The 230686-nt window shown below is 45.8% G+C and carries 204 protein-coding genes, 2 tRNA genes and 1 pseudogene (2 of these 207 only partly in view); 58 read left to right on the forward strand and 149 right to left on the reverse strand.

Annotated elements, in window-relative coordinates:
- Positions 1 to 709: the 3' portion of a putative glycoside hydrolase gene (locus MHI14_RS20810; RefSeq protein WP_133384236.1), read on the forward strand. It extends 473 nt beyond the left edge of the window; only the last 709 of its 1182 coding nucleotides appear in the window; its start codon lies off the left edge, out of view; its stop codon occupies positions 707 to 709.
- 204 nt (positions 710 to 913) lie between these two features.
- Positions 914 to 2266: an MATE family efflux transporter gene (locus MHI14_RS20815; protein ID WP_091035014.1), complete on the forward strand. Its 1353-nt coding sequence runs from the start codon at positions 914 to 916 to the stop codon at positions 2264 to 2266.
- 83 nt (positions 2267 to 2349) lie between these two features.
- Here MHI14_RS20815 and pfkA read toward each other — a convergent pair whose 3' ends face one another.
- Both pfkA and MHI14_RS20825 read right to left on the reverse strand, forming a co-directional pair.
- Positions 2350 to 3321: a 6-phosphofructokinase gene (gene pfkA, locus MHI14_RS20820; protein ID WP_091032214.1), complete on the reverse strand. Its 972-nt coding sequence runs from the start codon at positions 3319 to 3321 to the stop codon at positions 2350 to 2352.
- Between the two features lie 53 nt (positions 3322 to 3374).
- Entirely contained in the window at positions 3375 to 4454 is a 1080-nt protein-coding gene (locus MHI14_RS20825; RefSeq protein ID WP_176872705.1) for a tetraprenyl-beta-curcumene synthase family protein, read from the reverse strand.
- 179 nt (positions 4455 to 4633) lie between these two features.
- Here MHI14_RS20825 and MHI14_RS20830 point away from each other — a divergent pair, with 179 nt between their 5' ends.
- A complete protein-coding gene (locus tag MHI14_RS20830) occupies positions 4634 to 5974 on the forward strand; it encodes a hypothetical protein (RefSeq protein WP_017689392.1) in 1341 nt (446 codons plus the stop codon).
- A 40-nt stretch (positions 5975 to 6014) separates the two neighbouring features.
- Complete coding sequence (locus MHI14_RS20835; protein ID WP_249911163.1) at positions 6015 to 7187, forward strand: MFS transporter; 1173 nt, start codon at positions 6015 to 6017, stop codon at positions 7185 to 7187.
- A gap of 154 nt (positions 7188 to 7341) precedes the next feature.
- Here the strand turns inward: MHI14_RS20835 and MHI14_RS20840 are convergent, their stop codons facing one another.
- Positions 7342 to 7539: a cold shock domain-containing protein gene (locus MHI14_RS20840; RefSeq protein ID WP_017689394.1), complete on the reverse strand. Its 198-nt coding sequence runs from the start codon at positions 7537 to 7539 to the stop codon at positions 7342 to 7344.
- Positions 7540 to 7701: 162 nt separating this feature from the next.
- Here MHI14_RS20840 and MHI14_RS20845 point away from each other — a divergent pair, with 162 nt between their 5' ends.
- The 5 genes from MHI14_RS20845 to MHI14_RS20865 all read left to right on the forward strand — a co-directional run bounded on the left by MHI14_RS20845 (position 7702) and on the right by MHI14_RS20865 (position 11795).
- A complete protein-coding gene (locus MHI14_RS20845) occupies positions 7702 to 7935 on the forward strand; it encodes a hypothetical protein (protein WP_017689395.1) in 234 nt (77 codons plus the stop codon).
- A gap of 3 nt (positions 7936 to 7938) precedes the next feature.
- A complete protein-coding gene (locus tag MHI14_RS20850; RefSeq protein WP_047842378.1) occupies positions 7939 to 8124 on the forward strand; it encodes a hypothetical protein in 186 nt (61 codons plus the stop codon).
- Between the two features lie 213 nt (positions 8125 to 8337).
- Positions 8338 to 10128, forward strand: coding sequence for an oligoendopeptidase F (pepF, locus tag MHI14_RS20855; protein WP_036609671.1), 1791 nt, complete (start codon positions 8338 to 8340; stop codon positions 10126 to 10128).
- 132 nt (positions 10129 to 10260) lie between these two features.
- Positions 10261 to 10641, forward strand: a complete 381-nt coding sequence (locus tag MHI14_RS20860; RefSeq protein WP_341131134.1) for a LapA family protein — start codon at positions 10261 to 10263, stop codon at positions 10639 to 10641.
- 113 nt (positions 10642 to 10754) lie between these two features.
- Positions 10755 to 11795: a M42 family metallopeptidase gene (locus MHI14_RS20865; protein WP_341131135.1), complete on the forward strand. Its 1041-nt coding sequence runs from the start codon at positions 10755 to 10757 to the stop codon at positions 11793 to 11795.
- Between the two features lie 118 nt (positions 11796 to 11913).
- Here the strand turns inward: MHI14_RS20865 and MHI14_RS20870 are convergent, their stop codons facing one another.
- The 9 genes from MHI14_RS20870 to MHI14_RS20910 all read right to left on the reverse strand — a co-directional run bounded on the left by MHI14_RS20870 (position 11914) and on the right by MHI14_RS20910 (position 21366).
- Positions 11914 to 12852: a hypothetical protein gene (locus MHI14_RS20870; RefSeq protein WP_341131136.1), complete on the reverse strand. Its 939-nt coding sequence runs from the start codon at positions 12850 to 12852 to the stop codon at positions 11914 to 11916.
- Between the two features lie 163 nt (positions 12853 to 13015).
- Positions 13016 to 14947 carry an ABC-F family ATP-binding cassette domain-containing protein gene (locus MHI14_RS20875; protein ID WP_091032233.1) on the reverse strand — a complete coding sequence of 644 codons (1932 nt, stop codon included), beginning with the start codon at positions 14945 to 14947 and terminating at the stop codon, positions 13016 to 13018.
- A gap of 60 nt (positions 14948 to 15007) precedes the next feature.
- A complete protein-coding gene (locus tag MHI14_RS20880) occupies positions 15008 to 15586 on the reverse strand; it encodes a TetR/AcrR family transcriptional regulator (RefSeq protein ID WP_017689402.1) in 579 nt (192 codons plus the stop codon).
- A gap of 13 nt (positions 15587 to 15599) precedes the next feature.
- Positions 15600 to 16409, reverse strand: coding sequence for a DUF92 domain-containing protein (locus MHI14_RS20885; protein ID WP_341131137.1), 810 nt, complete (start codon positions 16407 to 16409; stop codon positions 15600 to 15602).
- Positions 16410 to 16637: 228 nt separating this feature from the next.
- Positions 16638 to 17411, reverse strand: a complete 774-nt coding sequence (locus tag MHI14_RS20890; RefSeq protein WP_074094444.1) for an ABC transporter permease — start codon at positions 17409 to 17411, stop codon at positions 16638 to 16640.
- A gap of 17 nt (positions 17412 to 17428) precedes the next feature.
- Positions 17429 to 18205: an ABC transporter ATP-binding protein gene (locus tag MHI14_RS20895; RefSeq protein WP_091032238.1), complete on the reverse strand. Its 777-nt coding sequence runs from the start codon at positions 18203 to 18205 to the stop codon at positions 17429 to 17431.
- Positions 18206 to 18232: 27 nt separating this feature from the next.
- Positions 18233 to 19288 carry an ABC transporter substrate-binding protein gene (locus MHI14_RS20900; RefSeq protein ID WP_341131138.1) on the reverse strand — a complete coding sequence of 352 codons (1056 nt, stop codon included), beginning with the start codon at positions 19286 to 19288 and terminating at the stop codon, positions 18233 to 18235.
- A gap of 12 nt (positions 19289 to 19300) precedes the next feature.
- Complete coding sequence (locus MHI14_RS20905) at positions 19301 to 20749, reverse strand: aryl-sulfate sulfotransferase (RefSeq protein ID WP_133384230.1); 1449 nt, start codon at positions 20747 to 20749, stop codon at positions 19301 to 19303.
- A 59-nt stretch (positions 20750 to 20808) separates the two neighbouring features.
- On the reverse strand, positions 20809 to 21366 hold the full coding sequence (locus MHI14_RS20910) for a MarR family winged helix-turn-helix transcriptional regulator (protein ID WP_133384229.1): 558 nt from the start codon (positions 21364 to 21366) through the stop codon (positions 20809 to 20811).
- A gap of 388 nt (positions 21367 to 21754) precedes the next feature.
- Here MHI14_RS20910 and MHI14_RS20915 point away from each other — a divergent pair, with 388 nt between their 5' ends.
- A complete protein-coding gene (locus tag MHI14_RS20915) occupies positions 21755 to 22162 on the forward strand; it encodes a hypothetical protein (RefSeq protein WP_091032249.1) in 408 nt (135 codons plus the stop codon).
- Positions 22163 to 22284: 122 nt separating this feature from the next.
- On the opposite strand, the gene MHI14_RS20920 is transcribed toward MHI14_RS20915, so the two are convergent.
- From MHI14_RS20920 to hemE, 6 genes are all read right to left on the reverse strand, one after another.
- Positions 22285 to 22917: a fumarylacetoacetate hydrolase family protein gene (locus MHI14_RS20920; RefSeq protein ID WP_341131139.1), complete on the reverse strand. Its 633-nt coding sequence runs from the start codon at positions 22915 to 22917 to the stop codon at positions 22285 to 22287.
- A gap of 47 nt (positions 22918 to 22964) precedes the next feature.
- On the reverse strand, positions 22965 to 23717 hold the full coding sequence (locus MHI14_RS20925; protein ID WP_091032254.1) for a glycerophosphodiester phosphodiesterase: 753 nt from the start codon (positions 23715 to 23717) through the stop codon (positions 22965 to 22967).
- 24 nt (positions 23718 to 23741) lie between these two features.
- Positions 23742 to 25154, reverse strand: a complete 1413-nt coding sequence (locus MHI14_RS20930) for a CapA family protein (protein WP_133384227.1) — start codon at positions 25152 to 25154, stop codon at positions 23742 to 23744.
- A 185-nt stretch (positions 25155 to 25339) separates the two neighbouring features.
- Entirely contained in the window at positions 25340 to 26764 is a 1425-nt protein-coding gene (hemY, locus tag MHI14_RS20935) for a protoporphyrinogen oxidase (protein WP_341131140.1), read from the reverse strand.
- Positions 26764 to 27714, reverse strand: a complete 951-nt coding sequence (gene hemH, locus MHI14_RS20940; RefSeq protein WP_341131141.1) for a ferrochelatase — start codon at positions 27712 to 27714, stop codon at positions 26764 to 26766. Before hemH ends, hemY begins: the two co-directional genes overlap by 1 nt.
- Complete coding sequence (gene hemE / locus MHI14_RS20945) at positions 27707 to 28771, reverse strand: uroporphyrinogen decarboxylase (protein WP_133384225.1); 1065 nt, start codon at positions 28769 to 28771, stop codon at positions 27707 to 27709. The genes hemH and hemE overlap by 8 nt, the downstream gene beginning before the upstream one ends.
- 204 nt (positions 28772 to 28975) lie before the next feature.
- Between hemE and MHI14_RS20950 the strand changes: the two genes are divergently transcribed.
- A complete protein-coding gene (locus tag MHI14_RS20950; RefSeq protein ID WP_017689411.1) occupies positions 28976 to 30187 on the forward strand; it encodes an MFS transporter in 1212 nt (403 codons plus the stop codon).
- A gap of 107 nt (positions 30188 to 30294) precedes the next feature.
- On the opposite strand, the gene MHI14_RS20955 is transcribed toward MHI14_RS20950, so the two are convergent.
- Positions 30295 to 31497 (reverse strand): cytochrome P450, encoded by a 1203-nt coding sequence (locus MHI14_RS20955; RefSeq protein ID WP_091032269.1) that lies wholly within the window; start codon positions 31495 to 31497, stop codon positions 30295 to 30297.
- Between the two features lie 486 nt (positions 31498 to 31983).
- On the opposite strand from MHI14_RS20955, the gene MHI14_RS20960 reads away from it, so the two are divergent.
- Positions 31984 to 33195 (forward strand): asparaginase, encoded by a 1212-nt coding sequence (locus MHI14_RS20960; RefSeq protein WP_133384224.1) that lies wholly within the window; start codon positions 31984 to 31986, stop codon positions 33193 to 33195.
- 188 nt (positions 33196 to 33383) lie between these two features.
- Here MHI14_RS20960 and MHI14_RS20965 read toward each other — a convergent pair whose 3' ends face one another.
- Positions 33384 to 34016: an O-methyltransferase gene (locus tag MHI14_RS20965; protein WP_341131142.1), complete on the reverse strand. Its 633-nt coding sequence runs from the start codon at positions 34014 to 34016 to the stop codon at positions 33384 to 33386.
- 239 nt (positions 34017 to 34255) lie between these two features.
- Between MHI14_RS20965 and MHI14_RS20970 the strand changes: the two genes are divergently transcribed.
- The 4 genes from MHI14_RS20970 (at position 34256) to MHI14_RS20985 (ending at position 38943) form a co-directional block, all read left to right on the forward strand.
- On the forward strand, positions 34256 to 35410 hold the full coding sequence (locus MHI14_RS20970) for a THUMP domain-containing class I SAM-dependent RNA methyltransferase (RefSeq protein WP_133385923.1): 1155 nt from the start codon (positions 34256 to 34258) through the stop codon (positions 35408 to 35410).
- A 214-nt stretch (positions 35411 to 35624) separates the two neighbouring features.
- Positions 35625 to 37625 (forward strand): LTA synthase family protein, encoded by a 2001-nt coding sequence (locus MHI14_RS20975; protein ID WP_339309078.1) that lies wholly within the window; start codon positions 35625 to 35627, stop codon positions 37623 to 37625.
- An 81-nt stretch (positions 37626 to 37706) separates the two neighbouring features.
- Positions 37707 to 38135, forward strand: a complete 429-nt coding sequence (locus MHI14_RS20980; RefSeq protein WP_091032279.1) for a cytidine deaminase — start codon at positions 37707 to 37709, stop codon at positions 38133 to 38135.
- 82 nt (positions 38136 to 38217) lie between these two features.
- Positions 38218 to 38943, forward strand: a complete 726-nt coding sequence (locus tag MHI14_RS20985; RefSeq protein WP_091032282.1) for a DsbA family oxidoreductase — start codon at positions 38218 to 38220, stop codon at positions 38941 to 38943.
- A gap of 354 nt (positions 38944 to 39297) precedes the next feature.
- Here the strand turns inward: MHI14_RS20985 and MHI14_RS20990 are convergent, their stop codons facing one another.
- Positions 39298 to 40128: an aldo/keto reductase gene (locus MHI14_RS20990; RefSeq protein WP_036670089.1), complete on the reverse strand. Its 831-nt coding sequence runs from the start codon at positions 40126 to 40128 to the stop codon at positions 39298 to 39300.
- 174 nt (positions 40129 to 40302) lie between these two features.
- Entirely contained in the window at positions 40303 to 40584 is a 282-nt protein-coding gene (locus tag MHI14_RS20995; RefSeq protein ID WP_076209046.1) for a hypothetical protein, read from the reverse strand.
- Positions 40585 to 40734: 150 nt separating this feature from the next.
- On the opposite strand from MHI14_RS20995, the gene MHI14_RS21000 reads away from it, so the two are divergent.
- The gene (locus MHI14_RS21000; RefSeq protein WP_143023574.1) at positions 40735 to 41133 is read left to right on the forward strand and encodes a hypothetical protein; all 399 of its coding nucleotides are present in this window, start codon (positions 40735 to 40737) and stop codon (positions 41131 to 41133) included.
- A gap of 101 nt (positions 41134 to 41234) precedes the next feature.
- Here MHI14_RS21000 and MHI14_RS21005 read toward each other — a convergent pair whose 3' ends face one another.
- From MHI14_RS21005 to MHI14_RS21050, 10 genes and pseudogenes are all read right to left on the reverse strand, one after another.
- On the reverse strand, positions 41235 to 41456 hold the full coding sequence (locus MHI14_RS21005) for a DUF1450 domain-containing protein (RefSeq protein ID WP_017689421.1): 222 nt from the start codon (positions 41454 to 41456) through the stop codon (positions 41235 to 41237).
- A gap of 21 nt (positions 41457 to 41477) precedes the next feature.
- Positions 41478 to 41780, reverse strand: a complete 303-nt coding sequence (locus MHI14_RS21010) for a heme biosynthesis protein HemY (RefSeq protein ID WP_036670085.1) — start codon at positions 41778 to 41780, stop codon at positions 41478 to 41480.
- A 142-nt stretch (positions 41781 to 41922) separates the two neighbouring features.
- Positions 41923 to 42180, reverse strand: coding sequence for a hypothetical protein (locus MHI14_RS21015; RefSeq protein ID WP_036670081.1), 258 nt, complete (start codon positions 42178 to 42180; stop codon positions 41923 to 41925).
- Positions 42181 to 42376: 196 nt separating this feature from the next.
- Entirely contained in the window at positions 42377 to 43588 is a 1212-nt protein-coding gene (locus MHI14_RS21020) for a M14 family zinc carboxypeptidase (RefSeq protein ID WP_445670347.1), read from the reverse strand.
- A 228-nt stretch (positions 43589 to 43816) separates the two neighbouring features.
- Complete coding sequence (gene racE, locus MHI14_RS21025) at positions 43817 to 44626, reverse strand: glutamate racemase (protein WP_076209504.1); 810 nt, start codon at positions 44624 to 44626, stop codon at positions 43817 to 43819.
- A gap of 219 nt (positions 44627 to 44845) precedes the next feature.
- Entirely contained in the window at positions 44846 to 45223 is a 378-nt protein-coding gene (locus MHI14_RS21030; protein ID WP_091032288.1) for a YtxH domain-containing protein, read from the reverse strand.
- 185 nt (positions 45224 to 45408) lie between these two features.
- The gene (locus tag MHI14_RS21035; protein WP_341131143.1) at positions 45409 to 46323 is read right to left on the reverse strand and encodes a DUF4261 domain-containing protein; all 915 of its coding nucleotides are present in this window, start codon (positions 46321 to 46323) and stop codon (positions 45409 to 45411) included.
- Positions 46324 to 46333: 10 nt separating this feature from the next.
- Positions 46334 to 46795, reverse strand: coding sequence for a DUF86 domain-containing protein (locus MHI14_RS21040; RefSeq protein ID WP_341131144.1), 462 nt, complete (start codon positions 46793 to 46795; stop codon positions 46334 to 46336).
- A 173-nt stretch (positions 46796 to 46968) separates the two neighbouring features.
- A complete protein-coding gene (locus tag MHI14_RS21045; protein WP_017689429.1) occupies positions 46969 to 47256 on the reverse strand; it encodes a Dabb family protein in 288 nt (95 codons plus the stop codon).
- 285 nt (positions 47257 to 47541) lie between these two features.
- Positions 47542 to 47958, reverse strand: a pseudogene (locus tag MHI14_RS21050) (phage holin family protein); the annotation flags it as partial.
- A gap of 415 nt (positions 47959 to 48373) precedes the next feature.
- Between MHI14_RS21050 and MHI14_RS21055 the strand changes: the two are divergent.
- A complete protein-coding gene (locus tag MHI14_RS21055; RefSeq protein ID WP_017689431.1) occupies positions 48374 to 48970 on the forward strand; it encodes a helix-turn-helix domain-containing protein in 597 nt (198 codons plus the stop codon).
- Between the two features lie 223 nt (positions 48971 to 49193).
- Here the strand turns inward: MHI14_RS21055 and MHI14_RS21060 are convergent, their stop codons facing one another.
- Positions 49194 to 50348, reverse strand: coding sequence for a sn-glycerol-1-phosphate dehydrogenase (locus MHI14_RS21060; RefSeq protein WP_341131145.1), 1155 nt, complete (start codon positions 50346 to 50348; stop codon positions 49194 to 49196).
- Between the two features lie 158 nt (positions 50349 to 50506).
- Here MHI14_RS21060 and MHI14_RS21065 point away from each other — a divergent pair, with 158 nt between their 5' ends.
- On the forward strand, positions 50507 to 50692 hold the full coding sequence (locus MHI14_RS21065; RefSeq protein WP_076209053.1) for a hypothetical protein: 186 nt from the start codon (positions 50507 to 50509) through the stop codon (positions 50690 to 50692).
- Between the two features lie 105 nt (positions 50693 to 50797).
- On the opposite strand, the gene MHI14_RS21070 is transcribed toward MHI14_RS21065, so the two are convergent.
- A tRNA-Leu gene (locus tag MHI14_RS21070) sits at positions 50798 to 50882 on the reverse strand.
- Between the two features lie 222 nt (positions 50883 to 51104).
- Here MHI14_RS21070 and MHI14_RS21075 point away from each other — a divergent pair.
- From MHI14_RS21075 to MHI14_RS21085, 3 genes are all read left to right on the forward strand, one after another.
- Positions 51105 to 52097, forward strand: a complete 993-nt coding sequence (locus tag MHI14_RS21075; RefSeq protein WP_341131146.1) for a Gfo/Idh/MocA family protein — start codon at positions 51105 to 51107, stop codon at positions 52095 to 52097.
- A 54-nt stretch (positions 52098 to 52151) separates the two neighbouring features.
- On the forward strand, positions 52152 to 52547 hold the full coding sequence (locus tag MHI14_RS21080; RefSeq protein WP_341131147.1) for a DoxX family protein: 396 nt from the start codon (positions 52152 to 52154) through the stop codon (positions 52545 to 52547).
- A gap of 217 nt (positions 52548 to 52764) precedes the next feature.
- Complete coding sequence (locus MHI14_RS21085) at positions 52765 to 53127, forward strand: winged helix-turn-helix transcriptional regulator (protein WP_091032309.1); 363 nt, start codon at positions 52765 to 52767, stop codon at positions 53125 to 53127.
- Positions 53128 to 53177: 50 nt separating this feature from the next.
- On the opposite strand, the gene MHI14_RS21090 is transcribed toward MHI14_RS21085, so the two are convergent.
- The 5 genes from MHI14_RS21090 to MHI14_RS21110 all read right to left on the reverse strand — a co-directional run bounded on the left by MHI14_RS21090 (position 53178) and on the right by MHI14_RS21110 (position 57855).
- Positions 53178 to 54794: a sensor domain-containing diguanylate cyclase gene (locus MHI14_RS21090; RefSeq protein ID WP_192132484.1), complete on the reverse strand. Its 1617-nt coding sequence runs from the start codon at positions 54792 to 54794 to the stop codon at positions 53178 to 53180.
- A 164-nt stretch (positions 54795 to 54958) separates the two neighbouring features.
- The gene (locus MHI14_RS21095) at positions 54959 to 55696 is read right to left on the reverse strand and encodes a spermidine synthase (protein WP_341131148.1); all 738 of its coding nucleotides are present in this window, start codon (positions 55694 to 55696) and stop codon (positions 54959 to 54961) included.
- A 159-nt stretch (positions 55697 to 55855) separates the two neighbouring features.
- On the reverse strand, positions 55856 to 56758 hold the full coding sequence (locus MHI14_RS21100) for a LysR family transcriptional regulator (protein WP_091032319.1): 903 nt from the start codon (positions 56756 to 56758) through the stop codon (positions 55856 to 55858).
- A 59-nt stretch (positions 56759 to 56817) separates the two neighbouring features.
- Positions 56818 to 57555, reverse strand: a complete 738-nt coding sequence (locus tag MHI14_RS21105) for an SDR family oxidoreductase (protein ID WP_091032323.1) — start codon at positions 57553 to 57555, stop codon at positions 56818 to 56820.
- A 24-nt stretch (positions 57556 to 57579) separates the two neighbouring features.
- Positions 57580 to 57855: an Atu4866 domain-containing protein gene (locus MHI14_RS21110; protein ID WP_249911186.1), complete on the reverse strand. Its 276-nt coding sequence runs from the start codon at positions 57853 to 57855 to the stop codon at positions 57580 to 57582.
- 159 nt (positions 57856 to 58014) lie between these two features.
- On the opposite strand from MHI14_RS21110, the gene MHI14_RS21115 reads away from it, so the two are divergent.
- Positions 58015 to 58944, forward strand: coding sequence for an AraC family transcriptional regulator (locus MHI14_RS21115; protein WP_091032325.1), 930 nt, complete (start codon positions 58015 to 58017; stop codon positions 58942 to 58944).
- Positions 58945 to 59014: 70 nt separating this feature from the next.
- On the opposite strand, the gene MHI14_RS21120 is transcribed toward MHI14_RS21115, so the two are convergent.
- Entirely contained in the window at positions 59015 to 59449 is a 435-nt protein-coding gene (locus MHI14_RS21120; protein WP_240767970.1) for a MerR family transcriptional regulator, read from the reverse strand.
- Between the two features lie 172 nt (positions 59450 to 59621).
- Between MHI14_RS21120 and MHI14_RS21125 the strand changes: the two genes are divergently transcribed.
- From MHI14_RS21125 to MHI14_RS21135, 3 genes are all read left to right on the forward strand, one after another.
- The gene (locus MHI14_RS21125) at positions 59622 to 60500 is read left to right on the forward strand and encodes an SDR family NAD(P)-dependent oxidoreductase (protein WP_341131149.1); all 879 of its coding nucleotides are present in this window, start codon (positions 59622 to 59624) and stop codon (positions 60498 to 60500) included.
- 266 nt (positions 60501 to 60766) lie between these two features.
- Positions 60767 to 61930 carry an oxalate decarboxylase family bicupin gene (locus tag MHI14_RS21130; protein WP_315936518.1) on the forward strand — a complete coding sequence of 388 codons (1164 nt, stop codon included), beginning with the start codon at positions 60767 to 60769 and terminating at the stop codon, positions 61928 to 61930.
- Between the two features lie 79 nt (positions 61931 to 62009).
- Positions 62010 to 63149, forward strand: a complete 1140-nt coding sequence (locus tag MHI14_RS21135) for a zinc-dependent alcohol dehydrogenase (RefSeq protein WP_133384212.1) — start codon at positions 62010 to 62012, stop codon at positions 63147 to 63149.
- Positions 63150 to 63287: 138 nt separating this feature from the next.
- Here MHI14_RS21135 and MHI14_RS21140 read toward each other — a convergent pair whose 3' ends face one another.
- The 13 genes from MHI14_RS21140 to MHI14_RS21200 form a co-directional block, all read right to left on the reverse strand.
- Positions 63288 to 64076, reverse strand: coding sequence for a class I SAM-dependent methyltransferase (locus MHI14_RS21140; protein ID WP_341131150.1), 789 nt, complete (start codon positions 64074 to 64076; stop codon positions 63288 to 63290).
- A gap of 199 nt (positions 64077 to 64275) precedes the next feature.
- Positions 64276 to 66243, reverse strand: coding sequence for a PTS fructose transporter subunit IIABC (locus MHI14_RS21145; protein ID WP_091032340.1), 1968 nt, complete (start codon positions 66241 to 66243; stop codon positions 64276 to 64278).
- 90 nt (positions 66244 to 66333) lie between these two features.
- Positions 66334 to 67245: a 1-phosphofructokinase gene (gene pfkB / locus MHI14_RS21150; RefSeq protein ID WP_091032342.1), complete on the reverse strand. Its 912-nt coding sequence runs from the start codon at positions 67243 to 67245 to the stop codon at positions 66334 to 66336.
- Positions 67246 to 67247: 2 nt separating this feature from the next.
- On the reverse strand, positions 67248 to 67994 hold the full coding sequence (locus MHI14_RS21155) for a DeoR/GlpR family DNA-binding transcription regulator (protein ID WP_017689448.1): 747 nt from the start codon (positions 67992 to 67994) through the stop codon (positions 67248 to 67250).
- Positions 67995 to 68308: 314 nt separating this feature from the next.
- Positions 68309 to 68794 (reverse strand): hypothetical protein, encoded by a 486-nt coding sequence (locus MHI14_RS21160; RefSeq protein ID WP_310334097.1) that lies wholly within the window; start codon positions 68792 to 68794, stop codon positions 68309 to 68311.
- Between the two features lie 134 nt (positions 68795 to 68928).
- On the reverse strand, positions 68929 to 70359 hold the full coding sequence (locus tag MHI14_RS21165) for an NAD(P)-binding domain-containing protein (RefSeq protein WP_341131151.1): 1431 nt from the start codon (positions 70357 to 70359) through the stop codon (positions 68929 to 68931).
- A gap of 319 nt (positions 70360 to 70678) precedes the next feature.
- Positions 70679 to 70918 carry a DUF896 domain-containing protein gene (locus MHI14_RS21170; RefSeq protein ID WP_047842338.1) on the reverse strand — a complete coding sequence of 80 codons (240 nt, stop codon included), beginning with the start codon at positions 70916 to 70918 and terminating at the stop codon, positions 70679 to 70681.
- Positions 70919 to 71028: 110 nt separating this feature from the next.
- Complete coding sequence (locus tag MHI14_RS21175) at positions 71029 to 75747, reverse strand: beta strand repeat-containing protein (protein ID WP_445670348.1); 4719 nt, start codon at positions 75745 to 75747, stop codon at positions 71029 to 71031.
- A gap of 352 nt (positions 75748 to 76099) precedes the next feature.
- Complete coding sequence (locus MHI14_RS21180) at positions 76100 to 77059, reverse strand: NAD-dependent epimerase/dehydratase family protein (protein ID WP_339169413.1); 960 nt, start codon at positions 77057 to 77059, stop codon at positions 76100 to 76102.
- A gap of 119 nt (positions 77060 to 77178) precedes the next feature.
- Positions 77179 to 77700, reverse strand: a complete 522-nt coding sequence (locus tag MHI14_RS21185; protein ID WP_206105726.1) for a TetR/AcrR family transcriptional regulator — start codon at positions 77698 to 77700, stop codon at positions 77179 to 77181.
- 232 nt (positions 77701 to 77932) lie between these two features.
- Positions 77933 to 78748, reverse strand: coding sequence for a hypothetical protein (locus MHI14_RS21190; protein ID WP_341131152.1), 816 nt, complete (start codon positions 78746 to 78748; stop codon positions 77933 to 77935).
- Positions 78745 to 79728 carry an ABC transporter substrate-binding protein gene (locus MHI14_RS21195; protein ID WP_091032359.1) on the reverse strand — a complete coding sequence of 328 codons (984 nt, stop codon included), beginning with the start codon at positions 79726 to 79728 and terminating at the stop codon, positions 78745 to 78747. The genes MHI14_RS21190 and MHI14_RS21195 overlap by 4 nt, the downstream gene beginning before the upstream one ends.
- Before the next feature lie 108 nt (positions 79729 to 79836).
- A complete protein-coding gene (locus MHI14_RS21200; RefSeq protein WP_341131153.1) occupies positions 79837 to 81438 on the reverse strand; it encodes an AraC family transcriptional regulator in 1602 nt (533 codons plus the stop codon).
- A 391-nt stretch (positions 81439 to 81829) separates the two neighbouring features.
- Between MHI14_RS21200 and MHI14_RS21205 the strand changes: the two genes are divergently transcribed.
- From MHI14_RS21205 to MHI14_RS21215, 3 genes are all read left to right on the forward strand, one after another.
- The gene (locus MHI14_RS21205; protein ID WP_074094402.1) at positions 81830 to 82249 is read left to right on the forward strand and encodes a MarR family winged helix-turn-helix transcriptional regulator; all 420 of its coding nucleotides are present in this window, start codon (positions 81830 to 81832) and stop codon (positions 82247 to 82249) included.
- A gap of 29 nt (positions 82250 to 82278) precedes the next feature.
- A complete protein-coding gene (locus MHI14_RS21210; protein WP_091032364.1) occupies positions 82279 to 82929 on the forward strand; it encodes a nitroreductase family protein in 651 nt (216 codons plus the stop codon).
- Between the two features lie 97 nt (positions 82930 to 83026).
- A complete protein-coding gene (locus MHI14_RS21215) occupies positions 83027 to 83323 on the forward strand; it encodes a putative quinol monooxygenase (protein WP_017689458.1) in 297 nt (98 codons plus the stop codon).
- 225 nt (positions 83324 to 83548) lie between these two features.
- Here the strand turns inward: MHI14_RS21215 and MHI14_RS21220 are convergent, their stop codons facing one another.
- From MHI14_RS21220 to MHI14_RS21250, 7 genes are all read right to left on the reverse strand, one after another.
- Positions 83549 to 84469: an NAD(P)-dependent alcohol dehydrogenase gene (locus tag MHI14_RS21220; RefSeq protein ID WP_341131154.1), complete on the reverse strand. Its 921-nt coding sequence runs from the start codon at positions 84467 to 84469 to the stop codon at positions 83549 to 83551.
- 93 nt (positions 84470 to 84562) lie between these two features.
- Complete coding sequence (locus MHI14_RS21225) at positions 84563 to 87253, reverse strand: LuxR C-terminal-related transcriptional regulator (protein WP_341131155.1); 2691 nt, start codon at positions 87251 to 87253, stop codon at positions 84563 to 84565.
- A 185-nt stretch (positions 87254 to 87438) separates the two neighbouring features.
- Positions 87439 to 88788, reverse strand: coding sequence for an FAD-binding oxidoreductase (locus tag MHI14_RS21230; protein ID WP_091032373.1), 1350 nt, complete (start codon positions 88786 to 88788; stop codon positions 87439 to 87441).
- A 174-nt stretch (positions 88789 to 88962) separates the two neighbouring features.
- On the reverse strand, positions 88963 to 89490 hold the full coding sequence (locus tag MHI14_RS21235) for a MarR family winged helix-turn-helix transcriptional regulator (RefSeq protein ID WP_339309059.1): 528 nt from the start codon (positions 89488 to 89490) through the stop codon (positions 88963 to 88965).
- A gap of 44 nt (positions 89491 to 89534) precedes the next feature.
- Positions 89535 to 90344, reverse strand: a complete 810-nt coding sequence (locus MHI14_RS21240) for an alpha/beta hydrolase (protein ID WP_341131156.1) — start codon at positions 90342 to 90344, stop codon at positions 89535 to 89537.
- A 247-nt stretch (positions 90345 to 90591) separates the two neighbouring features.
- A complete protein-coding gene (locus MHI14_RS21245; RefSeq protein ID WP_341131157.1) occupies positions 90592 to 93015 on the reverse strand; it encodes a flavocytochrome c in 2424 nt (807 codons plus the stop codon).
- Positions 93016 to 93028: 13 nt separating this feature from the next.
- Complete coding sequence (locus MHI14_RS21250; protein WP_341131158.1) at positions 93029 to 93667, reverse strand: NADPH-dependent FMN reductase; 639 nt, start codon at positions 93665 to 93667, stop codon at positions 93029 to 93031.
- A gap of 155 nt (positions 93668 to 93822) precedes the next feature.
- Between MHI14_RS21250 and MHI14_RS21255 the strand changes: the two genes are divergently transcribed.
- Positions 93823 to 94752, forward strand: a complete 930-nt coding sequence (locus MHI14_RS21255; RefSeq protein WP_289391889.1) for a LysR family transcriptional regulator — start codon at positions 93823 to 93825, stop codon at positions 94750 to 94752.
- A gap of 9 nt (positions 94753 to 94761) precedes the next feature.
- Positions 94762 to 95700, forward strand: coding sequence for an FAD:protein FMN transferase (locus MHI14_RS21260; protein ID WP_341131159.1), 939 nt, complete (start codon positions 94762 to 94764; stop codon positions 95698 to 95700).
- Between the two features lie 158 nt (positions 95701 to 95858).
- Here the strand turns inward: MHI14_RS21260 and MHI14_RS21265 are convergent, their stop codons facing one another.
- On the reverse strand, positions 95859 to 96644 hold the full coding sequence (locus tag MHI14_RS21265) for a hypothetical protein (protein WP_289391887.1): 786 nt from the start codon (positions 96642 to 96644) through the stop codon (positions 95859 to 95861).
- Positions 96645 to 96907: 263 nt separating this feature from the next.
- On the reverse strand, positions 96908 to 104953 hold the full coding sequence (locus MHI14_RS21270) for an immunoglobulin-like domain-containing protein (RefSeq protein WP_341131160.1): 8046 nt from the start codon (positions 104951 to 104953) through the stop codon (positions 96908 to 96910).
- A 487-nt stretch (positions 104954 to 105440) separates the two neighbouring features.
- Between MHI14_RS21270 and MHI14_RS21275 the strand changes: the two genes are divergently transcribed.
- Positions 105441 to 109061, forward strand: a complete 3621-nt coding sequence (locus MHI14_RS21275; protein ID WP_341131161.1) for an S-layer homology domain-containing protein — start codon at positions 105441 to 105443, stop codon at positions 109059 to 109061.
- A 246-nt stretch (positions 109062 to 109307) separates the two neighbouring features.
- Here the strand turns inward: MHI14_RS21275 and MHI14_RS21280 are convergent.
- Positions 109308 to 109380 (reverse strand) — tRNA-Ala (locus MHI14_RS21280).
- Between the two features lie 185 nt (positions 109381 to 109565).
- Positions 109566 to 110033, reverse strand: coding sequence for a transcriptional regulator NrdR (gene nrdR / locus MHI14_RS21285; RefSeq protein ID WP_036609807.1), 468 nt, complete (start codon positions 110031 to 110033; stop codon positions 109566 to 109568).
- A gap of 116 nt (positions 110034 to 110149) precedes the next feature.
- Here nrdR and MHI14_RS21290 point away from each other — a divergent pair, with 116 nt between their 5' ends.
- Positions 110150 to 110371 (forward strand): alpha/beta-type small acid-soluble spore protein, encoded by a 222-nt coding sequence (locus MHI14_RS21290; RefSeq protein WP_091032511.1) that lies wholly within the window; start codon positions 110150 to 110152, stop codon positions 110369 to 110371.
- An 81-nt stretch (positions 110372 to 110452) separates the two neighbouring features.
- Here the strand turns inward: MHI14_RS21290 and MHI14_RS21295 are convergent, their stop codons facing one another.
- From MHI14_RS21295 to MHI14_RS21350, 12 genes are all read right to left on the reverse strand, one after another.
- Entirely contained in the window at positions 110453 to 111016 is a 564-nt protein-coding gene (locus tag MHI14_RS21295; protein ID WP_091032514.1) for a lytic transglycosylase domain-containing protein, read from the reverse strand.
- Complete coding sequence (gene coaE, locus MHI14_RS21300; RefSeq protein ID WP_091032517.1) at positions 111013 to 111609, reverse strand: dephospho-CoA kinase; 597 nt, start codon at positions 111607 to 111609, stop codon at positions 111013 to 111015. Before coaE ends, MHI14_RS21295 begins: the two co-directional genes overlap by 4 nt.
- Positions 111610 to 111618: 9 nt before the next feature.
- Complete coding sequence (locus MHI14_RS21305; protein ID WP_445670349.1) at positions 111619 to 112392, reverse strand: manganese efflux pump; 774 nt, start codon at positions 112390 to 112392, stop codon at positions 111619 to 111621.
- 142 nt (positions 112393 to 112534) lie between these two features.
- Entirely contained in the window at positions 112535 to 113362 is an 828-nt protein-coding gene (gene mutM, locus MHI14_RS21310) for a DNA-formamidopyrimidine glycosylase (RefSeq protein ID WP_036669994.1), read from the reverse strand.
- Between the two features lie 118 nt (positions 113363 to 113480).
- Positions 113481 to 116135 carry a DNA polymerase I gene (gene polA / locus MHI14_RS21315; protein WP_341131162.1) on the reverse strand — a complete coding sequence of 885 codons (2655 nt, stop codon included), beginning with the start codon at positions 116133 to 116135 and terminating at the stop codon, positions 113481 to 113483.
- 233 nt (positions 116136 to 116368) lie between these two features.
- Complete coding sequence (gene phoU / locus MHI14_RS21320) at positions 116369 to 117028, reverse strand: phosphate signaling complex protein PhoU (protein ID WP_017689478.1); 660 nt, start codon at positions 117026 to 117028, stop codon at positions 116369 to 116371.
- A gap of 63 nt (positions 117029 to 117091) precedes the next feature.
- Entirely contained in the window at positions 117092 to 117847 is a 756-nt protein-coding gene (gene pstB / locus MHI14_RS21325; RefSeq protein WP_036609821.1) for a phosphate ABC transporter ATP-binding protein PstB, read from the reverse strand.
- A gap of 227 nt (positions 117848 to 118074) precedes the next feature.
- Positions 118075 to 119256 (reverse strand): methyl-accepting chemotaxis protein, encoded by a 1182-nt coding sequence (locus MHI14_RS21330; protein ID WP_339309053.1) that lies wholly within the window; start codon positions 119254 to 119256, stop codon positions 118075 to 118077.
- Positions 119257 to 119408: 152 nt separating this feature from the next.
- Positions 119409 to 120137 (reverse strand): response regulator transcription factor, encoded by a 729-nt coding sequence (locus MHI14_RS21335; protein ID WP_091032528.1) that lies wholly within the window; start codon positions 120135 to 120137, stop codon positions 119409 to 119411.
- 116 nt (positions 120138 to 120253) lie between these two features.
- Entirely contained in the window at positions 120254 to 122074 is a 1821-nt protein-coding gene (pnpS, locus tag MHI14_RS21340) for a two-component system histidine kinase PnpS (protein WP_133384192.1), read from the reverse strand.
- A gap of 43 nt (positions 122075 to 122117) precedes the next feature.
- Positions 122118 to 122465 (reverse strand): cupin domain-containing protein, encoded by a 348-nt coding sequence (locus tag MHI14_RS21345; protein ID WP_091032535.1) that lies wholly within the window; start codon positions 122463 to 122465, stop codon positions 122118 to 122120.
- Between the two features lie 293 nt (positions 122466 to 122758).
- Positions 122759 to 123628 (reverse strand): SDR family oxidoreductase, encoded by an 870-nt coding sequence (locus MHI14_RS21350; RefSeq protein WP_249911210.1) that lies wholly within the window; start codon positions 123626 to 123628, stop codon positions 122759 to 122761.
- 390 nt (positions 123629 to 124018) lie between these two features.
- On the opposite strand from MHI14_RS21350, the gene MHI14_RS21355 reads away from it, so the two are divergent.
- On the forward strand, positions 124019 to 125578 hold the full coding sequence (locus MHI14_RS21355) for a histidine kinase N-terminal 7TM domain-containing diguanylate cyclase (RefSeq protein WP_133384190.1): 1560 nt from the start codon (positions 124019 to 124021) through the stop codon (positions 125576 to 125578).
- A 266-nt stretch (positions 125579 to 125844) separates the two neighbouring features.
- Here the strand turns inward: MHI14_RS21355 and MHI14_RS21360 are convergent, their stop codons facing one another.
- The 4 genes from MHI14_RS21360 to citZ form a co-directional block, all read right to left on the reverse strand.
- Positions 125845 to 126270 (reverse strand): hypothetical protein, encoded by a 426-nt coding sequence (locus tag MHI14_RS21360; protein ID WP_017689485.1) that lies wholly within the window; start codon positions 126268 to 126270, stop codon positions 125845 to 125847.
- 135 nt (positions 126271 to 126405) lie between these two features.
- The gene (gene mdh, locus MHI14_RS21365) at positions 126406 to 127347 is read right to left on the reverse strand and encodes a malate dehydrogenase (protein WP_249911212.1); all 942 of its coding nucleotides are present in this window, start codon (positions 127345 to 127347) and stop codon (positions 126406 to 126408) included.
- A gap of 15 nt (positions 127348 to 127362) precedes the next feature.
- Positions 127363 to 128655, reverse strand: a complete 1293-nt coding sequence (gene icd / locus MHI14_RS21370; protein WP_076330335.1) for an NADP-dependent isocitrate dehydrogenase — start codon at positions 128653 to 128655, stop codon at positions 127363 to 127365.
- A gap of 147 nt (positions 128656 to 128802) precedes the next feature.
- Positions 128803 to 129915, reverse strand: a complete 1113-nt coding sequence (citZ, locus tag MHI14_RS21375; RefSeq protein WP_091032543.1) for a citrate synthase — start codon at positions 129913 to 129915, stop codon at positions 128803 to 128805.
- Positions 129916 to 130444: 529 nt separating this feature from the next.
- On the opposite strand from citZ, the gene ytvI reads away from it, so the two are divergent.
- Entirely contained in the window at positions 130445 to 131563 is a 1119-nt protein-coding gene (gene ytvI, locus MHI14_RS21380) for a sporulation integral membrane protein YtvI (protein WP_091032547.1), read from the forward strand.
- 102 nt (positions 131564 to 131665) lie between these two features.
- Here ytvI and MHI14_RS21385 read toward each other — a convergent pair whose 3' ends face one another.
- The 9 genes from MHI14_RS21385 to MHI14_RS21425 form a co-directional block, all read right to left on the reverse strand.
- Positions 131666 to 132064, reverse strand: a complete 399-nt coding sequence (locus tag MHI14_RS21385) for an FxsA family protein (RefSeq protein ID WP_341131163.1) — start codon at positions 132062 to 132064, stop codon at positions 131666 to 131668.
- A gap of 7 nt (positions 132065 to 132071) precedes the next feature.
- Positions 132072 to 132578 (reverse strand): acyl-CoA thioesterase, encoded by a 507-nt coding sequence (locus MHI14_RS21390; RefSeq protein WP_249911213.1) that lies wholly within the window; start codon positions 132576 to 132578, stop codon positions 132072 to 132074.
- A gap of 131 nt (positions 132579 to 132709) precedes the next feature.
- A complete protein-coding gene (gene pyk / locus MHI14_RS21395; RefSeq protein WP_017689492.1) occupies positions 132710 to 134137 on the reverse strand; it encodes a pyruvate kinase in 1428 nt (475 codons plus the stop codon).
- Positions 134138 to 134242: 105 nt separating this feature from the next.
- Positions 134243 to 135274, reverse strand: coding sequence for an acetyl-CoA carboxylase carboxyltransferase subunit alpha (locus MHI14_RS21400; RefSeq protein WP_091032554.1), 1032 nt, complete (start codon positions 135272 to 135274; stop codon positions 134243 to 134245).
- Positions 135275 to 136168: an acetyl-CoA carboxylase, carboxyltransferase subunit beta gene (gene accD, locus MHI14_RS21405; protein WP_036609844.1), complete on the reverse strand. Its 894-nt coding sequence runs from the start codon at positions 136166 to 136168 to the stop codon at positions 135275 to 135277. It lies immediately after the preceding gene.
- Positions 136169 to 136231: 63 nt separating this feature from the next.
- Positions 136232 to 136486, reverse strand: coding sequence for a hypothetical protein (locus MHI14_RS21410; protein WP_036609848.1), 255 nt, complete (start codon positions 136484 to 136486; stop codon positions 136232 to 136234).
- 87 nt (positions 136487 to 136573) lie between these two features.
- Positions 136574 to 136762: a hypothetical protein gene (locus tag MHI14_RS21415; protein WP_017689496.1), complete on the reverse strand. Its 189-nt coding sequence runs from the start codon at positions 136760 to 136762 to the stop codon at positions 136574 to 136576.
- A 283-nt stretch (positions 136763 to 137045) separates the two neighbouring features.
- On the reverse strand, positions 137046 to 137537 hold the full coding sequence (locus MHI14_RS21420; protein WP_036609851.1) for a phosphatidylglycerophosphatase A family protein: 492 nt from the start codon (positions 137535 to 137537) through the stop codon (positions 137046 to 137048).
- A 293-nt stretch (positions 137538 to 137830) separates the two neighbouring features.
- Positions 137831 to 141967: a DNA polymerase III subunit alpha gene (locus MHI14_RS21425; RefSeq protein WP_341131164.1), complete on the reverse strand. Its 4137-nt coding sequence runs from the start codon at positions 141965 to 141967 to the stop codon at positions 137831 to 137833.
- Positions 141968 to 142233: 266 nt separating this feature from the next.
- Here MHI14_RS21425 and MHI14_RS21430 point away from each other — a divergent pair, with 266 nt between their 5' ends.
- From MHI14_RS21430 to MHI14_RS21440, 3 genes are all read left to right on the forward strand, one after another.
- Positions 142234 to 142563 carry a YtrH family sporulation protein gene (locus MHI14_RS21430; protein ID WP_026081169.1) on the forward strand — a complete coding sequence of 110 codons (330 nt, stop codon included), beginning with the start codon at positions 142234 to 142236 and terminating at the stop codon, positions 142561 to 142563.
- Positions 142564 to 142584: 21 nt separating this feature from the next.
- Entirely contained in the window at positions 142585 to 143073 is a 489-nt protein-coding gene (locus MHI14_RS21435) for a hypothetical protein (protein WP_341131165.1), read from the forward strand.
- A gap of 93 nt (positions 143074 to 143166) precedes the next feature.
- Positions 143167 to 143508, forward strand: a complete 342-nt coding sequence (locus tag MHI14_RS21440) for a YtpI family protein (protein ID WP_017689501.1) — start codon at positions 143167 to 143169, stop codon at positions 143506 to 143508.
- Positions 143509 to 143652: 144 nt separating this feature from the next.
- Here MHI14_RS21440 and MHI14_RS21445 read toward each other — a convergent pair whose 3' ends face one another.
- The 3 genes from MHI14_RS21445 to MHI14_RS21455 form a co-directional block, all read right to left on the reverse strand.
- A complete protein-coding gene (locus MHI14_RS21445) occupies positions 143653 to 144987 on the reverse strand; it encodes a DRTGG domain-containing protein (protein ID WP_036609860.1) in 1335 nt (444 codons plus the stop codon).
- Between the two features lie 210 nt (positions 144988 to 145197).
- Positions 145198 to 145482: a hypothetical protein gene (locus MHI14_RS21450; protein WP_085981456.1), complete on the reverse strand. Its 285-nt coding sequence runs from the start codon at positions 145480 to 145482 to the stop codon at positions 145198 to 145200.
- 319 nt (positions 145483 to 145801) lie between these two features.
- Complete coding sequence (locus MHI14_RS21455) at positions 145802 to 146149, reverse strand: YlbF family regulator (RefSeq protein ID WP_036609862.1); 348 nt, start codon at positions 146147 to 146149, stop codon at positions 145802 to 145804.
- 237 nt (positions 146150 to 146386) lie between these two features.
- Between MHI14_RS21455 and MHI14_RS21460 the strand changes: the two genes are divergently transcribed.
- Genes MHI14_RS21460 through MHI14_RS21480 form a run of 5 tightly spaced genes read left to right on the forward strand, consistent with a single transcriptional unit; the run spans position 146387 to position 152731 of the window.
- The gene (locus tag MHI14_RS21460) at positions 146387 to 147754 is read left to right on the forward strand and encodes a YheC/YheD family endospore coat-associated protein (RefSeq protein ID WP_074094376.1); all 1368 of its coding nucleotides are present in this window, start codon (positions 146387 to 146389) and stop codon (positions 147752 to 147754) included.
- Between the two features lie 32 nt (positions 147755 to 147786).
- On the forward strand, positions 147787 to 148977 hold the full coding sequence (locus MHI14_RS21465; protein WP_341131166.1) for a YheC/YheD family endospore coat-associated protein: 1191 nt from the start codon (positions 147787 to 147789) through the stop codon (positions 148975 to 148977).
- Positions 148978 to 149037: 60 nt separating this feature from the next.
- Positions 149038 to 150411 carry a YheC/YheD family endospore coat-associated protein gene (locus MHI14_RS21470; protein WP_091032558.1) on the forward strand — a complete coding sequence of 458 codons (1374 nt, stop codon included), beginning with the start codon at positions 149038 to 149040 and terminating at the stop codon, positions 150409 to 150411.
- Complete coding sequence (locus tag MHI14_RS21475; protein WP_091032561.1) at positions 150411 to 151517, forward strand: YheC/YheD family endospore coat-associated protein; 1107 nt, start codon at positions 150411 to 150413, stop codon at positions 151515 to 151517. The genes MHI14_RS21470 and MHI14_RS21475 overlap by 1 nt, the downstream gene beginning before the upstream one ends.
- Before the next feature lie 35 nt (positions 151518 to 151552).
- Positions 151553 to 152731, forward strand: a complete 1179-nt coding sequence (locus tag MHI14_RS21480) for a YheC/YheD family endospore coat-associated protein (RefSeq protein ID WP_133384185.1) — start codon at positions 151553 to 151555, stop codon at positions 152729 to 152731.
- Between the two features lie 66 nt (positions 152732 to 152797).
- Here the strand turns inward: MHI14_RS21480 and MHI14_RS21485 are convergent, their stop codons facing one another.
- The 8 genes from MHI14_RS21485 to MHI14_RS21520 all read right to left on the reverse strand — a co-directional run bounded on the left by MHI14_RS21485 (position 152798) and on the right by MHI14_RS21520 (position 162829).
- On the reverse strand, positions 152798 to 154720 hold the full coding sequence (locus MHI14_RS21485) for an alginate lyase family protein (RefSeq protein ID WP_341131167.1): 1923 nt from the start codon (positions 154718 to 154720) through the stop codon (positions 152798 to 152800).
- Positions 154717 to 155052, reverse strand: coding sequence for a cupin domain-containing protein (locus MHI14_RS21490; RefSeq protein WP_249911219.1), 336 nt, complete (start codon positions 155050 to 155052; stop codon positions 154717 to 154719). The genes MHI14_RS21485 and MHI14_RS21490 overlap by 4 nt, the downstream gene beginning before the upstream one ends.
- 68 nt (positions 155053 to 155120) lie before the next feature.
- Positions 155121 to 156518 (reverse strand): ABC transporter substrate-binding protein, encoded by a 1398-nt coding sequence (locus MHI14_RS21495; protein ID WP_341131168.1) that lies wholly within the window; start codon positions 156516 to 156518, stop codon positions 155121 to 155123.
- 133 nt (positions 156519 to 156651) lie between these two features.
- Positions 156652 to 158256, reverse strand: coding sequence for a helix-turn-helix domain-containing protein (locus MHI14_RS21500; RefSeq protein WP_341131169.1), 1605 nt, complete (start codon positions 158254 to 158256; stop codon positions 156652 to 156654).
- 11 nt (positions 158257 to 158267) lie between these two features.
- Positions 158268 to 160109, reverse strand: a complete 1842-nt coding sequence (locus MHI14_RS21505; RefSeq protein ID WP_341131170.1) for a sensor histidine kinase — start codon at positions 160107 to 160109, stop codon at positions 158268 to 158270.
- A 14-nt stretch (positions 160110 to 160123) separates the two neighbouring features.
- A complete protein-coding gene (locus MHI14_RS21510; protein ID WP_091032578.1) occupies positions 160124 to 160993 on the reverse strand; it encodes a carbohydrate ABC transporter permease in 870 nt (289 codons plus the stop codon).
- A 53-nt stretch (positions 160994 to 161046) separates the two neighbouring features.
- Complete coding sequence (locus tag MHI14_RS21515; protein ID WP_091014599.1) at positions 161047 to 161937, reverse strand: carbohydrate ABC transporter permease; 891 nt, start codon at positions 161935 to 161937, stop codon at positions 161047 to 161049.
- Positions 161938 to 162142: 205 nt separating this feature from the next.
- Positions 162143 to 162829 (reverse strand): HAD family hydrolase, encoded by a 687-nt coding sequence (locus MHI14_RS21520; protein WP_047844222.1) that lies wholly within the window; start codon positions 162827 to 162829, stop codon positions 162143 to 162145.
- 295 nt (positions 162830 to 163124) lie between these two features.
- On the opposite strand from MHI14_RS21520, the gene MHI14_RS21525 reads away from it, so the two are divergent.
- Positions 163125 to 164843, forward strand: coding sequence for a methyl-accepting chemotaxis protein (locus MHI14_RS21525; RefSeq protein WP_249911223.1), 1719 nt, complete (start codon positions 163125 to 163127; stop codon positions 164841 to 164843).
- 179 nt (positions 164844 to 165022) lie between these two features.
- Here MHI14_RS21525 and MHI14_RS21530 read toward each other — a convergent pair whose 3' ends face one another.
- On the reverse strand, positions 165023 to 165994 hold the full coding sequence (locus MHI14_RS21530) for a Gfo/Idh/MocA family protein (RefSeq protein WP_341131171.1): 972 nt from the start codon (positions 165992 to 165994) through the stop codon (positions 165023 to 165025).
- 410 nt (positions 165995 to 166404) lie between these two features.
- Here MHI14_RS21530 and MHI14_RS21535 point away from each other — a divergent pair, with 410 nt between their 5' ends.
- From MHI14_RS21535 to MHI14_RS21550, 4 genes are all read left to right on the forward strand, one after another.
- Positions 166405 to 168036, forward strand: coding sequence for a thiamine pyrophosphate-binding protein (locus MHI14_RS21535; protein WP_341131172.1), 1632 nt, complete (start codon positions 166405 to 166407; stop codon positions 168034 to 168036).
- 12 nt (positions 168037 to 168048) lie between these two features.
- On the forward strand, positions 168049 to 168417 hold the full coding sequence (locus MHI14_RS21540) for a carboxymuconolactone decarboxylase family protein (protein ID WP_091032589.1): 369 nt from the start codon (positions 168049 to 168051) through the stop codon (positions 168415 to 168417).
- Between the two features lie 187 nt (positions 168418 to 168604).
- Positions 168605 to 168955 (forward strand): hypothetical protein, encoded by a 351-nt coding sequence (locus tag MHI14_RS21545; protein WP_091032592.1) that lies wholly within the window; start codon positions 168605 to 168607, stop codon positions 168953 to 168955.
- Positions 168956 to 169003: 48 nt separating this feature from the next.
- On the forward strand, positions 169004 to 170002 hold the full coding sequence (locus MHI14_RS21550; RefSeq protein WP_341131173.1) for a 3-oxoacyl-[acyl-carrier-protein] synthase III C-terminal domain-containing protein: 999 nt from the start codon (positions 169004 to 169006) through the stop codon (positions 170000 to 170002).
- A 191-nt stretch (positions 170003 to 170193) separates the two neighbouring features.
- Here the strand turns inward: MHI14_RS21550 and MHI14_RS21555 are convergent, their stop codons facing one another.
- From MHI14_RS21555 to MHI14_RS21585, 7 genes are all read right to left on the reverse strand, one after another.
- On the reverse strand, positions 170194 to 170763 hold the full coding sequence (locus MHI14_RS21555; RefSeq protein WP_036669914.1) for a manganese catalase family protein: 570 nt from the start codon (positions 170761 to 170763) through the stop codon (positions 170194 to 170196).
- Positions 170764 to 170861: 98 nt separating this feature from the next.
- The gene (locus tag MHI14_RS21560; RefSeq protein ID WP_036669913.1) at positions 170862 to 171137 is read right to left on the reverse strand and encodes a spore coat protein CotJB; all 276 of its coding nucleotides are present in this window, start codon (positions 171135 to 171137) and stop codon (positions 170862 to 170864) included.
- Positions 171127 to 171366: a spore coat associated protein CotJA gene (locus MHI14_RS21565; protein WP_017689526.1), complete on the reverse strand. Its 240-nt coding sequence runs from the start codon at positions 171364 to 171366 to the stop codon at positions 171127 to 171129. Before MHI14_RS21565 ends, MHI14_RS21560 begins: the two co-directional genes overlap by 11 nt.
- 278 nt (positions 171367 to 171644) lie before the next feature.
- Positions 171645 to 172997, reverse strand: a complete 1353-nt coding sequence (locus MHI14_RS21570) for a hemolysin family protein (protein WP_091032598.1) — start codon at positions 172995 to 172997, stop codon at positions 171645 to 171647.
- Positions 172998 to 173043: 46 nt separating this feature from the next.
- Entirely contained in the window at positions 173044 to 174180 is a 1137-nt protein-coding gene (gene yfkAB / locus MHI14_RS21575) for a radical SAM/CxCxxxxC motif protein YfkAB (RefSeq protein WP_091032604.1), read from the reverse strand.
- Positions 174181 to 174400: 220 nt separating this feature from the next.
- The gene (locus tag MHI14_RS21580) at positions 174401 to 175522 is read right to left on the reverse strand and encodes an HD-GYP domain-containing protein (RefSeq protein ID WP_091032607.1); all 1122 of its coding nucleotides are present in this window, start codon (positions 175520 to 175522) and stop codon (positions 174401 to 174403) included.
- Positions 175523 to 175595: 73 nt separating this feature from the next.
- Positions 175596 to 177026 (reverse strand): bifunctional metallophosphatase/5'-nucleotidase, encoded by a 1431-nt coding sequence (locus MHI14_RS21585; RefSeq protein WP_341131174.1) that lies wholly within the window; start codon positions 177024 to 177026, stop codon positions 175596 to 175598.
- Between the two features lie 120 nt (positions 177027 to 177146).
- Between MHI14_RS21585 and MHI14_RS21590 the strand changes: the two genes are divergently transcribed.
- On the forward strand, positions 177147 to 177893 hold the full coding sequence (locus MHI14_RS21590; protein WP_091032613.1) for a molybdenum cofactor biosynthesis protein: 747 nt from the start codon (positions 177147 to 177149) through the stop codon (positions 177891 to 177893).
- A gap of 123 nt (positions 177894 to 178016) precedes the next feature.
- Positions 178017 to 179066 carry an HD-GYP domain-containing protein gene (locus tag MHI14_RS21595; RefSeq protein WP_091032616.1) on the forward strand — a complete coding sequence of 350 codons (1050 nt, stop codon included), beginning with the start codon at positions 178017 to 178019 and terminating at the stop codon, positions 179064 to 179066.
- Between the two features lie 133 nt (positions 179067 to 179199).
- On the opposite strand, the gene MHI14_RS21600 is transcribed toward MHI14_RS21595, so the two are convergent.
- From MHI14_RS21600 to MHI14_RS21645, 10 genes are all read right to left on the reverse strand, one after another.
- The gene (locus MHI14_RS21600) at positions 179200 to 179340 is read right to left on the reverse strand and encodes a hypothetical protein (protein WP_017689533.1); all 141 of its coding nucleotides are present in this window, start codon (positions 179338 to 179340) and stop codon (positions 179200 to 179202) included.
- A 150-nt stretch (positions 179341 to 179490) separates the two neighbouring features.
- Positions 179491 to 180210, reverse strand: coding sequence for a M23 family metallopeptidase (locus tag MHI14_RS21605; protein ID WP_091032619.1), 720 nt, complete (start codon positions 180208 to 180210; stop codon positions 179491 to 179493).
- A 209-nt stretch (positions 180211 to 180419) separates the two neighbouring features.
- Positions 180420 to 181769 carry a jacalin-like lectin gene (locus tag MHI14_RS21610; protein WP_341131175.1) on the reverse strand — a complete coding sequence of 450 codons (1350 nt, stop codon included), beginning with the start codon at positions 181767 to 181769 and terminating at the stop codon, positions 180420 to 180422.
- 300 nt (positions 181770 to 182069) lie between these two features.
- A complete protein-coding gene (sufB, locus tag MHI14_RS21615) occupies positions 182070 to 183467 on the reverse strand; it encodes a Fe-S cluster assembly protein SufB (RefSeq protein WP_091032622.1) in 1398 nt (465 codons plus the stop codon).
- A 20-nt stretch (positions 183468 to 183487) separates the two neighbouring features.
- Entirely contained in the window at positions 183488 to 183919 is a 432-nt protein-coding gene (gene sufU, locus MHI14_RS21620; RefSeq protein WP_249911234.1) for a Fe-S cluster assembly sulfur transfer protein SufU, read from the reverse strand.
- Positions 183909 to 185129, reverse strand: coding sequence for a cysteine desulfurase (locus tag MHI14_RS21625; protein ID WP_091032625.1), 1221 nt, complete (start codon positions 185127 to 185129; stop codon positions 183909 to 183911). Before MHI14_RS21625 ends, sufU begins: the two co-directional genes overlap by 11 nt.
- Complete coding sequence (gene sufD, locus MHI14_RS21630) at positions 185126 to 186430, reverse strand: Fe-S cluster assembly protein SufD (protein ID WP_249911236.1); 1305 nt, start codon at positions 186428 to 186430, stop codon at positions 185126 to 185128. The genes MHI14_RS21625 and sufD overlap by 4 nt, the downstream gene beginning before the upstream one ends.
- Before the next feature lie 25 nt (positions 186431 to 186455).
- Positions 186456 to 187238: a Fe-S cluster assembly ATPase SufC gene (gene sufC, locus MHI14_RS21635; RefSeq protein ID WP_062833524.1), complete on the reverse strand. Its 783-nt coding sequence runs from the start codon at positions 187236 to 187238 to the stop codon at positions 186456 to 186458.
- 370 nt (positions 187239 to 187608) lie between these two features.
- On the reverse strand, positions 187609 to 188184 hold the full coding sequence (locus MHI14_RS21640) for a DUF1802 family protein (RefSeq protein ID WP_341131176.1): 576 nt from the start codon (positions 188182 to 188184) through the stop codon (positions 187609 to 187611).
- A gap of 126 nt (positions 188185 to 188310) precedes the next feature.
- Complete coding sequence (locus tag MHI14_RS21645) at positions 188311 to 188772, reverse strand: Dps family protein (protein WP_017689542.1); 462 nt, start codon at positions 188770 to 188772, stop codon at positions 188311 to 188313.
- A 297-nt stretch (positions 188773 to 189069) separates the two neighbouring features.
- Here MHI14_RS21645 and mtnK point away from each other — a divergent pair, with 297 nt between their 5' ends.
- Positions 189070 to 190287, forward strand: a complete 1218-nt coding sequence (mtnK, locus tag MHI14_RS21650; protein WP_249911828.1) for an S-methyl-5-thioribose kinase — start codon at positions 189070 to 189072, stop codon at positions 190285 to 190287.
- Positions 190288 to 190310: 23 nt separating this feature from the next.
- Positions 190311 to 191384: an S-methyl-5-thioribose-1-phosphate isomerase gene (gene mtnA, locus MHI14_RS21655; RefSeq protein WP_091032634.1), complete on the forward strand. Its 1074-nt coding sequence runs from the start codon at positions 190311 to 190313 to the stop codon at positions 191382 to 191384.
- Positions 191385 to 191492: 108 nt separating this feature from the next.
- Here mtnA and MHI14_RS21660 read toward each other — a convergent pair whose 3' ends face one another.
- From MHI14_RS21660 to MHI14_RS21740, 17 genes are all read right to left on the reverse strand, one after another.
- The gene (locus MHI14_RS21660) at positions 191493 to 191795 is read right to left on the reverse strand and encodes a YunC family protein (protein ID WP_017689545.1); all 303 of its coding nucleotides are present in this window, start codon (positions 191793 to 191795) and stop codon (positions 191493 to 191495) included.
- A gap of 419 nt (positions 191796 to 192214) precedes the next feature.
- Complete coding sequence (locus MHI14_RS21665; protein WP_133384171.1) at positions 192215 to 192976, reverse strand: hypothetical protein; 762 nt, start codon at positions 192974 to 192976, stop codon at positions 192215 to 192217.
- A gap of 371 nt (positions 192977 to 193347) precedes the next feature.
- A complete protein-coding gene (locus tag MHI14_RS21670) occupies positions 193348 to 193503 on the reverse strand; it encodes a hypothetical protein (RefSeq protein WP_339309047.1) in 156 nt (51 codons plus the stop codon).
- A 136-nt stretch (positions 193504 to 193639) separates the two neighbouring features.
- Positions 193640 to 193900, reverse strand: a complete 261-nt coding sequence (locus MHI14_RS21675) for a hypothetical protein (protein WP_341131177.1) — start codon at positions 193898 to 193900, stop codon at positions 193640 to 193642.
- Positions 193901 to 194046: 146 nt separating this feature from the next.
- The gene (locus tag MHI14_RS21680; RefSeq protein ID WP_339309046.1) at positions 194047 to 195993 is read right to left on the reverse strand and encodes a DNRLRE domain-containing protein; all 1947 of its coding nucleotides are present in this window, start codon (positions 195991 to 195993) and stop codon (positions 194047 to 194049) included.
- Positions 195994 to 196016: 23 nt separating this feature from the next.
- Positions 196017 to 198125 (reverse strand): hypothetical protein, encoded by a 2109-nt coding sequence (locus tag MHI14_RS21685; protein ID WP_341131178.1) that lies wholly within the window; start codon positions 198123 to 198125, stop codon positions 196017 to 196019.
- 26 nt (positions 198126 to 198151) lie between these two features.
- Positions 198152 to 199372: a hypothetical protein gene (locus MHI14_RS21690; RefSeq protein WP_341131179.1), complete on the reverse strand. Its 1221-nt coding sequence runs from the start codon at positions 199370 to 199372 to the stop codon at positions 198152 to 198154.
- 55 nt (positions 199373 to 199427) lie between these two features.
- A complete protein-coding gene (locus tag MHI14_RS21695; protein WP_341131180.1) occupies positions 199428 to 200603 on the reverse strand; it encodes a discoidin domain-containing protein in 1176 nt (391 codons plus the stop codon).
- Positions 200604 to 200658: 55 nt separating this feature from the next.
- Complete coding sequence (locus MHI14_RS21700; protein ID WP_341131181.1) at positions 200659 to 201915, reverse strand: SPRY domain-containing protein; 1257 nt, start codon at positions 201913 to 201915, stop codon at positions 200659 to 200661.
- A gap of 63 nt (positions 201916 to 201978) precedes the next feature.
- On the reverse strand, positions 201979 to 204525 hold the full coding sequence (locus MHI14_RS21705; RefSeq protein ID WP_341131182.1) for a hypothetical protein: 2547 nt from the start codon (positions 204523 to 204525) through the stop codon (positions 201979 to 201981).
- A gap of 3 nt (positions 204526 to 204528) precedes the next feature.
- The gene (locus MHI14_RS21710) at positions 204529 to 205221 is read right to left on the reverse strand and encodes a hypothetical protein (RefSeq protein WP_341131183.1); all 693 of its coding nucleotides are present in this window, start codon (positions 205219 to 205221) and stop codon (positions 204529 to 204531) included.
- Positions 205222 to 205225: 4 nt separating this feature from the next.
- Positions 205226 to 205798 (reverse strand): hypothetical protein, encoded by a 573-nt coding sequence (locus tag MHI14_RS21715; protein WP_341131184.1) that lies wholly within the window; start codon positions 205796 to 205798, stop codon positions 205226 to 205228.
- 33 nt (positions 205799 to 205831) lie between these two features.
- The gene (locus MHI14_RS21720) at positions 205832 to 206452 is read right to left on the reverse strand and encodes a hypothetical protein (RefSeq protein WP_341131185.1); all 621 of its coding nucleotides are present in this window, start codon (positions 206450 to 206452) and stop codon (positions 205832 to 205834) included.
- 67 nt (positions 206453 to 206519) lie between these two features.
- Entirely contained in the window at positions 206520 to 207062 is a 543-nt protein-coding gene (locus tag MHI14_RS21725; RefSeq protein ID WP_341131186.1) for a hypothetical protein, read from the reverse strand.
- 18 nt (positions 207063 to 207080) lie between these two features.
- Positions 207081 to 207842 (reverse strand): hypothetical protein, encoded by a 762-nt coding sequence (locus MHI14_RS21730; RefSeq protein ID WP_341131187.1) that lies wholly within the window; start codon positions 207840 to 207842, stop codon positions 207081 to 207083.
- A 147-nt stretch (positions 207843 to 207989) separates the two neighbouring features.
- Positions 207990 to 208748 (reverse strand): hypothetical protein, encoded by a 759-nt coding sequence (locus tag MHI14_RS21735; protein WP_341131188.1) that lies wholly within the window; start codon positions 208746 to 208748, stop codon positions 207990 to 207992.
- Positions 208729 to 211464 carry an RNA dependent RNA polymerase gene (locus tag MHI14_RS21740; RefSeq protein WP_341131189.1) on the reverse strand — a complete coding sequence of 912 codons (2736 nt, stop codon included), beginning with the start codon at positions 211462 to 211464 and terminating at the stop codon, positions 208729 to 208731. The genes MHI14_RS21735 and MHI14_RS21740 overlap by 20 nt, the downstream gene beginning before the upstream one ends.
- Before the next feature lie 269 nt (positions 211465 to 211733).
- On the opposite strand from MHI14_RS21740, the gene MHI14_RS21745 reads away from it, so the two are divergent.
- Positions 211734 to 212306 carry a hypothetical protein gene (locus tag MHI14_RS21745; protein ID WP_091014625.1) on the forward strand — a complete coding sequence of 191 codons (573 nt, stop codon included), beginning with the start codon at positions 211734 to 211736 and terminating at the stop codon, positions 212304 to 212306.
- 124 nt (positions 212307 to 212430) lie between these two features.
- On the opposite strand, the gene MHI14_RS21750 is transcribed toward MHI14_RS21745, so the two are convergent.
- A complete protein-coding gene (locus MHI14_RS21750) occupies positions 212431 to 212817 on the reverse strand; it encodes a DUF423 domain-containing protein (protein ID WP_091032639.1) in 387 nt (128 codons plus the stop codon).
- A 468-nt stretch (positions 212818 to 213285) separates the two neighbouring features.
- Between MHI14_RS21750 and MHI14_RS21755 the strand changes: the two genes are divergently transcribed.
- Both MHI14_RS21755 and MHI14_RS21760 read left to right on the forward strand, forming a co-directional pair.
- Positions 213286 to 213756 carry a hypothetical protein gene (locus MHI14_RS21755; protein WP_341131190.1) on the forward strand — a complete coding sequence of 157 codons (471 nt, stop codon included), beginning with the start codon at positions 213286 to 213288 and terminating at the stop codon, positions 213754 to 213756.
- A gap of 105 nt (positions 213757 to 213861) precedes the next feature.
- The gene (locus tag MHI14_RS21760) at positions 213862 to 214710 is read left to right on the forward strand and encodes a DegV family protein (RefSeq protein WP_341131191.1); all 849 of its coding nucleotides are present in this window, start codon (positions 213862 to 213864) and stop codon (positions 214708 to 214710) included.
- 179 nt (positions 214711 to 214889) lie between these two features.
- On the opposite strand, the gene pdaA is transcribed toward MHI14_RS21760, so the two are convergent.
- Together pdaA and MHI14_RS21770 are read right to left on the reverse strand one after the other, a co-directional pair.
- Positions 214890 to 215669, reverse strand: a complete 780-nt coding sequence (gene pdaA, locus MHI14_RS21765) for a delta-lactam-biosynthetic de-N-acetylase (RefSeq protein ID WP_339309036.1) — start codon at positions 215667 to 215669, stop codon at positions 214890 to 214892.
- 94 nt (positions 215670 to 215763) lie between these two features.
- Entirely contained in the window at positions 215764 to 216177 is a 414-nt protein-coding gene (locus MHI14_RS21770) for a hypothetical protein (protein ID WP_341131192.1), read from the reverse strand.
- Positions 216178 to 216382: 205 nt separating this feature from the next.
- Here MHI14_RS21770 and cysC point away from each other — a divergent pair, with 205 nt between their 5' ends.
- Positions 216383 to 217021: an adenylyl-sulfate kinase gene (gene cysC / locus MHI14_RS21775; protein WP_249911241.1), complete on the forward strand. Its 639-nt coding sequence runs from the start codon at positions 216383 to 216385 to the stop codon at positions 217019 to 217021.
- 168 nt (positions 217022 to 217189) lie between these two features.
- Here cysC and MHI14_RS21780 read toward each other — a convergent pair whose 3' ends face one another.
- From MHI14_RS21780 to MHI14_RS21820, 9 genes are all read right to left on the reverse strand, one after another.
- Complete coding sequence (locus MHI14_RS21780) at positions 217190 to 219007, reverse strand: ABC transporter ATP-binding protein (RefSeq protein WP_341131739.1); 1818 nt, start codon at positions 219005 to 219007, stop codon at positions 217190 to 217192.
- Positions 219007 to 220140: a nucleotidyltransferase domain-containing protein gene (locus tag MHI14_RS21785; protein WP_341131740.1), complete on the reverse strand. Its 1134-nt coding sequence runs from the start codon at positions 220138 to 220140 to the stop codon at positions 219007 to 219009. Before MHI14_RS21785 ends, MHI14_RS21780 begins: the two co-directional genes overlap by 1 nt.
- Positions 220141 to 220192: 52 nt before the next feature.
- Positions 220193 to 220675: a lasso peptide biosynthesis B2 protein gene (locus tag MHI14_RS21790; protein WP_074094340.1), complete on the reverse strand. Its 483-nt coding sequence runs from the start codon at positions 220673 to 220675 to the stop codon at positions 220193 to 220195.
- 4 nt (positions 220676 to 220679) lie between these two features.
- Entirely contained in the window at positions 220680 to 220979 is a 300-nt protein-coding gene (locus MHI14_RS21795) for a lasso peptide biosynthesis PqqD family chaperone (protein WP_017689560.1), read from the reverse strand.
- Entirely contained in the window at positions 220976 to 221923 is a 948-nt protein-coding gene (locus MHI14_RS21800) for an aldolase (protein WP_341131193.1), read from the reverse strand. Before MHI14_RS21800 ends, MHI14_RS21795 begins: the two co-directional genes overlap by 4 nt.
- A 139-nt stretch (positions 221924 to 222062) precedes the next feature.
- Positions 222063 to 222200 carry a paeninodin family lasso peptide gene (locus tag MHI14_RS21805; protein ID WP_017689562.1) on the reverse strand — a complete coding sequence of 46 codons (138 nt, stop codon included), beginning with the start codon at positions 222198 to 222200 and terminating at the stop codon, positions 222063 to 222065.
- Positions 222201 to 222229: 29 nt separating this feature from the next.
- Positions 222230 to 224161 (reverse strand): asparagine synthase-related protein, encoded by a 1932-nt coding sequence (locus MHI14_RS21810; RefSeq protein WP_249911243.1) that lies wholly within the window; start codon positions 224159 to 224161, stop codon positions 222230 to 222232.
- Positions 224158 to 225426 carry a sulfotransferase family protein gene (locus tag MHI14_RS21815; protein ID WP_133384152.1) on the reverse strand — a complete coding sequence of 423 codons (1269 nt, stop codon included), beginning with the start codon at positions 225424 to 225426 and terminating at the stop codon, positions 224158 to 224160. The genes MHI14_RS21810 and MHI14_RS21815 overlap by 4 nt, the downstream gene beginning before the upstream one ends.
- 423 nt (positions 225427 to 225849) lie before the next feature.
- Positions 225850 to 227184 (reverse strand): MFS transporter, encoded by a 1335-nt coding sequence (locus MHI14_RS21820; RefSeq protein WP_091032669.1) that lies wholly within the window; start codon positions 227182 to 227184, stop codon positions 225850 to 225852.
- 309 nt (positions 227185 to 227493) lie between these two features.
- Here MHI14_RS21820 and yhbH point away from each other — a divergent pair, with 309 nt between their 5' ends.
- Together yhbH and MHI14_RS21830 are read left to right on the forward strand one after the other, a co-directional pair.
- Complete coding sequence (gene yhbH, locus MHI14_RS21825) at positions 227494 to 228663, forward strand: sporulation protein YhbH (protein ID WP_036609998.1); 1170 nt, start codon at positions 227494 to 227496, stop codon at positions 228661 to 228663.
- Positions 228660 to 230096: a SpoVR family protein gene (locus MHI14_RS21830; RefSeq protein ID WP_341131194.1), complete on the forward strand. Its 1437-nt coding sequence runs from the start codon at positions 228660 to 228662 to the stop codon at positions 230094 to 230096. Before yhbH ends, MHI14_RS21830 begins: the two co-directional genes overlap by 4 nt.
- 138 nt (positions 230097 to 230234) lie before the next feature.
- Here MHI14_RS21830 and MHI14_RS21835 read toward each other — a convergent pair whose 3' ends face one another.
- Both MHI14_RS21835 and MHI14_RS21840 read right to left on the reverse strand, forming a co-directional pair.
- Positions 230235 to 230516 carry a hypothetical protein gene (locus tag MHI14_RS21835; RefSeq protein ID WP_091032674.1) on the reverse strand — a complete coding sequence of 94 codons (282 nt, stop codon included), beginning with the start codon at positions 230514 to 230516 and terminating at the stop codon, positions 230235 to 230237.
- Positions 230517 to 230686, reverse strand: the 3' portion of a protein-coding gene (locus MHI14_RS21840; RefSeq protein ID WP_091032678.1) for a hypothetical protein. It continues 64 nt past the right edge of the window; the window shows 170 of its 234 coding nt (coding positions 65-234); the start codon falls outside the window, past its right edge; the stop codon is at positions 230517 to 230519.

The raw sequence follows: 230686 nt of genomic DNA on the forward strand, positions 1-230686 counted from the left end.
CAAGAAAAATCCGGAGCTCTCCTTCCGTAACAAGGATGGATCTGTCTGGGCTAATGGCAAAGGCGACAGCTTTGTGAATCCGTACAGCAAGGAAGTATGGGACTATAACATTGAGATTGCCAAGGAAGCTGCCAAGCTTGGATTTAAAGAGATTCAATTTGACTATGTTCGTTTCCCGGAAGGTTTCGAAACTCGAGCCGATGTACTGAAATATACCAAATCCGACAAGTCACGAGTGGATGTTGTGGCTGAATTCGTGCAATATGCACGCAAGGAGTTGGCCCCGCTAGGGGTCCGTGTCTCAGTTGATATTTTCGGTTATGCCGCTTCTGTACCTGCGGCTGAAGGCATTGGACAGGATTTTGTTAAAATATCCGAAAACGTGGACGTGATCTCACCGATGGTATACCCTAGTCACTATTCAACTGGCTGGTATGGGGTCAAGGACCCTGACAAAGATCCTTACACAACCATCAAGGGCTCAATGGAAGATACACACAAGAAACTAGACCCTACCAAAGAACTCAAACCCGTCATTCGTCCGTGGATTCAGGACTTCACAGCAAGCTGGCTGGGCAGTGGGCATTATATCAAGTATGGCAAGAAACAAGTGGAAGACCAGATTAGAGCGATGAAGGACATGGATGTGCATGAATATCTGCTCTGGAATGCGTCCAACCGTTATACATCAGGTGTACAATATAAGTAATCCGCACTCTTTCATACTTTTCATTTCATCCAACCTCGTTCTGCTTGAAGCGGAGCGGGGTTTTTTGGTGTTCATTTTTCTCTGTACACCCCTACTCTGCTTCTGTCCCTATTCAAATTGAACAAAATCCTCTACAATAAGTAGCTGTCCATATATGACACTTGGATGACATCTCTTTAGAATAGCGAGGCACTGCCATTGAACATGAACACAACAAGTTTTTCCCAAAAAGTGAAGCAATTCCTGATTATATTTTTGCCCATCTTCACCACTCAAATCGCCCTCTCTGCCATGTCGTTCTTCGACACCAATATGTCAGGCAAGTTTTCTCCGGCCGACCTTGCAGGAGTTGCAATTGGTACAAGTCTATGGATGCCAGTTCAAACTGGACTAAGCGGGATTCTAATTGGCATAACGCCTGTTGTTTCCCATCTGCTGGGTTCCAAACGTAATGATCAGATCGGGTATAACGTCATCCAGGCGTTGTATCTCGGGATTGCTGTCAGTCTCGTAGTGATCGGAGCCGGGGCGTTGTTACTTGGCCCTATACTGAACGGAATGCCTCTTGAACCCCGAGTTGCCCAAGTTGCCTTCTATTTTTTGTGCGCACTTGCTTTTGGCATTATCCCGCTCTTCGGATATACGGTGCTGCGCAGCTTCATGGATGCGCTGGGCCAGACAAGGACTACGATGTTCATTACGTTGGTTTCCCTGCCCGTTAACATCTTTCTAAATTATCTGCTGATATTCGGCCGCTGGGGCTTTCCACAATTGGGTGGTGTTGGTGCTGGTGTTGCTACAGCATGTACATACTGGCTGATCTTTCTTATTAGTCTCTGTTTTGTCCATCGGGTCGAACCTTTCGCTCAGTATGGCATTTTCCGTCAATGGACCCGTGTATCATTGTCCAAATGGAAAGAGTTACTTAAGATTGGAGTGCCCATCGGATTTGCGACTTTTTTCGAAACGTCCATCTTCGCTGCTGTGACTTTAATGATGAGCCGTTTCGATACCACAACAATTGCTGCCCACCAGGCGGCGCTGAATTTCGCTTCTACGCTCTACATGTTGCCTGTGAGCATATGTATGGCTCTTACGATCCTTGTGGGCTATGAGGCAGGTGCGGGACGTCTGAGAGATGCCAAACAATACAGTCTGCTTGGAATTGGTGGAGCCATCGGCCTCTCACTGCTGACAGCGATCGTGTTGATTGTGTTCGGCGAACAGATTGCAGGCGTGTATTCAAACGATCGAGAGGTCATTGCACTTACGCAGCATTTCCTCATCTACGCCATTTTCTTTCAGATCTCTGATGCGATTGCTACACCGACCCAAGGAGCATTGCGTGGCTACAAAGACGTTAATCCGGCACTAATCATCACGTTCGTAGCGTATTGGATCATTGGCTTGCCTGTAGGTTATCTAACTGCTACGTATACTTCACTCGGTGCCTTCGGATACTGGATCGGCCTCATTGCCGGCCTTGCTGTAGGAGCAACAGCGCTTCTCTGGAGACTCTTCCTGGTACAAAAACAAGCCGTACTCCGCAAGGCGTAGTATTAATATACTCACTCTGTGAAACAACAAAAAGAGCACAATCCACGTTAATGCGGGATTGTGCTCTTTGTTTTTGAATCGAATTATTGGGACAAACGTTGTGCGAGCTGGTACGTTTCCATATCGAAATCTTTTTTTGTGTTAACCACTTTATCAATATCTGTCAGGGTAAGTTCACCCTTAATAATGCCACAACCTTTGTCTGTCTCGCCTGCGATCAGACTACGAACAGCGAAGTCGCCAAGACGACTTGCCAGGTTACGGTCGAAAGGTGTTGGCGTACCCCCACGCTGAATGTGACCCAGAACGGTTACACGTGGCTCATACGTTGGGCAACGTTCCATCAGTTCTTTTGCTACATCCTCACCTTTGCCTACGCCTTCTGCAACGATGATAATACTGTGACGTTTGCCATGTGCAAAGTTAGCTTTCATCCGATCTGCTACTTCGTCCATGTCAAATGGAACTTCTGGGACAAGAATCGTTTCAGCACCGGAAGCAAGTCCGGCATGCAGAGCGATATCTCCACAGTGGCGACCCATAACTTCAACGATGGAAGAACGTTCGTGTGAAGACATCGTATCACGTAATTTGTTTACTGCATCAACTACTATGCTTACAGCTGTATCAAATCCGATGGTATAGTCGGTGAAAGAAACATCGTTATCAATCGTTCCTGGCAGACCCATGGTGTTAATGCCCAGCTTGCTCAGTTTATTCGCTCCGTTGTAGGAACCATCCCCACCGATAACAACCAGACCATCAATGCCACGCGCACGCAGAATGTCCGCACCTTTTTGCTGACCTTCAGCGGTATAGAACTCCTTGCAACGTGCCGATTGAAGAACCGTTCCCCCACGTTGGATGATATCCCCTACACTCCGCAAATCCATTGGGAAAATGTCATTATTCAAAAGACCCTGGTATCCACGTTGAACTCCAAATACTTCGAGACCGTGAAACAGTCCGCTGCGAACAACCGCACGAACAGCCGCGTTCATCCCCTGTGAATCACCACCGCTCGTTAATACTGCGATTTTCTTTACTGCTGTCATGATGTTTCTTCCTCCTCTAGTTTCACTTCAGGCTCCGCAATATCACACCTGACTTACATATTTTTCCGTATCCAGCGACTGAAAATGAAGAAAAATATTCTTGTGATCGGACTATTTTTCAGCAGACGTTTGGATACAACGCGAACTTCCTGTTGTTCGCTGACTTTGGGATCAGACAGGTAAATGGCAATCAGTCCTTCGATGATCATCCGGTGAAAGGAGCTTCCCGGAATCTTCTGCACATCGCTGCGTGCCATCTCCACAATAAAAGCAATTCGGTCCAGCATTGTCTCTACATTCTCATAATAGTTGCAGAAGTTGAGATCTCCCCCGATGCGGTCCTCATCCTGATCAATTAAATAATCGAGCATAATGTGCAATGCGCATACATGTGGGAAATAGGCCGTGTGGATCGAGGCCGCTTGCTCTTCAGTCAACTGATCGTCACTCGCAGCCAGAAACAGCATGAAAACGCCCAGTGTAGAGCCAGTTGCAGCAGCAAATTCGTTCCAACGAAACTGAGGTGTGCGATGCCGATGCTCCGACCACCATTCGAGCAGTGCCGTTTCTCTCAGTTCCGGCTTGATATGCTTATATACCTGCAGGTCCGTGTATAGGCCTGCCAGATCCTGAATTTGGGGCTTGGCGGACGTATAGCCCGGTAACTGACGGGTCAGTTCCTGACATGTGGTCACCAGATTCCGCAGATATCCACCGTCATCCTGCTCCTCACGGAGGGCATAATAATTGACGGGAATTGCTTCGGGATCTACCGCATCAAGCATGGATTGATGGAGAAGACGAAAGTCATCCGGGTCCATCGACGTGCTGCGGTCGCACAGATTGTCCAAATAATCACTAATAGTTTGATATGAAACGATCAGCGGAATCAGAATGTGTCTGTTGGGCAAATCAGCTAATGCGTAGACGGTTCCGCCTTCACAGTGAAACTGTTTATCCTTCAGACTGGCAAGTGCCTGTGTACGCAATTCCTCATTCGGAATCGCCTCAGCTTGAGCACGCCATCCATTCAGTGCCTCCCGTGTTTCCGGAATGGTGTATTTGTACACCCCTCTCATCAATGCCAGCGGTCCACGCGGATATTGATGACGTTTTCGATTTGATTGGCTCAAAATAAATGTGCCTCCACTTGGTTGAATACGTATTAGAGCGATTTTTAACCATTCCTATTATAATATGATCCCCTTAATTGTACAAATGATCTGCCGCATATTCCGCATAAAAAATCGCATCGGCGTTCAATGCTTTGTGATATACTAGGCATATTTCATCCATCAAAGGAGTCGTTGACATGTCGTCAAGTGAATCACTTTCGTGGAGACGGTTATTTTCTTTTTTTGTGCCACTTGGCATTTCCGCCTCTCTCGTCACCATTTCTCACGTCATCATAAACAGCACATTAGCACGTTCCGCTCATCCCGAGACGGTTATTGCCAGCTATGCCATCGCCGGTAGCTTGTTAACCCTCACGGAACGCCCCTCCACCCTGCTGCGGCAAACCTGTTCCGCACTGGTTCGCGATCGCCTATCCTTTCAGGCCCTCACGTTTGTGACCAAAATATTCCTTGCCTGTGTGCTTCTCATTGGGTTTCTCATCGTATACTCTCCCGTTGGTACCGGGGTGTTCAAATACTTGTTTGGTGTAAGTCCGGATCTGCTGAACAAGGTCATCGACGTATATGAAATTCTCATGTATGTGAGTATCTTTTCAGTGATCCGCAACATCTATCAGGGGATCATCATTACGAATAACCGCACCAAGTGGTTAACCATCGGTATGGTATTCCGTTTAGCCGGCATGTACGGCCTATCCCTCTATTTCATATACACAGACAGCATTGACAGTGGACGTGTAGGCGCTATCATTTTTGCTGCTGGCATGATGATTGAGGCGCTCGTCAGCTTTCTGGAGGGAAACAGCATCAAACGCAAGATGCCAGCCAAGCTTGAGGATCATCCCGTCGAGAGCAAGGGAGACGTATTTCGCTTTTATAAGCCGCTGCTGTTATCCAGCTTTGTAGCACTGTTCATAGGACCGGTTATTAACATCGTACTTGGCAAAACGACCGGGATCGCACTAGCCATTTCTTCCTTTGCCATAGCAAGCAGTCTGATGCAGTTAATGCTAAGCTTCTTTACATACATCCATCAGATCGTGCTGAATTTCTACCTTGTGGACGCCAAACTGGTACGGAAATTCGCACTTGTGACCGGATTTATTCCGTTTGCGATGATGGTGTCGATTGCCTATACCCCCTTGGGACCTTGGGTACTCGAAAATGTCATGAGCGTTCAGGGTGAACTGTTGGAACAAAGTCTGTGGACACTGCGTGCGTTTGTCTTATTCCCGCTGATCTTCCCTTTTCTGGATTTCAGCAATGGTCTCATTCTGCTTCGCGGCCAGACAAAAACGATGTTTCGTTCGCAAACGGCGAATGCAATCTGCACAGTAATTGTGCTGCTTATACTGGTTAGTATTTTCCCTGCGTGGAACGGTATGATTGGCGCTGTAGCCCAATCCCTTGGCCTGCTCGCCGAACTTGTTATTGTCTGGCTTGTCATCCGGCGCACGAAGCAGGAACCTACGATGTCTGTGCCGAAAGCCCGTAAATCAACATCCCTGAAAGGGTAATAAAATCATTGAATTGTTATCAGGATTGGAGTCTCTCATCATGAAATTAAGTCACAACGCCCGCCCGGACCAGAACTGGTTGCGGGCTCTCATGTTCACCATCTTTGGTTCCACCGTTCTGGTGGTATCCTACTTTCAGCTTTACTTCAGTCATCTGGGCTTCAGTCGGGCTGAGATTGGATATCTTTACGGAATTGGCCCCCTTATCTCCGTGTTCTCCAATATGTTCTGGAGCATGGCCAGCGACCGCTACCAAACAGTACGCAAAGTGATGATCATTCTGCTTGGTGGCCAATTGATCACAGGGATCATGCTTGCCAACGCAACAACTTTTGGTCAGGTATTTGTACTCGTAACCCTGTTTTACTTTTTCTATTATCCGGTCTATCCACTCTCCGATACGATGGCTATTACAACGGCCAGCAAGTACGGCCGAAATTTCACTTCCATTCGAGTCTTCGGATCGATTGGTTATGCCTTCTTTGCATTAAGTATCGGGTATTTCCTTGGATCTTTTGGTCCAGCATGGACGATTTGGGTCTGCGTTGGTCTTGCTGCCACTACACTATTGATCAGTTTTCAATTGAAGGATCAACCTTCGGGGAGTAGTAGCAAAATGGACCTATCGGGGTTATGGGCTATTTTGAAACGCAGAGATGTGCTCACCTTTTTTGGCTGTGTATTTTTGCTTGCCATGGGACATCGCATGAACGAAGCTTTTCTTACCATCACGCTAAAAGAGCTTGGTGCCAGCGAGGGGCTGATCGGCTGGTCTTTGCTGATCTCTTCCGTAAGTGAAATCCCCATATTTCTACTGCTCAGCAAGTATGGAAACCGTTATAAAGAACTGCCGCTAATCGCTTTTGCTGCACTGATGTATACGGTTCGTTTGCTTCTCATGTCCATATCCGATACACCAGCAGCTGTCGTTGCAATTCAGACGATGCACAGTGTTACCTTTGGTATTTTCTACGTTACGGCGGTCCGCTATATTATTCGCCTAGTTCCGGATGGGTACAGAGCTACGGGTATGGCTTTGTTCACCATTGTCTGGTCCAGTGCTTCGGGACTTCTTAGTGGAACGTTGGGCGGACTGCTGCTGGAACATGCAGGCAGACAAACCTTCTATCTCACCGCTATGGCTTTCTCCCTGGCTGCACTGATCGGTTTCGGATTGAAGTTATGGTCCAGCATGACCAATCGTGTCTCCTGAACACACAGGGAACATACACCATATTCAACCGTTATTTACACTTAAAATTTTAGAATCAAAAAAAGCACAGCCTCCCTTGGGGGACTGTGCTTAGGTTCTTAATATTCAGCTATAAATTTATCATATATAAGAAGTCCGTTGACCGGAAAAATTCTTACAGTTTGTTTACGTTAGCTGCTTGAGGACCACGGTTTCCATCAGTGATTTCGAATTCTACCGCTTGACCTTCTTCCAATGTTTTGAAGCCATCTCCTTGGATTGCGGAGAAATGTACGAATACGTCCTCGCCGCCTTCAACTGAAATAAAGCCATAGCCTTTTTCTGCGTTAAACCATTTAACTGTACCTTTCAAATGAAAAACCTCCTAAAAATATCGCCATCTATGGCGAATACCCTTATTATACTGTATGGGCTTCCATTTTGCAATTTATCTTTCCATAAATTTCGAAAAAATTTGCTTTGAATCGTAGGGTACGGTATCATTTTACCAAAACCGTTAGTTTGGAGACTACCTATGATAAAAAAACATGAAATATACAAAACAGACAAGTGGAATATGATGACCGTAGAAGTTCAAGGCAAATATCTCGTACTGCGAGAAATTTCGGAAGAGTGGGGCGAAGAATGCCATACTTTCCTAAGCCGTCCTGCCTTAATGCACTGGGCTGAACGCCGTTTCCCAAAAGCAGATTTTGAGAACCGTGAGGATGAATGGCGTCAATTGATGGCTGCCTTCAAAGGGGTCTAACCCATGCAGCTTGACTCAAGCAATGTCGTCATCTTTATTATCCTTGCCTTCTCTCTTGGTATTGTGCTAATTCTGGGACGCAATTCCATCCCGGATCGACTGAGACGGGGAATGGCGCTTATTGCTACCCTGCTCATTTGTTTCGCCTTTTTCCTGATCGTTTATTTTCTGTATAACATGGGAACCTAATCACGGGGACCCAGATGCTCAAATATTTCAACGTGCCTAAGGTCATACTATACGAGATTATTCGTATCGTAGGGAGGAAGGCCGTTGAAATACCAGAAATCGCTATCTGTTATCCTGGTACTTAGTCTGATTCCTTCGTCTCTCTCCGCACAGGCAAGCGAGACGAAGGCAGCTTCGTCCATACATTCATCAGATCATCAAAGGAGGATTTCCATGAGTCAATTATTGAAACGTTCCGAGGTGCCAGCTGAGCATAGCTGGAAACTGGAAGATTTATTTGCCGATCAGAAAGCCTGGGATCAGGAATATGAAGAAGTATCGTCTTTGACCAAGAAGGCCTCCGAATTCCAAGGCAAATTGAATCAACCTGATGTACTCAAATCTTGCTTCGAATTCGAAGATGAGATCAGCCTCAAAATAGAACGCCTCTTTGTGTACGCACGTATGCATCAAGATGAAGACACAGCGAATCCTACATATCAAAACCTGTCCCAAAAAGCCCAGAAATTAGGCGTACGGGTTGGTGAAGCACTTTCTTTTGTCACACCGGAGATTCTTTCCCTGCCGGATGATCAGTTGGACGCATTTATTGCGAACGAAAAACTCTCTGCTTACACGTTTACATTGGAAGAGATGAAACGCGAAAAAGCCCACGTTCTTAGCCAAGCTGAAGAGGCTTTGCTTGCACAGGTAGGCAACCTTTCACAAGCACCACAGACAATCTTTAGCATGCTGAATAACGCAGATCTCAAGTTTCCAAGAATCAAGGATGAACATGGTAACGAAGTTGAGCTGACACACGGCAGCTACATTCAGTTCCTGGAGAATCCTAATCGTGAAGTTCGCGAACGTGCCTTCAAAGCGGTATACGAAACCTATGCCAAACAGAAGAACACAATTGCCGCTGCCTTGAATGCAAATGTAACCAAAAATATGTTCTATGCTAATGTTCGGAAGTACCCTTCCGTGATGGAAATGTCCCTATATGGAGATAACATCCCAACGGATGTGTACACCAATCTGGTAGACACCATTCACGAGAGCCTTCCGTTATTGCATCGTTATATGGACCTGCGCAAAAAGTTGCTGGGTGTGGATCAATTGCACATGTACGATCTGTTCGCTCCACTCGTAGACGAATACAAAATGGATATTACCTATGAGGAAGCGAAACAAACGGTCAAAGACGGTCTGAAACCACTCGGCAAGGACTATGCAGACGCATTGCAGACTGGATATGATAACCGCTGGATCGATATATATGAGAATGAAAATAAACGTTCAGGCGCATATGCCTGGGGCGCTTACGGCACTCACCCGTATGTCTTGTTGAATCACAAAGATAACCTGAACAGTATGTTCACACTCGCACATGAAATGGGTCACGCTTTGCATTCACATTACTCGGATACAACACTTCCGTATCGTGATGCCCAGTACACCATCTTCCTGGCTGAGGTTGCATCCACAACCAACGAAGCGTTGCTGATGGATTATCTGCTCAACAAATCAACAGATCCAAAGGAAAAATTGTATCTGTTAACCTATTATGCCGACCAATTCCGTACAACGGTATTCCGTCAGACCATGTTTGCTGAATTCGAGAAAATCATTCATGAACGTGCGGAACAAGGTGACGCATTAACACCACAATTGTTATCCGAGATCTATTATGATCTGAACGTTAAATATCACGGAGAAGGCATGGCTGTCGACAAAGAAATTGAAATGGAATGGGCTCGTATTCCCCACTTCTATAACAGCTTCTACGTTTACAAATATGCTACTGGCTTCTCCGCAGCAACAAGCTTTTCCAAGCAAATCCTGGAAGAAGGCCAACCGGCTGTTGACCGATATCTTGGCTTCCTGAAGAGCGGTGGCAGTGATTACTCCATCAATATTCTGAAAAAAGCAGGTGTGGATATGTCTACACCACAGCCAATTCGTGAAGCTATGAGTGTGTTCAAGGAATTGATTGAACAGATGGAGCAACTAACCAAATAAGGTTGTCTTTCCATGTGACCTGCATCCCTTGCCCGTTTGGGCAGGGGATTTTATCATCATTGCAAGATGCAACATACCCGAATATGGGTAATGCATATCTAGTTCTCATTTGTTCAACAAGGAGGCAACACCATGAAAATGCAATGGGCACTCATAGCAGGTCTTGTTTTTGCACTGCTCACGGGAATCTTTGCGGTCATTAATGTGGATTCCGTACAAGTCAACCTGTTATTTAACACGGTACAAATCCCGCTGATCTTGCTCATTCTCGGCTGTACCCTGATCGGTGGAATTATTGTAGGGTCATATGGCATTTATCGCCAGTACAGACTGCAACGTGAAAATAAACAACTGAAATTGCGTGTATCTGAATTGGAAAGTTCCGCGACAAGCAAATCTTCGCTCGATTCTTTCAAAACGATGGATTCGCTTGACTCAAATGAATCCAACAGCCTATTGGAGAAAGATTCGATCCAGAGTCAGTGCAAAGGAAACCCTACGGGAACACTGTAACCAATCAGAGACAGCCTGCTGGCGAGTCAGGAATGGTAGTATCACATTCTCTCCCCCAGACAGGCTGTATTTTGTTTCACACCATACCCACGATCCGAGGAGGAAATTACACAATGAGTTTTACAATTGATGAATCATACGTTCTGTCTTTCCTGAAAAAATTGCTGGATACACCAAGCCCAAGTGGTTACACACATCATATTATCGAGATGATCCGGAAGGAAGCAGCAGCACTGGGCATCGCCTGTGAGCTGAATAACAAGGGCGGTGCGGTACTTACATTGCCCGGACAGGACTCTTCCAAGACAATCGCTTTAAGCGCCCACGTGGATACGCTAGGAGCCATGGTACGCTCGGTTACATCCTATGGCACATTGAAGCTTACCTCTGTCGGTGGATTTTCGATGCAAAGTATTGAAAACGAATATTGCAGCATCCATACTCGGGATGGAAAAACATACACAGGCACCATTCTCTCCCTTCATCCATCTGTCCACGTTTATCCGGATGCACGTACCTTTGAACGGTCCGAGAGCCATATGGAAGTTCGAATCGATGAGGTCGTCTCCTCCAAGGAAGATGTGTTGAAACTCGGGATCTCTGTCGGCGACTTTATCTCCTTCGATGCTCGCGCAGTCATCACGCCGAGTGGTTATATCAAATCACGTCATCTGGACGACAAAGCCAGCGTGGCTGCTCTCTTCGGCATCCTTGAGTCTGCACATCGTGAAGGCTGGGAACCATTACATAACGTCTCTCTGCTTATCTCGAACTATGAAGAAGTTGGACATGGCGCATCCTATATCCCTGCGGAAATCAGTGAAATGATCGCTGTAGACATGGGAGCCATGGGTGATGACCTGAGTTGTAAAGAAACCGACGTTTCCATATGTGCCAAAGATTCTTCTGGCCCGTATGACTACGATATGACCAGTCGTCTCATTGAACTGGCCAAACAGGATGGAATGGATTACGTCGTCGACATTTATCCCCACTATGGCTCAGATGGCAGTGCAGCATTACGCGGAGGAAACAATATCCGTGCAGCACTGATCGGTCCTGGGGTTCACGCATCTCATTCCATGGAGCGTACACATAAGGATGCAGTCCTGAATACGGCACGATTGCTCGCAGCCTACATTACAACCAAGTAAAAAGAATTATGTATCGACTAAATTATCATGGATAACATCCACATGTTCGTCTAAGCAGAAGGCCCCTTCCAAACACACAATTCGGTGTGCTTGGAAGGGGCCTTTGTTGTCATATCTCTTAATCTGCCTGTTCGACATATGCATGATACTTACGATCCAATATCTCTAACTCTGCCTTATGGTCACGCATTTCATTTCTTAACACATGTATGGTTTTCCGAACCGCGCTCAGTCCATCCTTCACCTGACGTTCGGCTTTGCGAATTTTGTCCTGAACCATCCAGTCCACGAAGAGGTTATCGAAGAAATAGTCTGCGAATGAAAGCAGACCTCCCAGATGCAGATCCGCGTGTACTGCCATCTCTACATCCTCCAGTTCCTTCTGAAAACGTCGTAGACGCTTACCTGCATCCATGATGGCGACCTGAGCGTCATCCATTCGTCCTCGCTTGATATGTGTGGAGATGACCCCACCACCCATCATGTCATATACACCCCAATTACCTGCCGAAGCCAAAGCCTTTTCGGCACGTTCAAGGGCATAGAGCAGGTATTCCCCCTCCCGGAAAGCTTCATCCAGTTCCTGAAGCTCACTCGCCAGATGTTCCCGATTCTCAGCCATCTGTTGCAATTCCGCATCTTGGTCCAGCAGACGACCTTCCTTCTTCCCCCACAGCGCGTTGTAGTCGCTCTGCCAGTACTGATACTGCCGCCCACCCTCCAACTCCTGCTCCACATGAATTCGTTGCTCCTGTACGTCTTGTAACATGCGACAAGCGGTGTCGTATGCAGCCTTGCTCTCCATCAGTTCCAGCTCTTCCTTCTCCAGACGTTCTGTCTTCTTGCCAATCAGTTGATAGAAAAAGGCCGACAATGTCATACTGTTCAGTCGATCAACATCCTTCTGCTCCTTCTGGAGATGCTCCAGACGACGCTTTACCTTTGCTTCCCATTCACTTTCCTCCGTTTGAAGCTTCTCCAGACGTTTGGTCCATTTCTCGTAAATTCTCCCCTTTTCCTTGAGCACTGCCAACTGTTGATTAATTTCCTTATACATAAGTGTGGTGTTCTCTCCCTTCTATGGAATTCTTTACTTATAAAACGTAATGAGCATACAGAACGTTTCACTTTAATGCGCAAATTCACAGACAAAAAAATCGCCCTTTTCTCCAATGCGACATAAAATCACTATAGAAGAAAGGGCGATGTTTAGTTTTAAATTAAGACTTGCTCTGTTCAATCTGCTCTGCAAGTTCATTCAGAACGGTCCAGCGTTCCATCAATTCATCCAGATGACGTTCAGCCTCAACCTGCTCCGCCATTAACTCCTGTAGACGGGCAGAATCACTAAACGACTCTTCCATCTCTTTGTTAATCCGGACAAGATTGGCTTCAGCCTTCTCAATATTTTCATCGATCTGATCGTATTCACGTTGCTCTTTGAAGCTGAATTTCAACTTCGGTTTAGCCGCTGACACAGCAGGAGTCGTTTTCTCCGATGACTGCTTCACCTTCGCTGTTCCTGTGTCACTCTCTTGAGTAGCTCCAGGCGCATTTTTCAGCATCCATTCCGCGTACTCACTGTAGTCGCCGACGTGTACACGTACAGCACCGTTGCCCTCAAAAGACAACACTTTATCCACAGTACGATCAAGGAAATAGCGATCATGGGAGACCACAAAGACAACACCCGGGAAATCGTCCAGGTAGTCTTCCAGTACAGCGAGTGTCTGGATGTCCAGATCATTCGTCGGCTCATCCAGCAGCAATACATTCGGCGCAGCCATCAGCACACGCAGCAGATATAGACGACGCTTCTCTCCACCAGACAGGCGGGAGATTGGCGTCCACTGGGATGCCGGGGTAAACAGGAATCGCTCCAGCATCTGGGATGCTGTAATCAGAGAGCCATCGGCTGTTTTCACATTCTCAGCCACTTCCTTGATGTACTCAATAACACGCAGAGATTCATCCATCTCCTGATGCTCCTGTGTGAAGTAGCCCAGATTGACCGTAGGACCAACGTCAACCACGCCTGCATCGGGTTCCAACTTGCCAGATATCATCTGTAACAACGTGGACTTACCACTACCATTCGGTCCGACAATCCCTACCCGATCTCCAGGTACAGCAATATAACTCAGATCTTCGATCAGTTTGCGACCACCGACGGATTTGGAAAGATGCTCGATCTCCAGAATCTTTTTCCCCAGACGCGTGGAGCCAACCGATACTTCCAATGAACCCGAGCGCTGGATCCCTTGTTGGTCTTTAAGTTGTTCGAAGCGATCAATTCTCGCTTTTTGTTTTGTTGTCCGTGCCTTGGCACCGCGACGAATCCATGCGAGCTCCGTTCGAAGCAAGTTCTTGCGTTTCTGTTCGGAAGAGGCTTCCCGTTCTTCACGTTCTGCCTTCAGTTCAAGAAAACGTGTATAGTTGGCTTCATAGCGGAACAAACGACCATGATCCAATTCCAGCATGACATTCGCCACACGATCCAGGAAATACCGATCATGCGTAATCATAAGCAGTGCGCCGCGGCGCTTCTGCAAGTACTGCTCGAGCCATACGACCGAATCATTATCAATATGGTTCGTCGGCTCATCCAGAATGAGCAGTTCGCAAGGATGAATCAGTGCAGCGGCAAGTGCTACCCTTTTGCGTTGTCCACCAGACAATGTGCCCATCAGTGCATCGAATTGACGAATACCCAGTTTGGACAAAATGCTCTTCGCTTCACTCTCCATCTGCCAGAGTTGAAGCTGCTCCATTTGCTGATTCAAACGTAATAACCGCTCTTGCAATGCTGGATCGGACGAATTCAGTTCCAATAATTCCATCGTTTCCGTATATTCACGCACGGTTTTCATTTCCATGCTGTCACCTTCGAATACTTGTTGCAGTACCGTATTATCCGGATTGAAGTCCGGATTTTGCGCCAGGAACTGAATACGTACATCATTACCGATCGAGATCTGTCCCGAATCTGCAGGTTCCATACCGGATATCACACGCAAAAACGTGGATTTACCGGTTCCATTTACCCCAACGACACCAATCTTGTCCTGATCAGCCATACCAAATGAAGCATCCTTGAACAATATTTTTTCGCCATAACTTTTTGCAATTTGTTCTACCGTCATTATGTTCATTGCTCGTACCCACTTCTCTGTAAATTAAAATTCAATATTACGTACATCCGCGCACTCACTTTACACTTGTAAAAAAGAACGGCATCCGTCCAGAAACAATGCTGCTGCAAAAGCAATTCGTTTGTTCAGATGTTCCTCATTAAACTCCGGATTCAACATGATATCCATCTTCAGCCGGTCCAGAATTCCGATATAGGCTTCAGCGAGCAATACAGGCTCAGGTACACTTGCACTCTCCAGTACCTCACACACCATACTCATGTATTGATTCATGAATGCCTTCATGAATTTCATCAGATCCGGATCATTATTGGGTGCCATAAAAAAGAGCTTGGTATGATTGCGACGCTCATAATAATACGTAAGGTGGGTCTTGGCTATTGCTCCAAGTTTATCACCTGTGTTCTCATGCGAGTTCAAAGCATATTCAAGACGGCTGATAAAACTGTTACAATCCCGCTTGGATACTGCGATAAAAAGTTGTTCCTTGCTTTTGAAATATAAATAAATGGTGCCTTTTGCGATGCCGGCTTCGTCTGCAATATCAGACATTTTGGTCTCATAAAAACCTTTCGAGCCAAAAATACCATAGGCCGCATCCAAAATAGCCTCCGATTTGTCTCCCTGTACAGTGCTCAAAATGTACTCCCCCCTACAACGCCAAAATGTTACCTAAACCAATCGCCACACATCCGCCGATCACCGAGCTAAGCACGTTCACCAGGTCGTTACTCATCCATGCCCAGCCACGAGCCCGAACCGTCGGATGCCCGCAATGTTCATGTACCTCAACTTCACGGCCACACACGGTACAACGATACATCATCTGCACCGTTGCGCCAAGATAAGAATCAGCAAAAGCGCCTGCCAATCCACCTACAAGGCCCACAAAAGTCCAACTAAACAGACCAAGCCCTTCTATCCCGGCGATCCAGGAAAACAAGAATGCTCCCGCACCAATCAGAGCCCCGCCTAAGGCTGCAGCCCCGGTGCCAAGAAGTGAGACACCTCCTGAAGCACCTGGCGTAAGTACCTTCCACGTGAGCACAGAGCGCGGCGGCTTGCGACTAAGACTCCCAATTTCGGTTGCCCATGTATCGGATGTAACGGTAGCCATTACACCAATGAAAGCATACACCCATGCCGGATGCGGAAATATCCAGTATCCCAGACATAGGAACATGCCCATTCCACCATTAGCCATCACTTGCCCGGCATCCCGATTTCCTGACTTGGCATAGGATTTCTCCAGCTCCTGCTTCCGATCTTTACGGAACCTGGAGAGCAACGTTGAAGTAATGAAAAACAACAATAACGTGCCAAACCAGAACAGGTTCCCCGCTCCGTAATATATCGTTCCCATCATGATTGCTGCCAGGCAGCCAGACAGGGTTAGCGACTTTTTCGCATAGGCAGCACCTGCCACCATAGAAGCGCATACGGCGCCAATAATCCAATCCATAATGTCTCCTGCATGCAGCGTATGTACAGCCCGCATGACGTTTATTGTATTTTTGAAATTCAATTATACCACGGTTTGATCCCAATGCCGAAACTCCTTACGCCAGCACACAAAAAACCTGTTTTGGCCTCGTGTAGAAGTGCCAAAACAGGTTATCGATCAAACGTCAAAACAAGATAACTTCCCTTTTCAAGTAACGTCTGGAATTCAATGTTCCTATGTTCTAATTCAGACCCGCTTCGCTCCGCCAATTACCCCATATCGGTAGAGTACTCTGCGACCAAACCAGTTGAACAATCGATCCGTCAGGAATCCCATAAAACCCAGGGAAATCAGCCCGACAAAGATCCAATCTGTTCGGAAAAAGAGTCTGGAATTCCAGATCAAGTAACCGACTCCCTCATTCGAGGCAATCATCTCAGCACCGATTATGGCCATATAAGAAGTTCCCATCGCCAGTCGCACACCCGTGAAGATATACGGGGTTGTCGCCGGGACAATCACATGCAGCAGAATCTGCCGTTCATTGGCTCCCATACTGCGGGCCGACCGGATTTTGTCTTCTTCAACGGAGAGTACACCTGTCAGTGTATTCAATACAACAATGAAGAAGGTTGCGTACATAATGAGCGCGATCTTGGATTGCTCACCAATTCCGAACCACACCAGAAATAAGGTAATAAAGGCGATCGGCGGGATAAAACGTATAAAGTTAAGGAACGGTTCGGCGAACAGCCGGATGAGATGAACTTTGCCAATAATCAGCCCTACCGGAATAGCAATGATGCTTCCGAGTACCCAGCCGGCCAGTACACGAGTGAAGCTGATTCCGATATACTCCATCAGCGTACCGTCAGCTATCAGTTCGCGTGCTCCCAGGATCGTGTGCCACGGACCAGGGATTACGTCAGGCCCATAGATAAGGGCACCAAGCTGCCAGATTAAGATGACCGTTACCCATAGAAGCGGGATAGACACCCATTTTTTCTCCAACCATTTCATCTTGTATATCACCTCAGTCATTCTTCAAAGTGGCCTTGAATTCGGTCATACAAAGTGTTGAACTCAGACGAGGCGATGTTCCTCGGGTAAGGTAACGTGTTGTGGTAAATATCCGTGATATTCGAAGACGGACCTACAGACATAATGCCTATGCGCTCACCAAGCAATAACGCCTCCTGAATATCGTGTGTGACAAAGATAACGGTTTTATGGGTTTCTTTCCAGATATTCACCAGTTCCTTCTGCATGGTCCGTCTCGTCATCGCGTCCAGTGCACCGAATGGCTCATCCATCAACAAGATCGCCGAGTCATTCGCAAGTACACGGGCCAATTGAACCCGCTGCTTCATGCCACCCGAGAGTTCTTTTGGAAATTTTCCCTCATGAGCACTCAGTCCAACAAGCTGGATGTATCGATCAGAGATCTCACGTCGTTGTGTCTTAGGCACCTTGGACATTCGAAGTCCGAATTCAACATTTTCCCTCACAGTTAGCCATGGAAAGAGAGAAGAATCCGCCTGCTGGAATACCATTGCCCGATCCCTGCCCGGTCTTTCGATCTCCTTGTTGTCTACCTTGAGCTGCCCACCCGACTTGGAAATAAAACCAGCGATCATGTTCAGCAGCGTTGACTTCCCGCACCCACTGGGACCAAGCAGGACAAAGAACTCCCCTCCCTTGATAACCAGATCAACATCCTTAATGATATAATGCACATCCCCATTGGTCGGGGCATGATACGTTTTCCGAAGCTGTTCAATATGAATGGTATGCTGAGTTGCAGGTAAGGACATAACGGACACCTCCCATTTCAATAAGAATTATTTACTGTATGTCACTTTTTTCGGCAACGCCTGCTGGAGAGAAGTCAGATTGAGTTTGGTGTCGAGATCAAAATCCTGTTCGATGATTCCGCTGTCCACCATATATTGCTTCTGACCTGCCAAACTATCATAAGCAGCCTGCGTAAATCCAACTTCCCATGGATTGATCGGAAGGTCTTTCAACGTGGCATCTTTAGGCTGTTTGGTCTCTTGATACATCAGATCGGCAACCTCTTCAGGATGCGCTTGGGCATACGTGGATGCTTCATCCAGCGCCGCAAGAAAATCACTTACCGTTTCAGGGTTTGCCTGGATGAATTCATTACTTGATACCAATCCCATACCAAGACGTATAGGGGTCTGAGACATATCCGTCAGCTGATGTACTCCTTCGAGTGCATCGAATTTATCGGTTAACGCGGAACCTATAACCCAAGCGGCATCAAGGTCTCCCTGTTTCAGTGCGATGTAGGCTTCATCAAAAGCCCCCTGACCAATTTGCGTCACATCACTCAGCGCCACCCCCTGATCTTTCAAATATTCATCCCATAGATATGGAATAAATGTACCTCGAATGAAACTCACTTTCTTGCCCTTCAAATCCGCTCCACTCTGAATATCATCCCTTGCATACAGTTTCCAGGCGGCTGCCGCTTCATCCGTAGTCTGACCTGCAGAAGCGATGACTGAATATTCCCCTTTAGACAAAGCATTTAATACAGGGAAGTCCGCACCGTAAGCAATATCAACCTGTTTGATAAATAGTGCATTTACACCTTCAGCCGGTGAGCCAAAGGTAATACTCTCTGCATCAATGCCCCTGTTTTCAAAAAAACCTTTGGCAATGGCTACCCTGAACGTTGGGTTCGTACTTGTATCTGCGATGCGAATTTTTACATTATCGGCATTCTTGCTGGTAGCGTCTTTTGCTCCAGATCCTGCTGCATTTGAGCTGCATCCGGATAATAGGAGTGCCGTGGCCAGAAATAATATCAATACGCCAGTTACTATGGATGGTTTTCTCAAAATATACACCCCATTCGATCTAGTCATGATTCTTGACGCTTAACCGCCTGACTTGCCTTCATCCGACGTTGCCACACAGGCTGCACCCTCCACAAATGGAAGAGTTGTCTCTACGCTCACGATGGATGCAGAACCTTTGGGCGCTGCTCCCGGCACCCTGTAGTTGGAAACATCAATAGCTTCGATCGCAATCTCCTGCGGTTTCTCCAACTGTGGAACCCACTGATAAGGAACTCGATACGAACGATAGACCATATTGGTATTCCGCCCATCTGTGTACGGGGAGACATACTCCCAGACCAGCTCATGCTCCGCTGTCACTTCGAACAATCTGCCATTGGAACCCTCGGTTATCAGGGTGTTGCCGTTAGGTAAACGCTGGGCGGAACTGATGTATGGGCTATAAAATTTATAAGAATCAGTCGGAACCGAGAAACCTGCTTCTGCCGAGGTATACTGCCAGACAATCTCCAGGGTGACCGGGTTAATCTCCAGTACACGGGAGTGATCCCGAATCGCATGTTTCAATCCAAATGGAGAAGCCGGATTTGGGAGGCCATAACCTGCCCAGCCGCCATTGTCGAATACAAGCAAGTTGCCTTCTCCCGGTAGACCTTGGGGAATGATATGTGCATGATGCTGCCCGATAATTGTGCCGATGTGTTTCACTTCAGGTGAAGTATAGTCTGGCCCTAATCTCCACACGATCTTTCCGCTCTGTCTGTCTGTAATGGCGATTATGTTGGCCTCTCTGGCATCCCAGATAATATTGTCGGGGTGGAAGCGTTCGTCTCCTTCTTCATAGAAACGGTTGGGTCCGACATAAGAAGCAGAATTAATATGTAACCAGTCACCAACGCCACCACCCAGATGACCGAAAGAACGTGTATTCGGGTCACGGAACAGAACATTTCGAGCAGCTTCATCAAAACCTAATTCTTCAAAGTGTTTGTTAGGCAGCCATTCCCAGAGTACCTTCCCCTCCCAATCCACTTCGATAATGGCATCATCAAGCAATGGCTTATCTGAAATTTGCGGATTACTCACATTTTTGTGTGCCAGAATAAGTGTTTTGCCACTCTTCGTCTTTGGCGCAAGGCCAGGTGCATAATAACCTACCGGATTTCCCTCACGCTGATAATCATGATGCTGGCGGGCATACCATAATGGCTCATACCCCGGATCTTCGATGTGTTCGTAGCTATTGTATTTCCATACAATGTTGCCGTCCCAATCCACCTGAACCAGATCGACATTATCCTGAATACCGAACTTCGGATCTCTCCGGCCTGTGCTGCCCAGCACGTAGCCGCCAGGTAATATTTTAGCCGGAAAACCTAACAATCCTTTCCACAGGTGAACCTCCTTGCCATTCATATCGATCAACACTACGCCTTCCTCACCTGCCTGATAAACGGTATAACCGCCCCAAGCCTTATCCGGATTGTATAACGTCGCTCCAGTTGGATATATTGTTGAGTGTCCCATTGATCATCTCTCCCCTAGAATGTTTGTGGTATATCAAATGTCCTTACTTTGACCCAACCTCAATAACTGAGATAGTTACTCTTCCCGGTATTGTCCCGCTGCTTCTGCTCAAGGTTACTTGTGGAGGACCGATCATGTTCTTGTATCCCGTTGTTCTCCGCCAATTCCAGCACCGTGTCCGAGAATCCCTCCAGATTCGCTACTACCCGCTCGTAGAATTGACTTTGCTGCTCCAGTTCCTCACTCGTAAAACCCTCAAACAGAAGCGTGATACATCGGGCACCGATATTGCTGTTTCTCGCATACATCTCCCGCCCGCTGGATGTGATGTCCAGTAAAACCGTCCGGCGGTCGTCTTCCTTTCGTCTGCGGATGGTGAGTCCCTTTTTCTCCAACTTATCGGTCAGAGCTGTAATGGCACCCGATGTAAAGTCCAATTGTTCCGCCAAATCCCCAAGCCTCTGTTCTCCCTCACGAATGATCTTGTGCAGGATAAGCATGCCTGGCAGGCTGATGCCTTCTACAGAGATGCGATCCCGCTCTTTGACAAATCGTCTGACCATTTTGCGAAATAACCAATCCGTCCGCTCCAACGCTTCCCAGTCTCTATCACTCATTCCATAACCTCCTTGATCGTCTGAAACCCCAACAGCATACGAAAAAAGGCCCCCGAGGACATTCCTTAGAGGAGTAGTCCCGGGAGCCTTTGGTGGTCCAATCAGCTCAATGCAGTTTTCAGTTCAAATTATTTCACTGTTCATTTAATGAGTATTAAAATAATTGAGATTATCATATAACCAACTAACCCAACCTGTCAAGTGCGAATTATATTAGTGATCTTTTCTTTTTGCAGCCATTCTCCGCTAGGTTGAAATTACTTATCCTGTTTTAAGTTTCACTTCAGGTTTCCCGTTTACACTATTCTCAGATCGAAACATCTACAACTACATCAACGACAAGTTACGATTCAGTTCGTACTCAACTACAGAAATGAGGATTATCCATATGAATATGAAAAGAGTCATTATTATAGGCACAATGATTGTCACCATGTCCTTCGCCGGAACAGCATGGGGCCAATCCGCCATCTCTCCCATACCTACTGCTAAATGGTCCATCGTTGACTTGGACACTCGTGAGGGAAGTAGCGACGAGCTGCTCAGCGCTCTGAATCAGCCTTCAGAAGCGGATCTGTATCAGGAACTGTACAACGGCAAATCACTGAGGATGATTACGGAAGAAAACAACGGGAATTTGGATGAGGTCATTGCTATACAAGTAAGACAGCTCAGAGAGCAGTTGGATGAACGGCTCGCAAGTGGAAGTATCAGCTCGGAGCAACATGCTGCACAACAAGCTGAACTGGAAGAGTTGGTCACACAGAGCGCAAATACAGCATACAGCTTGGCGTAAATTAGTAGCGTATCCGTACGATGAAGATATAAACATATATCCACGATAACACAGCAAAAAGGAGCGTATGCACGCCCCTTTCTTGTACCCTATTCATCTCAAGCAGGTATGATGTGTAATCCTTATTGCGCTGCCCCAATCGTACAGGCACCCAAGGATTCGCCGTCCCATGCCAGTTCGAGCACATCTCCTGCTTGTGTTGGTCCAACACCTTCGGGTGTTCCTGTAAAAATGACATCGCCCGGCCCCAAGCCGTAATGGTGACCTACATATTCCACAATGTCCTGTAAACTGAAGATCATGTTACGAATGTTACCACGCTGGACTTCCTCACCATTTTTGGTCAATGTAAAGTCTTTCTCCAGTAATGCTGCCGCACCCGGGAATGCCTGAAATGTAGTAACCGGAGCGGAATTTCTGAACCCTTTGGCCGCTGTCCACGGGTGGCCCTTTTTCTTAATCACGGTCTGTACGTCACGTAACGTAAAATCAATACCAAACGCATACGCATCCACCAGCTCATCTACCGCCATACCTGGCTCATAACTCCAGCCGATTTGCACGACCAATTCAGCTTCATAGTGAACTTCACCCTTGGTAGCAGGCAATTCAAGCGTCTCACCATTCAGGGACACGACTGCATGAGAAGGTTTCATAAAGATCATTGGCTCATCCGGAACCGCGTTACCCAATTCTTCCGCATGAAGTTTATAATTGCGTCCTACACAGTATACATTGCGAATGTTAGTCAACATGGGTATATAACCACCTTTATTGGATTCATTAGTGTGTATGGTGTGAATTAGGGTCTGAAAAATCGGCTGCTCGTCTCCTGAAATGCCAGCTCCCATACGTCAGGACGGTTCGTACATAACATGAGTTCTGGATCAACTGCCGCCAGTTTCTTCATAATGGTCTTGTCATCCACTGTCCAAGCCATCACCCGAATGCCTGCACTCCGCATCTCGTTCATTAAGGATTTGTCCACATTGGTGTATCCAATCGAGAGGAATGTACAATTCATCTGCCGCAGGGCGGTTAACAGATCACCTGGTCGTGCATCGATAATCAGCCCCGTCTGGATCTCCGGTGCAAGTTTCTTCACTTCGATCAGAGCGGCTGGTTCAAATGAGGTGATCACAACATCATTTTGCATATGTCTTTTTCTCACTTCATGTATAACAGCCGCAGGCAGACCCGGGTACATGTCTCCCTGCGTTTTCAGTTCAATGTTCAAACGTACTCTGCCGCACGAGCGATCTAACAATTCACTTAGCGCCGGAATCCGTTCGCCTTTGTAAGACTTATTTTTCCACGATCCGGCATCCAGTCGTTGCAGATCTGCCCAATCGGTTTCCCGAACCAGGCCCTTGCCATTTGTCGTGCGATCCACTGTAAAATCATGAATGACCACCGGTACACCATCACGCGACAACTGCACATCCAGCTCCATCCACTGAACTTCAGGCCGTTCCATGGCCATCAGGAATGCAGCCATCGTATTCTCTGGTGCAATAGAAGAAAATCCACGGTGCGCTACACAAAGGTTGTTCATTCGATTCCCTCCTCAAAAAGGTTTTTAATTAGGTGAAGCGACTCCATTCCCATCATATCGAATACCAGGAGAGAGCTTTGCCATCTGTTCCAACAGCAGTTTGTTCGCCTCATCGATCATCGGAATGGCCTGACCTAGCCCGGCCTCATAAGGGATAACTTTCATGCTGCAAGCTGCATCTTGACTACAACGAGCCTGAAATACCGCCGTTTTCCATGTCTCTTCGGTTGTTGATCTGGAGAAAATGAAATTTCCCGTACTGTATGCAATCCACTTCCCCTTATAGTACTCCAGCCCTTGCAACACATGAGGATGACCACCTATGACCAGATCAGCGCCAGCATCTACAAACTCATGAGCCAATCGGGTCTGGTCACTATTCGGAGTACTTACACGTTCCTCTCCCCAATGTGCAACCACGATCACCAGATCAGCCTTCTTACGGGCCTCCTGGATCGCTGTGACTGCCCCTGTGGAATCATAAGCTTCAGCCACGCCTGCCCGATTACCTTCCGCCTTCCAACTCGTTTCCGGTACAACTCGTGAGAACCCAAGCAATGCAATCTTCATGCCTTTGCGTTCCAGATATGCTGGTGCATAGGCCTCATCCCTGTTCATACCTGCCCCGGTGTGAGCTATGCCATATTCCTTGAGATAAGTTAACGTATCCACCAAACCCTCTACGCCCTGATCCAGAATATGATTGTTAGCCAAATTGACAGCATCAAAACCCGCAGAGGCCATTGCCGCCAATGCTTTGGGCGAAGATTTGTATACATAGGTTTTGTCGACTGCACCAGTACCACCCAGGGTTATCGGTGTCTCCAAGTTGCCGATGGTAAGATCATCATCCTTGAATAATCTGCCGAGTTTGGCAAAGGGATAATCATAACCGTTCTTATCCAACAGCTCAGCAACTTTGCCCGAGAATTGAATATCACCCACAAAGTTAATCGTGACATCCTTCGCTGAATTGGAAGGTTTCGATGTCCCTGATTCCTGATCCACACCTGCATTTCCCTTGGTGCCGGACGGTGTAGAATCTGCCGCAGGTTTTTTCGTTCCGGATTCTGCTTTCCCACTATTGGTATTGCCTGAAGTGTCAGGTGTCGCTGCTCCAGATGTCTTATCTGCATCCGCTGTTGTCTCTTCATCCGTAGCTTCGGGTTCTTCTTCCGAAGTCTCATCAGATTCCGAGTCTGGAGAACTTACTTGATCCCCGCCTTTGGCATCATCTCCAATGGAAGGCTGATCCTGATCGACGATTTCTTGTTTCACTGGCTGGTCTGCCTGTTGCTGACGTGTATTAATAACATAAAAAATGCCCACCAGACCAATTGCCATGATCAATACAATATTAACTGTCCAGATGATTGTATTGCGCGTGCGTTTGCCTTTTTTCTTCTTTACACTTCGCTCTGATCTTGGGGGATACATAAGCAACTCCTCTTCTTCTTCACAGCCATACATACCATTATATCAGGCATATTCTGGATTTCCATCATTCCTTGGAACTGTATCGATTGAAAGGGTATTAACTCGGTTAGCTTCCAGATCTTCATATAAAAAAAGCCATCTCTCCAGTAGATAATTCTACGTTTGAGACAGCTCTCTTGCTGTACTTAATCTGCTGCAAGCTCTTGTGTAGCCTGGACAGACATTTCCTTCGCTTGTCTGATGCAATCAGGCAAACCTACACCCTCATAACCTGCACCCGCAATGTACACACCCGGTAATTTGCTGCCAAGCTCCACACGGAGGGCGGCAATATGTTGGAGGTGTCCCACCGGATACTGTGGCATGGACTTACGAAGCCTTGTAATCTCGGAGAAGATCGGCACTGCTTCAATACCCATCGTCTCTCTCAGATCCTTGAGAACCAGATTCGTCAGCGCTTCATCCGGAAGCTCCACATTCTGTTCGTCACCGGAGCGACCAACATAACAGCGGAGCAGTACTTTATCATCCGGGCTGGTATGCAGCCATTTCGTCGATGTCCACGTGCAAGCCGTAATATTCCGCCCCTCTTTCCGCGGAACGAGGAAACCCGACCCGTCGAATACATGCTCCACCTCTTTTTTCTCAAAAGCGAGCACGACATTGGCTACAGACACATAGTTAATCGCATCCAGTGCCGCTGTGTCCACTTGAGGCTTCAACAGCTCCGACGCGACATAGGTCGGCACAGTAATCACTACATCATCGGCTTCAAGCATTTCGCCATTACCAAGTTCAACACTGTATCTGGTCTGCGCTCCATCAAGGCGTTGCAGCGACTTCACCGCAGTGTTCAGACGTTGATCCACATCCTGCAACTCATGGACGAGTGCATGAACAAGGCTCTGAAGTCCCTGGCGAAAGTTCAAAAAAGCGCTCCGTTTTGTTCCGGTATGTGTCTCAGCCGGTTTGCGACCCGTCATCATACCCCGGATCAAGCTGCCGTAATCGCGCTCTACTTCTCCGAACTGCGGGAAGGTAGCCTGGAGGCTCAATCGCCGCATATCACCTGCATAAATTCCTGCGAGCAGTGGTTCCGTCAAGTTCTCCAGCACTTCTGCTCCAAGACGGCGTTCAATCATATAACCGAGCGATTCATCCTCTGTTGTACGACGCGGCGGGATGACAAAATCCATCAACGCCCGCAGTTTGCCTGCCGGAGAGACCAGACCACTTCTCAAGAATGGTCTTAGTTCTGTAGGAATACCAAGAACAAGTCCTGCTGGCATAGGATGAAGTTTGCCACGCTGCATGATATACGTTTTCTTCGACTCCGGATTCTGACTGACCAGCTCATGATCAATCTCCAATTCTTTAGCAAGGTCAATCATTGCTGTTTTGCGAGCCAGGAAAGAATCGGGCCCTTTTTCAATCACAAATCCATCCCGGTGCAGTGTCTCAATCATGCCTCCCATGGACGAGCTTTTCTCGACCAAAGTAATCACGGGTTCAACTCCTGCTTCCCGGTAATGCTTGCGGATATAAAATGCCGCGCTGAGCCCGGTAAGGCCACCACCGACAACAACAACACGGCGTTTCTTATCACCCATTACTCATCCGACCCTTGCTGCCATTGGCTTATAATAACGTCGCTTAACGTCTCCATGTATAGAGGATCGCTATTGAGAGAATCAATACGCATCAGGCGCATGTCGATCTCTTTGGCAATCGATTTGGCCTCAATATCGAGATCATAGAGCACTTCGAGATGATCCGAGACAAACCCGATTGGTGCCACAAGCACATCCTCTACCTGTTCACGCGAAAGCTCCTGTAACGTATCCAGAATATCCGGTCCAAGCCAAGGCTCAGCTGTTCGTCCGGCACTCTGCCACGTAAATTGCCAATTGGTTATTCCTACACGTGAGGCAATCACTTCCGAGGTCTCCAGCAATTGTTGCGGGTATGGATCACCCATCTCCACAATACGTGCCGGCAGGCTGTGCGCACTGAACAATACCTTCACATCTCCGCGTTTTGCTCCAGCTTCTTCGAACGCATCCAACTTGGCACTGACACGTGTGGACAACGCCTGAATTAACTTCGGATGCAGATGATAACTCTCAATAAAGGACATATGAACGCCCAGCTCTTCTGCTTTTTCACGCGCACGTTTGATATAACTGCCTACACTCATCGTTGAAAAATGAGGAGCCAGTACAATACCAATTGCTTTCTGAATTCCATCCTTCGCCATCTGCTCCACGCCATCCTCAATAAACGGATAGGCATGCTTCAGTCCTTGATAACAACGGAATTCCACATCAGTGCCACGCTCATCACGGTTTAATGTCTCTTGAAGGGCCTTGACCTGATTGTCTGTGTTCTCCCGAAGGGGGAAAACACCGCCAACAATGGCTTCATAACGATCCGTCAGTTCTTTCAATTGCTCCGGTTCAGGCGGACGTCCTCTGCGGATATGTGTGTAATACGCTTCAACACTCTCCATATTTTCGGGTGTGCCATACGACATCACCAGTACACCTACAGTATTAGTCATTAGTTACCGTCACCCCAGTCTTCATTGCTTCGGCAGAATATTCATGAATATACGCCGTTAGTTCTCTGAGCTTCTCTAGCGATGCTTCAGGAAACAATCCGTGTCCCAGGTTGAAAATATAACCCGGCTCCTTGATTCCTTCGTCAATAATCACTTTGGCTTGCTCTTTAATCAGTTCCATCGGGGCAGTCAGCACATATGGGTCCAGGTTACCCTGTACTGCAAACTTGCCACCAAGACGTTGACGCCCTTCTGAAATGGATACTCTCCAGTCCAATCCAATTACATCGGCTTGCAGATTATGCAGTGCTGGCAACAACTCACCCGATGCAACACCAGGGAAATAAATCTTCGGTACATTCAAATCCGATAATTCGGTAAAGATACGGGTAATCGTAGGCAACACATATGTTCTGAAGTCTTTGGGAGAAAGTGCTCCAACCCAGCTGTCAAACAACTGGAATGCCTTACCGCCATTCGCAATATGCGCACGGACATATGTAATAACCATATCACCAAGCTTCTGCATCAGCTTATGCCACACCTCAGGCTCGCTGTACATCATCGTTTTGGTGCGGATATAACCTTTCGAAGGTCGGCCTTCAATCAGATAACTCGCAATCGTGAATGGTGCGCCCGCAAACGTAATAAGAGGCACATCAAGCTCCTTATCCAGAATTCGAATGGTTTCCAGAATATGTGACAGATCTCCTTCTACGTCGATGGGACGGAGCCGATCCACATCTGCAGCGGACCGAATAGGATTATCGATAACTGGACCAATATTTTTTACAATGTCAAAATCAATGCCCAATGAGGCAACCGGATTCATAATATCGGAATACAAAATAGCCGCATCTACACCAAGTTTGCGTACCGGCATGAGTGTAACTTCAGCCGCCAGCTCGGGTTGTTTGCAGATTTCTAACAAGGAGTACTTTTCTTTAATTTTGCGATATTCAGGATCGTAACGTCCAGCTTGACGCATGTACCACACCGGGACACGGTCTACCTGTTGTTTGAAACTTGCCCGAATCAGTCGATCATTATAGCTCATGTAAGAAGCCTCCAATAGTTTTTGGACTCATAATTACCATTATGCCCTTTTTAAACAGCCGTAACAACCACATGCAGATGCGTTCTACGTGACAATACTATGACATTCCTTACACCCATCCCTCATATGCCAATTATGTTATAATGAAAGAATGGTGTTTTTTTGAGAATTACAGAAATATCTTTGAAAGGAAGTGAAAGCACTTTGAAAACGTGGAAAGTAAACCTCATTGTGCTTTGGTTCGGACAATTTTTGGTCAATTCGGGCATGACCATGATTACCCCATTTTTGTCTCTTTATCTCGCAAGAGATCTGGGCGTTGTTGGCGAACATGAAATTGGCATATGGGCGGGATTTATTTTTGCAGCCAATTTCCTCACCTCATTTTTGTTCCAACCGCTCTGGGGCAAGTTATCGGACAAGTATGGCCGAAAAGTAATGCTGCTGCGTTCGGGATTCGGGATGGCCATCGTAATTGCCCTTATGGGTCTGGCACAGAATCCTTGGCAGCTTCTCTTATTGCGTTTGCTTAACGGTACCATCTCCGGTTTCAATCCTGCAGCTGTTGCGCTGATATCGGGTACCACACCGAAAGACCGCATGGGTTTTGCCATGGGAATCAGTCAGTCCGGGCAGGTTGCCGGCACAATCCTGGGTCCACTCATTGGTGGTTTGTTAGCGGATGCGGTAGGCTTCCGCCCCATTTTCTATATTACAGGTGGACTGATCTTTGTCGCTTCCATGCTCGCCATGTTCCTGGTGAGGGAGAAGTTCGACCGTCAAGAAGCAGCCAAACTGCCGGCACAATCCGTATTGTCCGGTCTGAAGGAATTGAATAAGTCACCTCAACTTCCCGCACTGTTTGCTGTGACGTTTCTGTTGCAGTTTGCGATGATTAGCCCCATGTCACTCTTGCCGTTGTATGTGCAAAAATTGCATGGTTCGGATGTAAATGTGGCCTTCTGGGCAGGACTTGTCGGTGCAGTTACGGGACTATCCAATATGGCGATGTCTCCGATTCTCGGGAAGCTGAGTGACCGGATTGGTCCTCACAAGGTGCTGACGTTCTCCCTCATAGGTACAGGACTCATGCTAATTCCGCAGGCATTTGTTCAGACCGTATGGCAACTCATTCTTGTTCGTTTCATGATGGGTGTGTTCATGGGTGGCCTGCTTCCGAGCGTTAATGCCTTGATCCGTTCCTATACATCCGATAGCATGATCAGCCGTGCATTCAGTTTTAATACGAGTACTCTGGCGCTGGGCAACATGCTTGGAGCGATCATTGGAGGATTTATGGCAGGATTCATCGGGATCGAAGGTCTGTTTATCGTATCTGGCGGACTGCTGCTGCTTAATATGGTTTGGGTCCGATTCAAATTGTATAACAAACCTGCTTCTATTCGGGAATCCTGATTCCCTATCCATTTCTTAATTAGTACATCTTAACTTTTTCATTTGAAAAAGCCGCTTCCAGCGCCTAATTGGCCTGAGAGCGGCTTTTGTCATTCATTCGCCATTCATCATTTATTTATTAGATTGAATTGTATCGGATAATGTTTCACACCAAATACAAAAGCACTTTGTATCGGTTGCAGAGCCGTTCCCGGAACAAGTTGAATGTTTCCCATGTGCTGAAGCAATGTATGAAGAACTACCCTTGCCTCCAATCGAGCGAGTGGTGCACCCAGACAAAAATGAATGCCAAAACCAAAGCCCATATGCCTGTTCGGCTTGCGATCAGAGATGAAATCTTCCGGGTTTTCAAATTGGGCACTGTCCCGATTGGCTGCTCCAACCCAGGAAATCACCTGCTCCCCGGCTTGAATCATCTGACCATTCAACTCTACAGTTTCCTTGGCAACCCGCCCAATCGCGACAATTGGCGGATAATATCTCAGCGTCTCTTCAATCGCAGAAGTAATCCGTTCAGGATGTTCGCGCAACTCCTGTTGTAGCTCAGGTTGTTCAGACAGAATACGAACCGCATTGGTAATCAGGTTGGTTGTTGTTTCATTACCGGCAGCGAGTAAGAGAATACAGAAGCCCACGACTTCATCTGAAGTCAATTTCTGACCATCAATCTCCGCAGCAAGCAGTAATGAGATCAGATCATCCTTTGGCTGCAACCGACGTTCTTCCATAATGCCAGTGAAATAGATATGCAACTCCTGCATATTTCTTTTTTTCTCCTCCAATAACTCCTGGAAAGCCTGCTCACTATCATCACGTGCGCCTTTCACCAATACATCAGACCAGTCCTTGAACTTTTGACGATCCGCCGCAGGGACTCCGATCAATTCCGCAATGACAATGACGGGCAATGGTGTTGCAAGGTCATCAATAAGTTCCATATGCCCTTCTGACAGGTGTGGAGCAATTAACTCATCTGTGATTTCCTGAATACGCGGAGCCAATGCTTCAATTGCCTTGGGTGTAAACGCCTGGTTCACCAGATCACGCAGCTGTTTGTGTTTGGGAGGGTCTGTCGTCAACATGCTCGTATTGGCACGATCACGTGCAGAAGAGAATAGTTTCGGATTTTTCAGAACGTACTTCACATCTTCATAACCAAAAACATCCCAACATTCTCGATGCTCATCATATCGGACTGGAGTGTTATCACGAAGTTCTGCATACACCTTGAAGGGAGATAACCTCTCTTCCAAAGTCTCCAGTTCCCGAATCGGAATGTAATTTGCATACTTTCTCGGTGCCTGTTTCATCGTTTCTCCTCCAATCAGTATTATATATTTATTTACATATGTTGATCACCCCTATTATAAACATAACTCTATAACGAAACCACTCTTTAGACCGTAATTGAGCCCCATTACCTAATATGCGTTACTATCATCCTCTCATTCTGTTACCTACTTCTGATATGAGTCCCAATTCGACATTCTTTTATTAAAATACATCGTTTTATCAGGACAAAAGACTCAATATGTAATATTAACTAACACAATGAAGGCGTATTTCTCTTCAAAACAACTAAAATCAACTCTTATATATCTCTATCAGACTGAATATTCTTTCGTAATTCCTCATAAATAATCATTTTACTCTCATTATCTACTAATGTAACCGATTACTCTACCATTATCTATGTTTGTCATATTACTTAACATGAAATACAATCAATTTGAAATGGTATACATATTCTTCTTAACAAACTTAACATCACATTTACTTGAAGGAGAGTGCTATTCATGAGTAAAACATCCAATCTTCGTCCCTGGGCCGTATGGAGTACCGCAGCTTTAACAGCACTAACCATCTCGTTGTCCCCCATTGGAACCTACGCTGCGCACGCAGCTACGGTAGAGGTGAAAGGCACAACAGGCGCTGTTCAGACAGCAACCACTACTCCGGCTCGCAATACTTCCATTCCTGCAATACCAGACTCTTCCAAACAATCTGCACTTCCTAATGTATTGGTGATCGGAACTGGCGGAACGATTGCCGGTCAATCCGAGGATGCCACCAGCTTCCAGAATTACAAGGCAGGTACACTTCCGATTGGAGAGATGGTAGACGCCTTACCGGATAAACAGAAGATTGCTGATGTTAGCACGCTCCAATTCGGAAACTCAGGTTCAGGTTCCTATAGCATGGCCGACCTCTATGACTTGTCGCAGACGGTAGACAAAGCTCTTGCAACGTACGACAGTGTTGTCGTTACCACGGGTACAGATACAATGGAAGAAATCGCTTATTTCCTCGATATGACGGTTCAGAGTGACAAACCGGTCGTGATCACAGGCTCCATGCGGCCATGGACTGTCATCGGTTCTGACGCTCAAGCCAATCTGTACAACGCAATCAAACTTGCAGGTAGTGGTCGTACCACTTCATTTGGCACAGTGCTCATGTTGAATGACACAATCCAGCTTGCTCGCGGTGTAACCAAGACAAATGATTATCGGACAGATACGTTTGAAACGCCGATGCTCGGCGCTGTAGGATATATTGATGAAGAAAACATTCGAATCTACCGCGCTCCTGCACGTGCCTTGAAACCTGAAGGCACAGCGAAGCCCGTATTTGATCTAAGTAAAATCACAAAGGCAGATCTGGCCAAAGTAGAAATTGCGATCTCATATCAAGAAGCTGGCGGCGGAGCCATCGAAGGATTCGTGAGCAGCGGTGCCAAAGGAATCGTGACTTCCGGTACTGGAGCTGGCGGTATCTCCAGAGCTATGGGACAAGCTCGTACCAAAGCCATTGAAGAAGGTGTCATCTTTGTGACCACCACTCGGACGGGTTCAGGAAGTGTGTATGGCGGTGGCAAAGGTATCATTGCAGGCGACAACCTCAGTCCACAACAAGCTCGTGTATTATTGATGCTGAGCTTGTCCTTCAGTGATGATTTTGACACCATCAAAAAATGGTTTGAAACGTACGGAACACCTGAAGTATAAATAGAACGACTACAACGATATCTGTAAATACAAAGAAAGAGACGACACATTTTTGATCATTCAAAATGTTGTCATCTCTTTCTTTGTGTGTTTTTAGAAAACTCCGTACAGAATCACGATCCACCTCACAAGCATAAAAGCGCGAGATCGTGTTCCATCGGAGTTTTATCTTTAGGAAATATCCACTTTTACTTCACCCAGGCAAGTACCAGCCCATCGTAATCCGGCAACATCGTCGTCACCAGACGCGGGTCACTTGCCATCTGTTCATTGAAACGACGAACAGCAAGCACGGCCGGACCCTGCTTGTCCGGATTCAGTGTACGACCACGCAGGAAACAATTATCACCTACAATGACCGCACCTGGCCGAGCCAGCTTAATGGCATAGTCAAGATATACCGGATAATTCTCCTTATCTGCGTCAATAAAGAAGAAATCAAATGTGCGACCTTCTTGCTCCAATTGCTCCAGGCTGTCTGCTGCTGGGCCAATGCGATACTCTACCTTTTCGCCAAAACCGCCTTCTTCCAGATGACCACGCGCCATTGCCGCATATTCCTCTTTCAGTTCCAGCGAAGTCAGGGTTCCATTCTCACGCAAACCTCGTGCAATGCAGATCCCACTGTAACCGCCCAGCACGCCGATTTCGAGCGCAGCTTCTGCTTTGGATGTCTTCGCTAGAAACGTGAGCAATCGTCCATATGCCGCCGCAACCGAAACCTCAGGCATGTCGTTCGAACGGATGGCCTCTTTCACTTTCAGCAAAAGCTCATCCTCTTGAAATAATTGATTTACATATTCATCAGGGGTCAGATTCACCACTAAAATCCTCCTTGGACACTTGGACTGCTTTCCATATGGATGCCAATGTTCTATAATAAATGTTTGTTATCAACACAGGCGGTTGACTGATGCATCACCTCGAAAGAGGAGTGCATACGTTCACCGCATTTCTCATTGTAAGTTTTTTCACGGAAAGCGGCAAGGCCGCACCGTTACTATACAGCAGAGAGAAGGATCTCCCTTCTCCAGCTTGAAATGGAGTTGAAATGAATCACATGGCTCAATTGCAATTGATTGCAACCTCGGCGATGGGACTCGAGGCTGTTGTTGCCCGGGAACTAAAGCAACTGGGGTATGAAGATGTTACGATCGACAACGGCCGGGTTTTCTTTACAGGAGATTATATTGATATATGCCGTTGTAATCTGTGGCTGAGAAGTTCGGATCGCGTATTGGTGAAAATGGGTGAATTCCCTGCCACAACTTTCGACGAATTGTTTGAAGGCACCAAAGCACTGCCTTGGGAAGAGTGGATTCCAGCCGACGGCGAATTCCCTGTAGAGGGTCGCTCTCAAAAATCCCAGTTAAGCAGTGTGCCTGCATCACAAGGGATCGTGAAAAAAGCAATCGTAGAGAAACTGAAGCTGACTTATGACACAGAGTGGTTCCCAGAGGATGGATCTCGTTATGTGATTGAGGTTATTCTGCTGAACGATCGCGCCCTGCTTACTTTGGATACAACGGGACCAGGTCTGCATAAACGGGGTTATCGTAAACTCGTCACCGAAGCGCCACTCAAAGAAACACTTGCTGCAGCTCTTATTCAGCTTAGCCGCTGGAATGTAACCCGTCCATTCTATGACCCGTGTTGTGGATCAGGCACAATGCTGATCGAAGCCGCTATGATCGGCTGGAACATTGCACCAGGACTTCGTCGAACCTTCAACTCTGAAGACTGGGCTGTCATTCCTGAAGAATTATGGGAACAGGCGCGCGAAGAAGCATTCGATGCTGTACGTGACGATGTCCCATTACAGATTTCAGGTAGCGATATTGATCCTGAAGCGATTGAAGTTGCTATGGCAGCGATCAAAAGTGCTGGCTTCGCCAAAGATATTGAAGTCAGCGTCCTGCCGGCTCACCGCGCAAGACCACAGGGTGAATATGGTGTCATCATTACCAATCCCCCATATGGTGAACGTTTGAGTGAAGAAAAAGAAGTTCAGAAGTTGCTCCGCTCATTAGGGCGCAGTTACCTCGACATGCCAACATGGTCCTTTTTTGCCATCACGTCGACCAAAGCTTTTGAGGAGTATTTCGGTCATAAGGCAGACAAACGTCGCAAGTTGTTCAACGGACGAATTGAAACCCAGTACTATCAGTATTTGGGCCCACTGCCCCCACGAAATAAAGCACCACAATCTTCATAATTATTTCGAATCTAAAGTGCTCCTGCCATTCATGGCCGGCGCACTTTTTTTATGCGCTTTTCTGGTCATAAGAATTCACCGACTTCGCTCTTCGCTTCAGCAGAAATCAATTCTTCTGAGGCATAGTTGAAAACACATGAGGCCACGCTATAATGAATGGAGCCCTATTTTACATTCCGATAACAAAACAACAAAAAGCAAGGGGGACATACATATGGTTGTCACTCGGCCTACGCGCAGTTCCATGCCACGCGGGCTTCTAAATCATCCATTAATGTTATATCTTATTTTTCTAGCACTTATGCTGCTCAAACTCATGTGGCTCCATCACAATCTTCACGCTTATAACATTACGATGGGACTGCTGGATAAAGTCATTGCCATTGGATCTTTACTACTCTTGTCCTTCTGGACCTGGTTGCTGCCACGTAGAGGCATGATCGTGTCTCTCGCCGTCCTTAACCTGCTGCTTACCGCACTAATCTACGCCGATATGGTGTATTATCGCTATTTCCAGGATTTCTTGACCATCCCGGTATTGTTGCAGGCAAGACAAGTTGACGCATTGGGTGACAGCATCGCCACATTGATCTACACAAGTGATCTCTGGTTCTTTGCCGACTGGCTTGTCGTCATTCCGTTCGCAGCTATCGTACTGTTCAGCAGACGTTACCGTTCGAAGCACTCCAGCACGTCTATTACTGGTTACGGGAGTTATTCGTATAACGATGGCAAGGCACGGTTGCGCCGCCGTCTCACGGCTGGCAGCATTGCCCTTGTGCTGGGACTTGGCCTCGCCGTCGGCCCGATTTATTTTTATAGCAAAACATGGGCCAAAGGCCTGTTTGATAACAACTGGTGGAATGTATCCATGTACAATGTGACCGGACTGCTCGCTTTTCACGGTTATGATCTGTACAACTATGCCAAAGACCACATCGGCTCCGGGCCGCAGGCTGAACCCGCTGATGTTGAGCAAGCAAAGGCATTCTTCGCTGAAAGGCAAGGAACTGCCCCGCAGAATGATGCCTTGTTTGGCAAATATAAAGACAGCAATGTGATCATTGTCCAGGGTGAGGCTTTTATGAACTTCATGATTGGCCAGAGCATTGGCGGTCAGGAGATCACGCCCCATTTTAATGAACTGATGAAGGAAAGTCAGTATTATAGTCACTTTTATCACCAGACCGGTCAGGGCAGAACGTCAGATGCCGATTTTGGCGCAAATATTTCCCTACATCCACTTCCGGTTGGATCAGCCTTTGTACGATATGCAGACCATACGTATGATTCCCTTCCTTCCATTCTGAAGGACAACGGGTACAGCACCAACGTATTTCACGCTTATGAGAGTGGCTTCTGGAATCGGTATACGATGTATCAGAACATGAAGTACGACAAGTTTTATAGTAAAAATGATTTTGCACAGGATGACCCGCTTGGCTGGTCCCTGTCTGATGAATCCTTTTTCCGGCAATCCGTTGAGAAAATGAGTAGTGAGGTGACCGAACCGTTCTATTCCTTCCTCATTACACTCAGCAGTCACCACCCATACGCCCTGCCAAAAGAGAAGCAGCAACTGGATGTAGGCGAGTTCCAGGGAACGATGTTCGGTGATTATCTGCAATCCGTTCATTACGTGGATTCGGCGCTTGGCAAGATGGTGGAGGATCTGAAAAATCGGGGATTATGGGAAAATACCATTTTTATGTTCTACGGAGACCACGACAACTCGATCAAGGAACAATCACAATACGAACAGTTCCTGGGACGTTCGCTGAACGAACTGGATATGGCACAAATCATGAACGAGGTTCCCCTGCTCGTGCATTTACCGGACGGAGCAGATGCCGGAACCATCGACGAACCTTCGGGACAACTGGACATCACGCCATCCGTATTGCATCTGCTCGGCGTGTCCGACCAGTCCTATTATCATATGGGCAACGACGTATATGACGGGTCTGCACGTACGGTTGTGCTGCGTAATGGCGCATTCTCGGATGGTTCTGAATTTTATATTCCATCGGATGATTATATCTACGAGAATGGCGCTTGTTATGACCTGTCAACACGTGACAAAACAGATATCAATGCTTGCCGTCCAGGTCATGATGAAGCAGCCAAGCGATTACATGTCTCGGACACCGTGATTACCTATGATTTGATTGAGCGCTTTCGAGAGGAAGACAGTGGAGCAGCAACATCTCAATGATTAATATCGTAATGACAAACTAAACAATACACGAAATGAATTTAATTTGTATTTGCATTTAAAAAGGGGAACTTGTATTACATGACATTACACACTGAACCACTTAATATGGAACAGAAATTGTTCGATGCAGCCGCAGAATTTGTGAAGCAACGTTATCCTCAGGGATGGGGTGGCGCAGGTGCCGTCTATACTGAAGCCGGTTCCCTACTGATTAGCGTAGCGCCAGAGGTCATCAACGATGCCACACATCTATGTATGGAAACAGGGGCTTATCTGGAAGCTCACAAATTGAACGAACGTGTCACCCACTCCCTCTGTATCGCTCGTGATGACGAGCATTCAGAATTTAAGGTCCTTACACCTTGCGGTGTATGCCAGGAACGATTATTTTACTGGGGCGAAGAAGTCAAAGCTGCCGTATACGACCCTTCTGGTCAACTGGTCTTCAAGAGACTGGATGAGATCCAACCGTACCATTGGTCCAAGGCATATCGGGATAAAAAGTAATCTCCTTGCGAATTATAGAAAGTGGCTTTATAATTGTAACCATATTGGTTTCAACTAAAAGGATGATGGAGGTTATAATAAAATGAATATTGAGATATGGTCTGATTTTCTGTGCCCTTTCTGTTATATCGGTAAACGCCGCCTGGAGAATGTACTGGAACAGTTTCCACACCGTGATGAAGTGAAGCTGCAATTCAAAAGCTTCGAGCTTGATCCAAACGCAGCATTGAACCCAGGCAAAACCAATTCGGAATATCTGGCTGCCAAATATAATATGAGCGTGGAACAGGCCAAAGGTATGAATGCCCAGATGAATGCCAATGCTCGTACGGCAGGACTGGAATACAATATCGATGCCATGATCCCTACGAACTCCTTCTCAGCTCACCGCTTGACACACTGGGCGGATACACAAGGCAAAGCGCTTGAACTGAGTGAACGGATATTCCAAGCTGTGTTCATTGAAGGTAAACACTCCGGCGACCCTGAAGTGTTGGCTCAGTTAGCAGAAGAAGTCGGCTTGGATCGAAATGCAGCTACGGCAGTGCTGTCCAGTGATCAATTCACCGACAATGTCCGCGCTGACCAAGCAGAAGGCGAGCAACTCGGTATCCGTGGTGTACCTTTTTTCGTATTCGACCGCAAGTTCGCTGTATCGGGCGCTCAGCCTGACGAGGTGTTCCTGGATGCCATTCAAAAAGCATGGGACGAGCGTTCCCCATTCACAATGGTTGAATCCAACACAACAGAAACAGACGGCAGCGGAGTCTGCACAGATGACGGTTGCGAAGTCCCGAAAAAAAATTAAGCCAAGTCACACACACAAAGCAGCAGGATCAGGGGATATTTCCCGATCCTGCTACTTTTTTTATATGCTTCTTAATTACCCACCAAATCTAAAGATGGATTTATAATTTTCACGATAACGGAGTGGCAGAAAAAAGCTGGAGAAGCGGAGCGCTCGCATTTATCACCGGATTTTCCCCTTGATACAGGGAATTTCAAAAAAATTCGGGGATAACGGCGATCGAAAGATTGTTCTGCACAAGTAGTGTCTTAGCGTGACCGATTATGCTTACATCTTAAACCACAAAGAACGATCCGTAACCGGAACAAACACAAGTAGTTCATCAAACACTTATATTCAATTAGCGCCACCCACTTAATCCCAGAACAGTTGATCTGGATGTGGACCCGTCCGCTTATCCGAATCCAGTGCATCAATTTGTCTCAACTCATCCGGTGTCAATTCAAAGTCAAAGATGTCCGCATTCTCACGAATACGCTCCGGGGTAACGGACTTCGGAATCGTCACAATCTGATTCTGAATGTCCCAACGCAGAATAATCTGTGCTGGCGTTTTCCCATATTTCTGGGCCAGCGCTTTGAGGGTGGACTCTTGGTTCAGCTTGCCTTTCATGATCGGGCTCCAAGCCTCCAGTTGAATTCCCTGCGCCCCACAGAAATCTTGAAGTTCCTGCTGGATCAGACCCGGATGCAGCTCTACCTGATTTACCGCAGGCACCGTTCCGCCCTCATCTATGATATCTTGCAAATGATGTACTTGAAAGTTACTCACACCAATCGCACGGATGCTTCCTTCGCTATATAGACGTTCGAATGCTCTCCACGTCTCCTTATACTGGTCTCTGCCAGGCCAGTGAATTAAGTAAAGATCAATTACATTCAGTCCAAGTGCCTTCTGACTAGCTTCAAATGCTCTCAACGTTGAATCAAATCCCTGATCCTCGTTCCAAAGCTTGGTCGTCACAAACAGTTCGTTACGGGCAACACCACTGCTTGCAATAGCTTGTCCCACTTCTTCTTCATTTCCATAGATGGACGCGGTATCAATACTGCGATATCCAACCTCCAAAGCGGTCTCAACCGCCTGTTGTACTTCCTTACCTTTTGCTTTATATGTTCCAAATCCTAGCCATGGCATCGTTACTCCGTTGTTCAGAATCGTACAATCTGTAATATGTTTTGTCATTCTGTACCTCCCGTATGGAATTTTGCCTGCTCTTGTTCTATTAACCTTCTCACAGAATTTTAAGCGACCATTCGACATACTGTCGGAGTAAACCCATGGACCCAGAGTCTTTGCAAATGATATGAAAAACCCGCAAAGCATTGCTGCCCTGCGGGTTCTGATGTGACAGGAACGTTATAAATTCCCTTGACCGTGCTGACTCTGGATTGAATTCAATCTTCTCTTCTCCTCGATGAACATTTCCTCTGCCAACTCAACACCTTGCCCTCCGAGTGAAAGCTCTGCTTGTCGCATCGCCTGCTCCGTGTGTGCCAGACGACGTTCCGCCTGTACAATGGTCTGTGCCGTCGGATGAGACATGGCCTGAGATACAGCATAATGAAGCTTGTTCACCGCATTTTGCGCCTGAGATACGGTGGTATCTGCTTGCAAACTGGAATCATAACGCTTCGGCATGAGTATTCCTCCTTGGGATTATCATGTTCCTGTTACCCCTTTAGGATGGATAACACAAGCCTTCCTTATTCTTCTTTTGTGTTTTTATCGTAACTTTAGTTGATTTGGCTACGTTTATTAGATAATCATGCCGAATCAGGAGGAATTCATTTGAAGAAAATAATATTGACACTCTGCATGTTGCCCTTCCTCATTTGGGTGCAAGGCTGCGCTCCAGCAACATATGAGATAGAAGGATATACAGGGTCATCCATGAACCCAGACATTCCTGTTCCAACTAATGCAAAGCTTATTGAAAACATAACTTATTCGGATGATCCCAACCTTGAAAAAGGGGCTAAGTATGAACTGAAACATATTGGGGGTGAACAAGGACTCTACCCACCAATGGATTATTTTCAGAAGTTAGCGGATACAGGTTGGGTCGAATTGGAGGAAGAACGACTGGGGCATGTACATTTTCTGAAAAAGGATAATACGGTCATTGCCATTGAAATTCGAGAAGATTCCTTCCAAATTACTGAAATGGTCAAAGGTGCTATGGAGTAACACATCCTTTCACTGCTACCCAAACGCAAAAAAAGGAGAGGCACGCAGCCCCTCCTTTCTGATGTGTGGACAGTTTTCTCCACTCACCTTGTTATATCCTGTTACTTCACGAACTTTGCGACTTTGGCGAGCACTTCTTCTTCTGTCGGCGCACTGATGTACCGACCGTTGATAAAGACAAACGCACGTTTCGCGCAAGGACCGCAATAGGATTTGCACCCAATCTTGATCTCCGTGTCTGGAGCCATTTTTTGCAACTTGGGTACAATCGATTTCAGTCGGACATGATTACACTTTTCGCATACGCGGATATCGTTAGCCATGAGTTCCCCTTCTTCGCGCCCTTAGTGGTCGCCGTGATTACCTTGGGACGGATTCGTAATAACAAATCCCTCTTCCGGGAAGTAGAGGTAATCAATTTTAACACCGTTCAACAAAGGCTGATCATTCGCGAGAATGACATCAATCTCTTTATCCGTAGATACAACCGTATCATTTTCTTTTGGTGTGTCGAGATCAAGCCCGTAGTGAGCATGGTCACCATGTGCATGTGTGATGACAACGCGCAGTTTTTTTCCTTCGTTCTCCGGCTTGTCCAATTCAAGCTTCAATACTTTAGCAGCATTACGCGTAATTTTGCAGTTCATTCTCTTCATCTCCTATATTGTAATTGCAGGTTTCAACAATTTCAGCATTCTTAAACTACAGCATCTATTGTAAAGAAAGTTACCGCTCTTCGCAATAACATTGATGCGAATTCAATGTTAAAATGATCCATCGGGCTGCAAATTAAGAAGGTGTCCCCTCCTGAAGCACAGGATATTTACGTTCTGCCCGGCTTACAAACCAGTTCATCAGAATCAAAGTGACCCCGATATCATCGATGGGCATAAACGGCATGACGTCAGGAAGTACCCAGTATAACAGCGCCGGAATAATAAACAACAACTTTTCTCCCAAAGGAATCTGCGGAGCCCGGAGCAGCCGGGGGAGCCTTTTGAAAACTTGTGTCCATCGTTTGAACGATAGCAGTCTTCTCCACTTCATTTGAATCCCTCCGTATAATAAATATATGTCGCCGAAACGGCACATCCATCATTACCCGTTCAAAAAATTTCAGAACGAATGACGTAGAATGTCATTATAAAAAATAATAAAAACGGAACGTCGCTCATAGCGTCCGTTCCTGTTATACGAATGATCTACTGTTAAGTTTCACACCATCATAATTCGGGGTCTTGCCTCATTGTCCATTGGATAACAGTTCAGCCAGCAACATTCCCACTTCTATACAAATATCATCAAACTGTTCTACGGGAAGCGGATTAACACCTAATCCAACTTCTACCGTGAAGCCCGGTCTACCGAAATCTTGAATAAACCAGTCCTTGTATCCGGCATCACTGCCACTGAGCTTCACCGCCTTGTAGCCGGAAGCTTTGGCGAGTCTACGCGACAACGGTCCACTCTCTCTAGGTTCCAGATCACGGTAGTTCCAATAGATCTCCTGTCCCTGACTATGCAGGGATACAACCGCATCAAATGTATGTTGCTGCGTCCACTGCGCAAGGGCCTGTGCCTCCGGTTCTGTCAATGGCGCTGTCCCTGCATAATCCCTGGGGCCAGGTGAGGTCACACCTCTTCTCGCTGCCTCTTCATCCCAATGGGCTGGAAATTGATCATTCAGATCCACCCCTCTGATGTTGGCCTTCCAATGGGTAAAATGTGATCTGTCGGCATTCCAGGCCAACAACTGCTGTGCATGTGGATGCTGATTGACCACACCTTCCTGAACCAGTTCGACCCCGTCCGGATTAACCATAGGCACGGCCCAGAGTGTCGTCTCTTGCATCCAGCGTTCAGTCTGGTATTGATGCCATGTCCTATGCGCACTATACGCCTCGGCATACTCCTCGATAAACTTCATCAGAACTGCAGTTGTCAACCACTCATTAGCATGAACGGAAGCGTTAACATGGATATGTCTGGACCCTTGCCCAATACGCAAATAAGGCAGCGACTTCCCCATGACACTTGTTCCAATGGACCCCGTCTCGATAAACGGGTATTGATTCTCCAGCTTGTCTATATCCCTGATTAATTCTCGATAACCATACTCTCCCTGAATCTTCACAATAGTTTTTCCATTCGAAGCCGGAATATGAATACAGCGACCAACCCAGTCGGTTACATTGGTGATTTCGGGATTGGCCTGGCGCAATACCTCTTCGTCCAGACCAAATCTGCCTGCAATCTCCCCTACACTTTCTCCAGGTGGTACAGCGTATCTGCGACCTGTCCCGGGGACAATACGCAGCATCTGACCCGCCAGCAAGTATGGCTGGGCAGCTACTTCCGGGTTCAGTGCAGCAAGAAACTCTTTGGTCATATGATGTGCTGACGCAATTCGCGGCAATGTATCTCCCCGCTGAACGATAATCCACTGCAGATCCATGTTGTTCTCCTTTCCGCAGGAAAAGACAGTTCTCCTGTCCAGTTCTGACCGATTTCGTGTCTGTAACATATGTATGCAGGTCAGGTTGTCCGTCATGTGACATGAATCATGTTTCTCTCCGGTTAATGCATAATGACGACAAAAAATCCCGGAACTTCACAGTTCCGGGATCGTCCACAACCAAAATACATTAATTAAAAGTCTTATTCATGCATATTTTGAGTATAACTATGATAATTGCGTTACCTGCCAGACAACAGGGGTCTTGGAGATCTGCTCCCCCAACCATCGACGGGTGATATTCTGGAACATTCGCGGGTCACCCGTGCAGAAAAATTGATGCACCGGAGTCTCATCCCCACTGGCCAGCTTTCGTTTATCATATAAAATCGTACTGATTTCACGTGCCGTTTCATCTGCTGAACTGATTAACTTCACTTCCTGCCCCATAACTTCCTGAATCGTGTCCATGAGAAAGGGATAATGCGTACAACCCAGAATAAGACAATCGATTGGCTGTTGTTTAATCTCGCCCAATGATTGTTCCACCGTATGTGTCGTGTGCTCGGAACGAAATTCACCTTGTTCCACCAACGGCACCAGCGCCGGACAAGCCTGACTGACCACATCAATATAGGGGGACAACTGTTTGAGTGCCGATGTATAAGCCCCACTACCTATGGTACCCGTGGTACCAATCACACCAATACGTCCTGTACGTGTCGCTGTGATTGCGGCCCGCGCACCTGGATGTATAACACCAATGACAGGCACATTCACCTTGGCACGGATATACTCCAGCGCGGCTGCTGTTGCTGTGTTACAGGCGATAACGATAACCTTCGGATCGAATTGGATCAAGAAATCAACGATTTGTTCCGTAAATTGTTTTACTTGTTCGGACGAACGGGGTCCGTACGGTGTCCGGGCAGTATCCCCAAAATAAATGATCTTTTCCCGCGGGAGCTGACGCATCACTTCCTTGGCGACGGTCAATCCCCCCACACCGGAGTCTAATATAGCGATTGCTTGCTGCACGAACACACCGCTTCCTTCTTCATTGAATTGGTTCTCAAAACGATTGTTTCTCAAAGCTTTCTTCCTACCGTATGAACATTCCGGCAAAAAGGTACCTACATCTTACCCGATTTCATCGCAGGGTTCAAATTAAATCCACGCGCTACGTCATCTATGTGTGGACACGCAACAAAGCAGGCTCTCCTCTAAATAGAGGAAAGCCTGCTTATCAAGCTTTGCTTAGTTGTCGTCCTTGGACTCATCCGCAGGAAGCTTCGCTACGATGTCAATTCCGGGTTCATCCACTGCTTTATCGATATCGTTATCAACAATGGCTGCCGATATGCGAATTTCTTTCCCTTCAGCGCAATTGCGCCAGGATTGAATATCCTGAATCACGACATCTGCGGTCTCTTTAACTTTGGATACGATCTGCGAACTTTGTTCTCCCACGATACCAGCCAGTTCCTGACCTTTCTCCGATACCTGACGAGCACCTTCTGTAATATCCTGACGAAGTTCACGTCCCGATTTCGGCGCCAGCAATAATGCCGTTACTGAGCCAACCACGGAGCCAATTAGAGCTCCCCACAACAAACTTTTGTTAGAATCCTTCACGTCACATCTCTCCCTTTACTATTGTTTAAGTACCGGACTAGAAGCAACGGTCTGTCGCTCAGCCATCCGGGCGAATGCCTACTCTGTTGATGCATTATAAGCAGCACAGGCTTGACTTGACACTCCAGATGTTAAAAATAATCTGAACGCTCTTTTTGAATGGATGCAGATGACTTGGCTTAAACTCAATTCTGACGAGCCGGCTCGAGATCAGCCGCGGCATGCTCATCCCCCGGGTCCAAATCAATCACATATCGTCCCGGTGCAATCAATGCCGCCTGATGTTCACAACGCCAGCGACGTCCACCTGAAGAACCCAGCGTCTGTCCATCTTGCAGAACGTCCCCCTGATCAAATATGTAATACGCCGCACCCAGTAAAGTCTGAGCCACCGTATCTGGATCAAGACCGACGAAGTGACACTGGACATCAGGTACACCCAGCGCAGATAATCCCACGGTATCCATGACCAACCCGCGTTGTTCCTCTGTACCTCCGGCTTGATACATTCGAACGTTCATGGCTGCATACAGATGTTCCTCACGTTCCTGAGCTTGCGTATATGCTTCCGGTTCAACCAGCTTATCACTGCCATACCAATACAGCGCGTCACAGGTGACACTCTCCATGATTGCCAGTACAGTCTTCTGAAACAGCTCCAAGCGCTGTTTACGAGGCATAGCAGCCGTGAACATATCATGTATCCGGATGGAGTAACGTGAAGCTTCTACAACTTGTCCCACTTCCGGCCAATGCCATGCTTGCTGCAGAGCCCCGCCAAAGCGTGCACGATCTACAATTTTATTCACAGGGAGCATGCAGGTCTGCGCAGGGATATTTCCTTCCTGGAAGGATACCTTATGGTCCAGATGATAGAAGACAAGCATCTCATGCTTTTGCCCTCCGCTCTCTTGTTTCACATCCAGTCGGACTTGTCCTGTATGACGAATCATAGCTTCCTGCAAACGCAGGCGATTCACCTCTGGACGTTCCCTGAACAAGAGTTCAACCATATACACCGGATGGAATCCGGAAGGTGTTTCATTCGTTTCGTTATTTTCAGTGTTTACTACATTAAATTCTTTTGATTCATTTGTCATGCGATTTCCCTCATTCCTTGCGCTGTCCCTCGGCCTGAGCCGCATTGAAAGGACCAAGTTCTGTTTCCACGTAGGCGCTAACCTGTGTAGTAAAATGTTCAAGTATGCTCGGCAACTCTACGCTAAGCGGATGGAGCTCAGACCGCTCCCAACTGTAATAATCCTGCACCAGTGGTTTGCGTAACGTGACAAGTTGACGCAAGATCTCATAGGTCGAATGATCAAAAACCTTTTCTTCATAATTAATCTGAATAATATCATCATAACTGCTCGCATCTCTCATGATGAAACCGTCAATCAGATAACTTCCCACATCGGTAACAATCTCGATCGCCAGGTGAAGACAACGTTCCTGTACCATCCCCAACATGAGACCGCCATCCCAAGCCTCTGCTGCCCCACGAAGTCCTTCAGCTACTTCCGGTACAGCAGCAAGCCGGCGGGCAATCTGTTCTCTGTTCACATAATACATTCGTTCACTTCCCGTTCAGTGAGTTATCGGTTCCGTTTCCCTCTTCGCTTAAGCCAGAATATCATCACAGGACAAGCGATTAGAAACACAACAAAAATATATAGAAATTCCATAACGTCTCTTAAATCGCTCATGCAGAGTCCCCTTTATCTCAACGTAGTTTAAATGACAGATCAGATTTCGTAGTCCACTGCAATTGACTGTTCTCTGACTTCGTTCATGTACTTGATAACTTCCTGATGAAGCGGGTGTACCTGATACGCCTGAAGATCTTCCAGTGACGCAAACTCCGCCGTGAGTGAAATGTCGAACGATCTCTCCGAGCGAAGCACATCAATCCCAATTTCAAGTGAAACCAGAACATCAATTTTACCTTCCAGATTGCGAAGCACCTGGGCTGCAGCTTCAATACTTTCTGCTGAGCGATCTTTCATTTTGAACAGGACAATATGTTTTATCATCTGGGCAAGCACCTCGTTTAATATAATAGTAGAAATGAATGAATTTTCATGTATCCAAAATATATCATAACGTTCTCTATTACGAAAGGATACTTGGAAACGTTCTCTTGATAAGAAAAACTAATCCGAACCGTTTCCTTTCGATTCGGATTTCTTTTGCGATCCATCCTCCGTCTGTTTTGCTGAGTCATCCTCCAAAGTTTGTCCTGTTTCAGCCTGCTGCTTGATGTTGTCTGGAGTTTGCTGCGGTTTGGCCCATTCACGATTCATCAGATACTCCTGATCTTCCTGTTTCTTCAACACTGCAATGGCCTGTCTGAGCTTTGCAGGCAATGGAAGACCGATTTTGGCATAATTCTCGGTAATTGAAATGAGTTCATTCACCAGATAGAAATAAATAGCTCCGCCTTTGATAAAATCGGTTCCCATGATCAGATCAATTCGATGAGCAAGCAAAACAACGGTCAGCATGAGCCCTTTGCGAGCAATCCCCCAGAATCCAATGTTGCTATTCAACCCGGTACCTGTTCTTACCGCCGCTGCCAAACCTGTTATATAATCCACAGCCATCGCGACCGCGAGCAGGCTCAGTAACTGATCCCATCCGCCAAAAGCAAACGTAACAAATGCTCCCGAGATGGCAGCAAAGGTATTCACAGATAGATTCACGTCCCTCACCTCTCCCTTACACTTGAGTATCATACAATATATGTAAAAGTAAGAGATTTGACAGGTCACATGTCATGCTGAACATGCGGATTTATCATTTCAGATTTGTGCACATCCTCTTCATAACAGAAGAACGAAAATCACATGCTTTTGGGGAATTCAGGGAAATAAACCGCATCATATCAACAAAAAACAGATAAAAGTTCTTTAGACCTAATAATAAGTAATTAGAACTATATTATTTTTATTCCTGTTCAATTTCTCCCCTCATTTTTAGTGAAACATTGTAATCTAGGAATATACTAGGATGTAAATTGCGCATGGTCTAGTTCGTAGTTCCCTCTTTATCATGAATTGACGCATTGACGCATTTATAACCGGTAAACCCGGCACTTGAAAGTACCCCGTTGTTTATTGTAGTATTTGGTTAAAAAAAATCGGAGGAAATATGCCTAATCAACCAGAACAACATTCCATCCAGGCGTGGTCTCTGATCAACCGTAAATACTTGGGAAAAGGCGTCCGTGTTAAACGATTCCGAAAACCGACACGCTGTCAAATCCGCAATCGGGTTCTTCTTGCCGTGCTGATGGCCAATGATATCAAATTGTCCCAGCTTGCTGAAGACCTCTCCATCTCTTCACGCAGTGTCAGTGCGTGGGTATATGAAGGACGGATACCCGGCAGTACCAATTTGGACAAGACTTGCCAATTACTCGGCTACCCGCGTCATATTCTCTTCAATGAAGAAGTTGTGCGTAATAGCCCTGTCATATGTCAACCCGAGTCATCTCGCTTCATGAAGCGTACGGTGACCCGTTCTCCGGTTAGTAACCGTATTTTGACAGGCTTGTGTATGGTCCATGATTTGTCGGTGACAGATGTCAGCCACTGGATCGGGGTTCATCCCGGCACTTTCCGCAAATGGCTGCATCAGGGAACACTGCCTTCTGCTGCGTTTCAGGAACAAGCGGAGCAATTTTTCCGTATCCCGAAAACTATTTTGTTCGCAGATGTCATCTTGAAAGATCGTCGCAACAACTAAATAAGCGAACAGCCAAAAGGCTTTGATCTCCCCATAGGGAGGCCAGAGCCTTTTTTAAAATAAAATGTATGCCTTCTCTCTCGGACTTGAAGCACTGTTCTGGCTATTCCATCAGAAATGTCAGATAACCTACCCTTTTTCGCCTTTTGCTCCCAAGGAGAGCCATCACAGCCCGCTACAAGCTAAGTTTATGCATTTCATCGAGACCATTCTCTCTAAAAGGTCATCCTAACCTTGTGTTTAACACTTCATTGATGTATCTCAACCCCGTATATCGAGGACGAAGTGTATGCGCTGTGTTGAATGCATGTTCCACCATCTCCGGGGTTACACCGAGTTGCTCAGTAGTCACAGGTCCACCTACTTGTTCCAACCATGCGATGAGCTGAGAAGCCTCCGGCAATTGGTCATATATCCCAAACACCGGTTCACCCGATGTCTGTGCAAGTTCTTTATATTTCACCGTAAGCAATGCACAAGCTACGCCAACTTTGGCACCATGCAGAACCGGTCTTTCTCCCGCTTGCATCAGATCCATCTCCAGGATGTGGGACAGATGATGCTCACCTCCGGATGCCGGACGGGAATGGTCAATGATCAGCATGGAGATACCGGAAACAATTAATGCGTCCATTAATACAGCTACTCCCTCTGCTCGCCCCTCCGCAATCGCTTGTACATGATCTATGCAGGTATTCAGCGCTTCTTCTGTCATCCGATAAGCAACTGGACAGAACGGTTCTCCGCCCAGTTCACGGGAAACAATCCAGTCTGCAAGCGAAGTATATTTACCAAGCATATCTCCGAATCCGGCAGCCGTCATCACTTGTGGGGCTTGCTCCAGAATATCCAGATCGGCAAAGATAGCCTCCGGCGGAACAGCCTGAAATGTTTGTTTGACGCCGCATACAATTAAGGGTGCACCCGCAGAGGTAAACCCATCCACTGAGGCCGCTGTAGGTATCGACAAAAAGGGCTTGTTCATTTTGGAACAAACAAATCTCACCAGATCATGAATGGTACCTGAACCCACCGCAATTACAGCCTGACTTTCGAGTCTCACACCCAACATAACCTGTACAATAGCTGCTTCGTCCGCAATGATATCACCCGTCAGATTCTCCGGTAGAGCGATCTCATCCGCATGCTTTCCCGCTTCGCGAATACTACTCAGCACATCAGATCCGGCCGCCTGAAACGTATGTCGATCATAAACAACCGTCACCTGACGATATCCTTGCTCAGACAAATAACCCGGTAACCTCTGAATGGCCCCAGCTTCCAGATGAATCAGCATATCCACCACCCGGTGTTGATGACCGCAAGCACACTGTTGTGCTTCCTCATTCCATGCTGCAATTCGTTCGTTCATATTCATTCGCTCTTACCCTCCCATATGAGATATCATGCATAATTAACGGGTTAAAACCACAAGATAAAAAAGGAAATAAAATGTGATGATTTTCCTGATCACACTTTACTGCCTGTACCCAATATTTGCAAATCCATATCTCACATTTCCAAGTAGGTGAAGCAATGAAATTAACCAAAGAATTAGGAATTTCGCTCGGATTTCTCGCTGGAACCACTTTTGGCAGTGGTATCGCTTTTTTGTTTCGTCTCCAGTCGGTTGAAGTGGTTGCCAGTGTTACGCTATTTGGTATTGCAGGAGCCATTGCCGGAATCATCATGGCAGTCATTCTGCGCCAGCGGCAACATTAGCATTAGCATGCTGGTAGCAAAATGTAGGCTTCACACGAATGATCCACAAAATAAAAAAAGGTTCGTGGATTGCCCTAGAGCAACTCACGAACCTTTTTTGTTAGATGCGGTCGAGAGGACTCGAACCTCCACGGGGGGTTAGCCCACACGGACCTGAACCGTGCGCGTCTGCCAATTCCGCCACGACCGCATAATATGTATCTCCTCATCCATCGATGAAAAGCGTTCCGGTGAAACAATTCCTTGTTTTACCGTAATTCAGAGTATACATGCTCCAAAATAAAAATGCAACTTCTTTTTTATTCATTCAAGAATAGGACATATGTCCTTTTTTCTCAACTTCAAACACCCTATCGTAACATTATACAAATATACCATCCATACGAATGCAAAAATGAAGGAGAGATCCACCTTGAAAACAACCCATCTGTGCTTTATCGGTGCCGGGTTTCATGCATCCACAAATATTTACCCTTCTGTTGTTGAAGCCGGAGCGCAGATCCAGGCCATTGCCACACGCAGTATGGAACGCTCTGAAGCAGCTTTGCTGCGATTTGGCAGCAACGGAAAAGCGTATGATAACGCTGGGCTTATGTTACAGCAGGAAACTTGTGACGGTGTCGTTGTGGTCGCACAGCCTGTAGATCAGACCGCTCTTGTCCTTGAATGCATTCGGGCTGGTAAGAATGTATACGTGGATAAGCCGCTCGGATGGAATGCAGCGGAAGCCGCCGCTGTAGCAGAAGCTGCCGAGCAGGCTGGCGTCATTGTCATGGTCGGTTTTATGAAACGTTATGCTCCCGTATACATGAAGCTGAGGGAGCTCATTGATAGTGGTTCGCTAGGTAAGGTACGTTCATTCCAGATGAAATTCGCTGTAGACAGTACCCCATTTTGCAAGGATGAGGAACAGTTCATGAAGCTCGCTGCCATACATATGGTCGATCTGATGCGTTACTTATTCGGAGAAGTAATACGGGTTACAGGCACAACCGTGAAAGATGGGGAACACATTAATCAAAGCATTTCCCTTGTGTTTGAGAATAACGTAGTAGGCAGCGCTTATTTTACCGGCATGAGCGCTTGGTCACGGGAGAGTGAAAGTGTACTCGTCACCTTTGACAACGGATTTGCGTCAGCTGAAGAAATCAACACACTTACTGTTCATCAATCCCGAAGCTCGACCAACCTTCCCTGGAAATCTCTCGAGGAGCAAGATACTGTATATACACCTTCCGGATCTCCCATGTCAGGAGCTTATCGCGATCTTTATCTACGCGGGTTTGTTGGTGAAATGGTGCACTTCATCAAGTGTTGCCAGAATCAGACCGTCCCATATTCCAGCGCCAAGGATAATATTACAACGATGGCTCTATGTGACTCCATTCTATCATCACTAAAGTAGCGTAAATACGCTCATCATCATATTTTATACATCCAGAGAAGAGGAACTAATCTCATGTTGGACACAGGTCTACTTATCATTCGTCTCGTGATTGGTTTCATTATGATTGGACATGCATGTAAGAAACTGTTTGGCTGGTTTGGAGGCGAGGGTATATCAGGGACGGCTGAATTCTTCGGAGCGATTGGCCTGAAACCCGCTAGACCCTTGGCAGTGTGTGCCGGACTTGCTGAACTGATCGGTGGGTTCCTGTTTGGAGTCGGTCTATGGATTATCGTTGTTGCCGTTCTGCTCATTCTTCCGATGATTGTAGCCATAGCCAAGGTGCATGCCGATAAAGGTCTATGGAATCTGAACGGAGGATTCGAATATAACCTTGTGATGATCGGATCATTACTTGGTGTTGCTCTCGCTGGAGCTGGTGCATATTCCCTCGATGCCCTGATATAATGTACAAAATTCATCACATGGAGCCTCAATGTTTCGCAAGACGAAACCGGGGCTCTTTTTTTATTATAGACATCAACACATCTGCCTTCGACTATAATTAGGGTTTATAATCTTCATCATAAGTGATATGCTCTTTCATGAACTATACGTACTTTATGTAATGTAACCACCCAAATAGATACCATAGAAAATACCCTTAAAGTGGAGGTGTACTATAATGAAAAAGGACGCAACCAAGCCATGTCCCGCGCCATACGGCTGTTCCGTAGAAGTTACCCTCAGCGTGATCGGAGGCAAATGGAAAGGTGCCATTTTGTATCATTTATTCTCCGGTCCTTTGAGATTTAACGAGATCCGAAAATTGTTTCCTGACATTACCCAGCGTATGCTCACCCTGCAACTTCGAGAGTTGGAAGGCAGCGGAATTGTTCATCGTGAAATATACCCCCAGATCCCACCTAAAGTGGAGTATTCCCTCACACCATTTGGTGAAACGTTACGGCCGATCATCTTCAGCATGCGAGATTGGGGAGAAACGTATACAAATGAGGTTCTGGCCAGATCCTCACAAGAGGTATAAAACACAAAAGAAGCTGTTCCTAGTTTTTAGGGAACAGCTTCTTTGCTTGCTTATTTAATAACCGTTTGGATCGTAACCGTACGGTTACGCCCCTCTTCCTTCGCTTGATACAGTGCATTATCCGCCAAGTGAAACAGTTCTGTGGATGTTGTGGAGTGTTTCGGATATTCAGCAATTCCAGCCGAGATGGTGACGGAACGATCTATAGGCAATACGCTTTCTTCGACCGTTATTCGGATACGTTCAGCAATCTCAAAAGCCACGTTGGACTCGGAATTTCTTAACAAGACTACAAATTCCTCTCCACCAAACCGGGCGCAGACATCTTCTGGTCGAACAGACAATTGAATGATATTGGCAATGTGTTTCAACACTTCATCCCCAGCATGATGACCGAATGTATCATTAATGGACTTGAAGCGGTCGATATCCAGAACAATAATGGAGAATGGCGCCTCATCCTGAATCCATTCCTGAATAACTTCTTCGAAGGTTCTGCGATTGTTCATACCTGTTAAAACATCTGTTCTGGCATCATAGACAAGCTGGTTTGTCTGTTTCCTAAAGTTCGCCAATGCGCCAACAACTGCTCTTGTTAGAAGGTCTGCCTCTCTATTCCAGTGAGGTTTCATCACCGGTAGATCCACTTGTCCCTTATCGACCTGATTCACCAAATCAGCCAGCATAGCAAAAGGACTGGCCAGCTTGCGTGCAACCCGAACCACAATAAGGGTCAGGATCAGGAAAGGCACTGAGGTGTACAGCAACAACATACGGATATGATGATTCAACTGATCGTACACCGTTTGGGTTGGAGACACGATTACGACGCCCCAGTCTGTTGATGGAACTTTGTAATAACCTGCAAGCGAATCCACACCTGCCAGATTTTTGTATTGTTCTTTACCGTGCTTGTTTACTAGCAGCTTTTGCACCACTTCATTTTTACTGACATTTTCACCAATTCGGTTGGTGTTTGGGTGAAATAACAAAGTGCCCTTCTTATCCACAATAAAAAAGTAGGAACCATTACTTGTCTTGAGCTGACTGCCAAAAGACAGACTCAATATATTATTTTCCTGCAAAAAGATATTTCCACCGATTGTTCCTTGGTACTCCCCTGCCGAATCAAAGATCGGTTCACTAACAAATACAATTCTGCGTTTCGTTCTGGGTGTCTGGTACGCTTCGGAGATATACGAAGTCCTCAATTTAACCGCTTCTTTTGCTGCATGGGAACTAACATGGTGACCTACACTAGCCTGTGAGTAAGGTGAGGTAGACCTGATTACTCCCGCTTTATCTACCAAAGAAACGGAATTAAAAAAATTACTGCTATTGCGAACCAAATCTAATGTGGAATTCAACTCTTTTGTATTGGACTGATCCATATCCGGGAAATAATTGGCTGCATATTTCAAGCTCTCCTGCATGGAATAAAAAAGCGAATCCAGCGTTTGGCTCATTTGCACAGCGCTTGCATAGTTTAGCGAAAGGGTGTTATCAATGAGTGACTGTTTCTGAGATGTATAAGATGAGATGACCATGAGGGTCAATGTCATTATAACTGAAATAGTGACCAACCCACCGAGTAAAGCCGTGAGGCTGATCTTCTTGATGTTTTTTATTTTTTTTCGTAATCTATATCTCTTGATCTGTGCAATCATCGTTTACTTCCCCCGGATTTTCATGAAAAGGCATATTCCTTCTATCTTATACGAAAGTTGTTAAGATCAAATAAAGAATTTGAGAAATCTTAACAATTACATCGTAAGATTGACGATTTAATGACATTTTACTTTCCCTGGAAGAATCACTGTTCAGGATCGCCCTAATCGACAATGATATATCCTTCTTCTGGCTCTTGTTCAACAAACCCTGCCATCTGACGAACCTGAAATTCGATCGGGTGATGACTACCCATTAAAATGCGATTTTGAACTTCATCCGCTGTTTCTGTAGGTAATGCGAATGCACGTGTATAGGCAAACTGTGCCTGAAGTGTCGTATAGATCGCATTGACAAGCCGATCGTTGCCCGCACGCCCAAACACATTAAGGATCACAGCTCCGTCCGAGTCCAGCTTGTCCTTGACCATGGCAAAAAAATCACTGGATATAAACTGCTCGGGTGTACCCGTTGCCGTAAAGGCATCAATAATAATATAATCATATGTCGCAGCGGGTTCCTTGCCTAATAATTCACGACCATCCCCAATGAGCACAGGACTTCCCTCATATCCAAAAAAGGTTTGGCTCAACTCCACGACCTCTGCGTCAAGCTCAGCTACCTTTACCTGACGATCAGACAAGTAGGTTGGCAATGTGCCAATACCATGTCCCACCACAAATACGGTATCAAACTCAGGATCATTCCGTTCCATTAGATGCACCATCGCTCTCGGATACTCCAACACCATCCGGTTAGGCTCATCCAAATCCATGGCTCCCTGCACAGCTGCGTTGGAGAATTCTAATACACGAAACCGGCCCTTCTCTCCATAAAGCTTTTTGGTATCATATACCGTCAGCTCATGCTGTTCACTTTTATTTCGATACAGAACTCTCACTAACCGTTCTCCCTTCGTGCTTTCACACCTATTCGACATATACCTTCATTCTATTACACGGGATGACAACATACCACCCTATACTTGAAAGATCGTAGTACAACAAAAAAACCGTTCCGATCATTCGGAAACGGCCTTTTGATGAACCATACAACACCACTAAGACCCTATGGCCTCATGCAGAGCCTGGACATATGCTACGCCCAGATTAGAGAGAGAAGTACTTTTGTGGCTTATCCACCCTACATTAATCGATTCCTCACATTCCAGCGGTACAGGAATTATCTCGTTTCCGTTCAGATCAGCGCTAAGTACACCCGTAGAGATCGTATAACCATTCAGACCAATTAACAGGTTAAACAATGTTGCGCGGTCATTAACCTGTATGCTTTTGGGGTGAGATAACGTACTTAGGATTTCTTCGGAAAAATGAAAGGAATTGTACTCCCCCTGGTCAAATGACAAGTACGGATAATCCTGCAGTTGCTCGATTGCAACCGACTCCTGCTTCGCCAGCGGGTTCTTCACACTGATAAAGATATGGGGCTTGGCTATGAACAAACTCGTGAAAACCAATCCCGCATCTTTTAACAATTTGTTAATTACCTTGGCATTGAACTCATTCAAATACAGGATGCCAATTTCACTCCGCAGGCTTTTCACGTCCTGAATAATCTCGTAGGTCTTTGTCTCCCGAAGCGCCAACTCGTATTCATCCTGACCATACTGCTGTACCAGACGAACAAAGGCATTTACTGCAAACGCATAATGCTGCGTCGATACGGAGAAGTGCTGAGGGGATGGCTTGGCGTTCAGATAACGATTCTCCAGCAGTTCAGCTTGTTCTACCACCTGACGTGCATAACTCAGAAACTCAACGCCTTCTTTAGACAGAGATATCCCCTTATTGGTACGTTCAAAAATAGTAATTCGCAACTCCTGCTCCAGATCCCGAATGGCATTCGAAAGGCTGGGTTGCGAGATAAACAACCTCTTGGCTGCTTCATTCATGGAACCGCGCGTGGCAACTTCGATCACATATTTTAGTTGTTGTAATGTCACTGCACTATTCCTCTTTTCGTATCAATTGAACCTATTATATACCAAAAGAGGATCCAAGCTTAAGCCATGCTTGCTGTCGGTCTGACTACAATCTCATTTACGTCCACCTCTGCCGGCTGGCTAATGGCATACAAGATACTTTGCGCAATCGCCGAGGCGGGAATGGATATGCGCCGATACTCTTTCATGAGATCACGTGCTTCTTCATCAGAAATCGTATCCGCGAGTTCCGATTCCGTCACGCCCGGTGATACAAGGGTTACACGGATATCTCCGCCTACTTCCTGTCGCAACCCCTCCGAGATGGCGCGGACCGCGTATTTGGTTGCACAATACACCGCTGCCGTTGGTGACACGGCATAGGCTCCAATAGAGGCGATGTTAATAAACTGGCCGAAACCCTGCTTTTTCATGACGGGTAGTCCAGCCGCAATGCCATGCAGAACACCACGAATGTTAACATCTATCATGCGATTCCACTCATCTACTTTTAACGATTCAAGGGGAGATAGCGGCATGACTCCAGCGTTATTTAAAATAACATCGACACGTCCATAGCGAGTTTGAGCGAGGTCAACGATCGTATGCATCTCTTCCAATCTGGTAACATCCAGCGAATGATACTCCACCGATCCGCCTTCCATACGAATCGAGGAGGCCAATGCCTCCAAACGTTCCATACGTCTAGCTCCAATAACTACATGCGCTCCATGCTGTGCAAGCAATCGAGCTGTTGACTCACCAATTCCACTACTCGCACCGGTAATGACAACAACTTTCCCTTTTACATTGGACATATTAAATCGCTCCTTATTTGGTTGTTATTGTACATTTTCTCGATACAAAACCATGCCTGCATGATACAAAACGCCGCCCCTGAAGTCTCCATCCGCTGTAAATCCCGTATCATCCACGTATTCTATATGTTTGCCATGAACAACATAGCGCCCCTGATATGCACTTTGCCGATCTCCTCTCGCTTCATCATATCTACCGGAAGGAAGAAGTTCGTGTCTGATATATCCATCCTTCGTGACCCACATCCCCACATACGGGTGTTTTGGTTCTTGTTGGTCGCCCATTGAATTACGCTCCATTGTTTCTCACTCCTCTCTGCTTCAAAAGATTCCGTTGCTTATCTCCATTATGTAGAGGATCAGTCGTTGTACGATAGAAAAATCCCGCAATATTCTTGCCTATTCCTCCAGCGCGTTTTAAAATAATAGTAATAGTGGTTTACAAGGGGGCTGCAATTCATGCTTATCAAAATAAATGAAACGGATACGGGCATCACGGAGCAGCAGCAACAATTGGCTCAACTTATTGAGCATTTCACCCCAAATGATGGGATACATACAACAGCAATTCCATCCCTTGCCTTAATCCGTGCCTCCGAGATCTCACAACCCATATATTCCGTTCATCAGCCTGCCCTCTGCATTGTCGCCCAAGGTTCCAAATTAGTTATACTCGGCCGCGAGAGCTACACCTACGACTTGTCACAATACTTGGTAGCTTCCGTAAACTTGCCTATTTCAGGGCAGGTTGTAAAGGCTACAATCAAACATCCCTATCTATGTATTCGACTCGATTTTGATTCAGGACAGATTTTCGATCTGATTCAGGATACGCCTTCTGCACAACCCAAACCTGACCATTCAACACGAAGAGGACTGTTTGTTAGCTCAACCAAACCTTCCCTTCTTGAAGCTGTGATCCGATTGGTTCGGCTGCTGGATACACCTGAAGACATTCCCGTCCTTGCCCCTATGTTTATCCGTGAGATTCTATATCGTATTATTCAGGATGAACATGGACATTCCATCAAGCAGTTTGCGATTCAGGACAGTCATGCACAGCACATCGCCGAGGTGATCGAAGTCATCCAATCCGATTACGCCAAGCCACTTCGGATTGAGCAACTTGCTGCCATGATCAACATGAGTTCTTCCTCATTACATCATCATTTCAAAGCCATTACCGCCATGAGCCCTTTGCAATTCCAGAAACAAATTCGATTGCATGAAGCCCGGCGAATGCTGCTTGCAGGTTCAACCGATGCCGCCGACGCTGCGTTCCAGGTTGGCTATGAAAGTCCGTCTCAATTCAGCCGGGAGTATGCCCGCATGTATGGTCTCCCTCCCAAAAGCGATATCAAACGACTTCGTCATACACTCGATATTTAAAACTAGAAACAACAAAAAGACCCGCGTCATCATGACGTGGGTTTTCAGTTTTAAATAGGCAGCAGCGCCATCAAGAGAATATGTTCTGTTTTTCAAAAACAGACAACTGGTTCTCCCTGGTAATAGGACATTCATCAGGATACATACTTCGTTTCTCCAACTTCTCATCGATAAAATCAACGACTTGCTGTAGCGAAGCAATCTGTGCTTCAACTTTCTTTCGGTGATTCACCAGCATCTCCCGTTCATCCGGGAAATCTGCGAGATCGGAATCCATGGACATTTGTAAATAAGGCTTCATTTCCTCCAGAGACATTCCTGTTTTTTTCAGGCAAGTGATCAACTTCATCGTATGGATATCCTCCGAGCGATATACCCGATGGCGATTGGCTTTGCGTTCCGCTCGGGGAAGCAACCCAATCTTCTCATAATAACGAATTGTATCTTCCGATAATCCGGCCTGTTCTGACGTTTCTTTAATGGAGAATACTTCTTTCTCGCTCATCATATGGGCCTCCTCCACATTCATTTCTCTCCATATTACAACTTGGAGCTGACTCCAAGTCAAGCATGATCCATTCAATCCCAACACCTCTTGACTTGGAGTCGGCTCCAAGTTATAGAATGAGCGCAGCATACAGATTCGTTCTGTAATCCCATTCTATCTGGAGGTATATATGAATATACAAAATCAGGTTCGCACCGCTCTCATCACAGGTTCAACGTCAGGAATTGGTCTTGAACTGACACGCAAGTTACTGGCTGAAGGATGGCAGGTAATCGGCCTCAACCGTTCTGCTTTCCCAGCCGAGGATACCGATATTCAGAACGCCTTACGTTCAGGAGAGCTTCGTTGGGTTCAGGCTAATCTGACCAACTACGACAGTCTGAGAACTGCACTGGATCAGATTAAATCCGATACCGATTCGATCGATGTCTTGTTTAACAATGCGGGTGGCAGCGCTTCGGAGCTTCGTTTCTCTGATCAGGGGCATGAACTGCACTTTGAACTTCAGACGGTAGTCCCTTACATCATCTACATGGAATTAGTGGAGCTATTGCTCAAAGGACAGATGAAAACAGTCGTCAATACTTCCACCACCGCGTTCAGTATGGTCAAACAATTTGATTTAAACATCCTGGAACGTCCAGCTGAATTCAAAAAGCTGTTTGGTCCCTATGCTGTCTCGAAGCTCGGTCTATCTCTGTGGACACGTGAGGTTGCCAAGTCTGCCAAAGCGGATGGCATACAACTGCTAAGCGTAGATCCCGGTGGAAATAATACGCTAAGGGGCAACAAAACATCCGGCCTGCCCTTCTATATCAAACCCATTATGAAATGGTTCTTTCCCCATCCAAGTCATGGCGCTTCATTACTCTACAGTGCGGCTTTATCACCCACCAGACATGAATCCGGTACATTTCTGGTGAAAAATAAAGCGACAGCACTTCGTTTTACAGAGCAAGGCCCTGCTGTTCTCCACCGGGTAAACGAGCTTTATGAGCAGCGTTTTCGTACAACGCAGTCTGGAAAGCCCACAACCAACCCATCTTAACCATGATGGATGTTGGGCCTATATTATCAGTGCCTTTCCTCATTGAAGAGCATCTTCAATTCGATCTGGAATTCTGCCTTCATTTGATTCGATAACCGGATTCATGGATTGTTCGAATTTCTCACATCCGTATAAAGACGTGACCGCATGCGGTCACGTCTTTATTTTCGTTTGTCCCTCATATTATCCAGGCCCTGATTCATAGGTGTAAACATAACGATACAATGTCGCGTGTGACATGTTATTGAATCTGGAGGGATTACCTAATGACTAAAGGACAGCAACCTAACGAAAAACCATTTATCATCCCGCAACCCATTCGCAGTGATGGCGCTGGTGGACCTGATCTGGGACCCAGAGACGTCATGAGAGATATACAAAACCCCGATATGCTGGTACCTCCGGCAACCGATAACGGGTTATTGCCCAATCTGAGAATGTCTTTTTCCGATACACATATGCAATTGAACCATGGGGGCTGGTCACGTGAAATCACCGTACGGGATCTACCTATTGCCACTACACTGGCTGGTGTGAACATGAGCCTGACACCGGGAGGTGTACGGGAATTGCACTGGCATCAACAATCCGAGTGGGCTTATATGATCTGGGGAACGGCAAGAATCACTTCGGTAGATCAGAACGGACGTAATTTTATTGCGGATGTCGGGCCCGGTGATCTGTGGTTTTTTCCTAAAGGTCTACCCCATTCCATTCAGGGACTGGAGGATGGTTGTGAATTTCTGCTTGTGTTTGATGACGGGTCCTTCTCCGATCTGAATACGTTATCCATATCGGATTGGTTTGCTCATACCCCACCAGAGGTATTGTCTGTCAATTTCGGCGTGCCCGAATCCGCTTTTCAGTCGATGCCGAAGGAACAAGTGTACATTTTCCAAGATACCGTCCCGGGTTCCATCGAGAGCCAGGAAGTTCAATCCCCATACGGCACCGTTCCTCTCACATTCAAACACCGATTGCTGGCCCAGGAACCACTCATCACACCCGGCGGAAGCGTACGGATTGTCGACTCCACCAACTTCCCCATCTCAACTACCGTTGCAGCAGCACTTGTTGAGATCCGACCAGGCGCCATGCGTGAGCTGCACTGGCATCCCAATGCGGATGAATGGCAATATTATCTGACAGGACAAGGAAGAATGACAGTGTTTGGAGGCAATGGCATTGCTCGTACCTTTGATTATCGGGCTGGAGATGTCGGATATGTTCCTGTCGCTATGGGACACTATATACAGAATACCGGCACAGACACTTTATGGTTTTTGGAGATATTCCGAAGTGATCGATTCGAGGATGTATCGCTGAATCAGTGGATGGCGTTAACCCCGCGGGATCTGGTCCGTGACAATCTGAATGCGCCGCCCGAGTTACTCGATGCCTTGCGTAAAGTAAAATGGCCTGTCGTTTAATTTAATATGTATATCTATCATTTATGCTGAAATGGGGTAATTGTCAGAGAATCCCACTATATAAGGAGGAATATGAAAGATGAGAGCCGTTACGTTTCAGGGAATAAAGGACATTCAAGTCAAAGAGGTTGAAGATCCCAAACTGCAACAGAAGGATGACATTATCGTTCGTATTACTTCCACAGCTATATGTGGATCCGATTTGCATATTTATCAGGGAGCTCTGCCTGCTGCCAAAGATTATGTTATCGGTCATGAACCGATGGGCATTGTGGAAGAAGTAGGTCCGGAAGTGACACGTGTGAAGAAGGGGGACCGTGTGGTCCTGCCTTTTAACATCGCTTGTGGTGAATGCTTCTATTGCAATCATGACATGGAGAGCCAGTGCGATAATTCCAATGGCAATCCGGATATTCATACAGGTGGTTATTTTGGGTTCACCGAACGCTACGGAAATCACCCCGGAGGTCAGGCTGAATTATTGCGTGTTCCCTTCGGGAACTTCACTCCGTTTGTGATTCCGGAATCCTGTGAACTGGAAGATGAAGCCTTATTGTTCCTGTCCGATGTTCTTCCAACGGCTTACTGGAGCGTCGAGAATGCCGGGGTTAAACCGGGAGATACGGTCACTGTACTCGGTAGTGGACCCATTGGACTGATGACGCAGAAGTTCGCCTGGATGAAAGGTGCCAAACGCGTTATTGCTGTGGATCGCCTGCCCTATCGACTGGAAAAAGCCAAACGTTTGAATGACGCAGAGATCTTTAATTTCGAAGATTACGATGATATGGGTGAGCACATTCGTGAGATTACACAAGGCGGAACCGACGTTGTTATCGACTGTGTAGGTATGGATGGTAAAAAAACCACGCTGGAGGAGATCGGACAGAAGCTAAAACTTCATGGCGGTTCACTGAGTGCGATCGAAATCGGCATGAAAGCAATCCGCAAATTCGGTACACTCCAACTTACGGGTGTATACGGCTCTTCCTACAACATGTTTCCGTTAGGCAACCTGTTTGAACGCAATATCAATCTTAAAATGGGACAAGCTCCTGTTATACATTACATGCCTGAATTGTTCCGCAAAATCACTGCTGGTGAATTTGATCCAACGGAGATCATCTCCCATCGAATTTCACTGGAGAATGCAAGCGATGCGTATCGCATTTTCAACGATCATGAAGACGAGTGCACCAAAGTTATACTAAAACCCTGAACCGTTGCTTTGATTATAAATATGCAAAATAAAACAAGCAGATCTACCTGTTCAAGGTACTCTGCTTGTTTTATTTTATCGACATTCATCCATTAACTCTTTCATAAACTGCTCAGCTAAATCATTTGTTTTACCTAATCAGACATGAGTCGGTTTAATCGCTTGGATATACACACTTTCTCCTTGGAAGCTGTCGAGCTTCCCGTTCGTTGTCACTTCAAAATTAAAAAAATTTCTGATGATGGATGGTGCGCTCAACATGCTCGCTTCAAGTTCCCTTCTCTCCCGTTCCGGCAGTGCTGCACGGTTACACCACTCTTCAAACTTAAAGCGCTTCTGGAAGGAAACCATCGTTTCCATTCGGAAGCCCGCATACTCCAGCATATGAATCCATTCCGTCTTGCGCCATGCTCGAACATGGCTTGCATCTCGGCACTTCTCCACTTCATTGTAAAACTGGTCATTCTCATCACGTTCAGGTGCCACGTTGTCAATGAATAACAACCTTCCACCGGGCTTCATAACTCGTAATGCCTCATGAACAAACGAAGAAACGTCCGGAAAATGGTGAGCAGCGATTCGGCAGGTTACAAGGTCAAAGATATCATCATCAAACGGCAGCTTCTCTGCATCCCCGGCAACAAAATCTACATTACGGTGTCCTTTGCCCTGGATAAATCGTTCAGCTGCCTGAAGCATTTCCTCCGTTAGATCGAGGGCTGTCACCCGCTGAACAAGTGGAGCCAATGCATTAGCGACATGCCCTCCTCCAGTGGCGATATCCAGCACGTTCATATCCGGAGTGGCTTGAGATGAAGCCACGAGCAACGCGAGATCCTCACCTTTGGCATGCCCCGCACTCGTCACGTATTTTCCTGCATTTTTCGCAAACTGCTTCTGCACCTGACTTTTAATTACATCAGACATTCCAATTCCTCCTGCATAAGTTTCATTAGACGAAACATAGTTTCAAAATATAATTATATTTAGTTTACCACACATGAATGTAAAATCTAAATAAGCATTTTACACAAATCCGGAGGCAACTTTCCACTACCTGACGAAAAAGCTGAAATAAAAAACATCCCCCAAGTGAGTTTCACCCAGGAGATGTTTCTTATATTTGTTACTTCACAAGCGTTGGTGACTTCTTCCACAGTCCCAGAATCAGACCGGAGATCACAGAACCAATCGCAACAGCGAGCAGGAACAATAATGCGTGGTTCGCCAGTGCTGCAACAAAAATCCCGCCGTGCGGAGCTGGTACATTAATGCTCCACAGTTGTGTCAATCCGCCAGCAACAGCGGAACCCAGAATACAAGAAGTCAATACACGCAATGGATCAGCCGCAGCAAATGGAATTGCACCTTCTGTAATGAAAGAGAATCCAAGTACATAGTTAGTCAGGCCTGATTTACGTTCTTGCTCTGTGAATTTGGATTTGAAGAACGTTGTTGCAAGTGCAATCGCCAGAGGAGGCACCATACCGCCTGCCATAACCGCTGCCATCCATGCACCGTCTGTGTTACCACTGGATGTGAATACGCCGATAGCGAACGTATAAGCCGCTTTGTTGAACGGTCCACCCATATCGATGGACATCATACCGCCAAGCAACAAGCCCAACAATACCGCATTACCTGTACCCAAGTTACCAAGTGCATCTACAAGCCATGTGTTCAGGGAACCAAAGATTGGATCAAAGACATAGAAACTGATGGCACCCACGATCAGCAAACCAAATACCGGATACAGCAAGATTGGTTTCAAGCCATCAATCGCTTTTGGCAATCCTTTGAACAACTTACGGAGACCAATAACTACATAACCCGCCAGGAAACCGGCAGCCAAACCACCAAGGAAACCGGCGTTTGAGTTAACCGCCATCAATCCACCGACCATACCAGGCATCAGGGCCGGGCGATCACCAATGCTCATCGCGATAAATCCGGCAAGTACCGGAATCAGGAAGTGGAATGCACCTGTTCCGCCACCGATCGTTTGAAGCAGTTGCACAATCGGATTCTCAGGGCTAGCAAGCTGTTCGAACAAGAAGGAGATTGCTAGCAGGATACCGCCACCTACAACGAATGGCAGCATATGCGAGATACCATTCATCAGATCTTTATAGATTTTGCTACCTACACTGATTTTGCCACCGCTTGCGCCCTCTTCTTTGGCATTTCCGCCTTGGCTGCGATAGATCGGTGCATCACCGTTAACGGCCTTGCGAATCAGCTCTTCGGATTTACGGATTCCATCACTCACCGGTCTTTGCAATACCGGTTTGCCATCGAAACGTGCCATCTCCACATTTTTGTCTGCGGCAACGATAACCCCTTTAGCCCGAGCGATCTCATCAGCAGTCAGAACATTCTGCGCTCCTTCAGAGCCGTTTGTCTCTACGCGAATATTGATGCCCATTTCCTGAGCTTTCTTTTTAAGTGCATCTTCAGCCATAAACGTATGCGCTATACCAGTTGGACAGGCTGTAACCGCAACAACAAAATCTTCCGAATTTGCATTACCTACAATCACACCAGAGGTATTCTGTTGCTGACCAGTAGTAGAAGTGGATGCAACATTTGCTGCTTTTTCAGCTTTTGCTTTTTCTTTGGCTGCTTCCTTCTCCGCTGCTTCTGCCTGTTTGGCATCAAACAAGGCACTAACTTCGGCAGGTGTATCTGTACTCATCAATTGTGAGATGAAATCGCTATCAATCAACAACCTGGAAAGAGCTGCAAGCGTACGCAGATGGGTATTACCTGCGCCTTCTGGAGCTGCAATCATGAAGAACACATGAGCTGGCTGATCATCCAACGCTTCAAAATCAAGCCCTTTTCTACTTTTGGCAAATACAACTGTTGGTTCGTTCACCGCTGTTGTTTTGGCATGTGGCATTGCAATTCCGCCACCAATCCCCGTGCTGGACTCAGCTTCTCTTTTATAGATCATTTCCTTGAACAGGACCGGATCATTAATTCGTCCGCTTCGGTTCAGGCTTGCAATTAGTTCATCAATAGCCTCATCTTTGGTTGTGGCTTGCAGGTCCATGATCATCGTTTCCTGGATCATCAAGTCTGTTATTCTCATCTTGGTACACTCCCTTAAGTTCAGTCGGCCTGCATAGGCAGGCCTCACTACATTACAATTACAATGAAAACCTTTTATATGGCCTTTAGACTAGATTGTCGTAATGGTTACTTGATTGCGCAATTCATCAATCAATTCACGTGTTGCCAGATCATCCGAGAACGCAGTCGCGCTTCCAGATGCAACCCCTGTGCGAAAAGCTTCCAGCAAATCTCCGCTCTGTACATAGGTACCTACGAATCCGCCAATCATGGAGTCACCGGCACCAACCGAGTTTTTCACAATGCCTTTTGGCACATTCGCATGATGAACTTCCGCTTTGGTAATGAATAATGCACCCTCACCTGCCATGGAGATCAACACATGTTTGGCACCGGCTTCCAGCAACTTACGCCCGTATAACACCAGTTCCTCGCGAGTATCAATCGTTACACCGAACAGTTCAGCCAGTTCATGATGATTTGGCTTCACCAGCAATGGTGCATGTTCAAGAGCTTCCATTAACGCAGGGCCAGTTGTATCAATCACAAATTCAGCACCCGTTTGCTTGCAGACTTTAATGAGACGATCATAAAAATCCGTTCCAAGTGAAGGCGGTACACTTCCGGAGAGAATGACAATATCTCCTTTTTCCAACGAAGACAATTTGTGAAGCAACTGCTCTGCCTCTTCTGCACTTATTGCAGGTCCAAGACCATTAATCTCTGTCTCTTCTCCATGCTTCAGCTTGATGTTAATGCGAGTATCGTCTGCAATCGTGACAAAGTCTGTCCGAATGTTATCTTCTTGCAACTTGTCATTAATGAAACGTCCAGTAAATCCACCAAGGAAACCAATGGCCGTGTTATCTGCTCCAAGTTGATTCAGTATGCGAGAGACATTAATGCCTTTGCCGCCAGGGAGCTTCAAATCCCGATTCATTCGATTCAATCCGCCAAGCTTCAGCTCATCAATTTCCACGATGTAATCAATGGACGGGTTAAGTGTTATCGTATATATCATCGTTATCCCTCAATTATTTTAGTTTTCTGGGCGATTCCAGGCCGCCAGTGTTCTGGCATCTGCTCGGTAATCAAATCGGCCTCCTCCAAATCAAACAATTTGGCAAAAGTAATTTCCCCTATTTTGCTGGAATCAGCCAGCACATAAGATTTTCCCGACAATTGATGTGCACGCCTTTTAATCAAGGCTTCCTCTGGATCCGGTGTTGTATACCCCATTTCGGGATCAACTCCGTTGCTTCCAAGAAAACATTTATCAAAACGGAAATTATCCATGTTCTGTAATGCGATACTGCCAATGACTGCTTTTGTATGAATTTTCATCATACCTCCAAGCAAATAACTTCGAATACGTTTGCTTACCAAAGCTTCAACATGTGAAAGTCCGTTGGTAACAACCGTTACGTCCTTAGCTTCAATAAAAGGAATCATGGCTAACGTTGTCGTTCCTGCATCCAAATAGATGCATTCGCCATTTTCGATCTCCTGTGCAGCCAAACGGGCAATCGTCGTTTTTTGTTGAATGTTTTTGAACGTTTTTTCTTCCATGCCCGGTTCCAGCGTTTTTTCATTCACCAGTGCGGCACCGCCGTGGATGCGTTTGAGCATCTGACGACTCTCCAGATCAATCAAATCACGCCTAATCGTTGATTCAGAAGCACCCAACACATCAACAAGCTCTTGTAACTTCACAATTCCCTGTAAATGTAAGCGCTCTATAATTGCAGCATATCGTTCTTCAGTCAGCATCTTCATTCCTCCAACTGCTTCTATAGTATCATAATCCACTCAAAAAACAACCACTTTCATTCAAAATAATTTAAAAACATTCAAAAACACGCATCTTTCGACTTATTTCCTTGTCCAATTGTCCCTTTCTCTGACGCCTGAACGCACATCTGATATTTTAGTCCCCATTTTATCGAATGGTGGTAACCTGACTTACTTCATGTTCTTAAAGTTGCAATTCCTTGCCCTTCGTGTCTCCATTAAAAATCCTGCAGCCTCCAGCACTTGATGCGCGGCGTTGCAGGATTTTGCTTATCATGGGAACTTTATGACGTTTATGAATCTACAAACATTGCATCCGGTTTGGGTTTAAGCCATTTTCCATCTTCATTAATAAAAGCCCCCTTGAAGCGGCCCATCTCCAATTGTTCAATCAGCCTCTCCTCATCCATGGCCAAAATTTCAGCGAGCTGCCCCGAGGTGTAATAATCAGCGGGGTTGTAATCGAGCAGCACAGGAACAGACGTATCATATAGTTCTTTGATCAGATTCTCAAAAGAATGCCGACCCAGGTTCTCCATGTCTCTATAAAACTGCAAATGTTGGGACACCATATTACGGAAAGATTTATTCTCCAGATGCATCCACAACGTATTGCAGGCCTGAACACTCATATGATTTTGTTCCACATCGTAAAATTGAACTTCTTCAATCTTCATGTATTTCTCTTGAAATGCAACGATCTTAATCAAAGGTACATTTCGTTTACGTGACGCTTTCTTCAAATGGGCTCTAAATTGTTCATAGTTCATTTCATTCATCTATTATCCCTGCCTTTAACATGTTCCAACCGACATTTTACAACAAATTAAAGGCAAGTGTAACCTTCATCATATGAAAAACAAAAAAACGTGCAGCAACAGATGCCACACGTTCACAATATTATAGAGTGCGATTACTCAGCGAGGGCACCACTTTTCACCCACGTAGCCGTAAATTCCTGTTCTTCATACGCATAGAATTGCTGCAAAATAATCTCCCGATCATCGAGGAACAACTGATCCGCTATGGCAGAGACCAGTTTGGGCACCGAGCTCTTGGTTCCCGATATTGCCGATGCCGACAGACCACAGCTGGCAAGTGCAGAGTAGTTGAATACAAACAGTCCGTGCAACGGTTTCTCACCCTGCTCACTCCTGCTGGTCATTGCAAACCCGGAACTCAGGTAAGGATGTGCGTCCAGCAACGCATTGCGATGCTCTGGCGGAGCCTGGTAACAGTCCTCCCAGCGCGCGATGTATGGCTCCACAAGCTTCAGTTCAGGACGGAGTGCCGGATCACTGAGAAGACCTGTGCTAATAATTAGAAAATCAAACTCATATGCTCCCTGTGCGGTATGCACAATCGCGCCTTGGTCCGTCGCTTCTACACTCAGCCATGGAGCGTTCAGATGCAGCTCGAATCCTGGCCAAGCTGCCGCACGATTAAACGTATCGTTGGTTGGCGGTTGATTGAATTTGAAGAAATGAGAGATCACTTCATATTTATCAGCAACCAGAAGAGCGTGGTATCGCTCAATCATACCGGATTGTTCCATCTGACGAATGGGATTAACACTAGGCAGTTGTTCCCGCCGCACAAATACATGAGCTTCTGCCACACCAGTGGCAAGCGCATAACTGGCATTATCAAAAGCAGAAGCGCCGCCGCCAAGCACAGCAACCCTTTTACCTTTTAACCGATCAAAATCAATCGCTTCCGACGTATGGGCATACCGATCCCGAGGTAATCTATCCGCAATCATGGATGGCACATGCCACTCTCCACCACCTTGTATTCCCGTAGCAAACACTACTTTGCGAGCAAGTATAACATCCATCTGAGTTCCTGCCTTGTTCACATGAAGTCGATGTATTCCGTCCTCTGTTGGCTCAACCAGTGTCAATTTCACCTCATTAAGCACAGGCAGCTTCAATACTTCCCGATACCAGCGCAAATAATTCATCCAGTCTCCACGCGGGATCTTGTCTACCTCTTCCCAACCTTCGGGCCCAACCTGTGCTTCCCACCATGAGCGAAAGGTTAACGAGGGGATCCCCAGATCGATGGAAGTCAGATGCTTGGGTGTACGCAAAGTAACCATACGCGCATATGTCTCCCAAGGTCCCTCAAGCCCCGATGTATTCTCGTCAATGACTACAATATTGGAGATCCGTTCACGAAGAAGTCCAAATGCCGCCCCTAATCCACTCTGGCCTCCGCCCACAATGACAACATCATAGACATGACCATCCGCATGTTCTCTTGGACGCACCCAATTCGCGCCACCAAATGACAAATAAGCTAGATCTTTCTTCACACGTTCATTCAAAGCCTCCAGACTCATGATTCATCAACCCTTTCGAGATACATATATGAACTAGTCTTTCTTTAATTATTTGATGTGAGTTTTTTGTCAGTTATATTGAGAGTTATTGTGCTTTTTGTTTGTTTTCTAAAATATATTAGCGTTATTATATGAGTTATCAGAGATCATTTGAAGTTCGCGGTAGCTTTATTGTCATCAACACTAAAAATATCTAACATGCTTGTTAATTCGCACGAAATCCGAACTAGATTATTGATGCAGTTCCTGCTGAGCGGATGATTTGCAGAAAAAAAAGACAGACCAAGATGTAACCTTGGTCTGTCTTATTAAAGGAATGCTATTGGCCGGCTTGTTCACGGCGCTGCAATTTTTCATTGGTTAATTTCTCAGGGGTCACATCATGCCCCAGTGGGTCCACAACGGATACTGCCAGCATGGTTGTCAGTACCTGACCTCGAATAGCCTGCAAATATTGTTTTCTAAGCTCCTGCTGCTCGCTTTTTTCTGCTTTTGTCAAGCCCACGCTGCTGCGTTGTTTTCGACTTAATTCATTGATGCGTCCCAAAATAGGAATCATGTAATCCACCTCACTTGTTAGTCCAATTTCCGAAGATATTTCGAATATCTTCAAACTAACTTATTACAACTTTACGAATTTGTCCATAGGCGCAATCCGTTAAGAAGTTTTTAGGTGATCTCATGCACAGACCACACAATGCCATTTGTAGCACCACTGCCCAGATTCAACGTAATCGTCAGTCCGTTTGCAGCATAGAACAGTCCAATCACATCTCCCGCATTCAATGCCACTTCTACCGCCAAAGTAACTGCACCGCTTCCCAGCACTGCCCGCAGTGTTAGTAGTGTAACTGCTATATTGAGTACGGGCAATAAACCACTAACTAGCGTTGTAACTGTCGGTGATGTCCTCTGGACTAGAAAGGCTGGGTTAACTCCAGCACCCAGTGATAGGGCGATCGCTGCGGTCGTTGCATAATTGATCGTGGCCACAATGGAATATCTCCCTGTCACCGGGACCGTATAATTTCCTGTTGTTGCATTGAAGTTGGCATTACCGTAATAAGGACTCGTTGTCGTCCAGTTGGTTAACTGTGCGCTCGTTGCTGTCGAAAGTGTAGCCAGGAAGGCCGAGAACCCTTGTGTTGCAAAATTGGGGCCGGTTGGTCCAGTGGCTCCTGTCAATCCCGTGGCACCTGTTGTTCCTGTAATTCCTGTTGCTCCCGTAGCTCCGGTTGCACTAGTTACACCAGTTATGCCGGTAGCTCCTGTAAGTCCGTTAGCACCAGTTGGTCCAGTCGGGCCGGTTGGACCTGTGATACCTGTAACCCCAGTAGTTCCAGTAGCTCCGGCAACCCCAGTGACCCCAGTTGCACCTGTAGAACCAGTAGCTCCTGTTATTCCTGTTTCTCCAGTTGCTCCGGTCGCGCCAGTTATACCTGTAACTCCTGCTGAACCAGTACTTCCGGTGGCTCCTGTTACACCCGTGATACCCGTAATTCCTGTTGTGCCTGTGGCTCCTGATACACCTGTGAGCCCTGTAGCCCCAGCTGCTCCGGACGCGCCGGTCGGTCCCGTTACACCTGTCGTGCCGGTTACGCCTGTTAAACCCGTCTCTCCTGTAATACCCGTGGTTCCTGTTGCTCCAGTCGTACCTGTTGTACCCGTAACACCAGTTAAACCAGTCGTGCCGGTTGGTCCTGTGGAACCAGTGGGTCCCGTCTCCCCAGTGCCACCAGTTGCTCCCGTCGCACCGGTACTGCCCGTAAATCCCGTAATACCGGTCGTCCCGGTGGCGCCAGTGATTCCTGTGATACCCGTACTCCCCGATGCTCCTGTTACCCCAGTCAGACCTGACACACCAGTCGTACCGGTTGGTCCCGTTACACCTGTCGTACCTGTAACGCCTGTTACACCCGTTTCTCCTGTAATGCCCGTGTTTCCTGTTGCTCCAGTTAATCCGGTAACTCCAGTTGGACCAGTGATTCCTGTCAGACCTGTTTCCCCTGTGATGCCAGTTGTGCCCGTTACGCCAGTAGCTCCGGTTGTTCCAGTCACACCTGTGATACCCGTAGTTCCGGTTATGCCGGTTATGCCAGTGGCTCCGGTGGGTCCCGATACACCTGTCGTACCGGTTGCGCCTGTTACACCAGTCTCTCCTGTAATGCCCGTGGTTCCTGTTGCTCCAGTAGCCCCGGTGGGTCCCGTCACACCAGTCGTACCTGTGACCCCTGTTAGACCCGTCTCACCAGTTTGGCCAGTTGTGCCGGTGGCGCCTGTAATTCCAGTAGCTCCAGTCACACCCGTAATGCCAGTTACGCCGGTCGTGCCGGTTATTCCTGTTTCACCAGTAATACCCGTTGGACCGGTTTCCCCTGTAACACCTGTAAATCCAGTTACCCCAGTAATTCCAGTAGCACCAGTCGGTCCTGTACTACCTGTCGTTCCCGTGATGCCGGTAACTCCGGTGGGACCCGTACTTCCTGTTACTCCGGTCGATCCAGTGATACCTGTAACTCCGGTTACCCCAGTGATCCCAGTCGCACCAGTCGGTCCAGTCGCACCTGTGATCCCGGTTACACCCGTCTCACCAGTGAAGCCAGTAAGTCCAGTTACTCCCGTAACGCCAGTAACTCCGGTTGATCCTGTCACACCAGTTTGACCAGTAATTCCAGTAGCACCAGTCGGCCCGGTTACGCCAGTTATTCCTGTGGAACCCGTACTCCCCGTTGCTCCTGTAACTCCAGTCGTACCTGTGACTCCGGTTATGCCAGTCGCACCAGTGGCTCCGGTTGGTCCTGTTGTACCTGTCGTACCGGTAACGCCTGTTACACCAGTCTCTCCTGTAATGCCCGTGGCTCCAGTTAATCCCGTAACACCAGTTGGACCAGTGATTCCTGTTAGACCTGTTTCCCCTGTGATGCCAGTTATGCCAGCTACACCAGTAGCTCCCGTAGTACCCGTACTTCCCGTTGCTCCAGTCGTACCTGTCACTCCTGTTGGACCTGTAGCTCCAGTAGTTCCGGTTGCACCAGTAATTCCTGTGGTTCCTGTTACACCACTAACTCCCGTGATACCCGTTGCCCCAATCGTACCTGTTGGTCCTGTTTCACCAGTAATCCCTGTTAGTCCAGTAGTGCCTGTCGGACCGGTTATACCAATTGTTCCGGTTGCGCCGGTTACTCCTGTGGCACCGGTACTTCCTGTTTCTCCAGTCGCACCCGTAGGACCTGTAATACCAGTTGCACCTGTACCTCCTGTTAGACCCGTCTCTCCAGTGACGCCAGTAGCTCCGGTGGTACCCGTAATCCCCGTCGTTCCGGTGTTTCCTGTAGCACCCGTACTTCCGGCAGCTCCAGTAATTCCTGTTGAGCCACTAACTCCGGTTGCTCCTGTATTTCCCGTCAGACCTGTAGCTCCGGTCTCTCCAGTGAGGCCTGTTGCTCCGGTCACACCAATTGTACCCGTAACGCCAGTTAAACCAGTCGAACCGGTTGGCCCTGTTTCGCCAGTGACCCCGGTTATGCCAGTAGCTCCGGTATTACCAGTTGAACCAGTAGCCCCGGTGAGTCCTGTCGCGCCAGTTACACCAGCAATTCCTGTTGTGCCACTAACTCCGGTTGCACCTGTAACACCAGTTGTTCCCGTCGTACCCGTAGGACCTGTAATACCAGTTGCACCTGTACCTCCTGTTAGACCCGTCTCTCCAGTGACACCAGTGGCCCCGGTCGCTCCCGTAATTCCCGTCGTTCCGGTTACGCCAGTCACTCCCGAGATACCTGTAATTCCGGTTGCTCCAGTTGCTCCAGTCACCCCAGTCGGTCCCGTCGCTCCTGTCGTGCCTGTGAATCCTGTTAGACCCGTTTCCCCAGTGACACCAGTCAGTCCGGTAGCTCCGGTCACGCCTGTGATACCCGTGGTTCCAGTAAAGCCAGTTAGTCCAGTTGTACCTGTAATCCCTGTGGCTCCGGTCTCACCGGTGATTCCGGTTCCCCCTGTTGGACCGGTATCTCCAGTAGTTCCAGTTGCACCAGTAATTCCTGTGGCTCCTGTTACACCAGTATTGCCGGTTATGCCAGTAACGCCGGTTGAACCTGTACTTCCCGTTGCCCCTATTGCCCCAGTAGATCCTGTAGCACCAGTAACTCCGGTTGTACCTGTCGTACCTGTAATTCCTATTTCTCCAGTAGCGCCGGTCGGTCCTGTCTCACCTGTCGTGCCGGTGATCCCTGTCAAACCAGTCGTGCCGGTCGCACCTGTACTGCCCGTAGATCCAGTAATCCCTGAAGCACCAGTATTTCCAGTAACGCCAGTGATGCCTGTCGTGCCTGTTTCGCCAGTTGCTCCCGTCACACTCTCACCAGTACTTCCAGTAGATCCGGTTACACCAGTACTTCCAGTAACTCCCGAAGACCCAATCCCCCCAGTGGCACCAGTTGCGCCGATCGCACCTGTTATCCCTGTCGTGCCGGTTATGCCAGTATTTCCAGTTGGACCCGTACTTCCCGTTGCTCCTATCGCCCCAGTAAATCCTGTAGCGCCTGTAACTCCGGTGATACCTGTTTCTCCAGTAGATCCAGTCAAACCAGTCTCACCGGTTGAGCCGGTCGTACCTGTAATCCCAGTTTCGCCTGTAGTCCCTGTCGGTCCCGTTACACCAGCCGGACCCATAGCTCCTGTAGTACCGGTTATGCCTGTTGCTCCAGTAGATCCAGATGGGCCGGTTGTCCCTGTAACACCTGTAATTCCAGTTGCGCCAGTGACTCCTATGGTACCCGTTGATCCAGTAGCCCCGATTGGTCCCATCACACCAGTCGAACCGGTACTTCCCGTCACTCCAGTCACGCCCGTGATCCCTGTGAATCCAGTAATACCGGTTACTCCAGTCGGTCCTGTTAAGCCCGTTGCTCCAGTAAATCCTGTTTCACCAGTAGATCCTGTTAGTCCCATCACACCAATTCCAGTTGGACCAGTTGCTCCAGTGAACCCGGTAGCCCCAGCTAATCCTGCAACTCCAGTTGGACCTGTAACTCCGGTGCTGCCCGTAAAGCCGGTTATACCTGTATTTCCTGTAGCCCCGGTCATGCCTGTAACACCAAATCCGGTATTTCCAGTTGCGCCGGTTGTTCCTGTGACTCCAGTCGATCCAGTCCCACCTGTAACTCCTGTGCTTCCTGTAGATCCAGTTGCTCCCGCTTCACCCGTTGGACCGGTCTGACCTGTAGATCCTGTAGTTCCAGTCACACCTGTGACTCCAGTTATTCCGGTACTTCCCGTGGTTCCAGTTAATCCGGTCCGTCCTGTTAAATAGGTTGCTCCGCATATGCCGGGATACCCAGGGTCTCCGGTTAACCCAGTAGCACCTGTTGCTCCGGTGTATCCTCTCATTCCCCGATAACCCCGTGGGCCGCGAAGGAAAGGAATCCTGTGACTTTTCTTTTTTTTGCATTTACGTCTGCTTTTCTTACAAGACTTACTCTTCTTCTTTGGGATAGAGTGTTTTTTTGCTTTTTTTGCTTTCCGTTTACCTGTACTGATTGAGGAAATTTTGCGTTTCCTTTTGGACATACCGCTCACAAGAAAATCCCCCCTCCTTGTACACCACGTCAAATCCCCGCATTTTACAATAGTACACTCTATGCCCGGGACTAGCTTTGTGCGCCCCCTATTGAATATACCTATGAAACCTTCAAAGTTAGTGATCAATCAATTACTTTTCTCCAAAAAAATATATTCCCCTCTACTCCCCCCGCAACTCCAACTCCTTAATCGTCAACTTAATTCCTTCTTCAAAAGATGTTGCCACAACTGGGCCAATCCGTTCCACATACTTCTGTCTACTCAAGATCAGGGGTTCCTCGGTCAGATATAACATTTCTACAATTTCTTTCATAACGGGTACACCTAGTCCAATCAAAGACAATCCCACTCTTCCTAACGCCATCACAGGTTTGCTTCTTCCAGCAGCCTTCTGTGCCAATCGCACGATGTCATGACCCGAGATGATCCCCGATCCAGGAATGTTCCAGTTCTGTCCATACGTCGTCTCTCTGCTTGCCAGCTCCACCACCATGACCGCAGCATCCGGTAAATAGATGTACTCTCTGGGTACCTTCATATTCCCGATAAAAAAAGCCATCTTTCCTTTTGCTATCGCTTCAAGTGTTGAACCCAGATAGGAAGCCTGATTGGCCGATGGGCCATAATAGTCTGGCAAGCGAACAATCATCACCTGAGCTCTGGTCCATCTTGTGCTGAATAACATCTGTTCATATGCAAGTCGTGTCTTGCCTTTGCGGGTATGTGGCTGTTTCGGATGTTCTTCGGTTACTTCCTTCATTTGTCTTCTGCCATAAGGGTAGATTCCGTCTATTACCACCACATTCAGACCCAAGTGTTCTGCTGCCGCCATCACGGATTCGCCCAGCGGAATCAGCCTGCTCTCCATCTCGTTATACGGGACGTTCGCACAATGAAACATGACATCCGTTTCTTGGGAAGCAGCGATAATATCATCCGACCGAAATGCATCTCCCACTGCGATTTGCAGGTGATCCGGTGATCCCAACTTTACCGCAAGTTGCTCCAGTTTCTGACGGGATCGCCCAAATGCAATTGTAACAATACCCCTTTTAATCAATTCTTCCGTAATTGCTGCACCTGTTCCACCTGTGGCTCCAATCACAATAGCTCTTTTCATCGTAGATCAACCTCTCTCACCCATTTAGTTATTGATCAATTACTTACCTGAAAACAATATAAACCATAATTAGTGATTGATCAATAACTAAAATTCAAAAAGGGACTTTCCCTCCCCCTCTATCGTTCCTTCAGCTCCGGCATATCCAGTGCATTAGATACATTACACAACATCCCGATTGCCAGAAAAATCATGGTTCTTTTTAGCGGTTCAGCCATTCCTGCAACGGTGAAAGCTTCCAGTACCATACTTCGTACATCACTAATGCCTTTTTGCATGGCCTGACGAATGACTTCCTCCCGGATCGTTTGCGCCTGCATCTGAAGCAAGATTTCGCTCTTGTGCGATTCCAGAATCTTATCATAGGCTTCTATGAGATCATTCTCTAACTGATCTGGCGTCGCCGTCTCCACCACAATTCGAAACGAATCAATCACCCGTGTCCATGAGACCTCAATTGCAGTTAATAATAAAGCTTCTTTTGTTTTGAAAAAACGAAATATATACGGCTGTGAGATCTGTGCCCGTTCAGCCACCTGAGCTGTAGTCGCACGATAATAGCCAATTTCCGCGAAGACGTCAATTGCTGCAGAGATAATATCATTTCGCCGGTTAACTGACGCTATTGTTTCCTTAGCCATGATAATCCGCCCTCCAATAGTTAGTGATTAATTGATCAATAGCTTGAAGTATAACGAATACTATCCCTCAATGCAAAGGTATCTTGACCTTGTACAAAGCCAACAAACCCGCAGACGCTGGCTCAAGCCGCTGCAGGTGTAGCTTGTCGATCATAGATTCTACCCACTGGAAACCGAAGAGAACACGGATTGTCTGAAACAGTTTCGTACCATGCATTACAAGAGTGTCTGTTCACTGATGGAGAAGTTTGCGCAATCGGGATTCCGAATCCAGCTTCGGACAACTATTACAATATCCATGTGCGTGACTGCCGCTCCCAATCTGATATGCCAAACAACAATATCGGCGTATCAGGAACGGCGGTCCCTGCCACTTGGGGTGATCAAAGCGATGCAGCTCGAAGGCAAATGAAAATGCATTTTCATTTTGTTGTTTGTCAAGCCATATACTTTGATCTTCCTTGATCTGTTCAAGCCGTTCATCTGTCTTCCAAATGCTCCGATCATTGATCATTCGTGCATACAATTGTTGCACATTATGGGCAACCAAAGACCACATGACCTTATCGCTCGCTCCTGTACTAACGGCTACTGCTCGCAGAACAGGTTCCAGATGTAACAGCATTCTCTTCTTGAGCAAGCCGCTCTCTGATCTGCGCTGAACAGGATCTCCACCCTCCAGAAAGGAGCTCTTCAGCCGAGTCTCATATCGCATGCCACCTGCTCCATTCAATTCAAACCGCACATCATCGTCTGCAATGCTAAGTATAGTATCGTATAGACTGAATGCTGAGATTACGGACATAACAAATACGGAGTAACGTTTGGCAAAAAGTGTACCGACGGCCACACTTCCTTTGCCGCCCAGTTGAAGCCCTTGCTGCACAGCCTGTTCATGCAATATCGAGTTTCGTTTCTCATCATTCAGCACATCCTTCACACGAATAGGATACTTGGAATCATCGCAGTCCACTCGAATCGTCGTCACAAAAAATTGCTGTAATGCTTCAGACATCTCTGAAAAATCATGTCTTAGATAACGTCTCATCTATTAATCATGTCTTCAACTTCGTTGATAATCTCGCTTCGCCCAATTGCTCCCCAGCCCTTAAACAACCAGAACGAATCTGTCGTATAGACCTGATCTGCACCAACAGCCGGTACTCCCTTCCAGAGTGAGCTTGCATTGATGTTGTTTAAATACTCATCGGCATTCGGGTCAATCTCCAGAACTACGAAATCAGCATCCACATCTGCAATTTTCTCCATGGACAGGTCCTCACGTTGTTCGGCAGGTGTCACAGTCGTTGGCACAAATCCAAGATCATGATACAAAAGTGTGTTGGTTGGATGTCCTTTTGCCGCGTAAATCTGCAAGGTCTTCTCTCTTACACGCAGATAAGCCAGCTTTTTTTGATCCAGTTGTTCGATCTTCGCCTTTAGTTGCTGCGTCTGCTGCTCTACCTCGGCTATCTTTTCTTTTGCCAGATCCACTTTGTTGTACATCCCGGCAATGGTCAACAGATCCTGTGTCCAATAAGTTGTATCATCTGCATAATCCAGCCATTCAGTACCAAGTACAATCGTCGGAGCGATTTTCTCCAACTGTTCATACGTACTCTCCGCAGTTCGACTCTCAACAACGATGACATCCGGATCAATCTGAAGGATAGCCTCCAGGTTAGGACTATCTGCCGACCCTACCGTTGCAACGCCGGCAAGCTGATCTGCAAGGTAAGGCAAATAATCTCCTCCGTAACGAACTTCTACATTAACGCCTGCTGGTTTCTCACCAATCGTCAACATGTGATCGATGTAAGCAGCAGATAATACCACCATACGATCTATCTTTTGCGGTACAACCGCTTTTCCTTTAAGATGCTCAATCGTTTGCGTACCACTCTCTTCCACAGGTGTATCCTGTTGCGGAGGCGTTGCTTCCGTTACTTCTGATGCCTTGCTACATGCCGTCAGAACAAGCACAAGCAGGGCCAACAGTATCATCGTTGCTGCTCTCTGTCTTACCATTTGTAGTGAATCCCCTCTACTCTTTAATAATAATAATCATTATCACTATAGTAGGGAAAAGCGTACAGGCTTACCATGGATTATTCCACTCTCTTCTCTTGCACAATATCACCGTAAGGTAACCCCAAGTTGCTCTGCCACATATCGCATGGCCCACATGCGTCCGGTTGGACCCAGCGTTTTGAAGAAAATATCTCCTGCATTATATACATGGCCTACTTGAACAGCCTTTAATGCCAACCATGCGCTGGATTGCTGCAATTGCCTCAGTTGAGCACGTGCCTCTTCTGTGGGATCGACCATTACAAACACATGATCCGCGTCGTATAAATGCAAATCGCGAACTTTACTCTCTACAGCCCACTGTTGTTCCGGAAAATCACGAGGCAAATAAAATCCCAGATCATCATACAACAGGGCCCCTGTCTGATTATTCAATCCATACATTCGGTAGAAATGAGAAGTCACCCGGATGAACATGGCACTCTGTTTCCCCCACCTCGATTGAATGCGCCCTCGAAGAACCCGGCTCAGTTCAGCATGTTGTTCTATCCACTGTACAGCCTGCTCGGTGCGGCCCATAATGTCCGCCATATACAGAAGCCTCTCGCCAAAATGGTTGGTGTGCTCCAGCATGGTGGTAGGCGCAATACGATGCAGGGAGTCATTTGGCTCCAAACGATCACTTGTAATGATCAGGTCCGGTTGGACTCGCCTCAAATCATCATAGTTCTGATTGAAGCTATCCAGGATAAGTCCCTGATGACTGTGTGCTTGAAGCGCAGGTATGGCAATATGACGAGCCACCCTCTGACCATAGGATAAAGCGGATACTGGCCTCAAACCGAGCGTTATCACATAATCGTCCAACCCGTAATACAAGGTGGCAATGCGATTCACTTTATTTTTCATATACAACGTTGGGGCGATTCCTTCGTTTTTCTTGAAAACTCTGCTGAAATAGTGCTCGTCCTTATAACCCACTTGCTCCGCAATTTCCTTGATTTTATCTGAAGAAAATAACAGTCGCTTGGCCTTTGCCATACGTAGTTTCAGTATATATTCATTCGGGGTCATATTTAATTGTCGTTTGAATGTTCTTATAAAATGATTCACACTAAGCCCTGCCATGCGGGCCATCTGATCAATTCGAATGTCTTCCGTATACTGATGCGTCATATACTCAAGTGCCAAATCCATCCCTGCTACAGGGGGAGTTGCTTCTTTCACGTGCATCATTAACTGAATCAACAACTGATGCAAAAGATGTTTCCTGCGTGTCTTTTCCAGACTCGTGATGGAGTACTTTCCACTCACCAGGGTATCCATCATCTCCTGAATATCGCGTGTATTGGAAGGAACATTAAGTTTGCCCGTCACAGGAACATCAAACGGCTCGGTATACCAAGCATTGCGACTCCGGGTAAGCGCCACACAGGAAAATAAGATGATCTGATATCGAACAGGTGCTTGCAAATCCGTCTGAAACTCCACATGCATTCCTGGCTTCAACAAAAACCACTCGTCTTGAGACACCGTATGTACATTGTTATCCATAGACAAAGATCCCTTGCCAGCGATGACCCTGCAAAGGGCGAACCTTTTCCAGATCCGACGCTGAACAGCCCCCGGATTGCTAGAGTAATGGCAGACGTGGACAGCAGAGAAATGTAGTTGCTCCAATCGTTTGATCCAATCATTTTCCTCCATGATGACATCACCTCCCTGTTTGGATCGAACCCTGTAATCGTCTGATTAACAATATATTTTGCCTTTCAGTTAATTATAGATAGATTGATAACAATTCTCAATAACATAAACAATCAATATTAACTTATCTATTTGGACATCCTATACGGACTACAATGTAACGTAGCGGGATAATAACGCTAGAATCAGCAACATTTTCTAACCTGTTGCAAAATCATAAAAGGCATGATATATTAATTGAGCCATCAATGATTGACGCATCAAATATTGATACATCAATGATCGAGAGCATCCAAATAATCATTAGGCAATGGCATTGTATACTGCAATATTAATCATTGGTTAACATACGCCGTTGTTCATGATTCAGATTCACCCGGGAGGTCTAGTCATGACACGTATTGTTTCCAAAGAAGAACAAATCATCAATCTGTTGAACGTGTTGGGTAATAAAATCAGTCCCAAGTTTGAACGCTGTACAGGTATCAGTTCCTCTCGCTTTGAAATTCTGCATGAGCTGGATCAGGTGGATGAGATTAACCAATCCATGCTGCAGAAAATCATTAATATTGATAGTGCTGCGATTACACGCCACTTGAAACAGCTTGAGGCGGACCTGATGGTTACAAGACGTAAGAATCCCGATGATAATCGGGTCACTTTTGTTCGTTTGACGGACCACGGTCGGAAGCAGATTGAAGGCTACAAAGCAGAGAAGACCAATTTTATCAACCAGATTTTACAGGATTTTAGTGAAGACGAAGTTCAATCACTCGCCGATTTCCTGGAACGTATGCAGAACAATTTCTAAACCCATATATATAGAGGAGAGATCCATTCATGAGTACAATTCAAAGCAAATTCCAAAAAACCAATGATTTTAACGAAATTACCTACGGCCGCCGCTCTGTTAAGCTTTACGATCCTGAAGTAAAAATCAGCCGTGAAGAAATGACTGAAATTCTGGCAGAAGCTTCCCGTGCACCATCTTCGATCAATTTGCAGCCTTGGCGTTTTCTGGTTGTAGATACGGCTGAAGGTAAAGAAAAACTTGCTCCACTTGCAAGATTCAATCAAAATCAAGTGTTGACTTCCTCCGCAGTCATTGGCGTATTCATTGACATGAAAAACGCGGAACATATGGAAGAAATTTTTGGTAAAGCTGTAGAACTCGGTTATATGCCACAAGAAGTCAAAGATATGCAACTCTCAAAAGTATTGCCTTATTATGAAAGTATGCCTGCTTCCGCTATTCGCGAAGTTAATATGATTGACGCTGGCCTTGCTTCCATGCAATTAATGCTTGTAGCACGTGCTCACGGTTATGATACCAACCCAATCGGTGGTTACGAAAAAGATCAAATTGCAGAAGCATTTGGCATGGACAAAGAGCGTTATCAAGCGGTTATGCTGATCTCGATCGGTAAATCGGCCAAAGAAGGTCACCCATCCTACCGTCTGCCTGTAGAAACAATCACAACTTGGGCATAATATCAGGGACGGTTTCCCTGTAAGTCACGATTTTACTAGTTAATAAGCATACATTCTTAACACATTCCAAACAAACACAATATGGAGGTTTTATATTATGATTATCATTCACGCTCATCTGCAAGTTAAACCGGATCAAGAGCAAGCATTCCTCGCAGCTGCGAAAGAACTGATTGCTGCTACACGTCAAGAAGAAGGTAACATCAGCTACGATTTGGCAAAAAGCACAGAACGCGAACAACAATACACGATGATCGAGCTGTGGAAAGATGAAGCTGCTACAGCATCCCACAACACAAGCGCGCATTTCCAAGCTTTTGTTCAACAAGCAGCAGCATTCATGGCCGCTCCAATGAACGTTGAAGTATTTGCTGGAGAACAAGTTAAAGCTTAATAGCTCATTAACTGCCATGCGTATCTTGCATGTGAATAAGCTGCTCTTGGTCATATGACCGAGGGCAGCTTTTTGTATTATCAGGTTAGCCAGTAATTACGGGTTGGCCTTATAAAATGTTCTTTCAGCAAAACCAGTAATTCTACGATCCTCAGATTGACTAAGATAGCTGATTGGGAGCTAAATCATTTCCATTAGAAGATCATCCCCCGTGTATGACGTCGTTTAGTTCTCATGTTTGACCGTAATCACGACATTTCCCCTCTTTCGCCCTGTTTCCACATAACGATAAGCTTCCTGAATTTGCTCCAAGGCATAACGTCTGTCAATCACTGCTTGCATCTCACCAGCCTCCATCAACTCTTTAAGAAGTAGCAGATCCTTTGCAGTGACCCTTGCGATGCCTTGCCCCTCAACAGTGACATATGTGCCGTTAGGTGCCAATAGGTGCCGACACTGACCTTTCGAGACTTTGCCAACTGCATCCAATATCAGATCATACCGCTGACTTGTTTTTGTAAAGTCTTCCTTCATATAATCTATAACATGCTCGGCACCAAGTGACTTCGCGAACTCCACATTCGTTGTACTGCATACCCCCGTCACTTCTGCTCCAAAATATTTCGCAAGCTGTACAGCAGCAGTTCCTACGGCTCCCGAAGCTCCATAGATGAGCACTTTCATTCCCCGTTTAATGTTTCCTTTGCGCAGAAAATATAAGGCCGTAGTTCCACCGAACGGAATTGCTGCTGCTTCCTCATACGTTGCGTTGAGCGGTTTCAGAGCGACTGGATCCTCTTCGGATAGACATATATACTGAGCATGGGCACCAAAAGACAATCCATTGATGGCATACACCTGATCACCTAACTTAAATTGCTTTACTTCCTTGCCAATCGCCGTAACTTCTCCTGCCAACTCTACGCCCAGGACCGAATTTCGAGGTTTTCGGAATCCCAAAAAAAGACGCATCGGTACCCAGTACAGAAACGGAACATTGGAACCACGAACTCTGCAGTCCCCGGATGTTACAGTTGTTGCGTGTATTTTAATCTGAATCTCATGATCTTTGGGTGATGGCTTCACTATGTCTCTAAGCTGCAACACATCTGGTGATCCATACTTCGTACATATGATAGCTCTCATATCTTTCCCCCCACATGTTCCTGTTTGCCAAGAGTATATCTGGAAGTGGGTTCGGCCCCTAGATACTAAAGTATCGTTTCAAAGATACACCCGTTACAGGAGTTTCCATTCACGTGCTTTTGCCACTGCTTCGGTTCGTCGCTTCACCTGCATTTTGTCAAAAATAATCCGGTTATGTCCTTTCACGGTAGGCAGTGCAATATGAAGTATCTCACTAATCTCCCGATTGGATCTTCCCTGCGCAATGAGATGTAATACTTCGAGCTCTCTCACACTTAACGGATCAATTCGCAGTTCAGAAACGTACGGATATACATCTGTCTCTTCCGAAATCATTTCTATTCTGTTGTCCTCAGCTTCATCAAATGCAGCCAGTAATTGAAGCAAATATAAACGTGAGTCACCGCGTGCTGTTATCCTCTTCAAAAGGCTGTACACAACAACACCTTCGTCTACAAATACACGAATGAAGCCTGATGGCTCTGCCATCATCATTGCCTCAGTCAGGAGCTCCATAGCTTGTGTTCTATTTCCATGTTCCTCATGGATAACCGCCAGAAAGATTGTTGCCTTGAGCTGTTCATCCTTGAAGCCTTTGGTTATGGCCAAGCGAAGACAGGATTCCATCATACCAAGTGCCTCCAATGTGTTCCCCTGCTTCAGCAATACTCTGGCCTGACTAAGCGCATGATTTCTGTCCCATGATAATCGCATTGCTTTTTTCAGATCGCCCTGACGAAGGAGCACAAGAACGTATGCAGCAGTAATATCAGGGACCACCTTTGTAAAATTTAACCGTTGGGCCGTTTCGTTGATTTTATCTAACATAATAGCGGCTTTATGAAGATCCGCCTTCGCAAGCGTCACTCGGGCGAGCCATAATTCACTTGCAACAACCCTGTCCGTCTGGACAAATTGATGTGCCAACTGCACACTCTGTTGAGCGTGCAACATCGCCACATCAAGGTTATTCCATTCATAATGAACTCGCGCCAGACCCAAATGGGCTTCACATGCAATGGGCAGCGGTGGCTTACCTGCCATATGTATCACCTGCTGATAGGCTTCAGCCGCCAGGTGTAGCTGATTGTTGGATTCCTGCATATTCCCCATGCCCAGTGTCGCCATCATCGTGATGATATGATGTCCGATCCTGGTACTGTTCGCTAATGATTCCTCGTAGGACAATTCGGCTTCCACACGTTTTCCCTGAAGCTGGTATGCATATCCTAATGTCCAAGCTGTTGCTGCACGAATGGGCAGATTATGAGGATGCAAATATTTGAGTGCTCGAAGTGACTCCGTAATAATTGTATCCGCATCGTGCCGGCTGACAGCCAGCGTGGCTCGGATGGAAGCGATATGTCCGATGAGATCAGAATTGATCTTTTCAGGTTCCGTATTTTGTAACGCTTGTTCAGCAGACTGCAATCTGGGTTCCACGTCTATCATATGTCCTGACACTAATAACGCAGCCGCATGCATCACCCATAGGGAAGGTATTGAATCCATTTCTGCTGAGGATAGAGAACTCAACCATTGCAAGGCAGGAACAGCACCCCCGCGAAAAAGAAGTGGCATACCTTTACCTTCCAACAGATTCGATGCCCGATGAGTATCTGCCGCAGCTACAGCATGATTGAAAGCCTCCAGCTCCATTTGGTGCTTCTCATACCAGATGCTCGCTCGCTTATGTATCTCAGTAACAGACAGATCGGTCTCAGCTGAGCCGGCGTAATTTGAATTCTGGTGTACTCTTGTACGCAATAAATCTGCAAACAGATGATGGTAACGATACCATCGCCTCTCATTATCTAGGGGAACGATGAAAAGATTGGCTTGCTCCAGCCACTCCAACATGTCCTGTCCGGTAAAATCAACGGATTCATGTTCCTTTGGTTCATCTATATCAAAGATCGCATCACACAATGAACCGCATAATCGATCCAACATGCACGTTTTCAACAAAAAGTTCTGTACCTGTTCGGTTAGCCCTTGTAATATTTCTTCCATTAGATAGTCCAGTACAAATGGGTCCCTGCCACTGAACGTTTCCATAAAGTGATTTGGATCAGAAGAACCCTGCATGGATAAGGCCGCTAACTGCAACCCGGCAACCCAGCCTTCTGTTCGTTTTTCAAGGAGAGCGACATGTTCCTCTGAAAGTTTCAATCCCATGACCCGATCCAAAAACTCACTGCTTTCGGCAGAAGTAAAACGCAGATCACTACCACGTATTTCAATCAATTCCCCCTTTGCCCGTAGTCGAGCCAAAGGTAACTTGGGTTGCTGACGCGTAGTCATGACGATATGCATATGCGGGGGCATGTGCCTCAGTAAGTAGACAAGCGCTTGATTGATCACTTCTGAAGTCATGAGATGATAATCATCCAGAACAAGTACAAAATGATTTGTTATTTCAGAAACTTCATTAAGAAGGTATGTAATAATGGTCTCGAGAGGTGGCGGCTCGGAAGATTGAACAAATCCCATGATTCCTTCAGCAAGTTGGGGGACAATCGTCTGTAACGAAGCACATAGATATGTCAAAAAACGTGAAGGATCGTTATCCGCTTCTTCCAGCGAAAGCCAAGCTGTATCTATTGAAGAAGACTTAACCCATTGATTGACTAGTAGTGTTTTTCCTGATCCTGCAGGAGCAGAGACCAGTATAAGTTTAGCGTGCATCCCCTCGCCCAAACGGACATACAGGCGGGGACGATCCACTACATGGGAGCGCTGAACTGGAATGGTTAATTTCGTAGATAAGATCGGTGCATACATGAGCCAAACCTCCATTCAAGGGTCTCGAACAGCAACTGTATCGTTTCATATATCGTTTTGGCATCTATACTACCATAAAAATCAATAAGACACGCCATAAAAGACGTGTCTTTATTATTAGTAGTACATCGATGAATTTAACTTCTGATTAGCACTAGCTGCTAGTATAAATGAATGGCTCTACCTTATACTCTCCGAGCCGGCGTGATGCTTTGCGGATTGTTAAACACATTTTTCGGGTCATACTTGGCTTTGACTCTCCGCAGTCTGGCATAGTTGGCTCCATAGTACACTGGACCGGAATTCTTGATCCCTTGGTCTGGAACGTTGATATAGGAACCCACAATGTATGGTTGCAATTTCTTGCGAGTATTACGAGCGAGTGCAATATTTTTGGCGGCATGGGATGGTTTGAGCCACGTACTGGTCCATTCCACATAGAACTTCTCTTTGCGCCAGAAGAACGCGGTAGATCTAGGTGATTTGCGACTTACCGCTCCGCCCCAGTTGAGGAAATAGAACCCGCCTGGTCCCTCTTCCAAGTTCTCCAAAAATGCGCGCATCGATTTAATCGCTTTGTCGGGGAATGGTTTTCGTCCAAAACCGGACGAGAACTGGTTGCTATACCGTTGAGTCTCGGTCGGATCAGGTTGTAATAAGAACTTCACAACTTCTGTGTAAGGTAACAAACGAACAATGGAACTTGTCGGTTTGCCAACACTCGTAATTGGCTGTAATAAACGGAGAGCCTCTGTTTTAGAGCCTAAGAACAGCCCTTCCATAAGGACGTTGCCACCCTTTTTCGGTCCGATGGACAACTCGCTGCCCAGTCTCGTATCCACAGAGGGAGCCCACCTCTGCCATACTTTAAGTACCTCCTCGAATTGAGACCATGGCCAGGTGATTTTAAATACAGTCGCCTTCGCTGGAGCACGGCGCACTTTGAATTTGTAGCGGGTGTATACTCCGAAGTTACCACCGCCTCCTCCCCGAGAGGCCCAGAAGAGATCTGCATTACGATTTTTATTGGCCCGAATCACTTTTCCTTTGGCGTCCACCATCTCTACCTCAAGCAGGTTATCACTGATAAGACCGATGGTACGCTGGAGAGGTCCAATTCCCCCACCTAATGTAATTCCACCGATCCCTACAGTAGGGCTGTCACCAAAAGGAGCTATGAAACCTTGCTTGGCAAGGGTATTCGCAATTCTTCCAACTCGGTTTCCTGTTCCAACAACAACCGTTCCATTTTTTTTATCAAGTTTGATGGAATTCAGATCACTCACATCAATCACAATTCCGCCGTTAACCTGTGAAAGATTAACCTCAAGTGCATGCCTGCCGCTTCGCGGCCTGATCGGTACATTATTTTCACGAGCCCATCGGATAGCGTTGGAAACATCTTTCGTCTTTTGGGCAAAAACAAAAACTTTAGGATATTTGTCGGTATGCGGGTCCCAGTTCTTGCGCGCGGCTTCATATCCTGGATCACCCTTGTAAATAACCCGTCCGGTAAGCTTTGTTGATGATTTCACACGTCCCACTCCCTGCTGAATAATCGTCCTACAGCCTCTACTGCATCAAGCACTTTATACTGTATGACGGACATTCGCGGAGGGAATGGGCTGGTGCCCTTAATTTCAAGGTTCGTGTTTCGGATTGAGTTAGGCCACAGAACAGCCTTGAGGAAAATCCCTTTTATCTCGAAACTAGTCGCTGCCCGAATCGGAATCAATTTTGATTAACTTGCGTGCTTCCTGTTCTTTTTCACCATACCAGACGAGCACGTCGGCAAATAAATCCATGATGCGAACAAAGTTCTGCTTATCCACTTCTGAAATCTGATCTGCATACTTGAAAATTTCATCAAAGCAAAGCTCCCTTACAAATTCGGTATACTTCGCATATACCTCGCGACCTTTCGGCGAAGGTTTGACGTATATGTCTTTGCGGTTACCGCTTAGATGAAATTTTTCGAGCAGGCCTTTTTCCGTCAGATTCTTCACGTTCTTGGAAAATGTACTGCGGCTTACGCCCAGGCGTGCCGCCATTTCCGACATCTTCTCTTCTTTGTCCTCGGCTTCCAGAATGTATTCCAGCGTCTGGATCTGTGAAGCCGAGAACATCATGTCTGTACCATAACTTCGCTGCAGCTTATAGGTATTCGAGTACGCATTACCGTATTTGATAATTTTCTCAATCAGTTCCCGATGGTCGCCCATCCAATCTAATTTCATGAGTAATCCCTTTCATATTCAGATTCTCTCTTACTCTACTGAAATCAGATTCGTTTTTCAATCCATGTAATTGCTTCTTCAATAACATCATCACGAGTTGGTTCATTAAATATCTCATGCATCAGATGAGCATATATTTTGAGTGTTTTATCCGTCGAAGCGATATCGCCGTAAAAATCACGGGAATCCTTTTCGCTGACCAGTCCATCATTGGCTCCATGCAGTATAAGCACGGGATCTGTAAACTGTTTGGCTTTCTCCTTGAGCCATGTTATGCCATTTCCCAGACTGTTAAATATATCTACAGAGATCTGCTTTTCCACCAGCGGGTCATTTGCGTAAGCGGATACAACTTCAGGATCGCTGCATACACCGCTGCCCAGCTCATTTGGGAAATACGTGCCTGTAGGAAGATCCATCGGCAGTTCTCCGGCAACTTTTGTATTGTAACGAGTGAGCGCTCCGGATAGCACGATGCCTTTAACCTTGCCAGGATATTTCGTTCCAAAGGATGAGGTTGCAAAACCGCCCATACTATGTCCGATGACAAACAGCGGAAGATCTCCGCTCTCTTGCAATGCCGCCTCGACAATGACATGAACATCTTCAATAAGATGATCAAATTCTTTATAAAACGTTCGCTGTCCTTCCGATCTGGCATGACCGCGATGGTCAAACCGATATACGTTAAACCCGCGCTGGCTCAGCTTCTCTGTCACATAATCGTAGCGCCCTGCATGCTCAGCTAGTCCGTGTACAATAACGACAGCGGCTTTTGCATTTTCTACTGTATCCTTGCTGAAATAAAGCTGTGTACCGTCAAAGGATTGAATCTTTGTCTCAATTTTAGTCATCGTTTCCCCGTCCTTTTTGTGATGTCCAAGCTTAAGCTCCGAGAGATCATTTCCTCCGCCCTACCATGGACACGCTTATTATTATTTCACTTAAAAATGATATTGTTTCTCACAGAAACAATATATCATCCGACATAACTGTTGTCCACAGTAATTTTAAAGCGTTTTCAAACAAATAAGTATCACTGCTATGAATCATAAAAAAACCACTAAACACTCGAGAATCCTTGTGTTTAGTGGGAGGCTTTTAGTTCATTTCATCAACAGCAGTCTTACCTGCGATTCGTCCAAAAGTAAATATGTCTGTCAAGGCATTACCACCTAAACGGTTGCCTGCATGTATACCTCCTGCTACTTCCCCAGCGGCATACAGATGTGCAATCGGCTGACCGTTTTCATCCAATACGCGAGTTTGGGTGTCGATCTTAATTCCGCCCATGGTATGGTGAACCGCCGGTTTTCTAGGTGTGGCATAGAATGGAGACTTCTCGACTTTTAAGCTAAACGTATCCTTATGAAACTCCGGATCAAAGCCCGCATCCACATATGAGTTATACTTATCAATCGTATTTCTAAGAACTTCAGGTTCCATATTGATTTTCACTGCCAGTTCTTCTATGGTATCGGCTCTGAACAAGGTACCTGCTTCGACTTGACGGTCTATCTTTTCCTGACTTGTATTCGCTGCGGTTTTCTTGATCTCGTCATCCGCAATCAGGTAAAATAAACTTCCCTGCTCGATTGCCGCTTTTGTTAAGACATCTCGTCCAGAGAATTCATTAACAAATCGTTCTCCCTTTTTGTTCACAATGACAAAGTTCTCAGGTGGTACTTGCAGTCCACTGAAGAGTTCGCCCGTTTCCGGATCGGCTACCGGCATCATTTGAGTGAAGCCCATGCCTGTCAGTGCTGCTCCTGCACTCTTACCAAGCGATATTCCATCACCAGTCATCGCATAGGAATTTGTTGTTTTGATATCATCGTCAATATGGCTCCAGTACGTGTTATATTCCTTGAGCATCTGTGTATTTGCACCAAAACCACCACTAGCAAGAACAACCGCTTTAGCATGAATCGTAATTCTCTGTCCGTTAACTCCGGTTGCGATGACACCTGTTATTTTTCCATCTTCGATGATCAGTTGTTTGACCGGGCTATCTGTAATAATTTTTCCTGAATGCTCTTCTACATATTTGCTAAGTGCAATGATAAATGCAGAGCCATAACTTTTCACAGGTTTATGACCACGGCGCCAAAGGGCACCCACTGGAGCAAACACGATGCTTTTATCGTATTCAACACCGATATCCTCAAGCCATTGCACACTTTCCAAGGAATAGTCTGTAAGTACTTTAACCAGATCGTACTGTCCATAGATCGTGTTTCCATTCAGGTCCGTTCGTTTGCCCCCGAAATACGTTTGCATTCTGTGAAGCAGCGGGGAATCAAATAAATAAGCCTTTTCTGTGCCGAACTGTTCCTGATACGCAGTAAACTCTTCTTTGAGTGCATGAAAATCATCGATATATTCCGGATGGATCAAGCTCTCATCGGTACTTAATAAATTCTCAATCGTCTGTCTTTCCCCTGGATTCTCAGTGAACTGTTGTTGCCATACAGGATCTGCAGCATTAACAGGACCACCTGAACGGATCGTGTTTCCCCCAACAGCAGGATATTTCTCAAGCACAATCGCACTTGCTCCATACTGTAAAGCTGTAGCAGCCGCACTGAGTCCAGCGCCGCCGCCTCCTACAACGACTACATCACAAATATATTCCTCATCATTCTTCATCTGACTGCTGGCAGGTTTTGGACGTCTTTTCAGAATATCCGGGTTAACTCCGGCAAGTTTAACCGCTTTGGATACACCGTTAATCACAGCGTTACTTGTTTCAGAAGCACCAGAGAGAGCATCCACATTCAGCGTCTGACCCTCGATAATTTTATTCGGAATTCTTACAAAAACAACATCCGCGATACCTTCGGTTTCTCCGGTGGAATCAATATCGATGCTTTCGATCCGATTTTCACTAAAGGATACCTTCATCGGCAGATTGCCACTATGACCTATGGCATTGACCTCATACACACCGGGATTATAAGTGAATTCTTCTTCTTCGTTCAGCTGATTTGAAATTTTGGCAAACCGAAGGAACCGCAGGAAACATGTTTCCAGGAAATCGATCGTTCCTTCATTGTTCAGGTTGCCTGATTCGTCAAATGCTTTATGTGCGCTGCCAAGCAAAAATTCATACCCTGGCATCACATTAGCTTCGACACCTGGTGCATCCAGAATTTGACGAAGATGCAGCTGTGCACGCGAGGAACCTTGTGTTCCCTGTGACGCACCTATGATCATCACGGGTTTTCCAGCCAGCGGATGGATTTCAAAGCTCAACCATTCCAGCAGGCTTTTAAGGGATGAAGGGATGGAATGGTTATATTCTGGAGTCGCAATAATGACACCATCACTTGCCATAATTTTTTCATTAAACGATTGTATAATTGCACTGTTTGTTTGGTTATCGGACTGATTAAACATCGGAACATCTGTAATATCGAGGATTTCAATGGCTGCTCTGGACTCAAAATGCTTTTGTATGAATTGAAGCAGCTTGCGATTATACGATTTCTTTGCATTTGTGCCAACGATCGCTATGATTTTCATTGTGATTAGCCCCCTACTCTTGCCAGGAAAATTTCTTCGTTTTTTTCTTCAACGTCCGTTTTGACAGCAGTTCCGTAGTGATCTCCGTAAACAAAACAAACTCCCTGAAGATTTCGTCAAGCTCCGCTACTTTGTCAGCGTCAATGAGATTACCACTGCTATCAAATGCACTCTGTGATTTTCCCAAAAGAAACTCGCTGCTAGGCATCATTCTCGCACCAAGCTCAGGCGAATCCAGGATTTGTCTAAGATGTGCTTGTGCCCTGGAAGAACCGAGTGCACCATGTGAAGCACCCACAATCAGAACCGGCTTGTCTTTCAAGGTTTGAGTGGTATAACTGATCCATTCCAGCGCACTTTTCAGAACGGCAGGAATCGCATGGTCATACTCAGGAGTAGCGATAATGACACCTTTCGCTCTAGAGATTTGATCTAATAAGTCTTGTACCTTCACAGGAATATCAACTTCAGCATCCTCTATTTCATCTTTTTCAATAAAAGCAGGCAAATCCTTAATTTCAAACAAGTCAATCTGGGCTTCACTAGCAAAATGCTTTTGCATAAATTGAAGTAACGTCCGGTTGGTTGACACATCTGAATTTGTGCCTACGATTGCTAAATAGTTCATCATAATCCCCTCTCTGTCATTCAAGATGATGTTCGTAAATGTCAGACTCGTTCTTTCGGCATAACTCTAACATTCAAAGCTCAAATGATCTAATAGTTATTCATTGCAGTTTGATAACTAATTTGTTATAATCACCTCAAATTCAAAGTTTGTTACTTTTTTCACAAAGGGTGAGGAACATGTCTAAGTTAGAATCTCAAGATATCTTGTGTTACATTGACAGCCTATTGAAATACAGTAACTATAGCAGGGCCGCACAATCCCTTTACATATCTCAGCCCTACCTCACTAAGGTTATCAAGAAAATCGAAAGTGAATTGGGCTGTGAGCTAATCACTCGCAACAAACTTCCGTACCGATTAACCGAGCAGGGAAAAATATATTATCAATACCTAACGTCACTCGAACATAGCTACGCCAAACTTATGAGGGAAATCTCATATGTATCGGATCTCGACAATAAAGTGTTACGGATCGGCATTCTTCCGAGCCTCGGTGCGTACTTAACGCCCCTTTTTTTACCAGCTTTTCTGGAGCTTCATCCTGCTTATAAAATTAATCTTGTCGAGGATTTACCTGAAAAAAATGAGAAACGTCTCCAAAATAATGAGTTGGACTTCTGGATCGGGCAAAATTCAAGCAGTATCTCCCCTAACTTGAACTCGTTTAACTGGGGCAGGCACAGTTACCAGGCCATCATTCCGCGTTGCTGTGAATTATATCAAGAGAATGTTGCAATTATCCCGGAGGGCACGATTGAGATTAGCACCATTTTGAATCAACAGCTTATTCTAACGTCCAAGGGTTCGGCAATCCGAAAACAGATTGATCAATTGCTCAGTGTCTACAAGATACAGCCTAATATCGTGATGGAGAGCAAAGAAATTTACACGGTACTGAAGCTGGCAAAGCATAATTTAGGTCTGACCTTTGTGCCTGAAAGTATCCATATCAAGGAGTGCCCTTCGGAATACAACATCTATCCAATCCCTATAGAGAAGATGAGTCTGGATTATTTTATAGCCCATCATGGAGAAAAAAAGCTGAATAGCGTGGATCATGACCTCATCCATACTTTTCTCAATCACGGACAACAATGTGCAATATAGGAGGCTATCATGAAACCTTTTACGAGAACGATACCGCTTATGGGAACTAACATATCCCTCTATATCGAGGGGACAGATGCTGAAGAGCTTGCCGAGGAAGCCGTGAATATGCTCGTCCGTTATGAACAAGTGTTTAGTGCCAACAGTGAGCAATCGCAGCTTGCCATGCTAAAAAAAGAAGCCGCATCACATCCGCTTAGAGTAGACAAGGAACTGTATGATCTTATTAAGATAGGCAAAGAACACAGCCTGAATAAGGATTCTTTTCTGAATATTGCGATAGGGCCTTTGATCAAATTGTGGAGAATTGGTTTCCGCGAGGCACATGTGCCGGAGGATACAGAGATTAAAGCGGTGCTGGAGCTCTTGAATCCGGAGCATATACAGCTTGACGATGAGCAGCAAACGGTTCATTTATTCAAAAAGGGCATGGAAATTGACCTTGGAGCGATTGCTAAAGGTTATTTTGCCGATCAAGTTATGTCATTTTTCAAAAAAAACGGAGCTGCATCAGCTATGGTCGATATGGGCGGCAATGTTCTGGTTCATGGCGATTCTCCCACCGGGTCCAGTCACTGGAAGGTTGGAATTCAAAATCCCTTTTTACCTAGAGGAAATGCAGCAGCACTCGTTAGTATACGCGAGCAATCCGTTGTTACATCAGGAATATACGAGAGAGTTTTAGAAAAGGAAGGGAGTCAGTACCATCATATATTTAACAGCAGAACAGGTTATCCCATCAAAAGTAATATTGCTTCGTTAACGATTATTGCGGATAAATCGCTGGACTGCGACATATATACTACAGAATTGTTTGGGTTAGATGCGGTCTCGATTATTCATAAAGTAAATAATATGAAGGATATCGAAGCTGCCGTAATTACGACGGATGGAAATCTGGCCTATACCGATAATCTTAGGGGAAGAATTGAGCCTGTATTAAGGTAAGTTAACAGCTACTTCTTTAAGCCAGGATCTAACGGCTTTTTGCGTTATACATTACAAATATCGTGCCGTTCTTTTACAAAGAAAAAGCCCCCTGCAAAGCGGCAGGAGCCTCACCTCAATCCAGTTCAACATATCTCTCGTCAGCAACTTAGATATATTTAAACAGATAAATTTTGTAGGAATCGAATAAACTCTACTGCCGCTCCACTAATGAATACAAAGATAATAGCCCAAAACATAATGTCACCTTTAAACAAAGTCTTAATTGGTTGAAGAGGTTTGCTTGCTAGTATCTTATAGATTAATTTAAAGTAAGTAGCCAAATAGAATACTATCATTATTAATCCACCAATTTGAAACGTTAAAAAAAGTGATGCATTAGGGTTGCTATTATGAAGTTCCCATAATGTTTTAGGTGCAGAACTCACTTCAATTTGACTAAATTTACTTAATGCACTATCAAGTTGATCTGGTGGGTATATCGGATGATTCGATAGAATAATAAGCCCAGACAGGATAATCCAAACAAGCAGTATGTAAACTTTATACCCTCTTGAAAGAGAAACTTTCAGAGTAACTACTAACAAAGCTGTCAACACCCCAACTATCATAACTATAGAAGATATGTCGATAATAAAAGCTCTGTACTTAACATAATAAAATATCAGTATCGCTGACACAACTGATGCTGCAATTCCACCAGCAATTTTCATAGCTGAGTCATCTTCTTGATTTATTAGTTGGGGCTGAGCTATTGGGGTAACAGTAACATGATTATGATTTTCATACGTAGTCTTACTTTTATCAATGATCTTTGTCTTATTAAAACTACCATTAACATTACTATTATGACTATTCCTGTAACTTACTTTGTTTACTGTAACCAACAAACCAATACACGAGATAACGATACTTATTATACCTAACCACGTACTTAAATCCATTTGTGTCCCTCCGATTACTTTTTCGTCCGTTAGAAGTTATATAGTTATAGTATCCTATTCCCTTGGGGGAATCCAGAAATTATCCCCCCTACGCCAAAACCCCAGCACCTTAGGAGCCACTTTACGGCGTTAAATTAAACAGATAAAAAAGTGGACGGAAAAAGTTCTTCCGCCCAACTTTTTTTGTATCAAGTATTTATTAGAGCACCCACATTTCATATTATCAGAGTGAATCAATAGCAACTGCCCTATACTTAACGTGTCTACATCAAACCCAACACATTATAGATCATCACTGCTGCTTCTGCACGGCTAGCATTCTTCTTCGGTGCAAACTCATCGTTGCCTACACCGTTTATTATGCCCGCCCCCTGAATTGCCTCTACCGCTTGCTTCGCATAACTTGCGATGTTTGCTTCATCCTTGAAGGCTGTAACTTCACCACTTGCTAACGCTAGTTGCTTCATTTGGATCGCCTTGTATACCATAACCGCCATATCTTCTCGTGTAATGTTCTCATGAACTCCGAATCTTCCATTTGGTTTCCCATTCACAATCCCCAGCTTCTGCGCGGTTGCGATATTTCCATGGTACCATTCTCCTTGCTTCACATCACTAAAACTTGTCGTTGCGCTCTCATCCGATAACTCAAACATATTCATCAGCATGGTGATGAATTCTGCTCTTGTCACTTGACCATTCGGATTAAACTCGCCGTCACCTACACCCTTCACAATACCTCTTGCTCCCAATGCTGAGATTGCATCCTTCGCCCAGTCTTGGGTCACATCCTTAAAGCTCGTTGCAACATATGCTACCGTATACTTGCTTAGATACGTTGGCTTGAACTCTACTTTTCCTGTCGCTGCATTGTATTTACCATTCGTCACCACTCTTAACTCTCCGTTGTCCTTCACATCGTATACGACGACGTTGTTTGGATTTTCGTTAGCCTTTAGTGTGTATGGCAATTCAATCACGAGATCATCTCTGCCATCAAACTCTGTAAGTTTCTTACCATCCATCGTTAGCTCGATATCGTATACGACTTCACCGTTCAGCTGAGCTGAGGCGCCAGCTGGCAGTTGATTAGCTGCGATTTTCTTAATCGACAATCCTAACGTTTTCCCCGCATTTGTTCCTGTTCCAAGCAGTTCGGTTGCCACGGTTACGACTGCAGAGCCTGTGTTGATCTCGATGCGATCTACCGTAGAAGATCCACTTGTTAAACGCGGATCTACGGCTAGCTCAATCGTTAGCCCGTTCAAGCTTGCATCAGCTTCAACTCGCATGTGTAACTTACCGCCTGTCGTTTGATCAAGCGCACGCTTCATTGTATCCGCACTTAACTTCACTTCAGAAGTACCGCTCTCATTTACAACTGGCTTAATGTTTATTTGACCATTGTCCATGACCACTGGCTCACTTCCACCTGGAGCTGTTGGTACTGTAGGTGCAGGGATGTTACCATCACCGCCACCATTTCCATTACCATTACCATTACCACTGCTTGGTGCTTGTGGTGTTCCTGACACCACAACCCCTGCGGATTCATGTCCCGCTGCGTTTACCGTAGTAATACGGAATTCATAACGCGTACCATTCGCAAGTCCTGTGACTTCATAACTGCTAGCCGCAATATTCAGCGTTACCGTTTTAAACTCTGTATTTCCATGACCTGTAATCTTAATAGCGACCAGATCGCTGTCTGCAGGATTACTCCATTTCAGAGTCAGCTTTTGATTACCCGCTGTCACGCTTGTTCTGGTCACTTCTCCTGGTGCAGCCGGTTCAACCAATGGTGTTACCGTTACCGTAGCGCTGGATGATAAACCACCATCCACTGTAGTTACTGTAATCCTTGCTGTTCCTGGTGCCACGGCTGTTACTTGACCTGTCGCACTTACAGTGGCTACAGCTGTATTGCTTGAGCTCCATGTTACTGCTTTTTTCGTTGCATTAGCTGGTGTTACCGTAGCTGTCAATTGCCCTGATTGACCTTCTACGATGGACAACGTCGTTTTGTCCAAGCTAATTCCGCTAACGGGTACGTTCTTCCCATTGAGTGCATCATACTCACTTTGTGTAATTGGAATTACCGTTCCGTGACGCGGACTAGCTGGTAAGTTGTAGTTAGAAGATAATGTCCAGGCACCTGATGCAAGATTGGTTGTCTCGAATGGAACATAACCTCTTCCACCAAACTCATCTACTAATAAATACCATTTTTCATCTGTATTCGATTTGAAGATCGTTGGACCCTCGACCCATTTGATGTTACCAACGCCTTGATTAATCATCTTGAAGGTTGGATCTAAGATCGAGTCACCCACCTCTTGGAAGATCATCTTGCCAAATGGAGCAGAAACTCCGTTGTCTTGCTCATCCTTTGTAAAACGATACACTTTTCCATCATGCTCAATCATCGTTGTATCAATGATGGAATATCCATAATCCAAATATACTTGCGGTTCCGTAAACGTATAGAAATCTCTTGTCTTGCTATACATCATTTTTTGATATGCACTGCCTGTATGGGATGCATCATCAAACATTCTTGATGCCCAAAATACGATATATTCACCCGTTGTCTCGTCGTACATAATTTCTGGTGCCCATGTATTACCCGCTTCTTCCGGTGCAACCTCTACCATGCGTTGATCTGTCCAGTTGACTAGATCATTCGATTCCCAAACCATAATGGAACGACTGCCCCATGTCTGTGCTCTGCCCCAGTTACCATTGCCGTTAATTTTCAGATCGGTAGCGATCATGTAGAACTTGTCACCTTCAGGCGAACGAATAATGAACGGATCACGTACCCCTTTCTCCCCTAAGGTAGAGGTCAATACGGGTTTACCATCATTCAATTCTCGCCAGTTCAACGGATCATTGCCGTTACTTAGTGCAAAGTAAACTTGCTCGCCTGTTGAAGTACCTTCTCCAGTGAAATATGTGAAAAAGTATCCCGCATATTTTTCATCAGCAGGCAGTTCCTTCACCTTTGCAATGAATTCCTTCGTAGTGGATGCTGAATTTAATGTAATCGTAGCTGTAAGCTTCACGTCTACATTTCCACTACCGTGTGCCGGACGTTTTACTTCTCCAGTAACTGAAACGACGTTCGGTTGTGCAGAAGCCCAAGTAATTGTTGTTCCGTATAGTCCAGATGCTGGTATTGTTATATGACCTCTTACATCATTAATGTTATGAACGACTAGTGCTGCTTTTGCTTCATCTACAGAAGTGACATCGTTTGGCAATGCCTTAACCGTCAACTGAAAAGTTTTGTTAACTGTCTCTGTACCATCTGTAAATACTGCTGTTAACGTTACAACTTGATCACCTTTTGCATTAGCTGGTCTAGTTACGGCACCTGTAGTTGAGATGACATTCTCCTTATCTGAAGTCCAGCTTATTGTTGTGCCATAAGCGCCTGATGTTGGCAATGTGACATTGCTTATAATCGTATCTTTTGATGCATTAGCAGCAAGAAGATCATGAATCGTTAATTTCTCCGTCGCAGCCGATACAAGCATACCCTCCATTAAAGCAATCTTCTGATCTGAATGGGCCTTAAGTGATGTAATATCTGCCGCAGTCATAGCACCATCATAGATTTGGAAGTCTGCAATCATACCACCGAAGTATGGATCAGCTGGATAAAATGACTTACCGATATATCCACTACTGCCTGAAGTATTTTTTATTTGTTCTAGTGTCATCCCATTCGTTGAGCCTGAGGCAACTGCAACACCATCAATATAAAGCGTTAGTGTACCATCCGTGCCTGAAACAACAGTCGTAACTACTTTCCATTCATTATTCTTTAAGCCCGTGGTGGAAGTTGAAGACTCATTATTCCAAGCATTCGTCGCGATACCAAGGCGAGCTAGACCGTTAGCATTATAACGTGGTGTGAAGTACGTATAGTGTGTATTATTGTCTGGTCTTCCTAATGCATACAACCACTCCGCAGCGTTTTTACCGCTCCAGTTCACAATGGATGAAACGGTCATATCCGTTAATCCATCGAGAACTCCTTGTGGCAGCTCTACATAAGAGTTAGTTGTGCCACCAGTAAAGCCTAGTACACCGGCATCTTGTGTACGAATCCATTCTGCTTTAGACGGATTCATCCATTTTCCGTTGAAATTTCCTGTTTGGTCAATAACCGCGGCACCATCGATATCATTCATATCGTAGTGAAGAATGAGCTCTGCCCCAGATGGCTGCTCTACTGGAGGAGTAACGTCTTCATCAGCTAATGTTGCAATCTCTTCAACGGATAATGCACGATTATAAATACGGAAATCATCCAATTTACCATCAAATAGACTATGAGAGCCGTTTCTCGATTTACCAATATAATTTATCGTTGTTTCCAGTAACATTCGCGGCTCAACGTTAAATGTCGAGCTACGTTTAACCTCTAGACCATTCACATACAATACTGCATCAAATTCATCCATTGTAATGGCAACATGCTGCCAAGTCTTCGTTGGTAATAGTCCAGCATTTCTCACCGCATATTTATATTCTGATCCTAATCGCGTGCTGTCATTGCTAAATTTCTCTGTAAAAGGTGTTACGACAGCGAACTCCAAACTACCTGTATCCCCTTGTGTGCTCAAGTACATGGTGTTGCGGTTAACCTGTCTGCCTGTCTCGGAAGCAAAATCAAATATCCTTTGATTTGCTTGATTTCTGTCCATTTGAACCCATGTAGAAAACGTAGCCTTCTCAAGATTCAAGGATTGAATCAAGTTATCTGGTAGCTTCACATATCCAGTTGATCCATTAAGTTCTAGTGCACCACCAGCTTTACCGATACGATCCTCTTCATTAATCGTTGCTCCACCTACTAGTGTTGCGTGATGACCATTACCAGAAATGTCATTCAACGTTGTACCATTCACTGTATTTGCATCGAATGAGTAATGTACAACCGGGTCTGTTGCTGGTGCTGGACCTTTCCATGCATACTTCTCTTGCAAAGCATCATACTCTGCACGTGAGATTGGAATTACCGTTCCGTGTCGTGGTCCTGGCGGAAGTGCATATTGATCACTACTTAATACATTGTTAATATATTGCGTGCTACTATCCAAATCTGTTGTATATCGGACATGATATGGCCATGAATCAAGGAACAGATACCATTTGTCTTTTTTATTATCTTTAAAAATCGTTTGCCCTTCGTTGTTTCCATTATTTCCGATCAAGCCAAGTTTATTGTCACGTGTACCAGGAACAGCGTCGTATTGAAGGCCGTTTGCTGCAATACCGTCCTTGTCATAGTAAAAAGTTGGTGCTTTCTCCACATACACTTTCGTATTCACTTCTGACTTGGTGAATCGGTACAACATATCATTATGCTCAATAAACGTCGTATCAATGGTTGGAAGTGACTCATCAATCATGACCTTTGGCTCAGAGAAGTTGTAGAAGTCTCTTGTTGTTGCGTAGTACATCACATTGTACTGACCTTCCGGTCTTCCGTTATAGTCACCATATGTCTCTGTGTTTTTCATCGATGATGCCCAGAATACGATATACTCTCCAGTTACTGGATCATAGATTGCTTCTGGTGCCCAAGTATTTCCTCCCGTCTTGGGCGCAACCTCAATCATACGCTGCTCGCCCCAATGAACGAGATCCTCCGACTCCCAAATCATCATGTAATGACTACCCGTAATTTGAGCTTGGTCGAAATTTGTACTTTCGCCCATTTTCAAATCTGTTGCCAACATATAGAATTTATCACCTTCTGGTGACCGAATAACGAATGGATCACGAAGTCCTTTTTCACCCATATCGGATTGAAGGATCGACTTACCATTATTCAGCGCTTTCCAGAACAATGGATCTTCAGCTGTAGCGAAGGATATCTCTTCACCACCCTCATATTCACCTGTAAAGTACGCAAAAAAGTAAGCATCAGGCTGAACTGGCGCAATTGCTTGTTTAATCGTAACGTTAAACGTAAGCTCTTTAGAAGCTGCACCATTCGTAATTGTAGCTATTAGCGTAACTGGCGTATCCGTAGCTTGACGGCTTACCCAGCCTAGCTGTGTAGCGTCACCAGCCGCTTCAGCCGTTCCTTTCACAACCGCAGGTTTGCTAGATACCCATGTAATTGTGGAGCCTTGTTCACCTGTAGCGACAAGACGTAAGTTACCTTTAACGTTGTCCGCATTGTAGATCTCTATTTGTTCAGCGTCCAGATCAACCTTCTGCTGATCATCGAATTGCTTTAAGATCGTAACAGGGAATACAGCTGTAGTTGATACGCCTTGATACGTTAAAGTAGCCGTAAGCTCTGCCTGAACATTGCCTGCCTGAACAGCTGGACGTTGTACAGTGCCACTGTTAGAAATGACCGTAGGATGACTGGAACTCCAAGTAATGCTCACGCCGTTTTTACCGCTTGTCGGTAATGTAACGTTTCTTGTTATCATATCAGCGCTCTTATCGCCTTCACCTAAGTAACGACTGATGTCAAGTTGATTCGCGGCATCATCAACAGTGAGCTGACGTATTTTTGAGATGTGAGTTGCTCCCTCTTGTTGATATAACTCGCCTACTTCTTGCTCCGTCAACGCGCGATCATATACTCGAAAATCAGCTACGCTACCTTGAAGATACGGATCGTTTGAGAAGATTGACTTACCGATGAAACCAGAGAATGGAGCATCCGAATTAATAATTTCTGACAGCTTTAGTCCCTTCGCATTACCTGAAGCAACCTTAACTCCATCTACGAATAACGTTATCCTATTGCTAGCTTCGGACAAGGACACCGTTACATGCTTCCACTGCCCACCGATCAGGTTTGAGTTTGCGCTACCTGTAACTAATGCTTCGTTTGGCCAGCCATTTTTGGAGATACCTGTAGCAATCATATTACCTGATCCGCTACCGTGACGTGGCGTTATGAAGAAATATTTGTTCGTTTCCGGTGTTAATACCGTCCCCAAACCGAAGATCCAACGATTCGTACCATCATTCGTCCAGTTCACGATTGAAGATACTGTAATCTCATTCAGACCGTGTAGTAGATCTAGTCCATTGGAGCCCTTAGGAATCTCAATATGTCCACTATTCGATGTAGAGCTTCCACCATTGAAGGAAACAAAGCCAACCTCACTGTTTGAAATGAATTGTCCATTGTTTGGATTTCTAAATATTCCGTCAAATGTAACTGCCTTGTTGGCAACATCCTTCAGTACGAGTTGACCGTCTACTTCTTCGGTCGTTTTCATGTTGTAATGAAGAATAAGATCATCTTTTAGCATCTTTTCTTGAACGGTAATCTGCTCCATAGAGTCACTCTTAGGTAGTAAGGTAACAATGAACTCCTTCGTTGCCTGGCTTCCACCTAAAGAAATGGTTGCAGTTAGCGTCACTTGTTGCTCCATCTCTCGTAAAAACACTTCCCCGGTTGGACTTATCGCACTTTCATCACTGGAAGTCCATGATATCAATGCACCATACTTATCTGTAGAAGGAAGTTCAAGAGATTCGGTAACAGCCGATACATCACCTAACGTTAGCTCTATTTTGCCTTGTTGTACTTGCTTTTCATTCAATGATTGTTCATATACTACAGCGATATCCTCACTATTGAGTGCTTCTCCATAAATTCTTAAATCTTGAAAGCTGCCCGCAAAAGTAGCATCCCCCAAATAATTGGAGCGACCGATGTAAGCTTGCAAATCCGTACCAAAGCTTGCTGTTGTTTTCTCTTTGGCGGCCGTGCCGATACTAGCACCGTTAATGTATCCTGTAATAGATCGTTCTGTAATGACCGTCGTATAGTGGACCCATAGACCTTCGTACTGCAACGTAGAAGTGCCTGATACGCCTACCTCAGTCGTCCAAGGCTGGTCAACATTATTGCGATCTGTAAATACGGACTTAAAATCCCCACTTGGATTCGATGGATTAAACATCCAGTAATTCGTTGGCAAGTTATTGCCAGCTGCTGGCGTACCGTAGAATAATGCGGAGTAGTTCCCACTCCCCGTGTTGCTCTTGATCCATACAGAAATCGTTGTATTTTCTTGATGATCAAACAAACCCGTAGGAAGCTGAACGTAGTTCGTATTACTATCTGTTCCCCCAGGTAGAGTGAGACCATCGGTGTACGTAATATTTCCTACGGCCGTTCCATGCTTTTCATTACCTGATATATCCTGTACATCCTCAAGCAATGGATAATGTGCCAACATCGTTGGTGTTATTGTGTCCGCTGAAGCTTGATTGCTAAATGGCAGGACAAGACTAAAACAGCTACTAAAGGTCAAAAGAAAAGCTAACATTATGATTGAAATCCGCTTTCGCATAGCATTCTTCCCCTCGTTTAATATTCAAAAGCACGTAATCCTTATTTCATCTTTAAAACAAGACCACCTCGTTTCAAGGAGCTAAAGAAACACCCTGAAATGAATGCGCTTACATTTCTCCTCATATTACGTCTTCAACACTTCTAATTCAATGTAGTTTCTTGTTAATAAGGTGGATTTTTTTATTGCAATTTGAAATGAATGCAGACTGCAACACTATTGATATGAAGCAATCTACATGCACAGATGCGTACAAGATTATCAAAACAATAAAACGGCATCTCTGCCGTTCTAGATGTTTACGTATGGTTTATGTGTAAATTAAAGGATTGAACCCCTGATAAACTTAATATATATAGTTGGGCGCTTGTCATATGGACAACGTGTCCGAAATCGATGCGGTAAGCCGTGGGCGCACCCGATCGAAAAATAAGGAGGATTTTCATTTATGCCAAAACGATTTAGCAGAATGCTCGCGTTCCTCTGTTGCTTGGTAATGGTGGCGTCGCTATTGCCTACCAGCTATGCCGCCGCTACTGACAACATCGAGAACGCAGAAGCGAATGAAACACCCACCGCCATTTTTGGAACTCCCGAACTCGGGTCAAACGACCCACTCTGGAGCCAAACAATGGAGCATCACATCAACAAAAGCACTGTGCCCACCGACCCAAGACCCCATGCCACGGGCACAGCCAGAATCCTTTGGGATCATGACTATCTGTATGCCCGCGTAGTTGTACAAGACAGTAATCTATATCAGGGAGCCGGTGGAGATCACCGATACGACAGTCTGGAGTTTTATGTTGGCACCGGAACCTCAGGCTCAAACCAATGGCGCGTCAGCGCGACGGGTGTGTTTTCAGGGCAGGCCGCTCCAGGCAGAGCTGCATGGACCCAGATCACGGAAACAGGATATATCGTGGAGATGAGAATACCCAAAAGAAATTTGATCTTACAGGAGGGAATGCTTACCTTTGAGGTTTACATTAATAACTCAACGGAAAAGGGCGGTGACCGCTATGAAGTCGTTTCCAGTTTCGGAGATCCGGACGCGGCTTATACCAGCTCTGTTTCATTTACAGACAGCCTGCAGCTCACCTTAGCCAATGAAGTGGATAACAGATTATCAATCACCGCAACTGCAGGTCCGGGGGGCCGAATAACGTTGAACCCACCCGGCGATGTTCTGAGAATAGATCGAGGCTCTAACAAAGAAATTACGTTTACCCCCGATTACGGCAAAGTTGTGGATACTGTAACGGTAGACGGCGAGATCGTAACTCTATCTGCTGGCACGTATACCTTTACGAATATTGAAACAGACCATACCATTCATGTGACATTCAAAAATGATCCGGACGCGGGGATACTCCCCTTTATCGTATGGAATGACAACTTCGCCAGTGGCGAATACACAACGGCTGTCATCATTGACTTAGGCGAGGGGAAGGCTGCGTTAGGCTCCGAGCTTAATCCGGGCTTGTTTACTTTGTCAGCTAGGAACACGACTCTGAACGGCGAAGCGGTGACCTTTGAAGGGACGCGCAAGATCACTAGGGTATACGCTAATGACGAGCCAAAGGTACGCGGCTATGTGGGGCAGGTTAGCAATTCACCCGATTATCAGGACGGACTGGAGAGCGGTCGTTACATCGTCGTTGAGTCTGAGTTTTATTCAGAGAGCGGCGGCAATACAACGCTGGATGGCAGCAGTAACTCGACAAAGCAGGTTTACACCATTGTCCAAAACGGAGAGATTGTACTGACAGAAGGAAATCCGCTTCACAACGTGGTTTTTGAACAGGAAAAGGTTGTGAATCCAATCCTCGATAAGTTCACTACTTTCACGGACAATTCGGTCAATCGTTCGCTCTACCTTCACAGGGATGATGATGGTAAGGTGATGAAAGGATTGCCACTGTATGTTTATACTCACGGCATGTCACGCGGCGGCACAAACGCTGCGACAGACCAAAAAGCGGCCATGAAATCCGCCAACGGCTCAGTCGCTCTAATGAAAAAGATGGAGCAAAATCCCGATAAGTACGCCAGCCATGTACTGAATATTTCCTATAATGGCGTATCTGTTCCCTCAACAGAGAATGTTAAGAAGGTCATAGACGCCTTGATTGCGAGCGCCGAAGTAGACCCTAACCGTGTTTACGCGGCGGGCTTCTCCTGGGGCGGCCAGTATACCAACAACTTAGTTAACAGCTATCCTGGCTTCTTCGCTGCCGCTGCACCTATGGCCCCGGTAAGTGGTTCACCGAACGCTAAGGACAATGACGCTCACAACAACCTGGCCTATTGGATGTTTGTAAATGCTCATAATGTTGGAGGCTACCAGACTAACCTCAATAACTTCATCAATAACAATATGCCGAAAATGATCAACGCAAGGGCTTCACGCTTTGAGAGTAATGAGGCTCTTACGTGGCCCTACAATCAATTTGATCAGCCGAATCTGAGGCCTAATCCTGCCAATACACCTGTTATGGCTGATTATATAGCACATGAAGTGGAAGCAGCGGTTCTTTACAATCAGATCACTATGGGAACTTGGAGTATAGCTCCTACGGCGCAGTCCTCTAACTTGCCGGCTTGGAACAATGACTACACAGATGTCTTTGATTGGATGTTCGCGCAGAGAAAACCGGTCGTGCCCGGTGCTCCGAGCGGCTTCAAGGCGACAGCGGGTGACGGACAGGTCACATTGAGCTGGACTGCTCCTGCTGACGACGGTGGCAGTCCGATATTGGGCTACAAGGTATGGTATGGCAACGTAACGCCGGTCACACTGGATGCGGCGGAGACCAAATATACCTTCAAGAACCTGACAAACGGTCAAGGCTACAGCTTCACCATCATCGCGGTGAACGCAAAGGGCGACGGCGCGGAGATCAGTGCGACGACGACGCCGATGAAGACGACGAACCCCACTGTGCCTGATTCTGGCGGCAATACGGGCAACACCGGAAATACCGGCAACATCGGTAATACGGGCAACACTGTCAATACGGCCACCGGGACAGACGCTGGAACGCCAAAGTCGACCTACACAGTGAATACACCGAAGGATAAACCCGCGGTCACAGACAAAAACGGCAACACCACCCTCCCCGGCGGCGGCGAGATTGCAACCAAAGGCGGGACGAAGATTAAGGTGCCCGAAGGCACAACGATAGACTCAAACGGTAAGGTAACCATTCCGGCAGACAAGAGCGCCGAAGTGACACTACCCGGCGGCGACAGCACAGTGACCATTTCGGGCGGCTCGACGATCGCGAGCGACGGTACGGTTACAGTAGGTGGCAAAGACGCGCATGTGAACCTGCCCAATGGCAACCGTGTGGATATCCACGGCGGATCGAAGATACGGAGCGGCGGAGCGGTTGTGGTAGGACCGAGTGGCGCAAGAGTTGGCTTAGACAACGGCATCTCGCTGAACATCCGTGAGGCTACGGAGCTGGCGTTTGATGACGCCACCCCACTGGGCCTCCTCGTGATATCGGGCAATCCTTTCAGGGATGCCAACATGGACGACTGGTTCTACAACGATATAAATTTCGCCTACACATACGATCTTTTCAACGGCACGACGTCCACAACGTTCTCACCAGGCACCGCAATGACGCGTGCAATGTTCGTGCAGGTACTGGCCAATCTTGAGAACATAAACCTCTCCAGCTATACGAGTTCCCGCTTTAACGACGTGACGGACGGACAGTGGTACACGGCGGCAGCCGAGTGGGCAGCCGAAAAAGGCATAGTCAATGGTACAAACGCAGACCTGTTTGACCCCAATTCACCGATGACGCGCGAGCAGATGCTGGTGATCCTGTACAACTACATGAAGTACAAGGGCTATGAGATACCTGAAAGCCACTCAAAGTCCTTCGCGGACGAGAGTGAGATCAGCTCTTGGGCATTGGAGGCCGTTCAGGCACTGCGGGACATCGGCATCGTATTAGGCAAGCCGGACAACTTTTTTGCTCCCAAAGCCAACGCCACCCGCGCCGAAGTAGCCACGATCTTTGTAAGGTTCGTTGAATATCTGGCTAAGTGAAAGCGTATACAGAAAAATACAAACCCCTCCGGTTGGACAATATCCAGCCGGAAGGGTCTCCTTGTTTTCAAACTGTACTTTTTTGACAACTCTACGATCAGGACTTTAAACCCTCGATTTTTGCATCTAGAATATTCGTCCCCAAGCTCGACCCCAAGTCCAAAATTCTACTTCATTAATAAATGTTCTGATTTATTTCACCACAAAAAAAACGCCATCGCAATAATGTGATGGCGTTCTTGATTATGGAGCCTAGGGGGATCGAACCCCTGACCTCATCGCTGCCAGCGATGCGCTCTCCCAGCTGAGCTAAGGCCCCAGGATATGAAATAGATAACTTGTCCAACACTGCTACGTTCCACAGGCGACTCCTATATCATATAAAATCCAGCTTTCGCTGTCAATCACTTTTTCATGATCCAAAGTGTTTGGAGAAGAACAACCGATTTCACTGGCACATACGGACTGGAACTCCAGACTGCTCTTCTCCCTTTACCCACTTCACTAATCCTCCAGATCGTCTTTGGACAACAGGGATTTCAGTTCTTTCATGAACATATTGATATCTTTGAACTGGCGGTATACCGACGCAAAACGGACATACGCCACTTCATCGACCGGAAACAATTGTTCCATCAATAGCTCGCCAATCTGGCGACTCTCAACTTCAGCATCAGCTGTATTACGCAGAGATTTCTCCACTTCAGATACCATCATTTCCAGGGTCTCTACGGAGACTGGACGTTTCTCACAGGCACGAATAAGCCCGCGGAGAATTTTATCCCGGCTGAACTCTTCACGACTGCCATCTTTCTTAATAACAATCAGTGGAGTCTCTTCAATCATCTCAAACGTTGTAAATCTTCGGGCACACTGCTCACACTCACGGCGACGACGAATGGATTTTGCTTCGTTGGCCGGACGCGAATCAAGCACTTTGGTACCCATATAACCGCAATAAGGACACTTCAAATCAGATCACTTCCCACGTTTTACTTTTTACCACATATTCCCTGTACTGATTTTGTAATGAAAAACGCATTGCCGACACATAATACTTTTACCAACCCGCGAGGAGGTGAACAGCAATGGCACAAAGCAACGGTAACTCCAACAACCTGGTGGTAACTAGAGCTTCCGCAGCCCTCGAACAACTGAAATACGAAGTTGCTCAAGAACTCGGAATCAGCATCCCACAAGACGGATACCAAGGTAACATGACTTCTTACGAGAACGGTTCGATCGGTGGATACATCACGAAGCGTCTGGTAACAATTGCAGAACAGCAATTGGCAGGTCAATACCAATAATATCTGCATCGTAATACGCTACAAGAGGAGCATGGAGCGGCCGGTGAATAACCGGCCTGCTCTGTGCTTCTACTTATATACTTAGAACGTATTATAGATCTTTACATACTGATTATAATAGTAAATGACTCTTTGTACATAGTGACGCGTTTCACCAAACGGAATATCTTTCACCGTATCAAACGAGCCATCCCATACACCATCTCTAAGCCAACTGTTCACTTTGCCTGGACCCGCATTATAGGCAGCGATCATAACTGCTTCATTGCCATCGAATTGATCGGACAGATTTCGCAGATACCATGTACCTAACTGAATATTGCGTTCAGGCTCGTGCTTTAATTCCTCCAGCGAAGTGTCGGGAATTTTGGCTTGTTCCAGTATCCAGTTGGCCGTGTCTGGCATCAGTTGCATGAGCCCAATGGCTCCTCGTTTGGATTCCTTGCTTGTCTTGAAATTGGTCTCCACCTTGATAATGGAAGCAATCAGAAACGGATCAACCTCATAGCTCTGAGATTGGGTACGAATCTCTTCCTTATAATGAATGGGATAGAACCATGCCATCCAGTTTGTATTCAGAAATAATACCAGTACAAAGGACACAAACATCAACAGCAGTACACGTTTCTTGCGTAATACTCTCATAACAAACCCTTACGCTGTAGATATGAGTCAATTTGCTGCTCCGTCGCAGACCATAAGCCGCTGTTATCAATGACAATGTCTGCCAGCTGTTTTTTGCGCTCAATATCCATCTGAACATCCATTCGTGCCTCAGCCTGTGCTGCAGTCATTCCATCCCGACTCATCAAGCGATCTCGTTGGATCGACCTTGGAACATATACAACCATGACTTCCTCGAAACCATCTTCCAGACCTGATTCATAGAGCAAAGGAATATCTGACACCACAAGTTTATCCGGATGTTGCAATTCGTATGCAGCAGCCCGTTCACGCATCTCTCTTCGAATCGCCGGATGTGTAATAGCCTCCAGTGCCTTTCGTTCCTCGGGTTGTTGAAAAACAATACTTCCAAGCTTTTTCCGATCCAGTGTTCCATCTTCGTTCAGTATGGCTTGTCCAAACCGCTTAACAGCGGCGGCCAACACGGGATGCCCGGGCATCATAACTTCCCGGGCAATAACGTCTGCATCGATGAGCAACGCTCCCTTACTGGCGAGATAGGCGGAAACACTGCTTTTGCCTGTCGCGATCCCGCCGGTTAAGCCTATATTCATCGTTTCACCTCATAACAGCTTCATTATTCCCATAATCATTAACAATAGCGCTGGCAATACAGACAGTCTTCGCATCCAGCGCAGAGCTGAGAATCGTAGGCCAACCTTCATGCCGAGTGACAGAAACGCCCCACTAAACAGTGCAATAATGAGTGCTGTCCATAGTGTAGGGAATCCCAGAAGTGCCGCTCCCAATCCTGCTCCAAACGCATCCAGAGACAGGGCAATACCTAGCCACATCGCTTCTTGAGCAGATATACTCCCCGAGTTATCCATATCCGCCTTAGAGGGACTGCGAAGGATCTGAATGACAACGCCCAGCTTGCGCAGCTCCAGTGTAAATACCATTCGTTCCAGTGATCCATTTGAAGCCGACTGCTCCAGATCCAGTGCGAGCACCTGATTCCTGCCCTTTGAATCCGACAGTCTCTCTTGTGCTTCTCCCATCCCAGTTACCGTTGCTTCTCTTCCCTCACCCGTTCCAGTGTCTGTTTCCAGCTGTTCTTTGCCTTGCTTTCGAATAAGTTGCAACAATGACCATGCGCCAATACCTATCAATATGACGGCTCCCACAATCGAAGCGATATCCGGTGACACCACATGGGACAACAACACACCTACTTGCATCGACAAGGCAATAACCAATCCCGAACAGATCGAAATAACAGCGATAGATAACAGGGGAATCTTAGTCCTCCGTAACCCATATGTAATCCCGACTCCAAAACCATCTAAACTAAGCGCCAAAGCAAGCGCCAGCAATGAAATAAAATGATGCAGCACCCCGGACTCCTCCTCTGTGCGGTACTCGTGCCAACTGAAGATGCCAGTATGGGTATACGCCCGCTTATTTCTGCCATATCAGTATATGGAGGGAGGAATCCAAGGGTGCTATGATTTCATCATTTCGTTCATTCAGTTCATGTTACAGCAGCTGACAGTTCGGACAAAAATGCGTGCCACGGCCACCAACCACCGTTTTTTCAATTAACGTACCACAAGTTGTACAAGGTTCTGATTTGCGTCCATAGATTTTCAGTTGATGCTGGAACATTCCCATCTCACCCTGTCCATTCACATAGGACTTGATGGAAGATCCACCTGCATTCACTGCATCTTGCAACGTAGCAACAATCGCTTCATGCAGCACCGTTAACTGAGCTTCGGTCAGTGTCTTGGCGATGGTCTCGGGATGGATACCTGCGCGAAATAGAGCCTCGTCCACATAAATATTCCCGATACCAACCACATATGCCTGATTTAAAAGTACAGCTTTGATTTTGGTTGTACGCTTGCCAACCGCCTCTCGGAATGCAGTTACCGTAAAGGCTGGATCAAGCGGCTCCAGTCCAAGCTTCAGCAAAGGTTTGGACACCAGTTCCTCACCTGCATTAAACAGATGCATCGTACCAAACTGTCGCACATCCTTATAACGCAATTCCGTACCATCATTAAAATGGAAGATCACATGTGTATGCTTCTCCACATCTTCATGCTGCTCGTACACACCGTACCTTCCTTCCATCCGCAGATGGGAGACAAGCACCAGCCCGTCCAGCAAAATACGCAAAAACTTGCCTCGACGCTCCACCCCAATGACGGTATGTCCCGCGAGTTCCATTGCAAATGCATCTATGTCGTCCGGCCGCTGAATAATCCGCGGCAAGCTAACGGTAACATGATCAATCGTTTTGCCCACAATAAGTTGATTCAATGTTCTTCTGACTGTTTCGACTTCCGGTAATTCCGGCATGATGTTCTCACCTCCCCTATATTATAACGGAAGATGGCGCTCAGCGGGACCCTTTTCTTATATCTCAAACATGGAAAGTCCTTTTGTAAAATACCGGAAAAACCGCGCGGCACTTGATTTATTTCGCTTCGTACCAGTTATCACCAAAGCTGACTTCTGCTTTTAGCGGAACCGACAGTTCCAATGCTTTTTCCATAACAGAAGGGACTAACTCTTTCATCAGTTCCAATTCATCCGCAGGCACTTCGAATACAAGTTCATCGTGCACCTGAAGCAACATACGGCTCTTCAAATTGCGTTCCCGCAGCGCTTCATCCATCTGTACCATGGCCAGCTTGATGATATCTGCCGCTGTTCCCTGAATCGGTGTATTCATCGCCGTACGCTCTGCGAAGGAACGCAGATTGAAGTTACTGGCGTTAATCTCTGGCAGGTAGCGACGTCGTTCCAACAGCGTTTTGACGTAACCATCCTGGCGAGCTTCCTTCACAATGTCATCCATATATCGGCGGACACCCTGGAATACTTCAAAATACTGATCAATAAATTGTGCGGCCTCTTTACGTGTAATATGCAGGTTCTGTGATAAGCCATAATCACTTATTCCATACACGATACCAAAGTTTACTGCCTTGGCGGAACGACGCATATCCCCATCCACATCCTCAGGCTTCACGCCGAATACATCCGAAGCGGTCTTTGTATGAATATCCATATCATTGACAAATGCTTCCTTCAAGCGTTCATCGTCCGAAATGTGTGCCAGTACACGCAGTTCAATCTGGGAATAGTCTGCTGCCAAAATGGACCATCCGGGTTCCGAAGGAACAAATACCTTCCGGATTTTGCGACCTTCCTCCATCCGAATCGGAATGTTCTGCAAGTTCGGGAATTGACTGCTAAGTCGTCCCGTTGCAGCAATGGTCTGACGATAATACGTGTGCACCTTGCCATCCCGATCCGAAATCTCTTTGAGTAATCCTTCCACATAAGTGGATTGCAGCTTGGCAAGCTGACGATATTGCAGAATATGCTTGACCACATCATTATAAGGGGCCAATTTCTCTAATACTTCAGCATCTGTGGAGTAACCCGTTTTGGTTTTCTTCACCACTGGCAAGCCCAATCTATCAAATAAAATCTCACCCAGTTGCTTTGGTGAATTTAGATTAAATTCCGTTCCTGACAGCTTGTAGATCTCAGCCATCAACCTGCTGATCTGTTCTTCAAACTCACTGCCCAAAGCCTGTAGATCTGCCGTATTGGCCTTGATGCCCTGTTTCTCCATGTCTGCCAATATGCGTGACAACGGCATCTCCAGTTCATGGAACAGCGAATTCATCTCATCCGTTTCCAGTACCTGCTCCTGAAGTGGGATAATGGCTGCGACAGCAGCAGCTTTGCGGCATAGGAAATCACCCAAGATCTCTACTTCCGGCACCTTGTACTTGGCCCCTTTGCCCATAACCGTGTCATCCTCCACGAGCGACGGCAGACCATACTTGGTCGTGAGTCCACTAATCGTCTGGTTGGATTCCGTTGGATCAAGCAAATAGGCCGCCAGTTGTACATCAAATGACGCACCAGCGAATTCAATGCCATGTGCATGCAGGGCCAGGTCTACACGATGAAGATCATAACCGCGCTTCGGCTGGTCTGAATTACCAAGCCACGCCCGCACTGGAGCCGCAGCCTCGGAATGAAGCAATTCGGGAGATATGAACGTATACGTTCCAGCGGAACCTACAGCTAGTCCAATCAATTTCGCTTGGTGCGGGTTATCCCCATGTGTCTCCACGTGGAGGACATCAATGGAATCCAGTGAACTGAACAGCTCACTGATGTTGTCCTCTGTTGCTATGGAAGACTCCACCTCGGCAGCAGGGACCGCTTCCTGTTCAGAACCGATGCTGCCACTGAACGACAGGCGTTCGAGCAAGGATTTGAATTCAAGCTTAGCTAGTGCAGGGCCAGCATGTTCTTCTTTTAATCCAGCGAATTGCATATCCTCCCACGTCTGCTCCAGCGGAACTTCCCGGTGAATCGTCGCGAGTTGTTTGCTCATCCGGGCATCTTCGGCATGGGTCTCGATCTTTTCTTTCATCTTGCCTTTCAGCTCACTTGTGCCGTTCAGCACATCTTCTACCGATCCGAACTGGTGCAACAGTTTCAACGCTGTCTTCTCTCCAACCCCGGGAATACCTGGAATGTTATCGGATGCATCGCCCATCAGGCCCTTGAGATCAATGATTTGCAGCGGCGTCAGACCATAACGCTCTTTAATCTGAGCAGGATCATACAGCTCAATATCGGTTACCCCTTTACGCGTCAGCCCGATATGTACATTTTCGGAAGCAAGCTGCAGCATATCTTTGTCACCCGATACAACGAGCACCTGTCTGCCCGCTTCATCTGCACGTTTGGTTAGTGTTCCGATGATGTCATCCGCTTCGAATCCAGCCAGCTCAAACTGGGCAATGCCAAGTCCTTTCAGCAGTTCTTTGAGCAACGGGAATTGCTCTGACAGCTCTGGTGGTGTTTTCTCCCGACCACCCTTGTATTCCTGATACCCTTCGTGGCGGAACGTGATTTTGCCTGCATCAAATGCAACCATGACATGTGTAGGCTTATGCTCTTCAAGAAGTCTCAGCAGCATCGTAGTGAAGCCATATACCGCATTGGTATGCAGACCTTTCGAGTTGGTCAGAGGCGGCATTGCAAAAAACGCCCTGTAAATAATGCTATTTCCATCTATGAGAATAAACTTGTCCATTCCAGCACCTCGCGTATTATATGGTCAACCTCTTCAAATTACATCTACTCTCATGATACCATACCCACCTGTCACATCAAAAAGAATAGCCTCTTTTCACTTCATTTTAATCGCAAAAAAAGAACCTTCTCCACAGACAGCTGTATACAGCCTACCTGAGAGAAAGTCCTTTCCATTCATATGATTGCATTACTTAATCAGTACTGATTCCCCAATTCCAAATCAATACTCTTCTATTGATTCAGATCCGGACGTTTACCTGTCACCAGGTATACCGTGCTCTCACCAATGTTGGTGGCATGATCACCAATCCGTTCAATGTAACGCCCAACCATCATCAGCAGCATAGCCTGTGAAGCCTGATTCGGGTGCTCAGTCATTAAAGTGTAGAGATCACTGATCATGTGACTGTACAGTTGATCGACCTGATCGTCCGTTTGAGCCATTTTGTAGGCCAGATCTGTGTTTTCTTTCAGGAAAGATTCGATGGATTCATCGATCATGGATTTCACGATTTCTGCCATTTGCGGGATATCCACCAGAGGTTTAATCAGCTTCTGTCCATCCATTCGGAGTGTCACCTTCGCCACGTCGAGCGCAAGATCTCCCATACGCTCCAGATCACTGGAGATTTTGAATGCCACGATAATTCGTCTGAGATCCTTCGCCACCGGCTGTTGTGTGATGATCAGTTTGGAGCCAAGTTCCATAATTTTGTCTTCAAGGGCATTCAGATTCGCATCATTCTTGATGATGACCTGAGCTTTCTCCGCGTTCATCGTTTGTAAACTCTCAATAGCACCATCCAATGCTGCTCCTACATGTTCACCCATTTGTTTGAGCAAGGTACGCAGCTCTTCGAGCTCCTGATCAAATTCTTTTCTGCGAATCATAGATTTCATGTCCTCCTTATCCATCATCTCCGGGTATGCCGGGATCATTCCAATTCAGCTCGCTTAACCGAACCTTCCAGATATATAATCCTCGGTCCGGGAATCTTGCGGTGTGGAGAATAACGTCTCCGTATCAGCTGCCTCCACCACTTCACCATTCAGGAAAAATACCGTGCGTCCAGATACCCGTGCCGCCTGGTGCATATTGTGCGTAACCATAACGATCGTGTACTTGTGATGCAATTCCTTCACCAGTTCCTCAATCTTCAATGTGGAGATCGGGTCGAGTGCAGACGTTGCTTCATCCATCAGCAGAACGTCAGGCTGTACAGCCAGCGCCCGTGCAATACAGAGACGCTGTTGTTGTCCGCCGGACAAACTAAGTGCCGACTTTTTTAATACATCCTTCACTTCATCCCACAGGGCAGCATGGACAAGACTTTGTTCCACCAACTGATCCAGTTCAGCCTTTTGGGTTACCCCGTGCAAGCGTGGTCCATAAGCCACGTTATCGTATATGGATTTTGGAAAAGGATTCGGTTGTTGGAACACCATGCCAACTCGTTTGCGCAGTGTCTCCACTTCAATCTCATTACTGTAGATATCGGAGCCATTCAGCATAACCTGTCCTTCCACACGAACACCCGGAATCATGTCATTCATCCGGTTTAACGTGCGAAGCAATGTCGATTTACCACAACCTGACGGCCCGATAAACGCAGTAACGGTTTTTTCCGGCAGATCCATCGATATATTTTTAAGCGCGTGATGCGTATCATAATATAAATTAAGATTTTCAATGTGAATGAGGTCCTTCATGGATGTTCACTTCTCCTTCGCTGCAGGGACACGAAAACTCCCTTTACGTTGAGACCGATGCTGATAATCTTTCATCGCTGCTCGGCCATCTTTAATATCCTACCCTTTCATTGTAAAAACAGTATCACTTTCATGTTAACGGAATGTAAAAAAGACATCCTTAACCTTCATGATCTGCTTGATGGATCAATCTGATTGCTGATGCCTGCTTTATTGACTACCTTATATTACTCACCATTCGAAACCATCTCATCCAGCTTCGTACGAATGTGCTCTGCGACTTCTCCAGCTTTTCCGCCTTCGATGGCGATCTCCTCTGCTATACGAGACAAATCTCTCACTGCACTGTTCAGTTGTCGGAACGTTGCTCCCCCTGCGGTGACATGCACCGAACTGTCGTCAATCTCCGCTCCGCTTGCCTTAACCAGTTCAACAGTCTGAAGGGTCAATCCACCAATATTCTCTAGCAATGAAGACATGTTCCCCGCAACCTCACGGGTCTGTTTTGCGAGCGCTCGGATCTCGCCTGCAACAATCTGAAAACCTCGTCCATATTCACCGGCATGAGCTGCTTCGATGGAAGCATTCAGGGCGAGGAGACCACTCTGATCTGCCAGGGAGCGAATGGAATGTGCCATGCCTGAGCCTGTTTTGATCGAATTCAGCATGTGATCCGCATGTTGTCCTTGACTCTCCATATGCTGATGTACCCGGTTATAGGAAGCATCTACATGCTTCAAACTCTCTTCGCCCTGCTTGGACAATGCCATGATCTCACGTGCCTCATGAACGGTCTGATTCGCTGCATTCACCAGCTTGGTGACCGCATCGTTGATTCTGGATATCTCCTGTCTGCTCTCGGACACCGTACGTACCCGTTCTGCTGAAGAAGCCTGTTGCAATCTGCGGGAGAGCGACATTACGTCACGCATCGTCAGCACACCAAGCAGTCTGCCTTGGTCCGTAACCAGCAGACAATCGTAAAAATGCTGTTCATTCCGTCCAAGTGCGATATCAATAATCGTTGAGGCTTCCATATGAATATCTGCTATAACGGGAGATGTATTCACTACTTGTATGACCGGCTTACGGTAGAATAGATCTGCGGCAAAACGGCCATTTAACATCCGATATAACGTCTCTCGCATTAACAATCCAGTAGGTTTCATCTGCTCATCACATAATACGATGCATGGGTGCTCCTGATCCTGATTCATCATCGTCGCAGCTTCTCCACAGGTCGTATGGACCCCGGCGACAGGAACCTGACGATAATAGTCATGCAAATGGATTACAGATTCTTCAGCAACAACCGTTTCTTCACTCTGCTTCATTTGGGATGTTATTAATTCTTCACTATGTAAAACAACATGAGGCTGGTCAGGTTTCACTTCGAGCAACATGGGCATAAATGCGCAATCTCCTTTACGTATTAGCTCCGTCTTGAGATAGATTATGTAGGTATAAAGTATCACCCAGATAAGTCCATGCTACTCCCTCTACGTAAAGTAAAATCCTCCTTTATGTTAAACAAACGTAAAATAAAACTCCCCGATCATTGCTAACTTGAATGATGGGGAGTTTTTCTTTTGACAACCAATTTATAACCTACACCACGAATGGAATCAATATGAACCGATTCCGGGTCCAGCTCCAGCTTTTTACGTAATGAGCTGACGTGTACGTCCACCGTTCGTTGACCTCCAATATAATCGAAGCCCCACACAGCGTTCATCAGATCATCCCTTGTCAGTACCACACCCGGCTTTTTGGCCAAATATAGAAGTACTTCGAACTCTTTTGGACGAAGGCTGATGGATTGTCCACCCAGTGTCACTTCATATTTCAATGGATAGATCTCCAGCTCTCCCAGAATAATTCGTGAGCCATCTTTGTCCTCAAGCTGTGGTAAATCTTCGCCATTGGAATAACGTCTTAATACCGCATCCACTCGGGCTAATAACTCTGATACACCAAACGGTTTGGTAATATAATCATCGGCACCCGATTTCAGTCCCTGTACAACCTCGGCTTCACCATTTTTGGCCGTCAGAATGATAACAGGTGTACTGACACCCTGTATTCTTAACTTGTTCAGAATGTCCAGACCATTCATGCCCGGAAGCATCAGATCCAGCAAAATGAGATCAAATTCCTGGGACAAGGCCCGATCATATCCTGCAGATCCGTGATCCTCTGCCGTAACGTCGTAACCTTCCTGAGTCAGGTTATACGTGAGTAATCTTGATAATGTAGGTTCATCTTCAATAACTAGTAAACGCTGTGCCATGATACCCCTTCTCTCTTCATAGGTTGTCTGTTGCCACAACACTTTTTCTATCATAGCACTAATTTGTTAACGCGGTGTAAAACAATACACACTTTTTACATTTTGATACCAGACGCCTACATCTCTTCGTCTTGAATGAACGGAAGGATCACACGGAACGTTGTCCCCATGCCCAGTTCACTCTCTACAGACAATTTGCCATGATGCAATTCCACCAGATGTTTTACGATAGAAAGTCCAAGGCCTGTGCCCCCTGAATTACGAGATCTGCCTTTATCAACACGATAGAACCGTTCGAAGATTCGCGGCAAATCTTTTTTTGGTATGCCAATTCCTGTATCCGACACCGCAAAGATGACTTCATCATCGTTATCCATCGTCACCTGTAACTTCACTCGCCCACCATCGGGGGTATAATTGATTCCGTTGGATAACAGATTGATGAATATCTGCTTCATCTTGTCCTCATCCGCTTCAATGTACAGTTCCTCCGGAACATGCATTTCCAGACGAATTTGCTTTTTCTCCGCCACCTTGGACAAGGTGCCCAGTACCATTTCGAAGAAAGAGTGTACATGAACAGGTGAGCATTGCAGCGGTGCGCGTTTCGATTCAATTTTGGATAACTCCAGAATATCCCCAATTAATCGGTTAAGTCGATCTCCTTCATCATAGATGATTTTCAGGAATGATCGCTCTGTCTCCTTATCCTGTACCCCGCCACTGAGCAACGTTTCGGCAAACCCTTTGACCGCAGCAACTGGTGTCTTGAGCTCATGAGAGACATTTGCAACAAACTCACTGCGCATTGACTCCAATCGGCGAATCGCCGTCACGTCCTGCAACAGGAACAACATGCCTCGATACCCGCCATCATCTTCGGACATCGGTACTCCATCAAGACGGATCAGTTTTTCCTCCGGGTTAAACACACTCACTTCTTCATGCATCCGTTCTTTCAGTGCAACACTCTCTTCAATGGTACGTGTTAATTCGTAGTGTCTTTTCAATTCAGTATAAGGCTTACCCGTAACTTTTCCTGCCTGAATACCAAGCATACGCTCCGCTTCCCGATTGACCAGTGCAATGGATTGCCCTGCGTCGATCATGACAATTCCTCCGGTCATGTTCGCGAGGACACTCTGTAGCAACGCTTCATTGTCACGAATCGTCTTCAGTTGGGACTGCAAGCTGTCTGCCATTCCGTTTATCGCAAGCCCCAGCTGTCCGATCTCATCTCTTCGCGTTACATCAACTCTCGCATCGTATTCCAGCTTGGTGATCCGATGGGCAACTTTTGTAATATGCTCAATCGGGGAGGTTAATCCGCGTGCAACCCGATAACTGACAAACGCGACAATTAAGAACAATAGCCCTAGTGCAGCAAACATAATCATCCAACCACGCTGAAGACCCTGATCAACCGCATGTAGACTCATGGAAAGGCGAATGTAGCCATCAAATTTGCCGCTAGGTATTTCAATCATGTCACTTTGATCCGAATTCACAGGTAGTGCTACATACAGCATGTCCTGTCCCAATGTCTCACTGTAACGTATGGATTGCCCGTATCCATCTCCGACGGCACCCTTAATCTCCTCACGGTTCAAGTGATTATCCATGGATGCCGGATCACTCTCGGAATCTCCAATGACCATGCCGTCTTTATTGATGAAGGTTACACGGGAATCCGTCAGACGATCCAGTTCCAGCGCCCGATCTGAATAATACTTTCGTGTGGCTTCCGAGGTTGGATCACTTGCATCATGGAATGGAAAAGTTGCTTTGAGCAAATTAATCTCGCGCACCATGGTTTGCTCCAATGCGGCTATATGCGTAGTCTTAAACACTCTGCCCATCGTATATCCAGCCACAATGACGGATACGCCGATCAGCACCATCATAATGATGGCAAGGCGAATTCGGAACGGTCTCATCTATCTCTTCCTTTATGATCAGAATAATATCTAATGAATTGCTCTACATTGAATCCAGTTCAATTCGGTCCCCACGGGTACCCGGATTGGAAATTACAAGAAACTCCACTTCTTCGTTGCTCCGATTCATCATCTGATGCGGCATTCCGGGTGCAATTTCTATTCCTTCATGGGTTTCCAGCACAAACGTTTCTCCATTAAGTTCCATACATGCTTCACCGCTGAGGATGAAAAAAAACTGACGGCTTACCGAATGATAATGTCGTATTTCAGCCGTTCCTGCGGGCATGCGTTCATGAATAATGCTCAGTGTTTCATTTTGAACGAGATGCCAACCGTCGCACTGTGCACCCCATATATAATGTGCTGCATTCTGTTTGCTCATTTTCATATGACTTGTCCCTCCGAGTATAATTGCTCGATCTATCATATCACAGATTAGGGGACTCCCAATCTTTTAGTCAATACTGTGCAATACGCTATTCAACTGCAGTCAGACAAGGCTAATAATAAAATATCATAGTTGTATCAACAGAGATGCCGACTTTTGTAAACAGGTGCTAAACCGCATCTTTGACATACATATTCACCTGATATAAAAAAGACGCACCGCTCAGCCATGCTGAAAGCGATACGCCTCTTTATATAATCAATCTTATCCTGAGTCTAAATGTTCTTAACGTATTATCCGTTCACCACTTCGCCGCCATTCACATGTATCACCTGTCCGCTTACATACGAAGAATCATCTGAAGCTAGATATACATAGGCGGGAGCCAGTTCATCCGGTTGTCCTGGCCGCTTCATTGGCTGTGTTGCGCCGAACTCACTTACTTTTTTCTCATCAAATGTAGATGGAATGAGTGGTGTCCAGATCGGCCCTGGTGCAACGGCATTAACACGAATTCCCTTCTCAATCACATTCATCGATAGCGAACGAGTGAACGAAGTGATTGCTCCTTTGGTAGATGAATAGTCAAGCAGGGTCGGGCTGCCGCGATAGGCTGTGATGGAGGTTGTATTAATAATCGTACTGCCCTTCTTCAGATGTGGCAGGGCTGCCTGCGTCACATAGAACATGCCAAAGATATTGGTGCGGAATGTACGCTCCAGCTGTTCTGGCGTAATATCCTCCAGATTCTGCTGTGGATGCTGTTCTGCTGCGTTATTCACGACAATGTCCAGTTTGCCCAGTTCATCTACTGTCTGCTGAACCGATCTCTTCGCAAAGGCATCATCACCAATGTCACCTGCAATCAAGATGCACTTGCGTCCTTCCTGTTCGACCTGACGCTTCGTTTCTTTGGCATCTTCGTGCTCGCTCAGGTATACAATGGCGACATCCGCGCCTTCCTTGGCATACGTAACAGCAACAGCACGTCCAATTCCGCTGTCCCCCCCTGTAATAAGCGCCACCTTACCCGTCAGTTTACCTGCTGCCTTGTATTCAGGCTTCTCAAATTCCGGTCTGGGATGCATCTCTGATTCGATTCCGGGGCGTTGATCCTGGTGCTGTGCCGGCATTGTTTTTTGATTTTGTGGTGTAGTTGACATCTAACATTCTCCTCTCAAAATGTGAACATATTTGGATTACAGAAGACATGGACATAACTGCACACTTCCTTGTCTTTCGTTCTCTGAAAAAAGTCTCATTCTGTAGGATGGCAGTAACAGTCCAGATTATTCTTCTGCGATCAACAGCAACTCAAGCCTCAGCGCGCTGTCTCTAATCGTTATTTACCACGATCTTCGGACATCAAACAATCGATTTGCTTCAATATGTGTTTAGCCAAAATTCGAAATTTATTCGAAATTAGACTGTTTCATGATACAAAGTGTATTCCTATGCTGCTTGGGCTGATGTACAATGTACAGTATACTGATGTGCTTTAACTTTCATTTTTTACTGGTTTAATCATCCTAACCTAACATGGAGACCTGACAATGGAATCGCATATTAATTCATATATAACACTCGTAGCCACTTCAGCCGTGCTGAATGTCTTTTTGTGTTTATATACCTATTTCAGAAGATCCGAGATCCCCAGTTCCAGAATATTCATTCTCTACACAGCAGCACTCTCCATATACACTTTTGGTTATGCAATTGAGCTGGCCAGCAACACGTTGGAGCAGATGAAGTTTTGGACCACCGTGGAGTATATAGGCATGCCCTTCTCCGCTTCTCTTGGCCTCATGTTGATGATAAAGTACACAGGAAAAACGTTATCCAAAAAGGTAACTGCCGCATTGTTTGTAATCCCTTCCATTACACTATGTATGGTTGCAACCAATGACTTTCATCATCTTTTTTATAAAAAAGTATGGCTGAGAGAAGATAGTCCCGTTCCTCTGATGGATATCGCAGTGGGTCAATGGTATGTTGTGCACGGTGCATTCACCTTCTCCTGTCTGTTATGTGCCTGTCTCATTCTAATTGGACAATGGAGACACACCAAGAAGATGTATCGTCGTCAATTACTTACTCTGATTACTTCACAGATTATTCCTATGGTCGCCGCTTTTCTGTACTTGCTTGGTTTGACTCCTGGCGGAATGGACCCCGTACCCGTACTCATGTGTATCACATCTGCCATGTATATCTGGGCCATCCTATCCTCTCGTCTACTGACCATCGTCCCCATCGCCAAAGACAGTATTTTCGAGAGCATGCGTGAAGGTGTTATTGTACTGGATAGTTTCAATCGACTGGTCGATTACAACAGATCTCTGCGTGACATGTTGCCAGAGCTTAATACAACCATGATTGGCCAACCCTTGGATGATATCTGGCTTAATCTTGCTGGAAAGACGTTTCCCGTTGAATACGGCAGGGAAGGATTGCAAACCGATCTATACTGGCAGTTAAATGGAGAGACCGTTTGTTATCAGGTCAGGACATCTTACGTGTATAACAAGGATGCACAGACTGTGGGCAGTCTAATTATGTTAATCGATATAACGGAACAACGCTTCTTGCAAGAACAGCTGAAACAACTGGCTTATTTCGATGGTCTGACCAAAATCTATAATCGCACTCAATTTTTGCATAGAGGACGGGAGATTTTGAGTGAAGCTCAGCTTAATCCGCAACCTGTTTCATTTATTTTATTTGATATTGATCACTTTAAACGCATCAACGATACGTACGGGCATGATGTTGGCGATCAGGCCATCATTCATGTGGTCTCCGTTTGTAATCGATATTTAAGCCCTGAGATGTTATTTGCCCGTTATGGAGGAGAAGAGTTTGTCATCGCTCTTCCGAATACCTCGCTTCAAGAAGCCGAGAAACTTGCCGAACAACTGAGAGTTGCCTTGTTGAATGATCCCCTGGATGTTAAGGGAGTGCCTATTACGCTGACCTCAAGCTTTGGTATTGCCCAGTACAATGGAGGTTCCGATTCGCTGGAGTCCTTGTTACGCGACGCTGATACTGCCTTGTACGAATCCAAGCGTAATGGTCGAAATGCAGTTCATGCGTATACTGTGAGTACAACCTAACCAATGTAGACCGTGTCTGATGGAGTATGCATGCTGTTATGTATGATAGTGATCACTCTAGTTCCAGTTCAAATAAACCGAGGACTGCTAATTTCATCATCTTGGTAATAACAAAAAATAGACAGCCAATGAGGCTGTCTATTTTCATTTGTTTCAACGAAACACCATCTTACATATCATCCGGCTTGTCCTAATTCCGTCTGCAAACGCTTAACCAACGACTAACAATACATCTTTGTACGGTGGATTAACCGTCCACAACGCACTTAGATCACCTGATTATTCACCATCAGGTACACCATGATTAGCAAGAATACAGCCAGAAGTGTACTGAACATACGGATCTTGCTTTGCTCAGGACCCACATCACGCTTGTTTTTCACACCTTCTGCAGCGAGTCGGAGCGGTTTACCCATAATTCCTCCAATAGCCGCAATAGCCAAGAGCAGAACAACAACGACAGCCATCCAGACATGAGAATACTCACCTTTGGTCATCAGGTAACCACCAGTAAGAAGTTGGATTACAAGTCCATACTGCGCGACTTTATTCAAAGAACGAAGCGATGCAAAGGCCCCCTCTTGTGCTGCAGCATTCAAGGTACGGATTTTACCGACCACAAATGGCAGAATCAAATAGAATCCCATCGCCAGTGCTCCAACAATATGGAGCAAATACATAATCATTGTCAAAATTTTCATCCTCCTCAACATTTTCGGTGTGCTATACATCACATCCCATTATACTGGGGAACTTATCCAAAGAAAAGAAAACCTCCGGGTTTACCGGAGGTTTTCTTTTAGCTTCTGTTCAAAAAGTTTTCAAACTTACAAGTTTACTACCGAAATGACGTTGCGAACCGAATCAGCAGATTTATCCAATCCTGCTTTTTCTTCTGCAGTCAGGTCAAGTTCGAATATTTTCTCAATGCCGTTACCACCCAAAATGGTTGGTACACCGAGGAACAGATCATTATAGCCATATTCACCTTCAAGATAAGCGATCACTGGAATGATACGTTTCTTGTCCTTCAAAATCGCTTCGGTCATCTGAACAAGTGAAGCTGCTGGTGCATAATAGGCACTGCCATTACCCAGCAAATTCACAATCTCACCACCACCTACACGTGTGCGCTGCACGATGGAATCGATCCGGTCTGCCGGAATCAGCGTATCGATCGGAATACCTCCCACGCTCGAATAACGAACGAGGGGTACCATATCGTCTCCGTGGCCGCCAAGAACGAATCCACGAACATCTTCAACAGATACGTTCAACTCTTGCGCAATGAAGGTACAATAACGTGCTGTATCCAGAACACCTGACTGTCCGATAACACGGTTTTTAGGAAAACCAAGGGTCTGATAAGCAGCATAAGTCATCGCATCCACCGGGTTGCTTAGAATAATGACGATGGAATCAGGGCAATATTTTTTCACATTTTCACAAACGGACTTCACAATACCCGCATTCGTATTGACCAGATCGTCGCGGCTCATCCCGGGTTTACGGGCGATACCAGCGGTGATGATTACAATCTCAGAACCTGCAGTATCTTCGTAGTTGGAAGTACCGACGATATGACTGTCAAATCCTTGAACAGGACTTGCTTCCATCATATCGAGTGCTTTCCCCTTCGTCGGGTTCTCCAGTTGAGGAATATCAACCAGCACAACATCCCCGAGCTCTTTTTGGGCAAGCATTAATGCGGTCGTAGCACCGGTAAAACCGGCGCCGACTACTGTGATTTTTTTGCGCTGAATAGTCAAGATTCACATCTCCCCTTACAGGTTTTTAATGATTTGATCCGCGAATTCAGAACATTTCACTTCAGTAGCGCCGTCCATCAGACGTGCAAAGTCATACGTTACTGTTTTATTGTTAATGGATGTTTCCATACCTTTGTAGATCAGGTTAGCTGCTTCTTGCCATCCCAAGTGCTCAAGCAACATTACTCCGGACAGAATAACGGAACCAGGGTTCACGACATCTTTGTCCGCGTATTTAGGTGCAGTACCGTGAGTTGCTTCGAAGATAGCATGTCCTGTTACGTAGTTGATGTTCGCTCCAGGAGCGATACCAATTCCGCCAACTTGCGCTGCAAGTGCATCGGACAGATAGTCACCGTTCAGGTTCAATGTTGCGATAACATCAAATTCGCCTGGACGAGTCAATACTTGTTGCAAAGCGATATCGGCAATCGCATCTTTTACGATGATTTTACCAGCATCTTCAGCGGCTTTTTGTGCTGCATTCGCTGCATCTGTACCTTCGTTATCTTTGATGATGTCATATTGTGCCCAAGTGAATACTTTGTCAGCGAACTCTTCTTCAGCCACTTCGTATCCCCAGTTTTTGAAGGCACCTTCGGTAAATTTCATGATATTACCTTTGTGTACCAATGTAACACTCTTACGATTGTGATCAATTGCGTATTGAATTGCTGCACGTACCAAACGTTTCGAACCTTCGGAAGAAACTGGTTTGATACCAATACCGGAAGTCTCAGGGAAACGGATTTTGTTAGCACCCATCTCCTGTTGCAGGAACTGGATCACTTTTTTCACTTCTTCAGAACCTTCAGCATACTCGATTCCTGCATAGATATCTTCCGTATTCTCACGGAAAATGACCATGTCTACCAGCTCAGGACGTTTAACCGGAGAAGGTACACCGTCGAAATAACGAACAGGACGCAAGCATGTGTAAAGGTCAAGCTCTTGACGCAGGGCTACGTTCAGGGAACGAATACCGCCACCGATTGGCGTAGTCAATGGTCCTTTGATCGCTACGATATACTCACGAATGGCTTCCAGTGTATCATTCGGCAACCACTCACCGTATGTATCGAATGCTTTTTGTCCAGCAAACACTTCATACCATGCGATTTTTTTGTTGCCATCATAAGCTTTTTCAACAGCTGCATCCAATACACGTTTGGAAGCTTTCCAGATATCACGGCCTGTACCGTCACCTTCGATAAATGGAATGATTGGATTACTAGGTACTTGAAGTGTACCGTTATCAATTTGGATTTTTTCGCCTTCAGTTGGGTGAGCAAATTTTTCTAATTTCATAGTTAAAATTCCTCCTAGGTTTCGTATATGCAGTATTCATCATACCACTAGTCTTGTTGAGAGAAGGGTCCTGAGAGCTTAAGCCAGTAACGCCTCTGCTTTCCAACCCTTCACCTCGTCTATATTATTATACTGTTTTTGCGGCTATTAGCGAAGTTCAATAGAAACGTATTTCTGTTCTGTAGGGCCAGTGTACTCCGCACGTGGACGAATGATGCGATTGTCCGCAAGTTGTTCCAGAATATGCGCAGTCCATCCAGACACCCGGCTGATGGCAAAGATCGGAGTAAACAATTCCTGTTCGATCTCCAGTTGGGTATATACAGAAGCAGAATAGAAGTCTACGTTAGGCTTCAGTCCTTTTTGTCCTGTTACCAGTTCCTCGATCTTCACAGACATCTCATACAAGCGCGTATCATTGTTCATCTCGCCAAGTTCCTTGGACATCTTCTGTAAATGTTTGGCGCGTGGATCACCGTTTTTGTATACGCGATGTCCAAAGCCCATGATCTTTTCACGGTTGTTCAGTTTTTCCTGAATAGCCGCTTCCAGACGATCAGGCGTGCCAATCTCATTCAACATTTTCATAACGGCTTCATTAGCACCGCCATGCAGTGGCCCCTTCAGTGCGCCAATGGCGGAAGTTACACCGGAATAGATATCCGACAGCGTAGCAACCGTTACACGGGCTGCAAATGTCGAAGCGTTTAACTCGTGATCCGCATGCAGGACAAGCGCTTGGTCCAATGCTTTTACTGCGGTCTCGGATGGTTCTTCACCAGTCATCATATATAAAAAGTTCTCTGCGATGGAAGCGCCTTCTTTTGGAGCCACAGGTTCTTTGCCCTGACGGATACGGGCGATGGCTGCCACAATCGTTGGCAACTGTGCTTGCAACTTAACGGCTTTGTTCTCATTCGCTTCCGTTGTCATCTCATCCGCTTGCTCGTCGTACAGTGCAAGTGCAGAGATCGCGGAACGAAGTGCTGCCATGGTACTGACGTTTTTCGGATACAATTGGATTTGTGCAATCAACTCGCTCGGAATCGGCGCGTAATCGCTCAGGCTTTTACGAAGGGATTTCAGTTCATCTGTTGTCGGCAATTTACCAAACCACAACAAATAGGCAACTTCTTCAAAGCTAGCATGTTCAGCCAAATCGTCGATATCGTAACCACGGTATGTGAGCACACCGTCTACAATAGAACTGATCGAAGAGGTTGTTGCAACGATGCCTTCCAGACCTTTGGTAGCTGTCATATACATCTCTCCTTTAATAAGCGAAATCAGGAACCATTCCAGAGTGTCATATAAGTGCCAAAATGCACCTATTCTCTTTTTGTAAACATTTTCATTTTAAAATTAACAAATATTTCAAACTACGGTTTTCCTATCTGTCAATCGGTATTTACTTATAACATCATACTGGATTTTGTCGTTTATGTGAACATGATGAGAGTTCATTCGCACATCAAACTTCTTTATCGGTCCGATAAAGCATTTTTGAAAGCCTTTACAAAAACAAGGTTGACATTTAATGTTTTTTAACCAATCCTGTCGTATGAAGAACTTTCTATTGCTATATTCTGTAATACTAAGGCATACTCTAGGCAAAAGAAAGAATCCCCGTAGATCTTGTTCAAAAGTCCGCTTCTGAACAAGATCTGGTAACATCCCGGCGTTTCAAAACCTTGTAAATGCTCTATATTAATTAAGATAGCCATCTATTTCTAATACTGCTTCACAGATATACATAGGTCGGCTTAATTGAAATAAGGAGAGTTGATGCTTGGATAGAATTATAATGAAACGCCTGCTCCGCGGCTTATGGGTTATCATTGCGGCCGTTCTGATCGCCGTTGCCATATACTTGCTGTTCCCGCTTTTGTACCCTTTTGCGATTGCCTGGATTATCGCTTATGCCATGAATCCATTAGTGAAACTGCTTCAGCATCGAGCACGATTCCCGCGCTGGCTGGCTGTGACTCTTTCATTGATCCTTTATTTTGGAGCCATTGCAGTGGTGTTGTCTGCGGCGATTACCCGCATGGTGAAAGAAGTCATTTCACTTACGACAAGCTTTGATCTTCATGTTGATGAGATTAAGGACACGTTTGTGCGCTGGACCCAGAATGACACCATTCAAAGTTTGACTGCGCAGATCAATGAATTTTACAAAGAAAATCCCAACTACCAGGAAACTATTAACAGCAATATTAGTAAAACTACCGAAACAGTAGGTACAGCCGTGACCGATCTGGTCACCGGATTTTTCAACATGATTCTGAGTCTGCTGACTTCCCTGCCTAACATGGGCGCGGTATTAATCGTTGTGTTGTTGTCTACATTCTTCATTAGCAAAAGCTGGACCCGGCATGGCATTACCGTATCGGGCTGGGTGCCTTCTTCCATTCGCAAGCCAATATCAGACATATGGACTGACCTAAAAAAGGCTTTGTTTGGGTATGTAAGAGCACAATTGATCATGATCTCGATTACAGCACTATTCGTCATGATTGGACTGCTTATATTGCAAGTCAATTCAGCCTTCACCATCGCTCTGATGATTGGTTTGGTCGATCTGCTTCCTTATCTGGGTGTTGGCCTTGTCATGGTGCCTTGGGCAGCATACCTCTTTATGAATGGGGATCTGTATCTGGGTATTGGCATTAGTATTATCTATCTGATCTTATTGATCGCCCGTCAGATTATTGAACCGAAGGTACTTGCAAGTAGTGTAGGGCTCGACCCACTTGCCACGCTGGTTGGCATGTTTGTGGGTTTGAAGTTGTTCGGTGTTCTGGGCTTGATTATTGGCCCTGTCAGTCTCGTGATTCTCGATGCGTTCAATCGGGCTAACGTATTACGCGACCTTAGAACGTATATCATCAACGGACGTGTCCGATGAGGCATCATCTTATGAGCACCCAGGAAAAATAGAAAAAGGCTTCGTTCAACAGAAATTATCTGCTGAGCGGAGCCTTTTCCATTATGCATAACAACTGGTGTTTCATTTCGGACGGCGATAAAACGTAATTTTACCACTTTTCATTTTTTTCTCCAGCCACCCCAGGAAGAACAGACGGTAAACCGGACGTGTTAATGGAAATACCAGTGTAAACCCAATCAGATCCGTTACAAAACCTGGAATCAAAAGCAGGAAACCACCGACAAAAATAAAAAGACCATCGACCATTTTTCTTCCAGGTACCTTGCCACGCTCCATCTCGGTTCTGGCGTCCACAAGTACTTTTCGCCCTTCAAACTGCAACATTGCTATACCAATCAAGGACGTGAGAATCATGAGAAGCAATGTCTTTCCGGCTCCGATCCAGTCACTCATCAGAATAAAACCAAATAATTCAATCACCGGAATGATTAAGAGTAAAGCCCACATCCATTTTCGCATTGACGTATTACCCCTTTCCCGAAAGCCACACCTTTTCAAGCGCGCTGTATAGCTCAGAGGCTGCCTTATCCAGCCGAACTGGCTTCCAGTCCCCATTCACCCATACATGCTGGGTAGAACCTGTAACTAGCCGTTCACCGGGGAGTGATTCATCAGCTGACCATACCCGTTCTCCAATCGCCATATGCTCATCAGGTTCTTCAGACATGCGTCTTACGTCATACTCATAGTTCAGTCGCAGACCACTAAATGCAGCAATACGGGTGAAAATGATAATTTCATCATCATATCGGGCAGGCTTGTGATACTTCACATCCAGTCCGGTTACGGGAAGCAGTAACCCCTGTTCCTCCATTTTACGATATGTATACCCCATTTGGCGAATCATCTCGGTTCGACCGATTTCAAACCAATTCAAATAGTTCGCGTGGTAGACCACGCCCATCTGGTCACTTTCTTGATAGCGTACACGAAGACGTGCCGCATACCAGTTACCATTGCTCTGTTCTCGCACGTTATCGGCCTCCTTCGTTCTATCATTCATACGTGTTACATGGTTGTAAAGTGTCAATAAGATGGAAAAAAAGCAACGGGACAAGAACGCCCCATTGCTTCTTTCCTGTTGCTTCTCCATCCAAGACGCTATTAAGCGTTGTTTGGAATTTGGCTTACTTTAATCAGGTTGGTAGAACCGGAACGACCCAAAGGTACACCTGCTGTGATCACAACCAGGTCTCCTTCTTTAACAAGTCCGGATTTTACGCCGCCTTCAATTGCATTTTCGAACAAAGCATCCGTGGAATCAACCAGTCTTCCTTTGACAGGAGTTACACCCCAAGCCAGAGCCAAACGACGGGAAGTTCTATCTTCCGTAGTCACAGCGATGATTGGAGATTCTGGACGATACTTGGAAATCATGCGTGCAGTATGTCCTGATTCAGTCGAAGTAATGATCGCTTTTGCGTTCAAATCTTGAGCTTGGAGAGCAACCGATTGGCTGATTGCTTCTGTAACTGTTGTTTGTTGAGCAACACGTTGTTTCAGGTACAACTCTTGGTAAGGCAGAGCCGATTCTGCTTTTTCAGCAATACGGGACATAGTCAGAACAGATTCAACTGGGTATTTACCCGCAGCTGTCTCACCGGACAACATGATTGCGTCCGTACCGTCGAAGATCGCATTCGCCACGTCACTTGCTTCCGCACGTGTTGGACGCGGGTTACGTTGCATGGAATCCAGCATTTGTGTAGCTGTGATAACCGGTTTACCTGCAACGTTACATTTTTGGATCATGCGTTTTTGTACCAATGGTACTTCTTCCGCAGGAATCTCAACACCCAGGTCTCCACGAGCAACCATCAGGCCGTCAGACACTTCAAGGATTTCGTCGAGGTTATCGACACCTTGTTGGTTTTCGATTTTGGAGATGATTTGGATATGTCCAGCATTGTGTTTTTCAAGCAATTCACGAATCTCAAGTACGTCACTTGCTTTACGTACAAAAGAAGCCGCGATGAAATCGACACCTTGTTCGATACCAAATACGATATCGTTAGCGTCTTTTTCGGTGATACCCGGCAGAGAAATGGCAACGCCCGGAACGTTAACACCTTTTTTGCTTTTGATCGATCCGCCGTTAACGATACGGCATTTGATCTCGGTGCCTTGCACTTCCACCACAGTCAGTCCGATCAGACCGTCGTCGATCAGAATTGTAGATCCCGGTTCAACATCATTCGGAAGATCTGTATACGTAATGGAAAGACGTTCTTTGGTGCCCAGAATTTCTTCTGTTGTCAAAGTGATGTACTCGTCTTGAACCAATTCGATCGGTTCAACTTCGAGTTTACCTGTCCGAATTTCCGGTCCTTTGGTGTCCAGCAGGATCGCTACTGTTTTGTTTAACTCTTCGCATGCTTGGCGAATCGCAATGATCCGTCCGCCGTGCTCATCGAAATCACCGTGGGAGAAGTTCAGACGGGCCACATTCATACCGGCCATAATCAATTTTTTGGTATTCTCCAGAGATTCACTGGATGGACCAATGGTACATACAATTTTCGTTTTACGCATTTTGGGTTTCCTCCGATTTTAAAGGTATTACTCTTTATCTATTTTTCTTTTTCCAACTATTAAATTTACTATACTTTTGCTCATTTGTATAGGAAATTCGTCACATTATTCAGCATTTCCCGACAAATTACTCGCAACATCGACTTCTACAAGCTCTTGAGGGGCTTCAATTGATGCTTGAGGTTCAAACGTGACCGATCCAATTTTACGGAATTTCTCATAACGATCCTGTTTCAGCTGATCCCCGCTCCAACCCTTCATATCGTCCAGATGACGGACCAAGGCTTCACTGATGAAAGCAGCAGACGCTTCATAATCCCGATGAGCACCGCCGCGTGGTTCAGGGACAATCTCTTCAATGACTTCCATCTCGAGCAAGTCTTTGGCTGTTATTTTCATTGCTTCAGCCGCCTGATCTGCCTTGGATGCATCCTTCCAGAGAATCGAAGCAGCGCCGTTCGGAGAGATTGCAGAATAGATCGCATGCTCCAGCATCAACACACGATTACCCACAGCCATAGCGAGGGCACCGCCGCTTCCACCTTCGCCGATGACCACAACAATAACAGGAACCGATAGCTTCGCCATTTCCATCAAGTTGCGAGCAATCGCTTCCGATTGACCTCTCTCTTCTGCAGTATTACCCGGATACGCCCCTTTAGTATCAATAAACGTAATAATAGGACGGCCAAATTTGTTCGCTTGTTTCATCAGACGCAGTCCTTTTCGGAAACCTTCTGGATGAGCGCTGCCGAAAAAGCGGGCGATATTATCCTTCGTATCTTTCCCCCGCTGTTGCCCGATTACCGTTACTGTCTTTCCATTCAACTTAGCAAGTCCGCCAACAACCGCAAGATCGTCTCCGAACATGCGATCACCGTGCAGCTCAATGAAGTCTGTAAATATCAGCTGAATCAGGTCCAGCGCCGTTGGGCGCTGCTGATGACGGGCCAGATGCATCTTCTGAGCTGCTGTTATGCCAGTGTAGATCTCTTCTTCAAGTCTATGGTAACGTTCTTCCAGGCGGGCAATCTCGTCCGTAAAGTCGATGCCTTTTTCCTGTCCAAACTGTACGAGTTCATCAATCTTTTTGCGCATCTCAACCAGAGGCGCTTCATATGGCAACTCACCCGCCATTTAGACCCCTCCTTTTTCACTATGCATATCCAAAAGCTTGCCAAGAGTGGCCCGAAGTTCTTTCCGGTGCACAACCATGTCCAACTGACCATGTTGCATATTAAATTCAGCCGTCTGGAAATCATCAGGTAACTTCTGACGGATCGTCTGTTCGATAACAATTCTGCCGGCAAAACCAAATACAGCGCCAGGTTCGGCAATATTAATATCGCCCAAGCTCGCAAAACTTGCCGAGACTCCACCTGTCGTTGGGTCCGTAATGACCGAAATGTACAGCCCGCCCTGTTCATCCAAACGGGATAAAGCTGCGCTTGTTTTGGCCATTTGCATGAGGCTGAGAATACTCTCTTGCATCCGGGCACCACCTGATGTTGAGAAAATAATCAATGGCAACCGTTTCTCTGTGGCATGCTCAATGGCACGGGTAATTTTCTCCCCTACAACAGAACCCATGCTGCCTGTGAAGAAATCAAAGCTCATGACAGCCACAACTACAGGCAGGCCATCAATGGTTCCTTCCCCTGTAATTACCGCTTCCTTCAGACCCGATTTCAGACGTTGTTGCTCCAATTTGTTGCTATATCCAGGAAAGCCAAGTGGATCAACCGATATCATATCAGCATCAAACTCAACAAATCCTTGATCATCAAGTACCATAGCAATGCGCTCCATAGCGTTAAGACGCATATGGTAACCGCAGGCAGGACATACTTTCAGATTTTTCTCCAATTCCTTGCTATATTGAATGGTGCCGCATTTGCTGCACTTGTTCATAAGCCCTTCAGGTATTTCACGTTTTGGGCGTTCTAGGACTTCCTGGCCTTCGCCGGGAAGTGCACGCTCGGAAGGTATGGTAGCGTACTTCCGTTTCTTCTGGAATATATCTTTGAACACAACTACACCTCTCCAGCCGTTGATTTGATGGCCGCAACCTGCAGAGCGCTGCTTGTGGCAGCTTCATCCGCGTGTTACGGTAAACCGCTTACGACCCACACGCTGCCATGGGCCTTGTCCAGCATTCACAACAAAAAAATCCGCCGGTACAGGGCAAGGATCACCGGCTTCTGTCAGCACGATTGATGTTACCTGCAAAAACCGAAAGATTGTTGCGCCGATGTTTGAATCTATCTTGGTAGGGTCTCCGGGAGCAACCAGGTCGGTCCTTGTCCTAACAAAAAAAGAAGGAAGGACAGCAGCATACAATACATGCAAGTCGATTCCTCTCTCCGCTTACGCGATTAGTCCCTTATGTACCGATGGTACTTCTTCATCTGCCAAGGCACGTTGATGTCGAACGAATCAGGAATGCAGAATGGAATTCAGCACTTCCTGGACCTCTTCCAATTCCCCAGAAGGGACGCGAATCTCAAATTGCTGCTTGGATAAACTGATGGGACGGGTCTGTACCAGAAAACCTTCTTCCGAAAGCTTGGTCTTAATCTTGTCCGCAACCTTTGCTGTCGGTGCAATGTAAATCACCGTCCACATGCCTTGTCCGCCCCCTAAGCTAATGTTCAGAGCCCGTATATTGGACTAATGATAACATACCTCACTTTTTTTCTGCAAGAAAGGGTTCGGGACCTTTGGGGAGAATTTGGGATCATGAGGGACATTAGTCCCCCACGAATAACTCATATGGTTGACGAAATCTTCTTGTTCTTACCTCTTCCATAAGCAGCCGCAAGCTTATCAGGGCAGCCTCGGCCGCCCTTGATGACTTCATATGAGCCATTGGAGTGACAACAGCATATAAGCATGGAAATACAGGGGGTTACAGGTCTGAGGGGTATTTTTTGGCTTTAATATTTTTGTGTGCAATCCGGGCAGATGCGGCAGCCGCCACCCCTGCGACCAGATCATCCAAAAAGACATGAATGGCTGTTGTGTGTTCGTTCAAATCATGAATTACACCTATTTTTTCTTTATCCAGATAACCAAAGCTGGTTAAACCGATCATACCATACACATGAGTAATGCCGAGGGCCAGAGTCTCGTCCACTCCATACAGGGATTCATCCGCTTCCATAATAGCCTGTAACGGTTGGGGCAAGAGTTTTTTCTCCGCAAGTTCGTCGAGAGCAATACCGGTATAGAGCGTATATTGCACCTCTCGTTTCTGCAGAACGGATTTCACGCTGGTTACACAGTCGTCCAAGGTCAGTTCGGGGTGGTACCCTTTTTGCAGACGGTATACAATTGCTGCGATTGCATCAATCCGTACACCCCGCCGGGCCAGCATGGCTTCTACGATTTCATATGACATATCTCGACCTCCCGCATCAATCCCCCGAGGACCGCGAGGTCCTTCGGTGTTCTCAAGTGTATGCAGCAACCTGTTAAAATGTTCATAAAATGTGCGGATGGTTGAGACCAGTAACACCTTGGACTGATATAGGATTGTACATTCAGCGCTGAACTGTAGTGGTTCTGCAATTCGTTTGTTTAAATTATTTCGTCAGGGGAACCGTGCTAAAACAATCACAAAAAAACCTGTTCAGCATTGAGCCAAACAGGTTTCATATTATGGATAAGTGCTATCACTTACGGGACAGCCTCTTATTTAATTTTGACTGTGCCTTCACCCAGCATTTTCTCCATCTCGGAGAACAAGGTTGGTGATGGCTTAATCCGGTAGGCATCACTCAGCGCAAGCAGCTTCTGCTGCTGCTCATAGAAGAGCACTGTCGCCACAGGTCCGGGATGTTCCTGAAGCAGCTGCTTCAGACGTGCCAGAAGCTCAGGCTTCTCCGCATGCGGGGCAATCTTCACGAACACCCGCTGCTCCACAGCCCGCGGTTCGCGGCTCTGCTCCGGGCTGCCTGCCGCCTCAGCGGCACCGCCAGGCCGGGAAGCCGCCGTGGCTGCGCCCGTACCCGCCGCATCGTTGCGCGTCGCTGCCGAGCCTTGGCTCCCGCTGCTACGCACAGCGGAAGCATCCCCGCCTGCGCTGCTGCGATGCGCTTCGGCTCCTGCGCCCGCTGGCCGCCGCGGCGAAGCCGACTGCGCCGGGCGCGAAGAGCTGCCGCTGCCGGGCTTGCCGCGCCGGTCACGGCTGCGCAGCTGCTGCTCCAGTGCTGCCGGTGACAACGGCACCACTTCCTCAGCCAGCAGCTTAAACCCTTCGTCCTGCTGCTGCACTTTGGCACGCACGACGAGCAGTTCACCTTTCCCGACATGTTGCTGGCTACGCCGCCATACCTCGGGAAAGAGAACGACTTCACAGCGTTCAATCTGGTCTTCCAGCTCCATGAACGCCATAGCCTTGCCCTGTTTCGTCGTGATCGACTTCACGGACACAACCATACCCGCGGCGACTGTCATCGTGTCGTCTGCCGCCTCGGTCAGCTCCATGATCCGGTCAGCCCCACTCGATTCCAACACATCTTCATAGTCATCCAGCGGATGCCCGGAGAGATACAAGCCTAACAACTCACGCTCCAGCTCCAGTTGCTGCCCTGAGGAATAAGGAGGAATTTCCGGATATTCAATCTCCCAGTTTGGCGTCTCAACAAAGTCGAATAATTGAATCTGCAGATCCTCGCGTTCCTTGCGCCATTTCAACGCCGCCTCAACAGTTTCATCCAGCATCGCCAGCAATTGGGCCCGGTGCCCAGGTAATGTATCAAAAGCTCCGGCCTGAATCAGCGATTCAATCACACGTTTGTTGCATACACGCAGATCCACACGACGACAAAAATCGAGCAGACTGTCGAACGGTCTCTCCTGCCTTACGATCATAATGCTTTCCATTGCTTGGGTACCAACATTTTTCACAGCGGCCAGACCAAATCGTATTGCACCCGTTAATTTTTCCTCATTCGGATTATCATTAGACTCTGCAACGTTCTTCTCCGCAGAAGAGAGTTCCCCTTGCTCCGCACGCGAAGAAGACGTCTCTTGTCCTTGGTCCTTACCATTTTCCATTGAAGCAGCCGTCACCAATCCCGGTTCCTTCCGATGGTCGGATGCCTCAGGCATCGATGTGGTTGCCTGCCACTCATATCCGCCACTGTCCTCTTCCGGTCCAGGACCGGGATCATCCGGCAGAGGTGCTTCACCATATTCTGCTTGTCCCGAATGCCCATCATGCTCATGAACGCGATCTTCCCTGAGGGAGCTCTCATTACCGTTCGCGGCATGTTCTTCAGCCGAGCTTCCAGGGTTACTCTCTGCATCTGCTCCCGCATTCTGCTGCGATACATTGCTCTGATCCCCAGCTCCTGCGCGGCCGGACGGCACAAATACAGGTGTAAACAAAATACCGCTCTCATTCACATCCGGCGGAAGCACCTCCATGTCCATACGTCGACATTCCACCACGTACTCTGCCACTTTCCGATGACTGCCCATTACGGCTGTTAACATGGATGCCATAAAATGAACCGGATAATGCGCCTTCAGATACGCCGTCTGGAACGCAAGCACACCATATGCCGCGGCATGAGCACGCGGGAAGCCATAGTTGGCAAACTTGACGATCATATCGTAGACCAGGTCTGCCTCTTCTTCGCTATACCCTTGTTTCAGGCTGCCTTGTACAAAGTGTCCACGCTCCAGATACAGCACTTCCCGTTTCTTCTTGGAGACCGCTCTGCGGAGCAAATCTGCCTCACCCAACGAGAAACCCGCCATCCGGGAAGCAATCTGCATGATCTGTTCCTGATACACGATGATACCGTACGTATCTTTCAGGATAGGCTCCAGATCCACATGGGGGTAATCCACTTCAATCTGTCCATGCTTACCCTGAATGTATTTGGATATGAACTCCATCGGACCCGGACGGTACAAGGCAAGTACAGAGATTACATCTTCAAAACTACTTGGCTTCATCTCTTTCAGCACACGGCGTACCCCGGCAGATTCCAGTTGGAATATGCCCATCGTGTCCCCTCGCCCAAGCATCTCGTACGTTAACGGATCATCATCGGGGATAAGGCGGAAATCCGGAATTTCTCCATGTTCCCCAATCCAGCGTACACACCGCTCAATGATTGAGAGGGTACGTAAACCAAGAAAGTCCATCTTAAGCAACCCGATCGACTCCAGGTTTTCCATGGAATACTGGGTTAACGCTGTCCCTTCACTGCCCTCCTGAAGGGGCACCGCATCGGTCAGCGGGTCACGGGAGATAACCACTCCCGCTGCATGCGTCGAAGCATGGCGTGGCATACCTTCGACCTTCATCGCCATATCCAGCAGTTCACGCGTCTTGGGCTTGGTTTCATACAGCGCCTTCAGTTCAGGTGTAGCTTCCATGGCCCGCTCGATGTTAATGCCAAGCTGCGCCGGAATCAGCTTGGCAGCCTTGTCCACTTCACCATAAGGCACATTCAGGGCCCGCCCAACATCACGTACAGCTGCACGGGCAGCCATCGTTCCAAACGTAATAATCTGGGCGACATGGGCTTTGCCATATTTATGAGCGACATAATCAATGACCTCATCCCGCCGTTCATCGCTGAAGTCAATATCAATATCCGGCATGGAGATCCGCTCGGGATTCAGGAATCGTTCGAAGAGCAGGTTGTATTTCATCGGATCCACATCGGTGATGTGCAACGTGTATGCTACCAAACTTCCTGCCGAGGAGCCACGGCCTGGTCCAGTAACAATGCCTTGCTTATGCGCATAGGCGATAAAATCCCAGACAATCAGGAAATAATCCGAGAATCCCATGCTGTCGATTATACCCAGCTCATACGCCAATCGTTGTTCGAGTTCGGATCGAAGCTCCGCATCTGTCCAACGTGTGGACTGCGCATAACGATCCTCCATTCCTTCTTCGCACAGCTGACGCAGATACGCCGAAGGGCTGAGTCCATCAGGAAGCGGTCTGTATTCCGGCAAAATCGATTTGCCGAATTCCAGCTTCAATTCACAGGACTCTGCAATGCGGACGGTGTTTGCCAGAGCTTCCGGTACATGAGGAAACAGACGAGCCATCTCTTCTTCACTTTTCAGATAGAGCTGATTGGTTCCAATCCGAAGCCGATTCTCATCATCCACGGTCTTGCCCGTTCCGATACAGATCAGCACATCCTGAAGCTCAGCATCCTCTTCAGACAGATAATGCGCATCATTGGTCGCTACAAGCGGAATCTCAAGCTCAGCAGCCAGTTTGATCAACTGCGGATTCACCCTTTTTTGCTCGGAAAGTCCATGATCCTGAAGTTCCAGATAGAAGTCGTCACCAAAGATATTTTTGTAGCGTAACGCCGCACGTCTTGCCTCTTCTTCTCGCCCATGCAGCAGATGCTGTGGTACTTCACCACCCAGACACGCGCTTAGACAGATAATGCCCTCATGATGGGCAGCCAGACTTTCCATATCTACACGGGGTTTGTAATGAAAACCCTCGAGATGTCCAATCGAGCACAATTTCATCAGATTACGGTAACCCGTCATATTTTTGGCCAGCAAAATCAAATGATGAATCGGTTGATCCTTGCGGCTTCCCCGCTCTTTGCGGGACCCTGCTGTCATGTATGCCTCGCACCCTATAATCGGCTTGATGCCTCTCTCCATACATGCTTTATAAAAAGGAATTGCACCATACATCACGCCATGGTCGGTCAGCGCAAGTGTCGTCATTCCGAGATCTGCAGCCTTATTCACGAGATCCGGAATACGCGCAGCGCCGTCCAGCAAACTGTATTCGCTGTGAACGTGCAAATGCACAAAAGAACTCATGTTTTTTTCTTCCTTTCGCCGCAGATAGTCGCAGCATCGATCTTCTGATCCGTCTGCTACCCTATCTATCTCATATATATGAATTAAATAAATAATAAATGGAATCCCCATATTAGAATTTGTAACAACCTCTTAAAAGGAGACTTTATTATTCTATTTTATCATAACGTTCGGGGGCACGCCCATACAATAGAAGTACAAGCCGCTCCCCCTGTGACAGACCGAAGACAGGAGGTGTGCTGCTAGGTCTGAAAGGGGTGTTGCCAGTGAGCACATTTTTGTCCAAAGCCATTCTTGATTTCTTTATTGCGTTTGGAATCGTGCTGGGCGGCGCGATGATCGGAGGTATTGGAGCCGTGATCTCTCTTCAGCCTCCGACACAGACGATGCTCGATATTTCTGGGAAAATAAAGATATGGGCACTCGCAGCCGCTGTTGGCGGCACAATAGATCCCATGCGTGTCATCGAGAGCAATTTCCTGGATGGTAACCTGTCTCCGGCGGTCAAACAAATCCTGTATTTGATCTCTGCTTTTATGGGCGCGCATATGGGAACCGAGCTGGTGAAATGGGTGTGCGGCGGAGGCCGGAGCTAATATGAGACAGGAACAGCGTTCATGAGAATTCCGCCATTTGCCCGTTACCGCCCGCTGATGCGAATGACCGCTGTGTTTGTTCTGGGAATGATCGCTGGATGTGTCGTCTACAACGGCGTATTTCACCTGAGTTACAATGCGTTGTGGCTGAACAATCAGGAGCTGCAGCTTCAGCTGCATCAGAATGAGGAGGATATCAAAACGCTGAAAAAATACAGTAAACGCCAAACCGTTATCAAGGAAATCAAGGTCCGTGCAGAAGAATCGGATAAGGGGCCAGACGAGGCTTCTCTGAAAGTGATGTTACAGAAGCTCGGAGACGAACTCGAGGTACTTCGTGGCAGAGATGTATTCAACATCGACGAGTATAGCAAAATGACGCGAATTATGCTGAATCAGAAAGTGTACTCGGTCAGGGAAAAGGAGTACACCGTTCAGGTCAAAACGATGCTGGTTATGGAAGGCGTACTGCAAGTTTGGGTACAGATTCGCATGCACGTTCCTGCGTAACACAAGGATAATAGCAAAAAACTGCCCTTGTCTGCATCTCTGCATGGTACAATAAGGGCAGTAAATGCTTTCCAGAAAAGGAGCTGCGTCTTTGTGTTCATTGATGTACTCAAATATGCTCTAATCGCCATCTTTGCTGTTGCCATGGTTTTTGCAGCGTTGAACAGTATTCGTTCACACAGAAGCTCGGATGCTGCCAGCGCCGGTCTGTACCGTTCGTGGACAAATATCTGGATGGGTGGCATGCTTGTTGTTCTTGCCCTGATCCTGATGTTTGTATTCACGGGTTCCACTTTATCTGTGATTGTGGAAGCGCTATTTCTGATTATGGGTGCGTATAATGTATTTGCCGGAATACGTAACCGCAGTTATTATGCGCGGCTTCAACAACGGTCCAGTAATGGATCAGGTAAAACCTCTGGACAATCTGCATAATTCGTTGAAGTGTTATTGTTGTGTCTGCAAAAAGAGAGTACTTCCCTTCATTAAGCAAAGCCAGAACCGCGCGACAGCGCAACCCGGCAGAGCTTCTCGATCAGGGAGTACTCTCTTTGTTTATGCCCGAGGCAACGTACCCTATTAGGCATGGTCAATCGACTGCAATGTCATTACCGCTTTGCATACCACACTGCCTTCACGGGTAACCACAATGTCCATTTTGCACGTTCGACGGCTGGTTTCCAGAATTAACGGTCGAACCAGGATCTGATCCTCAATCTGCACCGGTCGAACAAAATACGTCGTTACATTATCCACCACATGGTCGTTCCCTGTAACATCCCACGCTGCCCGCCGGCCAGCCTGTGTCATCACATTCAACAGAACACCTTCGGAGATCGTACCCAGATCCGTTGCCATCTGAGGAATGATGAATCCGTGAAATAACAATTCGTTCTGTTCACCGCGCTCCTCGGCAAACCCGTTCCAGATCAGATGATCAAACGTCTCTCCCAGTTGTGGCTGCTTCTGTGCATCCCGCATCGCCTGAAGCACTTCCTTGCGTGTGACGGACGCAATCAGTTTGCGATTCCGATCCACGATTGGTAGAAAATCGATGCCTTCCCAAGTCATAATCTGGGCAGCAGAAGCAAGAGATGTCTGCAATGAGGCCGTAATCGGGCGGCGTATCACACATTTCTCAATACTTTGATCTTCTTTCAGCTCACTGACATCCTTCAGACTCACAATCCCGATGACCCGGTTCCATTCATCCACCACCGGGAAGCGATGTTCACCTGTCTCCGAAACCAACATATGAAAATCTGCGGCTGAACTGGTCACCTTCAGCACCTGCAAGCGAGGTTTCTGACCAATGATATCCTCAACAAGCATAATTTTTTTCTTAATCAGCCGGTCGAAGATCGCACGGTTAATCATTGAAGCCACCGTGAATGTATCATGTCTGGATGAAATAATCGGTAGCCCAAGCTCGTCAGCCATAATTCTTACTTCTCGGCTTGTCCCAAAACCACCCGTAATCAACACGCCCGCTCCCTGTTCGAGGGCAAGCGAGTGAGCATCTTCACGGTTACCTACAATCAGCAGACTCCCAGCGTCAATATAACGGGCCATTGCCTGTTCTTTCATCGCACCAATCACATACTTGTGCAGCGGTTTGGCGAGACCTTCGTTCCCCCCCAGCACATGGCCTTCCACAATGGTCACAACATCAGCAAAGGTCAACTGTTCCGACATGCCCCGAGGTCTCTTCTCGATCCGCACCGTTCCAATTCGTTCCTTGGTCACGACCAGCCCGAAGTTCTCCGCCTCTTTCACCGCACGATACGCTGTCCCTTCACTTACACCCAGCTCCCGCGCAAGTCCACGTACTGATATTTTGCTGCCAACCTTCAGTTGTTCAATATGTTGAAGTAACTGTTCATGCTTCGTGACGTTCTCTTCCTGTCCGTCCAACTGTACCACCCCCGAAGATGCATCTGTACTATACTGTATCTATTATAACACGGCTCTAGGAAAATAACCCCACCTCTACCCATTCTCATAGGCAAGTTCGCCATCTGAATTTAATCATCTGATTAACCTCTAATTCTGTATGTACCAAAAAAGACCGGCCCCCTTGTATCAAGGGATTCCGGTCTTCCATGTTGGATCTCATACTGTACCTTATACAGACTCGCTCCGCTCCTGCTTGTCCAGCAGTTTCATCTCCCACTGCCGCAGCTTCGCCCGGCGAACGGCTTCCAGTGCACGCTTCTTCTCTTCATCCACACCGAGAATAAAATGCAGATGTGCACCAACGATTAATAAGGAGAACAGCACCCATACGATGCCAAAAATATTAACCCAGTCCATTCCTCCAGCAAAAGAAATCCGCGGCAGTGCAATGACCAGCATCGACAACGCAATAAGCAGATAGATCACATGTTTTGCTTTTTTCAACCTCTTCACCATTCACAGCTCCTTCGTTCTTGATCGACTCTATATGTCTAGTCTATGAACGATAAGGAGCCAATATGAAAGGTTCAGGTAAAAAAACAAGACAACCTTTTAGTACGTGTTCAAAAAGATCAGTTTTCAGTACCGAGAAGATGGAATGAAGCTAGAAATGGAGTAGCGGAGCGTAGGACAACTACGTGAGCAACCGCAATGTTTCCGCAGGAAACAACCTTCGTAAGCCCACACTTATTTCGGCTGAATTTCATATTCGATGCTGATGATGCCGCTAGGCATCCTTCGTAATCAAAAGTGGACTTTTTGAACTACCTTTTTACGCTTCAGCACCACCGTACAGATGACCCAGGCTGTCAGCAATAATTTTGTTCACGTCTTCAATGATGACACTGAGGCGACGCTCCGCATCAAACAAGCGACGGATGTTCAGATTCAAGCTCAGTACTTCGAACAGTTTCTCCATTTTCTCCATCTCATCCGGAGCTGGCATATCCCCGCTCATCATACGTTGTTGCAGTTCCATTTGTTGATCACGGAAGTTATCCAACATTGCTTTTGCATCCGGATCAGCTTCAATCAGCTTCATCGCGGAAGTAATCTCTTCCACCTCGCTGCTTTCTCTCAGTGCTTTGGCCAAATCATTGGCTTTGTCATAAATGTTCACTATTATTCCTCCTCAGATTGGTTTGTTCATCCGTGTTAATACACGCTTTTCTCTCCTGTCAAACAAGGGCGATCTGAAACAGGTCATCAATAACCTGCCTCGAAATCAAATGCATTTAATCCATATGGGTCAATCACCAAGGGTTATATGTCCTCATATGATGAAGCACATGCCATGTTCAGATGCCGTTCAACTTCGAGATCAGACATCAAGTTGCCGCCCGGAAGGAGATCCGTGATGTCCACTAAAAAAGTAACGATTCAGGTTACCGGCTCGGGCATCCTGCAGGACGACGTCATCATGCTGGGCGAAGGGGTACTCAAGGCGCTTAAAATCCCTTCAGGAAGGCCGCTTCAGCTGCAATTTGGCTCTTTCCGCCGAGAAGTCACTGTCATTCCGGTTCCAAGGTATGACGGGCTACGCATCAATCAGACAGTTGCCAGCAAGACCGGTCTCGTTCCACGTTCGGTCCTGAGGGTATCCTATCGTTCAGCCAGCCGTACGCTTCGCCTTGGACCCTACATCAGTGTACTGGTTAGCCAGGATTATCCCGATCAGCCCGATCGGCCCTTTGGCTCCATCACGATGTTCTGTCAAGAACTGGTGAACGCCTGCCGTAAGCAAGGCGCCTATGTATCCTTTTTCACACCGGAGGATATTGGAGCGGTAACGGGTTATATGAAAGGCTGGGTGTATGATGACGGCTGGAAAAAGACTGTTCTGCCTGTAGCAGACGTCGTCAATAACCGGCTAACGTCCCGCAAGCTTGAGAACAAACCTAGCGTACAGCATTTTATGAAAGAAGTAAAATCGCTCTACGGCACGCAAACCTTCAATGAAAAGTTTCTGGACAAAAACGAAGTGTTTGACGCACTCAAGTCCATTTCAACGCTTAAACGAGTTCTTCCCGAGTCTCATTTGCTCAAGACGTCCGCCATGCTCAAGACGATGTGCAACCGACATCCGGTTGTATTTCTGAAGCCCGTACGCGGTTCTTTGGGTAAAGGGATCATCCGGGTCTCACGTCAGACTGACGGAAGCTTCCTGACTCTGGCGACTGGCGTCGGGGGTACCCGGAAACAAACGTATACTTCTCTGGATAAACTGTATGCCAGTATGTCTGGGAAAATGAAAACAACGCGTTATCAGATCCAACAAGGGCTGACTCTCATTGACAACAGTGGCAGACCCGTGGATTTCCGTGCGCTCGTGCAAAAAAACCGTACAGGTAAATGGAGTGTAACCTCCATCGTCGCCCGGATTGCGGGCGGGAGTCACTACGTATCCAATCTGGCACGGGGTGGAAGTCTCAGCACCGTCAAGGATGCTGTTGCCAAAACACAGTTGTCTGGATCAGCCAAAGCTTCCGCGTATGCAGGATTGCACACCGCAGCACTGGATATCGCAAAAGGGATCGAGAGTGCCATCCCTGCTCATTTTGGTGAACTTGGTATTGATCTGGCTCTGGACACCACTGGGCGCGTATGGCTGCTCGAAGTCAACTCCAAACCATCCAAGAATGATAATACACCACTGAGTGAGAGCAAGATCCGCCCTTCCGTCAAAGCCATGCTTGAATACTCTACGTACCTGGCGGGTTTTTGAAAAGTTATTTCATAGAGGAGAGGTGCAGCGTAATGTTTCCATCATCTCAGACCAAGACACTGGCCATTCTGGTACGTGCAACCGAAGGCTCACCTCCCTTTACAGATGAACTTTTCTGCCGTCGTCTCAGTTTGGGGAGCATGCGATACGCCCTTCAGATTATTGTGATCCCGATATCGAATGATGCAGTCCATCTCCCTCTTCAATGGGGATATGCCTATCATCAAGGGAAGTGGAATTCGGCACCTGTTCCTGCAGTCGATCTCATTATGGATCGTTGTCTTCGCCCTATCTCCAGGTACGTCAGACAACAGCTTAAGGAATGGATACCAACCAACGGCACAGATCAACACCGTTATTGGTCTGCTTCCCTTCCAGGAAAATGGGAGGTACATCGTGTGTTGTCCCGAAATCCTGAATTGAGGTCACAACTTGCTCCCACAACCCGGATAGGATCGCATATTCCTTGGGAAACATGGCTCGACCGTTGGCCCAGAGGACTGTTCTTCAAACCGGTATCCGGGACTCATGGCAAAAATACCTTTCGCCTGTCTCAGGGAGCGACTCCATCAACATGGGTCGTGGAGGGGCGTAACGAGGAAAATGAACCCTTTCTTCTTACATTCAACCATACCCAGGCTGTATCTTCCTGGCTAGCATTACATCAGGCTGAGCGTAAGATGATCGTGCAGCCATATCTGGATCTTAGCCATCATGGAAGAGCATTCGACATACGGGCTCTAATGCAAAAGAATGGGCAAGGTCGCTGGACGCTTACCGGATGTATGGTACGGGAAGGACCCGAAGGTTCACTCACGTCCAATCTTCACGGTGGGGGTAAAGCATATCCTGCCCACGCATATCTGCTCCAGCGATATGGAACAATCCGCACGGAAACTCTGCTGAAGAGCATCCGGCAGACTGCTACTCTTATCCCCACCCTGCTGGAAAGCCGTTTCGGCAGGTTAGCCGAATTGGGGCTTGATTTCGGAGCAGATGCAGAGGGCCAACTCTGGCTAATTGAAGTCAACTCCAAACCAGGCCGCACCTCATTCGCAGAAGCGGGCGACCGACGCATGCATACCCTGACTTATACCCGGCCGCTTGCCTATGCCCGTTATCTGTTGCAACAACATGTTCTCACGGACGTCATTCGTCCAATAAAATTGCCGAATACATCCAGCAAAGCTGGCCTGAAACCCATCCCGATTCACGGCGGCTGAGGCCCGCAGCGCCCGCTTGCCATGGAGCCCAAGGATCTTTTCAGGATAGGAGGATAAATCATGAGTTTGACCTTTTGCAATCTGCATTTCACCAAGCAACCGGATAAAGTGGTTTATGTATCCAACGCTTTAATGAAGAGCCTCAACCTGTCCGGCAAAAAAACGGTGCACCTTCGCTTCGGGCGTGACCGGGTACCTGCAACGATCAAACCAATCAAAAAAGCAGGTAAACATCTGTATCTCGCTTCAGGTATCCGTAATATGATGAACGTTCCCAAACGGGGCAGTATTTATCTCCGGAATTTGCAAAATGATGAGGTCCAGTTAGGTCCACTGATTGGCGTACTCTCTGATGGACCTGCGACGAGCACTAATCCATTCGGTTCCCGTACTGGTTTCATCAAACAGTTACTGCGTGAAGGCAGCCGAAAATCCTATATTTATGCCTTTACTCCCCGGGATATCAATTGGCAGAATGAGACGGTATCGGGTTTTTTTCTGAATGATAACGGAAGCTTCACACGCAAAACAGTACCTCTGCCCGATGTTGTCTACAACCGATTGCCGAGCAGACGCTCAGACTTCTCACCAGCAATCAACCAGCTGCGGGAACGATTTGTTCGCCGAAAAATTCCGTTCTTCAACTGGAGCTTCTTCAACAAATCGGATATCTATACGTTGCTGGAGAACGAGCCGGCAGCAGGACGTTATATCCCTGAATCGATTACCAATCCTTCCGTTGAACAGATGAAGGAAATGTTGGAACGCCATCAGTTCGTCTACTATAAGCCTACTGCTGGAAGTCTGGGGAACGGGATCTACCGCCTGACTTATTCGCCCAAACGCGGATATTTCGCACGTTATCGCAAAAAAGGCGGTAATGCACTCCTGCGTTTTGGGTCCTTCAACAGTCTGATGCGCATGCTTCAGGGAAGACATGGCAAACAGCTACGCGGATATGTTGTTCAGCAGGGAATACGTCTAATTGAGATTGATGAATGTCCAATTGATTTTCGTTTTCACATGCACAAAAATGGTAACAATCAATGGGTTGTTGTCGGGATTGGAGCCAAAAAGGCAGGACGTGGCAGCGTCACAACACACATCAAAAATGGCGGCTCCCTAATGACTCCTGAGCAGGCGCTCAGTCGCAACTTCGGCGATCGTGCGGGAGAAGTTCTTCAGCAGGCCAAATCCGTCGCTATTACACTGGCCCAGGCGATTGAAACCCAGCACCAGCATCTGATTGGTGAGATTGGCTTTGATCTGGGCATTGATCAGGAGGAACATGTATGGATGTTCGAAGCGAACGCCAAACCCGGGCGCTCCATTTTCCGTCACCCTTCACTCCGGGTGGAGGGCAAATCGTCGGTGGAGCACATCTTGGAACACTGCCTGTATTTGAGCAAGTTCCGGAAGAAGGAAGAAATTTGATGAGCCTTCATGATGATTTCAAACCTGTCATTGCTGTTTTGACCATGCATGATAAACAGCGCATGTTCAGGGGAAATCATCAAAATTTTCAGGATATCTTACAGACAGGCGAGAGCATGGGATACGTGGTGTACATTGTGACTGTGCGGGATCTGAACGTGAGTGGTCCCACCGTGAAAGGATATACGTACAACAAGGGGAGTGGAAAGTGGGTTTCACAACCTTTCCCCCTTCCCCATGTTCTGTACAATCGTATTCCCAACCGGGAAGACGAAGGAAAACCTTCCGTTCAGCGCAAGATTGACGAATGCATGCAATCAGGAATCGAACTGTATAACCCATTCTTTTTTAACAAATGGGATCTGTTCGAATGGCTTAAGAAGTCCAAATCGACTCAGCAACTGATCCCTTATACTCGGCGGATGCGAAGTGCTTCTTCTCTGGGTGCCGTTTTACGGGCGTATCCCTATCTGTACCTTAAGCCCGAGAGCGGCAAAGCTGGCAAAGGAATCATGATGCTTAAATTCCAGGAAAAAGAACGGCTTCCCTACCGACTCAAAATACAAACCACACGTAAAAGCACGACCTATAAAGCAGCTACACTCTCCAAGTTATGGGCACGAATCCGCAAAGAAACCGGACATACGCCCTATATCATGCAACAAGGCATTGAATTGGCATCCTCTCGTAAACGCCCCTTCGATTTGCGTGTTCTTGTACAAAAGAACACCAAGGGCCAATGGAGCGTAACCGGTGTAGGAGCGAGACTTGCTGGCTCCCGCAGCATTACAACTCATGTGCCACGCGGCGGGAGCGTAGAAGACCCTGAGAAGCTGCTGACTGAGCTTTTTGGCGAAGAAATGTCAACAACCCTGATGAAACGTGTGAAATCCACTTCATTAATGATCGCAAGACAGGTAGAACGGGGATCAGGTTACACGCTCGGAGAAATGTCCATGGATCTGGGCATTGATGACCTGGGGGAACTCTGGTTCTTCGAAGCCAATGCAAAGCCCATGAAGTTTGATGAACCACAGATCAGACGGCGGTCATTGGAACGTATATTTCACTACAGCGCTTATCTTGCCCGTCAGTCCAAACGATGACAGACAGGAATACTGCAAAAAGAAGGTGATTGTTTGTGTCCTCACCTGTTCTGGGCATTATGACGTTGTACTTAAATGAACATCGCGCTCTTGAAGAACGAAGCGTTTATCGCAGAATGATTCTTGAAGGGCGCAAGCGGGGACTCGATATCTATGTATTCACACCAGCCGACGTACACCCCGGCGGCAAACAAATTGAAGCCATGGTTTTTCATGAGGGAAAAGGCTGGTCCAGGGAGTGGCGATCATTCCCGGACCTGATCTTTGATCGCTGCCGGATTCAGCGTAATCGAAGGTTCCAGCAATTGCTTGCTTTTCGTGAGAAATATGGGCATCTGCTCTTTCTGAACAGGCCACTGCGCAATAAATGGACCATCCATCAGACCCTTTTACAAAAAGCAAACTTTCGTGAACACCTGCCGGAAACCGCTCTATTTCAGGATATGTCCGATGTAAACCGGATGCTCAAAGTTTCTTCTCTGGTCTATCTCAAACCCATTAATGGAACAGGCGGACGTGGTATTCTGCGCATTGAACGCAGCAGTAGCGAGGCTAATACGGTGCTTGTTCAGGGGCGGGATCAGAAGCGTCGTATCATCACTCCACGTAAAGTTCATTTATCACGACTTGGCGCGTTGCTCCAGCACTGGAACATGAAAGACAAGTATCTTGTACAAAAGGGCATTCAACTTCAGCTTCCGAATGGACGTGTGCATGATTATCGCATGCTCGTTCAGAAGAACGGTGAAGGACAATGGGAGCTTACAGGATGTGCTGGACGCATGGGTGCAGAAAAAAGCGTGACCTCCAATCTGCATGGCGGCGGTCAGGCAATAGCGATGAACCGACTCATGAAGCAATGGATCGAAGATGACGACCTCCGGGCAGAAATTAACACAACTGCAGAAACGTTTGGCATTGATGTTGCTTCGTTTCTGGAAGATACGTATGGGGACCTGTGTGAGCTGGCACTGGATTTGGCGATTGACCGAAGCGGACGTATCTACCTGCTTGAAGTTAATCCCAAACCTGCGCGTGAAGTATTCGCTCGCATCGGGGAGCGGGATATCTATTATAAAGCCATCACTCAACCGCTGGAGTACGCCTTATGGGTATATCGCAACAGACCTCCCGGAACGTCCAGAAAGCCAGCCATTCCCAAGCCCGTTTCGCAAAAAAACGCCAAAGTAAAAAGAAAAAGGAAAGTCAAGTGAATGGATAAGACAAAGCAGGAGTGTATGTTCGCCAAGTGCGAGCATCTGCTCCTGCTTCACTGTTTTTTATTTCTGTTCTTTCGTCCATTGCAGCGTGTCGTTGTCAATCACAATATACCCTTTTTCCTCACCTTGCACATAAGATAATGTCAATCTCATCAGATCAGGTTCTAGTTGACATGTGGTAACACGTGTAACCTGGTCAATATGATCCGCAGGCAGGCACAACGTCAGAATACCCACTTTACCCGAGAAATCAGTCTTGCCCTGAATGACCGATGTTTCCGACTTGGAACCATACACCTCAGATACCCAGCCGGGCTGCTCCGTCAACGCGAAGGCTCCCTTCCCGATGCCTGCCGTAACCCATTGCATCGTCAGCGTTATGGAAGATGCCTCATAGCTCATATCCGCCGCCATTTCTCCAGTTTCATTCATTCTCAACGCAATATCCGCTTGCGGATGCAAGTGAAAACGTTGCTCCAGCGTATGCTCTGCTTCTGCTTCCAGCCAATCCACAATTAATAGTATAGGTATCTCCACCCCTGCCAGCATCCACCGACGATGTGTAACTGGATCTGGCAAATGTGTATATCCATCCTGTGAAGCATCAATGAAGTGATAGCTGTCATTGCTCTCCCAACGTAGCGTTGTGGCCTGAGCCTCCGGTTCACCCCATTTCTGTGTGGAGAGATAAGGTGTCTGATCCAGACCATCCACCGTGACGGTATTGTGCGCCCGCGTACTTTTGAAATACCGCCGCCATTCCCCTTCTTCATACGTATAACGTCCGGTGTCCGTGAAGAAAAGCTGGTTCTTCCACATCCACTCCACATTCAGCGCATCCGCATGTCCGTGTGCTCCGCCCATGGCAGCCGCATCAAAAAAAAGATATTGATACTTGTCCCTCATGACATAATATCCTGTCTGCGGAAAAGCCCGGCTCGACAACGCCGGAGAAGAAGAAGCCTGTAGTCTGAGGCATCGCTCATATTTCTCCACACCCAGCAACCAGAGACACTCCGAGCTATCTGTTCCGCGAGCCATCAAATCATCATCGTCCAGAATCGCTCCAAGCAGGGTCAGTCGTTGTCGTCCATCACCAACCCAATCCGAATCACCAATACCGGTAGACTGATGATCTGGTCGAATCAGCGCCTCTGTGAATGCAGCCATTTGGCGTAAACAGCGGGCATACCATGCCGAGAAAGGATGTCCTGATATCTCGCCCAACCGATAAGGCGTGCCAAACATTTCGATGCTGGCATTGTGGTAATGTGTTGTCAGTTCAACCTGTATCCCTTCTTCACCCAACTGATGCAGCAAACACAACTCAAGACGTTCCATCGCCACTTGACGCCAGTATGGACTTCGCGGATGCTGGTGGTAGAATGTAGCGATCATGAACAACCCTTGCATATGCATAATGGCATGATTGATTTCCGTGCTGCCGAGGTAACGGGTCAAAAACTCGGCGTGTTCGTTCAGACCTTGTCGAAACTCCGCTTGAAAGCCTTCGTCTATCAGTGAACTTGCTTCCATATATTTATATGCCGATATCCAGGACTGTACACGTAGTCCCGTCTCCAGCAGGCGCCATGGACCGGGCTTTTGAAAGAACACGGCCTCGTCATAAACCAGATTTACAGGTACCGGGTTTTGCTGTCTCCAGCTACGGAAGTGGTCAATAAATGTTGTTACATATAGCGGATTGCCCTTCATCAGATACGCCTTGCCTAGATCGAGCATATGCCAGTGTCGATTGATGCCCCATGTGAACTCCAGATCATTGGTCGGGTTGTGAAGCCAGTCCACAGGTGTCCCCATCGGAATCCAGCGATTCAGATCGTTGGTATAAGGAACGATAAATTCATTCAGGATGGCACGATTGGCTATCGTGAGCGAATTTCGGGCTTCTTCCGGAAAATGTTTTTCATAATATTGGGCAGCCCGTTGCAGATCCGTTGCCGAAAGGTAAAAATCGCTCATTGGGACGCCTCAAGGAAATCCTGACGGAACGGGGTAAACACATCCAGAATGACGGAGTCCTCTAGTGCCTTGACCCCATGCGGGACGTTAAAACCGGCATAAAAGCTGTCCCCTGCTTTTAAGATGCGAGTTTCTTCACCGACCTGTACCTCAAAGCTGCCTTTGACGATATAGCTGACCTGCTCGTGCGCATCATGGGAGTGAACTTCTCCAATACCCCCTTTAGCAAAGGTAACCTCCACCATCATTAATGTACCCCCGATACCCAAGATCTTCCGGGAACTCGTTTCGTTAATGATATGTGCATCGATAGACGCATGATTAATAATCATTTTTCTTTTCCCCTTTCCTTGTGAATAAGCGACCGAAGTAGTTAAACCACGGCCGCTATGAACGTTTATTAGTCTTCTGTGGACAATTTACCCTGAAGCTTGGAAGAATCAAACGATGGATCAGCAGTTATATTGGTCAGCCCTGCTGCTTTGGTTTTCTCCAGAGCTGCATTGTATCTCGTATCCAGATCCTTGATTACACTATCGAGATCACCACCCGTGAATACATAGATGGAGAATGCATCGCTCCATTTATTTCCTTCCAGTGAACTCTCGGTCACCACACTTGGATTTGCCGGGAAAATGGCATCATAACGTTTGGGCAGGAAACCTTCAATGCCCGGAATGCTTGGTTTTTTACCAGAGCTTAGTACAGCAGGAATCAGTGAAATCCCATATCCTTTTTCGTAATACTCACTCTGAAGATCTGTGCTGTACACATACTCCATAAACTTCCATGCCGCTTCCTTGTTGGCAGAATCTGCATTGATGCCGATGTAGGAGCCCCCGATGACTTGCGAAGCGCCCTTGATCGTTCCATCATTAGTTGGTACAGGAGCGGCTGCCCAATTTTCTTTTGTAGGAAACTGATCTTTATATACACCTGGTTCACCGGAGTGGTTAATGTACATTCCGATTTTACCTTGAGCAAACTGGGCTCTGAGCGGATCGATGTCCAGACTTTCAACACCTGGCAGCATGCTACCATCCTGATTCATCTGACGAAGTGCCATTGCGATATCCTTGTACATCCCAAAATCAAATTGGCCAGTCTTGTAGTTGTAACCATCAATACCAACATTATTGCTTGCACCTGCAATCGTATTGGCTGCTCTCCAGAAACCGCTGCTGCTCTTGAACGGGCTGGCAAAACCATAGATGCCTTCACTTTTACCAACTTCGGTAATTTTTTTGGCATCCGCAACCATCTCAGCCAACGTTTTTGGCGGACTCTCGATCCCTGCCTTTTTGAAAATATCTTTGTTATACACAAGCCGCCAGACCTGCCCTGTATTGGGGAGGGAATATATTTTTCCATCAATTGTGTTTTTATTCTCAATCAAGCTGTCTTTAAACACGGCCTTCATCTCATCACTCATGTATCCATCGATCGGGGCGAGATACCCCTTCTGATAATACGTCTGAAAATCATTAACTTGCAGCACATCGGGTGCCTGCTTGCTGGCAAAAGCAATATCAACCGCCTGTGGATAGTTGTCCCCCATCACGGTCATCTCCACTTCAATATTGTCCTTGTTCGTCTGGTTGAACTCATCGATCTTGGATTTCATAAAATCAGCATCATGGCGGTCCGGTGTCCAATATATGATTTTGGTTTTCCCTCCGGCATTCTCCCCGCTGGTCCCCGATTCGCTATTTGCCGAAGTACCACTGTCAGCAGAACAACCTGCCAAACTTAGCGCCAGCAATGCACTTAGCGTAGTCACCATCCACTTTTTAACCATTGATATGCCCCCTTATGCTTGTCTGGACAACCCGTTTGGTTATCCGTTAACGTAATGATAATCGCTACGCTTTCATGGAGGTGAGGGACATTCTGACTTTGCATGGTGGGAAAAATGACGTTCCGTATCGGTTTCAATTCTCATACATTTGTCGGAAGCAGGTTGGCGTCATGCCGCAATATTTCTTGAACAAACCGCTGAAATAAGGCCTGTCCTCATAACCCAGCCTCTGGCAGATCTCTTGCACCTGTACACCTGCAACTAGCAATTCTTTGGCCTTTTCCATCCTCATCTTAGTAATATATTGAATCGGCGTTATGCCGGTTTCCTTTTTGAAGGCATTGGCAAAGTAACTCGGACTTAAATGTACGGATTGGGCACAGGCATGCAGCGTCAGATTCTCTGCAAGATTCAGACTGATATATTCCTGGGCTTTGCTAATCGCCTGTTTGACATCGGTGAGTCGTTTTTTGTCCATAATCTCGCAACCCATACTGCTGAAATGCTTGATATATCCCCTCCAGCCCTCAAACGTCAAGGAGCGCATCGCCTCAAGTACTGTCAGGTCGGCCTCCAGACGCAAGCGTTCCTCTGCTGTAATCTCATCACAAAAGGCACGGTAGATGGCAAAAGCCAGTCCAGACAGCAAACGAATCATCGTGAGTGGCTCGGGAAATCCTTCGGAAACCTGCCATTCTTCGAGAATTTCATCAATGATGCGGTGACAGGTGCTCTCATTACCACATTTCAGGGCGTAAAAAAGCTCTTTCTCTTTCTCCAAAGGATATGCTGGAGCCACACAGGCCTGATTTTCCAGTTCAGTATACTGGAGGATGCAATTTCCTTCTCTGTAAAAACGATAGGATATCGCCTGATCTGCATGTGCGTAGGACGTCCAGATTTCCTGTGGTCTGCGGGCAATCGTACCAACACCAATCGAGACTGTTTTTTTACTGAATCGCTCCACATTTTGACGACATTGCTCCAGTAGCTCAGAGACGTCGATCTGGCTTGGTGTGTTAAATATCGCGGCAAGCCGGTATCGGTTTTCCCGTAAAACAACGCCTTTGGTATAGCGGTTTAAGGTTTCTCCCACAATATTTTGGACCGCAAAAGGAACGATTTCGGCATCCAGATGCATCGTGTATCCATATCGCGTATAACCATCCACCTCGATGACCATGACGAGAAGATTGGATGAATCGAGATCAATGTGCAGCTCGTTCCAGCGACTTTCATTCAGGAAGCCCCCGATTTCATGACGCAACAAGCCCAGGAGATAGCTGTGACGCTCGTACTGGCTGCTACTCTCCACCTTCTGCTCCAACTGTTCCAACTGTTTGCACTGTGCCTGCTCTTCCGTAATCACCTGTCTTACCTTCAACACCGCACCTAGTATTTCTTCAGGGGTAAACGGTTTGAGCAAATAATCGGATGCACCAAGCTTGATGGCCTCCTGTGCATATTGAAAATCAGAATAACCACTGATGAAAATAAATTTGGCTCGCAGTCCGGCATCCAATGCCCGCTTCATTAGTTCCAGCCCGCTCAGCTTGGGCATCCTGATATCACTAATCACGATGTCGGGTTGCTGCTCCAGCAACAAGGACCAACCGCGCTCTCCATTGCCTGCCGTGCCTACAATCCGAACCTGATGATCCTCCCACGGAATAGTTGAAGATATGCCCTTTACAACCGCCTGGATATCATCCATAACACACATCGTCAATTGGCCCATACTGCCCCTCCTCAGGTGATCGGAATCGTGATAACAACCGTTGTTCCCACATCTGTACTGCTATGAAACACAATCGTGGCCACATCCCCATAGTGCAGGCTTAATCTGCCATGGAGATTGGATAGGGCATAACCCTTGCGTCCCCCGTCAGGAACATCCTCAGCATAGATACTGGCTACATCCATACCACATCCATTGTCAGCCACCTCCAGCCGTAGTGTGTCACCCTGACGATCAATGCGGATCAGGATAACGCCCAAATCTTCTTTGTCATTGAATCCATGCAGGATGGAATTCTCGACCAAGGGCTGAAGCAATATTTTTAAAATATCAACAGCGTAACAAGAGGGGTCCCCCACCTCAATCCGATAAACGAACAGATCCTCGTAACATTTTTGCTGAAGCTGCATGTATTGTTCGACATGTTTGATCTCCTGCTCCACACTGGTGATGTCTTTACCATCATTCAGGCCCAGACGGAATAATAAGGATAAGGAGACGATCATCTCACTTACATCCTTCTTCTCTCCGCTCTCACTTTTCCAGAACATCGTATTAAGCGTATTGTAGAGGAAATGAGGATCAACCTGCGCCTGAAGCGCCTTGACTTCAAACCGCCGTTTGTCTTGCTCCGTTGTCCGTACTTCTTCAAACAGAATTTGAATCTGGTCCAACATCCGGTTGAAACGATGCCCTACAGCGCTGACTTCATCGTCATACTTGCTGCGAAACCGTACATCCAGATCATTAGACTCCACCTCAACCATCAAGCGTCGCAGTTTGTTCAGTGGCTTCAGCAGAGCGGAGGCCAGCAGCCTGGACAACCCGAGTGCGAGCAAAATGCAAAACAACATGATCAGGATGATCAGCCAGCGTATCTTTTGGAGGGGGGACAACAAGTCAGCCTTGGACTGTACACTTACCATGACCCAATCCTCGTTCATCGACAATGCCGAATAGTTAACAAGCATGTCCTCCCCCTGATCGTTCCTGTAGGTGAAATCCCCAGCATCGTCACGGCTAAACTGTTGTGTAAAGTCAGGCTCCATAATGAAATCGTAATTTCGGGACCTGGGCCGAATGACTTCATTTCCGTTTTTGTGCAGCAAAAACAGTTGAATCTGGTTATTCATGAGATCCTGCGTCAGAATGTCTCGCATCGCCTCTTCCTTCATATTGACGACCATATATACATTCGAATAGGTATGATTATCGATCACAATGGGTTTGAGCAACAGAGATAACACATTTCCTCGGGATTGAAATAACTGACTCTGATGTGAACCAAACCACATCGTATTCCAGCCTTGCAGCTTCACGTAGCGTCCGTATTCCCTGTCGAACGAGTTATTGCGATTCGGAAAATCTTTGGTTGAGAAAAAATCACCGATAGGTGTTTTCAGATATGCGGTATCAATCAGTGGCTCTACGAGCTTCAATTGAGCAAACGATGTTTGCAGCAGCGAGAGATTCTGATAATAATGAGATGTTTTATTTTTTCCAACGTCCTTCATAACCTGGGTGAACGTTTCATTAAGCATAAAAGAAAAAGAGGATACAACAATGTGCCTTAGATGTTCATCCATAACCTGCACTGATTTGTTCAGAATGCTTTGTTTCAGTTCAAGTGCATTCTGCTCAATGCTTCGTGCAGCAAAGAGATAAGAGCATATCCCGGTCACACTGATGCACAAGACCACGAGAAAAATGTACAGCAGCTGTATTCTTTTTTTCAGGGACATTTTATAAAAGTCGAATATCATCGGCGCTCGCTCCTTGAACACGGCTTGGCCCGTCCGCTGTGAATTAAAATGAGTATAGCACAGTGGAATAACCCGTAAAACCGTTTCCATGATTGTGCTCACGCCTATCCTTTCACAGCTCCCAAGGTCACTTGCATGAATGATTTGTTGGCAAAAATATAAACGATGAGCAGCGGCAAAATGGACAGACAGGCTCCGGCCATCATCAGTTGGACCTCAGCTGCAGCTCCGATGCCATATCGCAGATTAGCCAGCCCAACCGGCAAAGTCTGCAAGTCCGGATTGCTCATGGTGAACACAAAAGGAAGAATATATTCATTCCATGAACTCTGGAATACACCCAGACCTGCAACGGCGAGTCCGGGCCGCAGGAGCGGAAGAATAATGCGCCAGTATGTGGTGAAGAAATTACAGCCATCAATCATCGCCGCCTCATCCAGTTCGCGCGGGATGCTCTTGAAGAAACCAATGAGAATAAAGTATGTGGCAGCGTGTGCGCTGATCAGTATAATAATAACGCCCCACAACGTGGTATTCAGCCCCAGCTTGACCATGAGGTCAAATTGCGGACGCAGCACAACTGCGCCTATGGAAATAAACAGAGTAGATGCCATGAGCAGGGTGTACCCCTTTTTCCCTTTGAAATTCACTCGATCCACAGCGTAGGCTGACATCGAAGCTACCAGCAACGTGCCAACTGTTGTACTGATGCTAACAAACACGCTATTAATCGTAAAACCCGAAAAATTGGCGGTTCGCCAAGCCTGAGCATAGTTGGAGAACTGCCAAATCTTCGGCCAGATCGTAGCTCCTCCGGTCAATTCCTGGTTCGTTTTGAAGGAACCGAGCAATACAAGTATGATGGGGAACAGCGACAGCAGAGCGATTGCGATCAAAAACAGCCAAAGTACTGTTCGTTTGGTCCAGCGAATGAGTTGGGGAGACCCTGAGGGCGCAAGTACTTTTTGAGTCATCATCGTTTCCTCCTGATTAATTTTATACGTGTTCAAAAAGTCTGTTTTTCAGTTTAATAGACATCATTGAGCTTTTTGGATATCCGGAAATAAATGAGCGTCACAGCCCCTACGATGAGAGCCGTTGTGAAACCGACTGCACTGCCATAACCGAGCTGCTGGAGTGATTGTGTGTCAGCCGACACGGGAAACAACAGTTTGAACAAATACAGATACATCACCTCTGTTTTGCCATATGGCCCCCCTTCGGTCAGCACCATAATACTCTCGTAACCTTTCAGCGCCGTGGTAATTGCCAGCATGATGATCATCTGCAAGACAGGACCCAGCAACGGAATCGTTACATTCCGCAGTTTCTGAAACTCACTTGCTCCATCCAGCGATGCCGCCTCATAAAGCTCTTCAGGAATGCTCTGAAGACCCGCAATGAACAACAACATATAGTTGCCCACAGCCCCCCAGATGGCGATGATGATGGTTGTTAACATGGCATGTTCAGCCCCCAGCCAGCTAATGGATTCGGAGATCACATGATACTTAAGCAGCAATTGGTTCAATATTCCGTTATAGGAGTTGAAAATAATAAAGAATACAATGGCCATGACCGAAGCGCTGAAAATAGTGGGAAGATAATAGATCGCCCTAAAGAGGGATCGACCTCTCCATTTACGATTCAGAATAATCGCCAGAGTTAACGACAGTGGAATCGTAACGACGAGTTTGCCCAGGGCATACACACCCGTGTTGCCTACAGAATCCCAGAATTGCCCGTCACGCAAAATGCGTCCAAAATTGTCAAGCCCAATAAAGACAGGCGTCCCGATGCCTTGATAATCATAGAACATGTAACGCAGCGCCCATAACAGAGGATAGATCCCGAATACAACAGTTAAAAAAAGACTTGGAAAGATGAACATATAGGCATGTATTTTGGATGGTTTCACCAGAATCGGACCCCCTATAGCTTTTGAATGAAGTATAGAGGGAATATGAAGGAAAGCGGGATAGGGAAATCAACTTTCTACAGGGGAGAATGTGACTGCATGACCAAACAAAAAAACCTGTATTCAACGAATTTCCGTTGAGTCTACAGGTTCATATCATGCGGTTCGTAATCTTAAATCTCAGTAAACGTATACAGCGTAGAGACTACTCTGCTTCATCATACAGACGCAGCAGTTCTGTAAAATCAGAGATGAGCACATCTGAGCCCGCAAGCTCCTCATCACGTCCGAACCCGGCATAGGCACAGCCGATGACCGCCTGACCGTTCATTTTACCAGCTTCCACATCAGAAGAGCGATCCCCTACCATCCATGCGTCCTGAATACGATGTTTCTCAAGCAGGATCTGCACCAGATTAATTTTGGAAGGAGTCTTGTACTGGCCTGCACTGTATACCCCTTCAAAGAAAGGCATGATCTCGTGTGCAAACGCCACACCCTTCACATAGTCCTCCAGCCCGTTACTTGCGACAAAAAGACGCACTCCTTGTTGTTTTAAGGCTTGCAGCGTTTCTTTCACCCCAGGATACAATTGAGAACTTCCTTGATCAAGCCCCTCAATCTCCAGTTGAAGTAACAGTTCGTCTGCACGGCGATGTGCCGCTTCCGATGCCTCAGGCATAACCACTTTCCATATATCTTCGAGCAACATGCCCAAACTTCCCAGCATCCGTTCCTCGGGTGGAGTTTCTCCTTCAAAGTGCCCTTCGGCACGCAATGTATCAAATAGTTGCTGGTATGCTGGCAACAATAGGGTCTCTGTCTGGAACAGCGTACCATCCATGTCAAAAATCATCGCTTCCGGTTTGAGCAATACCTTCTCTTTATTCATGTCCAATGTTCCTTTCGGATTGGGATATTGTATATGTAATTGGAATCGTTCCCTTCCCATGATAAACATAACGTTTCAACGTGTAAACCAACGTTTGTAAAACATCATCATCCCCAACCTTATACAGCATTAACCAAACATTATATTGTAATTAAACAAACTATATACAAAAGAAGTTTCTTTACGTATAATACTAAAAAAATAGTGCTTTAGACACCTAATCTAAAGACCTATAATTATCACATTTCCGGTTTTTTCGACAAATACATATACCCCATAGAGAGGAATAACAAACATGAAAAAGCGTAAGACCTTTAAGATTTTTTATAAGATCGGATTAGGATATTTACTCGTACTGGTTGTACTGGCTGGTTGCATCCTGCTGATTCAGAACAGTACAAGTCAGCTCCAACGGGAACTGGATTTTCTGGTCGAACACGATATGAGGGTACACGCCCTCACCTATGAACTCGAAAGAAACATGGTAGATATGGAAACAGGTCAACGCGGTTACATCATCACGGGTCAGGACAATTATCTCGATCCCTACACCCAAGGAAAAGAGCAACTTATTACACTAAGAGATGAACTTGCTGCTTTAATTTTGGATAATCCGGCTCAACTTGCACTTTTGGAAGACATACATACTAATATGGAGAACTGGGTCCAAGTCGCTGGTGAACCTATGGTCGCCCTTCGCCAAGCCAATAATACGCAGGCCATTCGAGATTTTTTCGCAGATGATCCAGGTAAAAGAGACATGGACCAGATTCGGACTGCTCTCGATACGTTTCGAACCAACGAGCATACGTTAACCGATAACCGTACAGAAGCACTGAAGCAAAAAAACACACTACTGAACCTGGAACTGTATGGCGCACTTATCGTTGTGGCCATTATCTCGTTCATTACTGCATTGGTCCTGTCACGTGCCATTGTTAGAAACATTCGTACCGTAAAGCAGGCATTAAATGACATCGGTTCTTCCAATGGTGACCTGACACTGAGAATCGCTACACCAATGAAAGACGAAACTCGTGAACTCGCGGAGGCAGCCAATACAATGCTCACTGGTTTGCAGCAAATGATGCTGGACGTTCAGAGCAATGCCATGATTCTGAGCACAGCTTCGGATCGATTGGATAAAGGGGTTGCCGATAGCCATCTTGCAGGAAAAGAAGTTGCCACTGCCATGGAACGCGTCGCTGAAGGCGCTGATGAACAGGTTGCTCTTACGCAAACCATGGTAGCTGCGATGCAGCAATCCCTAAATGGCCTTAATCGTGTCGCCTCCTCGGCAAGTGACGTGGCAGGCCGTGCAGTTCGTACCGAATCCATTGCCGTGGATGGGCAACAGCGCATTGATAATGCTGTAGGTAAAATGAGTTCCATTGAGCAATCCTTCCTCTCTGTACAGGGAGCCATTAATGAAATTTCGAAGATGTCTGATCAAGTGATCAACATTGCAGATTCAATGTCGGGTATTGCAAGACAAACCAATCTGCTTGCACTTAACGCCGGAATTGAAGCTGCCCGCGCTGGGGAAAATGGACGCGGCTTCGCTGTCGTTGCCGCGGAAATCCGTAATCTTGCAGACCAAAGTGCAACATCAGCCAAAGAGATTACAAGTATATTGGAAACCGTGGTAACAGGTGTTCAAAGTACGGTGCAGGTGGTTGATGAGAGCACGCTACATGTGAATGAAGGATTGCGGACCATTGAGGATGCAGGTAATGCTTTTTCAACCATTACTCAGCATATTCATAACCTTAGTGGTGAAATTATGGAGGTATCTGCTGTTGTCGAAGAGTTAACTTCCGGTAGTGAGGCTGTGATGAAGTCCATCAATGAAGTATCGGCTGTTGTGGAGGATACTGCATCAGCCACGGAAGAAGTATCTGCGATGACGGAGGAACAGCTTGCTTCTCTGCAGGAAATGTCTGACACGTCCAAGCAGTTGAATGAAATGTCCGATGCACTTGATCAGCTGGTTAAGCGATTCAAGCTGGCTTGAACTGAATCAACATACCGATAGAATGTCTATATAGCTCTATCATGAGCATATATCAAAGGAAAGAAGCATCGCAGACAGACTCACCCGAGCCTCTGCGATGCTTCTTTGTGTTAAGGAGAGCTGAATCAGGAAAAGGTGCACCGGGCACCTCATATGAAAAAACCTAAGCACTCCTTTTCTTATCTCGATTGTTCCGTGTTCCGTAGCGCTTCAAGTATCAATTGTGCCTGATACCCATCGTTAAAATCATATATCTTAGCTGGTTTGCCTTGTATACGGGCAATGACATGTTTAAGAACCGGCAATTCACTGGCGGATTCAAGCACTTCTACTCGAGACAGTGGCTGTCCCACCATACCCGTCTTCAATTCCTCCCAATTTTCCAGAGCAATTGTGCCTTTTGTACCGTACACCACCATGGATACACGTTCTTCCCCCGCAAATTGAGAGATGCCGTTTAGCTGAATTCGAGTCCCGTCTTCCAATTCCATTGCAGCCTGCACTTCGAGTTCACAGTCTCCATTCTCAGGATATTGAACCTGAGTGCTCACTACCCGGATGGCACCAAACACCTTTTGAATCATATGAATCCAGTGAATTCCCACTTCAAGAATAAATCCACCCTGTTCCCGGCTCGTAATCCATGCATTCTGTTGCCATAATCGTGGCCACTGCGGGAATTGCAGAATCAGATCTATTTTGCGAACGGCCCCCACAGTACCCTGCTTAATCATCTCTTGCAACTTCAGCACGGAAGGTTCGTGCGGCATCGAGAAATGGATGGCATGAACAACGCCCGCCTGCTCCGCTGCATCCAGCATCTTTTTGGCTTCTTCTACACTATTGGCAAGCGGTTTCTCGCAGAATACATGAATTTTGCGCTCCAGCGCTTCCATGACAACCGGATAATGAAATTTCGGCGGAACTGCAATATACAACAGATCAATCTGATGTTCATTCATCAATTGCTTGTAATCCGTATACGTCCTAACTCCCCGATGAGAAGCTGCAAAAGACGCCAAACCGTCCTCATTCGCATCACACACCGCTACAATCTCAATCTTTGTATCCATCTTCGTATTCTCGATTAGATGAACCATATGTAATCCCATTTTACCCAGCCCAATCAGAGCCATCTTGATGACTGTCATTCCATCCCCTCCCAATTCCTTTCCAGTATAGCAGAAAGCAAAGAATTGCGAATGCGATGCGTTGATACGAAAAAAATAAACCTCTAGCTTTCAAGTCGCTATTATAGGCTGAAATTCATCATTGTTAGTCATATTTTTACATTATTTGTAATTAAGTATCGATTGGGTAATTCGTTGCAGGGATATATAACCAATTATTTTTACTTTATCCAGCAACACTTAAAGCGTTACCAACTTAAGAATCAGGAATTTAGACTCACAAAAACAGGTTGACAAAAAACCACAAAAAAAGATACTCTTCCTAATAACAATGAATATTTCCTCTTACAACCTTAGACAGTAACTTGCATTCAACAAATGGAATATGCGTATGGTTCTAATAACCTATTTCATGAAGCGAGGTGTCCCGCATGAGAACAGTTGCGGACTATTTGGCAGAAACTCTGCGTAATCTAGGCGTTACTCATGTCTTTGGTATTATTGGTAAATCCATCTGTCCTGCTGTACTGAAAATGGTGGATTACGGATTAGAGTTCATTCCAGGCCGTCATGAATCCAGCTCAGGTTTTGCCGCATCCGGTTATGCATTACAGACGGGTAAACTCGGCGTTGCCTTTGCCACATCCGGTCCAGGCGGAACCAATCTGCTTACTGCAGCAGCCCATGCAAAGGCCAACAATCTGCCGGTACTGTTTATTACGGGCCATCAATCCATTCAGGAACTGGGGCTACCCCAGTGCCAGGATTCCTCTTCCTATCTGGCTGATCTGGCTGAGATGTTCAGGCCTGCTACGCTATTCAGCAAACTGGTTGAGCGTGGAGATCACTTCGGCACACTGCTGAATCATGCCCTTTCCATTGCACTCGGCCCTAATAAAGGCCCTGTTCACCTCTGTATTCCTTTTGACGTACAGACCGAGTTGTTATCCCAATGCCGGATTGTCATTCCCGAACCGGAACCTCTTCTTAGCGTATCTAATCTGAATCGCATTCTTCCTCTCATTGAGCAATCCAACCGTCCCTTAATTATTGCTGGTAAAGGTGTAAGTCGCGCCAGAGCCCATGATGAATTGCTTCATTTGGCCGAATCGTTCAACATTCCCGTCATTACTACTCCTGGTGGAAAAGGAGCGATTGCGTGGGACCATCCCCTATACCATGGACCTTGTGGTGTTGGAGGTTTCCCGCATGCAGACGACATCCTGAACCAAAGTGACCTTTATATCGTACTCGGTTCACGTCTAAGTGATATGACCCTCTGCAATCTGAAGCCTGAACATCATCCGGTACACCTCATCCAATTTGACGCTGATCCTACGTTTGTAGGCAAGATTCTGAGCGCTCAAACCTTACATATCACCGGTGATTTGAAGGACAACCTGCAATATTTGCTGGGCACATTAGAAGACCTCCCTACTCCTGAGAGAACCACGACACCCATGGATTACACTGTCCCATTACCAGATCTGCCCCGCCTGTCTCTGGCTTCTGTGCTGGACGGGATGAGCGAACTTCTTCCTTACGATCATAAGCTGTTTGTTGATGATGGCAGCCATGGATTTCATGCGGTCCAGCGATATAAAGTCAAAAAACCAGGCAGCTTTGTGTTTGACGCGTACTTTGCCTGCATGGGTAACGCCATTGGTATGGCGATAGGTGCAAAGGCCGCTTCACCTGAAGAGACCGTTGTATGTATCACCGGGGATGGATGTTTCATGATGCTGGGGACGGAGATCAATACCGCGGTATGCAACAATCTGAATGTCATCTTCATTGTCGTTAATAACAAACAACTGGACATGGCACTCAAAGGAATGGAAAAAACAACAGGCAGAATTGATGGCACATTATATGAAGTTCCTTTGGATGCAGCCAAATTCGCCGAATCTCTCGGTGCGGTTGCGTTTCGAGCAGAAACCCTTGCTGAATTCTCATCTGCGCTGAACACAGCCCAGACGTTAAATCAGGTAACTGTTATTGAGCTTCTGACCGATCGAGATGAAATCCCACCCACGGCTCACCGCACCGTAACTTTAAATTAGGAGGAGTAGATCATGAGTGAACATGTAGCTCAGGGACTAGACCGTTTCGCAAAACTTTCTGGTGAGTACGGCGCAAGAGCCCTTGCACCCATCAAAGAACATTTTCCCGAATTGTCGGAATTTATTATGGGGACGGCATACGGGGATATTTTTCAGCGCACCACGATTACGGATCAATGGAAGGAAGTTGCTATCATCTCTTCGTTGATCACCCAAGGACAGTATGAACAATTAGGGGTACATTACACGATGGCTCTGAGCGTGGGAGTGACGGTGGATCAGCTCAAGGGAATATTGCTACATCTGGCACCCTGTGTGGGTGCTCCACGCATCATTAGTGCATTCAATATTTTGCTTGCTACCTTGGAAGAAATACAGTAATTCACTTTTCTACATTTTTATACATGATTCGACTTTTTTATTGATCTTTTTACATTCCTACCTTTATAATATGGTTAAATTATCCTTCGAACCAGCTCTCATCTTAGAAGCTTTCAACAGAGGTCCTATGGGGCTGTGTATCCATTAGCAGGATAGCCTTAACTCATTTAAAGGAGAGAGATCAAACATGGGAAATTTCATTCTTAAGACTGACGTTCCGAACAAGGTGTTAAACATTGAACTGGAGGGTTCTTTCTCTCAAGAAGACGGTTTGCGTTCCATCTCGGCATATCAGGATACGATCGCTCCTCTTAACACCAAGGAGTATGACCTGAACATCGATTGCAAAAAGTTGAATGTTACTGCTCCGGAGATTGTTCCTCTTCTGGAAGGCTGCCTTCAAATGTTCAAAAAAGATGAATATAAAAAAGTCGTGTTGACCCTCGAGAACAACGCGATTCTAAAAATGCAATTGTCCCGGCTCGGCCGGTCAGTCGGTCTGGACAATCTCGAAATCATATCTACCGTTACCACTTAATAAACCAGGCGGACAAGCTGTGAATTCAACCTTCCGCTCAAAAGGAGAATGAAGATGGCCGGAATTCGTATTGTAGATATCGATATCTATCATCCTGCAACCAAGGTGCACAATGATTTTTATATTGAACATTTTGACGCAAGAGGTGTAGATATTCGCGGATTGTTACAGGCACTTGGTCGTGATACACGTTATAAAATTGACAACGATGACGAAAACTCACTAAGCATGGCCTTTGAGGCAGCCAGTAACCTACTGGAGAAAACCGGACTCACCGGTGCAGATATTGATCTGATTGCTTATGCAAGCCAAACGCCGGAATACATCTTTCCTACGAATTCCTTGATGATTCATCGCCTGATTAACGGAGCTTCTCACACGATCTGTATTGACAGTAACGCGAACTGTGCAGGCATGACCGCTGCTTTCGAACAGGTTAGCCGGCAGATGCTGGGCAATCCTCGAATTCGCCGGGCATTAATCATCGGCTCGGATTACGTAGCTCCTCACGCCAGTCCCGATGATCCCGTATACTTCGCCAATTTCGGTGATGCAGCAGCGGCGGTTATTGTAGAGCGGGATGAACATGCTGTCGGTTTCATTGATTCCATCTATCAGACGGATACCTGTGTGTATGGTAATTCTCTTTTTCCTGCAGAAGGCTTGGCGAAATTGGGCAAAACAGGTGTGGATGCAGGTGCCTTTCATGTGAAATTCATCCCATTTGATGATTCGATCTGTGTGGACGCCGCTTCGGAGTCCATTCGTACCTTGCTGACACGCAACGAGATTGGACCAGACGAGATCAGAGCCGCCTGCTTCTCTCAGCTATCCATTAGTAACATTCGGGCTGTATCCGAGAACATCGGCATTGGTGACGATATTGCCGTCTATATCGGAGATGAGTTCGGATATACCTCAACCAGCAGTCCGTTCATCGCATTACATCGAGCGATTACAACTGGTCAGATTCAGCGTGGTGACAAAGTGTTGTTCTGGACCGTTGGAGCTGGATGGCAAAATGTTGCCATGGTGGTTGAATATTAGGCCATAATTCACCAAAATAATAACCAGGACGATCCCTTTTATTTTAAATTCAAAAAGGATCGTCTTTTTATTTGAAAGCAACCCTCAATACACCACGTACACTGCTTCGGGCTTTATTAACTCATAGCAATTAACTCAAAGCAAAAAGCAGCCCTATCGTACTGCCAGACTTCTGCTTTTATACCAAACGTTCAGAAAATCTTCTTTGTCTCCCGATCGTCTTTCAGGATCTCTACAGCCTCCCGGAAGCGCAAGGAATGAACGATCTCGCGTTCCCTTAGAAACTTCAGACTATCCTGCAGATCCACGTCATCGGTCAGGTCGATCAACCATTGATATGTAGCCCGAGCTTTCTCTTCTGCTGCAATGTCCTCGTACAGATCCGCAATTGGATCACCCTTTGCAGCAATGTAGGCAGCTGTAAAGGGTACACCGGAGGAATTGGTATAAAACAAGGCAGAATCGCGTTGAGCATAGTTCGGCCCAAGTCCCGCTTCTTCCAGTTGATCCACTGATGCGTCCTTGGTCAACTTGTAGATCATGGTGGCAATCATCTCCAGATGAGAAAATTCCTCTGTAGCAATATCCGTCAGCAGACCGATAATCTTGTCTGGAATTGTATAACGCTGATTCAGATATCGAAGGGCAGCGGCCAACTCCCCATCTGCACCGCCATATTGTTCCATCAGCAATTTCGCCATACGAGGATCACATTTACTAACCCTTACGGGATATTGCAGTTTTTTCTCATACACCCACATGTAAGACGCCTCCCTCTACGTTATCAAAATACAGCTCTTCTTCTAACCCTCGGGCTTCCTGTCCCTAAAGTCCTGCAAGGAAGCCTGAGGCTGATGTGTCACACTTGCCATGGCCAGGGCGTCTGAGACCATTCCCACGGATACTTGGAGAAGGCATGACCAAAGTTCATCAGGGGTCCATACAATTGTTGAAACTCCTGCGCCACCCGCGTACGTTCTTGCGTGAATTTGTTATATTGCTCTATGCTTTGATAATCCCCAGGATGGGTGTCCAGGTACAGATTCAACTCCACTAATACAAAATCCAGAGCCTGAAGCTCCTCCAGCAGCTCATAGTATTGGGTATCGCACGCTTTTGCTCCTTCAGGTTCCATCCACATCCACCTTCCTTCCCTTCGATCTTGCTGGTGTATAAGGGCTGTATAATGCAGGCCATAACGTCCCCACTCTTAATGCTTCTGCCGGACTGTACTGTGGCCAGCCCATAGGCTGAAATGGAATAAATAATTGCGGAGGTACCAGATACGTCCGAATCTCTACTGGCGGACAAGGATCAAACGGCCCCACAAAAGGGGCGTAAGCACGAAGTTGCGGATCTTTCACAGAACAACGCCTCCTATAATACATCATTGGTGCAACTGAATATTACTGAGGTCCTTCCAGTTTCCCGTCTATATAACCATATGACGCTGTCCCCAAAGTTAATCCGAAATTCGTTTCAACTATGTGCAGAATTTCTCCAAATTCTTCTTTAAAATAAAAAAAGACCTTCGGTTCGTTCCCCTTTCAGGTAACTTCCAAAGGTCTTATATCCTGGCAGATTTTCATAATCTGCGTCATTTCATACTTTTGCTCGTCTTATCTTGCTCCTGCAACGAGTTCTATTCTGCTGGATTTTCTTCCGAATTCATGTCTTGAGGAACAGATTGCTTGTACACTCGAACCCGAGTAATTCGCAAACGAGTGGACTCTTCCACTTCAAAGACGTATCCATTCAGCTCCCGAGTTTTGCCCTTGGCTGGAGTACCTCCAAGCTCTTTAAACAACCATCCGCCAATGGTATCCACTTCTTCATCCTCAATGATGGCTCCGGTCCACTTATGAACTTCTTCAATAAGCGAACGACCATCAATGGAAAAGGAATCTCCACTGCGTTCCATATGCGGACGCTCATCCTCAAACTCGTCATACAAGTCTCCAACGATCTCTTCCAGAATTTCTTCCGCAGTCAGCAATCCAGCTGTGCCGCCATATTCATCCACAACCAGCGTCATCTGAGAATGTTTCTTCTGCATGAGACGCAGCACATGGCTGATTTCCATGGATTCAGGAACGTTTAAGATTGGACGAACAAGTGAAGCCAGATCATGTTGTTGCTCCGGTTTAGCCAGCAACAGATCGGTGATGTGTATAAATCCAATGATCTCATCCTTGTCTTCTACTGCTACGGGATACCGGGAATGTTTGGTTGCATTAATGATCTCCAGGTTCTCTTCCAAAGACATATGCGTGTACAGACAATCCATGTCTGTACGTGGCAACATCACTTCACGTGCCAGCATATCAGAGAAATCAAAGATGTTGTCCATCAGTTTGATCTCATCTTTATCGATGACACCACTTTTGGCACTCTGCTTCATCAAAATTCGAAGTTCATCTTCCGAGTGAGCTTCTCCTTCACTGGCAGGTTCGATACCCGCCAGACGCAGCAATGCATTAGCCGATACATTCAGTACCCAGATGAACGGGAAGAAGATTTTGTAGAACAACAGCAAGGGCGCAGATAAAAACAATGCCACTCCGTCTGTTTTTTGAATTGCCAACGATTTAGGCGCAAGCTCACCCAGCACAATATGCAGAAACGTAATGATACAGAAACCGATTATGACCGACACGGTCGAAATAAGCCCTGTATCTCCTACACCGAGCTTAAACATGAGAGGCTCAACGAGCAATTCAGAGATGGCTGGTTCTCCCAGCCACCCGAGTCCAAGCGATGTCAATGTAATCCCGAACTGAGTTGCCGATAGATAGGAATCCAGTTTACTATTCACCTTCAGTGCATAACCAGCCAAACGGTTTCCTTCACTCTGCAATTGAGTTAAGCGCGTTTGCCTTACTTTAACAAGGGAAAATTCCGCTGCGACAAATACGCCATTCAAAAATACGAGCAAAAAGACACAGACCAGATTAAATACCAGCTGTCCAAGATGAAATTCGGTATGAATATCCAAGTTGAAACTCCCCTTTTCTATCTATTTCAGGAATACACCTGGAATATCAACGTGTGATTGCCTTTCTCGATTTGAAATCCACACCCTTGTAATACATATCTGCCACTAGCAGGTTTGGTCCGCAACAGGATGCAATATCGCAATGGCAATTGACCGTTTGATTCAACGGATGTTCAGCTGACCATTCATGGAACACATCATCCAGTTTACGATCACGAATGTTGCCAAATGCCGGGATGTCTGCAAAATCCGTCACATACACATTACCCGTGAACATGTTGACATTAACGCGGTTGCGTCCGTCCGGATCGTTACGTACCGTCACATTGGGTTCGCTGTATAAACGGTTGATCAGTTCCCGATCCTGCTCTGCTGCACTGCACGCGAAGAATGGCAGGGTACCGAAGAGCATCCACATATCCTTGTCACGCACATCAAGCAAACGATGAATGGCTGCTCTCATATGGTCCAGTGATAACACAGGCAACGACGAAGCAAAGTTCGAATTATACATCGGATGCACTTCATGACGGACACAGCCCATCTCACGAATTAATTGGTGAATACCATCCAGCTTGTCGTGCGTACGGAAGTTAATCATCGATTCCGCAGAGATAAACATGCCTGCCTCACTCAGTTTGCGTGAATTTTCAATCATTTTCTCATACATCTTTACCGCTACTTCACGTTTCACAGGTCTGCCACTATTCGCAAATCCAACTTGATGGAAATCGTCAGCATTCAGATAGTTGAATGAGATATGCATAACATCCAGATAAGGTAAAAGTTGCTCATACCGGCTGATATCCAGCGTTAAATTCGAATTGATCTGGGAACGAATTCCACGTTCCTTGGCATATTTGAGCAGCGGGATAATCATCTCATCCACTGTTTTCTGGCTAAAGCTTGGCTCGCCACCCGTCAGACTAATCGTCTGCAGATGCTCCACTTCATCCAATCGTTTCAGCATCAGAGGGAGCGGAAGAGCCGGCGCCTCACGCATCGTAAGCATATCTCCCACGGCACAATGCTCACACCTCATATTGCATAGATGTGTCACGGTCATTTCTACACTGGTCAGCACATGGCGTCCATATGTACGCAGAGAGCCGATCGGATCCCACGGATCATTCGTTGGCGATAAAGGCATCGGTTGTACCGATCCTGAGTTTAGCATGGTCATTGTTCTTCACCTTATTCCTTTTATTAACCTAAAAAGTTTTATTTACATCATACCTTGTGTTTCTCTTTTTGGAGTTATCTTTTATCATAGCACAATTTTGAATGCTCCGGCATACGCAGACCCTGTCCATTACATGACAAAAAACGCTCAGGCAACTCTGGACCGAATTACGAAACGGCCCGGATATTACGACATGAGCGCTAATCAACTTTCAATTAGTTCAGCTTTCCACCTGTTCACTTTGAGCCGCTGAAAGTGTATCCTCCACACCCTCTACACCTGTGATCATCACAGACAGAGCTGTCAGCAGGTTAATTTCATAAGGCGAAGATAAAGTCTGACCGTCCGCATCTTTTAGAACACGGATAAGCGGACGTTGAGGAACACGTGAATGAATTGATGCAACTACCCCGACCTCTCCCGTACTGAGCTTGACTGAAATACCTACTGGGTATATCGCGACACAATCCCTGAACTTTTCCAGCATCCGTTGTTCATAGAGGGTTCCTGAACCTGTATACAACACCTCTACTGCCTGATGTGGCAGCAAGGCTTGCTTGTACACCCGATTCGTTGTCATGGCATCATACGAATCAGCAAGCGCAATCCATTTGGCATATTCATGAATTTCCTTGTCTTTCAAACCAAAAGGGTATCCACTGCCATCAATTCGTTCATGGTGCTGCAATGCACAATGCGCGGATAGAAGCGGTATACCTGGTTCATCTTTGAGAATACGGTGTCCATATGTAGTGTGCTGCTGAATGATTTTGAATTCCTCGTCACTCAATCTGGAGGGTTTATGCAAAATTTCTGGTGCAATCTGTGTTTTGCCGATATCATGCAACAAAGCGCCCAGACCAATCTCCATTAATTGCTGGCGTGTGTAACCCGAAGCGACACCAAGAACCAGCGTGTACACACATACATTCAGAGAATGGTTATACAGGTCAAAATCGCTGGAGTTCATGTCCATCAGCATAATCATGGCTTCCTTCTGACTGCCGATGTCTTCCAGAATCGCATTCATCACACCACTAAGCGCTTTACCGAAATGAGGAATCTGATTTTTGGTTTTCAGCCCTGACATACTCTGAAATTGCTGTTTGATCTCGACCAGTGCCTTCCTCCTGGTCTCTTCCTGCAACATTTCAGGAACGATGATGTCCTCTGTCGCAGCATCTTTAATATACACATAACCGACTCCGAGATCCTTAAGGCGTCCAATCAATCGACTGGTTAGCTCTACATCCTCACTAAGTAATACAAGGCCTTCTTCACTATAAATACGTTTCCCCAGCTTCATGCCAGGCTGCAATAAGTTTATATGTACTAAACGCACAGCCTATCCTCTCCCGCTCCGTAGATGTAATTACCACTAGCCGCCGCTTCAGCAGAAGGCAAGTACTTTAAATTTAGCTTTGATGCCAGCGGGCTCGCAGGCTGTCGTCCAGAGCCCCTGGTCGTTTTATTTCCGTTTCCAGCAAATCGCGTATGAATTCCGGAAGATGATAGAGCGTACGGGTTCCATGAGCAAGAGGAGGATACCCCACATTGAACGTAAACATGTCCAGTGTCCCAACGATATACTCACATTGTTCGTCCATAGGCTCACCATTAATGGATATGGTCTGGATCTTCTCATAGGCTGGCGCATGTGGATTGTATTGAACTTCCATTCCGTCCATACATAACGTGCCTAGTATATGACCACGAAAACCAAATCCCACAATGGGCTTACCTGAAAACTCGTCCAACAAGGACTGCTCAAGTGCTTCACGAATATGACTTCCACTCAAGCATATTGTACAAGCATTTATAGGAGATGGACATAGGGAATGCAACATTCCTTTTGTAATATTACCTTGTGGAAGATCTCCCAGAAGCTGACCTGCATTCACCAGCGACAGCTGTGCTCCCGTGAAATGACGAACAGCTTGTGCAAGCAAGGTTGCAAACGGGGATTCCCGGTCATACGCGATGGGCAGCACCCGATCCGTTATCACTGCCGTCTGATTGAGTGTCCTTTCGGCTTCCGTACGATTCGTAGCGATTGCCAGCGCGACCTGATCATCCAGTAATATACTCTTGGCAGCCATACAACCGCTACTTACCAGTTGGAGAGGTTTTCCCACACTTGTTCGTTCCAGAACCACTTTCCCAAGCCATTGGCCAAATTTCCCAGCTGCACCCAGCACGGTCTGACCAATCACTAATGGTTCTTCGAGAACATGATGGGTATGTCCACCGAGAATAACATCAATTCCAGTAATCTGCTCCGCCAGTCTCCGATCTGTCGAAAGTCCCAGATGTGAAAGAACAACCACCACATCCACTTCATCACGTAATGCTTCCACTTGAGTTCTTAGTGACTCCACAGGGTCCAGAACATCCCACCCAAGCAGTTCGTAAAACGTGGTAAAAGGGGCAGTTGCCCCCAGCAGACCAACGCGAAATGGACCTTTCTCCACAATCAGAGAAGGTTTCATCCACACTGGTGGAAGTCCAGTATCTTGCTCCACAACATTGCCGCATACCACAGGACACAGAAGTCCAGCGTAGGACTGCGAGAGCTGATCTGGCGTAAAGGTTAGTCCTTCGTTGTTACCGATTGTAATGGCATCGTAGCCCGTCAGGTTAATAACATCAACATTAGCCGTACCCAGTGTTCCTTCTGTTTCAACGGCCATCCGGTCCATATGATCGCCGATATCCAATACAAGGAAGTTGCCACCTTGGTCACGTTCCTCATTGATCATAGCGGCGATGGTGCTCATGGAGCCGAAGTGGCTATGGATGTCATTGGTGTGTAGAATCGTTAACGTTTGCTTCTCCCTGGTGCTCATCACACCGCCTCCCCTGCTCTTCAATAAACGTTCATTCTTCTAATGGATAAGCATAACATTTTCCGCGTCGTTATGATATATTTAAAGGGTTTAGAGATCAAAAAGAGGTGAGTCATATCTATGAAATTGACAATTCAACTATTTGCAGGCATTGCAGAACGTTTAAATACATCCCTCCTGGAGTTTGAGTACATTGGAGACCTTCCAACCGCTGCCAATTTAAAAGAAAAACTGAGTCTGGCCTACCCAGAGGCAGCTTCTCAGATAAGGACATCCTTTTTGGCAGTTAACCAGCAGTACGCTCCTGCCGATACTATACTTAGCTCAGAAGATGAACTTGCGTTGATCCCTCCCGTCTCTGGAGGCGATGGTACGGATATATCCGATGAGAAGCATCGCTCTACCGTTCCAGAGCATCGGACTGAAGATGGCTTATTTCTGATTACAGAGTCCACCTTGTCCGTGGAAGCAACAACGGCGCTAGTGATTACCCCGAATCACGGGGCAGCTCTTACTTTTGTAGGTACGACTCGTGAAATGACTGGTGAACAACGCACCGTTCATCTTGAATACGAGGCCTATGTGCCGATGGCTCTTTCTCAGATGGCAGCCATTGGTGTGGAAATCTCCGATCGCTGGCCTGGTGTGTTATGTGCAATCAGTCACCGAATTGGAAAAGTGGATGTGGCAGAGATTAGTGTAGTCATTGCCGTTTCCTCGCCTCATCGCAACGACTGTTATGATGCAAGCCGTTACGCCATAGAGAGACTCAAACAGACCGTTCCGATCTGGAAAAAGGAAATTTGGGAAGATGGATCTGAATGGAAGGGACATCAATTAGGACCATGGAACCCCATGGAGAACTAAATAATGAGCCTTTACACCTTTTAGACAGAGTGGGTTAATAGTAAATAAGTCGTTGTCAACCCATTTTTTTCTTGTTATTATAATTATATGTGTCGATATTAGTCGAGAAAAGGTGGTTTATACGTGAGAGTGCATGTTACTGATCTTAAACCGGGTGACCTGTTAAAAAATGATGTATACAACAGTTCGGGTCTCCACATGCTGATGAAAGGTTCCACCCTCAGTGAAGATGACCTATCCAAACTGTTGCAACATGGAATCGAGTACGCAGATGTAGAACACACAACATCCGACCTACACTCTGATGCACAAACCTTACCTTCCGATCAAACCCGTCTGTTAACTAACTTGTTTAACGATACGATCAAAGGTACTGAATCTCTATTTCAACAAGCGATGGAGAAGGGTTTTATTGATGAGACACAGGTCGATGAGATTTTGTTTACCCTAACAGAACAGTTGGAAAAACAAAAAGATGTTGTCTCCTTGTTGCTTATGCTGGACGGGGATAGCGATTATACGTACAACCATTCATTGCAAGTCGGAATGCTCGCTTTTTATATCGCCGGCTGGATGGGTTACAACCCCGAGGAATGTCTAACGGTAGCCAAAGCAGGATATCTTCATGATATCGGCAAGTCCAAGATTCCTTCTGAAATGTTACATAAACCTGGTAAATTGACCACGGAAGAATTTGACGAAATGAAGAAACACACATTCTATGGGTACGATATCATTAAAGAATCCACTCAGGATGAAATTCTGGCAACGGTTGCACTTCAGCATCATGAGCGCGAGGATGGAAGTGGTTATCCTCATGGACTGCGAGGAGACGAGATCCACCCATATGCCCGTATAACTGCTGTAGCAGACGTTTACAGCGCCATGACGACGAATCGGGTGTACCAGACCAAACAGGAACTGATCTCTGTTCTATGTGAACTGTACAGCCTCAGCTTTGGTCAGTTAAATGCTGAAGCAACGCAGGAACTGATCAAGCACATGCTGCCTAATTTTATCGGTAAAAGGGTTCTGCTCACCACGGGTCAGACGGGACTCATTGTCATGAATAATCCTGCGGATTATTTCCGACCACTCGTTCAGACCTCTACGGCCTTTATCGATTTAGCGAAAGAAAGAGATATTGCTATCGTTGAGATCTATGTACAGTAACTGTTCATTGTACACAGCATGTATACAAAGAACTCCATAGTAACTGAAATAGCCAACTCATAGGTCGGCATATGACAAAAGGGAAGCCGTAATCGGCTTCCCTTTTGTCTATTCCGATTCGATCATGTTGGAATTACACGCAGAATGCTTTTGTGATAATAACCAACAGAATGAACAGTACCAAGATTGCACCAGTGTTTGTGAACATATTGTATCCACCAACGCCGCCTACTCCGCCTACGTTGCCACCACAGCCATATCCTACTTCGCTCATGTGATTGCCTCCTCTTCATCAGGTATACCCTAACATATGACGTTTCCGTTGGAATGAACCGGGCGAACAGGCAACATTCGATAAATGGTTGTCTGTCTGCATCTACCTGAGTGGATCAGCCTTTTGCTACTCCCTGTTCTTTGCAGAGATCTATATGTCGGAATCCGAATGAACCTGAATGCCTTTTTCCTTGCGGTGCATAATAACAAGTAATCTCCAAAATTCATAACTGCCTTTGTCGTTCATAATAAACGGTCGATAATAATCAAACGCTTGCTGCGCCCATGCGGGACAATCCATATTGGAAAGTTGCTCCTGTTGCTGAATCCATCCCCCTTGAATCTCCAGCGTTTTCTGCATGGCTTCAAACATTTTCTTCTGCTCAGTGGTCATCGGCGGAGCCTCCTGTTCCTGGGATGCAGTTCCGTATTCGGCCTGTAGATACGCACCCGGTTCCGTCACACCATCTTCGCTGGCTGTATACCCGTAAGATGGTGCACTTGTTTTACGAATCTCATAATGTACGTGCGGGCCAGTACTCTGACCCGTGCTTCCCTGATTACCGATAAGCTGCCCTCGCTTCACACGCTGCCCAACGGTTACGGCAATCCGCGAAAGGTGAGCATAACAATGCAAGTAGCCACGATGATCTTGAAGGGCAACTGTAAGCCCGTAACCGCCGAATCCGGAGCCTGTAACTCCTTCGGAAGCAAAACGTACCCTACCTTCCATAAAGGCATAGACGGGGCCATTCCAGGGCTCTGTCACGAGATCAATTCCGCGGTGAAATGTCTGTCCACCATGAATAGGATGAATTCGATAGCCGAATGAACTTGTAATCCGATAGCCCTCGAAAGGGTTTACACTCATACACTCACATCCTTTTCTATCATTAAATGCTTAAATCTACGAAATGGCTTGTGCTATTGGTCTTATTTTATTCCACAAAAATACCACTCAGAATAGCATTGGGAAAACCTTGTGGTCTTTCCAACGTATATTCCAAGCGGCGCGCTATGTTTCTATGATTACTCTATCAGTTACATATACTATGTTTTTAGTTCAACCACTACACACTCCTAATTCAGAGGTCTGTATATGACCCCTAACTGATCGAGTTCCTGTCCTGCTCTTCCATAAAATCCGGCTATATACCACCCTGCTGGTGCCTCAAGTTTAATTTGATCCGATGTCTTTTGTCCGCCTTCAATCTTATTTCCAAGATTGGTCGACAACTCCACGTAAAAGATTCGTTTATCTCCATTACGTGTCCCCTGACCAATTGTTGCCTGAGTTAAGTACTCTCCGTCTGCCAAGGTAAGTGTGGCATTGTTGGATTGACCACCATGTGCCAGGTTCGTTCCATCCCTGTACAACGTTGAAATGCCGTCTACACGGTTGCCCGAGTTAAGCACCACTGAGCTAGGTCTGGACTCCGGAATATGATTTAGATCATTAAACCCAGTTCCTCCAGACCCTCCGATTGTTGAACTTAGTTGGTACTGAGAAGATGTGCTGTACACAAATTCCGCTGTACTCGGATAATGATCGGAGAGTTGCTTCCCACTCGGGTCAACAAATGTTTGATTTTCCAAACGATAACTCTGTGCATTAAGGGACAACGCTTTACTTCCGCGATACAAAATTTTGTCGACAATTTCATAGTTCGGGCCATGTATATTGGTTGCATCCATAAGAGCATCCCCATCAGGGGGAATACTTCCACCTCGAATCAAATCGATCCACGGATCTCTTAAACCATTCTCAGACATGAGCAACTCTATATTGTCAGCCGCACGAGTGTACCGTGTATTGGTATCCCCAAATACGATAACCGCGTTCCCGTCCGAGTGCTCCTTGATGTAATTGGAGAGTTGTCTGATATTATCTCGTCTGGCCTCAAGCGATTTATCATCGCTACCTGCGTCCGCATGCAAGTTGTACATGTCCACTTTCACCTGAGGTGTGATCTCATATGTAGCTGCTGTAAATCCTTTTGGAGTCAATTCATCACTTCCATTGTCAAAAAGACCGGATCGCTTATCCCAGGTTACACGCTTCAAGTCACGGAATGGATATTTGGACAGACTGTTCAACCCACTACCAAAACCCGCAATTCCGCTTGTTGTCGTCAAATACGGCAGAGTGACTTGGGATATCAGCTCATTATGATAATTAAAATCCTCTTGCACATTAATGATGTCATAGTCATTTAATTTTGGGGATATCTGAACGGTGTACTCCTTGGGGTTGGAACTGGATACCAGATCCGGAAGACCACCTACATTGTAACTAAGTACGTTGAATGAACCGGATACCGTACCACCTTCTGCTGCACTGGCCGAGGATAAAAATAAAGGAGAGCTCGTAAAGACAACAACAGCAGACAATACCAAGGCTGCTCCTTTTTTAATTATACTTCTTCGCATTATATACCTCCTCATATTTGAATCAATTCAAATATATGTAATATTCGTCAATGGAAGAATAACGCTGGTCTATTCATTTGTAAATATACAAATTGAACTAAAGAATATTTTCACTTGCCACTCCGATTACAGAACAACCTTCTGAACGCTGTTATCCCCAGATTTTTTGAATAAAAATACCCCCTAGAGAGACTTTTCAAAAGTCTGCTCTAGAGGGTATTCGATCACATGAAACTATATCTACTGCTTAACATCAGCAGCTAAGTTTAGCTTTACGGCTTCGAAAGGCGCTGCATTGGATTAACCAATGGAGCCCTCCATTTCGAATTTGATCAATCTATTCATCTCAACGGCGTATTCCATTGGCAATTCCTTCGTGAATGGCTCAATGAAGCCCATGATAATCATCTGTGTTGCTTCTGCATCAGTCAGACCACGGCTCATCAGGTAGAAGAGCTGATCCTCAGACACTTTGGATACTGTAGCTTCATGCTCCAGCATGATGTTATCATTCATGATTTCATTGTAAGGAATTGTATCCGATGTGGACTCATTATCGAGAATGAGTGTATCACACTTGATGTTGGATTTCGCGCCCTCAGCTTGACGGCCAAAGGAAGCCAAACCACGGTACGTTACTTTACCACCATGTTTACTGATGGACTTGGATACAATCGTAGATGTTGTATCCGGAGCCAAGTGGATCATTTTCGCACCTGCATCCTGATGCTGGTTTTTACCAGCTACAGCGATGGAGAGTACGGAACCTTTAGCTCCACGGCCTTTCAGTACAACCGCTGGATATTTCATTGTCAGTTTGGAACCGATGTTACCATCGACCCATTCCATTGTTGCATTTTCTTCTGCAACCGCACGTTTCGTAACGAGGTTGTAGATGTTTGGTGCCCAGTTTTGAATCGTTGTGTAACGAACACGGGCATTTTTCTTACAAATGATCTCAACGACCGCACTATGCAGTGAGTTCGTGCTGTAGATTGGAGCTGTACAGCCCTCTACATAGTGAACGAAGCTATCTTCGTCGGCGATGATGAGTGTACGCTCGAATTGTCCCATATTCTCGGAGTTAATCCGGAAGTAGGCTTGCAGAGGCACTTCACATTTAACGCCCTTAGGTACGTAGATAAAGCTTCCTCCGGACCATACCGCGCTATTCAATGCAGCAAATTTGTTATCTGCTGGAGGAATAACTGTTGCAAAATATTCACGCAGGATTTCCGGATGCTCTCTGAGAGCCGTATCCGTATCCATGAAGATTACACCTTGGTCTTCCAATTCCTTTTGCATGTTGTGGTATACAACCTCGGACTCATACTGAGCCGATACACCTGCAAGGAACTTTTGCTCTGCTTCAGGGATCCCCAATTTATCAAAGGTTTCCTTGATTTCAGAAGGAACCTCTTCCCATGTTTTACCTTGTTTTTCAGAAGCACGCACATAATACTGAATATCGTTGAAATCCAATCCGTCGAGATCTCCGCCCCATTTCGGCATTGGCATCTTCTCGAATTGTTTCAAGGATTTCAGACGGAATTCCAACATCCATTCCGGTTCATTCTTAATCTTGGAAATCTCGGTAACCACTTCTGCAGTCAGACCTTTACCGGTTTGAAAGATGGATTTGTGCTCGTCGCGAAAACCATATTTGTACTCTTCCATTTCTGGTGCTTTTTTAGCCATCTTGCTCTACCTCCCTATCGTTATTGTACTTTGTTCTCTTCGTCAATCCCTTTGCGTAATGCATTCCAGGCCAGAGTGGCACATTTGATGCGTGCAGGGAACTTGTTCACACCGGATAGGGCTTCGAGATCTTCATAATCGTCGAAATCGACTTCTTCACCTTTCATCAGTGAGGAAAAACGGTTAGCGATATCGAGTGCCTGCTCCATCGTTTTGCCTTTGACAGCCTCCGTCATCATCGATGCAGAGGACATGCTGATGGAGCAGCCTTCACCCGTATATTTGGCTTCCTGAACGATTCCGTCTTCCAGCAAAATTTGCAGTGAAATCCGGTCGCCGCACGTTGGATTGTTCAAATTCACCGTGACAGCGTCATTATCAAATGTTCCGCGGTTACGCGGGTTTTTGTAGTGGTCCATTATAACACGTCTGTACAGATCATCAAGTTGCATCGCCAAAATACTCCTTTGTCTGGATTAAGGCGCTGACAAGCCGATCTACATCTTGTTCGTTATTGTATAGATAGAAGCTGGCACGAGCTGTTGAGCTAACTTCAAGCCAGCGCATTAGCGGTTGACAGCAATGGTGTCCGGCACGAATGGCTACGCCACTCGCATCCAGCACAGTTGCCACATCATGCGGATGAACATCCCCCAGATTAAAGGTAACAACACCCACATGCCGCTTGGCTGGGCCATAGATGGTTAACCCATCGATCTCGGCCAGTCGTTCTGTTGCATAAGCTGCCAGCACACTCTCATGATGTGCGATCTCATCCATACCAATCTGCTCCAGAAAATCAATGGCAGCTCCCAACCCTACCGCACCTGCGATAATCGGGGTTCCACCTTCGAACTTCCAGGGAAGTTCTTTCCAGTTGGATTCGTACAGACCCACATCATCAATCATTTCACCGCCGAACTCAATGGGTTCCATGGACTCCAGCAGCGCCTTTTTGCCGTAGAGTGCACCGATTCCGGTTGGTCCGCACATTTTATGACCGGATAATGCATAGAAATCACAGTCCAGATCCTGAACGTCCACCTTCATGTGAGGTGTGCTTTGTGCGCCATCAACAACGATGACAGCACCATTGCGGTGCGCAATTTCAGCAATTTGTTTCACAGGATGGATCAGACCCATAACATTGGATACATAAGCGATGGCTACAATTTTAGTATTGTTCGTAATCGTCTTCTCGACATCAGCCAATTCAATATGACCGTCAGGCTGAAGCGGGATGTATTTCAATGTTGCACCTGTCTCCTTGGCAACCTGCTGCCAAGGAATCAGATTACTATGGTGCTCCATTTGCGTGATAACAATTTCATCGCCTTCTTTGCAATTGGCGCGGGCATATGATGAAGCCACCAGATTCAGGGCTGTCGTTGTCCCGCGAGTAAAGATAATCTCCTGTGTACTACGGGCATTGATAAACTTGGCTACCTTCTCCCGTGCGCCTTCGTAAGCGTCGGTTGCACGGCTTCCAAGGGTATGAACACCGCGATGTACGTTGGAGTTCTCATACTCATAATAATGTTTGACTGCTTCGATCACAGCACGAGGCTTCTGTGAAGTCGCAGCACTATCTAAATATACGAGCGGGTGTCCGTTAATTTCCTGGTGGAGGATCGGGAACTGCTCGCGAATGGACGGGTTCATTGTCCCAGCTTCTTCTCAATCAGGGACTGCAATTGGGTGCGCAGTGCTTCCAAAGGAATATCCGCCACCACCGGAGCCAGGAAGCCATAGATGATCAGGCGTTCGGCATCCGTACGGTTAATTCCGCGCGACATCAAGTAATGAATCTGCTCGGCATTGACTTGACCAACAGAAGCCGCGTGACCTGCTGTTACATCATCCTCATCAATCAGAAGGATTGGGTTGGCGTCTCCACGTGCTTTAGGGCTCAGCATCAACACTTTCTCTGTCTGCTGTCCATCGGCTTTGGTAGCGCCTTTCTCAATCTTCGTGATCCCGTTGATGATTGCAGAAGCTTCTTCACGCATAACTGCACGTGTAATCATCTGACTTGGTGTATTCTTACCGAAGTGACGAGCTTCTGTGGTGTAGTTGATTTTCTGTGAACCGGAACCTACAGCGATGACTTTGGAATCAGAACTTGATCCATTGCCTTTAAGCACAGTCATCGTGTTGCTCGCTGTATCGCCATTGTTCATTTCGCCTACAATCCACTCGATCGAAGCATCATTATCCAACACTGCACGACGGAATGAAACATCAGTTACATTCACACTCAGTTGATGAACCGAAGCGTAACGTACTTTAGCACCGGATTTTGCGAATACTTCCACAACACCATTATGGAAAACAGGTGCGGACAATTCGCCAGATACATAGTTATCAACATAAGTTACTGAACTGTTTGCTTCTGCAACCACCAGCACGTGAGGTGCAAACGTTGCAGATGCGTCATCCGTAAGCAACACTGCTTGCAGTGGTACTTCGATTTCGACATTTTTCGGAACATACAGGAAGACCCCGCCATTCCAAAGTGCCGCATGCAATGCAGCGAGAGAATGCTCATCCGCTTTCACCGCTGTGTTCAGATATGGTTTTACCAGATCGCCATGTTCCCGAACCGCTGTAGCCAGATCCGTGAAGATAACTCCTTTTGCCGCCAGATCAGCAGACACTTTAGAGTATACCGTACCGGAATTGCGCTGGATAACCAGACTGCCTTCAGCTTGATCCTGAACCAGATCTTTGATAGAAGCAGGTACTTCTGTCAAAGAAGAAATAGCTTCACTTGTTTTATATGTTCCGTACTCGCTGACATTCCAGCGTTCGATTTTTTGTTTTTCCAGTTTAGGAAGCGCAAGCCCGCTCGCAAGCTTTAAAGCTTCGAGCCGCTGTTCGGTCAACCAGCCGGGTTCATTGTTGCTTTCCGACAAGGCGCGAAGCGCTTCAGATTCAACCGGAAGAATTGTTTGTGTAGTCATTGATTAATCCTCCTCCGTTTTGTCTTTACGCTTCTTGACCTACAGTTTCGTCTGTAATTCCCAGCTCTTCCTTAACCCAGTCATATCCTTCAGCTTCCAGACGGTGTGCCAGTTCAGGTCCGCCCGATTTCACGATACGACCTTGCATCATAACGTGTACGTAGTCAGGAGTAATGTAGTTAAGCAGGCGTTGATAGTGAGTGATGATCAAGAAACCACGATCTTCGCTCTTCATTGCATTTACACCGTTTGCTACGATTTTCAGAGCATCGATGTCCAGACCGGAGTCAATTTCATCAAGTACTACGATTTTCGGATCAAGCAGCATCATTTGCAGAATCTCGTTACGTTTTTTCTCACCACCGGAGAAACCTTCATTCAGGTAACGGTGAGCGAACTCAGGGTTCATGTCGAGTTCTTTCATTTTACCTTCCATTTGACGAATGAACTTGATCAGGGAGATCTCGTTACCTTCGCCGCGACGTGCGTTAATTGCACTACGCAAGAAGTCGGAGTTTGTAACACCTGCAATTTCACTTGGGTATTGCATAGCCAGGAATAGACCTGCACGTGCACGCTCATCTACTGCCATATCCAATACATCTTCACCATCAAGTGTAATTGTACCGTCAGTTACTTCATATTTCGGATGGCCCATCAATGCAGAAGCCAGAGTTGATTTACCTGTTCCGTTCGGACCCATGATTGCGTGGATTTCTCCACCTTTCATTTCCAGGTTGATGCCTTTCAGGATTTCCTTACCTTCGATCGTCGCTTTCAGACCTTCAATGACGAAATTCGTAGCCATGTGTATTGTTTCCCTCCATTGATTAAATTGATGTTTACTGTCGAAAACGAAAAAGCGCCTATTATATCTGAACAGGGCTTCCCCTGAATTTCTCTTGTACTCGATTCCTTAAAGCAAGAACACTTTAGAATAATTCTAAACTGATTCTCAATGATAATCAAGCTATTTCCTCAGAGTGTATATTCCTTGCAGGAAACATTATTCTTTCTGATTCTATAATAAATACCAGATTGAATCAAATGAGAAAACATCTCCCGCCAAGATAGACAGTGAGAAAAATCACAGAAAATCAAGCTTTTATCTTATCTGCTATACACTAATCCAAAAAAGGACTTATCCATATTATGGACAAGCCCCTTCATTAATAATATTACAATTTGAGCATCTCGTTAATCTTCTGTACCTGTTCGTCAAAATCCGCAACGTCCACTACCGGCGTCATTTCGCGCGGCACCGGACCATTCAAAATAGAAATCCATGAACGACAACCGTTATATTCAGGCAGTACTGGGATTTCCATCGGTTCTTTCAAAAGGTACACACGTAAAATCAATACATGGAGCGGATCTTTCCGTTTCCATTTCAAACGGTCTTCGGCAAAATCCGCTGTCCACATATGAAAGTCAAGAAGTCGATCCAGCATCTCCTGATCTCGTATCTCCAGATCCTGCGTTACTTCGGCATATGCAGTAATACGGATTGTCGAAGCTTCGGGCACCCATTCGGCCAGTGATTCTTCAACATAGGATTGATCCGAGGACTTAATCAGTTCTTTACGCTGATGTTCATAAGTCGGATACAGGTAAAACGCTGGACTTTTCAGCTCAAAATGTCGGGTTTCCTCTACAATACCACCTTTGCGCATCACCATAATTTGGCGACCCGTTTCCAATGCTTTGATTGCAGAAGCCCATTCTTTTAAAGCCGGTATCGTTGGTTCTAACATAAGCGGTTCCCTCCCCTATCATTCTTGTCAGCAGTATAGACGCTCAGGGCGTTTCTGACAACAAAGATCCGAGCTCAGAAAGCTTACGTAAGAGAACCACTTGTATTAGGCAAAATCTTGGCTATATTAACCCAGGAAAGAGCGAAGCATCCACATGTGTTTCTCCAGGTCGGCCTTGAAGCCTGTCAGCATATCGGATGTTGGTTGATCTTCAGCTGCATCTGCAACTTCGATACCTTCCTGATATTCATTCGAAAGTGTAGCGAAGTCCTCGATGAGGTTTTGCACCATTGTTTTTGCGTCTTCTCCGCCTGCTGCTTCCTGAATAGAAGAAAGCTCCAGATACTCTTTCATTGTAGCCGCTGGGCTACCTTTCAGCGTTAGGATACGCTCTGCGATTTCATCCATTTGTACTGTAACTTCGTTGTAGAACTCTTCGAATTTCACATGCAACGTGAAGAAGTTAGGTCCTTTAACGTACCAGTGATAGTTATGGATTTTAACATACAATACGTTCAGGTTAGCTACCTGACGATTAAGTACTTGTTCCACCGATTTTGCTTGATCTGTTTTGTTTTTTGTAGCCATATTAATCCCATCCTTTATTTAAAATTAGTCTGTCATGGCATGATAAGCAGGTTGTCCCGCAATGCATAACAGAGAGTTAATAATGTGTCACCGCTTGCTAGCGGAGAGGCTTATGAACAGTGTTTCTCTCAACTGTCCGGCCTATTTGTTTTTACCCTGGAACAGGAAGTTCGAATCAGGATCAACTTGGCTTGTCTCAAAAAAAAGTTCAAAAACCGCGCTATTTCCGATATACTGACATATACCAAGCAAAGAAGTGGGTTTTCCTGTTTCTTCATATATATGGAGGTGGCACCTTTGTCCCAATATCGCCCGTTTACCCCCCAGGATGCAATTGAACTGGCCAAAACATTACCGGGTCCATTTGCGGCAGATGCAAATCTAGATTGTCACGAGATCGGCGACGGCAATCTGAATTTGGTATTCCACATCACGGATCAGAACTCCGATAAAAGTATCATTATCAAACAGGCGCTTCCTTATGCGAAAGTGGTTGGAGAATCATGGCCGCTCTCTCTCGTACGTGCCCGCATTGAACGTGAGATTCTTCAGGAAGAGTATCGTCTGTGTCCAGGGATGGTACCCGAAGTGTATCATTACGATGATGACCTCGCGTTAACGGTTATGGAAGATCTAAGTGATCATGTGATCATGCGCAAAGGCCTGATTGAAGGTGTTTCCTATCCTCTTTTTGCACAGCACATTGGGGAATTCATGGCAAGAACGCTGTTCTTCACATCCGACTTGGGCATGGATCAGCAATTGAAGAAGGAACAACAGGGCAGATTCATTAATCCGGACCAATGCAAAATAACGGAGGATCTGATCTTTGATGAACCCTACCGGATCGCCGAGAAAAATAATTATGATGTTTCCATTGAAGACGAGGCTGAAGCCCTTCGCACAGATGGAGAGCTTCACCTTGAAGTGGCCTTGCTGCGGGAAAAATTCCTGACACATGGGCAGGCATTGCTTCATGGAGATCTGCATACAGGCAGTATTTTTGTTACACCTGAATCGACCAAAGTCATCGATCCCGAATTTGCATATTACGGCCCCATGGGATTCGATGTTGGTGCAGTCCTCGCGAACCTGCTCTTGAATTACGCATCCCTGCCAGGATGGATTCAGGATGAGACTGCTTTGCGTGAACGTGAGACGCTTTTGCTGAACATGGTTCGTGATGTATGGACTGAATTCGAATCTCGTTTCCGTGCCCTCTGGGTTAATGACCTCGTTGATCCGATGGCAAAAACGCCAGGCTATCAGGATCTGTATGTACAACAATTGTTCAGAGATTCCATTGGCTTCGCAGGTGCCAAAATGGTTCGTCGTATCGTTGGACTCGCTCACGTGGCGGATATTGATACCATTCCAAATGCGACTGAACGTGAACATGCTCAGCGTAAAGCATTGTCCATTGGTAAAGCATTGATCAAGAACAATCGTCGCTTGAATACCATCGGCGAAGTACTGGATATTGTATCCACAGCTGTTACTACTACTAAGGCTTAACATAAGGAACGGAGGAACCACCCATGACAACCCCTGAATATCAGCCTCTGTCCTCTCTCATCTGGAAAAAGGACAAGCTTGAAATGCTTGACCAGCGTCTGCTGCCCGAAACGATCCTCATGTTGAAACTGTATACACCCGAGGAAGTATGGGAATCCATCCACTCCATGAAAGTACGCGGTGCTCCGGCGATTGGTATTGCTGCTGCATTTGGTGTTGTATTGGGTGCCAAATCATATGACGGAACGACCATTCAAGGTTGGTTGGACCACGTGAAATCCATATGTGCTCATCTGGCCACTTCCCGTCCAACAGCGGTGAACCTGTTCTGGGCATTGGATCGCATGATGCAAAAAGCAAATGAGGTCGTTGAATCCGGCCTGAGCCTGGATGAGGGCAATGATGCTCTTGAAGTAGAAGCTCTGTTAATTCAGAAGGAAGACGAAGAAGTATGCCGCATGATCGGCGAGAATGCACTGCCTTTATTCGAAGATGGCATGGGTGTTCTCACTCACTGTAATGCAGGCGGACTGGCTACTGCGAAATACGGTACGGCAACTGCTCCAATGTATCTCGCACAGGAACGTGGCATTCACCTGAAAGTATTTGCAGACGAAACTCGTCCTGTACTTCAGGGTGCACGCCTGACTGCATTTGAGTTACAGCAAGCCGGCATTGACGTCACGCTGCTCTGTGATAACATGGCAGGCATGGTGATGTCCAAAGGCTGGATTCAAGCTGTTATCGTCGGAACAGACCGTGTGGCAGCGAACGGTGACGTAGCTAACAAGATCGGAACCTACAGCGTAGCCGTGCTTGCCAAGGCTCACAATATTCCGTTCTATGTAGCCAGCCCATTGTCGACCATCGACTTGTCCACTCCATCCGGCGACCTGATTCCAATTGAGGAACGTGCCGCGGAGGAAGTGACCGAAGGATTTGGTAAACGTACAGCACCGCAAGGTGTTAAAGTATTTAATCCAGCATTTGACGTAACGCCTAACGAATATGTAACAGCTATTATCACGGAAAAAGGCGTTGTTCGCGCACCTTTCCAAGAAAATCTGGCTGCCTTGTTCGCGAAGGAAGAAGTTTAATTAAATGGAAAGCGTTCGTGTGTATAGAGGTGGGAGCTACGATGTGCCAGGCTCTGTATTACGACGCTAAAGAAGGGCTTCCCATATGGGGAGCCCTTTTGTTAGTGATTAGATCATTTTCAACAAAGCTTCTACACCCGTCATGCCAACCGTAATGCCCATGGCCTCGGCTTCTGTTGTCACCGACTCCATAGGTGCATGCAGCAACTGCTCCAGTGTACGCACACCAACCGCCCGAGCTGCAATAATTTTGCGATCCCCGAGCTTCTCATTAAGTAATCCCACGTCGAGTGCTCCGCACATGATATATCCTTTGGATGTGTTAATGGTCAACAACGTTGTTTTGGGCAGTTTGACTTCTACCCCAACCAATACATGCTCTCCAACTACAATGGGCTCCATCGTCACCATAATTTCCCGATCCACCTCCTCTTCCACAGGTCACGATAATTGTATGCCTCATTCTGGATTGTCGTGTGGACACCTGCCGTGTTTGAGAAAATGTAGGTACTTACAGTTCAATTGTTGGTAATTCTCCTCGCAGACTTTAGTAGAAATATGCTTTCATTGAAATAATCATACCACCTCTCCAACATGTGTTTTTTTGTTTTGCGCGTTTCACGCACTCAACTGGTTAACGTCATATTAAAATAGACGCAATTATGAGCGCCTTCACTGTATGTACTTATAGGGTAATAAGACAGTTGCAATTTATCATCTCAAATTTATTCAGTTTATTATCATGTTACTTTTCAATTTTTTTCTGTAATTTAACAAGGGGATCAATAATCCCCTTGCATTTATCACCATGCCATTTTTAAAAATTATTATTAAAACGCTACCCAACCATTGGTAGGTGTCATATTAGAATGACTGGTAGTGAAAGAGTAATATCTATGTGATGGCGTTGAAGCTTTAATGTTTATTCCTAATGTATCGCTTAAAAAGCCAGCAGCCCCTGTTGCTCTCATAGTCCAAGTGCCCGATGCATTGAAGTAGCCCTCAGAAATGAAACCCGGACTATTGTTTGATGTTTCGCTCAAAAGATATAATGGATTCTTATTCGTATGACCTTGTATAACTTGAAGAGGTTTTACTGCCACGCTTCCATTGTGCTCCCAACTGACTGTCAGAGTGATAGTGGTTGTATCAATGCCAAAAGCTGCTAATTTAACAGAGCGGCTAACTGATGCATGTTGATTGGCTTGTGCGGCTAAAGCATTCGTTGAAAATTGATTTGCTTGACTATCTTCTGTTGTGATAGTCTCAACTTCAATAGAAATTTCCTTATACTTGTCTTCATATAATGAACCCTCCTTACCAGATAACATATCGCCTATCGCATTTACATAATCTTCTGATGCGATAAAGTTCAGGAAAGCATTTTGCTTAGAGGGCCCTAAGTTGGTAAACTGTTCCAAAGTCTCAGTAGCTTCTGTATCTCCCTCACTAATAAGTTGATTTAAATAATTCACATATTCCTCAGCAGTATATTTTACTGGTTCAGATGAAGCATCTGCTAATGCCGTAGATGCAAATAACGTTGTTACTAGAACTAGTACTAGCGAACTTTTTGATAATTTCCTTAACATTGAATCAATTCCCTTCAATTGGTTATATAGTAGTATAGGCAAGGTGATATTAATATGTTACCATTAATTAGGAAGTTTGAAACAGTTATTCTAAATTTTCTCAAAAGGTGATGATAACTTGAAAAAAAATGGACTTATGTGGATTGTAATAGTTATAGTAGCTATAATGGTCGTTATGGGAATTTTATATTTTTTCGTTGAATCTGCATAAAGAATAAGGGAGATCTCTGAGATAATTATCTCTGATCTCCCTTTTGATTCTATAGTCTAAAGATAGTTTTTCTTACTTTCACCCAAAGATATGGTTTTTATAAATACCATCTATGAACACAAAATACCGAAGTAGAAAAAAAATCAGCTTATTGCTTCTTTTACTTATCTTTGCCTTCTTGAGAAATGATTGAAGTGACTACGCTACCCATCAATCCCTTTTTCCCGGCATGTCTGCAAACCTCCGTAAAGATATCTTGGATTACAACGTCAATCTCCCATACTTCTGTATAATCTCTTGAGAGCGTCATTCCCATTCCCAATATCCTTTTGCACACTATGAGTATTTATGGTTACTGGACTATCCCCAATCCATTTGCGACTCCTTACACAGGGAATAAACACCCACAAAAAAAGACCCCCTCATCCAAGGAAGGTCAAAGTGGGCCTACCTTAAAACGCATGCTCATCATTCTTTAATCGCCTTATCTCCGTTAACTCTCTTCTAATTCCTAGTACACGTCTATGAAGTACACTGCGGTCTATTGATTCAGCTACCGACTTTTTGAACTGGACATCCAAATCACTTAATTGCTCCTGAGCTAGTTTCTTTTTATGTATTGGTTTAACTTGAACTTTTGTAGTTTCAGGCTTGATAGGCTTCAATCTTTTCTGCTTCATAATCTGTTCAAATACACTGTCCTCTTGATGCATGGTCTTCATTCCTTAATGTGTGATGAACACATTGTATCATAACGAGAAGACGACTGTTACACAATAAAGTACAGATGCTTAGGGATGGACATGAGCCTAAACGCAAAAAAAAGAGGGCCAACGCCCTCTTTGATGATGTACTCATTTTATAAAATGTAAAAATACGCTTGATTTCCTGGACTCTTCACAATTACTGTGGTCACTAAATCACCGGCATCCAGTTTACGGATACTTGTGATCGAATCCAATTCTTCATTTGCAATAACTCTTGGTCGGATATACGCAGCCAGATCAGGCTTGGAAATTGTCATTTCAGTAGCCATATCGACAATCTGTCTCACATCTACTGTAGACTGCATATCCTTCCACTCTCGCACCTGAAGATAGCTATCCAAGTATTCTCTTTCCTTGATACTAATGTGGCCATCCAAAACATCCATATACTTGACCTCAATGCTGGAAAGCACATCAGGTCTGGAGATATATAATTGCCCAAGCTGTTCTTCCAAATAAGGAATCTCAAGACTGCCTGCCCTCTCATCATGATTTAATGCTCTGACTTGAAGAACACTATTCAGATCAGGCTTATTAACCTTAATCTCCGAAATCACAGTCGAATCACCATCGTACATGACCGTAAGCAAAGACCCCAACGTTGAAGTTGCTTTTATATAATTGGAGACTTCCAATGAAGCATGAAGATCTGGTACGGATACAATTAGACTCGTATCCCGTCCATCATCGAGCAGTTGTGATATCGTTAACGTACTAACTAGAGACATTTGTCTATCTACCGTAATAACTGAAGGCAAGTCAGGATGAGACACTGCGATTTCTACAGTTTTTTCATCGTCCAGACTTGTTCTAACGGCAAGATTACCGTCTCTATCCTTAGTTGTTCGTATGGCGGTAATGAACTGCGAATGAAGCTCGGGCTTAGAAATAGAAACCAATGTTTCCTTCTCTTCTGTCCTACTTTCAGCAATAGAAATGTTCGAACCTAGTTCTGCATCTATACGTTTAGCTATTGTCAGATCTACATCCAGGTACGGACGGCTGACTGCGATTACTTGAGGTATATCATGATGCATGTGATCCTCATAACGGTGGACGTACAACTGAGATTTGAGCCAGTCCAGCCCAATATCACTGTGTACAACTAACGTTGAAGCTATATCCTTGCGACCTGCACCATAAATAAAAACTTCACTTTCAATTTCGGTTCGACCGATGGAATAGATCTGAGAAGTGATATATTTGATCTGCAAAACAGGTGGTTTGGAAGACTCACGAGTGTTGAAATAGATCGGCGTGTTACCGCTAGACTGAATAATCATTCCAACATTCGAAATAATACCTTCTCTCCACATTCGAAGCAATGCCATCATATCAAACTCAACATAACGTTCAGTCGTATCCAGGATATAACTGGACGATAAGAGCTGAATGGACTGAGGCCTGTTCGCATACGTAATCCCGTACTCACGCCACAACGTATCAGGCTGATGCAACTCAATGTGTGCTCCAGGTGCCAGGGTTCCTGTGTAAGATAACCTCAATTTAGCGTCTTCCAGATATAAAAGATCAGGTATTCTAGTATCCAAATCACCGAAATGTATAAACGATTCGAATTGCTCTATCTCGTCTCTACCGATCATCATACGCTGTGTATCACCAAAGTTGAGCGTCTGCAGGTGAGTTTGGCTTCGTGTGGTCGCATCAGCAACAGGCTTAAGATTAACAGTTACACGCGGCGCTTCCAGTAATTCATATTTGCCGTGTGCACGGTTATGTGGGCGAACGTACAACATGCCTTCAAGATCAACTTTGGATGCCGTTTGAATGGTTGCGCCCAGATCTCCTTGCGACCTGTACATCACCGATAGCGAATTGCTCAATTCCTGTGACCGTCTGACGCGTACGGATACATTGGAGACGATCTCGCTAACTTTTCTTGTAGCAGCTATTAGGACCGAAGGCAGTTCTTCATCCACCTGATTGTACAGGATATACTTTGCTGCAAAACGATTTTCCGGACTTTTAATATGTATAAAACTATCTAATAGAGTCTCCCCGTTATTAATTTCACTCACTTCCTGTCTCATTGTATTGAGAGCTATACACGGTCTGCTGTGACCTTCATTTCAAAATTACCATTAGGATTCGGCTTGGCATGAATATCCGTTGCGATACGAATATAAAAATCGATGCTATCCTCCGTTTGGATCAGACCATAGGTCAGATAATCGATCGGAAGAAACGGGTCGGCCTGTCTGGATAATTGGACTTCAACACCATCCGTTTCGAATTTCTTATCCATCTCCAGGTATACATGATCCACAGCATAACCAAGCAAGTTTTTGATTCTGACTTTCTTTGTTAACGTCGTCTGTCCAGCAATGATCACCCCATAATCAAGTTGTTTCAAAATACCGCCAAAGGTATCTGACAGAAAGTCTCCAGACTCATCCATAAACATTAATCCTGAATACGATCCGATAAACTTGGTTTCCCGAGAGTCTACTGCACCCCAATAGTCCTGAAATTCAACCTTCAATATATTCTCTACGCCAAAATTAACATTTCTCTCGTCAATATTGAGTTCAATATTGAATGGTGAAGCTGCTAGTCGCGTAAAATTGCCATCCGCCGGATAATACGTTTTACCGTTCAACAACACGCGGTACTTAACCTTGCCTTGATCTGCATCATCAAGCACACCTGTAAGTTTGTTGCCAGAGAAGGTCAGGTCGATTGTGGCAGTGGTGTTTAACAATTGCAGTGACATATCTCTAAACTCCACCGCATTACGCGGTGCATCAACGATCATCTTCACTTCGTCCAGCGAATAGCTGTTTTCATAGTGCTTACTGCTATCGAAGTAATAGGCGATTCGTGTTAAAGCTATTAGATCCTTTTCAGGGATGGCGTTGAGTGTGTCCAGATTCATTCCTTTTCTTTTGAATAAGGTTGTATCCTTGATATCCAGATCAAGCCACTTGTTGAAACGGTATGTCTTCCATGTGAGCCCCGAATCGAACGAAGCAGCCATTCTTAATATACCTTCCGGACTGTTCTCCGTTACTTTCGTAACGACAACCTTCTTCACGTCTCCATATAACGCTATGTCTGTTGGTTGCACAATTAATTGCTCAAACGGTAGCGCGTTATACGTCAGCATCATGTCCCGATTACCGGCAATAACCTCTTCATCATTCGTCCACGTAACCACGTCAAAATCTCCCTCAAGTTCATCCAATGGGGAGTAGTTAGCCGTAATATTAAGTTCTGCTGATGCTTTGGATGGATCATCCGTGTAGTATAGAACATCTACACTATCACCCAACTCATCGTATATTGTAAAAGGTTCAGTTTCAATGGTGATCGTTGATTCTGTTGCTGATGGGTCATCAGTGTATTCGATGATTTTGATCTCTTTGTCTTCCCACTCTTCAGCTAAAGTGAAAGGATCGATTTCAATTGTTACTACTGATTCTGTTGCTGTTGGGTCATCAGTATAATAAAGCACTTCAATATCTTTGTCTGCCCACTCTTCTTCGAGAGTAAAAGGTTCGGTTTCGATGTTAAAGGATGCATTCAAAACTCTTGAATCTGTTGTGTAATAACACAATTCTATTTCGCCTACCAACTTTACCCACATGTCTTCTGGAATAGTAGTGATATCATCTATCCCGAATTCTTTATAATCATTTTCCGTTGGAATTGCATTAATCAGAGTTGTCCAGCTCGTGCCATTGATATATTTATATTGATCGGCATGGAAGACTAATGTTTTATATGAACCAGTAGCACCAAACTCACCAGAACTATCAATATCAATAGCATCTATCCAAATATTTGCGTTTTGATTATTTTTAATTTCAACAGTGTGAACTTTATTAATCAAACCCAGCTTTTCATAAGTAAGAACTTGATAAACTAATCCAGCATTCTGAGTGGTTTTTTCAACTACTCCATCTATGATGACACTAATATCACTACTACCAGTTGTATATTGAGCACCGATTAACCTGATTTTAGTACCCTTAAAGGTAAACTTAACAGTACTATCATTAGTCGATGCTAACATCGCTGTGTTGTTATATAAATCGCTAGATGCTGGTTTTGACCAACTACTTCCAGCGTAGGTGATTAGCTCATGTCGATCATCAATTCTCTGCCAACCCGATTCTGGAGATGGTAAAAATTGTCCTATTGTTGCCATTGTCTCACTCCTCTCTAAATTCTAAATCAAACAATCATTTCACATAGATATGTAACTGATGCTTTCTTGATTGGTATTTTAGTTGTATCTATTTTTTGCTTGAAGACTTTGCCTGAACCAAGCGTTGCAGGTGAAATATTTAGAAAACTGATTGATCCAGTATCTGCAAACAAATCAATATTATCTCCTTTGTCCATTCCATATCTAACAAACATTTCTTCAGATGCAGAAGGGAGTTTGATATGCTTTGGAAAGATTATTTCAAACATCTTCAATTCATTTACATCTGTATAATTTGCAAATCCATTATTAGCTGTCCAATTTAAACGATACATCTTGAATTTCATATAATGGACATGTTCATCTAATAGATAAATTTTATCTGTATATTGAGTTGTCCAAGTTTGATTAAACTGCGTATCCAGTACAACCCAACTAGATCCATCATTACTGCCTTCAAATGTCCAATCCTTCGGCATTTTATTTAGACTACTTGATCCGCAAGATCGAACAGCGTATTTATATAATGATATAGAATCACTGAATTCATATCCTAAATATCCTACTCCACCACTGCTCTGTCGCGAAGCGTATCCCTCTGCATCATCAACACCATTAAATGCGTACCAAGGAGCATAAGCTGTGTTATAAACACTTTCAGCAAAAGCCCTGCCAGATGGTGCTGTATCAGAAGTCATTTTTGGTATTGCAGTATCATTGATTTTCTTTCCAGCAACGATAGAAAGTGTTTCGGCACCAGATGAAATTAAGAATTTATGTTCTGGAAGCTTCTCCATCATCTTTATCTTACGCACTTGAAGAAATGTACCTGTAGCCGATTTAGTTATATCGAACTTATAGTATCTGTAACTTTTAGGATTTTCAATAATAAAAGTCTTAGTCACTATGACATCTGGTGCAGTTCCACTATCCAATACAGTTGCAAGTACTTCTTGTTCGCCAGAAAAAAGTCCTGTATTACTACCTTGCACTGTCCATGTTTTCGGAAAATAGCTCCCACTCTCAATTTCATATTTTCCTATTTTTCTTTGTTTGTCTAACTCAATAATAATAACACCACTATCTCTTCCAGATGTAGAGTTGTTGGGATACCATCCATTGCCTGAAGACGCAAGTATTCTCCAACCTTCAAATCCAGAAACGAATGGTGTTGCTGTTATTGATACACCATCTACAGGACTTGCGGACGTAAAAATTGGAAGAATATTGTTGCTGTATTTCGCCATTTAAACATCTCCTTTCAAAACGAATAGAACACATCTGTATGATGTGTTCATAAATTTAGCCTAATATAATTTTGTGCGCTCTATGCTTTGACCTATCGATTTTTTGCCTGAAGAGTTTGCCTGATCCTAGTGCTGTATTCTGATTAACAATAAACTTCTTAATGGCAATAAAGTCTTCCAATTTAATCTCCAGTGCCTTGTTCATACCATGCCCTAAATAAATAGCTTCTGACACTGGCATTTCATACATCTTCATACTTCTCTCCATCATTTTTACTTGAGCGATAGCAAGATATACTGTATTACCGTTATTGCTAGAGACATTGATTCTGTATGATTTATACGCTTCGGCGTTTTTAAACTCAAACGTTCTCACCTCAGTGTAAAATACCCAGTTTGTCTGATTGACTCTTTTGTCTAAAACAGTCCAATTTAATCCGTCATCACTTCCCTCAAAAGTCCAGTCTTTAGGTTGTGCTCCATTAGAAAATCCTGATGCTGTCATAGAGTAAACATTAATAACACGAGGTTCGTTGAAGTCATATCTTAGCCACCCTGTTACTTCTCCCTGCCTTCCAACCCAATACAGTGTACTTGTACCACTAAATGATTGCCATGGCTGGAAATCAGTTGCGGTATAATAGCCACTTGCACTTGCAACTCCAGATGGTGCATTATTAGATGTCATGACAGGGATGAGGGTTTTTGTTGGATCAGTTGTTTCGAAGCTGTAATACTTATCTTCAGATGAAATCAAAAATTTATCATAATAAACCAACTCAAACATATCAATCTCACTCAATTGAATCCTTTCGGTGTCATCTTTCGTGGTCACTATATTGAGTCTATAAAACTTATATCTAATGGTGTTCGAACATACATACTCCTGAATCAAGCCTGATGTCCAATTTGTGATGTTTGTTCGACTATCTAAAACACTCCAATTCTGATTGTCATTACTTCCTTCGAATGTCCATTGTTTTGGTGCGCCATTAATTGTACCTGTCGCTCTTAGAGAGTATTTGGAAATTACAATTGGTAAATCAAACTCATATTTAGCCCAACCGCTCTTAGATTGTGCTTGCCAATAGGTTCCAGTATTTTTATCAAACGCTCTAAAAGCAAGGTGTAAGTAGCTATCAGCAAATGTGCTTACACTAGCTTTTCCATTTGACCCTGTGTTAGATGTCATTGACGAAGGAAGCGCACTACTATCTTTTATATACCCCATACAAACATCTCCTTTCAAATAAAATAGAACACATCTGTATGATGTGTTCATAAATTTAGCCAAGCGTAATTTTATCTACTCGGCGTTTTGACATATCAACTGTGTGTTCGAAGGTTTTACCTGAACCTAGCACAGTATTTCCTTTTATTAAATTTTTCTTTGTATTTAAAATTTGATTAAAATCATTTATATCTCCTGCACCACGATTCAAAAAATCTGTTTCAGTTGCGGATTCCATTTGAACTAGATAAGATGGTTTCATTTCGAACATTTGAAGTTCCATTATGGATGGTAAAGTTACACCTGTACTAAGTGAAGTTATATAGAGTCTATAATGAGTATAAGATTTTCTATTCGGAATAATGTAATCTAATTCACCACTAGCTCCACCAACAATTGAGTGAAGAGTATCATAGTTAACACCATCATTACTTCCTTGAAATTCATAATTTCGGGGATAATAAGTTGTGTTTGTAACGTAAAGCCTATACTTTACTATCACTTTTGGTTTTGTGAATTTATATCCTATCCACTTTGGCATAGTAGTAGGTAGAGCATTTCCTCCCCAACTAGTAGTTAAACCACCATCAAATGCTTCCCATCCGAAAGTTGCATTGCCATTAGGCGTGTTACTGACAAGCACCTCGCCTTCTGGAGTTGTATTACTTTTCATTTTAGGTATAGAGGTCGTTTCTTGAAAGCCATCATTTAATGGAGAATAATACTTATCACCTGATGAAAGTAAGATTTTATTCTCATAGCCATTATAGGCTTTGAACCCGTTGGGGATTGGATAAGAAAATGGTGTAGCGCCAAAGTTAACAGTGATTTGTTTAGATGTGTTTACTCCACTTTTGAAGAATGGAAAGACCTCGCCCATTCCCAACAAATTAGTATGGGAGATCCCCATAGAAATCCCATTCCTATAGAACTCTAAGGTTCCATTGTCTAAGTCAAGAGCTACGCCTATAATATTCCCAACTGCCCAAGCGGTTCCATATGTTATGTTTTCTGGTATTTTGTATCCCGCACTCAGATACATCCTTAGATTTAGTGGGTCCCCTGAAGTCCCTGCGGTAGCACCGCTTGATATTGGGTAGTTTTTATTTGAGACCCCTATGTAGCATTGATTTGAACCACTATCATATTTTACTTCCCAGTACCATTTTCCAATTGATTTTCCATGAGTTGCTCGAACATTTCCTGTGTTTAGAAGAGTTAGAATGGCAGTTAAATTGTTATTAGATAAAACTGCCCCTGATGCACTAATATCATTAGGATTTAAAGTAGCGTTGATTATGCTCACTATCATTCACATCTCCTTTCTAATTGAAATCATTATTTTAAAAACAAAAAGAAGTAGAGCATCTAAGCCCTACTTCACACTTACACTTGTTATTTCGAAATACTTTTTCAGATCGATTCTTTCTTTAAATAACTTGCCTAATCCCAGTGATCCATTGGCAGTCATGTTCTGAATGAAAACTTCGTTTTTTCTATCTAATACAGAGAGATCATCCATTCCGTCATTAATAAAAGTGTCTTCTGAAGGTAAAGTTGCAGAAATTGTATTCCATTCTAAAGTTCCAGTATCAAGCCTTTTATAGGCTCCATCATGTTTGACGAAGGATTTAAACATTGGCAAAGTTTCTAGTTCCACTAATGGTCTATATCCACTAACAGTTGCAGAAGTTATTACACCATACGCTGCCGCTCCAGTTGATCCTCTGCGAATTCTGTTCGCACTAATAACATTTGTTGTGCTTGTTGAACTGTATCCTGCGCTCCAATTCCATACTCTATCGTCTCCAGCAATAATATTACCATTTAACGTTGAGTTTACAATGTACTGATCCCACTCATTATCTTTGTCTGCCGCCGAATATCCACCAGATAGGAGTCTTGCAACGAACATATAATTCTTCTCTCCTAAATCCTTTTGAACGCCAAATACAAGACCATTACTATTTAATGCATCCCATGTGATAGCCGCTTGAATAGGTCTGTCTGCAATCAATATCTTTTTCTTATTGTATTCGTCAGCAACAATGAAATAGAAATCGCCATTAAGCACACTTGGAACAGATGTTGTTGAGATCAAGTCAGATGTTTGTTTTCCTATATTTTTGAACTCTCCAGCCACACCAGAAGTTAACGCAACATAGTTACATCTGATGCGTTTGCCAACTTCAAGTTCAGTAATACTTGTCACTTCGTCTGGATGAAATAACCGACCATCAAGGTCAATGTCAATTGCATCAAGAGCCATAAAAGTAGTCGTTGATCCACTGGACTTATTCACAATTTCTATTTGATGTCTTGCTTTCGGTAATCCCACAATATCAACTAGAAGTACTTGTGCAAGTTCTGTCCCTAGTTGCGAATGAGTCCCATGCAATTTTCCATCAACATAAACTTCGATTAAATCACTTCGATTGGTATATCTTGCTCCAATTAATCTTAGTTTGGTTCCTTCAAATTCAAAGACAATCTTGTCTCCTATTGTCGAAGTGTAATTAGAGTATCCATTGTATGCACCAACACCGTTAGTGAATTTTCCAACATATTTAATAGAAGATACACTATCATCATACCTTCTCCAACCCTCATCTGGAGTTGGTATTTGCGATCCAACAGTAGTAATGAGTTGACCATTGGAATCAATATCTATAGCATCTATTCCCCAATTTCCTGCACCTACCGAATCTAGCTTGACAGTGTGTAGAGTATTTGAAAGTCCTGTTTTTTCATAAACAAGAATCTGTCTAATATCTGTTGTATTGTATGGGTTATATGTTTCTAAATTCCCATCTATAAACACCCCAATTTCTTTAGCTTGAGTAGGAGTAGTACCAGCTATTAGCCGCAATTTTGTTCCTATAAATGTAAACTCTAAACTAGAACCAGCCTTTGTTGCATCTGTCCAATAGTGAAGTGTACCATTATAGTCTATGGTACTATTGTTAGCAAAAGTAACTGACCCACCCCATTTGAATGCAGGATGATTATCATCAATTCTCTTCCATCCCTCATCTGGTGAAGTCAATGGAGTTCCAATGGTTCTTACTAAGCGTCCATCTGAATCAATATCTATAGCATCCAGACCGAAAGCGGCTCCCCCAGGGTCAGGGACTCCGTTAAAATTGAAAATTTTTACTGTATGTGTTCCGTAAGGAAGACCAATCTTTTCATATACAAGCGTCTGTGCTTGATTTGTGGCGGTTCTCGCTGTAAACGTCTCAACGTTACCATCAATAGACACAGACACGCTCTGCGCTCTACTTGTGTTGGTAGATGAAGAGATAATCCTTACCTTAGTCCCTACAAAAGAGAAAACCACTTCCCCTACAGAAGATCCATTTGCATTATATGAACTTTTCCCTTCATATGCACCCGACACTACATAGTTTCTTTGAGTGAATCCTGTGTAGCTGATTAATGGTTCGGCATCATCATATCTCTTCCAGTCTACATCTGGTGCTGTTAAAACAGTTCCAACACTTCTAGTCATGTATCCATCTTCACCTACGTCAACAGCATCTAAAATTAGAGTTTTGCTGTCTACTGCTTTAATTTGAACAACATGTTTACCTTGGGACAAGTCAATTTTTTCAAAGACCAAAGCCTTCGTTCTTGAAGTTGTTGAGTCTTCATTGATTATTCCAACATTAATTCCATCAATAATAACTTGAGCTGTTGTCGTTCTACCTGAATACAAACCACCAATAATTCTTACTTTTGTTCCATAGAAAGTAAAACTCATTGTTGACCCTCTGGTCGATGTATACTTTGCACTTCCATTATAGTTTCCAGCAAGCGTTTCTGTTAACCATGTACCTGTGTACACAATCATGTTATTCGTATCATCGTACCTCTGCCACCCAGATTCGGGATTATTTAATTGATCTCCTATTACTGCCATTCATTACACCTCCTTATATTCAAATACTGGTCTAAATCCAATATAATTCTGCGATGCGGAACTTCCTGTAAAAGCTACACCTCGATTGTCTGACCTTGATTCATATCCACGTACAATTCTTGAAGTATTAGTTGCACTTAATGATGTTCCAGCATTTGTAGTCCATGTGCCAATAGCTGGGGATTCTTTAGCCCACGAAAATACATTATGGTGATGCCACACATTATCGTCATTGGGCTGTACCTTTCCACCCAAATGACCATTTTTGATATACTCATCCCACTCATTAATCGTAGGGAATGCTCCCAATCCTAAATCAGCGTTTGACTTTTTCCCATTCGCATCTGCATATATTACTCCCCCACTTGGGCAACGAACAACTCCTGATGTTTCACTTATAATGCGTGGCGAACCTTCAACAAACTTATTGGAATTTAACCAATCCCATGTTATCGTGTTACTTGTAACTCTATCTGCTATTAATAAACCTTTATCCACTTTGATCGCATACCAGAAATATTTCAAGGGCATACTGGCTAATGGATTTCCTGTTAATGGAATTTCTGTATACCCATTCGTACTTCCTCCGAAAATATATCCACTTATTGTATTGTCGTACTTCCAAACAATATAGTCTCCGATCTTCATATCAGAAAGATTTTCTCTTAACTGCCCTGCCGTAGCTGGAACTACCATAAAATCACCCCTTACTCACTCTGATTCTATCTACTTTTTGAAATTTCGCTTTTTCAACCTTCTGACGTAACACCATGCCTGTTGAAGTGTCAGATGCTTGTTCCATGTTCAATTGATATAGTTTCTTTAAGCTTAGTGAACCCGAATCACTTTCAATAAAAGGATTACTGTATTTATCCTTCTTGTTAAAATCGTCTATGTAAAAGTTCGAATATTTCTTTTCTGCAAAAATCTCAATTTTCACCTTCGCATACTTTGCAGGCGATTTAGGAGCAGTCACATCTGCAAGAATTTCCTCAAACGCCTCCCACTCGAAGCCATCCTCAGATGTACTCCAGTAGATCTTGTATTCTGCGCCCCCCGCAACATCTACCTTTGCAGCCACACCTTTAAATGATGCGATCTTATCCTGAATTCGAATCGTGGTGGACTCCCAAGATCCAGTAGCAGGATAGATTGAATTCCCGTCCACATCATGACCCAGTTCTCTTAATTTCAACCTCTGATCCTCAACTATCGTATCTTGAAAAACACCTACAGATAGATCTATATCCAGTGCAATTTCTTGAATTGCCATATTTTCACCACCTATCTCATCTCAAAATCCAGCTTAACGAATGTCCCAGTTTATGATCCCAGCATGATTTGCCTTCAGAGGGGCTATGATTCGGTCTACGACAAACCCATTTTTACGAATAACGAGTTGCCCAAGCAAGTCCAAGTTAGATGAAATTTTTATTTGAAAGAATACGGATTCCTTTAAAGGCAAGGAACATACACATTGAAAATTAATTTGTGCATCATTCAAGTTCATTGTTTTTTTGTAACCAAAGTTAAAACATTCAATCGTATTTCTGAAAGCCCCTGAATTCCCTTGCCCTGAAAATCCAGCCATATTCGCTTCTGAGGATCCATTTTTGAATTGAATGATGTCTTTGTATACAAACGTTCTCCCGGTTAAAGGGTACTCCTGCCCCTCACATTCATAAGATATGGAGTAACGATCAGCATTAATGTGAAAAACCCCATTGGCAACATTGTAATAAACTTGGGATCCTTGACCCATCAATCCGAATAACACCAACTTCTCTTTGTTGATATCATAAAAGCGGTGTGGATGTTGTGTCTGAAGATCATACTCACTCAGATACGTTCCATCATAATAATCGGCAATCCATATATAAGCTTGAGATACAGGTGAACGAGAGTACTGTTTCTGACCTAAAATCACAGTTTTTCCTCCTCATAGATAAATAAAAAGACAGGCTACAATAGCCTGTCTGCATCATTAACTTTTCTTAAACGTAACGATAGGAGATACGTTTCTTGAACTCTTGTTTACCACTACGAGCATTCAAGGGTACTTCGCATTGAATAGACAGCGTTACATAGTTACCCGCCGCGTCTTGTTGATTTCCATTGTTATTGACTCCCAAAATCTCTTTTGCACCCGGTACTAGCGGTGTTGCATAAGGTGTTCCTGAATGATCCAGCGTAGTTTTGCCCGTAGTTCCAATAGGCTTCGAAAAGTCCTTGCCTACACGAGAGCTCTCTTCATCCAAATCGTTCTCCCCAAGTGAGTCCACTTGCACATGAAACCAGTTGTTTTTAACAGCTTCAATATCGTGTTTAATTGTATCACCAGTGCCCCCATCCATATCCCGTGTTGTAAAGGTGCAATCCTCCATTTTTGACACATCCGTCGCACCACCTTTGTTGTTCCACACATTAAAAATACGAATTTCACTTTTGGTATCTGCATCAATAACACCATAATCAAACGGTGCTACAATCTCCTTGCTATGTGTTGCGTCCAGCCATGTAATAATTGGTTGTGTCATTATATTCCATCTCCTTTTTTATGTTCTAATCGTTAATTGAATCGTAAGATGTTGAATGTTTGAAGCTGCTTCGATGATGTTGATTCTGAAGATATCTCCAGCCTCCACTTTTTTGATCTCAAATGTAGCCTTACCGTCATCTTGATGTTGAAATCCTTCAAACTTCAGTGGACTCCCCATCACATCCTGCCAGTGAATGAGATCCTTGGAGCGTTCAATTCTTATTTCAGTTGCGGTATCTCCAGTAACCCCACAGTAGCCCTTTACATGTAAAATTTCGCCATCGAATGGAAAGGGAGCTAAAATGCCCAGTACTTCCGGGTAAACCTGTGATTCTTTGCAAAAGACAATAACACGATCCTGTACTTCCAATGGAATCTCATTTAATTTCAGGTGTTCAGCGATGCTCATGAGCCCATCCACATCGGGATTAACCACCTGAAGGTTTTGACCAAATACATCAATCTCTACCCATGTCTTTCCATCATAACGATATCTCTTGCCATCCTTATACGTCTGTACCGTCCAACCTATTTCAGGAGAAGGGTACTGCATACTTAACTCCTCAAAATCAGCAACTGGACTCTGATACACAAGTCGAGTCGTTTGATAAGCATCTTTTGCTTTTCCGGCAGCTTGCAAGGCTTCGCCAGCAGCCTCCAGTGCACGCTTGATGGCGAGTTCAATTTCGCCAGTGTCCCCAGGCTGTCCCGGACTGCTATGTTTCACCGCTTCTCTAATTAAAGACTCTACATGTGCTAAAGTTATCCCATTTGACATAATTCACCTACCTAAGCGTTATGTAGAATATTTTTCTTCATAAGACTATTTCCAAGTTGATACCTCCCCCTTAACTAGGAAACCTGTCTCTGGCTTATCATTAAAGAAATTCTTGAACAACCATGCAAAGCATTGCTGTGTCTATCTTTAGAGTAGTTTTCTAATGGGATAAATGCCGGCTTTTTTGCATTCCTTGCAGTATTTCATTCGGTTCGATTTTGCCAGCATCCGTTTTCCGCATAAGGTACAATTTTTGATGTTTTCTCCTTTCCAGCGAGAATACTCCAACACAAAGTCATCGAAGCGAACTAACCGGAAGGCAACTTCACCATGCTCCGCAGCGAATAAAACCTGTACGTTAGTTGAATCGACGCGTTTACTTTCTTTGAGGTACCCTGACTGAATAAGTTTGTGCACCAATAACCCCTGATCTTTTTTGCTTACTGCCATTTGGGTATCGCCATAGATTTCTTTCCATTCATTATTAATCCAATACGTATCATTTTCATTGATTCGATTGTTAATCTTGCTGTAGACCAGCAAAACAAAGGCCAATTTCTCAAGTCGTTTACTTTTAAGTTGTTTGATCTTTTGAAGTTCTTCGTGTGTTACAGGTACATGATCAATCTCGATTAGCGTACTCTTGCCCGCCTCCTCCCTTATCTTGATATACTTCTGAGACTGCTTAATGATACGATTGAGAAATGTTTCCCATTGGACAGCATTGTAGTCTGGATAATATTTGGACATAAACTGATTTAAAAACGCATACGCATCCTCGGCGTTCTTCCCCTGTTCAAGCCCGTATTTGGCTAAACAAATTAACGTTTTGGTTGGCTTCTTATCCATTTTCCCATGTGTAATGGCCTGCTCGGCATGATGACGTTCATTCAGAATGATTTTCAAGACGTTGCTCCTTCACATGCATTTGGGTCATTTTAAAGGTTCTTCCCGCGTATTCAATATCGCCCTCCGGGTCTCTAACCGGATAATGGATGATGTGATCATTGCTGAGCAATAAATTGCGAATAATTTGATCCCCCGAGACATCCCATACAAATTGCTTGGATTTCTCCGCATTTCGATAACACATGTCCACAATCATATTGCACAGATCTTCTTCGTTATTGCAGATCTCCAGTGCCTGCTCCTTGAAACGTGAAACAAACAACTGCCATCGGGCTGATCTTTCTTCCTTTTTCACCTTACTCTTGCGCAAGTTAGTCATATAGCTACGTAGCTCTTCGTTATGCATCTGATATAAACGTTGAATCTCTTTGTAACGAGCTTGTGAGTATTTTTTGGTACTCATCAATATCGTATGATCAAAAGGACTCTCGGACTGTTTTAGCTTTAACTTGTTGAACTCTTCTTCCACTTGATGGCATAACCGGTTCATCACAGAAGGTGCCGTGGATACAGGCATTCTCTGTTCATACTGTGCCAGGAACTGTTCCTGATCCGGAGATAGCTCCTTCTTCGAATACAACTCATTAAAAGTCATGCCAAATAACTGCAAGCACTTTTGACTCGTTTTTTCTACATAGGTTGTATATTCTTTTTTCTGTTCCGGGTCATTGTATATGAAAAAATATGGCTTCTTGTGTGCTACCATTTTCAAGGCAGACTCGTCCGTTACCGCAGCGCGAATATCATACCAGTGCTTCGGCATCTTTTTACATTCAATCCCTTTGGCCTGGTCAATGGCATTTTGTTGATAATGCTGACCACATTGAATTCGGTACATCATTTCCTGATATTCTGCACTATGCTCCTCATAATTGGCTAATACATCGAACATTGATGTGATTTTGTTCGTTGTAAAACCGATCAGATCACCGAAACTGTCTTTGTTGGCCTGAATCAGATCCTTTTCATCCGGAATTTTTTGGGCCGAGGTTTTCTGTACGCATACAATCGCATCAAGCTCCTGAATTGCCCCAAGAATCGTTTGGTTGTCTGTAGTTAAGACCTGATCACTATCCATATCTGCACCATTTAAAGAATGTGTCGTCGTATCCCATGAATTTAAGATCGTGACCGTGTTCATGTAGCGATACCAATACTGCATCTCATCTGTATTTTGAAAACGAAGCACCTTGATATTGTTATGACAAGTCATCGGAGCTCTGAAGCAAGCTACGCGGTCCACATGGCGTTCATTCCAATATCTGGAGTAGAACTCACCTGAACTCAGCAATCCTGTTAAAGACAAGCCAAATATGCTCTGGCACACTGTATAGGGATCGCCAGATATAATGCTGAAATTGCCTTTCACTCTTAAAACTCCGATCTTGGCTTCATTCATTCGCTTGCGTATTAATGTATGGATTTTGCTTCGCACAAAAGGATCATCTATAAGTCGCGGGTCTACCATCAGCCCTTTAATATAATCATCCGGACTATTTCTGTAGTCATTCTCATGAATATGAATCCCTTTGAGAAATAATAGTGCCTTACGATGGTCCTCACCCAGTACATCTATAATTGAGTCAATTGTGGGACGAATGAGTTCACCAATCTCGTTATCATTTAATTGAAGCGATTGAATGAACTGGTAGTTTAAATGACGCTCGTCCTCCAATTCTTCGGGTGTAACTTTCGTAACGCTGAACGTGTATCCATAATATCCGCAACATAACAGATAATCGTCAATACTGTTATACGAGCTCCATAGTTTGAGCATGGACGTTGTGAGGATTAAGTCTACTTCTCGAATATCCACAGGGTTACCCCAGGCATCGTCCACCATATACTTGCCTGCAACACGATCAGCAAATTCGTGATAATCAAATGTAAAGACCATCCCTTTACAGAAGCTATTGCGAATACAAAATCCACTTGGGATATATTCATTTCCCAGTTCGGATGCCCATCGTTCACTAAGTGCAGGAGAGATAAGACCGAACCCATCACTCATGTTCATCTGAATAGGCTCATTTTTCCTACTCTCAATGCGAGGGTATTCTGTCTCGGTATCATCGATCTGAATGATGTCTGCGCCAAATTCGGTTATACAATCCTGAACAACCAATACGCGTTCAGGATGTGACACAGGTGTGCTCGTGCTGCAAGCTAGGGCCTTATATGCCTCCAGTTTAGCAGGAACCAACTCCTTATTCGGATCTCTGCCGTTATTTAATCTTTTCTCCAACAACGGATGAATATTCTCACTCACATAGATGACCGTTGAACTTTTGGCTCCACCTGTCGTAGCCAATAACCGCTTATATTTCTTGCCGTTGATGGAGAAAGCTTTCGATGAATTCAGCCGGTCATAGTCTTTATTATTTTCAATGACCACCAGCAAGTAATCATCGGCAAATTTCAGATTTTTCAGTTCTTCATGCAATTTCTTCATTGCTCTTTTATGTTCAGCATTGGTGTTCAAGGCTTTTAATCGCTCTATTTCCAGCTTGATTCTAGCCAGATCTTGTTCCCTCTCCTTGTAGCCTCGAATACGATCTATAAAGCGAAACACCTGATGGTTTCCAATAGATGCCACTTCTCCATTTACTGTCGCTTCTTGATAAGTAAGATGCAGATCATAATCCGCTTTTCTAATTCTGGAAGATGTAATTTTATAAACGTATCTCAATCGATCCTGATATGCATTGCCCATTCCCGATTCCCCCTGTTGCTTCCTGTCCTGATTAAATAAATTATAGATTAGACCCGCACGACTGGCGCAGGCAAACAGGACGATCAGGGGATGAAAAAAGAAGAATATTTGTTCTACTCTGGGGAGAATTTAAGGGGCACTCCGGGACTGGATTCATCTCGAATCGGCATATTTCTGCGTCTCTAGCACTATGATAATTTCCTTTTTAATGATATAGTAAATTGAAGCGTTTTTTTGAGCTGACATACTTTTTAACGGGGCTGGGATGAATGAAAGAAACCTTATCCAATCAAGAGGACATCGGCTTTTTATTTAATGTCGATATACTTATTAAGAGCCGCTCAAATGCATTGGCACTGCAGTCCCTGTTGGAGTTCATAAACAATGAAGAACAAATTGCGGACTTTCGGATTCAATCCGGCATAGAGCTAGGCAAAATTATTGAAGCGACACTCCAGTCCAAGAAGGACTCTTTCGTCACACTTCACAACGAACGCAAAAAAGCCAACGCAGCACAGAAGGCGTCCACTGCAGCTCAGACACCTGCCTCACCTGCTCCAGTCAAAACACAGAATCAGCAAGAAAAGCCGGTTAGCGAGAAAAAGCCTGCCACCCAAACATCCAATGTTTCCGATGGAAACTCGTTTGACGCGTGGATTGACACGCTCATTAAAGAGAACAAACTCACCCGTATTGTTGTTAATAACAAGAACGGTAAACATCAGAGCATTCCTTGCCGCATTCTGAATTTTGATCGAGATACCAGTATTGTGAGCATCTACCATGTCGATGAAAAACAGGTGTATACGTTCCGAACCAATGAAATCGATGAGTTTCTGTAACTAACTTCATCGGATTAAAACAAAAAGCAACTTGCGTTAGAATGACGGGACATTCTAACGCAAGTTGCTTTTTTAGTTCTATGGTTCATGTAGGATTGAACCCTCCGAGATTTGTTTGGACCGATCAGGAGCGATCCTTACCTCGCTGCCATACATCTAATGCCAATAACAACCATCCGGCAATGAAGGCTACCCCACCAATCGGTGTGATGGCACCCAGAATCTTGATGCCAGAAATACTAAGCACATACAGGCTGCCCGAGAACACGATAATTCCGATAAACAACAGGCGCGCTGCCCACTTCAGTTTTGTAGATGCTCCAAGTTGACCAGCCGTCAAACCAATAATGAGCAGGCCCAATGCATGAATCATGTGATATTGCACACCCGTCTCATATGTAGCTATGGCCGCGGGCCCAATCGTATCCTTGAGCATGTGAGCACCAAAAGCACCTATCGCCACCGACAGCATGGTCATTACAGCTCCAAGCATCATCCATCTTCGTTGCATATAAGTTCTCTCCCTTAATTCAACTACACTTCACTCCTATTATTGTAGCGAATCCACTCCTCCTTTACCAGTCGGGGTGGAGCTTCATAGATCATATGTCTGTTTATACTTACTAATCCTATCTTTACCCTATATATCGTAGAAAACTGGCGTAAATCCTTGATTTTTATCGATAATTATGGAAAAGTAACAGGTATGTAATCGTTGTATTTTAAGTGCAAGTTCAAAAAGATTGGTTTTCAGTACCGAGAAGATGGGATGAAGATAGAAATGGAGTAGCGGAGCGTAGGGAAAACTACGTGAGCAACGGACATTTCGGGTGAATCCCATATTCGATGATGATGATGCCGTTAGGCATCTTTCGTAATCAAAAGCGGACTTTTTGAACAACCTCTAAAAGGAGAATCATTACTCATCGATTAGGTTAATAACACTCAGTACGATGATTAAGGGAGGCAAGTCAACATTATGGATAATCGCGATTCCTATAATTCAGGTTATAACAACACGGATCAGAACCCTGGCCATGCAGATCCATTCAATAACAATGGGTATGAAGCATACCCGCCAGATTATGAGAGGCAACCAATGGCACCACTGAAACATTCCGGACCTGGGATCGCCAGCTTTGTCATTGGATTGGTTGCAATCTTGGGTTATATTCTGATATTCTTTATTGCCACCATGGCTGTAAACGAGTCCATCGGAGTTCTAACCCCGTTGCAGACAGAAGAGATAGCCTTGCATCCAGCCGTGGTTCTGGCTTCATTAGCCATTCTGGTCTGCCTGATTCTCAATCTGGCCGGAGGTATCGTCGGAATTATTGGTCTTGTTCTCAAGAATCGAAAGAAAGTTTTTGCCATTATCGGAACCATATTAAATGGGATCATGATTCTGTTATTCGTTGGACTTATCTTGGTAGGCATGACGCTGATGTAACGCTTTGCATCAGCGTCATGTTTCCTTATAATTAAAATGAATGGGTTTACACATAAGTATAATCTATATTTTTTGCCAAAATCATTGTTTTCAAAGGAGATTGACATGTCACGAATCAAAATTTTTGCGGACAGCACAAGTGATCTGGCTCCAGAATGGATCCAGCAGCACGATATCGGTATCATCCCCTTATATGTCGTGTTCGGTGAAGAATCACTGAAAGACGGTGCTGAGATTAAGCCTGAACAGCTATATGAACGTGTCAGCCGAGATGGGCGTCTTCCCAAAACAGCAGCACCTTCCCCCGCTGATTTCATAACGGCATTTCAACCTTACATAGATCAAGGGGATGAGATTTTATATATCAGCTTATCTTCTGAACTTTCCTCTACCTATCAAAATGCACGACTAGCGAGTACCGAGTTCCCGGAAGGTCGAATTTCGGTCATTGACTCACAGAATCTCTCATCAGGAATTGCACTGATGGTGATGAAAGCTGTACATGCTGCTGATAAAGGGCAAAACCTGACTCAGATTACACACCTGATTGAGGCGATGAAATCAAATGTACGCACGGAGTTTGTCATCGATACACTGGAGTATCTGCATAAAGGTGGACGCTGTTCAGGCATGCAGAATCTGATTGGAAGCCTGTTGAAGATTCGTCCTGTCATCCGGGTAACGGATGGCAAGATGACACCTGCCTATAAAGTCCGCGGCAAACGGGAGAAAGCTCTGGAACAAATGCTGAATAATACGCTCAGCCAGAAGGATCAGATCGATCCAGACCTGCTGATTGTTGTGCACACCATGGCTGAAGAGGATGCGCTTGACTTGCAGAAGTCTTTGCAGGAACAAACGGGTGCCCTTGTGGAACTGACCACTGCTGGTTGTGTAGTATGCAGTCACTGCGGCCCAAAAACGATTGGAATCATCTATAACACTGTTTTATAGTATTACACGTTACATTGTATCGTATTACCCAATCCTTTCTTCTTAATCTGTATGTGGTACATCCAATACTTGGATTGGCATACCGTTATAACTAATAAGGGCATTCCGAGCTAAATCGCTCAGGATGCCCTTTAATATTTTGCCAAACTCAAGAGTAACCTTGGTCATTACGATACAGATCAATAATTTTTGGTCCGCAGATCATCCAGACTTTTGAATGCGTATCCTTGCTTGCGAGCCTCATCAATGATGGAACCCAGAGCTTCCGTGTTATCTTTGGATACCGAATGAAGCAAAATGACAGCGCCCGGATGGAGTTGTTTCAACACCTGTTGATGAGCATATTGTGCGCCACGCTGCACATTGGTATCCCAATCTTTATAAGCAACAGACCAGAACACATTCACATAACCCTGAGCATGACTCTCTGCGAGCGTACGATTGTTAAAAATCCCGCGCGGTGGCCGTAAAAAGGTCGCTTGTTGACCCGTCAGCCGATTGACCTCCGACTTGACCTTCTCGAGTTCCTCTCTAAGCTTTTCATTGGAGATGCGGGTCATATCCGGATGACTCCATGAATGATTACCGACAATATGACCTTCAGCCGCCATACGTTTGACCAACTCAGGCTGATCTTTCAGATAATGACCTGTCACAAAGAAAGCAGCTGGCACCTTCTTGGTACGCAAAACATCCAGTATGGCAGGTGTGAATCCATTCTCATACCCGTTATCAAACGTGAGATACAATTCCTTCTGTTTTGTATCCCCCAGGAAAATGGCATCGTTATGTTGTAAGATCGATTTAAAGCCTTCCTGATCAATGGAGGGCAGTTGACCGTTTTGACTTTTTTTGAAGCCAAAGTGATACGCTCCGGTAACCGGTGATGCTTCAGTCTGTGCCGGTATCATACTGATGGATAACAATCCCAACAGTATATATAGAACCATTCGCTTCATTCTATTCGCTCCTGTTCCTGAAAAATTCGGTTAGTCGTTTGCACACACGAATACCTTCAGGTAATATGCCACAGGAACGGCTAATGTATGTAAATCATAAACGATCGAAACGTTTATTTTCAGGTTGTGGCGGAGATTGATGGAACAATTCAAGCAAGGTCTGAGGTTTGCCACTGGAAGCAAGCCATTCCCTCACGGTCTGTATGGCACGGGTCTGTCCATCTCCCCGATCACGCCATGTAAGCAGCTCGATAACTTTGATAATCAAGGCCGACATATTGTGATTATCCAGTTCAGACCGCTCTGCCCTCAGCTTGTGATACAAAGCCTCCTGCTCCCAATCCAGTAGAATCTCATCACCGATGGTTGGCTTCAAAAGTGTATACGCTCTGTCACAACCTTTACAACGAACCGTACTGACCTGTTCATCTATAAATTCCGCTCGGATATCCTCCTGGCAATCCGGGCATTTGAATCCAACTTGTATGTTTTGTATGTTTTCGTTCATGACATTGTTCCTCCTGCGTTGTGGGCATTTGCATCATTCAATGCAAATACTCCTTGGATATATGCATAATGCTTATGTATGTACTACATCTATACCCGATATTTTGTCGATTCACGCTTATTTTGAAGAAATCTGTAAGGTGCTATAATCTTGTAAATATGTTAAAATATTATACATATCATGGTAGGGAAAAGGCGGGATACTCATGTCGAAGGAAGAGCGCAATATAACCTGGCAATCATCCAGCATCAACAGACAAGACCGGGAGAAGCATAATGGGCACCGTAGTCGTGCCATATGGTTTACCGGGTTATCAGGTGCAGGAAAGTCATCCCTTGCATTTGCCCTGGAGCAGTATCTCTACGATCAAGGCGTACGCTGTTATGTTCTGGACGGGGATAATGTACGTCATGGCCTGAACCGTGATCTCGGTTTTACAGCAGGGGATCGTCAAGAAAATCTGCGGCGAATTGGTGAAGTATCGAAGTTAATGGTAGATGCCGGGTTGTTTGTACTTTCGGCTTTTATCTCTCCTCATGAACAGGATCGGGAGATGGTCAGACAGTTATTTGAACCAGAAGATTTCATTGAAATCTATGTGAGCTGTTCAATTCAAGAATGTGAGCGGCGTGACCCCAAGGGGCTTTATAAAAAGGCACGCAACGGTGACATCCCGCATTTCACAGGCATTTCCGCCCCCTATGATGTACCAAAATCTCCTTCATTCATCATTGATACGGAGCAATCTTCCATTGAGGAAGCCGTGCAAGAGATCGTACAACATTTGGAACAGATCGGCGCTCTCCAGCTTCCGCGCCCTTCCAATACAGAACTGGTCCATTAATTCTTGCTCATTATATTAACCTACTTACATGAAAGGCGCGCCCGTAGTGGCGCGCCTCTTTACGTGATACATTGCTGGTTATACCAGCGATAAATGAATATACAGAAGAAGATACAATACTCCATCATCGCGGTTTAACGTCTTTTGATGTCCCCTCACTCACTCACTTTACTGCCCCACAACACCCGCTTGCATATTAAGAAGTTTGCTGAACGTCCCTACCGGATCAGTAGATAACTGCTGGTACCCGCCCTCTTGAATCACCCGGCCTTCATCAAGCACAATTACACGATCTGCCGTCCGAATTGTGGACAATCGGTGCGCAATCACGATAATGGTCACATGTCCTTTCAATCGTTCTAACGCCTCATGAATGTACTGTTCATTCTCACTGTCGAGTGCACTTGTTGCTTCATCCAGTACCAAGACCGAAGGATTACGCAGCATGGCCCGGGCGAGCACCAATCGCTGACGTTCGCCCCCGGATAGACGAATACCCCGATCACCAATAATCGTATCCAGACCCTGAGGCAACTTCCGTACAAATGCCGCAGAGGAGGAAAATTGCAAAGCCTGCCACATCTGTTCTTCACTTGCATTTGGATCAACCAGACGCAGATTCTCACGAATACTCGTATGAAACAGGAATGGGTCCTGGGAGACATATCCGATGGAACTTCGCCAGCTCAATAATCGTTCTTCTGACAGAGGCACACCGTCAATCAGAATACGACCAGTTTCAGGCCTTACGAGGCCCATAATCAGATCTATCAGCGTGCTCTTGCCTGCTCCGGATTTACCTACAATTGCGGTCATACCCCTTGCTGGAATCGAAGCTTGCACATTTCTCAATGAGTACGTATCACTTCCCTCATAGCGATAGCAGACATCCTCACAGGTAATAGATTCCTTCAGTTCCATAGGTTGAATCCCATCAGTTCCAACGTCTCCTGCCGAAGCAATCTCTGCACTAATCTCACGACTTTTCGCCGTCTGCGCTTGCAGTTCTCTGACTATCCGAAATGCAGGCAGCATGGAGCTGATGTACTCCAGATTGGACTGAATCGCCGTAAATCTTGGCCATAATCGGGAAAAAATAAGGATGATGAGCAGCAGACTTGCGGGAGGCACCGTCATTACGCGGAGTGAAAGATAGATGAATGCCGCAATAATGATTGCCGCGGACATCCGGTGAATCAGCTGTGTTCCACTGTTCAATTGACTAAACTGAATGACATTGCGTTCTATCTGTCTGCACATGCGCTCAAACCAGTTCATGTGTGAGCGCTCAAGCATGTTGCTCTTAATATCCTTAATTCCGTTAAAATGCTCGGTAATGCCGTTATAATAACTTTGCGAGAATTCAGAGGTCTGGTCCCCGATCTGCTTGGCCCGCTTGACGAATTTTCTCAAGACAAAAAATAATAACAATCCACAGACCAGCACAAGTGCCGTCAGCTTGGCGGATAACCAGAAAGCAAGACCGATCTGAATGCCCGTAAAGATCAGAGAGGCTGCCATTTGCAGCATAATGCTCGTTCCCTGGCTCACACGTGCAAGTTCAGTCGTTAATATATGGTTAAAATCGGATTTTCGTTTTTGGAGAAAAAATGACCATTGCGCCATAATAATGGCACCATAGGTTTCCATGCGCAGCGTTCGTACAAATTGCTGTTGGATTCGAGTATTACGGATCGTCTGGAGACGCTGCATCCAAGCCTGTCCGGAGACAATCAACACAAAGGTGGACAATACGAGTAACAATTGGCTATTTTCAGAAAAACGATTCAACACGTCGCCAAGCCAGGGAATGTTTAAGCCTGTGGAGCCCATCTCAAATATGCCAATCAGGCTCAGCATCGGAACAAGCATGTAGATGCCGATCCCTTCCATGAGACTGATACAGATCATCCCTAGCAGATTCCAATATAAAATGGGCCCCGTGACATGATGCAACTTTCGCATGAAATACCTTAATTCCGAGATCATACTTTACCCCTTTCCGTCACCGTATACCTTTTAATTCGCCGCCAGAACCAGAGAAACGGACGTAACGGAAAGTACAGAAAAAACAAAGAACGCGGAAGCGGCAATTGATCCACATCCCATGTACTAGGATATAAACGTTCAATAAAGAAAAACCATTTCTGTTTTGTACTTCGAAGTTTAAACAAATACGATTGATAAGACTTCATATCAGCCGGACTTTCCAGCATGTCGTTCATGAACTTTGCGCCTTCGTTGGCTAATCTCTTGCCTGTACGGTCATTTAAGGACATCAAGGATCTGTACTCTACATCCAGCGGCGTGTTCAGCAGCTCCGAGGCCAGATAAAGAGCCTGTGAACCGATTGATAAACGTCCCTCCGCTTTCAGACGTCTCTCTACTTTCTTCACATCGAGTGGCATGCTGCGGATCATCTGGTCGATATCCAGTAACCAGCGCAGTCTGAACCAGCCGTGTCGTGCACCATGGGTTACGAGATAAGCCCATAGGTCTTCTTGTTCGAGCATACGGACAGGTGTCTGTGTGTATGAACTGAACCGGCTGCGTTTCCACAGCAATTCAAAATCGGTTTCTTTGCCCGAATCCGGGTTCAGGCGCCAATGGATCTCCACTTGAGTCCTTTTGACCGGATGGGTGTAACAGATATGATGTTCCCGCCATTTCCAGCTGCGCACCGTAGGTGCCCGCTCCCCTTCCTTGGATATATATCCGAGGGTAGCCAGAATGCCTTCAGCCGCTTCCACATCATCAAACGGAATCAGGATATCCAGGTCTTTGGAGGTTCGCATCGATACATCGCCATAGAGATCATGTGCGAGCGCTGGTCCCTTTAGTGTAATATTGCGGATACCGCGTTCACGAAAAGCTCCGCACACCTGCTCCATCTCAGCTGTCAGATGTAACATACGGAAGGTATTGACCGTGTATTGTTGTCTGAGACTCTCCATAACATCTGCAGGAATGATTGCAGAGTTCAATTCTTTCATTTTCAAATAAAGGACAGAGTATAAGCGGTGATGATAGACAAGCCGCAGAAAGAGCTGCCAATCGGTTCCTTGCAAACCCGCCTTAAGTTCTTCAGGGGATAGAGCCGTCAGATCACCTCTAATCATGCTCAAAATCAGCTTAAGCTCCTTCGGAAACCCTGATGAATAGAGTTCACTTTCATGTATCATAGACAATCTCCCCAGATCCCTTCTCCGGACACCGTTTGCCAAACACACCGACAACCGTATATTGGTCCATAGTATCAGCTCCGGTCACGATCAATTTACCACTTCGCAGCCAGGCATGAGCCATCATATGTCCTTGCTTATTCCGTGCAGTCCCCATGTATAACGTACTCTCTATCTTGCGTCGCTCAAGCATCTTCATCCCGGCAATCGCCATTACAAGGCAGCGGCTTTCCCATAACGTATATTTACTGGCGAGCGAAATCGCTTTGGAAATATTCCGTATAGTGATGACCTCGCTGCGTTCGAGTCCTGTCATCGGTGTTTCTACCATAGGCGTACCCAGCCCTGGCGCGATTTTGGCAAATGGCATAGCTTTCTGTATGCGTGCCCAGCCAAGGAGGATATAGGCCTCCCATACCAGTCGACGCATCGACCGAGGGAGCGAGAGATAAACCTTTATTTTTCGCAACATCATTCTACACTCCGCGAGTAACGTCGATTAAACCTTCACGGGACAGATGTTCCAGGAATTGTACCACCTGCTCACGACATACATCTGGCTCAATCTCATACTCCGCTGCAAGTACCTCAACAACTTCACCCAGCGTGCGTTCTTCTGCGATCAGATCCCAGATTCGTCCACCGGTACTCCCCAGATTATAGTATTTTCCAGAGCTAATGCTCATCATAACTTTCTCACTGCCCATATCACTGACCAGATTGCCTTCCTTCCGGGTTACCCGGTCTTCCACATTCATCGGCGTAGTCGCTGTCATTGTCCTGTATGCACTCCTTTACGTATATGATCTGTGATCCGATCCACCATCTCAAATGCTGTAAACTCCGCACCCGTTCTGACCAATCTGCCAATCTCCACACTTGCTGAAAGTCTTGAAGCCGTCTCGAACAACCACTGTGCCAGCCCCTGTCTTGCAACGAGTCCACCACGGAACGTATGCGAGCATAACAGATGCAGTCGTTCTAGCCCCGTCACTTCAACCAGTTGAACAGATGTATGGTTTTCCTCCGGTTGTGGAGCCAGTTCGAATATTCCACCTAGTGGCACAGCCATCTCATGAAAATAGTGCTGAACAGGTATCGCATACTTTGTAATCTCTGCGTGAACCGTTGCATAATCCTGCTCCTTCATGCCGAAACCGTCCAGACTGGGCTGCCATAACTTCTGTTGCGGGTAACCAGGTGATACGATAGCTCTTCCTCCGGCATCCCAGGTCAGTGCAACAACATCATCGGTGAGAAGCGGATATCCGCGTGATGCCAGTGCGGCCGACAACGTCGACTTGCCTGCTCCCGAATGTCCGACAAATGCGTAAGCCCAGCCATCAATAACAACTGCACTACCATGCAGTGGAAGAATGCCACGCTGCATCATAATGACCGCCATACATGTGCCCAGAATGAATAATCTGACCTTTTTCTCATCTGCACCCGGTATAGGGGATACGACAATGCGCTTTCCTTGCTCCATTAGAAACAGACCTGTATCTTCGATTTTGAAAAAAAGACTGCCCTCTCGTGCCACAAAGTTGTCGTTGCCTACATCCCAATCCTCCCACAATGGGGTCAGATCTGAAGACTCGATGTGCACATCCACGACATCAAAATCAGTCTCCGCATCCTTGGGTGCGATCTGTAGTTCAGGCATTCGAATTTGGCTCGACCAGCGTAGACCATACGCCACATAATGCACAGGCAACAATGAACGACGCCTCCTTCGTAATAAAATGTAAAAAAAAGCCCTTATATTCATGTTGCTCAATATAAGGGCGGAGGCGAAAAGCTGGATTTGTTGCATTTCCGCCCTTTAAGTATGATGACACTTCATAAAACTTAACAACTTAGGAAGTTGGATCGTACAGATCCGCATCGTGAACCGTTACCCAGTCAATTTGTCTGTAGCCAGTACCGGCCATCGTTTGATTGACTTCCAACACTTCAAGAGCTGGTGCTTGCCATTCCTTTTTTTCCATTTGCATCGTATTCACCTCCTTTCATGTGCCCTCATTCAGAATTTCCGAATGAACCGATAGACAATCAGACTATGCATCATCAATCGCAGATCTGGATGTGAAGCAAGCTCTGGTCTCGGACTCGGAAAGTTCGCCAGGGCAGATTTGATACGCTCCGTGTTTAATATGCCAGCGACCTTGCTGTCAGAACACAAAGCACGCAACTCAGCCGTAAAGGCATCCCAACTCGGAATGATGCGATGCAGCCAATCCGCCGGTTGTACACCCCGTACCCGTTGATTCAGTCTGACCTTGTCAGGCAACTCCGGTGAAGTAGCCCGGCGAATCAATGAACGATCCGTCCCATGTTTCACATATTGTTCAATCGGTACAGACAGACAGAACCGGATGACTCTGGCATCACTTGTCGGATCACGTTCCCAAGCCCGGTAACGCAGAGAACATTTTGTAGCTACAGCACCGTTTTTGTTGGCGATGGCCAGGTTATTGAATTTCTCGGCACGTACTTTGAGTGCATCGGCCTGAGCACCGCCCTGCAGTACAATAATGGATTTGAGTCTTTCCAGTACACCTGTTCTTTGAGCAAAATCAGGATGGATCAACTGCACGGATGCGGCCTGGCTTGCTCCTTTGGACTGAGCCTTGAACCATTCCGGATATGCCTTTTTCCCGGTGATCTTAGCTATACGGGAGAAGGGCATGCCGGTCCGCTCACTATACTGCTGCATCTCACGGAACCAGCGATACCAGCGGCCACTTTTCAGTAGACTGGCGTAATAATCCAGAGCCGGGCCCCAGGAGATGGTGAAATTACCACGTGCGCCTGTGAGCAGGATGCCTGCATCTTGTTGGCTCGCTTTTTCATAGAATCCGCGAATCCAGAATGAATTTTCAAAGTATTTATAAGGCATTTCCATAATGTCGAGCCAGGTATCTACTTCACTGAGTGGACTTCTGCCTTCAAAATCAAGGTAGTTCTCTGTGATATTGCCAACATGATTAATGGTTGAACGTATAAAGGGCCGTTCGTCTGCGAGCAACGTTTTCGACGTATAATCTGTGAAATCCGGTACGGGAACATAACTGTAGGCCTGCAGCCGTTTGCCCTGACTTCTCAATGTTCCGGAAGCAAAACCAACCACGGCTCCCGAGTCCAGCCCTCCACTTAAAGCAGCAGCCACCTGCCTGTGCGTTCGTAGTCGTGATCCAACCGCCTGCCCAAAGATCTCCCGAAACGCTTCTACATACTCACCATCGGATTTAAGCCTCAGAGGTTCGACTTCATTCCAGCGATGATATTGCTTCAGTTCCAGTCTCCCATCCCGGAAGACAAGTGTATGTGCAGAAGGCAGTTGGCTTATTCCCCGATATACGGTCGAATTGATATCTGCTGAATCATGCATGTCAGGAATGGCAAGGAATTCGGACAGCCAAGTCTCATCAAGTTCTTTATGTACCCCTTCAAGCCCAAGCAACGGATTCATGAGTGTGCAGAAAGCAAAACGTGAACCATCATGTCGGTAATAAAAAGCTCTCATACCTGTAATGTCTCTCGCTGCATACAGTTTGCGATTCCGCTCATCCCAGATGGCGAATACAAAATCGCCCAGTAATCGGACAGCCACATCGTCTCCCCAGCGCTGATAGGCACGCAAGATCAGTTCACTATCCGCCAACATAGCCAGTTCAGCTCTGGATATCTGTAATTGATCTGCCAGTTGTTCCCGGTTATCCAGAATCGCATCTGCCGTGATGGTCAGACCACTTTCCTCATCATATAAAGGCAACTTCTCGCTAACCGATTCCGGTGTAATCCATTGGGCGTGACAGCTAAGGAACGCCTCGTTGCCTTTCCACACCCCTGTTGTATCCGCAGGGACATGCCCCAGGCTTGCGTACAGACGCCAGCTGTCTTCCCATAGCGCCTGCTGACCATCGTTGTGAACAATTCCTGCTATGGCGCTCATGACTTGCCTCCCCGTAGAATCTTGCGCTGTGAAGCCCAGGCGCTGATCTGATGACCAAATGGTACCCATGATTTGATACGCTGTATTTTGCTTTGAGCAGAAGCCAGCTGGACTTTCAAGCGTTCTCGCTCACTGTAACCCCGTTCCAGACGATGATCTGCTGCCCGTAATGCGGCTTGCAGCTGTCTGATCGTCACCAGTGCAGCTAGCGTCGGGTCTGTCTTTTCCGGTTCTTCGGCAACTTGGTCATTAAGATTCCCAAGCGGATCATGAACGACAGAATCTGCCGGTTGCATTCGATATTGCGGTTGCCACTGGCAACCGGTCGCTGCTGTCAACTGATGCGTGATTCGGTCAATGACCTCTTGATCTGGACTTGCATCATAATGTACACCCGTCCATTGTTCGGCTTCTGCCAGCTGTTCACTGTATCCCATCCGGTGGAACAGATCTGCCCCCATCACACGGCAATACAGTTCAACTTCATGTGGTTCTAATATGTTTTTCCAGTTGTTAACAGAACCCTGATGTGCCTCTTGATGCGAAGAGAGGAAAGGATCACCCACGCCCATACTGTAGAACATGTCAGACTTGGCACTGTCCAGAAACTGTCCATACTGCTCCATTCCCTGTTCATATCGAATTCCCAGAAACGTGCATAGTTTCTCAAGTTCTTCTTGAGGATTGGAAACCAATCGTTCATATTGCAATTCATACGCATTGGAGTGGGGTTTGGCAAAATACTCATTCAAGCGGAGCATACCCAGTGTAAGATCTACGGATTTCATATTTAATTTGGGGCTCTGCAGACTATGAATCAGGTCGAATCCTTCTCCTGTGTGGCGGTTTACCTTTTTGAATGATGCAGCTATGGCCAGAGGATTACGCTGGAGATGAATACGCTTGGACTGAGGGAACAGACGATCCAGCCATTCCAGCATGTAATAGTATCGTGGAGATTTATCAACGATGAAGTCTGCACCGCTCCCTTCCAGGAATCCATTGTAGATCTCAAGAGCAAAACTTCTGCACGCCTTTTCGAAGACATCCTCGGATACCATGGCATTGTAGAACTGACGAATGATGGAGCTGCCACCATAAGCACGTGAATCAGCCTTGGGCAAATCGACAAGATTCATCAGAAACCACATTTCCTGGGTGGCAAATATACGACTATGATTTTGCAGCATTACGGTGGATAAGGAACTACCACTGCGGGGAACACATAGTAAGAAAACAAGTCCGTTACCTTGAGCATCGATCAATGGCAGCCTCTCCTCTGTTCATTAGTATAAATATGTAGCTGGGATAGACCAGACTCTACCTTTGTGTTTGGCAAAACGAGTAATATGCACGCTATAGGTCAGCATTTTGCAATATTCCGTCGGAAGTTCACCCGGGAATGAAGCAAAACACATGGTTACATTCGACAACTCTCAGATACAATATGTATTTATAGTTTTACTCTATGATACAAAATGTATCATGTCAATCTTTTATTTTCACCTTTTCATAAATTCATACTCTTTCACTGTATTCTGCTGTCTGTCATTTAAGCACTTATTCATGATCAATTATGTTCTGATTGCACAAACGCGAATAAGCTCCAGACATGTTCTGTGAGGAACAATGCCTGAAGCCATACGTAATCCGTTGAGAAACTTAATATGAAAACGGGTGAACAACCATCAGGTAAACCTTACATCTGAACTTTTCCCAGGAGCTCCAACGCTCCTAGTTCGCTCTTCTTCCTGATCTGCCCGTGTAGCATCCTGCATCCCCTTCTGTACCTTCACGGTTAACAATACAGCAATTCCCGCGACGAAAAAGAAGATGAGCGACAGAATACCCCAACGCGTGGAACCCGTGATCTGCCCAACATAACCAAACACAAATGGACCAAAGATCGAAGAGAATTTGCCTGTAATATTCACAAAACCAAAATACTCTCCTGTTCTGCCTGCTGGCATCAGATTGCTAAACAGGGAACGCGCTGTGGATTGACTCACACCCTGCACGACACCAACCAACCCGGCGAGCACATAGAAGTGGATCGCTTGTGTCATGAAATAACCGAGAATCACAATACATATGTAGACCGATAAGCTAACAATTAATACCTGCTTTGCTCCCCAACGCTGTGCCCATGCTCCCAGTAACAATGTACACGGGAACCCGATGAACTGGGTTAACAGTAGCGCGAGCATCAGGTCGGCTGTGCCTATGCCTATACTTGTCCCATAGATCGTAGCCATCAGAATGATGGTATTAATGCCGTCATTAAAAAACCAGAAAGCCACTAACATGCGGATTAACTGGGGAAAACGCCGCATCTGACGAAAGGTTTGCCGCAGTCTGCGTACGCCCACCGCAGCATACCCTGTCCACGTTCCGGGCAGATCCGGTGATGCAGGCCGTCTCGGAGCATGGCGAAAGATCGGTATCGAGAACAGCAACCACCACAACGAGACGGAGATGAAAGCAAGTCTTGTGCCTGCTAGTGTACTGCTCATCCCGAACCAGCCCGGTTGCTGAATCATCAGCAGGTTCACTGCAAGCAGCAAACCTCCTCCAATATAACCATAGGCATAACCTTTGGAGGATATCATGTCCCTTCGTTCCACGGGTACCAGATCCGGCAGCATTGCATCGTAAAAGGTGTTACCACCCGCAAAACCAATCGTGGATATGACCAGCAACGCGGAAGCAAGGAACCAGTCCCCTTCACCGATTGCGCTGAATCCCAATGTAGCAAGGACGCCTATAATTGCAAATACACGCAGGAAGTCGCCCTTCCGTCCTGACAAATCAGCTAGCGTGCCTAACAACGGTGTTAGCAGAGCTACGCACAACATGCCAATGGAGTGTGTATAGGCCAGGTAGGAGGCGGCGGTATCCGTATCCAGCGTTGCTGCAGCCACCGAAGCATAGAATACAGGCAGTACTGCGGCCAGCACAGTTGTCGCATAAGCCGAGTTGGCCCAATCATACATAATCCAAGCCTTGATCGCCTTTTTATTCACATAAATCCTTCCTTTACATGCATCTCTAAATTAGTGCGAGTTCAACAAGTCTAAGTGGACTTTATAAACAACCTCTATTAGATGCCAGATCGATGTCTTTCTCCTATTGTAAAGGAAGGATATCACACTTGTTCACTGTTTCTGTAAAAAATGGTGCAGTTCTGTTCTTACGACTCACCTCACCTCCGAGGTGAACTTGCGTAATTGTATCATTTTATATCCACTCTCATCACATATCGTCCTCGCCCGTGAATATACTTAATTACCGACAGGCCAAACTGTGCCGCGTAATCAATGGGGGGTGCCTACATGTCAAATTCACACCAGCCTTACTCGTTCGTCGTGTCGAAGGAAGATTGGTCGCTTCACCGCAAAGGGTACCAGGACCAACAGCGCCATCAGCAAAAGGTGAAAGATGTCATCAAGCAGAATCTGCCTGATCTGATTACGGAAGAAAACATCATCATGTCTGATGGAAAACAAATCATCAAGGTACCAATCCGCAGTCTGGATGAGTACCGTTTTGTGTATAACTACCAGAAGCAAAAACATGTCGGTCAAGGAGACGGTGACAGTCAGGTCGGAGACGTCATCGGTCGTGATCCATCTGCTTCGCAGAAACCCGGCAAAGGTGAAAAAGCCGGCGATCAGCCTGGTCATGATATTGTGGAAGCCGAAGTTAGTATCGAGGAATTGGAAGATATGCTCTTCGCTGAGCTGGAATTACCCGATCTGAAGCAGAAAGACAAAGACCTGATTGAGACACATACGGTAGTTTTCAACGATATTCGCAAAAAAGGCATGCAGTCCAATATTGACAAGAAACGTACCATTCTGGAGAATCTGCGTCGTAATGCAACGACCGGTACGCCAGGCATCCATCACATCAGTCCGGATGACCTGCGCTACAAGACGTGGGAAGACAAAATCATTCCACAATCCAATGCCGTTATTATTGCCATGATGGATACATCCGGGTCCATGGGTTCGTTTGAGAAATACTGCGCGCGCAGCTTTTTCTTCTGGATGACTCGTTTTCTACGCCGTCAGTATGAGAAAGTTGAGATTGTTTTCCTCGCCCATCATACGGAAGCCAAGGAAGTAACCGAAGAAGAGTTCTTTACCCGTGGCGAGAGCGGAGGCACCATCTGCTCCTCTGTATATATGAAGGCACTGGATATTATTGACAGCCGGTATCCGCCTTCCAGCTACAACATTTACCCTTTCCACTTCTCTGACGGGGATAATCTGACCTCGGATAACGAACGGTGTGTGAAGCTGATCGGTGAGTTGATGAAGCGTAGCAATATGTTTGGATACGGCGAAGTGAATCAGTACAACCGCAGCAGTACACTGATGTCGGCTTATCGTCATATCAAGATGGATCAGTTCATGTATTATGTGATCAAAGAAAAAGGCGAAGTGTACAAAGCTTTGCGCAGCTTTTTCCAGAAACGGGAAGGAGGCAGCGTTAGATGACAGATGAGATCCGCGAACTCGAATACGCTATTGCCGAGATTATGGAGATTGCCGATGGTTTTGGCCTGGATTATTACCCCATGCGGTACGAAATCTGCCCATCGGATATTATTTATACATTTGGAGCCTACGGCATGCCGACCAGATTCAGCCACTGGAGCTTTGGCAAAACATTTCATAAGATGAAAATGCAATACGATTTTGGACTCAGCAAAATTTATGAGCTTGTCATCAACTCCAACCCTTGTTATGCCTTCCTGCTGGATGGCAATTCCCTGATTCAGAACAAATTGATCGTAGCCCACGTATTGGCACACTGCGATTTTTTCAAAAACAATGCCCGCTTCTCCAAATCCAACCGGAATATGGTCGAAAGTATGGCCGCTACGGCGGATCGGATCAGCAATTATGAGATGGAGTACGGAACGGAAGCCGTTGAAGCATTTATCGATGCCGTGATCGCGATTCAGGAACATGTGGACCCACAACTCATTAAACCCCGCCATTTGGACAAACAACGCTACATGGAAATGAAAATGCGGGAGCAGCGCGGTGAGAAAGCACCCCGGCCGGAAGGTCGCTATGATGATCTATGGTCGCTTGATGATGTGCAGACGGAAGAAGCACCCGCCGAAGGTATTCAGGTCCATCACTTTCCGCCTGAACCGGAGAAGGATGTCATGTGGTTTATTCAGGAATTCTCGGAAGTGTTGACCGACTGGCAGCGGGATATCATGAGTATGATGCGTGAAGAGATGTTATATTTCTGGCCACAGATGGAAACCAAAATCATGAACGAAGGCTGGGCCTCCTACTGGCATCAACGCATTATCCGTGAACTCGATCTGAACAGTGAGGATACGATCGAATTTGCGAAACTCAACTCCTCCGTGGTGCAGCCATCGAAACAAAGTCTGAATCCGTATTATTTGGGACTGAAGATTTTCGAGGATATTGAACGGCGCTGGGATAACCCAACCCGTGAAGAACAGGAACGTTGGGGCCGCAAACCAGGGCAAGGTCGCGCCAAAATGTTCGAGGTGCGTGAATTCGATTCCGATACCTCCTTTATCCGCAATTACATGACCAAACAATTAACCGAGGATCTCGACCTCTACGTATTTGAGAAAAAAGGGCCGGACTGGAAAATCACCGACAAGTCTTGGGAGAACATACGGGATCAGCTCGTATTTTCACGTGTCAACGGGGGCTCCCCTTACTTAGTCGTGCAAGATGCTGACTATCTTCGGACCGGTGAACTCGTGCTCAAACACCAATATGAGGGCATCGAGCTGGATCTGAAATATATGGAACGCACCCTGCCTTATCTGTATCGCCTCTGGGGACGTACCGTACATGTGGAGACACGTGTCGAGGATAAACCAATCTGGTTTACGTATGATGGTAAGAAACACCACCGCAAGTTTTTGTGAGGTTGTAAATTATCCTATTTGAAACTAAAATATAAATGCTCTTATCATGAGTGAGATTAGTGATTAATAAAAGATAAGACCTAAAAAAGCGGCAAGTTCCCGACATACACAGGAACTTGCCGCTTGGCATTTATAAAATTAATATTTAAAATTACGTTTCATTGCACCATGCTTAAAAGAAGTGATTACATATCCCTCACCGTTGTCCAACAGCTTGTAAGATACAACGTATCGATCCACAAAACAGTAGTACGTGTTGCGGTACTCACGAGACGGCAGCATTGTTCCCATAGTAACAATCTTCTCTTCAACACGGCGAATGAGATTAATTTTGTATTCCATCGTTTCTTGATCTTTAAAATGTTCGCTTTTGATCTGGCGAAGTCGGTTCATTGCCGTGGCGGTCCATTGAACCATCAATTACAGCTCACCACGCTTCACCAGTTCAATCAAGTCATCTGTTGAATACAGCTTGCCTTGTTTTATGTCTTTCTCAGAAGCTTCAATCATTTGCCGTATCTCCGGATCGGAGTCTAGCTCATCCACCGGGTTATAGATTTCATATTCCAGACCAGCAATACGAATGAATT

This window comes from Paenibacillus sp. FSL K6-2393 (assembly GCF_038002545.1).
Taxonomy (GTDB): Bacteria; Bacillota; Bacilli; order Paenibacillales; family Paenibacillaceae; genus Paenibacillus.

Excerpts from the sequence above, each read along its gene's own strand:
- MHI14_RS21710 (WP_341131183.1), bottom strand. The coding sequence starts at position 205,221 with ATGGTAGTTCCAGCTACGGCAGGGCAGTTAAGAGAAAATCTTTCTGAT.
- MHI14_RS21725 (WP_341131186.1), bottom strand. The coding sequence starts at position 207,062 with ATGACACAACCAATTATTACATGGCTGGACGCAACACATAGCAAGGAG.
- MHI14_RS20925 (WP_091032254.1), bottom strand. The coding sequence starts at position 23,717 with ATGAACAACCTTTGTGTAGCGCACCGTGGATTTTCTTCTATTGCACCA.
- pnpS (WP_133384192.1), bottom strand. The coding sequence starts at position 122,074 with ATGAGACCGTTCCGAATTCGCCTTGCCATCATTATGATGGTGCTGATC.
- MHI14_RS21535 (WP_341131172.1), top strand. The coding sequence starts at position 166,405 with ATGAGAACAGTTGCGGACTATTTGGCAGAAACTCTGCGTAATCTAGGC.
- polA (WP_341131162.1), bottom strand. The coding sequence starts at position 116,135 with ATGGACAAGTTTATTCTCATAGATGGAAATAGCATTATTTACAGGGCG.
- MHI14_RS21640 (WP_341131176.1), bottom strand. The coding sequence starts at position 188,184 with ATGTTAGAACCAACGATACCGGCTTTAAAAGAATGGGCTTCTGCAATC.
- MHI14_RS21715 (WP_341131184.1), bottom strand. The coding sequence starts at position 205,798 with ATGGCAATTCAAGAAATTGCACTGGATATAGATCTATCTGTAGGTGTT.
- pyk (WP_017689492.1), bottom strand. The coding sequence starts at position 134,137 with ATGCGTAAAACGAAAATTGTATGTACCATTGGTCCATCCAGTGAATCT.
- pdaA (WP_339309036.1), bottom strand. The coding sequence starts at position 215,669 with ATGAAGCGAATGGTTCTATATATACTGTTGGGATTGTTATCCATCAGT.
- sufD (WP_249911236.1), bottom strand. The coding sequence starts at position 186,430 with ATGACTACACAAACAATTCTTCCGGTTGAATCTGAAGCGCTTCGCGCC.
- MHI14_RS21015 (WP_036670081.1), bottom strand. The coding sequence starts at position 42,180 with ATGAAGTGGAGAAGACTGCTATCGTTCAAACGATGGACACAAGTTTTC.
- MHI14_RS21210 (WP_091032364.1), top strand. The coding sequence starts at position 82,279 with ATGAGTACAATTCAAAGCAAATTCCAAAAAACCAATGATTTTAACGAA.
- yfkAB (WP_091032604.1), bottom strand. The coding sequence starts at position 174,180 with ATGACCATGCTAAACTCAGGATCGGTACAACCGATGCCTTTATCGCCA.
- MHI14_RS21035 (WP_341131143.1), bottom strand. The coding sequence starts at position 46,323 with ATGACAAATGAATCAAAAGAATTTAATGTAGTAAACACTGAAAATAAC.
- MHI14_RS21195 (WP_091032359.1), bottom strand. The coding sequence starts at position 79,728 with ATGGTAAGACAGAGAGCAGCAACGATGATACTGTTGGCCCTGCTTGTG.
- MHI14_RS21695 (WP_341131180.1), bottom strand. The coding sequence starts at position 200,603 with ATGGGGTATATAAAAGATAGTAGTGCGCTTCCTTCGTCAATGACATCT.
- sufC (WP_062833524.1), bottom strand. The coding sequence starts at position 187,238 with ATGGCTACGAATTTCGTCATTGAAGGTCTGAAAGCGACGATCGAAGGT.
- MHI14_RS20955 (WP_091032269.1), bottom strand. The coding sequence starts at position 31,497 with ATGAAACAGGCACCGAGAAAGTATGCAAATTACATTCCGATTCGGGAA.
- MHI14_RS21265 (WP_289391887.1), bottom strand. The coding sequence starts at position 96,644 with ATGGATTTAAGTACGTGGTTAGGTATAATAAGTATCGTTATCTCGTGT.
- MHI14_RS21295 (WP_091032514.1), bottom strand. The coding sequence starts at position 111,016 with ATGAGAGTATTACGCAAGAAACGTGTACTGCTGTTGATGTTTGTGTCC.
- MHI14_RS20975 (WP_339309078.1), top strand. The coding sequence starts at position 35,625 with ATGGTTGTCACTCGGCCTACGCGCAGTTCCATGCCACGCGGGCTTCTA.
- MHI14_RS21205 (WP_074094402.1), top strand. The coding sequence starts at position 81,830 with ATGACACGTATTGTTTCCAAAGAAGAACAAATCATCAATCTGTTGAAC.
- MHI14_RS21585 (WP_341131174.1), bottom strand. The coding sequence starts at position 177,026 with ATGAGCACCAGGGAGAAGCAAACGTTAACGATTCTACACACCAATGAC.
- phoU (WP_017689478.1), bottom strand. The coding sequence starts at position 117,028 with ATGATTCGCAGAAAAGAATTTGATCAGGAGCTCGAAGAGCTGCGTACC.
- MHI14_RS20860 (WP_341131134.1), top strand. The coding sequence starts at position 10,261 with ATGAAAATGCAATGGGCACTCATAGCAGGTCTTGTTTTTGCACTGCTC.
- MHI14_RS20865 (WP_341131135.1), top strand. The coding sequence starts at position 10,755 with ATGAGTTTTACAATTGATGAATCATACGTTCTGTCTTTCCTGAAAAAA.
- MHI14_RS21345 (WP_091032535.1), bottom strand. The coding sequence starts at position 122,465 with ATGAAAATGAGCAAACAGAATGCAGCACATTATATATGGGGTGCACAG.
- MHI14_RS21745 (WP_091014625.1), top strand. The coding sequence starts at position 211,734 with ATGAAAGAAACCTTATCCAATCAAGAGGACATCGGCTTTTTATTTAAT.
- MHI14_RS21545 (WP_091032592.1), top strand. The coding sequence starts at position 168,605 with ATGGGAAATTTCATTCTTAAGACTGACGTTCCGAACAAGGTGTTAAAC.
- MHI14_RS21530 (WP_341131171.1), bottom strand. The coding sequence starts at position 165,994 with ATGACAGTCATCAAGATGGCTCTGATTGGGCTGGGTAAAATGGGATTA.
- MHI14_RS21005 (WP_017689421.1), bottom strand. The coding sequence starts at position 41,456 with ATGGCTAACGATATCCGCGTATGCGAAAAGTGTAATCATGTCCGACTG.
- MHI14_RS21660 (WP_017689545.1), bottom strand. The coding sequence starts at position 191,795 with ATGGTGACGATGGAGCCCATTGTAGTTGGAGAGCATGTATTGGTTGGG.
- MHI14_RS21500 (WP_341131169.1), bottom strand. The coding sequence starts at position 158,256 with ATGGGCCAATTGACGATGTGTGTTATGGATGATATCCAGGCGGTTGTA.
- yhbH (WP_036609998.1), top strand. The coding sequence starts at position 227,494 with ATGTCAAATTCACACCAGCCTTACTCGTTCGTCGTGTCGAAGGAAGAT.
- MHI14_RS20845 (WP_017689395.1), top strand. The coding sequence starts at position 7,702 with ATGATAAAAAAACATGAAATATACAAAACAGACAAGTGGAATATGATG.
- MHI14_RS20930 (WP_133384227.1), bottom strand. The coding sequence starts at position 25,154 with ATGTATCCCCCAAGATCAGAGCGAAGTGTAAAGAAGAAAAAAGGCAAA.
- icd (WP_076330335.1), bottom strand. The coding sequence starts at position 128,655 with ATGAAATTAGAAAAATTTGCTCACCCAACTGAAGGCGAAAAAATCCAA.
- MHI14_RS21010 (WP_036670085.1), bottom strand. The coding sequence starts at position 41,780 with ATGAACTGCAAAATTACGCGTAATGCTGCTAAAGTATTGAAGCTTGAA.
- hemY (WP_341131140.1), bottom strand. The coding sequence starts at position 26,764 with ATGGGTGATAAGAAACGCCGTGTTGTTGTTGTCGGTGGTGGCCTTACC.
- MHI14_RS21645 (WP_017689542.1), bottom strand. The coding sequence starts at position 188,772 with ATGGCTACAAAAAACAAAACAGATCAAGCAAAATCGGTGGAACAAGTA.
- MHI14_RS21165 (WP_341131151.1), bottom strand. The coding sequence starts at position 70,359 with ATGAGTCTGGAGGCTTTGAATGAACGTGTGAAGAAAGATCTAGCTTAT.
- MHI14_RS21235 (WP_339309059.1), bottom strand. The coding sequence starts at position 89,490 with ATGAAATTAGATTGGATGGGCGACCATCGGGAACTGATTGAGAAAATT.
- MHI14_RS21330 (WP_339309053.1), bottom strand. The coding sequence starts at position 119,256 with ATGCCCATGTTGCTCGAAGTGAAACCTGACCAGCCTCATGTTGTTTTA.
- MHI14_RS21145 (WP_091032340.1), bottom strand. The coding sequence starts at position 66,243 with ATGAGAATAACAGACTTGATGATCCAGGAAACGATGATCATGGACCTG.
- MHI14_RS21525 (WP_249911223.1), top strand. The coding sequence starts at position 163,125 with ATGAAAAAGCGTAAGACCTTTAAGATTTTTTATAAGATCGGATTAGGA.
- MHI14_RS21080 (WP_341131147.1), top strand. The coding sequence starts at position 52,152 with ATGTTGGACACAGGTCTACTTATCATTCGTCTCGTGATTGGTTTCATT.
- MHI14_RS20870 (WP_341131136.1), bottom strand. The coding sequence starts at position 12,852 with ATGTATAAGGAAATTAATCAACAGTTGGCAGTGCTCAAGGAAAAGGGG.
- MHI14_RS21685 (WP_341131178.1), bottom strand. The coding sequence starts at position 198,125 with ATGGCAACAATAGGACAATTTTTACCATCTCCAGAATCGGGTTGGCAG.
- MHI14_RS21425 (WP_341131164.1), bottom strand. The coding sequence starts at position 141,967 with ATGAGTTCTTTTGTGCATTTGCACGTTCACAGCGAATACAGTTTGCTG.
- MHI14_RS20890 (WP_074094444.1), bottom strand. The coding sequence starts at position 17,411 with ATGAAATGGTTGGAGAAAAAATGGGTGTCTATCCCGCTTCTATGGGTA.
- MHI14_RS21705 (WP_341131182.1), bottom strand. The coding sequence starts at position 204,525 with ATGGCAGTAATAGGAGATCAATTAAATAATCCCGAATCTGGGTGGCAG.
- MHI14_RS21215 (WP_017689458.1), top strand. The coding sequence starts at position 83,027 with ATGATTATCATTCACGCTCATCTGCAAGTTAAACCGGATCAAGAGCAA.
- MHI14_RS21020 (WP_445670347.1), bottom strand. The coding sequence starts at position 43,588 with ATGGATCTGCAGTGGATTATCGTTCAGCGGGGAGATACATTGCCGCGA.
- MHI14_RS21465 (WP_341131166.1), top strand. The coding sequence starts at position 147,787 with ATGTTTCCATCATCTCAGACCAAGACACTGGCCATTCTGGTACGTGCA.
- MHI14_RS20985 (WP_091032282.1), top strand. The coding sequence starts at position 38,218 with ATGAATATTGAGATATGGTCTGATTTTCTGTGCCCTTTCTGTTATATC.
- MHI14_RS21505 (WP_341131170.1), bottom strand. The coding sequence starts at position 160,109 with ATGGAAACGGTTTTACGGGTTATTCCACTGTGCTATACTCATTTTAAT.
- MHI14_RS21245 (WP_341131157.1), bottom strand. The coding sequence starts at position 93,015 with ATGAAAATCATAGCGATCGTTGGCACAAATGCAAAGAAATCGTATAAT.
- MHI14_RS21105 (WP_091032323.1), bottom strand. The coding sequence starts at position 57,555 with ATGTCCAATGTAAAAGGGAAAGTTGTTGTCATTACCGGTGCGAGTAGT.
- MHI14_RS21130 (WP_315936518.1), top strand. The coding sequence starts at position 60,767 with ATGACTAAAGGACAGCAACCTAACGAAAAACCATTTATCATCCCGCAA.
- MHI14_RS20915 (WP_091032249.1), top strand. The coding sequence starts at position 21,755 with ATGAATATGAAAAGAGTCATTATTATAGGCACAATGATTGTCACCATG.
- MHI14_RS21600 (WP_017689533.1), bottom strand. The coding sequence starts at position 179,340 with ATGAGCGAAGTAGGATATGGCTGTGGTGGCAACGTAGGCGGAGTAGGC.
- MHI14_RS20920 (WP_341131139.1), bottom strand. The coding sequence starts at position 22,917 with ATGTTGACTAACATTCGCAATGTATACTGTGTAGGACGCAATTATAAA.
- MHI14_RS21190 (WP_341131152.1), bottom strand. The coding sequence starts at position 78,748 with ATGAGACGTTATCTAAGACATGATTTTTCAGAGATGTCTGAAGCATTA.
- MHI14_RS20910 (WP_133384229.1), bottom strand. The coding sequence starts at position 21,366 with ATGAGTGATAGAGACTGGGAAGCGTTGGAGCGGACGGATTGGTTATTT.
- hemE (WP_133384225.1), bottom strand. The coding sequence starts at position 28,771 with ATGAGCTATAATGATCGACTGATTCGGGCAAGTTTCAAACAACAGGTA.
- MHI14_RS21485 (WP_341131167.1), bottom strand. The coding sequence starts at position 154,720 with ATGAGCGATTTTTACCTTTCGGCAACGGATCTGCAACGGGCTGCCCAA.
- MHI14_RS21730 (WP_341131187.1), bottom strand. The coding sequence starts at position 207,842 with ATGTCAAATGGGATAACTTTAGCACATGTAGAGTCTTTAATTAGAGAA.
- MHI14_RS21255 (WP_289391889.1), top strand. The coding sequence starts at position 93,823 with ATGTCTAAGTTAGAATCTCAAGATATCTTGTGTTACATTGACAGCCTA.
- citZ (WP_091032543.1), bottom strand. The coding sequence starts at position 129,915 with ATGACAGCTACCAAAGGTCTGGAAGGCATCGTTGCAACAACCTCTTCG.
- MHI14_RS21540 (WP_091032589.1), top strand. The coding sequence starts at position 168,049 with ATGAGTGAACATGTAGCTCAGGGACTAGACCGTTTCGCAAAACTTTCT.
- MHI14_RS20970 (WP_133385923.1), top strand. The coding sequence starts at position 34,256 with ATGGCTCAATTGCAATTGATTGCAACCTCGGCGATGGGACTCGAGGCT.
- MHI14_RS21475 (WP_091032561.1), top strand. The coding sequence starts at position 150,411 with ATGAGCCTTCATGATGATTTCAAACCTGTCATTGCTGTTTTGACCATG.
- MHI14_RS21240 (WP_341131156.1), bottom strand. The coding sequence starts at position 90,344 with ATGACTAAAATTGAGACAAAGATTCAATCCTTTGACGGTACACAGCTT.
- MHI14_RS21055 (WP_017689431.1), top strand. The coding sequence starts at position 48,374 with ATGCCTAATCAACCAGAACAACATTCCATCCAGGCGTGGTCTCTGATC.
- MHI14_RS21110 (WP_249911186.1), bottom strand. The coding sequence starts at position 57,855 with ATGGAGCGTAATTCAATGGGCGACCAACAAGAACCAAAACACCCGTAT.
- MHI14_RS21065 (WP_076209053.1), top strand. The coding sequence starts at position 50,507 with ATGAAATTAACCAAAGAATTAGGAATTTCGCTCGGATTTCTCGCTGGA.
- MHI14_RS21125 (WP_341131149.1), top strand. The coding sequence starts at position 59,622 with ATGAATATACAAAATCAGGTTCGCACCGCTCTCATCACAGGTTCAACG.
- MHI14_RS21435 (WP_341131165.1), top strand. The coding sequence starts at position 142,585 with ATGAGAATTCCGCCATTTGCCCGTTACCGCCCGCTGATGCGAATGACC.
- MHI14_RS21260 (WP_341131159.1), top strand. The coding sequence starts at position 94,762 with ATGAAACCTTTTACGAGAACGATACCGCTTATGGGAACTAACATATCC.
- MHI14_RS21155 (WP_017689448.1), bottom strand. The coding sequence starts at position 67,994 with ATGCTGACTGAAGAACGATATGCTGCAATTATAGAGCGCTTACATTTA.
- MHI14_RS21160 (WP_310334097.1), bottom strand. The coding sequence starts at position 68,794 with ATGAATGAAATGAACTATGAACAATTTAGAGCCCATTTGAAGAAAGCG.
- MHI14_RS21675 (WP_341131177.1), bottom strand. The coding sequence starts at position 193,900 with ATGCATCAAGAGGACAGTGTATTTGAACAGATTATGAAGCAGAAAAGA.
- MHI14_RS20835 (WP_249911163.1), top strand. The coding sequence starts at position 6,015 with ATGAAATTAAGTCACAACGCCCGCCCGGACCAGAACTGGTTGCGGGCT.
- MHI14_RS20990 (WP_036670089.1), bottom strand. The coding sequence starts at position 40,128 with ATGACAAAACATATTACAGATTGTACGATTCTGAACAACGGAGTAACG.
- MHI14_RS21625 (WP_091032625.1), bottom strand. The coding sequence starts at position 185,129 with ATGAACCCGTCCATTCGCGAGCAGTTCCCGATCCTCCACCAGGAAATT.
- pfkB (WP_091032342.1), bottom strand. The coding sequence starts at position 67,245 with ATGATATATACGATAACACTTAACCCGTCCATTGATTACATCGTGGAA.
- MHI14_RS21225 (WP_341131155.1), bottom strand. The coding sequence starts at position 87,253 with ATGTATGCACCGATCTTATCTACGAAATTAACCATTCCAGTTCAGCGC.
- MHI14_RS21385 (WP_341131163.1), bottom strand. The coding sequence starts at position 132,064 with ATGCGAAAATGGATGTGGGCTTTACTCTTAATCATTCCGGTGATTGAA.
- MHI14_RS21335 (WP_091032528.1), bottom strand. The coding sequence starts at position 120,137 with ATGGCACAGCGTTTACTAGTTATTGAAGATGAACCTACATTATCAAGA.
- MHI14_RS21460 (WP_074094376.1), top strand. The coding sequence starts at position 146,387 with ATGTCCACTAAAAAAGTAACGATTCAGGTTACCGGCTCGGGCATCCTG.
- MHI14_RS20895 (WP_091032238.1), bottom strand. The coding sequence starts at position 18,205 with ATGTCCTTACCTGCAACTCAGCATACCATTCATATTGAACAGCTTCGG.
- MHI14_RS21170 (WP_047842338.1), bottom strand. The coding sequence starts at position 70,918 with ATGATTCCTATTTTGGGACGCATCAATGAATTAAGTCGAAAACAACGC.
- MHI14_RS21060 (WP_341131145.1), bottom strand. The coding sequence starts at position 50,348 with ATGAATATGAACGAACGAATTGCAGCATGGAATGAGGAAGCACAACAG.
- MHI14_RS21560 (WP_036669913.1), bottom strand. The coding sequence starts at position 171,137 with ATGGAACCTGAAGGAGCAAAAGCGTGCGATACCCAATACTATGAGCTG.
- MHI14_RS20875 (WP_091032233.1), bottom strand. The coding sequence starts at position 14,947 with ATGAACATAATGACGGTAGAACAAATTGCAAAAAGTTATGGCGAAAAA.
- MHI14_RS21490 (WP_249911219.1), bottom strand. The coding sequence starts at position 155,052 with ATGATTATTAATCATGCGTCTATCGATGCACATATCATTAACGAAACG.
- MHI14_RS21670 (WP_339309047.1), bottom strand. The coding sequence starts at position 193,503 with ATGGGAATGACGCTCTCAAGAGATTATACAGAAGTATGGGAGATTGAC.
- MHI14_RS21045 (WP_017689429.1), bottom strand. The coding sequence starts at position 47,256 with ATGATAAAACATATTGTCCTGTTCAAAATGAAAGATCGCTCAGCAGAA.
- MHI14_RS20815 (WP_091035014.1), top strand. The coding sequence starts at position 914 with ATGAACACAACAAGTTTTTCCCAAAAAGTGAAGCAATTCCTGATTATA.
- pfkA (WP_091032214.1), bottom strand. The coding sequence starts at position 3,321 with ATGACAGCAGTAAAGAAAATCGCAGTATTAACGAGCGGTGGTGATTCA.
- MHI14_RS21350 (WP_249911210.1), bottom strand. The coding sequence starts at position 123,628 with ATGTCAACTACACCACAAAATCAAAAAACAATGCCGGCACAGCACCAG.
- MHI14_RS21810 (WP_249911243.1), bottom strand. The coding sequence starts at position 224,161 with ATGAGCGCCATAGCAGGAATTGTTCACAACGATGGTCAGCAGGCGCTA.
- sufU (WP_249911234.1), bottom strand. The coding sequence starts at position 183,919 with ATGCAACTTGATGATCTGTACAGACGTGTTATAATGGACCACTACAAA.
- MHI14_RS21550 (WP_341131173.1), top strand. The coding sequence starts at position 169,004 with ATGAAGATGGCCGGAATTCGTATTGTAGATATCGATATCTATCATCCT.
- mtnA (WP_091032634.1), top strand. The coding sequence starts at position 190,311 with ATGACAACCCCTGAATATCAGCCTCTGTCCTCTCTCATCTGGAAAAAG.
- MHI14_RS21120 (WP_240767970.1), bottom strand. The coding sequence starts at position 59,449 with ATGAGCGAGAAAGAAGTATTCTCCATTAAAGAAACGTCAGAACAGGCC.
- MHI14_RS21665 (WP_133384171.1), bottom strand. The coding sequence starts at position 192,976 with ATGTTAAGGAAATTATCAAAAAGTTCGCTAGTACTAGTTCTAGTAACA.
- MHI14_RS20900 (WP_341131138.1), bottom strand. The coding sequence starts at position 19,288 with ATGACTAGATCGAATGGGGTGTATATTTTGAGAAAACCATCCATAGTA.
- MHI14_RS21790 (WP_074094340.1), bottom strand. The coding sequence starts at position 220,675 with ATGTTGCGAAAAATAAAGGTTTATCTCTCGCTCCCTCGGTCGATGCGT.
- MHI14_RS21760 (WP_341131191.1), top strand. The coding sequence starts at position 213,862 with ATGTCACGAATCAAAATTTTTGCGGACAGCACAAGTGATCTGGCTCCA.
- MHI14_RS21555 (WP_036669914.1), bottom strand. The coding sequence starts at position 170,763 with ATGTGGGTGTATGAGAAAAAACTGCAATATCCCGTAAGGGTTAGTAAA.
- MHI14_RS21220 (WP_341131154.1), bottom strand. The coding sequence starts at position 84,469 with ATGAGAGCTATCATATGTACGAAGTATGGATCACCAGATGTGTTGCAG.
- MHI14_RS21175 (WP_445670348.1), bottom strand. The coding sequence starts at position 75,747 with ATGAGAGGATACACCGGAGCAACAGGTGCTACTGGGTTAACCGGAGAC.
- MHI14_RS21275 (WP_341131161.1), top strand. The coding sequence starts at position 105,441 with ATGCCAAAACGATTTAGCAGAATGCTCGCGTTCCTCTGTTGCTTGGTA.
- MHI14_RS20905 (WP_133384230.1), bottom strand. The coding sequence starts at position 20,749 with ATGGGACACTCAACAATATATCCAACTGGAGCGACGTTATACAATCCG.
- MHI14_RS21785 (WP_341131740.1), bottom strand. The coding sequence starts at position 220,140 with ATGATTAGAGGTGATCTGACGGCTCTATCCCCTGAAGAACTTAAGGCG.
- MHI14_RS21590 (WP_091032613.1), top strand. The coding sequence starts at position 177,147 with ATGAAATTGACAATTCAACTATTTGCAGGCATTGCAGAACGTTTAAAT.
- MHI14_RS20830 (WP_017689392.1), top strand. The coding sequence starts at position 4,634 with ATGTCGTCAAGTGAATCACTTTCGTGGAGACGGTTATTTTCTTTTTTT.
- MHI14_RS21750 (WP_091032639.1), bottom strand. The coding sequence starts at position 212,817 with ATGCAACGAAGATGGATGATGCTTGGAGCTGTAATGACCATGCTGTCG.
- MHI14_RS21090 (WP_192132484.1), bottom strand. The coding sequence starts at position 54,794 with ATGATTGCACAGATCAAGAGATATAGATTACGAAAAAAAATAAAAAAC.
- MHI14_RS21085 (WP_091032309.1), top strand. The coding sequence starts at position 52,765 with ATGAAAAAGGACGCAACCAAGCCATGTCCCGCGCCATACGGCTGTTCC.
- hemH (WP_341131141.1), bottom strand. The coding sequence starts at position 27,714 with ATGACTAATACTGTAGGTGTACTGGTGATGTCGTATGGCACACCCGAA.
- MHI14_RS21755 (WP_341131190.1), top strand. The coding sequence starts at position 213,286 with ATGGATAATCGCGATTCCTATAATTCAGGTTATAACAACACGGATCAG.
- MHI14_RS21200 (WP_341131153.1), bottom strand. The coding sequence starts at position 81,438 with ATGGAGGAAAATGATTGGATCAAACGATTGGAGCAACTACATTTCTCT.
- sufB (WP_091032622.1), bottom strand. The coding sequence starts at position 183,467 with ATGGCTAAAAAAGCACCAGAAATGGAAGAGTACAAATATGGTTTTCGC.
- MHI14_RS21520 (WP_047844222.1), bottom strand. The coding sequence starts at position 162,829 with ATGAATAAAGAGAAGGTATTGCTCAAACCGGAAGCGATGATTTTTGAC.
- MHI14_RS21040 (WP_341131144.1), bottom strand. The coding sequence starts at position 46,795 with ATGTATTATGTGAACAGAGAACAGATTGCCCGCCGGCTTGCTGCTGTA.
- MHI14_RS20960 (WP_133384224.1), top strand. The coding sequence starts at position 31,984 with ATGAGTAAAACATCCAATCTTCGTCCCTGGGCCGTATGGAGTACCGCA.
- coaE (WP_091032517.1), bottom strand. The coding sequence starts at position 111,609 with ATGAATATAGGCTTAACCGGCGGGATCGCGACAGGCAAAAGCAGTGTT.
- mutM (WP_036669994.1), bottom strand. The coding sequence starts at position 113,362 with ATGCCGGAATTACCGGAAGTCGAAACAGTCAGAAGAACATTGAATCAA.
- MHI14_RS21140 (WP_341131150.1), bottom strand. The coding sequence starts at position 64,076 with ATGTCTGATGTAATTAAAAGTCAGGTGCAGAAGCAGTTTGCGAAAAAT.
- pepF (WP_036609671.1), top strand. The coding sequence starts at position 8,338 with ATGAGTCAATTATTGAAACGTTCCGAGGTGCCAGCTGAGCATAGCTGG.
- MHI14_RS21510 (WP_091032578.1), bottom strand. The coding sequence starts at position 160,993 with ATGACTCAAAAAGTACTTGCGCCCTCAGGGTCTCCCCAACTCATTCGC.
- MHI14_RS20980 (WP_091032279.1), top strand. The coding sequence starts at position 37,707 with ATGACATTACACACTGAACCACTTAATATGGAACAGAAATTGTTCGAT.
- MHI14_RS21605 (WP_091032619.1), bottom strand. The coding sequence starts at position 180,210 with ATGAGTGTAAACCCTTTCGAGGGCTATCGGATTACAAGTTCATTCGGC.
- MHI14_RS21795 (WP_017689560.1), bottom strand. The coding sequence starts at position 220,979 with ATGACAGCGACTACGCCGATGAATGTGGAAGACCGGGTAACCCGGAAG.
- MHI14_RS21740 (WP_341131189.1), bottom strand. The coding sequence starts at position 211,464 with ATGGGCAATGCATATCAGGATCGATTGAGATACGTTTATAAAATTACA.
- MHI14_RS20885 (WP_341131137.1), bottom strand. The coding sequence starts at position 16,409 with ATGGATTGGATTATTGGCGCCGTATGCGCTTCTATGGTGGCAGGTGCT.
- MHI14_RS21180 (WP_339169413.1), bottom strand. The coding sequence starts at position 77,059 with ATGAAAAGAGCTATTGTGATTGGAGCCACAGGTGGAACAGGTGCAGCA.
- MHI14_RS21495 (WP_341131168.1), bottom strand. The coding sequence starts at position 156,518 with ATGGTTAAAAAGTGGATGGTGACTACGCTAAGTGCATTGCTGGCGCTA.
- MHI14_RS21415 (WP_017689496.1), bottom strand. The coding sequence starts at position 136,762 with ATGTGGACGGTGATTTACATTGCACCGACAGCAAAGGTTGCGGACAAG.
- MHI14_RS21420 (WP_036609851.1), bottom strand. The coding sequence starts at position 137,537 with ATGTCATATGAAATCGTAGAAGCCATGCTGGCCCGGCGGGGTGTACGG.
- MHI14_RS21610 (WP_341131175.1), bottom strand. The coding sequence starts at position 181,769 with ATGCGAAGAAGTATAATTAAAAAAGGAGCAGCCTTGGTATTGTCTGCT.
- MHI14_RS21290 (WP_091032511.1), top strand. The coding sequence starts at position 110,150 with ATGGCACAAAGCAACGGTAACTCCAACAACCTGGTGGTAACTAGAGCT.
- MHI14_RS21400 (WP_091032554.1), bottom strand. The coding sequence starts at position 135,274 with ATGGCGGGTGAGTTGCCATATGAAGCGCCTCTGGTTGAGATGCGCAAA.
- MHI14_RS21135 (WP_133384212.1), top strand. The coding sequence starts at position 62,010 with ATGAGAGCCGTTACGTTTCAGGGAATAAAGGACATTCAAGTCAAAGAG.
- MHI14_RS21830 (WP_341131194.1), top strand. The coding sequence starts at position 228,660 with ATGACAGATGAGATCCGCGAACTCGAATACGCTATTGCCGAGATTATG.
- MHI14_RS21690 (WP_341131179.1), bottom strand. The coding sequence starts at position 199,372 with ATGGCGAAATACAGCAACAATATTCTTCCAATTTTTACGTCCGCAAGT.
- MHI14_RS21770 (WP_341131192.1), bottom strand. The coding sequence starts at position 216,177 with ATGAACGAAAACATACAAAACATACAAGTTGGATTCAAATGCCCGGAT.
- MHI14_RS21805 (WP_017689562.1), bottom strand. The coding sequence starts at position 222,200 with ATGCAAATGGAAAAAAAGGAATGGCAAGCACCAGCTCTTGAAGTGTTG.
- cysC (WP_249911241.1), top strand. The coding sequence starts at position 216,383 with ATGTCGAAGGAAGAGCGCAATATAACCTGGCAATCATCCAGCATCAAC.
- MHI14_RS20995 (WP_076209046.1), bottom strand. The coding sequence starts at position 40,584 with ATGCCGAAGCGTTATGATTCCAGTTTGCAAGCAGATACCACCGTATCT.
- MHI14_RS21470 (WP_091032558.1), top strand. The coding sequence starts at position 149,038 with ATGAGTTTGACCTTTTGCAATCTGCATTTCACCAAGCAACCGGATAAA.
- MHI14_RS21185 (WP_206105726.1), bottom strand. The coding sequence starts at position 77,700 with ATGGCTAAGGAAACAATAGCGTCAGTTAACCGGCGAAATGATATTATC.
- MHI14_RS20850 (WP_047842378.1), top strand. The coding sequence starts at position 7,939 with ATGCAGCTTGACTCAAGCAATGTCGTCATCTTTATTATCCTTGCCTTC.
- MHI14_RS21700 (WP_341131181.1), bottom strand. The coding sequence starts at position 201,915 with ATGATAGTGAGCATAATCAACGCTACTTTAAATCCTAATGATATTAGT.
- MHI14_RS21355 (WP_133384190.1), top strand. The coding sequence starts at position 124,019 with ATGGAATCGCATATTAATTCATATATAACACTCGTAGCCACTTCAGCC.
- pstB (WP_036609821.1), bottom strand. The coding sequence starts at position 117,847 with ATGAAGGACCTCATTCACATTGAAAATCTTAATTTATATTATGATACG.
- MHI14_RS21115 (WP_091032325.1), top strand. The coding sequence starts at position 58,015 with ATGCTTATCAAAATAAATGAAACGGATACGGGCATCACGGAGCAGCAG.